This window comes from Ruegeria sp. HKCCD9138 (assembly GCF_057220975.1).
On sequence record NZ_JBWVAZ010000001.1, the window covers coordinates 164928 to 391601 of the forward strand.

Annotated in this window: 213 protein-coding genes, 2 tRNA genes and 1 riboswitch (1 of these 216 cut by a window edge); of the genes, 107 read left to right on the forward strand and 108 right to left on the reverse strand. The window is 57.9% G+C overall.

Annotation, left to right across the window (positions count from 1 at the left end):
- A protein-coding gene (locus AC2TEL_RS00880) for a glutathione S-transferase N-terminal domain-containing protein (RefSeq protein WP_480842353.1) crosses the window boundary here: on the reverse strand, window positions 1-400 show its 5' portion. Its footprint begins 290 nt before the window's first position; 400 of the gene's 690 nt are visible here — the first part of the coding sequence; its start codon is at window positions 398-400; its stop codon lies beyond the left edge, outside the window.
- Between the two features lie 23 nt (window positions 401-423).
- Complete coding sequence (locus tag AC2TEL_RS00885) at window positions 424-1359, reverse strand: alpha/beta hydrolase (protein WP_480901432.1); 936 nt, start codon at window positions 1357-1359, stop codon at window positions 424-426.
- A 132-nt stretch (window positions 1360-1491) separates the two neighbouring features.
- Window positions 1492-1569, forward strand: a riboswitch (SAM riboswitch).
- A gap of 63 nt (window positions 1570-1632) precedes the next feature.
- Here AC2TEL_RS00885 and metZ point away from each other — a divergent pair.
- The 5 genes from metZ (at window position 1633) to AC2TEL_RS00910 (ending at window position 8247) form a co-directional block, all read left to right on the forward strand.
- On the forward strand, window positions 1633-2823 hold the full coding sequence (gene metZ, locus AC2TEL_RS00890) for an O-succinylhomoserine sulfhydrylase (protein WP_480901433.1): 1191 nt from the start codon (window positions 1633-1635) through the stop codon (window positions 2821-2823).
- A 194-nt stretch (window positions 2824-3017) separates the two neighbouring features.
- Window positions 3018-4121 (forward strand): GTP cyclohydrolase FolE2, encoded by a 1104-nt coding sequence (gene folE2 / locus AC2TEL_RS00895; protein ID WP_480901435.1) that lies wholly within the window; start codon window positions 3018-3020, stop codon window positions 4119-4121.
- A 274-nt stretch (window positions 4122-4395) separates the two neighbouring features.
- Entirely contained in the window at window positions 4396-5172 is a 777-nt protein-coding gene (locus AC2TEL_RS00900; protein WP_480901436.1) for a hypothetical protein, read from the forward strand.
- Window positions 5173-5224: 52 nt separating this feature from the next.
- Window positions 5225-6673 (forward strand): TrkH family potassium uptake protein, encoded by a 1449-nt coding sequence (locus tag AC2TEL_RS00905; protein ID WP_480901438.1) that lies wholly within the window; start codon window positions 5225-5227, stop codon window positions 6671-6673.
- The gene (locus AC2TEL_RS00910; protein WP_480901440.1) at window positions 6673-8247 is read left to right on the forward strand and encodes a thiamine pyrophosphate-binding protein; all 1575 of its coding nucleotides are present in this window, start codon (window positions 6673-6675) and stop codon (window positions 8245-8247) included. Before AC2TEL_RS00905 ends, AC2TEL_RS00910 begins: the two co-directional genes overlap by 1 nt.
- A gap of 61 nt (window positions 8248-8308) precedes the next feature.
- Here the strand turns inward: AC2TEL_RS00910 and AC2TEL_RS00915 are convergent, their stop codons facing one another.
- The gene (locus tag AC2TEL_RS00915) at window positions 8309-10042 is read right to left on the reverse strand and encodes a serine protease (protein WP_480901441.1); all 1734 of its coding nucleotides are present in this window, start codon (window positions 10040-10042) and stop codon (window positions 8309-8311) included.
- Between the two features lie 206 nt (window positions 10043-10248).
- Between AC2TEL_RS00915 and AC2TEL_RS00920 the strand changes: the two genes are divergently transcribed.
- Window positions 10249-11178, forward strand: a complete 930-nt coding sequence (locus AC2TEL_RS00920) for a glycine--tRNA ligase subunit alpha (protein WP_480901442.1) — start codon at window positions 10249-10251, stop codon at window positions 11176-11178.
- Window positions 11179-11186: 8 nt separating this feature from the next.
- On the opposite strand, the gene AC2TEL_RS00925 is transcribed toward AC2TEL_RS00920, so the two are convergent.
- A complete protein-coding gene (locus AC2TEL_RS00925) occupies window positions 11187-11819 on the reverse strand; it encodes a MarC family protein (RefSeq protein ID WP_480842336.1) in 633 nt (210 codons plus the stop codon).
- A gap of 78 nt (window positions 11820-11897) precedes the next feature.
- On the opposite strand from AC2TEL_RS00925, the gene AC2TEL_RS00930 reads away from it, so the two are divergent.
- The 9 genes from AC2TEL_RS00930 to glmM all read left to right on the forward strand — a co-directional run bounded on the left by AC2TEL_RS00930 (window position 11898) and on the right by glmM (window position 24171).
- Window positions 11898-12419, forward strand: coding sequence for a DUF6446 family protein (locus tag AC2TEL_RS00930; protein WP_480901443.1), 522 nt, complete (start codon window positions 11898-11900; stop codon window positions 12417-12419).
- Window positions 12388-13641 carry a sodium/glutamate symporter gene (gene gltS / locus AC2TEL_RS00935; RefSeq protein WP_480901444.1) on the forward strand — a complete coding sequence of 418 codons (1254 nt, stop codon included), beginning with the start codon at window positions 12388-12390 and terminating at the stop codon, window positions 13639-13641. The genes AC2TEL_RS00930 and gltS overlap by 32 nt, the downstream gene beginning before the upstream one ends.
- Before the next feature lie 9 nt (window positions 13642-13650).
- On the forward strand, window positions 13651-15870 hold the full coding sequence (glyS, locus tag AC2TEL_RS00940) for a glycine--tRNA ligase subunit beta (RefSeq protein WP_480901445.1): 2220 nt from the start codon (window positions 13651-13653) through the stop codon (window positions 15868-15870).
- Between the two features lie 68 nt (window positions 15871-15938).
- On the forward strand, window positions 15939-18500 hold the full coding sequence (locus tag AC2TEL_RS00945; RefSeq protein ID WP_480843025.1) for a putative PEP-binding protein: 2562 nt from the start codon (window positions 15939-15941) through the stop codon (window positions 18498-18500).
- 186 nt (window positions 18501-18686) lie between these two features.
- The gene (locus AC2TEL_RS00950) at window positions 18687-19325 is read left to right on the forward strand and encodes a cell wall hydrolase (RefSeq protein WP_480842328.1); all 639 of its coding nucleotides are present in this window, start codon (window positions 18687-18689) and stop codon (window positions 19323-19325) included.
- Window positions 19326-19399: 74 nt separating this feature from the next.
- Window positions 19400-20776: a multicopper oxidase family protein gene (locus AC2TEL_RS00955; protein WP_480901447.1), complete on the forward strand. Its 1377-nt coding sequence runs from the start codon at window positions 19400-19402 to the stop codon at window positions 20774-20776.
- Between the two features lie 101 nt (window positions 20777-20877).
- On the forward strand, window positions 20878-21798 hold the full coding sequence (locus tag AC2TEL_RS00960) for a dihydroneopterin aldolase (RefSeq protein WP_480842324.1): 921 nt from the start codon (window positions 20878-20880) through the stop codon (window positions 21796-21798).
- Window positions 21795-22793, forward strand: a complete 999-nt coding sequence (folP, locus tag AC2TEL_RS00965; RefSeq protein WP_480861890.1) for a dihydropteroate synthase — start codon at window positions 21795-21797, stop codon at window positions 22791-22793. Before AC2TEL_RS00960 ends, folP begins: the two co-directional genes overlap by 4 nt.
- Window positions 22794-22827: 34 nt before the next feature.
- Window positions 22828-24171 carry a phosphoglucosamine mutase gene (gene glmM, locus AC2TEL_RS00970; protein WP_480842320.1) on the forward strand — a complete coding sequence of 448 codons (1344 nt, stop codon included), beginning with the start codon at window positions 22828-22830 and terminating at the stop codon, window positions 24169-24171.
- On the opposite strand, the gene AC2TEL_RS00975 is transcribed toward glmM, so the two are convergent.
- Window positions 24168-25070 carry a DMT family transporter gene (locus AC2TEL_RS00975; RefSeq protein WP_480842318.1) on the reverse strand — a complete coding sequence of 301 codons (903 nt, stop codon included), beginning with the start codon at window positions 25068-25070 and terminating at the stop codon, window positions 24168-24170. The two genes, glmM and AC2TEL_RS00975, sit on opposite strands and share 4 nt — an antisense overlap.
- Window positions 25071-25148: 78 nt before the next feature.
- On the opposite strand from AC2TEL_RS00975, the gene AC2TEL_RS00980 reads away from it, so the two are divergent.
- Entirely contained in the window at window positions 25149-25460 is a 312-nt protein-coding gene (locus tag AC2TEL_RS00980; RefSeq protein ID WP_480901448.1) for an ArsR/SmtB family transcription factor, read from the forward strand.
- Window positions 25457-25912 carry an SRPBCC domain-containing protein gene (locus AC2TEL_RS00985; RefSeq protein ID WP_480901450.1) on the forward strand — a complete coding sequence of 152 codons (456 nt, stop codon included), beginning with the start codon at window positions 25457-25459 and terminating at the stop codon, window positions 25910-25912. Before AC2TEL_RS00980 ends, AC2TEL_RS00985 begins: the two co-directional genes overlap by 4 nt.
- A 48-nt stretch (window positions 25913-25960) precedes the next feature.
- Here AC2TEL_RS00985 and ilvC read toward each other — a convergent pair whose 3' ends face one another.
- Window positions 25961-26983 (reverse strand): ketol-acid reductoisomerase, encoded by a 1023-nt coding sequence (ilvC, locus tag AC2TEL_RS00990; RefSeq protein ID WP_480843024.1) that lies wholly within the window; start codon window positions 26981-26983, stop codon window positions 25961-25963.
- A 131-nt stretch (window positions 26984-27114) separates the two neighbouring features.
- Here ilvC and AC2TEL_RS00995 point away from each other — a divergent pair, with 131 nt between their 5' ends.
- Window positions 27115-27570: an Lrp/AsnC family transcriptional regulator gene (locus tag AC2TEL_RS00995; protein WP_480843023.1), complete on the forward strand. Its 456-nt coding sequence runs from the start codon at window positions 27115-27117 to the stop codon at window positions 27568-27570.
- Entirely contained in the window at window positions 27567-28025 is a 459-nt protein-coding gene (locus AC2TEL_RS01000) for an Lrp/AsnC family transcriptional regulator (protein WP_480842312.1), read from the forward strand. The genes AC2TEL_RS00995 and AC2TEL_RS01000 overlap by 4 nt, the downstream gene beginning before the upstream one ends.
- Window positions 28026-28031: 6 nt before the next feature.
- Here the strand turns inward: AC2TEL_RS01000 and AC2TEL_RS01005 are convergent, their stop codons facing one another.
- Window positions 28032-28733 (reverse strand): histidine utilization transcriptional repressor HutC, encoded by a 702-nt coding sequence (locus tag AC2TEL_RS01005; protein ID WP_480842310.1) that lies wholly within the window; start codon window positions 28731-28733, stop codon window positions 28032-28034.
- A 230-nt stretch (window positions 28734-28963) separates the two neighbouring features.
- Here AC2TEL_RS01005 and AC2TEL_RS01010 point away from each other — a divergent pair, with 230 nt between their 5' ends.
- Window positions 28964-30091 carry an aminotransferase class V-fold PLP-dependent enzyme gene (locus AC2TEL_RS01010; protein WP_480842308.1) on the forward strand — a complete coding sequence of 376 codons (1128 nt, stop codon included), beginning with the start codon at window positions 28964-28966 and terminating at the stop codon, window positions 30089-30091.
- 13 nt (window positions 30092-30104) lie between these two features.
- On the opposite strand, the gene AC2TEL_RS01015 is transcribed toward AC2TEL_RS01010, so the two are convergent.
- From AC2TEL_RS01015 to AC2TEL_RS01025, 3 genes are all read right to left on the reverse strand, one after another.
- Window positions 30105-31301 (reverse strand): UbiH/UbiF family hydroxylase, encoded by a 1197-nt coding sequence (locus AC2TEL_RS01015; protein WP_480901452.1) that lies wholly within the window; start codon window positions 31299-31301, stop codon window positions 30105-30107.
- 74 nt (window positions 31302-31375) lie between these two features.
- Window positions 31376-31624 carry a hypothetical protein gene (locus AC2TEL_RS01020; RefSeq protein WP_480842304.1) on the reverse strand — a complete coding sequence of 83 codons (249 nt, stop codon included), beginning with the start codon at window positions 31622-31624 and terminating at the stop codon, window positions 31376-31378.
- An 86-nt stretch (window positions 31625-31710) separates the two neighbouring features.
- Window positions 31711-32355: a pyrimidine 5'-nucleotidase gene (locus AC2TEL_RS01025; RefSeq protein WP_480901453.1), complete on the reverse strand. Its 645-nt coding sequence runs from the start codon at window positions 32353-32355 to the stop codon at window positions 31711-31713.
- 100 nt (window positions 32356-32455) lie between these two features.
- Here AC2TEL_RS01025 and AC2TEL_RS01030 point away from each other — a divergent pair, with 100 nt between their 5' ends.
- Window positions 32456-33103, forward strand: coding sequence for a GntR family transcriptional regulator (locus tag AC2TEL_RS01030; protein WP_480842301.1), 648 nt, complete (start codon window positions 32456-32458; stop codon window positions 33101-33103).
- On the opposite strand, the gene AC2TEL_RS01035 is transcribed toward AC2TEL_RS01030, so the two are convergent.
- Window positions 33060-34979, reverse strand: coding sequence for a glycosyltransferase family 2 protein (locus AC2TEL_RS01035; protein ID WP_480842299.1), 1920 nt, complete (start codon window positions 34977-34979; stop codon window positions 33060-33062). The two genes, AC2TEL_RS01030 and AC2TEL_RS01035, sit on opposite strands and share 44 nt — an antisense overlap.
- A gap of 81 nt (window positions 34980-35060) precedes the next feature.
- Window positions 35061-36227, reverse strand: a complete 1167-nt coding sequence (gene carA, locus AC2TEL_RS01040; RefSeq protein ID WP_480842297.1) for a glutamine-hydrolyzing carbamoyl-phosphate synthase small subunit — start codon at window positions 36225-36227, stop codon at window positions 35061-35063.
- A 183-nt stretch (window positions 36228-36410) separates the two neighbouring features.
- Here carA and AC2TEL_RS01045 point away from each other — a divergent pair, with 183 nt between their 5' ends.
- Complete coding sequence (locus AC2TEL_RS01045; protein ID WP_480842295.1) at window positions 36411-36893, forward strand: GatB/YqeY domain-containing protein; 483 nt, start codon at window positions 36411-36413, stop codon at window positions 36891-36893.
- Window positions 36894-36900: 7 nt separating this feature from the next.
- Here the strand turns inward: AC2TEL_RS01045 and AC2TEL_RS01050 are convergent, their stop codons facing one another.
- The 3 genes from AC2TEL_RS01050 to ctaD form a co-directional block, all read right to left on the reverse strand.
- On the reverse strand, window positions 36901-37392 hold the full coding sequence (locus AC2TEL_RS01050; protein WP_480901456.1) for a DUF2244 domain-containing protein: 492 nt from the start codon (window positions 37390-37392) through the stop codon (window positions 36901-36903).
- Window positions 37393-37437: 45 nt separating this feature from the next.
- The gene (locus tag AC2TEL_RS01055; protein ID WP_480842290.1) at window positions 37438-38037 is read right to left on the reverse strand and encodes a DsbA family protein; all 600 of its coding nucleotides are present in this window, start codon (window positions 38035-38037) and stop codon (window positions 37438-37440) included.
- A gap of 145 nt (window positions 38038-38182) precedes the next feature.
- Window positions 38183-39841 carry a cytochrome c oxidase subunit I gene (ctaD, locus tag AC2TEL_RS01060; protein WP_480842288.1) on the reverse strand — a complete coding sequence of 553 codons (1659 nt, stop codon included), beginning with the start codon at window positions 39839-39841 and terminating at the stop codon, window positions 38183-38185.
- Between the two features lie 288 nt (window positions 39842-40129).
- On the opposite strand from ctaD, the gene AC2TEL_RS01065 reads away from it, so the two are divergent.
- Window positions 40130-40549 (forward strand): HIT family protein, encoded by a 420-nt coding sequence (locus AC2TEL_RS01065; protein ID WP_480901457.1) that lies wholly within the window; start codon window positions 40130-40132, stop codon window positions 40547-40549.
- Between the two features lie 7 nt (window positions 40550-40556).
- Here the strand turns inward: AC2TEL_RS01065 and AC2TEL_RS01070 are convergent, their stop codons facing one another.
- Complete coding sequence (locus AC2TEL_RS01070) at window positions 40557-40970, reverse strand: MerR family transcriptional regulator (protein WP_480901459.1); 414 nt, start codon at window positions 40968-40970, stop codon at window positions 40557-40559.
- A 77-nt stretch (window positions 40971-41047) separates the two neighbouring features.
- On the opposite strand from AC2TEL_RS01070, the gene AC2TEL_RS01075 reads away from it, so the two are divergent.
- The gene (locus tag AC2TEL_RS01075; protein WP_480901460.1) at window positions 41048-41992 is read left to right on the forward strand and encodes a cation diffusion facilitator family transporter; all 945 of its coding nucleotides are present in this window, start codon (window positions 41048-41050) and stop codon (window positions 41990-41992) included.
- Between the two features lie 268 nt (window positions 41993-42260).
- Here AC2TEL_RS01075 and lipB read toward each other — a convergent pair whose 3' ends face one another.
- Window positions 42261-42956 (reverse strand): lipoyl(octanoyl) transferase LipB, encoded by a 696-nt coding sequence (gene lipB, locus AC2TEL_RS01080; protein ID WP_480842280.1) that lies wholly within the window; start codon window positions 42954-42956, stop codon window positions 42261-42263.
- Between the two features lie 39 nt (window positions 42957-42995).
- Window positions 42996-43655 (reverse strand): DsbA family oxidoreductase, encoded by a 660-nt coding sequence (locus tag AC2TEL_RS01085; protein ID WP_480861886.1) that lies wholly within the window; start codon window positions 43653-43655, stop codon window positions 42996-42998.
- Between the two features lie 143 nt (window positions 43656-43798).
- Here AC2TEL_RS01085 and AC2TEL_RS01090 point away from each other — a divergent pair.
- The 5 genes from AC2TEL_RS01090 (at window position 43799) to AC2TEL_RS01110 (ending at window position 47762) form a co-directional block, all read left to right on the forward strand.
- A tRNA-Leu gene (locus AC2TEL_RS01090) sits at window positions 43799-43885 on the forward strand.
- Window positions 43886-43929: 44 nt separating this feature from the next.
- Window positions 43930-45201, forward strand: a complete 1272-nt coding sequence (locus AC2TEL_RS01095) for a tyrosine-type recombinase/integrase (RefSeq protein ID WP_480901462.1) — start codon at window positions 43930-43932, stop codon at window positions 45199-45201.
- Window positions 45202-45820: 619 nt separating this feature from the next.
- Window positions 45821-46429, forward strand: coding sequence for a hypothetical protein (locus AC2TEL_RS01100; RefSeq protein ID WP_480901463.1), 609 nt, complete (start codon window positions 45821-45823; stop codon window positions 46427-46429).
- A complete protein-coding gene (locus tag AC2TEL_RS01105) occupies window positions 46422-46940 on the forward strand; it encodes a hypothetical protein (protein WP_480901464.1) in 519 nt (172 codons plus the stop codon). The genes AC2TEL_RS01100 and AC2TEL_RS01105 overlap by 8 nt, the downstream gene beginning before the upstream one ends.
- Window positions 46941-46970: 30 nt before the next feature.
- Window positions 46971-47762: a hypothetical protein gene (locus AC2TEL_RS01110; protein ID WP_480901465.1), complete on the forward strand. Its 792-nt coding sequence runs from the start codon at window positions 46971-46973 to the stop codon at window positions 47760-47762.
- Window positions 47763-48129: 367 nt separating this feature from the next.
- Here AC2TEL_RS01110 and AC2TEL_RS01115 read toward each other — a convergent pair whose 3' ends face one another.
- A complete protein-coding gene (locus AC2TEL_RS01115) occupies window positions 48130-48630 on the reverse strand; it encodes a hypothetical protein (protein WP_480901466.1) in 501 nt (166 codons plus the stop codon).
- A gap of 158 nt (window positions 48631-48788) precedes the next feature.
- Here AC2TEL_RS01115 and AC2TEL_RS01120 point away from each other — a divergent pair, with 158 nt between their 5' ends.
- The 7 genes from AC2TEL_RS01120 to AC2TEL_RS01150 all read left to right on the forward strand — a co-directional run bounded on the left by AC2TEL_RS01120 (window position 48789) and on the right by AC2TEL_RS01150 (window position 57134).
- Window positions 48789-49250: a glycine-rich domain-containing protein gene (locus AC2TEL_RS01120; protein ID WP_480901468.1), complete on the forward strand. Its 462-nt coding sequence runs from the start codon at window positions 48789-48791 to the stop codon at window positions 49248-49250.
- 470 nt (window positions 49251-49720) lie between these two features.
- Window positions 49721-50788: a dsDNA nuclease domain-containing protein gene (locus AC2TEL_RS01125; protein ID WP_480901469.1), complete on the forward strand. Its 1068-nt coding sequence runs from the start codon at window positions 49721-49723 to the stop codon at window positions 50786-50788.
- 47 nt (window positions 50789-50835) lie between these two features.
- A complete protein-coding gene (locus AC2TEL_RS01130; protein WP_480901470.1) occupies window positions 50836-52545 on the forward strand; it encodes a hypothetical protein in 1710 nt (569 codons plus the stop codon).
- A 1709-nt stretch (window positions 52546-54254) separates the two neighbouring features.
- Window positions 54255-54839 (forward strand): HNH endonuclease signature motif containing protein, encoded by a 585-nt coding sequence (locus tag AC2TEL_RS01135; protein WP_480901471.1) that lies wholly within the window; start codon window positions 54255-54257, stop codon window positions 54837-54839.
- Between the two features lie 589 nt (window positions 54840-55428).
- A complete protein-coding gene (locus AC2TEL_RS01140) occupies window positions 55429-56121 on the forward strand; it encodes a hypothetical protein (protein WP_480901472.1) in 693 nt (230 codons plus the stop codon).
- A complete protein-coding gene (locus AC2TEL_RS01145; protein ID WP_480901473.1) occupies window positions 56111-56887 on the forward strand; it encodes a hypothetical protein in 777 nt (258 codons plus the stop codon). The genes AC2TEL_RS01140 and AC2TEL_RS01145 overlap by 11 nt, the downstream gene beginning before the upstream one ends.
- A complete protein-coding gene (locus tag AC2TEL_RS01150) occupies window positions 56880-57134 on the forward strand; it encodes a hypothetical protein (protein WP_480901474.1) in 255 nt (84 codons plus the stop codon). The genes AC2TEL_RS01145 and AC2TEL_RS01150 overlap by 8 nt, the downstream gene beginning before the upstream one ends.
- On the opposite strand, the gene AC2TEL_RS01155 is transcribed toward AC2TEL_RS01150, so the two are convergent.
- Window positions 57131-57526 carry a thermonuclease family protein gene (locus tag AC2TEL_RS01155; protein ID WP_480901851.1) on the reverse strand — a complete coding sequence of 132 codons (396 nt, stop codon included), beginning with the start codon at window positions 57524-57526 and terminating at the stop codon, window positions 57131-57133. The two genes, AC2TEL_RS01150 and AC2TEL_RS01155, sit on opposite strands and share 4 nt — an antisense overlap.
- Before the next feature lie 214 nt (window positions 57527-57740).
- Here AC2TEL_RS01155 and AC2TEL_RS01160 point away from each other — a divergent pair, with 214 nt between their 5' ends.
- On the forward strand, window positions 57741-58235 hold the full coding sequence (locus AC2TEL_RS01160) for a hypothetical protein (RefSeq protein WP_480901475.1): 495 nt from the start codon (window positions 57741-57743) through the stop codon (window positions 58233-58235).
- Between the two features lie 93 nt (window positions 58236-58328).
- Here the strand turns inward: AC2TEL_RS01160 and AC2TEL_RS01165 are convergent, their stop codons facing one another.
- The 9 genes from AC2TEL_RS01165 to AC2TEL_RS01205 all read right to left on the reverse strand — a co-directional run bounded on the left by AC2TEL_RS01165 (window position 58329) and on the right by AC2TEL_RS01205 (window position 66387).
- Entirely contained in the window at window positions 58329-58814 is a 486-nt protein-coding gene (locus tag AC2TEL_RS01165; protein ID WP_480901476.1) for a hypothetical protein, read from the reverse strand.
- The gene (locus tag AC2TEL_RS01170; RefSeq protein ID WP_480901478.1) at window positions 58811-59308 is read right to left on the reverse strand and encodes a hypothetical protein; all 498 of its coding nucleotides are present in this window, start codon (window positions 59306-59308) and stop codon (window positions 58811-58813) included. Before AC2TEL_RS01170 ends, AC2TEL_RS01165 begins: the two co-directional genes overlap by 4 nt.
- Entirely contained in the window at window positions 59305-59844 is a 540-nt protein-coding gene (locus AC2TEL_RS01175) for a hypothetical protein (protein ID WP_480901479.1), read from the reverse strand. Before AC2TEL_RS01175 ends, AC2TEL_RS01170 begins: the two co-directional genes overlap by 4 nt.
- 516 nt (window positions 59845-60360) lie before the next feature.
- Window positions 60361-61356, reverse strand: a complete 996-nt coding sequence (locus AC2TEL_RS01180; protein ID WP_480839040.1) for an ABC transporter ATP-binding protein — start codon at window positions 61354-61356, stop codon at window positions 60361-60363.
- Window positions 61353-62384: a Gfo/Idh/MocA family protein gene (locus tag AC2TEL_RS01185; RefSeq protein WP_480901481.1), complete on the reverse strand. Its 1032-nt coding sequence runs from the start codon at window positions 62382-62384 to the stop codon at window positions 61353-61355. Before AC2TEL_RS01185 ends, AC2TEL_RS01180 begins: the two co-directional genes overlap by 4 nt.
- Entirely contained in the window at window positions 62381-63220 is an 840-nt protein-coding gene (locus tag AC2TEL_RS01190) for a carbohydrate ABC transporter permease (RefSeq protein WP_480901482.1), read from the reverse strand. Before AC2TEL_RS01190 ends, AC2TEL_RS01185 begins: the two co-directional genes overlap by 4 nt.
- 10 nt (window positions 63221-63230) lie before the next feature.
- Window positions 63231-64145: a carbohydrate ABC transporter permease gene (locus AC2TEL_RS01195; RefSeq protein ID WP_480839046.1), complete on the reverse strand. Its 915-nt coding sequence runs from the start codon at window positions 64143-64145 to the stop codon at window positions 63231-63233.
- 68 nt (window positions 64146-64213) lie between these two features.
- On the reverse strand, window positions 64214-65467 hold the full coding sequence (locus AC2TEL_RS01200; protein WP_480901483.1) for an ABC transporter substrate-binding protein: 1254 nt from the start codon (window positions 65465-65467) through the stop codon (window positions 64214-64216).
- Window positions 65464-66387 (reverse strand): N-acetylmuramic acid 6-phosphate etherase, encoded by a 924-nt coding sequence (locus AC2TEL_RS01205; protein WP_480901484.1) that lies wholly within the window; start codon window positions 66385-66387, stop codon window positions 65464-65466. Before AC2TEL_RS01205 ends, AC2TEL_RS01200 begins: the two co-directional genes overlap by 4 nt.
- 161 nt (window positions 66388-66548) lie before the next feature.
- Between AC2TEL_RS01205 and AC2TEL_RS01210 the strand changes: the two genes are divergently transcribed.
- From AC2TEL_RS01210 to AC2TEL_RS01250, 9 genes are all read left to right on the forward strand, one after another.
- The gene (locus AC2TEL_RS01210; RefSeq protein WP_480901485.1) at window positions 66549-67436 is read left to right on the forward strand and encodes a glucosamine kinase nucleotide-binding domain-containing protein; all 888 of its coding nucleotides are present in this window, start codon (window positions 66549-66551) and stop codon (window positions 67434-67436) included.
- Window positions 67423-68178 (forward strand): GntR family transcriptional regulator, encoded by a 756-nt coding sequence (locus AC2TEL_RS01215; protein WP_480839054.1) that lies wholly within the window; start codon window positions 67423-67425, stop codon window positions 68176-68178. Before AC2TEL_RS01210 ends, AC2TEL_RS01215 begins: the two co-directional genes overlap by 14 nt.
- Window positions 68179-68190: 12 nt before the next feature.
- Window positions 68191-69219, forward strand: a complete 1029-nt coding sequence (locus AC2TEL_RS01220) for an SIS domain-containing protein (protein WP_480901486.1) — start codon at window positions 68191-68193, stop codon at window positions 69217-69219.
- Entirely contained in the window at window positions 69216-70352 is a 1137-nt protein-coding gene (nagA, locus tag AC2TEL_RS01225) for an N-acetylglucosamine-6-phosphate deacetylase (RefSeq protein WP_480901487.1), read from the forward strand. The genes AC2TEL_RS01220 and nagA overlap by 4 nt, the downstream gene beginning before the upstream one ends.
- Window positions 70353-70466: 114 nt before the next feature.
- On the forward strand, window positions 70467-71450 hold the full coding sequence (locus tag AC2TEL_RS01230; RefSeq protein ID WP_480901488.1) for a glycosyltransferase family 2 protein: 984 nt from the start codon (window positions 70467-70469) through the stop codon (window positions 71448-71450).
- Window positions 71451-71455: 5 nt separating this feature from the next.
- Entirely contained in the window at window positions 71456-72403 is a 948-nt protein-coding gene (locus tag AC2TEL_RS01235; RefSeq protein WP_480901489.1) for a hypothetical protein, read from the forward strand.
- A complete protein-coding gene (locus AC2TEL_RS01240) occupies window positions 72400-74394 on the forward strand; it encodes a hypothetical protein (protein ID WP_480901491.1) in 1995 nt (664 codons plus the stop codon). Before AC2TEL_RS01235 ends, AC2TEL_RS01240 begins: the two co-directional genes overlap by 4 nt.
- Before the next feature lie 126 nt (window positions 74395-74520).
- Window positions 74521-75501 (forward strand): glycosyltransferase family 2 protein, encoded by a 981-nt coding sequence (locus AC2TEL_RS01245; RefSeq protein ID WP_480901492.1) that lies wholly within the window; start codon window positions 74521-74523, stop codon window positions 75499-75501.
- A 61-nt stretch (window positions 75502-75562) separates the two neighbouring features.
- Window positions 75563-76369, forward strand: a complete 807-nt coding sequence (locus tag AC2TEL_RS01250) for a hypothetical protein (RefSeq protein WP_480839067.1) — start codon at window positions 75563-75565, stop codon at window positions 76367-76369.
- An 11-nt stretch (window positions 76370-76380) separates the two neighbouring features.
- Here AC2TEL_RS01250 and AC2TEL_RS01255 read toward each other — a convergent pair whose 3' ends face one another.
- Window positions 76381-76683 carry a DUF6476 family protein gene (locus AC2TEL_RS01255; RefSeq protein ID WP_480839069.1) on the reverse strand — a complete coding sequence of 101 codons (303 nt, stop codon included), beginning with the start codon at window positions 76681-76683 and terminating at the stop codon, window positions 76381-76383.
- Between AC2TEL_RS01255 and AC2TEL_RS01260 the strand changes: the two genes are divergently transcribed.
- The 6 genes from AC2TEL_RS01260 to AC2TEL_RS01285 all read left to right on the forward strand — a co-directional run bounded on the left by AC2TEL_RS01260 (window position 76682) and on the right by AC2TEL_RS01285 (window position 82092).
- The gene (locus AC2TEL_RS01260; protein WP_480839071.1) at window positions 76682-77716 is read left to right on the forward strand and encodes an RluA family pseudouridine synthase; all 1035 of its coding nucleotides are present in this window, start codon (window positions 76682-76684) and stop codon (window positions 77714-77716) included. The genes AC2TEL_RS01255 and AC2TEL_RS01260 overlap by 2 nt on opposite strands.
- Window positions 77717-77863: 147 nt before the next feature.
- Window positions 77864-78760 carry an RNA polymerase sigma factor RpoH gene (gene rpoH, locus AC2TEL_RS01265; RefSeq protein ID WP_480839073.1) on the forward strand — a complete coding sequence of 299 codons (897 nt, stop codon included), beginning with the start codon at window positions 77864-77866 and terminating at the stop codon, window positions 78758-78760.
- Between the two features lie 166 nt (window positions 78761-78926).
- Window positions 78927-79901, forward strand: a complete 975-nt coding sequence (locus AC2TEL_RS01270; RefSeq protein ID WP_480901494.1) for a Gfo/Idh/MocA family protein — start codon at window positions 78927-78929, stop codon at window positions 79899-79901.
- 66 nt (window positions 79902-79967) lie between these two features.
- Window positions 79968-80237, forward strand: a complete 270-nt coding sequence (locus AC2TEL_RS01275; protein WP_480839077.1) for a DksA/TraR family C4-type zinc finger protein — start codon at window positions 79968-79970, stop codon at window positions 80235-80237.
- A 19-nt stretch (window positions 80238-80256) separates the two neighbouring features.
- Entirely contained in the window at window positions 80257-81156 is a 900-nt protein-coding gene (locus AC2TEL_RS01280; RefSeq protein WP_480901496.1) for a DMT family transporter, read from the forward strand.
- A gap of 264 nt (window positions 81157-81420) precedes the next feature.
- Entirely contained in the window at window positions 81421-82092 is a 672-nt protein-coding gene (locus tag AC2TEL_RS01285) for a Crp/Fnr family transcriptional regulator (RefSeq protein ID WP_480901497.1), read from the forward strand.
- 56 nt (window positions 82093-82148) lie between these two features.
- Here the strand turns inward: AC2TEL_RS01285 and AC2TEL_RS01290 are convergent, their stop codons facing one another.
- The 3 genes from AC2TEL_RS01290 to AC2TEL_RS01300 all read right to left on the reverse strand — a co-directional run bounded on the left by AC2TEL_RS01290 (window position 82149) and on the right by AC2TEL_RS01300 (window position 85327).
- A complete protein-coding gene (locus tag AC2TEL_RS01290; protein WP_480839083.1) occupies window positions 82149-83969 on the reverse strand; it encodes a M3 family oligoendopeptidase in 1821 nt (606 codons plus the stop codon).
- An 87-nt stretch (window positions 83970-84056) separates the two neighbouring features.
- The gene (locus AC2TEL_RS01295) at window positions 84057-85037 is read right to left on the reverse strand and encodes an alpha/beta hydrolase (protein ID WP_480839085.1); all 981 of its coding nucleotides are present in this window, start codon (window positions 85035-85037) and stop codon (window positions 84057-84059) included.
- Window positions 85037-85327 carry an SCP2 sterol-binding domain-containing protein gene (locus AC2TEL_RS01300; protein WP_480839087.1) on the reverse strand — a complete coding sequence of 97 codons (291 nt, stop codon included), beginning with the start codon at window positions 85325-85327 and terminating at the stop codon, window positions 85037-85039. The genes AC2TEL_RS01295 and AC2TEL_RS01300 overlap by 1 nt, the downstream gene beginning before the upstream one ends.
- 69 nt (window positions 85328-85396) lie before the next feature.
- Between AC2TEL_RS01300 and AC2TEL_RS01305 the strand changes: the two genes are divergently transcribed.
- The 6 genes from AC2TEL_RS01305 (at window position 85397) to AC2TEL_RS01330 (ending at window position 91255) form a co-directional block, all read left to right on the forward strand.
- Window positions 85397-85966 carry a tetratricopeptide repeat protein gene (locus tag AC2TEL_RS01305; RefSeq protein WP_480839089.1) on the forward strand — a complete coding sequence of 190 codons (570 nt, stop codon included), beginning with the start codon at window positions 85397-85399 and terminating at the stop codon, window positions 85964-85966.
- Between the two features lie 21 nt (window positions 85967-85987).
- Window positions 85988-88801, forward strand: a complete 2814-nt coding sequence (locus AC2TEL_RS01310) for a helicase-related protein (RefSeq protein WP_480901498.1) — start codon at window positions 85988-85990, stop codon at window positions 88799-88801.
- Window positions 88802-88807: 6 nt separating this feature from the next.
- Complete coding sequence (locus AC2TEL_RS01315; protein ID WP_480901499.1) at window positions 88808-89173, forward strand: RNA-binding S4 domain-containing protein; 366 nt, start codon at window positions 88808-88810, stop codon at window positions 89171-89173.
- A gap of 66 nt (window positions 89174-89239) precedes the next feature.
- A complete protein-coding gene (gene fdxA / locus AC2TEL_RS01320; protein ID WP_480839095.1) occupies window positions 89240-89578 on the forward strand; it encodes a ferredoxin FdxA in 339 nt (112 codons plus the stop codon).
- Window positions 89579-89861: 283 nt separating this feature from the next.
- Window positions 89862-90371, forward strand: coding sequence for a CarD family transcriptional regulator (locus AC2TEL_RS01325; protein WP_170792284.1), 510 nt, complete (start codon window positions 89862-89864; stop codon window positions 90369-90371).
- 113 nt (window positions 90372-90484) lie between these two features.
- Window positions 90485-91255, forward strand: a complete 771-nt coding sequence (locus AC2TEL_RS01330) for an ion channel (protein ID WP_480839097.1) — start codon at window positions 90485-90487, stop codon at window positions 91253-91255.
- Here the strand turns inward: AC2TEL_RS01330 and cobS are convergent.
- Window positions 91252-92016: an adenosylcobinamide-GDP ribazoletransferase gene (cobS, locus tag AC2TEL_RS01335; protein ID WP_480839099.1), complete on the reverse strand. Its 765-nt coding sequence runs from the start codon at window positions 92014-92016 to the stop codon at window positions 91252-91254. The genes AC2TEL_RS01330 and cobS overlap by 4 nt on opposite strands.
- Before the next feature lie 79 nt (window positions 92017-92095).
- Between cobS and cobT the strand changes: the two genes are divergently transcribed.
- The gene (gene cobT, locus AC2TEL_RS01340; protein WP_480839101.1) at window positions 92096-93109 is read left to right on the forward strand and encodes a nicotinate-nucleotide--dimethylbenzimidazole phosphoribosyltransferase; all 1014 of its coding nucleotides are present in this window, start codon (window positions 92096-92098) and stop codon (window positions 93107-93109) included.
- A gap of 30 nt (window positions 93110-93139) precedes the next feature.
- On the opposite strand, the gene AC2TEL_RS01345 is transcribed toward cobT, so the two are convergent.
- The gene (locus AC2TEL_RS01345; RefSeq protein ID WP_480839103.1) at window positions 93140-95023 is read right to left on the reverse strand and encodes a monovalent cation:proton antiporter-2 (CPA2) family protein; all 1884 of its coding nucleotides are present in this window, start codon (window positions 95021-95023) and stop codon (window positions 93140-93142) included.
- Between the two features lie 19 nt (window positions 95024-95042).
- Window positions 95043-95498, reverse strand: a complete 456-nt coding sequence (locus AC2TEL_RS01350) for an Lrp/AsnC family transcriptional regulator (protein WP_480840206.1) — start codon at window positions 95496-95498, stop codon at window positions 95043-95045.
- Between the two features lie 147 nt (window positions 95499-95645).
- Between AC2TEL_RS01350 and hppD the strand changes: the two genes are divergently transcribed.
- Window positions 95646-96743, forward strand: coding sequence for a 4-hydroxyphenylpyruvate dioxygenase (gene hppD / locus AC2TEL_RS01355; protein WP_480901500.1), 1098 nt, complete (start codon window positions 95646-95648; stop codon window positions 96741-96743).
- Here hppD and AC2TEL_RS01360 read toward each other — a convergent pair.
- Both AC2TEL_RS01360 and AC2TEL_RS01365 read right to left on the reverse strand, forming a co-directional pair.
- On the reverse strand, window positions 96680-97387 hold the full coding sequence (locus tag AC2TEL_RS01360; protein ID WP_480901502.1) for a class I SAM-dependent methyltransferase: 708 nt from the start codon (window positions 97385-97387) through the stop codon (window positions 96680-96682). The genes hppD and AC2TEL_RS01360 overlap by 64 nt on opposite strands.
- Entirely contained in the window at window positions 97380-99488 is a 2109-nt protein-coding gene (locus AC2TEL_RS01365; RefSeq protein ID WP_480901503.1) for a hypothetical protein, read from the reverse strand. Before AC2TEL_RS01365 ends, AC2TEL_RS01360 begins: the two co-directional genes overlap by 8 nt.
- A gap of 164 nt (window positions 99489-99652) precedes the next feature.
- On the opposite strand from AC2TEL_RS01365, the gene AC2TEL_RS01370 reads away from it, so the two are divergent.
- Window positions 99653-100348 carry an SIMPL domain-containing protein gene (locus AC2TEL_RS01370; protein WP_480901505.1) on the forward strand — a complete coding sequence of 232 codons (696 nt, stop codon included), beginning with the start codon at window positions 99653-99655 and terminating at the stop codon, window positions 100346-100348.
- A 2-nt stretch (window positions 100349-100350) separates the two neighbouring features.
- On the opposite strand, the gene AC2TEL_RS01375 is transcribed toward AC2TEL_RS01370, so the two are convergent.
- The 3 genes from AC2TEL_RS01375 to AC2TEL_RS01385 form a co-directional block, all read right to left on the reverse strand.
- The gene (locus tag AC2TEL_RS01375) at window positions 100351-101058 is read right to left on the reverse strand and encodes a GNAT family N-acetyltransferase (RefSeq protein ID WP_480901506.1); all 708 of its coding nucleotides are present in this window, start codon (window positions 101056-101058) and stop codon (window positions 100351-100353) included.
- A gap of 3 nt (window positions 101059-101061) precedes the next feature.
- A complete protein-coding gene (locus AC2TEL_RS01380; RefSeq protein WP_480901508.1) occupies window positions 101062-102354 on the reverse strand; it encodes an O-acetylhomoserine aminocarboxypropyltransferase/cysteine synthase family protein in 1293 nt (430 codons plus the stop codon).
- Window positions 102355-102426: 72 nt separating this feature from the next.
- Complete coding sequence (locus tag AC2TEL_RS01385) at window positions 102427-103422, reverse strand: hypothetical protein (protein ID WP_480901509.1); 996 nt, start codon at window positions 103420-103422, stop codon at window positions 102427-102429.
- 153 nt (window positions 103423-103575) lie between these two features.
- Between AC2TEL_RS01385 and AC2TEL_RS01390 the strand changes: the two genes are divergently transcribed.
- From AC2TEL_RS01390 to preA, 4 genes are all read left to right on the forward strand, one after another.
- A complete protein-coding gene (locus tag AC2TEL_RS01390; RefSeq protein WP_480901510.1) occupies window positions 103576-104208 on the forward strand; it encodes a cupin domain-containing protein in 633 nt (210 codons plus the stop codon).
- A 158-nt stretch (window positions 104209-104366) separates the two neighbouring features.
- Window positions 104367-105701 carry an NAD(P)-dependent oxidoreductase gene (locus AC2TEL_RS01395; protein ID WP_480901511.1) on the forward strand — a complete coding sequence of 445 codons (1335 nt, stop codon included), beginning with the start codon at window positions 104367-104369 and terminating at the stop codon, window positions 105699-105701.
- Window positions 105702-105747: 46 nt separating this feature from the next.
- Window positions 105748-106584 carry a methyltransferase domain-containing protein gene (locus tag AC2TEL_RS01400; protein ID WP_480901513.1) on the forward strand — a complete coding sequence of 279 codons (837 nt, stop codon included), beginning with the start codon at window positions 105748-105750 and terminating at the stop codon, window positions 106582-106584.
- An 18-nt stretch (window positions 106585-106602) separates the two neighbouring features.
- Entirely contained in the window at window positions 106603-107907 is a 1305-nt protein-coding gene (gene preA, locus AC2TEL_RS01405; RefSeq protein WP_480901514.1) for an NAD-dependent dihydropyrimidine dehydrogenase subunit PreA, read from the forward strand.
- Between the two features lie 58 nt (window positions 107908-107965).
- On the opposite strand, the gene AC2TEL_RS01410 is transcribed toward preA, so the two are convergent.
- On the reverse strand, window positions 107966-108574 hold the full coding sequence (locus AC2TEL_RS01410; protein ID WP_480901516.1) for a TetR family transcriptional regulator C-terminal domain-containing protein: 609 nt from the start codon (window positions 108572-108574) through the stop codon (window positions 107966-107968).
- A gap of 170 nt (window positions 108575-108744) precedes the next feature.
- Here AC2TEL_RS01410 and AC2TEL_RS01415 point away from each other — a divergent pair, with 170 nt between their 5' ends.
- The 9 genes from AC2TEL_RS01415 (at window position 108745) to AC2TEL_RS01455 (ending at window position 117678) form a co-directional block, all read left to right on the forward strand.
- Window positions 108745-109995 carry a Zn-dependent hydrolase gene (locus AC2TEL_RS01415; RefSeq protein ID WP_480901517.1) on the forward strand — a complete coding sequence of 417 codons (1251 nt, stop codon included), beginning with the start codon at window positions 108745-108747 and terminating at the stop codon, window positions 109993-109995.
- 92 nt (window positions 109996-110087) lie between these two features.
- A complete protein-coding gene (gene hydA / locus AC2TEL_RS01420) occupies window positions 110088-111542 on the forward strand; it encodes a dihydropyrimidinase (RefSeq protein ID WP_480839129.1) in 1455 nt (484 codons plus the stop codon).
- A gap of 55 nt (window positions 111543-111597) precedes the next feature.
- On the forward strand, window positions 111598-112395 hold the full coding sequence (locus tag AC2TEL_RS01425; protein ID WP_480861878.1) for an ABC transporter ATP-binding protein: 798 nt from the start codon (window positions 111598-111600) through the stop codon (window positions 112393-112395).
- A 24-nt stretch (window positions 112396-112419) separates the two neighbouring features.
- Window positions 112420-113352, forward strand: coding sequence for an ABC transporter permease (locus AC2TEL_RS01430; RefSeq protein ID WP_480839133.1), 933 nt, complete (start codon window positions 112420-112422; stop codon window positions 113350-113352).
- The gene (locus AC2TEL_RS01435; RefSeq protein ID WP_480901519.1) at window positions 113349-114194 is read left to right on the forward strand and encodes an ABC transporter permease; all 846 of its coding nucleotides are present in this window, start codon (window positions 113349-113351) and stop codon (window positions 114192-114194) included. The genes AC2TEL_RS01430 and AC2TEL_RS01435 overlap by 4 nt, the downstream gene beginning before the upstream one ends.
- A gap of 60 nt (window positions 114195-114254) precedes the next feature.
- Window positions 114255-115244 (forward strand): ABC transporter substrate-binding protein, encoded by a 990-nt coding sequence (locus tag AC2TEL_RS01440; protein ID WP_480839137.1) that lies wholly within the window; start codon window positions 114255-114257, stop codon window positions 115242-115244.
- A 156-nt stretch (window positions 115245-115400) separates the two neighbouring features.
- Window positions 115401-116114, forward strand: coding sequence for an ABC transporter permease (locus AC2TEL_RS01445; RefSeq protein ID WP_480839139.1), 714 nt, complete (start codon window positions 115401-115403; stop codon window positions 116112-116114).
- Window positions 116107-116841: an ATP-binding cassette domain-containing protein gene (locus AC2TEL_RS01450; protein WP_480839141.1), complete on the forward strand. Its 735-nt coding sequence runs from the start codon at window positions 116107-116109 to the stop codon at window positions 116839-116841. The genes AC2TEL_RS01445 and AC2TEL_RS01450 overlap by 8 nt, the downstream gene beginning before the upstream one ends.
- Before the next feature lie 21 nt (window positions 116842-116862).
- A complete protein-coding gene (locus AC2TEL_RS01455) occupies window positions 116863-117678 on the forward strand; it encodes an ABC transporter substrate-binding protein (RefSeq protein WP_480901520.1) in 816 nt (271 codons plus the stop codon).
- Between the two features lie 54 nt (window positions 117679-117732).
- On the opposite strand, the gene AC2TEL_RS01460 is transcribed toward AC2TEL_RS01455, so the two are convergent.
- The 10 genes from AC2TEL_RS01460 to AC2TEL_RS01505 all read right to left on the reverse strand — a co-directional run bounded on the left by AC2TEL_RS01460 (window position 117733) and on the right by AC2TEL_RS01505 (window position 126878).
- Window positions 117733-118605: a substrate-binding domain-containing protein gene (locus AC2TEL_RS01460; RefSeq protein WP_480839145.1), complete on the reverse strand. Its 873-nt coding sequence runs from the start codon at window positions 118603-118605 to the stop codon at window positions 117733-117735.
- Window positions 118606-118731, reverse strand: a complete 126-nt coding sequence (locus AC2TEL_RS01465; protein WP_480839146.1) for a hypothetical protein — start codon at window positions 118729-118731, stop codon at window positions 118606-118608.
- Window positions 118732-118744: 13 nt separating this feature from the next.
- Window positions 118745-120007 (reverse strand): c-type cytochrome, encoded by a 1263-nt coding sequence (locus AC2TEL_RS01470; RefSeq protein ID WP_480901521.1) that lies wholly within the window; start codon window positions 120005-120007, stop codon window positions 118745-118747.
- Entirely contained in the window at window positions 120008-121210 is a 1203-nt protein-coding gene (locus tag AC2TEL_RS01475; RefSeq protein ID WP_480901523.1) for a formate dehydrogenase subunit gamma, read from the reverse strand.
- Between the two features lie 73 nt (window positions 121211-121283).
- The gene (gene fdh3B / locus AC2TEL_RS01480; RefSeq protein WP_170742543.1) at window positions 121284-121877 is read right to left on the reverse strand and encodes a formate dehydrogenase FDH3 subunit beta; all 594 of its coding nucleotides are present in this window, start codon (window positions 121875-121877) and stop codon (window positions 121284-121286) included.
- 12 nt (window positions 121878-121889) lie between these two features.
- Entirely contained in the window at window positions 121890-124784 is a 2895-nt protein-coding gene (locus AC2TEL_RS01485) for a formate dehydrogenase subunit alpha (RefSeq protein ID WP_480901524.1), read from the reverse strand.
- A gap of 105 nt (window positions 124785-124889) precedes the next feature.
- Entirely contained in the window at window positions 124890-125078 is a 189-nt protein-coding gene (locus AC2TEL_RS01490; RefSeq protein WP_480839155.1) for a ubiquinol-cytochrome c reductase iron-sulfur subunit N-terminal domain-containing protein, read from the reverse strand.
- A gap of 61 nt (window positions 125079-125139) precedes the next feature.
- The gene (locus AC2TEL_RS01495; protein ID WP_480839157.1) at window positions 125140-125751 is read right to left on the reverse strand and encodes a TorD/DmsD family molecular chaperone; all 612 of its coding nucleotides are present in this window, start codon (window positions 125749-125751) and stop codon (window positions 125140-125142) included.
- A 3-nt stretch (window positions 125752-125754) separates the two neighbouring features.
- Entirely contained in the window at window positions 125755-126327 is a 573-nt protein-coding gene (locus tag AC2TEL_RS01500; RefSeq protein ID WP_480861874.1) for a DUF3306 domain-containing protein, read from the reverse strand.
- Entirely contained in the window at window positions 126324-126878 is a 555-nt protein-coding gene (locus AC2TEL_RS01505; protein WP_480861873.1) for a DUF3305 domain-containing protein, read from the reverse strand. Before AC2TEL_RS01505 ends, AC2TEL_RS01500 begins: the two co-directional genes overlap by 4 nt.
- Window positions 126879-127137: 259 nt before the next feature.
- Between AC2TEL_RS01505 and AC2TEL_RS01510 the strand changes: the two genes are divergently transcribed.
- Window positions 127138-129093 carry a 4Fe-4S binding protein gene (locus tag AC2TEL_RS01510; protein ID WP_480901526.1) on the forward strand — a complete coding sequence of 652 codons (1956 nt, stop codon included), beginning with the start codon at window positions 127138-127140 and terminating at the stop codon, window positions 129091-129093.
- Here the strand turns inward: AC2TEL_RS01510 and AC2TEL_RS01515 are convergent.
- Window positions 129087-129815 carry a c-type cytochrome gene (locus AC2TEL_RS01515; protein ID WP_480901527.1) on the reverse strand — a complete coding sequence of 243 codons (729 nt, stop codon included), beginning with the start codon at window positions 129813-129815 and terminating at the stop codon, window positions 129087-129089. The genes AC2TEL_RS01510 and AC2TEL_RS01515 overlap by 7 nt on opposite strands.
- Window positions 129816-129944: 129 nt before the next feature.
- On the opposite strand from AC2TEL_RS01515, the gene AC2TEL_RS01520 reads away from it, so the two are divergent.
- Genes AC2TEL_RS01520 through AC2TEL_RS01530 form a run of 3 tightly spaced genes read left to right on the forward strand, consistent with a single transcriptional unit; the run spans window position 129945 to window position 132177 of the window.
- Window positions 129945-131006 carry an Mrp/NBP35 family ATP-binding protein gene (locus AC2TEL_RS01520; RefSeq protein WP_480839166.1) on the forward strand — a complete coding sequence of 354 codons (1062 nt, stop codon included), beginning with the start codon at window positions 129945-129947 and terminating at the stop codon, window positions 131004-131006.
- On the forward strand, window positions 131003-131701 hold the full coding sequence (locus tag AC2TEL_RS01525; RefSeq protein WP_480901528.1) for a biotin/lipoate--protein ligase family protein: 699 nt from the start codon (window positions 131003-131005) through the stop codon (window positions 131699-131701). The genes AC2TEL_RS01520 and AC2TEL_RS01525 overlap by 4 nt, the downstream gene beginning before the upstream one ends.
- Window positions 131698-132177: a DUF6505 family protein gene (locus tag AC2TEL_RS01530; protein ID WP_480901529.1), complete on the forward strand. Its 480-nt coding sequence runs from the start codon at window positions 131698-131700 to the stop codon at window positions 132175-132177. The genes AC2TEL_RS01525 and AC2TEL_RS01530 overlap by 4 nt, the downstream gene beginning before the upstream one ends.
- Before the next feature lie 3 nt (window positions 132178-132180).
- Here AC2TEL_RS01530 and AC2TEL_RS01535 read toward each other — a convergent pair whose 3' ends face one another.
- From AC2TEL_RS01535 to acs, 8 genes are all read right to left on the reverse strand, one after another.
- Window positions 132181-132681, reverse strand: coding sequence for a flavin reductase family protein (locus tag AC2TEL_RS01535; RefSeq protein WP_480839172.1), 501 nt, complete (start codon window positions 132679-132681; stop codon window positions 132181-132183).
- An 87-nt stretch (window positions 132682-132768) separates the two neighbouring features.
- Complete coding sequence (locus AC2TEL_RS01540) at window positions 132769-134178, reverse strand: 3'-5' exonuclease (RefSeq protein ID WP_480901530.1); 1410 nt, start codon at window positions 134176-134178, stop codon at window positions 132769-132771.
- Between the two features lie 5 nt (window positions 134179-134183).
- Complete coding sequence (locus tag AC2TEL_RS01545) at window positions 134184-134702, reverse strand: hypothetical protein (protein ID WP_480839176.1); 519 nt, start codon at window positions 134700-134702, stop codon at window positions 134184-134186.
- A 27-nt stretch (window positions 134703-134729) separates the two neighbouring features.
- Complete coding sequence (locus tag AC2TEL_RS01550; RefSeq protein WP_480839178.1) at window positions 134730-136553, reverse strand: DUF294 nucleotidyltransferase-like domain-containing protein; 1824 nt, start codon at window positions 136551-136553, stop codon at window positions 134730-134732.
- A gap of 109 nt (window positions 136554-136662) precedes the next feature.
- The gene (locus tag AC2TEL_RS01555; RefSeq protein WP_480839180.1) at window positions 136663-138447 is read right to left on the reverse strand and encodes a sodium:solute symporter family protein; all 1785 of its coding nucleotides are present in this window, start codon (window positions 138445-138447) and stop codon (window positions 136663-136665) included.
- Between the two features lie 5 nt (window positions 138448-138452).
- On the reverse strand, window positions 138453-138737 hold the full coding sequence (locus AC2TEL_RS01560; protein WP_480840208.1) for a DUF4212 domain-containing protein: 285 nt from the start codon (window positions 138735-138737) through the stop codon (window positions 138453-138455).
- Between the two features lie 184 nt (window positions 138738-138921).
- Window positions 138922-139605 carry an adenylate kinase gene (locus AC2TEL_RS01565; RefSeq protein ID WP_480901531.1) on the reverse strand — a complete coding sequence of 228 codons (684 nt, stop codon included), beginning with the start codon at window positions 139603-139605 and terminating at the stop codon, window positions 138922-138924.
- Window positions 139606-139612: 7 nt separating this feature from the next.
- Window positions 139613-141577, reverse strand: a complete 1965-nt coding sequence (gene acs, locus AC2TEL_RS01570) for an acetate--CoA ligase (protein WP_480901533.1) — start codon at window positions 141575-141577, stop codon at window positions 139613-139615.
- Between the two features lie 411 nt (window positions 141578-141988).
- On the opposite strand from acs, the gene AC2TEL_RS01575 reads away from it, so the two are divergent.
- Genes AC2TEL_RS01575 through AC2TEL_RS01585 form a run of 3 tightly spaced genes read left to right on the forward strand, consistent with a single transcriptional unit; the run spans window position 141989 to window position 145099 of the window.
- The gene (locus tag AC2TEL_RS01575; RefSeq protein ID WP_480839186.1) at window positions 141989-143005 is read left to right on the forward strand and encodes a C4-dicarboxylate TRAP transporter substrate-binding protein; all 1017 of its coding nucleotides are present in this window, start codon (window positions 141989-141991) and stop codon (window positions 143003-143005) included.
- A 57-nt stretch (window positions 143006-143062) separates the two neighbouring features.
- Complete coding sequence (locus AC2TEL_RS01580; protein ID WP_480901534.1) at window positions 143063-143692, forward strand: TRAP transporter small permease subunit; 630 nt, start codon at window positions 143063-143065, stop codon at window positions 143690-143692.
- A 3-nt stretch (window positions 143693-143695) separates the two neighbouring features.
- Window positions 143696-145099: a TRAP transporter large permease gene (locus AC2TEL_RS01585; protein ID WP_480901535.1), complete on the forward strand. Its 1404-nt coding sequence runs from the start codon at window positions 143696-143698 to the stop codon at window positions 145097-145099.
- 50 nt (window positions 145100-145149) lie between these two features.
- Here the strand turns inward: AC2TEL_RS01585 and AC2TEL_RS01590 are convergent, their stop codons facing one another.
- Genes AC2TEL_RS01590 through rocF form a run of 3 tightly spaced genes read right to left on the reverse strand, consistent with a single transcriptional unit; the run spans window position 145150 to window position 148041 of the window.
- A complete protein-coding gene (locus AC2TEL_RS01590) occupies window positions 145150-146190 on the reverse strand; it encodes an ornithine cyclodeaminase (protein ID WP_480839192.1) in 1041 nt (346 codons plus the stop codon).
- A 10-nt stretch (window positions 146191-146200) separates the two neighbouring features.
- Window positions 146201-147121, reverse strand: coding sequence for a citrulline utilization hydrolase CtlX (gene ctlX, locus AC2TEL_RS01595; protein ID WP_480901536.1), 921 nt, complete (start codon window positions 147119-147121; stop codon window positions 146201-146203).
- Window positions 147121-148041: an arginase gene (gene rocF / locus AC2TEL_RS01600; protein WP_480901537.1), complete on the reverse strand. Its 921-nt coding sequence runs from the start codon at window positions 148039-148041 to the stop codon at window positions 147121-147123. Before rocF ends, ctlX begins: the two co-directional genes overlap by 1 nt.
- A gap of 86 nt (window positions 148042-148127) precedes the next feature.
- Here rocF and AC2TEL_RS01605 point away from each other — a divergent pair, with 86 nt between their 5' ends.
- Window positions 148128-148556, forward strand: a complete 429-nt coding sequence (locus AC2TEL_RS01605) for an Lrp/AsnC family transcriptional regulator (protein WP_424830805.1) — start codon at window positions 148128-148130, stop codon at window positions 148554-148556.
- Between the two features lie 126 nt (window positions 148557-148682).
- Window positions 148683-151292 (forward strand): bifunctional lysylphosphatidylglycerol flippase/synthetase MprF, encoded by a 2610-nt coding sequence (gene mprF, locus AC2TEL_RS01610; protein ID WP_480901538.1) that lies wholly within the window; start codon window positions 148683-148685, stop codon window positions 151290-151292.
- A gap of 3 nt (window positions 151293-151295) precedes the next feature.
- Here the strand turns inward: mprF and AC2TEL_RS01615 are convergent, their stop codons facing one another.
- The 6 genes from AC2TEL_RS01615 to AC2TEL_RS01640 form a co-directional block, all read right to left on the reverse strand.
- A complete protein-coding gene (locus AC2TEL_RS01615) occupies window positions 151296-152846 on the reverse strand; it encodes an efflux transporter outer membrane subunit (RefSeq protein WP_480839200.1) in 1551 nt (516 codons plus the stop codon).
- 11 nt (window positions 152847-152857) lie between these two features.
- On the reverse strand, window positions 152858-154003 hold the full coding sequence (locus AC2TEL_RS01620) for an HlyD family secretion protein (RefSeq protein WP_480901539.1): 1146 nt from the start codon (window positions 154001-154003) through the stop codon (window positions 152858-152860).
- A 21-nt stretch (window positions 154004-154024) separates the two neighbouring features.
- A complete protein-coding gene (locus tag AC2TEL_RS01625; RefSeq protein WP_480839204.1) occupies window positions 154025-154396 on the reverse strand; it encodes a DUF3302 domain-containing protein in 372 nt (123 codons plus the stop codon).
- Between the two features lie 28 nt (window positions 154397-154424).
- Window positions 154425-154994: a disulfide bond formation protein B gene (locus AC2TEL_RS01630; RefSeq protein ID WP_480901540.1), complete on the reverse strand. Its 570-nt coding sequence runs from the start codon at window positions 154992-154994 to the stop codon at window positions 154425-154427.
- Window positions 154995-155004: 10 nt separating this feature from the next.
- Window positions 155005-155160 (reverse strand): DUF5993 family protein, encoded by a 156-nt coding sequence (locus AC2TEL_RS01635; protein ID WP_480901541.1) that lies wholly within the window; start codon window positions 155158-155160, stop codon window positions 155005-155007.
- 110 nt (window positions 155161-155270) lie between these two features.
- Window positions 155271-156032, reverse strand: a complete 762-nt coding sequence (locus tag AC2TEL_RS01640; RefSeq protein ID WP_480901542.1) for a DeoR/GlpR family DNA-binding transcription regulator — start codon at window positions 156030-156032, stop codon at window positions 155271-155273.
- On the opposite strand from AC2TEL_RS01640, the gene AC2TEL_RS01645 reads away from it, so the two are divergent.
- From AC2TEL_RS01645 to AC2TEL_RS01655, 3 genes are all read left to right on the forward strand, one after another.
- Window positions 156031-156303 carry a hypothetical protein gene (locus tag AC2TEL_RS01645; RefSeq protein ID WP_480901544.1) on the forward strand — a complete coding sequence of 91 codons (273 nt, stop codon included), beginning with the start codon at window positions 156031-156033 and terminating at the stop codon, window positions 156301-156303. The two genes, AC2TEL_RS01640 and AC2TEL_RS01645, sit on opposite strands and share 2 nt — an antisense overlap.
- Window positions 156227-157816, forward strand: coding sequence for a glycerol-3-phosphate dehydrogenase (gene glpD / locus AC2TEL_RS01650; protein ID WP_480901545.1), 1590 nt, complete (start codon window positions 156227-156229; stop codon window positions 157814-157816). The genes AC2TEL_RS01645 and glpD overlap by 77 nt, the downstream gene beginning before the upstream one ends.
- A gap of 216 nt (window positions 157817-158032) precedes the next feature.
- Entirely contained in the window at window positions 158033-158608 is a 576-nt protein-coding gene (locus AC2TEL_RS01655) for a DUF2087 domain-containing protein (protein ID WP_480861867.1), read from the forward strand.
- 59 nt (window positions 158609-158667) lie between these two features.
- On the opposite strand, the gene AC2TEL_RS01660 is transcribed toward AC2TEL_RS01655, so the two are convergent.
- The 3 genes from AC2TEL_RS01660 to metG all read right to left on the reverse strand — a co-directional run bounded on the left by AC2TEL_RS01660 (window position 158668) and on the right by metG (window position 164985).
- A complete protein-coding gene (locus tag AC2TEL_RS01660; protein ID WP_480901547.1) occupies window positions 158668-161805 on the reverse strand; it encodes an efflux RND transporter permease subunit in 3138 nt (1045 codons plus the stop codon).
- 3 nt (window positions 161806-161808) lie between these two features.
- A complete protein-coding gene (locus AC2TEL_RS01665) occupies window positions 161809-162987 on the reverse strand; it encodes an efflux RND transporter periplasmic adaptor subunit (RefSeq protein WP_480839216.1) in 1179 nt (392 codons plus the stop codon).
- A gap of 279 nt (window positions 162988-163266) precedes the next feature.
- The gene (gene metG, locus AC2TEL_RS01670) at window positions 163267-164985 is read right to left on the reverse strand and encodes a methionine--tRNA ligase (protein WP_480901548.1); all 1719 of its coding nucleotides are present in this window, start codon (window positions 164983-164985) and stop codon (window positions 163267-163269) included.
- A gap of 257 nt (window positions 164986-165242) precedes the next feature.
- On the opposite strand from metG, the gene AC2TEL_RS01675 reads away from it, so the two are divergent.
- Both AC2TEL_RS01675 and AC2TEL_RS01680 read left to right on the forward strand, forming a co-directional pair.
- Entirely contained in the window at window positions 165243-165959 is a 717-nt protein-coding gene (locus AC2TEL_RS01675; RefSeq protein ID WP_480861865.1) for an OB-fold-containig protein, read from the forward strand.
- Between the two features lie 32 nt (window positions 165960-165991).
- On the forward strand, window positions 165992-167662 hold the full coding sequence (locus AC2TEL_RS01680) for a flotillin family protein (RefSeq protein WP_480901549.1): 1671 nt from the start codon (window positions 165992-165994) through the stop codon (window positions 167660-167662).
- A gap of 33 nt (window positions 167663-167695) precedes the next feature.
- On the opposite strand, the gene AC2TEL_RS01685 is transcribed toward AC2TEL_RS01680, so the two are convergent.
- The 9 genes from AC2TEL_RS01685 to AC2TEL_RS01725 all read right to left on the reverse strand — a co-directional run bounded on the left by AC2TEL_RS01685 (window position 167696) and on the right by AC2TEL_RS01725 (window position 175369).
- Window positions 167696-168919, reverse strand: a complete 1224-nt coding sequence (locus AC2TEL_RS01685; protein ID WP_480901550.1) for an MFS transporter — start codon at window positions 168917-168919, stop codon at window positions 167696-167698.
- An 80-nt stretch (window positions 168920-168999) separates the two neighbouring features.
- On the reverse strand, window positions 169000-169593 hold the full coding sequence (locus AC2TEL_RS01690) for a YceI family protein (RefSeq protein WP_480901551.1): 594 nt from the start codon (window positions 169591-169593) through the stop codon (window positions 169000-169002).
- A complete protein-coding gene (locus AC2TEL_RS01695) occupies window positions 169590-170804 on the reverse strand; it encodes an MFS transporter (RefSeq protein WP_480901552.1) in 1215 nt (404 codons plus the stop codon). Before AC2TEL_RS01695 ends, AC2TEL_RS01690 begins: the two co-directional genes overlap by 4 nt.
- 64 nt (window positions 170805-170868) lie before the next feature.
- Entirely contained in the window at window positions 170869-171489 is a 621-nt protein-coding gene (locus AC2TEL_RS01700) for an ImuA family protein (protein WP_480839230.1), read from the reverse strand.
- Between the two features lie 59 nt (window positions 171490-171548).
- Complete coding sequence (locus AC2TEL_RS01705; RefSeq protein WP_480839232.1) at window positions 171549-172130, reverse strand: retropepsin-like aspartic protease family protein; 582 nt, start codon at window positions 172128-172130, stop codon at window positions 171549-171551.
- A gap of 45 nt (window positions 172131-172175) precedes the next feature.
- On the reverse strand, window positions 172176-172796 hold the full coding sequence (locus tag AC2TEL_RS01710) for a MarC family protein (protein ID WP_480839234.1): 621 nt from the start codon (window positions 172794-172796) through the stop codon (window positions 172176-172178).
- Window positions 172793-173185 (reverse strand): ACT domain-containing protein, encoded by a 393-nt coding sequence (locus tag AC2TEL_RS01715; RefSeq protein ID WP_480901553.1) that lies wholly within the window; start codon window positions 173183-173185, stop codon window positions 172793-172795. The genes AC2TEL_RS01710 and AC2TEL_RS01715 overlap by 4 nt, the downstream gene beginning before the upstream one ends.
- Window positions 173182-175035 carry an ABC-F family ATP-binding cassette domain-containing protein gene (locus AC2TEL_RS01720; protein ID WP_480839238.1) on the reverse strand — a complete coding sequence of 618 codons (1854 nt, stop codon included), beginning with the start codon at window positions 175033-175035 and terminating at the stop codon, window positions 173182-173184. Before AC2TEL_RS01720 ends, AC2TEL_RS01715 begins: the two co-directional genes overlap by 4 nt.
- Window positions 175036-175096: 61 nt before the next feature.
- Window positions 175097-175369, reverse strand: coding sequence for a hypothetical protein (locus AC2TEL_RS01725; protein WP_480839240.1), 273 nt, complete (start codon window positions 175367-175369; stop codon window positions 175097-175099).
- Window positions 175370-175611: 242 nt separating this feature from the next.
- On the opposite strand from AC2TEL_RS01725, the gene AC2TEL_RS01730 reads away from it, so the two are divergent.
- Entirely contained in the window at window positions 175612-176814 is a 1203-nt protein-coding gene (locus AC2TEL_RS01730; RefSeq protein WP_480901554.1) for a multidrug effflux MFS transporter, read from the forward strand.
- A 115-nt stretch (window positions 176815-176929) separates the two neighbouring features.
- Entirely contained in the window at window positions 176930-177352 is a 423-nt protein-coding gene (ndk, locus tag AC2TEL_RS01735) for a nucleoside-diphosphate kinase (protein ID WP_068334875.1), read from the forward strand.
- Between the two features lie 57 nt (window positions 177353-177409).
- Here ndk and AC2TEL_RS01740 read toward each other — a convergent pair whose 3' ends face one another.
- The gene (locus tag AC2TEL_RS01740; protein WP_480901555.1) at window positions 177410-177757 is read right to left on the reverse strand and encodes a TfoX/Sxy family protein; all 348 of its coding nucleotides are present in this window, start codon (window positions 177755-177757) and stop codon (window positions 177410-177412) included.
- A 123-nt stretch (window positions 177758-177880) separates the two neighbouring features.
- Between AC2TEL_RS01740 and AC2TEL_RS01745 the strand changes: the two genes are divergently transcribed.
- From AC2TEL_RS01745 to AC2TEL_RS01760, 4 genes are read left to right on the forward strand one after another with little or no spacing between them, the layout of a single operon-like run.
- Window positions 177881-178066, forward strand: coding sequence for a ribbon-helix-helix protein, CopG family (locus tag AC2TEL_RS01745; protein ID WP_480839246.1), 186 nt, complete (start codon window positions 177881-177883; stop codon window positions 178064-178066).
- The gene (locus tag AC2TEL_RS01750; RefSeq protein WP_480901556.1) at window positions 178063-179583 is read left to right on the forward strand and encodes a CHAD domain-containing protein; all 1521 of its coding nucleotides are present in this window, start codon (window positions 178063-178065) and stop codon (window positions 179581-179583) included. The genes AC2TEL_RS01745 and AC2TEL_RS01750 overlap by 4 nt, the downstream gene beginning before the upstream one ends.
- A gap of 3 nt (window positions 179584-179586) precedes the next feature.
- The gene (locus AC2TEL_RS01755; RefSeq protein ID WP_480839250.1) at window positions 179587-180342 is read left to right on the forward strand and encodes a ParA family protein; all 756 of its coding nucleotides are present in this window, start codon (window positions 179587-179589) and stop codon (window positions 180340-180342) included.
- Window positions 180339-180806, forward strand: a complete 468-nt coding sequence (locus AC2TEL_RS01760) for a CYTH domain-containing protein (RefSeq protein ID WP_480901557.1) — start codon at window positions 180339-180341, stop codon at window positions 180804-180806. Before AC2TEL_RS01755 ends, AC2TEL_RS01760 begins: the two co-directional genes overlap by 4 nt.
- Here AC2TEL_RS01760 and AC2TEL_RS01765 read toward each other — a convergent pair.
- From AC2TEL_RS01765 to AC2TEL_RS01805, 9 genes are all read right to left on the reverse strand, one after another.
- The gene (locus AC2TEL_RS01765; RefSeq protein ID WP_480839254.1) at window positions 180803-182173 is read right to left on the reverse strand and encodes a sensor histidine kinase; all 1371 of its coding nucleotides are present in this window, start codon (window positions 182171-182173) and stop codon (window positions 180803-180805) included. The two genes, AC2TEL_RS01760 and AC2TEL_RS01765, sit on opposite strands and share 4 nt — an antisense overlap.
- Window positions 182166-182846 (reverse strand): response regulator transcription factor, encoded by a 681-nt coding sequence (locus tag AC2TEL_RS01770; RefSeq protein ID WP_480839256.1) that lies wholly within the window; start codon window positions 182844-182846, stop codon window positions 182166-182168. Before AC2TEL_RS01770 ends, AC2TEL_RS01765 begins: the two co-directional genes overlap by 8 nt.
- Window positions 182847-183004: 158 nt before the next feature.
- Window positions 183005-184441, reverse strand: coding sequence for a DegQ family serine endoprotease (locus AC2TEL_RS01775; protein ID WP_480901558.1), 1437 nt, complete (start codon window positions 184439-184441; stop codon window positions 183005-183007).
- A gap of 777 nt (window positions 184442-185218) precedes the next feature.
- Window positions 185219-185818 (reverse strand): nucleotidyltransferase family protein, encoded by a 600-nt coding sequence (locus tag AC2TEL_RS01780; protein ID WP_480901559.1) that lies wholly within the window; start codon window positions 185816-185818, stop codon window positions 185219-185221.
- Between the two features lie 31 nt (window positions 185819-185849).
- Window positions 185850-188267, reverse strand: coding sequence for a GcvT family protein (locus AC2TEL_RS01785; RefSeq protein ID WP_480901560.1), 2418 nt, complete (start codon window positions 188265-188267; stop codon window positions 185850-185852).
- A gap of 220 nt (window positions 188268-188487) precedes the next feature.
- Window positions 188488-189795: an HlyC/CorC family transporter gene (locus AC2TEL_RS01790; protein WP_480839264.1), complete on the reverse strand. Its 1308-nt coding sequence runs from the start codon at window positions 189793-189795 to the stop codon at window positions 188488-188490.
- Between the two features lie 63 nt (window positions 189796-189858).
- Complete coding sequence (locus AC2TEL_RS01795; protein ID WP_480901562.1) at window positions 189859-190815, reverse strand: site-specific tyrosine recombinase XerD; 957 nt, start codon at window positions 190813-190815, stop codon at window positions 189859-189861.
- A gap of 2 nt (window positions 190816-190817) precedes the next feature.
- Complete coding sequence (locus AC2TEL_RS01800; RefSeq protein WP_480901563.1) at window positions 190818-192344, reverse strand: hypothetical protein; 1527 nt, start codon at window positions 192342-192344, stop codon at window positions 190818-190820.
- A complete protein-coding gene (locus AC2TEL_RS01805) occupies window positions 192334-192483 on the reverse strand; it encodes a hypothetical protein (RefSeq protein ID WP_480839270.1) in 150 nt (49 codons plus the stop codon). The genes AC2TEL_RS01800 and AC2TEL_RS01805 overlap by 11 nt, the downstream gene beginning before the upstream one ends.
- 79 nt (window positions 192484-192562) lie before the next feature.
- Here AC2TEL_RS01805 and AC2TEL_RS01810 point away from each other — a divergent pair, with 79 nt between their 5' ends.
- The gene (locus AC2TEL_RS01810; RefSeq protein WP_480901565.1) at window positions 192563-193150 is read left to right on the forward strand and encodes a shikimate kinase; all 588 of its coding nucleotides are present in this window, start codon (window positions 192563-192565) and stop codon (window positions 193148-193150) included.
- Complete coding sequence (gene aroB, locus AC2TEL_RS01815) at window positions 193151-194263, forward strand: 3-dehydroquinate synthase (RefSeq protein WP_480901566.1); 1113 nt, start codon at window positions 193151-193153, stop codon at window positions 194261-194263.
- A 10-nt stretch (window positions 194264-194273) separates the two neighbouring features.
- Here the strand turns inward: aroB and AC2TEL_RS01820 are convergent, their stop codons facing one another.
- Both AC2TEL_RS01820 and ssb read right to left on the reverse strand, forming a co-directional pair.
- Entirely contained in the window at window positions 194274-195344 is a 1071-nt protein-coding gene (locus tag AC2TEL_RS01820) for a site-2 protease family protein (RefSeq protein WP_480901568.1), read from the reverse strand.
- An 18-nt stretch (window positions 195345-195362) separates the two neighbouring features.
- Window positions 195363-195848 (reverse strand): single-stranded DNA-binding protein, encoded by a 486-nt coding sequence (gene ssb / locus AC2TEL_RS01825; RefSeq protein ID WP_480839278.1) that lies wholly within the window; start codon window positions 195846-195848, stop codon window positions 195363-195365.
- Between the two features lie 207 nt (window positions 195849-196055).
- Between ssb and AC2TEL_RS01830 the strand changes: the two genes are divergently transcribed.
- Entirely contained in the window at window positions 196056-196634 is a 579-nt protein-coding gene (locus tag AC2TEL_RS01830; RefSeq protein WP_480901569.1) for a lytic transglycosylase domain-containing protein, read from the forward strand.
- A gap of 18 nt (window positions 196635-196652) precedes the next feature.
- Here the strand turns inward: AC2TEL_RS01830 and AC2TEL_RS01835 are convergent, their stop codons facing one another.
- From AC2TEL_RS01835 to miaA, 6 genes are all read right to left on the reverse strand, one after another.
- Window positions 196653-197027 carry a hypothetical protein gene (locus AC2TEL_RS01835; RefSeq protein WP_480901571.1) on the reverse strand — a complete coding sequence of 125 codons (375 nt, stop codon included), beginning with the start codon at window positions 197025-197027 and terminating at the stop codon, window positions 196653-196655.
- A gap of 365 nt (window positions 197028-197392) precedes the next feature.
- Window positions 197393-199480, reverse strand: a complete 2088-nt coding sequence (locus tag AC2TEL_RS01840; protein WP_480839284.1) for a dipeptide ABC transporter ATP-binding protein — start codon at window positions 199478-199480, stop codon at window positions 197393-197395.
- Window positions 199481-199573: 93 nt separating this feature from the next.
- Window positions 199574-201037 carry an ABC transporter permease gene (locus AC2TEL_RS01845; RefSeq protein WP_480839286.1) on the reverse strand — a complete coding sequence of 488 codons (1464 nt, stop codon included), beginning with the start codon at window positions 201035-201037 and terminating at the stop codon, window positions 199574-199576.
- Window positions 201038-201049: 12 nt separating this feature from the next.
- A complete protein-coding gene (locus AC2TEL_RS01850) occupies window positions 201050-202096 on the reverse strand; it encodes an ABC transporter permease (RefSeq protein WP_480839288.1) in 1047 nt (348 codons plus the stop codon).
- A 131-nt stretch (window positions 202097-202227) separates the two neighbouring features.
- Window positions 202228-203904 carry an ABC transporter substrate-binding protein gene (locus AC2TEL_RS01855; RefSeq protein WP_480861860.1) on the reverse strand — a complete coding sequence of 559 codons (1677 nt, stop codon included), beginning with the start codon at window positions 203902-203904 and terminating at the stop codon, window positions 202228-202230.
- A gap of 340 nt (window positions 203905-204244) precedes the next feature.
- Complete coding sequence (gene miaA, locus AC2TEL_RS01860) at window positions 204245-205138, reverse strand: tRNA (adenosine(37)-N6)-dimethylallyltransferase MiaA (protein WP_480901573.1); 894 nt, start codon at window positions 205136-205138, stop codon at window positions 204245-204247.
- A 97-nt stretch (window positions 205139-205235) separates the two neighbouring features.
- On the opposite strand from miaA, the gene pyrH reads away from it, so the two are divergent.
- The 10 genes from pyrH to AC2TEL_RS01910 all read left to right on the forward strand — a co-directional run bounded on the left by pyrH (window position 205236) and on the right by AC2TEL_RS01910 (window position 217357).
- Complete coding sequence (gene pyrH / locus AC2TEL_RS01865) at window positions 205236-205997, forward strand: UMP kinase (protein ID WP_480901574.1); 762 nt, start codon at window positions 205236-205238, stop codon at window positions 205995-205997.
- A 208-nt stretch (window positions 205998-206205) separates the two neighbouring features.
- Entirely contained in the window at window positions 206206-207792 is a 1587-nt protein-coding gene (locus tag AC2TEL_RS01870; RefSeq protein ID WP_480839296.1) for a BCCT family transporter, read from the forward strand.
- Window positions 207793-207980: 188 nt separating this feature from the next.
- Window positions 207981-209207, forward strand: a complete 1227-nt coding sequence (locus tag AC2TEL_RS01875; RefSeq protein ID WP_480901575.1) for an aminotransferase class V-fold PLP-dependent enzyme — start codon at window positions 207981-207983, stop codon at window positions 209205-209207.
- Window positions 209208-209254: 47 nt separating this feature from the next.
- The gene (locus AC2TEL_RS01880) at window positions 209255-210679 is read left to right on the forward strand and encodes a cryptochrome/photolyase family protein (RefSeq protein WP_480901576.1); all 1425 of its coding nucleotides are present in this window, start codon (window positions 209255-209257) and stop codon (window positions 210677-210679) included.
- Between the two features lie 69 nt (window positions 210680-210748).
- Window positions 210749-211957 carry a class I SAM-dependent methyltransferase gene (locus AC2TEL_RS01885; RefSeq protein WP_480901577.1) on the forward strand — a complete coding sequence of 403 codons (1209 nt, stop codon included), beginning with the start codon at window positions 210749-210751 and terminating at the stop codon, window positions 211955-211957.
- A 16-nt stretch (window positions 211958-211973) separates the two neighbouring features.
- Window positions 211974-212414, forward strand: a complete 441-nt coding sequence (locus tag AC2TEL_RS01890; RefSeq protein ID WP_480839304.1) for a TrgA family protein — start codon at window positions 211974-211976, stop codon at window positions 212412-212414.
- Window positions 212415-212445: 31 nt separating this feature from the next.
- On the forward strand, window positions 212446-213561 hold the full coding sequence (locus AC2TEL_RS01895; RefSeq protein WP_480901578.1) for an NUDIX domain-containing protein: 1116 nt from the start codon (window positions 212446-212448) through the stop codon (window positions 213559-213561).
- A gap of 68 nt (window positions 213562-213629) precedes the next feature.
- On the forward strand, window positions 213630-214664 hold the full coding sequence (locus tag AC2TEL_RS01900) for a cysteine synthase A (protein ID WP_480839308.1): 1035 nt from the start codon (window positions 213630-213632) through the stop codon (window positions 214662-214664).
- Entirely contained in the window at window positions 214664-217102 is a 2439-nt protein-coding gene (locus AC2TEL_RS01905; protein ID WP_480901580.1) for a DUF3772 domain-containing protein, read from the forward strand. Before AC2TEL_RS01900 ends, AC2TEL_RS01905 begins: the two co-directional genes overlap by 1 nt.
- A 165-nt stretch (window positions 217103-217267) precedes the next feature.
- Window positions 217268-217357 (forward strand) — tRNA-Ser (locus AC2TEL_RS01910).
- A gap of 314 nt (window positions 217358-217671) precedes the next feature.
- On the opposite strand, the gene AC2TEL_RS01915 is transcribed toward AC2TEL_RS01910, so the two are convergent.
- From AC2TEL_RS01915 to AC2TEL_RS01950, 8 genes are read right to left on the reverse strand one after another with little or no spacing between them, the layout of a single operon-like run.
- Window positions 217672-218574 carry an FAD:protein FMN transferase gene (locus tag AC2TEL_RS01915; protein WP_480901581.1) on the reverse strand — a complete coding sequence of 301 codons (903 nt, stop codon included), beginning with the start codon at window positions 218572-218574 and terminating at the stop codon, window positions 217672-217674.
- Window positions 218571-219086, reverse strand: coding sequence for a nitrous oxide reductase accessory protein NosL (locus AC2TEL_RS01920; protein WP_480901582.1), 516 nt, complete (start codon window positions 219084-219086; stop codon window positions 218571-218573). Before AC2TEL_RS01920 ends, AC2TEL_RS01915 begins: the two co-directional genes overlap by 4 nt.
- On the reverse strand, window positions 219083-219904 hold the full coding sequence (locus AC2TEL_RS01925; protein WP_480901583.1) for an ABC transporter permease: 822 nt from the start codon (window positions 219902-219904) through the stop codon (window positions 219083-219085). The genes AC2TEL_RS01920 and AC2TEL_RS01925 overlap by 4 nt, the downstream gene beginning before the upstream one ends.
- The gene (locus AC2TEL_RS01930; protein ID WP_480901584.1) at window positions 219901-220794 is read right to left on the reverse strand and encodes an ABC transporter ATP-binding protein; all 894 of its coding nucleotides are present in this window, start codon (window positions 220792-220794) and stop codon (window positions 219901-219903) included. The genes AC2TEL_RS01925 and AC2TEL_RS01930 overlap by 4 nt, the downstream gene beginning before the upstream one ends.
- Entirely contained in the window at window positions 220784-222040 is a 1257-nt protein-coding gene (locus AC2TEL_RS01935) for a nitrous oxide reductase family maturation protein NosD (protein WP_480839320.1), read from the reverse strand. The genes AC2TEL_RS01930 and AC2TEL_RS01935 overlap by 11 nt, the downstream gene beginning before the upstream one ends.
- Window position 222041: 1 nt before the next feature.
- A complete protein-coding gene (gene nosZ, locus AC2TEL_RS01940) occupies window positions 222042-223949 on the reverse strand; it encodes a TAT-dependent nitrous-oxide reductase (RefSeq protein WP_480839322.1) in 1908 nt (635 codons plus the stop codon).
- A gap of 15 nt (window positions 223950-223964) precedes the next feature.
- On the reverse strand, window positions 223965-226088 hold the full coding sequence (locus AC2TEL_RS01945) for a 4Fe-4S binding protein (RefSeq protein WP_480901854.1): 2124 nt from the start codon (window positions 226086-226088) through the stop codon (window positions 223965-223967).
- 44 nt (window positions 226089-226132) lie between these two features.
- Window positions 226133-226597, reverse strand: a complete 465-nt coding sequence (locus tag AC2TEL_RS01950) for a DUF2946 family protein (RefSeq protein WP_480901585.1) — start codon at window positions 226595-226597, stop codon at window positions 226133-226135.
- Window positions 226598-226674 lie beyond the last annotated feature (77 nt).

The following is a 226674-nucleotide window of genomic DNA, read 5'->3' on the forward strand; positions in this document are numbered from 1 at the left end:
TGGCATAGGGCAGGTCCTGCGGCGGGTCCAGTTGCGGGGCGTATTTCAGGAAGTGATGCGCCTGGCCGGCCATCGGGCCGACGCCGCCCATCTGCCACATCAACCACTCTTCGACGGCAATCCGGTCACGTTCGGTTTCGCCATAGAAACGCCCGGTCTTGCGGGCCAGATACATCAGGATCGCACCGCTTTCGAACACGGAAACGGGGGCTCCGTCCGGTCCGTCCGGGTCCATGATGGCTGGCATTCTGTTGTTGGGAGAGATTTTCAGGAATTCAGGGTCGAACTGCTCACCCTTCCCGATATTGACCAAATGAGTGGTATAGGGCAGCTCCATCTCTTCCAATGCGATGGACACTTTCCAGCCGTTCGGCGTGGGCCAGAAATACAGATCGATCATGGCATCTCCTCAGGTTGAGGAAATCATGAGGCTTTCTGAGCAAACGGCAAGAGCTGTTGCAGGCGGGGTATCGCAAAAAGCCGTGACCAGCGGCGGTGGGTTTGGGGTGGAAGACCGCGGCGCAGGGTCTCAAGGCAAATTCGCTCGGGATGACGCAGAAGGCAGTTGTAGACGCGCAATACACCGGGGCGGGTGTAGCTGGACCAATGGCAAATACGGCGCTGTGGGGCGGCAATCGGGTGGATCATCGAAGACAAATGATCCAGCGTCGCGTCGCAGTCGATTTGCAGCGTAACGGCATTTGGGGCTTCGAGACCGTTGCCGATGCTCCGATCGCCCAATTTGGGAGGCTGGACCAGGCGCTCGTAAAGAAAATCGAACAAATCGTTCTCGCGACTGGTGATATTGATCAGTTCAGCCTTTTGTCCGGCCGGAGTTGCAAGCGCTTCCAATGCCCGGGAGCGATAGGCAGCTCCGGTCATTGAGATGATACGGTCCAATGCGCCCGGTGGGATGTGATGCAGGGCTTCCAGGACCAGTTCCGTACCCAGGGAGTGTCCGATGAAATGGATCGGGCGGTTTGGGTTCAACTGATGCAGATCGGAAATGAGGCGCGCCAGGCTGCGACCGGCTGAACCGGCCCGTCTTTGGGCAGCCCATAGCGGCCCTCGGGCATCCCATCCGAATGCGACGGCAAGCCCCTCGTCCTCGAAACCCGAATCGAATCCCAACTGTTGTGGCCAGCTCGGGCTGTAGCAAGCCGGGTCTCGAGATTGCAGCGCCAGGATTTGCCTGTGCGGACAGGCGGTTGCGGCATCCGGACGATATTTGTAGCCGTGGGTCATTATGATGACTGGCCCCTCGGTGTCACGCGTCTGTCGCAAGGCGTTGTGCAGGGGGCGGGGGCTGCCGTGCAGCCGTACGGTGTCGCCGATGGCGTTGATCCTGATCACTGGCATTGCTCTGCCTCACACAAGATGTTGTGGTGCCGATCTTTCACAACGCTATGACGATTGCGTGAATGTCAGGTTACAGAACCGTGACGATGCATTCGGAATGCTTGACGCCCACTCACCTGAGGCGTAAAGGCAACAGCATCACGTGGCGATTTGTTACCGGATTGCGGGCCACGCTAAACAACACCGCTAAAAGGTCAGGATGAAAGACCCCTTTCGCTTGGCCGCGTCTGGGGTTTTTTGTTTGCCTCTATCCACGGGGCGGAAAGGAATGAGATGAGCGAGAGCTGGAACAAACGCACCCAAGCCATCCACGGCGGTATCCGTCGCAGCCAGTACAAAGAAGTAAGCGAGGCGATTTTTCTGACGCAGGGCTTTGTCTATGACACAGCCGAACAGGCCGAGGCGCGTTTTATCAAAACAGGCCCGGATGAGTTCATTTATGCCCGTTACGGTAACCCGACCGTGTCGATGTTCGAGCAGCGTATCGCGGCATTGGAAGGGGGCGAGGACGCCTTTGCAACCGCGTCGGGCATGGCAGCAGTGAACGGAGCGCTGGTATCCATGCTGCAGGCGGGGGATCACGTTGTTTCTGCCAAGGCGCTGTTCGGGTCCTGTCTGTATATTCTGGAGAATATTCTGACCCGCTATGGTGTCGAGGTTACGTTCGTCGACGGAACCGATCTTGAGCAGTGGGAGGCCGCAATCCGGCCCGACACCAAGGCGGTTTTCTTTGAATCCATGTCGAACCCAACGCTGGAAGTGATCGACATTGCCGCTGTGGCCAAACTCGCCCACGCGGTTGGTGCGGTCGTTGTCGTGGACAACGTGTTCTCAACCCCTGTGTTTTCGCGTGCGATCGAGCAGGGGGCGGATGTCGTCATCTATTCCGCCACCAAGCATATTGACGGGCAGGGCCGCGCTCTCGGCGGCGTAATCATTGGCACAAAGGACTTCATCCGCGGCACCGTCGAGCCATATCTGAAACACACCGGAGGCGCGCTGAGCCCGTTCAACGCTTGGGTCATGCTCAAAGGCCTGGAAACCATTGCGTTGCGGGTCAATGCACAAGCGGAAACGGCTCTGGCTTTGGCCGAGGCGCTTGAGGGGCATCCGGCGCTGGAGCGCACGCTTTATCCCGGCCTGAAAACCCACGCTCAGAACGCGTTGGTCCAGTCGCAATTGGGCGGCAAGGGCGGGACGGTGCTGTCGCTGGATATTAAGGGCGGAAAAGAGGCCGCTTTTGCTTTCCTGAATGCGCTGAAAATCCCGGTGATCTCGAACAATCTCGGTGACGCCAAGTCGATCGCGACCCATCCCGCCACCACAACGCATCAACGACTGAGCGAGGAACAGCGGGATGAGCTGGGCATCACCCCCGGCCTGATCCGGTTTTCGGTCGGCCTAGAGGATGCCGGCGATTTGCTGTCGGACATCAATGCAGCACTGGCCGCGTCCCAGACGTGAAACGGGTCTCCGGGTGGAGCATTCGCCCGGAGAACACTCGTCTGTGCCGCGAGGGCATGAGACGTTTTCGCACCGAAAAAGACGGATTTGCACAGATATTATCGATCCGGACTGATATTTTGTGCGTATCGGGCTTACTGGTATGTGACCCGAAACCGTCTATAATCCGGCGGCCAAACAAGGAAACCCTGCGCATGAACCTGCATCCCCGTGACTTGGACAATGCCCCCGACCGCGATGAAGCCGCCGCTGCTCTGAGCGTGTTGCGGAAATGGGCGACTTCAGCTTCCGAAGCTGAAATCAGCCAGCTTGATCCGGCGATTGCACGCCTCGTGCCCGGCCTCGCGCCCGTCAATTATCCGTCACTGTCGCGGGAATATCCCGAAGGGTTCGTGGCGGATGAAGCGTACAAAGCCACCTTGCCGGATCTGCAGAACGGACCCGCCAGCCTGATCCGGGGTGCAAAGCAGCAGATTCAGCATGTCGGGATTTCCAACTTCCGCCTGCCGATCCGCTTTCACCGCAAACATGGCGAGGACCTGACGCTCGAGGCCTCGGTCACCGGGTCCGTCAGTCTTGAGGCCGAAAAAAAGGGCATCAACATGTCCCGGATCATGCGGTCATTCTATAAGCACGCTGAGCGCACCTTCAGCTTTGAGGTAATGGAAGCCGCGCTGGAGGATTACAAGACAGACCTCGACAGCTTTGACGCGCGTATTCAGATGCGCTTTTCGTACCCCGACAAGGTCAAAAGCCTGCGGTCCGGGCTGGAAGGATACCAGTTTTACGATATCGCGCTGGAGCTGGTGGAGCGTGGTGGTGAACGCCTGAAGATCATGCATCTGGATTACGTGTACTCCTCGACTTGCCCCTGTTCGCTGGAACTGAGCGAACACGCAAGATCAACGCGCGGGCAGTTGGCTACGCCGCACTCGCAGCGTTCGGTCGCGCGGATTTCGGTTGTGGTGGATTGCAATGCCGACTGCCTGTGGTTCGAAGACCTAATCGCCCTGTGCCGCCGCGCCGTCCCGACGGAAACGCAAGTCATGGTCAAGCGTGAGGACGAACAGGCATTTGCCGAGTTGAACGCAGCCAATCCGATCTTTGTCGAGGATGCCGCCCGCCTGTTCTGCGCCGAATTGCAGGCCGACCATCATGTTGGGGATTTCCGTGTGATTGCCAGCCATCAGGAAAGCCTGCATAGCCACGATGCGGTATCGATTCTCACCGAAGGCCCGACCTTTGAATCCGCCAGCCTGGACCCCCGTTTGTTCACTACGTTGTTCCATGTCGGCTGATTGACGTCGCGGAACCCGCTGGAAACACGCTGAAAATTTGACCATTGGCGATTTATTGCCGCAATGCAGCGAGATATGCTGCAATTGCTTGGTTTTTTGCGGTAACGTCGCCCCGAGCGCAGCTGCTGCCTGCCATAGTTGTGGTGCAGCCTGAAAGGAAGCCGGGACGTGCGACGCCTTGGACCGCGAATCCGTGAAACCGCCCGGAGGATCGGGACGGCCAGGGCTATTTTCTCTTATTCCGACTGCCTCGCTTTCACAGGAGAGAAATGTAATGAATCCGATTACCAATACCTTTGAATTCCAGGCGGCAGCCTTTCGTGTGGCGGGTTATGCAATGGCCAACCAGATGAAGATTATGCAGATCATGACCCGTTCGGCGATCGAACTGCCAATGGTGCCTGTGCACGCCCTGCATGCCGCGTCCGCGATGCCGCGCCCTGCATCGGCAAAACCCGCGTCGACGAAGGCCGTTGCAAAACCAAAGTCGCCTGCTGCGAAACCTGCCAAACCGGTAGTGGCCAAAAAGAAGGCAGCGCCAGTAGTTGCCAGGGCCAAGCCCTCGACGCCTCAGGCCAAAACGGCTGCACAGGCGAAACCGGCTGTTGCAAAGGCCAAGCCCGCCGCCGCAAAGCCCGGAACAGCCACGCCTATGGCAAAACCTGTGGCATCAAAACCGGCTCAGGCGCCCGCCAAAACCGCTGCGGCTGCGGCCAAAGCCAAACCGGCGGTGACCGCCAAACCTGCCGAGAAAAAGGCTGCAACCACACCGGCATCAGAGGCGACAAAGGCGGCACCCGTGGCTTTTAAACGTGCTACGCCGGCCAAACCAGATGCGCCCGTGACACCGGTGGCCAAAACTGCAACGACACAGAAAACTACCCCAAAGCCGTCTACGCGCGCTGCCGCATCTGCTCCGGCCCCCACGGCGCCCGCGAAATCGGCGGATGCTTCAATTGCGGAAGAGCAACCCAAAGCACTGTCGCGTCGTACACGTGCACCGTCGAAACCACCCTCAATGCCGGCACCGACCGCAAAAACCGGCGACTAAGCGGGGATCATCTGCTTGACACGGTCGGGCAGGCGCGCCAACGCTGCCCGTCATGATGGATCTTCGCCCGGTCGGATATGTGATAGGCCTTTTGGTCGCCGTTCTTGGGGCGACCATGCTGTTGCCCGTGCTCGCGGACCTGATCGACGGCCGGGGCGAATGGACCGTCTTTTTCGAAAGTGCGGTCATCACGATTCTGACCGGCGCAGTCCTTGCCATGAGCTGCGCGAACGGGGTGGGTGAGGGGTTAACCATCCGTCAGACCTTTTTGCTGACAACGGGTGTCTGGGTGGCCCTTCCGGTCTTCGGCGCCATACCCTTCCTTTTCGGTGAGACCGAGCTGCGCTTTGTTGACGCCTATTTCGAGGCGATGTCCGGCCTCACCACCACCGGCTCGACCGTGATATCGGGGCTGGACAACCTGCCGCGCGGGTTGTTGCTGTGGCGCGGTTTGCTGCAATGGCTGGGGGGAATTGGCATCATCGTGGTTGCGATGGTTTTCCTTCCCGAGCTGCGCGTGGGAGGAATGCAGATCTTCCGGTCGGAAGGTTTTGAAACTATGGGTAAAATCCTGCCTCGCGCGCAGGAAATCGCCGGGCAGATTTCGTTGATCTACGTGTTTCTAACCTTTGTCTGCGCCCTGGTTTATGCCGGGTTCGGCATGAATTTCTTCGACGCGACGGTGCACGCGATGACGACAATCGCAACGGGTGGGTTCTCGAACTACGACAGCTCGTTTGCAAGGTTTTCCGGTGCTACCGAATACGCAGCTTCGGTCTTCATGATTTTGGCGGCTTTGCCCTTCGTACGCTATGTCCAGCTTGCGAATGGAAACACCAGTTCATTGTGGCAGGACAGTCAGATCCGGGCGTTTCTGGCAACCATCCTTGTTTTGGTAATTGTCATGTCCATTTTCTTGACGTCGGTCTTTCCACACCACTGGGAGCAGGCGGTCAGGGAATCGCTGTTCAACATCACGTCGATCATCTCGGGCACGGGATATGCCAGTGTCGATTACATGGGGTGGGGCAGCTTTCCGATCATGGTGTTCTTTTTGATCGGGTTGATTGGCGGCTGTGCGGGGTCGACTGCGTGTTCGATCAAGGTATTCCGGTACCAGTTGTTATTCGCGTCGATCAAAACGCAGATCAACCGGATCAGAACGCCACATGGAGTGTTCATGCCAACATATGACGGCCGACCCATCGGTCGCGATGTTCTGACCTCGGTCATGAGCTTTTTCATGTTCTTTGTGCTGTCGATGGGTGTTCTGTCGTGGGCTCTGGCCTTCACCGGGTTGGATTTCATCACTTCGGTTTCGGGTGCCGCGACCGCATTGGCTAATGTGGGGCCCGGACTTGGATCTCAGATCGGCCCCGCCGGAAACTTCGCCGGTTTGAACGACACCGCCAAATGGCTGCTGACGATCGGCATGCTGGTTGGACGACTCGAGCTGTTGGCTGTTTACGCAATATTCACCGTGCAATTCTGGAGAGGCTGATGAGAAGACCCCTTGGTGCGCAAATTTCGCACATGCTCAGGGATCGGGGAGTGGATGTGATCTTTGGCATTCCCGGCGTGCATAACCAGGAAATGTATCGCGGGATCGAGGAGGCCGGGATCACGCATGTTCTGGCACGCCATGAGCAGGGCGCAGGGTTCATGGCTGATGGATATGCGCGCGCAACGGGCAAGCCTGGCGTGGCCTATGTGATCACCGGGCCGGGACTGTGCAATATCATGACCCCGGTGGGGCAGGCCTATACTGACTCGGTTCCGATGCTGGTGCTGTCGTCCTGCCTGGACGAAACGCAGGCCATGCGAGGCCAGTTGCACCAGATGAAAGATCAGCGTCTGGCTGCTGAAACGGTCTCTGACTGGTCATGTCAGGCGAATACTGCTGAGGCGGCCTATGGCCTCATCGAACGCGCCTTCGAAGAGTTGGAAGTGTCTCGCCCCCGACCCAAACATATTCAGGTGCCGATCGCTCAGTTGGAGGCCGATGCTGATCCCGCGCCTTTCCCGAATCAACCGGCGCTGCGCACTCAGGTGCTGCCGCCTGACGTCGCACCGGTCTTGTCTCTGCTGAATATATCGAAGCGCCCGCTGTTCATTCTGGGCGGCGGTGCACGGTCGAACCTGTGGCGGCAGATCCTGACGCAGCTGGGTGCGGCCTGTTTCACCACATATGCCGGGCGCGGGATGGTGGGTACAGGCTATGCGCTGGACTTCGGTGCGATGTTGCCCCGCCCCAGCAGTGCCGAAGTGATTGCTTCCGCAGACCTCATTGTCGCCGTTGGCGCGGAACTGGGCGAAGTCGACCTTTGGCGGAATGATCTTGGTCACTCCGGTCATCTGGTGCGCGTCGATCTGGATCCCGAGGTGCTGTCGGATCGCCATCGCGCGGCAGTCAAGTTGCAGGCAGACGCCGAGAGCTTCGCTCACGCATTGTGGGCCGCGTCGGATCAGGTCAAACCCGCAACCGGCTGGACCCCGCAGGAGGTAGCCGACGCCCGCGCTCGGTGGCGCGCCGAAGTTGATGCAGAACGGCCAGGTATCGTGCCGGTGGCGGACGCCCTGCGCGCGGCCATGCCAGCGGATACCATGATCTACTCGGACATGACCCAATTCGCCTATGTCGCGAAAGAGATTTGGGACATGTCCTATCCCTACCATTGGCACCACCCGACCGGTTTTGGGACGCTGGGTTACGCTCTGCCAGCTGGTATCGGTGGAGCAGTTGCCCGACGCGGCAAGCCCACTGCTGTCATAGCGGGCGACTACGGCTTTCAATACACGATGCAAGAGCTTGGAACGGCAGTCGAATTGAACCTGTCTTTACCGATCATCCTTTGGGACAACGGCAAACTGAAAGAGATCGAAGACAGCATGGTGCGCGGCCAGATCGCCCCCAATGCGGTCGTGGCGCGCAACCCCGATTTCTGCAAACTGGCCGAGGCATTCGGCGCGTTGTCCGCCGAACCCAAGGAACTGACGGATCTGCAATCGGCTGTTCAGGCCGCTTTTGACGCTCCGGTTCCTACTTTGATCCGGGTGACGCCAGACATTCTTTAGCCGGGCACGAAAAACGGCACCGCAATTCAGGGGTGCCGTTTTTCGTCTTTTCCCGATGACCTTAGTCCCAGCAGTGCACCAGCACAGTCATGCCGCTGGCACGCCGGTTCAGTTCATTTGGTGAAATCGCCGAGGAGCCTTGACCGGATTGCCCGGAAACACCGGCTTTGGTCAGGACCTCTGTCAGGCTGTCCACATTTGCCGCAAGACTAACGCTGGCGGGCAGGGTGCGTCCTTCAGAGGGTTTGGGAAGCAGCATCCCGACCACATTTCCGTTTTGGTCAAAGACCGGCCCACCGGCATCGCCCGGCTGCGCCGACAATGCCAGACGCTTGACGCCGGTTTCCCCGTTCAGGCCGCGAACGTCAGCGATTTGCCCATAGGTCAGCGTCGGTGCGCCCAATGCGCCCTCATACGAGTAACCGGACACTGCGACTTCGGACTGAAGGCGGGGTTGTTCGGCATTGAACTCAGCCACGCTGATCGGGGCGAGGGTCTGACTGGGGCGCAATACGGCAATGCCCTGGTTGCCATCGGACCAGGCGACCTGAGCCTCCTGATCTCCATCCAGCGTGATGCGCGAGCAGCCATCGGTAATCTCGGACACTGTCAGAACCGAACCACTTGCATCCGCAAAGAAACCGGAACGGGACAGGCGCGGCTTGCGGACTTGCAGGCCGGAAACTAAATCAATCCGTTGTTCCTTATCAGCACCGGCTCCGGCGTCCAGAACGGCGTTCGTGGTGGCATAGGTTGCACGCATCGCGGCCAGAACCCGCGCCCTGCGGTCGTCGTCTCCTTCGGGCCAGACCAGAGTGAAGCCTTTTATCTTGCCATCTTTCAGCGAGGCCTGAGTAAACGAGACGACACCGTTTCCACGGCCTTCGATGGTGAACGCATCCCGGCGCAGTTCACGCGGGCCGTTCAGCGGGACAATTTCCAGCGACTGCATCACTTCATAAAGCGCCTGCAGCGTTGACCGAGTGCCCTCCTGGCTGATCAGCAGCACTTGCGCGTCCAAGTCCGATGTCGAATTGAAATGTGCAAAAGGCGCCTCGTAGCGGTCAAAGGCGACGATACCCAGAGGCAGATCTATGGTGATACCGGCTTGTTCGTCGACATGTCGTTTCATGCCGACGCTGATAAGCGGCGCGTTATAGTCGTCCATCAGTGTTTTGCGTTGCAAAGTCGTCAGCACGCCTGTGGGTTCGAAGCCGTTGAACCTTTGCCATTCAGACATCGAGCGGCGCGTACCTGCGCCGAATGCTCCGTCAATTGTTGAATTATAGAACCCGGCCGCCTGCAACGCGGTCTGCAGATTCTTGCGCTCCTGCGCGCTCAACAGGCGCTCGCCCTGCAGGGCCTGCGACCGGGTTTCTTCCCCCGGTTGCACGGAAAGGCTGGTTACAGGCTGTTCCGGTTGTGGCTCGACCGGTGGGGTGACGACGCCCCGGTCCAGAATGTTCGCACCGACCGGCCAGAATTGCTGCCCCAGCGCGCTGGAGAATGCGATGAAACTGTCCGTAGGGATTTGGCCTTCGGCTCGGTAAACGCGCAATACCTGCTCGGCATCCGAGCGCAAATATGGCCCGATAACAATGGCATACCATCCACTGTTCAGGCGAAATCCGTTCACGTCGGGCAAGGTTTGGGCATAGGCCTGCGCGCGGTCCTGCGCCTCGCGCAGCGAAGGTTGCGCCTCGACCTGAACCCAGACGCCCTGGTCTTGCTGAGCGATTGCAGCGCGCAGCCCAAAAGATAGAAACAATAGAATTGCCGTGAATATGCGTGTCATTTTCTGCCCGTTTTATGCAGCGTGTTTTCCTTGGCGCAGATTACGCGATTTCGCGGGTCAAACGCCATGCCCGCATTACGGGGAATTTCCTGTGTGGCTGCGCAGCGACAGGCTGGCGTGATTGGCCCGTTGACGCCCCTCGGCCCCTTGCATAGGAAGGGCAAAACCCACCGGAACCGGGCTAAGAAACGCCCAAAGGGAAAGTCATGACCCAACCGTCCAGCGCACCTCGTTCATTTCAGGAGATTATCCTGCGGCTCCAAACCTATTGGGCTTCGAAGGGATGCGCGATTTTGCAACCATATGACATGGAGGTTGGGGCAGGAACGTTCCACCCCGCGACGACATTGCGTGCGCTGGGGTCAAAAGCGTGGGCTGCGGCCTATGTGCAGCCGTCGCGTCGTCCGACCGATGGGCGTTATGGAGAGAATCCGAACCGCTTGCAGCACTACTACCAGTACCAGGTGCTTATCAAACCCAGCCCGCCGGACCTGCAAGATCTGTATCTGGGATCGCTTCAGGCCATCGGCATCGACATGGGTTTGCACGATATCCGCTTTGTCGAAGACGACTGGGAAAGCCCGACGCTGGGGGCGTGGGGCCTGGGGTGGGAAGTTTGGTGCGACGGTATGGAAGTCAGCCAGTTTACCTATTTCCAGCAGGTCGGCGGCCATGACTGCGCGCCTGTGTCCGGCGAGTTGACCTATGGTCTGGAGCGTCTGGCGATGTATGTACTGGGCATCGACCACGTGATGGACATGCCGTTCAATGACCCTCAATCGCCAAGCCCGTTGACCTACGGTGACATCTTCAGGCAAACCGAAGAAGAATACGCCCGCTGGAACTTCGATATTGCCAATACCGAGGTGCTGCTGCGCCATTTTGAAGAGGCCGAGGCCGAATGCGCCGCCATTTTAGCGCAGGAGCATGACGACCCGAAAACCGGCAAGCGCATAATCATGGCGCACCCCGCTTACGATCAGTGCATCAAGGCGTCACACATTTTCAACCTGCTTGACGCGCGGGGGGTAATCTCGGTCACCGAACGGCAGGCTTATATCGGCAGGGTCCGGGCACTGGCCAGGCAATGCGCGGACGCATTCGTTCAGACCGAGGCCGCCGGGTTCGAGGTCTGATGGGGCGTTCAGGCCAAACCCGGAAGCAGCGCTTTAAGCCCATCGGCGATCATGCCGATCGCGATGGCGGACAGGATCATGCCCATGAACCGGCTCATGATTACACGCGCGTTGTCCGACAGCCGTTCAGCCAGCCAGGACGCGTTCCAGAAGGTCCCCAAGAGCAAGGCGACGACAACCAGGAAAACTCCGGCATAAACAACGGTTTCAAGCGGGGTTTTGATGTGGTGCGCGTACAGGATCAGCGTTGTGATCGTGCCGGGGCCGACCAGAATGGGAAAGGCCAGCGGATAAAAGGCAACTGTGTCCGGCGCCGGGTAGGATTGCTTTTCCCCTTTGGTTCCGTGATGCGAACTGCTCTCGTTTCCGTTCAGCATATTGAGGCCGATCATCAGAACAACCAGACCGCCGGCAACCCGCAGGTGGTCGACGCTGATCCCGAACAGACCAAGCACCTGGCTGCCGACGGCCGCGAACGCACCGCCAAGGACCAGGCAATACAAGGCCGTTTTCACTGCGATTTTCCGTTGATCCGCCGCGGTCAGGCTGTCGGTCACACTCAGAAAAACGGGCAGGTTGGTGATCGGGTTCATGATGGCAAACAGCGCGCCGAAAAACCCAACGGCAAGGGTCGATTCCATAATGATAGCCTCGTTTCTGCCTCTTCCCATTGGGAACCTGTCCTATTTTACAAGAACTTGAAAGAGGCGGCGTGAGCGATGACGGGTAAACTGCTGGCAATTATCCTTTTGGTTTCTGCCGTGTTGGCCGGCGCAGGCATGTATTATCTGCAGGTCTACGGCTTCTACTACGATGTGGAGCCGCAACCCGGACAGGACGTTGCTCTGCTGGCGAAAGGAGCTGACGCGCCTACACCCATTGCATATTCGGCATATAAGGCGATTGATGCCGACAGCTCTCCGATCCGGTACCGGGCGTGTTTTGAGACGGATCTCACACTGGATCAACTCGCTTCTTTTGTCCCTGCGGATGACCCCGAACCGCTGACTGCGCCGGGATGGTTTGACTGTTACGATGCCGTGTCGCTGGCGGAAGCTTTGGAATCCGGCCAGGCACAGGCTTTTGTCGGCACGAAGAACATCCACTTCGGGGTCGACAGGATCGTCGCCGTTACCAATGACGGCAAGGGGTATGTATGGCACGCGTTGAACAATTGCGGCGAAAAGGCCTATGACGGAACAGTCATAGGTGAAGAATGCCCGCCCAGACCGCAGAACTGAGGGGGAACCGGTGGGCTTTGTCGCCGAAATCCCTGATTTCCTGACGGCCACGTTGGGCTTTGCCGTCTACCTCATCGGGGCCGAGATCAATGCTCGCGTTGCCGCGCTGCGCAGCTTCAACATCCCCGAACCGGTGACCGGAGGACTTCTGGCGTCTCTGGTCGTTTTGTTGCTGTATCTGCTGTTTGAGATCGAACTGTCTTTTGAGCTCAGCATGCGTGACTTCCTGCTGGTACTGTTTTTTGCCGGGATCGGGCTGAACGCGCGGCTATCGGATTTAATCGCGGGCGGTAAGCCGCTTCTTTTTCTGCTTATTTTGACGCTTGCGACCATCGTATTCCAGAATGTGATCGGGGCATTCGGCGCATCGCTTTTTGGCTACCCGGCCCAAGCTGGTGTTCTGTTCGGATCGGCCGCTTTGATCGGTGGGCACGGCACGGCCATCGCCTGGGCACCCGAAGTCGCGCAGGTCGCTGGGCTGGAAGGTGCGACCGAATTAGGGGTGGCTGTGGCGACCTTGGGTTTGGTATTGGCCGCTCTGGTCGGCGGCCCGATCGCGCGCTTTCTGGTCGAAGGTCGCAACCTCAGCCCTGATCGTCCGGATGAGGAACACAGCGTCGGTCTGCCGGATGATCCCAAGGCCAAGAAACCCGATATCGATCATCTGACCATAATGCGCGTTCTTCTATACCTGAACGTTGCGATCATTCTGGGCTATATGCTGGGCGAGGCGATATCAGCCGCGGGCCTAAAATTGCCTTTGTTCGTGCCCTGCCTGATCATGGGTATTGTCATCGCCAATCTGCGCAGCGCGTTTTTCCCTTCCGCGCCGCCCGTTGCGCGCACGCCGTCGCTGGCGCTGATTTCGGAATTTGCGTTGGGCGCGTTTCTGGCGATGTCCCTGATGAGCTTGCAATTGTGGACCATTGCAGAATTGGGCCTTGCTATTGTCGTGATCATGACGGCCCAAACCCTTTTTGCCGTCGTGTTCGTGTTGTGGGTTCTGTTCCCGGTCATGGGATCGAACTACCGCGCCGCCGTCCTGGCCGCCGGATTCGGAGGCTTTGCTCTGGGCGCCACCCCCACTGCAATTGCCAATATGACCGCCGTGACCAAGCGATATGGCCCTTCGCCTATTGCCTTTATCGTGCTCCCCCTTGTATCCGCATTCTTTGTGGATATCGCCAATGCCATCGTCATCCAGACGATTGTAAATTTCTAAGGACCGAAAATGCCCGACCTGTTGATCGAACTGTTTTCCGAGGAAATCCCCGCGCGCATGCAGACCCGCGCGGGTGAGGATCTGAAAAAGCGGATCACCGATGGTTTGGTCGAGGCCGGTCTGACCTACGCCTCAGCCGCCGCCCTTACAACGCCGCGCCGCCTGACGCTGGCGGTCGAGGGGATGTTGACTGAAAGCCCAACGATCCGCGAGGAACGCAAGGGTCCGAAAGTCGGCGCGCCGGACAAGGCCATCGAAGGGTTCCTGCGCGGTGCGGGCCTGACCCGCGACCAGCTTGAGGAACGCGAAACATCCAAGGGTGCGGTCTATTTCGCCACTGTTGAAAAAGCAGGACGCCCGGCGGCCGAGATCGTGGCCGAAGTGCTTGAGGCCACAATCCGCAACTTCCCCTGGCCCAAATCCATGCGCTGGGGCGGCGGGACCCTGCGCTGGGTGCGCCCGCTGCATTCGATCCTGTGCATCCTGACTGACGAGGCCGGCGCGCAAGTGGTGCCGCTGGAAGTTGAAGGGATCACATCCGGTGACACGACCGAGGGCCACCGTTTCATGGCGCCGGGTCGGTTTTCTGTTACGTCCTTCGAGGATTACGCCGCCAAGCTGAAGCGCGCCTTTGTGGTGCTTTCACCCGAGGAGCGCGCCGAGCACATCTGGAACGACGCGCAGAACATGGCCTTTGCTGCCGGTTTGGGAGTGGTCGAAGACAGGGGCCTGCTGGCCGAGGTTGCCGGTCTTGTTGAATGGCCCGTGGTGCTGATGGGGCAGATCGACGAGGAGTTCCTTGAGCTGCCGCCCGAGGTGCTGCAGACCTCGATGAAAGAGCATCAGAAATTCTTTTCCGTGAAGAACCCGAAAACGGGCCGGATCGAGCGTTTCATCACCGTCGCCAACCGCGAAACCGCTGACAATGGCGCGACCATTCTGGCGGGCAACCAAAAGGTGCTGTCGGCCCGTCTGGCGGATGCGAAATTCTTTTGGGAGAACGACCTGCGCGTCGCCAAATCGGACATCACCCAATGGACCCGTGCGCTGGAGAATGTGACCTTCCACAACAAGCTGGGCACACAGGCCGAACGGATTGACCGCATCGCCGCGCTGGCCCGCGAACTGGCACCGGTGACCGGAGCAAATGCCGATCAGGCCGAAAAAGCCGCGCGTTTGGCCAAGGCCGATCTGAACTCGGAAATGGTCTATGAATTCCCTGAACTTCAGGGGCTTATGGGGCGGTATTACATCGAGGCCGCAAGCGAAGATGCCGCCGTGGCCGCGGTTGCGCAAGAGCATTACTCGCCGCTGGGACCGTCCGATGACGTGCCCACCGCGCCGCTCTCGGTGACCGTGGCGCTGGCCGACAAGCTGGACATGCTGACCGGGTTTTGGGCGATTGATGAGAAGCCGACCGGCTCGAAAGACCCGTTTGCGCTGCGTCGTGCAGCGTTGGGGGTCATCCGCTTAAGCCTTGAAAACGAAGTTGTTCTAAGATTGCAGCAAACTTTGTTGAGCCCACTTAGGTTTGCGCGTGTTCACGCAAATATGGCGGAGCAACGGCACTTAAATGCACTCGGCAGCGTTAGTGAAAACGAAGCCAACTCAAGGCGTTTTTCAGTGCTAGCAGTTAAAGCTACCGAGATTGGGAATCGCTTACGTCTTGGTGCCGGAGTGCAAGCCGACGAAGCGAAGGTGATTGACAGTCTCCTCTCTTTCTTCCACGACCGCCTCAAAGTCTTCCTCCGCGACGAGGGCATCCGCCACGACATCATCGACGCCTGCATCGCGATGGACGGCAATGACGACCTCAACCTGCTGGTCAAACGCGCCCGTGCTCTGAACGCAGTGATCGCGACCGAGGATGGCGAGAACCTCGTGCAGGGGTTCAAGCGCGCCAACAACATCCTGACGCAGGCCGAGGAAAAGGACGGAGTCGAATACTCCTATGGCGCGGATGTGAAATTCGCCGAGACGGACAGCGAAAAGGCGCTGTTTGCCGCTCTGGACCAAGCACAGGCCAAGATCGATCCGGCGCTGAAGGCCGAGGATTTCCCGACCGCGATGTCCGCCATGTCCGCCCTGCGCGGGCCGGTGGATGCGTTCTTTGAGGATGTGCAGGTCAACACCGACAACGACATCCTGCGCCGCAACCGTCTGAACCTGCTCAGCCAGATCCGGCAGGTCTGCTCCAGCGTCGCCGATCTGACCAAGATCGAAGGATAAAGGCACGGGCGCGCGGCAATGCGCGCCCAGAACGCCCTTGCGTGAAGGGCGCAGGCGCTTATGCTGCGGTGAAACAAAAAGGTGCCGCAGTGCAGAATAACCCGCATACCACGCTGATCACATCCGATGCGCCCGTTGCTGCCAACACCCATGGGGGCCGGGCAAAGTGCCTGCAACGACTGGTCCGGTTGGATATGCCCGTGCCGCGCACGGTGGCGCTGTCTTTTGACTCGGTGCATCATATCGCCGAAGGGCATGTCCCTGATATCGAGGCCATTCTGGAACAGTTCGATCCATCGGCTCTGCTCTGTGTGCGTCCAAGCTCCGAAGACCCGGACTGGGGCGGACCGGGTGCCGTATTGAACATAGGCATGAACGACGCCCGCTATCTGGACCTGTCCGCGGAAATGGGTCGGGACGCCGCGGCTGCGCTGTACCTGCGATTTGTCCAAAGCTATGCGATGCATGTTGCCCGGCTGGACCCGGACGTCTTCGACGATATCGACGCCGACGGCCGCGAGGGGTTGAGCCTGTCGTTGCGCGCCTATGAAGATGAAACAGATGAGGCCTTTCCGCAGGACCGGGGCGAGCAGTTGATTGCTGTCCTGCGCTCGATGGCTCGCGCATGGGATGGGACATCCGCGCGTTTGTTGCGACAGGCCAAGGGCGCCCCGGCGGATGCCGGTCTGGGATTGGTCATACAGGAGATGATTCCGGGTGTCGGGCAGGGGGAATGCGGCTCGGGCGTGTTGCAACTGGTGGATCCGACCACGGGGATGCCCCAGATCACCGGGCGATATCTGAGCCAGAGCCAGGGCAGGGATGCCTTGGGCAAGGATGTGTCGGCGCTCTACCTGGAAAAAGACTCGCGCGGTCAGTCGCTTGAGGACGTAGCGCCGGACGCGTTCGCTGATCTCAAGGCCCATGCAGCCCTGATGCGCCAGAAGCTGCGCGAGGAAATGCAGGTCGAATTCGTTGTTCAGGACGGCGAGGTGCATATTCTGGACGGCGTTCGCGTTCAGCGCGGCTCGCGCGCGGCGATGCGGATTGCGGTGCGATTGGCCGAAGACGGCATTATCCCGCCGCAAGAGGCGGTGATGCGGATCGACCCGCATTCACTGAACGAGCTGTTGCACCGTCAGGTTCACCCGGACGCCAAGCGCGATGTACTGACCACGGGGATTGGGGCAAGTCCAGGAGCCGCGACAGGAAAAATTGTCTTTACCGCCGCCGAGGCTCAGGCCAGTGCCGCGCGAGGAGAGCCGTGTATTCTGGTGCGTCGGGAGACCTCGCCTGAAGACGTGCGCGGAATGCATGCGGCGGTGGCGGTCCTGACGGAAAAGGGCGGGATGACCAGCCACGCCGCCGTGATCGGTCGCGGGCTGGGTTTGCCCTGTATCGTCGGAGCCTCGGAAATGCGGTTCCAGACCAAGAAAAAGTTGCTGACCGCGCCTGATGGGCGTGTGTTCAAGACCGGTGATACCCTGACCATCGACGGCAGTTCCGGGCAGGTATTGGCCGGTCAGCCAGCGATGCTCGAAGCCGCTTTGGACGATTGTTTTCAAACGCTGATGGGCTGGGCAGATGCCGAGCGGGACATCGAAATTCGTGCCAATGCGGACACGCCCGCGGATGCTCAGACGGCTCGGAACTTCCAGGCCCATGGCATCGGGTTGTGCCGGACGGAACACATGTTCTTTGATCCCGGCCGCCTCACGGTGATGCGCGAGATGATCTTTGCCCAGACGCCTTCGGGGCGCTCGGCAGTACTGGAACGTCTTCTGCCCATGCAAAGGCAGGATTTCGTACAGCTTTTTCGGATAATGGAGGGGCAGCCTGTCTGCATTCGCCTGTTTGACCCGCCACTGCACGAATTCCTGCCCACGACCCGCAGCGGGCAGCGCGAGTTGGCCGAAGCCTTGGACCTGCCGGTTTCGGACGTCGAGCGCCGGGTCGTCGCGATGAGCGAATACAACCCGATGCTGGGGCTGCGCGGCGTGCGTCTGGGTGTGACCGTGCCGGAAATCTATGACATGCAGGCCCGCGCGATTTTCGAGGCGACGCTTGAAGCCAGCAAGGACGGTGACCCGGTGGTGCCCGAGGTAATGATCCCGCTGGTCTCGGCCAAGCGCGAAGTCGAATTGGTCAAGGCACGTATCGATGCCGTCGCCGCCGAGGTCGCCTCGGAAAGGGGACAGGAATTCGATTATCGGCTTGGCGTGATGGCCGAAACACCGCGCGCCTGTCTTCGCGCGGACGAGATTGCGCCGCACACGGCCTTTCTCAGCTTCGGAACCAACGATTTGACGCAAATGACTTATGGGCTGTCGCGCGACGATGCGGGACGGTTCATGTCTGCCTACGTGCGTCTGGGCGTTTTCAACGAAGACCCGTTTCACGTTCTGGACGCGGATGGTGTGGGCGAATTGTTGCGGCTGGGGGCTGAACGCGCCCGTTCCGCCCAGCCCGACGTGACCCTGTCAGTTTGCGGGGAACACGGCGGAAACCCCGAATCAATCTCGATTTGCCGGGATTTGGGCTTTGACTATGTATCTTGTTCACCGTTCCGGGTGCCGGTCGCTCGGCTGTCTGCCGCTCAATTGGCAATTTCGTCCAAACTTGGGGGTTGACTTGCCCCCAAAGCCCAAGGATTAGTGGGTTTGGGATGGACCTGTGGTCAAAACTTTTTGGCCTCACGGGCAAGATTCCACTTGCTTTTTTTTCAGAACTGGACGTTTCGCTTCGTCTGGGTTATGAGCCTCGTCGCGCCCGCCGGGGGAGGGTAAGGCGCGTTTGTGCCTGTGCGAGGTTATCTGATGAAACGCTACATAGTGGCTGTTGCCTTAACGGCGGCAACCGTGCTGCCGAATGTGTCCATTGCCGAACGGCAGGACGTAGAAGTGACAAAAGATGAGCTGGTTGCCCGCAATGAATTGCCGGGGCAAAGCTTTCGCGACTATCTGAAATTGTTCAAGCCGCGCAAAGCGCCCGAGCAGAAAATGTCCTATACCAAGGACTGGCTGGACCAGCAGCCGAAGGCGACCGGGGACGAAGGTTTCCGCTGCCTCGCCGAGGCGCTGTACTTTGAGGCGCGCGGCGAAAGCGTGCGTGGACAATTTGCTGTTGCCGAAGTGATCATGAACCGTGTGGAGAGCAGTCGGTTTCCGGACACGTTGTGTGGCGTCATCAAACAGGGGACAGGCAAGAAATATCAATGCCAGTTTACGTACACCTGCGACGGCTACAAAGAGGTCATCCACGAAAAGCGCGCTTATGAGCGTGTTTCGAAGGTTGCGCGGGCCGCACTTGACGGTATTGCCGACGAAATGACGGCCGGCGCCACGCATTATCACACCAAGGCCGTGCGTCCGTCCTGGTCCAGGGTGTACAAAGAAACCGCCCGGATCGGTGTGCATATTTTCTATCGGCACAACTACCGCACAGCCAGCAACTGATTGACGCACCTGCGCTGGAAGCTTCATGGCGCGGGGCAGGGTGCAGTCCTATATTGCGGGCCAGGAGGCCCGTAATGACATTGAACAGAAGACAAGTCCTGAAATCGGCAGCAGCCATGGCGCTGGTGCCAACCTTGGCACGGGCAACGCCCCCTTTGCTGGAGGCACGTGAAGCCGCTCAGCAGCTGGCGCCACAAGGGTATCCTGAGACCAAGATCTGGAGCTTTGGGGGTTCGGTTCCCGGCGCGACCTTGCGCCTGCAACAAGGAGAGCGTGTCCAGCGCAGACTGGTCAACCGGTTGCAGGATCCGACCTCGGTCCACTGGCATGGTATCCGTATCGACAACGCAATGGATGGCGTGCCGGGTTTGACTCAGGCAGTCGTTCCGCCGGGCGCCAGCTTTGATTACGATTTTGTTGTGCCCGATGCCGGAACCTATTGGTATCACGCGCATAACCGGTCGATGGAACAGGTGGCGCGAGGCCTGTATGGCCCACTGATCGTGGACGAGGCGAAGGGGCCGGACGTTGATCAGGATCTGCTGATGGTTCTGGACGACTGGCGCATTGATCCGGATTCCGGCCAGATTTCGGATGACTTCGAAAATGGCCATGATCTGAGCCATGCCGGACGCCTTGGTAACCTGATTTCGGTAAATGGTGCCTTCGATCCGTCCTTTTCAGTCAAGGGCGGCCAACGTCTCCGGCTGCGTCTGATCAATGCTGCGAACGCCCGGATATTTGACATCGGAGTAGACGGACTGGCTGGCTGGATTGTCGCGCTGGATGGAATGCCGCTGGAATACCCTCTGCCGCTTGATGGTTCCTTTCCGCTGGCGCCGGCACAACGGGCTGATCTTGTGGTCGATGTGACTGCCGAGGCTGGAAACACCGCCAGCCTGATCAGTGTTGAGCAGGATGGCGCGTATGGGTTGGTTCGCTTGGATGTGTCGGGGCAATCGACCCGTGCCGTCCGGACGGGAATCGATCCACTACCGCCAAACCCGTTGCCCAGGGTATTTGGGCTCAAGCTGGCGCCGCTGCATCGGATGAGCCTTCAAGGCGGCGCAATGCGTTGGCTCGACAGTGCCCGGATCGGGGATGCGGAATTGTCTGGTAGGGAACTGGCCCAATTGGGTCGCTTCTGGGCCTTGAATGGATACGCAGAACGTCCCGGAGATCCGTTTCTGGACGCGACGTTGGGCAGCGTGCATCGTATTGAGTTTGTCAATGAAACGGCTTTTCCGCATGCCATGCACCTGCATGGGCATCATTTCCGGCTTGTACTGGATAATGGCGAACTCGGCCCGTGGCGCGATACAGTTCTTGTCGAGCGTGGTCAGACACGGCAAATTGCGCTGGTTGCGGACAATCCAGGGAACTGGCTGCTGCATTGTCACATGCTGGGCCACGCCGCCTCGGGCATGATGAGCTGGTTTCGGGTCACTTAACGCCGCATTCGGCGGGTGGAATGGCGTTTGTATGAGTGTTATAGGCCCCTTCAACGCCTAGACTGGGCGAACATATCCACAGAGCCCGAAAAGGCACGCTCATGAGTTCAGAAATCCGCCTCGCCTTTGCGCATCCCTCCGAACGGGCTGAAGCGACCGCGCCAAGAGGTCCGCTCGACCGCATTTCTTTGCGCGACCATATCGTCGAGGTCGAGATCGGCGCGTTTCAAGCCGAGCGTGGCACAACCCAGCGCATTTGCTTTAACATTGTGGTCGAAGTGCGCCCGCTAACCGGTCCGATCGACGACGATGTGGATCGCATTCTGTCATATGACCGTGTAACCGAGGCAATTGCCTATGAGCTGGCTGCAGAGCGCCTGAACCTTCTGGAAACACTCGCCGATCGAATTGCCGAGCGGATCTTGCTTGAGCCTCAGGCTGTAAGAGCTTTTGTTAGAATAGAAAAGCTGGATCGCGGGCCCGGGGCTTTGGGTGTCGAAATTGTGCGCGGCAAAGACGCAGTGCACCACGACGTTACCGAAGAAGAACGCCCCCATCCGCGTCTGGTATTCCTGTCGAACGAGGCGATTGCCTCGGGCAATCTGACCGGTTGGATTGACCAGTTGGAAAACCGCGTTCGGCCATTGATCCTGTGCGTCGGTGCTTCTGATCTCGCCGTGCCGCAGACCGGGCACGCAATGACACAGCGTCGGATTGATCTTTTGGCGATCGAGCAGAACGCATGGGTATTGGCGGCGCGTGACCATCGTTGCGTTGTGGTCTCGACCCGGACCGAGCTGGACTGGGCCATGAAGAATGGCCAGATTTGCGTTTGGGCTCCGTCCAAAATCGTGCTGGACGCCGTGGACGGCCCGTCTGCGGCGCCATCTGATGCGGTCGCGCTTGCCGCTTGGTTTGCCGCTACCTTTGAAGCCAGCGAGATGATGGTCATTGGCGGTGACCTTCCTAAAGAACCTAAAACGCCATTGCGTGCAGTGCCGGTGGGGCAGGCGCAACTGTGACGGTCTACTATCGACCGCTGGTCCAGCACGGCCCGTTGCGCCCGGATGGAGCGGCGGCGCTGGCCGGACAAGATCTATGGTTCACCCACGCCGAGCGACTGGTTCGTGGTGCATCGGCTGAAATCGTAGAAATATGCGAAATACCAGATGATTACCTTGGATCCCTAACCCGCTTTCGTGAGGACGTGGCTGGGTTGAACATGTGTCACCCGCACATGATGGGCATTCTGAACGCAACGCCTGACAGCTTCTCGGATGGTGGCTTGCACAATTCCGTTGACGCAGCTCTTTCGGCCGCCGTCGATATGGTGGAACACGGGGCCAGTATTCTTGATATCGGCGGAGAATCGACGCGACCGGGTGCTGCTTACGTTCCCGAAGACGAAGAAATCGTGCGCACCCGTCCTTTGATCGAAGCAATCCGGGCGAAAACCGATGCGCTGATCTCAATCGACACCCGGAAGGCCAGCGTTGCCAAAGCCGCCTACGAGGCGGGGGCAGGACTGATCAACGACGTGTCAGGTTTTACCTTTGATCCCGCGCTGGCGCCATATTGTGCTGAAATCGGTGCGCCGGTTTGCGTGATGCACATGCAGGGCGATCCGGCAACGATGCAGGACGACCCGAGCTATGACAACGTGCTGTTGGACGTGTATGATTTCCTTTCGTCTCAGGTGGCCCGGCTGGAAGCGATGGGGCTGAAACGTGATCTGATCTTTGTCGATCCCGGTATCGGTTTTGGCAAGACCGAAGAACACAATCTAACTCTGCTGCGCAATATCAGCCTGTTTCACGGTCTGGGCTGTCCGATCCTGTTGGGCGTGTCCCGCAAAGGTTTCATTGGTCAAATCGGCAAGGAACCGCGCAAGGACGCCCGCGCACCGGGATCAATCGCCGTGGCGTTGGCGGGATTGTCGCAAGGTGTGCAAGTTCTGCGCGTGCATGATGTGGCCGAGACCGCTCAGGCCTTGCGCCTGTGGGCCGCTGTCCGGTAATCCGGACGCAGACCAAATTCACGGAGTTCATTTGATGCGCAAGCTGTTCGGAACTGACGGGGTACGAGGCACCGCCAACACGCACCCGATGACGGCAGAGATGGCCTTGCGTATAGGTGCCGCAGTCGGGCGCTACTTTCGCCGTGATGCCTCGGGCGTTCACCGCGTTGTAATCGGCAAGGATACCCGCCTTTCCGGTTACATGCTGGAAAATGCGCTGACGGCGGGGCTGACCTCGACCGGGATGAACGTGCTGCTGCTGGGGCCGGTACCGACCCCGGCGGTGGGTCTGATGACCCGTTCCATGCGGGCCGATCTGGGCGTGATGATCTCGGCCAGCCACAACCCGGCCGAGGACAATGGTATCAAGTTCTTCGGTCCCGACGGGTTCAAACTGTCCGATCAGGCGGAGGTCGAGATTGAGCGGCTGATCGAAGAAGGTGTGAAACCGGCGCAGGCGCAGAACATTGGCAGGGCGCGCCGCGTGGATGATGCGCGGTTCCGGTACGGTGAGCGTGTGAAATCCTCGCTGCCACGCGATCTGCGGTTGGATGGGTTGAAGGTGGTGATCGACTGCGCCAACGGGGCTGCTCACCGCACCGCACCCGAGGTTCTGTGGGAATTGGGCGCGGATGTCATTCCTGTAGGGATCGCCCCGAATGGCAAAAACATCAATTTGGGGTGCGGTTCGACGCAGCCTCAGGTCGCTGCCGAAACGGTAGTGGCGCACGGCGCAGATGTAGGTATTTGCCTTGATGGCGACGCCGACCGTGTTGTCGTAATCGACGAGATGGGGCATGTGGCCGATGGCGACCAGCTGATGGCTCTGCTGGCGTCTGCCTGGTCAAGGGCCGAGCAACTGAAGGGTGGCGCGCTTGTTGCCACTGTGATGTCCAACCTCGGTCTCGAGCGCCATCTGGATGCGCAGGGATTGCGGTTGGAGCGAACCGCTGTGGGCGACCGTTATGTTGTCGAGAGGATGCGCGAGGGCGGCTTCAATCTGGGCGGCGAGCAATCCGGCCATATTGTGATGAGCGACTACGCCACAACCGGAGATGGATTGATGGCGGGCCTGCATTTCCTGGCGGAGATGGTGTTGACCGGGCGCAAAGCGTCGGAACTGGCACACCAATTCGAGACGGTGCCCCAATTGCTGAAAAACGTCCGCTACGGAGACGGGCAAGCGCCTCTTGAAGCTGCGAGCGTCAAGGCAGTTATCGCCGATGCCGAGGCGAAACTGATCGGACAAGGCCGTCTTCTGATCCGGAAATCCGGAACGGAACCGCTGATCCGTGTAATGGCCGAGTGTGAAGATGACGCACTTTTGGCGCAGGTCGTGGACGGTATTGTGGCCGAGGTTGAAGCGGCAGCAAGTTAACGCCCGAACAGGGTCTTGCGCAGACTGAACCACTGGCTGATCGCCATCCCTGTCAGGATCAGCGTCAGGGCGATGTAAAATCGCAATGGCAGGGCCTCGGACAGGATCCAGGCCCCAAAAATCATCGACCACACGGGAACCTGATAGTTTACCAATGTCATGAAGACCGATCCTGCGCTTCGGATGACGGATACCCGCAGCAGAGTTGCGAATGCAGTTGGGATCAGGCCAAGCGTGATCAGAGCAAGCCCGGATCGGGTGCCGCTCCAGGCGGGAACGCCCTCGGTTGCCAACATGATGGGAAGCAGGATGACTGCGCCGACGACCAGTGTCAGGGCCGATAGCGAAACTGGGTCGATAGGCGGGCAGCGACGGGTGAAGATCGACGCGCAGGAATAACAAAATGCGGCTCCGATACAGGCGATCTGGGCAAGTGGCTCTGCACCCTGACCCAGTTGCATGAGACCGGGACCAATCAGGACAAGCGCGCCGGTGAAGCCCAGCGTTACTCCGAATAACCGTCTTAGGTTCAGCGGTTCATCGGAAAAGAAATGCGCCAATGGCAACACCATCAGTGGAATCGCGGCCATCGAAAGCCCGGCAAATGCTGAAGGTACGAATTGTTGCCCCCAGCTGAGCAACACAAAGGGCAGGGCGGTCGAGAGAACACCGATCAAAATGATCGAGCCCCACAATCGGGCATCCGGATTGGGAAACCTGCGCCCTGTCAGACGCATCAACACCAAAAGTGTGACGGCCCCCAGTGTCGTGCGTGCAGTTGCGACTGTTACCGGTCCATATCCCTCCAGCGCAATGGCGACGACCATGAATGTCCCGCCCCAGATGAGGCCAAGCAGAAGGATGCCGCTCCAGTCTTGCTTAGTGGGTTGTTGAACCATTTCACCCACTTATCCCGCGAAGTTGTCACTGTCACGCAGAGATATTGACATTACGTAAGCTATTACTTACGGTAAGTAATGGCTTACGAGACTGTGTTTTCCGCCTTGGGCGACCCTACGCGCCGTCAAGTGTTCGAGGCCGTTGCCGAGCGGCCCCGCGCGGTCGGAGAATTGGCTGCTGACCTGCCGGTCAGCCGACCTGCGGTTTCACAGCATCTCAGGATTTTGTCCCACGCGGGCCTGGTTGAGTGCCGGGCGGAAGGCACGCGCCGCATATACGCGGCCCGAACCGAAGGTCTGGCCGAACTGCGCGCCTGGCTAGATCGCTATTGGGCAAATGTTCTGGACAGTTTTGCAGCCGAGATCAATCAAAAGGGGAAGGAAACGTGACGGGTCCCATTGTCAAAACCGTGGTTGTGAACGCAACACCCGAGCGTGCATTTGATGTCTTCGTCAACCGGATTGCGAAATGGTGGCCGCTGGACGGCCATGCCGTTTCGGCGTCGTGCGGTAAACCGGCGCTGGCAGTAGCGATTGAATCTAAAATCGGAGGATCTGTTTACGAGACGATGCATGATGGCACGCGTGCCGAATGGGGGCAGGTTCTGGTTTTTGAGGTTGGAAAGCAGCTGGCTTTCAGTTGGCATCCGGGCACGGAAAAGGATCGCGCCACGCGAGTTGAGGTCGTGTTCGAAGCTCAAGGAGAAGCGCAGACCAAAGTAACGCTGACCCATTCCGGCTGGGAAGTGTGGGCGACAGAAGCGCCGGACAAACGCAACGGCTACGACGCCGGCTGGGATTTCGTGCTGGGTGAGTGCTTTGTTCGTGCTGCGCACGCATAAAAAAGGGCGGCCGCGTGTGGGCCGCCCTTCCGCAGACTTTCGCCAGACTTAGTTCTTTTCCTTGTCGACCATCTTGCCGGCCGAGATCCAGGGCATCATGGCGCGCAGTTTCGCTCCGGTTTCCTCGATCTGATGCTCATCATTGGCGCGACGAGCTGCTTTGATGGTCGGCTGACCAACGGCGTTTTCCAGCATGAAGTCACGAACGAACTTGCCTTGCTGGATGTCGTCAAGCACCGCTTTCATCCGAGCTTTGGTCTCGTCGTATTTCAGGATGCGCGGGCCGGTGACGTACTGGCCGTATTCGGCGGTGTTCGAGATCGAGTAATCCATGTTGGCGATGCCGCCTTCGTAGATCAGGTCAACGATCAGCTTCACTTCGTGCAGGCACTCGAAATAGGCCATCTCGGGCGCGTAACCGGCTTCGACCAGGGTTTCAAAGCCGCAGCGGATCAGCTCGACCAGACCACCGCACAGAACGGCCTGCTCACCGAACAGGTCGGTTTCGCACTCTTCGCGGAAGTTGGTTTCGATGATGCCCGAGCGACCGCCACCGATGGCCGAGCAGTATGACAGGCCGATTTCCAGCGCTTTGCCGGTTGCGTCGTTATGCACCGCAACAAGGCAAGGCACGCCACCGCCTTTGGTGTATTCGCCGCGCACGGTGTGGCCGGGGCCTTTGGGGGCCATCATGATGACGTCGACGCCTTCTTTCGGCTCGATCAGTCCGAAGTGGACGTTCAGGCCGTGGGCAAAGGCAATGGCCGAGCCCGGCTTGATGTTGTCATGCACGTATTTCTTGTAGGTCTCTGCCTGCAGTTCGTCGGGCATGGTGAACATGATGACGTCGCACCATGCGGCCGCTTCGGCGATGCCCATGACTTCCAGACCTTCGGCTTCGGCTTTCTTGGCCGATGCCGAACCTTCGCGCAGAGCGACGACCAGGTTCTTGGCGCCCGAGTCGCGCAGGTTCAGCGCGTGCGCGTGACCTTGCGAGCCATAGCCCAGGATAGCCACTTTCTTGTCTTTGATCAGGTTGATGTCGCAATCGCGATCGTAATAGACGCGCATTTTGCCGTTCCTTTCAGTTTCGATTGCAGTGCTTTTACCCATGCGTTTTGGTATTGGCGAGTGGTGCGAAAGTGAGTATTTGAAAAAAAGGTGAAGATTAATTCGCCAAATTGATGGAAAGTAAGAAATTCATGCTTGATGATCTGGATCGCCGCATCCTGCGCCATTTTCAGGCCGATCCGAGCCTTTCCGCCGCGGAACTTGCGGACTTGTGCCGGATCAGTTCGGGGGTCTGTTGGCGACGGATCGAGAAGATGCAGGCAGCAGGCATTATCCAGGGTCAAGAGGCCGTGATCGACTGGGCTGCGCTGGGTTATGCGGTGGAGGTTTCCCTGCGGGTCACGTTGGACAAGACGCAACCGCGGGCCTTCGACGAATTTACCGCCGCCGCGCGCGAGGTCGCTGAAGTCATCGAAATACAGACATTCCTTGGGCGGGTTGATGTCCGCCTGTCCGTACTGGCGCGCGATATGCCCCATTATCAGCAGGTTTACAGGGACCGTATCCTGCCGTTGCCACATATCGCCGATATCGAAGCCCTGATGCATATCGCGCGGCTTAAGCGCGACGAGGTTTTGCCGGTATGATCGATCTGGATGAAATCGACCGAATGATCCTGCGCGCATTGGTTCAGGATGCGACACAAAGTGCCGGCGCGCTTGGCCGTCGCTTTGGACTGAGCCAACCCGCCACGTGGCGGCGCATTCGGCGGCTGGAGAAAGCGGGCATCATCAAGGGGCGGCGTTTGCGGCTGAATGCCGAGGCTCTGGGTTTCGGTGTGACCGTTTTCCTCGGCGTGAAGCTGGCTCGAAAGGGACAAGTTAGCCTAGAGGACTTTGAACGCGCCGTGAGCGCCATTCCCGAGGTTCAGACAGTCGAGCACGTTCTTGGATTATACGACTATCGCCTGCGAGTGGTCGCACGTGATTTGTCCGACTTTGAACGGGTTCTGCGACGGCGGATCATGACGCTTCCAGGGGCGGGGGATGTCGAAGCAAATGTATTGCTGAGCGAGGAACGCCTGCCGGGGCCGATCGGTTGACTTTCGTCAGTATCTGGTGCGGATGCAAAAGCCCGGATGATGCGTCATGCGCGCAAATGCCATCGGCTGCCCGTCCTTCCAGGTGGTGCGCTCTAGCTGGATCATGGACGTGCCGGTCGTGGTTCCCATGTACTCGGCCAGCCGACTGTCGGCCGAGATCGCGCAGAACGCGATTTCCGCTTCGGTAAAAGGGGCCGCGTGCAGCAACCATTCATGCGGGCCGCTATTGCTCAGGTCGGCGTGTTCGACATCGGGTACGGTTTCGATATTGATCCAACGCTCTTCAAGCTGGAACGGTCGATTGTCTGCGTAGTGCATACAAATCACGTGCAACACGCGAGCGTCTGCTTCGACGTTGAGCTGCGAAGTCAGCCAGCCGGGGCTGTAGACAAGATTGCGTTCGACCAATGCATACCGGTATGTCGAGTTCTGGTTCTCAACCGCTTGACGGGCCAGAGAGATCTCCAGTTTCGCCTGCTTCCGGGGCTCTTTCTTGACACGGGTTCCGCTTTTGCGCTTGCGCTCGACAAATCCCTGCTCGGCCAGTTCGCGCAGGGCGCGGTTTACTGTGGCGCGCGCGCAATTGAATTCTTCGGCCAACTGCGTTTCGGTGGGCAAAAGGGATCCCTGCGGCCACACGCGTGCTTCGATCCGTCTTTTGACCTCGTCCCGTACAACCTGAAAACTAATCCGTTTGTGCGCAGTCACGTGCAGCAATACCTTTTCTAGTTCAAAGTGTGCTTATCTGGTCAGAAACACGCCATGGTGTAAAGAGAGGGTGACACTATTTGGCGTCATTTCTTCACTTTGTGGCGCTGGAAATATCAAAATAATACCGATGGTTACCGTTGACCCAAGGTCAATATTCCCGTTTCGATCATCTTTACCTTCGCGACCGGAGGGTGCAGAAACGTGGAAACGTCAGGAAAGGACAGAAGATGCCTGCATTGCTGGAACATGTTGACCCCGATGGCCTCGAAGAATTTTCGGTTGTCTTCACGGACCGCTCCCTCAACCACATGTCAGCGAGCTTTCAGCAGGTGATGCGTGATATCTCGGGATTGCTGCGCGAGGTGTACAACGCTGACGGGGTGGCGGTCATTCCGGGCGGCGGTTCATACGCAATGGAGGCCGTTGCCCGGCAGTTCGCACGCGGGGCCAGTGTTCTGGTCGTGCGCAACGGTTGGTTTTCCTATCGCTGGAGCCAGATCATCGAAACCGGGGGCCTGACAGCGAAGGCAACTGTTCTGAAGGCGCGTGAGACCGGGAATAGCAGCCCATCCCCTTTTGCCCCCGCACCGATTGAGGAGGTCGTGGCGACCATACATGAGCAAAGGCCAGACATCGTTTTTGCGCCACATGTAGAAACCGCCGCCGGTGTAATACTGCCCGACGACTACGTTTCAGCCATGGCAGCTGCAGCGCATGAAGTCGGTGCCTTGATGGTGTTGGACTGCATCGCCTCGGGCTGTGCCTGGGTCGATATGAAAGCGAGTGGTGTGGACGTCTTGATATCCGCTCCGCAAAAGGGATGGAGCGCCTCACCGTGCGCCGGTTTGGTGATGTTGTCGGATCAGGCCGAGGCCCGACTGGCAGAGACAACGTCGGACAGCTTTGCAATTGATCTCAAAAAATGGCGGCAGATTATGCAGGCCTACGAAAACGGTGGGCACGCCTATCACGCGACGATGCCGACCGATGCGTTGCGCGCGTTCCGCGATACGATGGTCGAGACACGGGATTACGGATTCGACAAACTGCGTGACGCGCAATGGGCGCTGGGCGCTGGTGTCCGCGCGATGCTCGGGGACAAGGGCATCATATCGGTCGCAGCTGATGGGTTTGGCGCACCGGGCGTTGTGGTCAGCTACACGTCCGATCCCGAGGTTCAAAGCGGTAAGAAATTTGCTGCGCTGGGTATGCAGATCGCGGCTGGTGTTCCGCTGCAATGTGACGAGCCCGAGGGGTTCAGCACGTTCCGTCTGGGCCTGTTCGGTCTCGACAAGCTGTATGATGTGGAGGGCACCATTGCGCGCCTGAAACGTGTCTTGGACCAGGTGCTGTAATGCTCGGTGAGCCTCAGCGCACGCCGAGGCCCATCTGCATAAGCGTTTTTCGCACCGGTGGCAGAGAATAGAGCGCGTTCAGCCCCATGGCCCGTGCATCCCGCAGCGGTCGCGCCTCTATCATCGAGGCGCGGTTCAACAGGTCGATTCCTTTGACACGCAGCGCGATCTCGTTATGACGCGCCTTGTGATACGCCTCGAGCATTTGCGCGTCTCCCAACCCGTCCGGGCGCGCTTGCGCCAGGTCCAGCAGACTGCGCAGATCGCCGAGCGACATATTCAACCCCTGCGCCCCGATCGGAGGGACCACATGGGCGGCTTCGGCCATAAGGGCGACACGCTCAGCCGAAAGGCGCTCGGCCGACTGGCTGATGATCGGCCAGATTGTCCGGCGTGAGGCCAGTTTCAGCGGGCCGAACAACCCGCAGGACCGTTCCGTCATCTCGGCCTCGAAGGACTCGGGGTCCAGGTTCAGAAGGTCGACGGCGCGGGGACCTCGCTCCATCCACACGATGGCCGACGAGGGCCGCCCCTGCCAATCGGGCAGCGGCACCAGCGTGAAAGGTCCACCGGAGCGGTGAATCTCGGTCGAGACATTGTCATGCGGAATCGGGTGGGTGACGGCAAAGGCCAGCGCTTTCTGCCCGTAACGTGTCGTGTGAACGTTGATACCAGCAGCTTCGCGCATGGGTGAAGCCCGCCCGTCTGCAGCCACCACGAGCTTGCAGCGAATGCGGGAACCGTCGCTGAGACCCACGCGCGCCTCGGCGGTGCGGGTGAACAGGTTGACGGTGCCGGTGCCCGGCCGGAAATCGACAGTTGGCAGCTCGGCAAGTCGCGCCACCATCTCGCGCCGCAACAGCCAGTTTGGCAGGTTCCAGCCAAAGGGCTGGTCGGAAATATCCGAGGCGTTAAAGTCGCGCACGACACGGGGTTCAGGTACGTCTCCGCCCGCATCCACAATGCGCATGATTTGAAGCGGCGCAGCATGCGAACCCAACCGCTGCCACAGGCCGCATTGCTCCAGCAGCCCGCGGGCTGGTTGAAGAAACGCCGTTGTCCGCAAGTCCGAACCGTCAGCATCCCGTTCGGTGACCGGTGGGGCGGGATCGACGCAAATCACGTCAAATCCGGCGGCTCCAAAGGCGGCAGCGGCAGTCAGCCCAGCGATGCCGCCGCCGGAAATCAGGATGTCACAGGTGTCAGTCATGGCGCAGGTCTCCGTTCCCGGCAGAACCTAGTGCCGATCAGTGCGCTGCGCCAAGTGACATCCTGTCCCGCGTCTCATCCGCGCGAAATCAGGATCAGGAGGATGAACATCATCGGCACCATTGCCAATGCAGGGATGTACAGGCCGGGCAGCCCGAACAACATCACCGAACAGCCCCACATGCTGACGATCGCCGCCGCGGTGTAATACCAGTCTTCGGCTGCACCGTTGGCCGCATCGCGGGCCAGCCAGCCAAAAACGGGGATTGCAAACAACAGGCGCTGCCAGATGGGCAGGCGCCGAGGCATCTCGATCGCGCTCATGGGGGTCTCCGTTCTGTTCGTCGCAAAACGGCATATAGGAGCTATGCTGCAGGTGCAGAATGAGCAGATCGTCGCAGTGTGACAGGCTACCGCAGGCGGGCCAGAAAGCCGGTCAGATCGTCGGTGTGGTGGTGAATGTGATCCGCCTCGTGCCGATCCGGAGCCACGTGGACAGTGCGCATTCCCATCTCGTGCGGGGCGGCCAGATTGCGCGGGTCATCCTCGAACATGGCGGCGTTTTCCGTCTGGATACCGTCCTGGGCAAACACCGTCTCGAACGCCGCCTTTTCGGGCTTTGGGCGGTAGCCAGCATGTTCCACGCCATAGATCGCGTCGAAAAGGCCGCTCAGGCCACGCGCCGCCAGAACACGCTCGGCATAAGGGGCCGAGCCATTGGTGTAGACGATCCGCCGACCGGGCAGCGCGCGGATATGATCCGCCAATGCGTTGTCAGGCTCCATATGGCTCATGTCCACCTGGTGCACCGCATGCAGATAGGGGGTGGGGTCAAGATCGTGTTCTGCCATAAGACCGGCAAGCGTGGTGCCGTATTCACGCCAATAGTGGCTGCGCAGCCGGTCAGCCTCGGGGCGATCCACGCCAATGGCCTGAACGACGTAGTCCGTCATCAGCACCTCGATCTGATCGAAAAGACGCATATGAGGCGGGTAGAGCGTGTTGTCGAGGTCGAACACCCACTGGGTGACGTGATCAAAGGCCTGTTTCACCATGATCTTGGTTTAGGCTGGCTGGGGACGGTTTTCAATGCCTGCTCTTGATCGTTGGCCCTAGTGACGGATAGACATGTCCGAACGAGGAGACAAAGACCCCATGCCCCATACCAAACAGTCCAACAGGGACGCTTACAGCCTGATACTCGAAGCCATTGACGTGGGCGTGTACAAACCGGGCGATCGTCTTGTCGAGAGCGAATTGGCCGAACGGTTCGGCGTGTCGCGCACGCCGATCCGCGAGGCGTTGCAGCGGCTTGAGACGCAATCGCTGCTGGAACGGGACGGGCGGTCGCTGATTGTGGCGTCACTGGATCATAACCAGATGGCCGAGCTGTATGTGGTGCGGCGCGAGCTTGAGGGGCTGGCGGCGCGGTTGGCAGCCCGTCATGCAACCGAGGAAGAGATAAAGGTGCTCAAGGACATGGTTGCGGCGGATGACGCGCTGGTCGACGACCCGTCTGCCTTGTCGCGCGCCAACCGGCGGTTTCACGAGCAGATCCACCTGGCCTCACACAACCGGTATCTTGTGCAGCAGCTGGACCTTGTGCATCGGACGATGGCACTTATGGCGACGACTTCGCTGGCCGTTCAGGGGCGGGGTGAAATCGCGCAAAGTGAACACAAGAAGATCGTCGATGCAATCGCGGCCCGCGACGAAGATGCCGCGGCGCACGCACTGAAAGACCACATCTCGATCGCTTTCATGACGCGCCTGAAGCAGGACGCGGTGCAGCGCGAGAAATAAGGCGATTGGCGGTCGGCATTTCCTCGGTCGCGTGGCCGTGTTGGGTCTTGTCCCAGAAGAACGGTTTGACCGCCAGCTCCCAAAGACCCTTGTAGGCCGCCAACACGCCCAACGGAAAATACAATGCCATCGTCGGAACCCATGGGATCAGGAAGCGCCTGTTCCCCGCCGCTACTCCGAGACCACCGACCAGGCAGTTGGCCGCCTCGGCGAGCAGAAAAAGGTAGAGGCAGGCCGTTAGTATTCCGGTGGGAACAATGCCCTGAAATGGGTGTGAGACCCCCAGAAAAGCCAGCCAAAACACCCAAAGCACCGGGGCCAGCAGGAACTGACCAATGGTCCCGAGAAAAAAGGCCTGGACACCCAGGAACCTTAGAATCCCCAGGTCGCGCAGCAATCTCCATGGAGATCGCATATGCACCAGATAGGTAACCATGAACCCTTTGAGCCAGCGTGAGCGCTGTTTGACCCAGGGCCAGGCGCGAAAGTTCGCCTCTTCATAGGTGGCCGTGTTCACGATTTCGGTCCGGTAACCCGCGCGGCACAGGCGCACACCCAGATCGGCGTCCTCGGTTACGTTGTGTGCGTCCCAGCCGCCTAGCTCCAGCAACTTGTCGCGGCGGAAAAAGAATGTTGTGCCGCCCAAGGGAACGACCAGACCCAATCGGGCAATTCCGGGCAGAATAACGCGGAACCAGCCACTGTATTCGATGGTGAAGCAGCGCGACCGCCAGTTGGTGCGCGGGTTGTAGTAATCCAGCGCGCCCTGCAGGCAAACAACGTTGTCAGGCGCATTGGCGAAGTGACGGACAACCGTTTCGATCTGATCCGGAACCGGGGCGTCCTCGGCATCCCAAACGCCTAGAATCTCACCCCGGCAAAAGTCCAACGCATAATTCATGGCTCGGGGTTTGGTCGTCAGCTTGCCGCGCTCGGGAACTTCGACAACGCGGATCCAGCTTGGCAGGCTCACATCACGTAAGGCTGCGCGGGTCACGTCGTCCCGTTCCTCAAGAACAAGGATCACGTCCAGCAGCGCTTTGGGGTAGGTCAACCGCTGTAGCCGGGCAATCAGGGCATCGGCGATCTCCTTCTCTTGGAACAGAGGGACCATGATCGAAACGCAAGGCAGGCGGGGCGGGGCACTCGACTCCGGTTCCGGTGGGGCCGGCTTTGGTGACAGGTATGCAATCAGGCCCGCCAAACGAAGAAACAGAAACATCACAAGCGTCAGCACCGTTACTCCAAACAAGAAGGCCAGCCCAATATGCGGCAGAGCCGCCATTGCGCAGCAAAGGATCAACAGCAGAACCACCGGAACCGACCGCGAGCGGGCCGTCCATGTGCGGCAGCTTTGTGCTTGGTCAACGCGTGCCTCCGCCGCCTGAGCTAATGGTTGCGCAAATACACACGCAATCGCTGCGTCGATCTGGTCAGTTCCGGCCAGAACAGGAACAGCTGAATGACCACAATCGCGCAGCGCCGCAGCCACAGGGTCGAACCGGTCCGGTCGCGACGTGGCTACCAGCAGCAAAGGTCCAATACGTGTCCAAGGAATGGCGTTGTGCTCCAACCAGAACTCTGCGGGTTTGATCGCACAAAGCTCCGGGTCAGGCGACGTTTGCGTGAAATCTGCAATTTGTAGTCCGCTTTGGTCAGACAGTGCCTTAAGTACGTCCTGCCGGTTGGCCCAGCCCTCACCCACCAGGATTTCGCCCAAGGGTGCTTTTTGCCGGTGTTGTTTATTCAGGGCCGCCGACAATTGCTGTGGTGTGATGATGCCTTGCTCCAGCAAGCAAGTGCCCAGTGGCTTTCGGGCGTCGGGTCCAGGAACGGGGAGAACCGGAGCCAGACGTTGAAAATTCAGTTCGACCATGAAGAAACCCTGCCGCCCGTGTTGAGCGACAGGGTTGTCAAAACAGGGTTAACGTCAGGTTAACGCTGAAGAATTGGGGGCTTAGGCCCGAGCCTTCCTGCCTGCCATGGCATCTGCAAAGCGTTCGAACAGATAAAAGCTGTCCTGCGGTCCGGGCGAAGCCTCTGGATGGTACTGCACTGAATAGACCGGGCGATCGGTCATGCGGATTCCGCAGTTCGAGCCGTCAAACAGCGAGCGATGTGTCTCGACGACACCATCAGGCAGGGACTGCGCATCGACGGCAAAACCATGGTTCATCGAGGTGATCTCGACCTTGCCGGTCTCAAGATCTTTGACGGGGTGGTTGGCGCCGTGATGGCCGTGGTTCATCTTGACGGTCTGACCGCCAAGGGCCAGTGCCAGCATCTGATGACCCAGGCAGATGCCAAAAATGGGAAGTTCGGTAGTGTCCAGGACTTCTTTGATCATCGGAACCGCGTATTCGCCGGTTGCGGCCGGATCGCCCGGACCGTTGGACAGGAACACGCCATCGGGCTCATGCGCCAGAACCTCGGCTGCCGTTGCGGTTGCGGGCAAGACAGTCACGTCGCAGCCTGCCGAGGCGAGGCAACGCAGGATGTTGCGCTTGGCGCCGAAATCCAGCGCGACAACTTTGTGAACCGGTGCTTCCTGTCGCTGGTACCCGTCAGGCCAGGCCCAACGCATCTCATCCCAGCGGTAGCTTTGGGTGCAAGTGACGTCCTTTGCCAGATCCATGCCTTCCAACCCGGCAAATCCACGTGCAGCGGCAATCAGGGCTTCAATGTCGAAATTGCCGTCCGGATCATGAGCCAAAGCTACATGCGGTGCACCTTGTTGTCGGATCGCGCGGGTCAGGCGGCGGGTATCGACGCCGCCGATTGCGATGCGACCGCGGCGCGCCAGCCAGTTTTTCAGTTCTTCGGCCGAGCGCCAGTTGGACGGCTCGGTCGGGTCCCATTTCACCACCATGCCCTCGGCCACTGGATCACCGGTCTCGTCATCCTCGGGGTTCACACCGACATTGCCTATATGCGGGAAAGTGAAGGTTACGATCTGGCCGGCATAGGAAGGGTCGGTCATGATCTCCTGATAGCCTGTCATTGCTGTGTTGAAACACAGCTCGGCCACGGTCTGGCCGGTTGCGCCGAACCCGTGGCCGTAGAACAGGGTTCCGTCGGCCAAAGCCAGACATGCGGTGGGCTTGGACGGGGCGTTCTGGGCCATGGCGCGACTCTCCTGCAGGGTAAATCGGCGCATTCCTAAGGGGGATACGTCGCAGGGTCAAGTCTGTTCAAATTTTGGGCTATTGTTGATTTTCAAAGACTTAGCGCTATTTGTACCCTGTTGTATCGTGCTTTTTGTTTCGATATGTTCGGGGTTCCGTTGCCATGGGGATGGACAGACCAAATGGATATGCGATCAAGGGTGAATGCCGCCCTGAAGCAAGCAATGAAAGACAAGCAGGCCGAGCGCCTGTCGACACTGCGCCTGATTAATGCCGCGATCAAGGACCGTGACATAGCCGCGCGCGCCTCGGATAATGAAGAGGCCAAGGGCTGTGGCGACGCAGAGGTGCTTGAAATTCTTGGAAAAATGACCAAGCAGCGCAAGGAAAGCGCACGCGCCTACGAAGAGGGCGGTCGACTGGATCTGGCCGAGCGCGAGATGCAGGAAGTTGCCGTCATCGAGGAGTTTCTGCCCAAGCAGCTGGACGAAGACGAGGTTGCCAAAGCCATTCAGACGGCCATTACTTCCACTGGTGCGGGATCGATCCGCGACATGGGCAAGGTAATGGGTGAGCTCAAGACACGCTACACAGGTCAGATGGATTTCGGCAAGGTGGGGCCGATGGTCAAGGACCATCTGTGCGCAGCTTCAAACGGCAACTGACGACGGATTACTGCGCGGCGGGATCGCGCAGTTTTTGCGTTAACTCGTCGTAAAGTGCGATGCGTTCGTCTTCGGACAGAAACGCCCCGATTTCCACTTCGCGCCCTTCGCCGATCAGGGTGACGTAGTTTGGAACGGGGCCACCGGTTTCGTGCATTTCCGGGCGCGCCCAGTGGCGGTTGCAGGACCACTCCAGATCGCCGGTTCGTGGGTTGTGATGAACCAACCGGGCCTGGCTTTGGCTGAGCGTCAAAATTTCGAATACGCTACGCGCGCGGTAGTTCATTTCCAAGGCCAGCCAAAGGCCCAGAACGGTGATAAGCAGGAACGGCAGAAGCCCCCACAAAAGCACCGAGCCCAAAACGGCCAGCAGAGGAATCAATCCAAACAGGAACACAGCCAGAATGACGCCCATCGCCGCACGCGGGGGCAGAGAATTATGTGGCCAAAGGCGCAATTCCTGCTCGGCTTCTGAGGTGTGTTTCCAACGATAGGGCATAGCTGTCAAATATCGCAACGCGGCCCAATGTCGAAGGAATAATCGTCAGACGACGTGGCCAACTTTGGCCCATGACAGGGCATCCTCCAGCCGGTCATCCCCCCAGAACACTTCGTCCCGGACAACAAAACTGGGAGCGCCGAAAACACCCAGTTTGATTGCAGTCTCAGTTTCGGCCTCAAGCGCCTCGATTGTGTCGGGGCTGCGCGCGCGGGCAAGAACCAGCCTCGGGTCTTCCTGACAGCGATGCAGTGCCTCTGAGATCGCCTGTTCCCCGCCGGCTTCAACCCCGTCCTCGAACCAGATGCGGTACAGTGACTGGGTAAAGGACTTGCCCCAGCCTTCCGTCATGCCCAGCAACGCAACCTGGTTGGCAAGCGGAAGGTCAGAGATCGGGTAAGGCGCGGGCAGCTTGGCGTGGATCTGGTACTTGGCGGCCCGGCGTTCAATGTCACGCCACATATAGGCCGATTTTATCGGTTTGCCGGCAAAGGGGATGTTCTGTTGCGCGGACATGACGGCCCGGACATTGAAGGGCCTCCAATGAACGCTGACACCATTATCGTCGCACCATCCGTCCAGCCGCATGATGGTCAGAAAGCTGTATGTGCTTCCTATAGAATACCAAAAATCGATTTCGGGCATGGACTGAGCCTCCGTCTGGCCGGTTCATTGCCCGAAACAGGATAGCCGATTTTTGTCGCTCTGGCGACCAACGCGCGGGTTCCGACGTTTCCTCAAAGAAAAACCCCGCCACTGGGGCGGGGTTTTGGACTCTATCTTAGTGGGATCAGTGCGCGTGGCCCTTGTCCCAGTCTTCCTGCTTCGGCAACTGCTCGAAAGTGTGCTCGGGCGGTGGCGAGGGCAGGGTCCACTCCAGCGTGTCCGCGTATTCGTTCCAGTAGTTGTTCTGGGTCACGCGTGCGCCACGGAACAGGGCGTAGAACACAATGCCGAAGAACAGCAGGAACGAGGCGAACGAGATGAACGCGCCAATCGACGAAACATAGTTCCACAGGGCAAATGCCTCGGGATAGTCGATGTAGCGGCGCGGCATGCCCTGACGGCCCAGGAAGTGCTGCGGGAAGAAGGTCAGGTTGGCGCCGATGAAGAACAGCCAGAAATGAACCTTGCCCCAGAACTCGGAATACTGGCGACCAGTCATCTTGCCGAAGTAGAAGTATACACCGGCAAAGATCGCGAAGACGGCACCCAAGCTCATCACGTAGTGGAAGTGCGCAACCACGTAGTAGGTGTCGTGATAGGCGCGGTCCACACCGGCCTGGCTCAGTACAACGCCGGTCACACCACCAACTGTGAACAGGAACAGGAAGCCGAAGGCGAACAGCATCGGCGTTTTGAACTCGATGGAACCGCCCCACATCGTTGCGATCCAAGAGAAAACCTTGACGCCTGTCGGAACCGCGATGACCATCGTGGCCAGCATGAAATAGGCCTGCTGGCGCAGCGACATGCCGACGGTGTACATATGGTGCGCCCAGACGACAAAGCCCAAAACACCAATTGCGATGATGGCCCAAACCATTGGCAGGTAGCCAAAGATCGGCTTGCGCGAGAAGGTCGCGATCACATGGCTAATGATGCCGAAACCAGGCAGGATCACGATGTACACTTCCGGGTGTCCGAAGAACCACAGGATGTGCTGATACAGAATCGGATCGCCGCCACCGGCCGGATCAAAGAAGGTGAAGCCGAAGTTGCGGTCCATCAGCAGCATGGTGATCGCGCCTGCCAGAACCGGCAGCGACAGCAGAATCAGCCACGAGGTGACGAAAATCGACCAGCTGAACAGCGGTACCTTGAACAGGGTCATGCCGGGGGCACGCATGTTCAGGAAGGTCGTGATCATGTTGATCGCGCCGAGGATCGAGGAGGCGCCCGATACGTGCACGGCGAAGATCGCAAGGTCCATGGACATGCCGCCTTCGGTCGTCGACAGCGGCGGGTACAGAACCCAGCCCACGCCCGAACCAAGCTGGTCGTTACCACCGGGGCTCAGCAGCGAGGCGACGCCCAGCGACGTGCCAGCGACGTACAGCCAGAAGGACAGGTTGTTCATCCGCGGGAAGGCCATATCCGGCGCGCCGATCTGCAACGGCATGAAATAGTTGCCAAATCCACCGAACAAAGCCGGGATGACCACAAAGAACATCATCAGAACACCGTGATAGGTGATCATCACGTTCCAAAGGTGTCCGTTAGGGGTGCATGGGTCGGCCATGAAGCCTTCTAGGCACATGTACTGCACACCTGGGTGCATCAGCTCGAGCCGCATGTAGACGGTCATCGCCACCGAGATGAACCCGGCGATGGCCGAGAAGATCAGGTAGAGAATCCCGATGTCCTTGTGGTTGGTCGACATGAACCAGCGCGTGAAAAATCCGCGCTGGTCTTCATGCTCGTGACCATGAATGGCTGCGTCTGCCATTTAGGTGCCTCCTGTTACAACTACACCGCGCAGTCGGACCTCTCCAACGCGCGGGATTCCTGCTGGTTTTAGAATGCGAGGGGGCGACCTTCAATGGCCGAGTTTGATCTGGATCAAGATTAATTGTCGCGGGGCGACGTTTGCCCAGCGGATTTTGTCACAGATGCGGGGTATCTGTGCATTGTCCGCCAAGTTTCAAGAGGCGCGTCGTCGAACAAAAAAACAACCTTGACCCTTGGAGGGCAGGGCCGCAGAAAATGGAGAAATCTCAGGACCGGAGAACGAAAAATGACCGCCTATGATCCCGAAAACATCTTTGCCAAGATTCTGCGCGGGGAAATCCCGGCAACACGCGTTTACGAGGATGACGAGACGATGGCGTTCATGGATATCATGCCACGTTCCGACGGGCACCTTCTGGTGATCCCCAAGACACCCTGCCGGAACATACTGGATGCGTCGTCCGGGCAATTGTCCGCCGTGATGACCACCGTTCAAAAGCTGGCGCGTGCCACCAAGGCGGCGTTTGACGCGGATGGTGTCACAATCCAGCAGTTCAACGAGGCAGCGGGCGGGCAGGAGGTCTTTCACCTGCATTTCCACATATTACCGCGCTACGAAGGTGTTGCCATGCGTCCGCCCGGCAACATGGGAGATTTCGACCTGATTGCCGAACAGGCCGAGAAAATCCGCGCGGCTTTGGCCTGAACCGCCCTTAATGCGACCCATCGCAGGCGTCGTGATCTCCAAACGCGTGCAACACGGCGCATACATGGTCGTGCTGCCCGTCACAGGCCGCGGTAATGCGCGCAAGTTCTTTTTCAAGCCGCTTCAGCTGCTGAATCCGATCGCGCAGATCGGCAAGTTGCCTCTGCGCGATATCATGAGCATGGTCCAGATCCGCACCCTGCGCGCCTTCCAGTGTCAATAGGGCCTCGATATCCGCCAGCGGCAGTCCCAGATCCCGGGTGTGGCGAATGAACTGCAGGCGCCTCAGCGAAGCTTCGTCATAGCGGCGCTGGTTGCCGGCCGTCCGTTCCGGCTGCGGCAGCAGACCCTTTTCTTCATAAAACCGGATCGTGGGAACCTTGACCCCGGTGCGACGGGAAAGGTCGCCAATCGACAACATTTTGTGGAAACCTCTTGAACCTCTAGTGACTAGAGGAATTACCTTGCGGTTAGCGAAGAAACAAGAAGACAATACCTATGCCACAACAGCATTCTCACGTGGGACATTCCCACAACCATATCGATCCTCATGCTGGCGACGCCCGGGTCGCCTGGGCCATCGCTGTAAACATGTTCCTGACATTGGCACAGATCGTAGGTGGTATTCTGTCCGGCTCATTGGCGCTGATCGCGGATGCGTTGCACAACTTTTCGGACGCCATAGCCCTGATCATTGCATTCTTCGCCCGCAAGATCGCGCGGCGCCCAGCCGACCCTCGGATGAGCTTTGGTTACGGTCGTGCTGAGGTCGTCGCTGCCCTGATCAACTACACCACATTGATCGTTTTGTCGGTTTACCTGCTTTATGAAGGCGTTATGCGGTTCGTCCAGCCGGAACCGGTCAATGGTTGGATTGTGTTCTGGATTGCCGGTATCGCCCTGATCGTTGACCTGATCACGGCCGCGCTGACTTACGCTATGGCCAAAGACAGCATGAATATCCGGGCTGCGTTCATTCACAACGTGGCTGACGCATTGGGATCGGTTGCCGTTATCATAGCTGGCGCAGCGGTCATCTTGTTCGGCTGGACCTGGGTTGATCCCGCAGTCACGATCCTGATCTCGGTCTATATCTTATGGCACGTCAAATCAGAGGTCGGAGAAACGATACGGGTACTGATGCTGGCTGCCCCGCCTGACTTGGAGCCTGAAAGCGTTGCTGTAGCAATTGAAAGTGCCGATGGCGTCGCAGATGTGCACCACATCCACCTGTGGAGCATGCAGGAAAATGAGCCGGCATTGACGGCTCACTTGGTTATCGTGGCAGAGGACTGGTCACGCGCGGCGGACATTCAGGCTGCCGTCAGGCAAATGCTGCAAGAACGCTTTGCCATCGGTCACACGACGCTGGAACTGGAATATTCGGATCGGGCCTGTTTGGAACCGATGCGATTTGGGCATTTGGAAAAGCACCGGCCCTAAAACGAGAATTGCCGTTCCGATATGGGGTCGGAACGGCAGACTCGTAACCAAAACACTTCTCGGATTTCTCGGGCTCTGCCCGGTTCACCGGTTAACACACCACTCACTCTTGAACGGTCATTACATACTACGTGGTTCCCAGCGGCTTGTATCGGGGGGACGTGAAGAAACCCTGAATTTTACGCTAATTAGGGTTAACCTAGGGGAAACTCCGTGGCTTTTTCGAAACAGAGTAACTTGTTCACGGCGATTGTTGTCACTTTTTGCGCTATTTCGCGATTCGGGCGGGTGATTTCGGCGTAACCTGTGAGGGGTGGGGCAGATCGAAAACTTCGCCGAACGTCTTTTTCAAGGCCACATCCACATCCGCCATTGTGACCGGTAAACCTAAGTCGACCAGCGATGTGACACCGTGTTCCTGAATGCCGCAGGGGACAATACCGCCAAAGTGATCCAGATCCGGTTCGACATTTATCGAAATCCCGTGAAAGCTGATCCATTTCCTCAGCCGGATGCCGATGGCCGCGATCTTGTCTTCGGCTGTCTGACCCGTCGCAGTAAGTGGTTTGTCATTGCGCTGGACCCAGACGCCGACGCGCCCTTCGCGTATTTCCCCGGTGACATTAAATTCCGCCAACGCAGCAATAACCCAGTTTTCCAGCTGTTCTACAAAACGGCGCACGTCATGGCCTCGTTTTCCGACATCTAGCATGACATAGACGACGCGCTGGCCCGGCCCGTGATAGGTGTATTGCCCGCCGCGTTTGCTTTCATACACGGGAAAGCGGTCGGGATCGGTCAGGTCTTCCCGTTTGGCGGATGTGCCAGCCGTGTAAAGCGCGGGATGCTCCAGCAGCCAGATGCACTCGTCTGCCTCGCCCGCCGCAATGGCGGCAACACGTGCTTCCATAAAAGCGATGGCCTCGTCGTAATCGGTCAGCCCGTCGGTCGTCTTCCATTCCATGTGATGTCCTTAGACGGTCTGCGGGGTGGGGGAAAGACCTCAGGCGGCCTCGGACAGGCACCTTTGGAGCGCCTGCGCATAGGTGTCGGTTCCTTGTGCGCCGGTCAGCAGGTACTTGCCGCCGAACACCATTGCGGGGACACCGGAAATGCCCCGGCTGGTCCAGAACTGCTGTTTTTTTCGGACCGGTCCGGCATGAGCACCAGAATCCAGCGCGGCGTGTGCTGCCGTTGGGTCCAATCCGGCCACCTCGACCGCGCCCATCAGGACCTCGGTGTCTGAAACGTCACGTTGCTGGGTGAAATAGGCATCGAACAGCGCCAGTTTGAGCGGATGCTGCCGCCCCTGACCCTCAGCCCAATCCAAGAGTTGGTGCGCCGCGAAGGTGTTGTAGATTCGGCTGTCGTCGTTGAAACTGAAGACGAACCCAAGCTCGGCCCCCAAAGTGGTCAGGCGGTCGCGGGCTTGCTGGCTCTGTTCTGCGGTCGAGCCGTATTTCTCCATAATATGTTCGCGCAGGTTTTGCCCCACTGGGCCCATGTTCGGGTTCAGTTCGAACGGATGCCATCGCAGTCGCGCCAGCACGTTTTCCTGCTGAAGCGCCAGATCAAGCTGGCGAAATCCCACAATGCACCAGGGGCACACAACATCCGAGACGACGTCGATCTGGACAACGGGGCGAGGGTCAGCGGCTGTCATGCAATGCTCCTGACTATAGGCTTTAGGATTTCATATGAGCTACAGATATGAAGTGCGAAAATGAAATCAATCCGCCCGTATATTTGCCTCTTCACATCCTGCGCCTGTCCGTCTATACGCGCCTCTACCAAGTCATTGGCAGTGCGGTCGTGGCGGAATTGGTAGACGCGCAGCGTTGAGGTCGCTGTGGGGTAACACCCGTGGAAGTTCGAGTCTTCTCGACCGCACCAAGTGCTTGATTTTCAACAGGTTTCTTCGCCGAATGTAACGGTAAATGGAGCCTTTTGAGATGGATGTACGGGTGCCGAAGGGCCTCTTTAAGAGAGGCAAGGGTTACGCGGTAAGAGTCGCAGTACCCAACGAATATCAAGCTATCATTGGCAAGAAAGAGATCGTGCGGGGTCTCGGAACGCAGGATTTGGCTGAGGCTTTAGTCAGACGAAAAGAGGTCTTGCCGGAATTACTTGCATCGATTGGTGAGGGTTCAATGCCTGAGCCTGTCGTAAAGCAAGTAGCGCGGCACACCTCACAAGAAGGGACCACCGTCAAGGATACAGCACACCGCTGGCTGAGAGAGGCAGACGGTATCAAGGAGTCCACCAAGGCTAGATACAGACAGCACCTTGAAGGCTTCGAAGCTTTCGCAGGGAACATTGAAGTAACTGAAATCAATAGGGCGTTGGCTCTGGATTTCATGGATTACCTCAAAAGAACACCTTCTGAACGTACTGGCGAACTACTTTCCGCCCGGTCATTGCAGTCCTATCAGTGCTGTCTGGCGTCCTATTGGCGTGTCTTGGATCATTGGGGTGTTGTCGATCCTGACGTTCGTAATCCTTTCTCGTCGCTCTTGAGACGTGTGGCGGGTCAGAAGAAGAAGGTTGACCTGAGGGAGAAGAAACTTAGGCCAGTAACCCGAGAGGAAGCAGAAAGCCTTCTAAACTACATCGCTGGAAACTCAGCCCTAAAGTACCAGTTCGAAATGTTCGTCACTGTCCGTCTACTCTGGGTTACCGGGTGCCGACTAAACGAAATCTGTGGGCGCTACCTGTCCGACATTGACGACAGAGGGGACTATATCTGCATCAACATCCCTGAGGCCAAGACAGAAGCGGGGAAGCGGTCAGTCATGATCGTTGGTGAGGATGACTGTGAATTGCTTCGAACGGCTATGAAGCAAGCAACCATTGTCGAACCGTCTTGTCCAGAGAATGAAGGTCGGTTGTTCCCTCGGATCAACCTAGGTGGTTACGACAAGCAGCCTAGCCACTACCTCGGGAAAGCCTTGGAGAAGGCGAGGAAAGCACTAGAAGGCGATACCTCCAAGTGGGACATGCACTCGTTCAGACGAACCGCTGTATCGGCTCTTGTGAACGCGGGTGTTGCGCGAGAGGCAAGGAACCTTGCGGTCGGCCACTCCAACAAGGATGACATTGGTATCAGCGTCTATGCCAAGAGGGCAGAGCTGCATGAGATTGTCATAGCTACCTTTGAAATGCTCTATCGCGAGCTCGGGGGAAGTCTGAAGCCACGATGTCTTGCGTAGCTGTCGTTAGATTTTGAGTTGAACTTGACGAGGCTGGCGGTTATCCCGCTAGCCTTGTCTCTAAGGTGGCCGTTGTTTCGTAGACGCTTTGCCTCCTAACTGTGAGGCAAGGAGGCCGACATGGGGAAAAGTGATAACAGCGATGAGTTCAAGTGTGACGCGTGCATCAGATTTCGGTGCCGAGTAATCCTGTTCTGGAGGTATCTTGCCTCCAAGGCCAAGTTCAGTTTGCTCTCGTCAGTTCGTTTTTCTCATGGTCCTGAGGTTATCCGCGATCTCCGGCGGCAGCCCGGCCAATAAAGAACTCCGAATGCCAATCAAGCAACGCCTACCATTCGACGTGCATTCCTCCAACTAGCGCAACTCGGCAACAATCGCTTAACTCTTTAATATTATTATATTTAATTGATCAGATAAAAGTTTTTCGATATTCAAGTCGGCGCGTGTAATACTATTTTCGGACTTCAGTTTTTCAACGTCCAATTGGAAGTCCGGAGATCGTATTAGACTCTATTTGTGACTCGGACTGCATGTTGAACTTATCGAAATTCTCAACAAGATATGCTAACATATTCATAATTAGATCATAAGCTTAATAGAAAAAACCGGAGATTTTATTATGAAGCGAAAGATACTACACAATGTTTTTCGACTCGTCGTCTTGCTGCAGCTTTTGTTGCCAATGACGCGGGATGTATTCGCCGAAGGTGCGACACCCTATAAGTGCAATTGCAATTTGGTTCCGGAAGGCCCTCCGTACAAGAACGGTGCTTGGGTTAGCAACGCTACGTCGTGTTGGTCTCACGAATATGTCGGAAGAGAATGGTGTACCATTCAAGTTGCGACGCTGGAAGGGACAGGGCAACACGAAGAAACAATATCCGAAGTAATCTCGATTTACCTTGATGGGGGAAGCCAGCCTACAGCAGATTTTTTTAAAGACCTATTCACTTCACATATTATGGAGATGGCTGAGGCCGGTCTCCTTCCTGAAAATACGGAGCCAGAGGACTACATTGGCGTAATCTCGCAAGTATTTGAAAGTGAGGCGGCGCAAGTCGGAGTTTGTGTATCGTCTCTAAACGCCTGGAGGGAATCTAAGGAAGGCCTCGATATGACGCAGAAGGATCGACTTGTCTGCGGAGTTGGGTCCTCAAGTGGTTGGTTTAACATAGGTGTGCTGTTTGATAACTTTATTCTGATTTTTAGGACCGCACCAAATGGCTAACGGGAATAATCAAACCTCCATAGGCGAAAAAGTGTTTTATTGGTTCCTCGGTGCCGTATGCTCTGTTCCTATTTCTGTACTGTTCGCTGAGCCTATCGAGTCGGCATTTGACTACGTAATGGCCGGTAACGCTAGAGTGTCGTTTGATTTTCAAGCCGAACAAGGATGCCCTAGTGGAAGACTCAAGGACATACTCGCGGTAAGCAATATCATTCCCACGGGTGGGGTAGAAAACCTAATCATTTGCGATGATAGGAAAATGTTTACAACGGAAACAAGACAATTCAGTGATTTAGCTTCGACCTTTAAAGGCTGTTTGCACTACATGCCCGGTAGCCCCAACGTCATGATGCTTCGCAGAAAAAGTGTTGCTGTTTGCACTGTACCTGGTCGAACAACTATGATTTGCGACGGTAAGAAGGCCAGAGAAACGTATGGCGGTTTCGATGATACTTTTGACCCACTTGAATGCGACGTTGATACGTTGAGGCAATATGGTTTTTTACAATGAGTTTTGTGTTACACAAACTGTCTTGCGACAATGCTCCTGAAAGCACTGCGACTAGTACGTAGGATTGAAATTACCCGCAAAGAGGTGGGTTGTGATTTGACAAGGTGTGACAACTGTTTCTTTGAGCAGCGAAGTTTCATTCAGAAACTGGCATTATCGGCTCTCGAAGGTGTTCCTTACGTGGGGTTGCAGACTTCGGAGATCGAGAGTTTCCTGCGAATGACGAGAGGCAATGCTACTCGCGAAACGCTTCTTCCTACCGATTTTTTTGAGGTAGCACAGCTTGAAAAAAAAATTTACGAGGAGTTTCCTGACCAAATCAAGGGTCCGAAGGTGCTATCGGATCTAATCTCGGCCTCCTTTGTCTCATCCACCGTTCGGGATTTACCCCAATTGTGCATAAAGACGGCGAGTAAGAAAGGGATTGTATCGTATGTAGTCGCTCTTTTTGGTGACTCAACAAACACGAAAGGACAATTCTTCACCCGATCTCTGAAAAAGACAGTAGGCTCAACCGAGTGTCTGTATGTCTCCGATTGGCAATCAGTAAGTCCTAGAGCGGGAGGCATTTCTGCTCGGATATTTTTCCAGTCCTACGGACGACTACTGAGTCGACTTGGTCGGCCTGTCCCGATTGTTGCGCATGCAAGAGTCTCTACTTCCCTACAGGCTGTTGTCAGTCATTTGCCGCTTCTTGCAAGGTACACTAAAGAAGGCATGAAGGAGCCGGATCGTTTGGACCGGCTGTTTGTTCGCGAAGTGAATGAGATTACCAATTCTGGAGAACGCTATACAGGCATTATTATATCACAAAACAAATAGGACCGGCATGCACCGGTCCCATTGATCTCTTGTTGGCAAAGCAGTCAGCAATTAGTCGTCGCTGGATCCGCCATCGCCATAATCGTCGTGGTCAGGAATTTCGTCACCAGAAGGGTCTGGGTCGCTACCTCCTAGTAGCAAAGGAATTGGGTAGTCTGGTTGTGCATAACACAGTTGATGATGAAAGCTCATTGGTTTTCTCCATTGCGACCGCTGGAACGAACTTGGTGAATTGCGGCCATAGAGCAATTATGCCTTTGGGCTAGATTTTTGAAAATAATTTTGTTTTTACAATTATTTAGGTTGATTGTCCAAATGGTTTTTCGACAAGAAATCGTGCCAAAAATTGACTCAATTCCCGTAAGAATTACCACGTGTGTTGCAGCAAAAGATCATAGTATATACCAGGTGGCAATTCGTTGAACACGGAATCTCCATCCTCACTATTGGATGCTTGTTGAACCACAACCTTGTCAATTGTCGTGAAGATATGGGTCAGCTGAGTCAGCTTCTTAAAGTGCTCCTTTTCGAAAAATAGATATGACTTGGTGCGATTAAGATTTAGATCGGGCCACTTGGAGATCGGCCATTTGGTGCCGATGTCCTCGTTGGTCAAGCGGGAGAACATGTCAAGCTTAGTGACTGCTTCTTCTAGAAACTTCTTTGCCGTCTGCCGAGACGACGGCGCACCATGTTTGGCAGCTGCGATTTCATCAAGAACAATGCTTTGGTCGACGACCGGGTGACCTGTTTTTGGATGCGTGGGCCCATCACTGCCAGACACTTCGCGAACCATTGAAACAAGCCCTATTCGTATCGGGTGGTAAACAGATTTTCCGTATACATGTGCGTATGCTCGATCTTCCATTCTGAGCCGGTTAATGTGCAATCTGGCTATGTCCAGAGTTCCCGGCTTTACATTCTGGTCCACCATTTTCACCAAAAACCAATAAGATTGTATCGTCTCTGTATATGTGCCAACTATATTGAGCGTGGTTGTGTCAAGTTGATTTAGGGGGGAAGCTAATGCCACGGGACATTTTGGATACCGATTGTTCGGATCGGTCTTCACTTCCATTCCGAGTTGGTGATCTTAGTTCTGAGGTGCGTCTGAGCATTTGCAAACGAGCTGCTGCAAAGTCCGGACTCACATTTGCTCAGGCCAACAACATGCTGGATGACTTGGTACTTTTTCTATCCGCGAGCGTCGCATTTGACGATGCGTTGTTTAGCCCTCCCGAAGTTATCGATAATGTTTGGCATGAGTTCATTCTGCATACGCACGCCTATATGGATTTCTGTCGCTCTCTTGGTGTCTATTATATTCACCATGTGCCATGTGACGAAAATGGAAGTGCAACAAAGGTACCACATGGGCGGGATGTTAGAACTATTCTGGACGAACTGGGTTTACGCTACGACAGCCGAGTTTGGGAAAACTTCAAGGCTGCTTGCTACGGCTGCGACATGGAAATTCAGCGCTTGTAACCGAACTGTTTAGGTTTTCTCAGGCATTTGAAGCTACCGGCGCGTGTTTTGGTCAACACAAGCTTAGGGCGAGGGGCATTAGGTGCGGGTACCTACTAAGGAATCGTTCTTGGGGTAACCGGACGAGAACGGCGGGTACTAAAGCTGAGGCTATCGCAAGCATCAAGCGGGACTATGAGCAAGACACAGAGTCGTGGATGGATAAGCATTCGAAAGGCTTTGCGGTACTCAAGGGGCGTCAGGCGTTCTTTGAGAGAATGCAGAGGAACCTTGAGATTGCTGAGGCTGCTAAAGTGCTCAGTCTTAACTAACGTTTTAATGCTAAAAAACATGCGCGGTGTACTTTCGCTTCGGTAAATGCACCGCGCCTTTGGCTCAAATTCTGTAAAGTCTCACCGACTTGGTGCACAATTTATGGTTGCGTGGGTGTAGTCTCAGTGTAAACTGCATGAAAAAGCTGGTGGAATGCATTGAGTTTAGCCAAAAAAATAGAAACCGTTCCGCAGCGCGAAGTGGCCGGATCAGACGCTTACGCTGCGTTTGAGTTTCAACTAATGTTCGGTGTTGAGCTCTTGTTCGACAGCTACGATAAGTTGGACGACTATGCGGTTTTGTTCGAATTCCATGACGATATAGTGCTTTTGACGGGAACGCAGAATCCATCCGAGATTGAGTTTTTTCAGCTAAAGCACACTACTGGGGGTAACTGGACGTTACCTAAACTTACGCGCCAATCCAAAAAGGGAAAAGAAGTATCGCAGTCGATACTGCAAAAGCTTCACGGAAATGTAGCTGCGTTTGACGGGTTCGCAAAAACGGCTCAAGTTGTCTCAAACACTTACTGTTCTGAGTTCGGTCAAGCCAGCAACTCAAGCTTTAATGCTTTAGCTGACGATAGAAAGAAGGCGAAACTCGTTGAACACATTCAATCTGTTTACCCTGATGCGGACGCAAACTGCTTGGACGTGTTGGGCTTTAGGCGAACGGAGTTGGATAAGTCATCTTGTCACGAGTTGGTAAAAGGGCGTGTACATAGCTTTCTTAAAGATAAGGTTGGTGGAGATGCTTTTCAGCTCGAAGCGTGTACCAATGCTATTGTTACACAGTGTCGGGTGCGTAACAAAAAACTTGCTACAGATATCCAAGGCCCAGCGAACGAGATAATATCCCAAAAGGGTATTACTAAAGCTAACGTAAAGGAGTGGCTCGACGGTATTGAGGCGAACCGAAATGCCCCAGATTGGCAGTTTGTACACACGTATCTTGGGGCCGCATGGGGTTTTCAGGAAACAAATTTGGTCAGATTGGCCTACGACAGCTATAGAGTTGAGGCGCTGGACAGTGCAAATGATGCGCAAAACGCTCTGATAAAAAGTATCAGGGAAACACTTAGCACTTCTGACAGCATTGGTGCTTTTCACGAGTACGTTGACGCCTTGATAACCGCAGGCGGCTTGATTGGCGTGGCATCAGGGTTGGGTTACACCCGGCCCCAACTGAGAGCGATGGTGATCTATGAAATTTTCAGATCTCAATAAGCAAGAGCAATTTAAGAAGTTAATTCGAAGCCTCAGGAAAAAGACTAATGAAAAAACTGAACTTCAAAAAGCTATGGATAGTCTCGGACAGAGAGAAGAGCGCGAGGATAGAGACGCTTAACTACGATGAAATCGTTGTCACTAGCTATGGAGTCAACCGAACCGGAAAGTCAAGCTTTATCAAATCCTTGTACGCCGCTCTGGGCGCAGACCCCAAAAAGAACAATAGTGATTGGGAGGCGCTGGAGACTAAACTTCTTCTGGAGTTCAGCTTAGATGACGTGACATACTTTTCCCTTCGTGTCGGAAAAAATATCGCCTTATTCGCAGCGAGTGGTGAGATGATTGCTGTGCACTACGGTGTTACAAAGTCATCTAGAACTTGGGCAAAACTTTTAGATGCTCAGATTCAACTTCCAGGCGCTCGCGGGGGCTTGGTGGACCCACTACCCGCCGCGTTCTTCATGCCTTTTTACATAGATCAGGACACTGGATTGAATGATACTTGGGCGTCATTTCATGGTTTAAACGCCTACAAGGATTACAAAGACACGCTAGTTTCTTTTCACTCTGGGGCTCTACCGAAAGAGTACTATTTAGGTAAAGCTGAGAAGGAAGTTGCGAAAAGGGAGCTAGCGGAGAGGGAGAAGGAAAGAGGTCATCTTGAGTTTGCTCAAGAAAAACTGGAAATCCTCACACTCGACAGTGACTTATCCTTTGATGCTCGGGAGTTTGAAAGTGAGATAAACGCCTACCTCGAAAAACAGAATAAGTTTAACGAGGTGAGGGAAAAAATTCGGTTTGAAATAAGAGAGCTGCAAGGACAACGAAGCCGCCTACAGCAAGAACAAAAGTTGGCCGCTGCTACTCTCAAAGAGCTAGAAGCAGACGTTTCCTACCTAAAGAAAGTAGACACCTCAGAGATCATTTGCCCAACATGCAACGCGGTTCACGAAACGAGTTTCGCCAACACATTACGGCTTTCCGGTGATGCTGAAACTTGCCGAAATTACTTAAACTCTGCAAACGAAGAGGTTCAGAGGATTTCAGCCAAGATCGCTAAAAAATCTGTCGAACTCGTTGAGCAGGACAAAGGGGCTGCAGAGATCGACAGACTCCTCGGTGAAAAGAGAGGGGCGCTAACTCTCCGAAAATTGCTCGAACATGAGAGTCGAAGAATTGCTGGGGTCAATATTGAAGCCGAAAAGTCAAAGATTGACAAAGATATTGGGTCCGCGAACGAACGCATAAAGTCTGCTTCCGCGAAGATGCGTGAAAACAACGACCCGAAGCGAAGAGACGAAATCTTAGAGTTCTATCAGGGAAAACTCCGATCTTTCTGCAATGAGTTGAATCTAACGTCTCCGCCGGAAAGAGTTTTTGGAGACTTGCGCCCAGTGATCTCGGACACCGGGAGTGACTTGCCTCGCCTAATATTGGCATATCACTACGCCATTTTGCACACAGTTGCAGAGTACTCATCCTGCGTAATTGCGCCGATTGTGTTCGACACAGCTCAGCATCAAGATCAGGACCCAACTAACATCAATGCGATGATTGAGTTTGCGTTTGAAAAACGTCCCGAGGGTACTCAATTTATTTTTGGAACAGTTGGACTTCATGAATACCAGTATTCTGGTGCAACCATTGTATCAGCAGAACGGCGTAAGCTTCTTTCGAAAGATGAATACGAAAGCGTGTCTGACCAAATTGCGCCGTTTGTTGCGCAGATGTTCTCTGATCAGTTCGATTCATGATGTCGACTCTCACCAAGGCGAGACTGTTTTTCACAAAAAATCTGTGAGGGTATTATCGGTAGGTCCGCTCGGGTCTACCGCCCGTGCCCCCTACAGCAATCTCAAAGTCCAACCGACCGTCCACCCAGGGCAACCGACAGCCACACTTCGATCCACTGTGAGACAGAGCAGGGGGAATAAACCTCCATATGGCACAACACACACACCTAACCCTTGGTGCTTCGGGTATTGTTACTCGTAGTAGTTCTAATGATTACAAGTGGTTACCTTAGATGCTGGCGCGTGTATGTACGGGATTGGTGCGAATGATACTCTTTAAACAGTCATAATTGCTGCGCTAGACTACCCAGATGGTGCCCGAGGTGGACAGCCGTTGACCCATGTTCCCTATAAGGAAGCTCAGGGTCGAACTGGGGAGGTCTTTGTCGAGACTCACGACATCTGTGAAATCTCAGGCAAAGGCGGAAGCTGCGGCATCTAAGAAAATGTGGTTAGGGGAGAGGTCTAAGGACTTCTCTCCGCTACCGGATAATAAACCCCTCATATGGAGTACAAAACTATGTCGCCCCGGATTTGGGCGCGTCCTCAGGTTTTTTGTGAACGGTACTCCATTCGCTACTTGCGAGGGGTTCGCAACAACTTCTCAAACATATTTTCTTTGAACACCAATTCTTTGGAGGCTTACCTATGTCCGTTTTCGAAGCCAGTTTCAAAAGCGTCGATCCTATCACCGGCGACGCAAAGCTTGACAGAATATTAACTATGCGAGCCAGAAGTGCCGCACAGGTCCAAGCACATGTTGAAACTCTTGGCCTAACCCAAGGCAACCCCGGTGAACTAATCGTTTACCGCTTCTGATACTCAAAAATTTCCAGCACATGAATGCACTGATTGAACCTCTGGTGGAGGGCGATAGCCCTTTACCTTCACACACTCTATGTCCAGTCTGCGGGTCGCTCTTCAAGTTCAGACGAAACAAAGCTTATTGCTCCGCCCGTTGCCGAAAGACGGACAGCAAGCGACGAACGCGCGAAGCCAACCCACTCGCAGAAAACCGACGGTATCGCTTGGAGCGGTTCAACCTAGCCAAAGAACTAGGGGATTCCTTTTACGCACTTAGACCCGTAGACCGCGCAGATTTTCTTTTGACCACAATCGAACGCGCCATGTCTGGTAGCGAGCCTATGGTAAGGGACATATTGACTGCACCCTATTGGATCAAACCCGACCAGACGAAGCGCAATCTCTTTCCTCGAAAGAGCCCTAAGGGATACAGAACCATCGGGCAGTTGACCAACATACTTTGTCTACGATCCCCTTGGCGGGAGACAATTACAAATGTCATTAAGTCTCGCATTCCATTTGATCTGGAGTGGGTCACCAATATTGAAGGTGATGGTCTACCTACCGATGCAGGCTTTGAAATGGAGGCGGGAGAATATTCACCTGACAGAGTCCACCCATTTTATTCAGGTGAGGCTTACCCGTTTCGGTTCCCAAGGAAGTCGTACCCAACAACCCGCGAAGAACTGATTGCGAATACACCCGACGACTATTGGGAGACGGTTGAAACGTCAAAAAGCGTCGACACCCACGTAGTATAAGATGCGTCAGACGAAAAACGTCGACACCCACGTAGTATGTATCACGAAGACAGCCTCGCCATTCGGCGGGGCTTTTCATTTCCACTGACAAAGGAGAAATCAAAAATGACCAAGACCCAAAAGCTGCTATCGCCTCAGAACCTTCTGCTACTTCATCAGATGTTCGATACTTCGGAGATAGAGAGTGGTGTCCTATTCTGGAGAGAACGCCCTCGAAGTCACTTTAAGAGTGAACGACAACAACTTAGTTTTAATCGCCAATGGGCAGGTAAAATGGTTGGTCGCAAGGCCACCCAAGCTGATCCTAGGGTCACTGTAAGAATAACCCTGCCAAACAGACGCGACACCCTGGTCCTGATGCACCGTCTCATTTGGTTGCTCTACTACGGTGAGGAACCACCCAAGATGATCGATCACATCAACCGCATTAGTTGGGACAACCGACCGTCGAACCTCAGGGCAACAACACCAAAACAGAACTCCGAAAACAGTATTACCCATTCCTCTTGTTGTTCCTCTGGGTCGATCTCAGAGACTACGGGAGGTCTCTACAGGCTGGACTTTCAGCCGCCAGAAGGAAATCCATGGAAACTTGAGTTTGGCTCTGTATTGCTGGCGGAGACAGCCATGAATTATCTGTCTTTCCTTTACGACGACAACTGGCAGCTCAAGGCGGACATGAGTACCTGATTTGGCTGACTACTTCACGATCATCCTTACCCACTTCAACGAAGTCATTTTCTATATCGGTCAACTAGACAGAGTGACCGGTGACAAACCCTCAAAGCAACCAAACCAATGAAAAACAAATTTAAGACTATCGCTCTTTGCGAATACTTCCGAACCAAACCAGACGGCGAATACCACCCATTCGTTGTCAGTTCCGACCTAGGTATAAACAATTCTAGTTGGCGGCGTTATGCGTTGATGCATCTGTACCCCAAAGACTCGGAGGCACGACAAGAACTTGCCAAGGTAGGAGTTACTATCAAGACCCTTCCAAAAGTACACGAAGTACGTGGGGGCAAGGTAATCATCTCGACGTTTGTGAAAGAGACAAGCGCACGTGATGCCTAGGCTTCCTTTGTCTAGCATCCCGGCGGGAAGGCGAAGTAAGGCTTCTCGGGAAGCACTGCGACAGAGGCGAAATGAACAAGAACGCGCGAATAAAGGCCAACCTTGTACAGTAACGGGTTGTGACAAACCAAGGCGTGGTGTGTCTTGTTACTGCCGTGAGCATTACCAACGAAACCGTAGATACGGACACCCCACGGGTCGCTTGCCAACCCAAGGCGAACTTCGAGCCCTAGAAGCCGCTATCAAGGCATGGCTCGAAGAAGACTACCTCACCAATGACTTTGCCAAGCGTTCCTTCAAGTCCTCTTGGGGTTCAGCCCAGCGCACCATTACCCACAACCCGGCCTTTGCTCTGCCGTTCTTTCGGCTTGAGGGAAACATGGGATACACCCAGAAGGCCAAAGCCTGGGTGATCCTCTCCAACTACGTTCACCGAGAGAAGAACTCACTGTCAGACGCTATGGTCAGATACATGGCCTGTCGTCTTTGGTCAGAGTTCCTCTGGCAGATGCCGGATGGAAAACGTGGGGCAGTCAAGGCCCGGAACTTCTTTGTCGATACATGGGCAGGGAAGTTCGTACTGGCCAACTCAGGTTTCACTAAGACCAAGACGGAAGAGAAGATCATCCGTTGGGAGAAGCCTTGGTACGTGTCGGATGATCCGATCCAAAACCAACCCCGTCCTATCACTGAGAAGGTGACAAAGAAGGTCACCATCAACCGTTTCAAGGCCGGACCGATTGTCCGGGCCATTGGAAAGGAACTCCATGAGGCTGTCGATCACGCGATGGGCAAAGCGTGGAGTTCCGACCATCGCCTTCTAGAGAAGGCACATGAGGCTCTTGGCCTCTCACTCAATATTTCTAAGAAAGAAGACATATTATATGACAATTGAACACCTCATCGCTGACGACAATGCGGCGGTACCTAACAGCAATCTCGGCAATTCAGGCGAATTGAGAGCTACGGCTCGTGACGTGACCGCTGAGGCCCGTGCCAAGGGTCACTTCAACACTGCTTCCGCACACATCCCTACTGCCGAGGCCAACAATAACCCCGACATTGTTGCTCGTGACGGTATGCGCATCCATGCGGGAGGGGAATACCAACCGACCGATCTGTTGGTAATAGAAGGTATGGAAGTGACTTATGAGATGGCTCAATCGCTTGGGTTGATCAGTGGCGGTCAATTCACTTCGCCTCAAGAAACTTCCCTACAAGGCGCTGAGATTGTCTCAGAGAATGAACCTGTAGATGATCGACAGGCCGAGGCGATAATGTTGGGCGACCAAATGACGATAGCCTTTGGGGATCAAGCTGCCGACGTTCTACAAGTGGTTGGAAAGGATATCGCTCAGAACGGTGAAATTAGCGAGCACGGTTTGGATTACTTCCAGCGGCACATGAACATGTCTCCCCAGCAAGCGAGAGAGACCGTTGACGAGTTGGAAGGGGTAGGAAACCGAGTCTTACAAGGCTTCCTTAACAATGGTGACGGGTATGAAATCGACCGAGTAGCCTTTCTAGCTGATTTGGCTGAAACAGGCACTCGCGATCAAAGAGAGACGGTTAGAGATATTTGGTTCAAGGCCGCAACGGGGCAGATCACAAGAGATGCGGCCATCAACGCCTTTGATCGATTGGTAGAACCGTATGCCTGACCTCAATAAAACCGATAGCATCAAGAACGCCACCCAGGGCGAACTCGAAGAACTCAACGGGCTACTCGTTCGGGAGTTAATCGGAAAGATCAAGGAAGGTACCGCCAACGGTACCGACCTCTCTACGGCGGCAAAGCTAGTGTTGTCGAACAAGGTGGAACCGATCGACCCAAGGGTTCCTGCGACTTCCTATCACAATCAGATTCCATCGGAGCAGTGGGACTACCCAGTGGACGTGGACACCTAGTCGCTGTCGGCTTTTCTGGCCGCTTGCTTGGCCTCGAATTGTTTCCACACATGCATACGCCCTTTCTGCCTCGCATCCGCCAGCCATAGCTTTCTACGCGCGTTAGGGTGTTCAAGAGGGCGGTACAAACCGCCGGAAAACTTTGGCCAATCGATGGCCAACCCGAGTTTAACCATTTCAGCTGATAGGTCGCGACCGTCTGGCAGAGTACACTTTGCGACGGTCCGACCGTGTGCGTCCTTCTCGGTTATCTTAACCCTTACAGTTTGGCCTTTGCATAACGCAACAAGTGCCCACTTCGCCTTTTGGCCGAAAGGATGATCGATCTCAGGGGCATCAACGCCAAACAGACGTATCTGAGTTTTGCGAACTACGATTGTATCACCATCCACTACGTGAGCAGTCCCTTGCAGGACGGTCTTTTCCGGGTGCGCACTAGTGGCGTCGAAGCGCTTTAGTTCCCTTCTCGGTCTGGTTTCAATGATAGTTGGTCGCGTTGGCGGTTCGACCTTCCTTCCTGAGCCTTTGTTTCGAAGTGCGAAGAAAAGAAGCCCAACGACAAACAGGACGACTAAAAACAATTCCAAAGATTAAGTTTCCCATAGGTTGAAAATGAAGTACCCAAATGAAACCATAGACGAGCCTGGTTGTCATCAGGTTGTTGAGGATGAAGCCCAGAGCCCCTCAGCGGACTCAGCGCCCCCTCAAACCGCCCAAGAGTCCGCACCCATCACCAAACCCCAATCACCCCTCAGCGAGTCTCTCAGGGCTTCTCTGAGTGCATTGCCAAACGACGCCTTGTCGATCCTTGGCCCAGAACTTTTCGATCAAGCCAACAAAGAATTAAACCGACGCCCACAAAGCCGAGAAACAAACAACCGCTCTGGAATGCTCTTCAACGCCATTGATGGGTACATGCGGCTCTTCTACCGCGACGAGAAGAGTAGGGCGCGGCACATGTATCAAAATGTTGTTGGGCTGGTTTACCCTTGCTGTAAGACGGATGTAGAAAAGTTGCGTTTGGGCCAAGCGTTTGAGGATGGATGGGAGAGCGGGGAGCTTAGGTTTTTGGCGAGTGTGCCGAAAGCGGACAAAATTTGAGATAAGGAATTCTCAAGCAAAACGGATTCGCTTAACAGGTCAATTTTTTGCAATTCAAAGCTTTGTATCTATGATTGTTTAGAAGTTTATGGGCTACCAATTGTAGTCCACTCCGCGCCAGTATACGCGACCATCGTGCTTGGAGAAATATCTCTGCTGGGACCCGCGTAGCTGCCACAGTTCGACCTCTGATAGATCCTCTTTCATCGGAAAAGCTTGAACTGCTTCGAGCCAATCTAGTTTTGGGGTCTCAAAGGCGAACCAAGCAAAGTCAGCGCCGACGAGATCTTTGGTCCAACGAAATCCAAATGACACCAGCCTTTCAGAGATCACCGACATATCTTTCGAACTCATCGCAGAAATGCAGAGAATTTCACCATCAAATGATGGGGTCCCTAGCTGCCGATCTTCCCAACAAGAGGGAAGCGTCATTGATAGGACAAATTTCCAACCTTCCTGCAAGATGTCCTGCTCTACATCCACTCTAAGGATCAATTTATACATTCCACGAGCTATCAGTGCCATCTTTGCCCCATTGGTAAGCGGTGAATTGTGCGCACCTAAGACTTGTTCGGTCAAATAGGCTCAACTCCGCGCAGCTCGCAGGCGGCTTTAAGTATTCTCTCCTTTTCACAATTCGAAATATTTGTGCCCAGGCACCAACCTTCAGCCAACTTCGTCACGTATTCGAGCGCGAGATCTGGACGTTCCGGATAAACCTGAGACCGGCAACGCGCGATGTGATTTCGGGACCTGCCGCGAACTTGATCAGCTAATGCGTAGTAAAAGTCATCGGGGTCGCTTCCCGCGAGCTCTCTCAGATCAAAGACAAGTGCTTCGATAGCGGTGAGGCGCGAGTCAGTACCGGCAAGCACAGCTTTCAACCGAGAAGAGAATAGTCCCCGTTTGCGTGCTATGGGTGGCCCCATCGGACACTTCTCAGCCTCTGACTTAAGTGCTCTTTCTTCGTGGATTAGTCTTTCGAGTGTTCCGTCGATCAAACCTTCGATCGGCATTTCTCGAATCTGGTGACTTATTGCGGCCCGTTGCATTGCGATACTTCTATTTGTCATTTGTCACTCTCCAGGTTTTTGCGACGAGCTTTGTCACGCAAGTACTCTGCTAGGTACCAATGGATTGATCCATCTTCTCTAAACTCGATGTCGCGCCATGCATTGCGGCTCGTACCGTTGGCGATCTCTTTCGCCCATTGTGAGGGTGAAAACCTTCCTCTTTCATCCTCAATCTTCCCATCTTTTACGATAGCAAAGTGGTGTGTGCCGCCGTATTGCATGCGAACTTTCGTACCAGACTTCACCGTGATCTCCTTCCAGACGAGCGGTTTTGCGAGCAACTCTTCCAACTCCAACTCTTCGGCACGGCGTAATCGCTCCTCCACTTCTTCCGCATACTCCGGGAAATACTTGCGATAGAAGTCTGCGGATCGCGAGCCAAACAGACTTTGGGTTGCTCCGCCTAGGTTTCTTTCTAGGAAGTCCATAATCTGCTCCTGTGCGAAAGCAGCCACATCCAATTCACCGTTGCTGAAACGGACAAGGTCATCATAAAGTTCCTTTTCAAAAGGAATATATATACTGGAAATAGTCAATATTAGCTCCTAAGTTTATAATTCAGAAAAAATAGTACTGAAAAAGGAGCTTGTCAAGAATCGCTTCTATTTACGAACGCCACTTCTGTTAAGACCCTGGTTTCACTTAAGCCGAATGCGGTTACTTCACGGGCAACGGTTGGGAGGATCCGTTCGCATACCTCCCTTCAGTTTTTCTAACAGCCATTCGGATGCTCAATGCCAATCTGCGGCCTCTGCGTTCGTGGCTTGAGGATTCTGCGAAATCAAGTTGCGCTCCCAAACTGAGTCAATCTGCCTCACCCTTACATGTACGGGTTGACCACCCGGATTCTGTTACAGTAACAGTCGTACTCGCAGTACCTAACTGTGCGAAGAACCTAAGAAGGTCACGCGGTCAAAGACACCAAGTTTACAGTGCGTTAGACGGAATGTTTGCACGCGGTTTACTTGAGGTCGCTGTGGGGTAACACCCGTGGAAGTTCGAGTCTTCTCGACCGCACCAAAATCCTGATAGTGTTGCGACCCTTTCTGCGTCTAGCTTAGGCGCGCGCCCTGCGGATCAAAACGATAGGTGCGGTCTGGGGCATAGCCAAATCGAATGGGTTGGCCTGCGTTTACCTGATGCTGCCCGAAAAGGCGGGCCGTAATCTGGTGATCCTGAACCATTGCAATGACGTTGGTGTCTCCGCCCAGATGTTCTACGTGGGTGACGTTGGCCGAAATGGGACCGTCATCTTCCAGATACAAATCTTCGGGACGGATGCCCGTCGTGATTTCAGCACTTTCACCAATCAAGCTGGCGGGGAAGAAGTTCATTGAGGGTGCACCGAGGAAACCGGCGACAAACTGATTGGCCGGATTGTTATAAAGCTCCATCGGGCTGCCAACCTGTTCGACGCGACCGTCGCGTAGTACGACAATCTTGTCAGCCAAGGTCATCGCTTCGGTCTGGTCATGCGTCACGTAGATCATGGACGCATCGAGTTGCTGGTGCAGGTTAGCGATCTCTAGCCTTGTGTTCATGCGCAAGGCAGCGTCGAGATTGGACAGCGGCTCGTCAAAAAGAAACAATTTGGGTTCGCGCACAATGGCGCGGCCGATGGCGACGCGCTGACGCTGACCACCGGACAGCTCGGATGGATAGCGCTCGATATACGGCTCAAGATTCAGCATCTTGCTGGCCTTGGAGACGCGTTCATCGATCACCTGTTTGCTCTGACCTTCCTGCTTGAGCGCCAGCGACATGTTCTTTCGCACGTTCAAGTGGGGGTAGAGCGCATAGCTTTGAAAGACCATCGCGATTCCGCGCTTTGAAGGCGGGGTGAGGTTCATCAGCTCGCCACCGATGCGGACCTCGCCGGATGTGACATCTTCCAGCCCGGCGATGACCCGAAGTAGGGTGGACTTTCCGCATCCCGAGGGGCCGACGAAGACGACGAATTCGCCTTCATCCACTTCAATGTTGATGTCCTTCAGGACCTTCACGTTGCCGAAGGACTTGTTTACGTTTTGCAGCGTCAGGGCGGTCATTGCTTTGCCTCTTTCAGCGAAATGGGTCGGCCCGTGCGGATGCTTTCATCCGCGGCCAGACAGATGGCAAGGGATTGGACGGCGTCGTTCATGTGGCGGGTCAGGTCGATATCCTCAGCGATGGCGCGCAGCATGTAGGCCTGCTCGGCGTCGCAAAGCGCCTGGTGGCCGGGTTCGTCGGGCATGTCGATCAACTTATCGCCGTCGGGACGATGGACCAGAAGGCCGCCGACCTTGGTGTGGCCGTCAATATCCGCCGACGCGCCCTTGTTGGCGTCTGTGATCGAGACCGATCCGTTGGGCGACAAGATATCTTTCACGAAGAACGCGGTTTCCGACATCATTGGCCCCCAGCCTGCTTCGTACCAGCCGACCGAGCCGTCCTCGAACACCACCTGAAACTGGCCATAGTTATACATGTCCGGGGCAATCTCGTCGCTCAGTCGCAGGCCCATACCATTCACGCGCACAGGGTCGGAGTCGGTGATCTGGCACATCACGTCGACATAATGCACGCCGCAATCGACAATGGGTGAGGTGGTCTGCATCAGTGCCTTATGTGTCTCCCACTCAGGCCCGCTGCTTTGTTGGTTGAGGTTCAGGCGGAAGACATAAGGCCCACCAAGGTCGCGCGCTTCGGCGATCAGGCGCATCCAGGAGGGATGATGGCGCAGGATGTAACCGACAACCAGTTTTCGGTTTGTCTCAATGGCTTTCGTCACGACGCGCCGGGCATCAGCTGCGGTGGTTGCCAGTGGCTTTTCCACGAAGACATGCGCGCCAGCGTCCATCGCAGCGCAGGCATAATCAGCATGGCTGTCGGAGTAGGTCGCAACAACCACCAGATCGGGTTTGGTTTGAAGGCCTTCCTCGAATGTCTTGAAAAATGGATACGCCTGCAGCTCGGGCGGCAGGTCGACAGCAGACCGATTGACCAGCCCGACGACCTCGGCTTTCGGGTTGTTGTGAAGAGCCAGCGCGTGGCTGAGGCCCATATTGCCGAGGCCTGCAATGATGACACGTGTCATTTGACAGCTCCTGATGTGATGCCGCGGATCAGCTGGCGCGAGAAGATGACATAGAGAACCAGTACCGGCAGAATCGCCATGCTGAGGGCCGACAGAACCGCGTTCCAGTCGGTGACGAACTGGCCGATGAAGACCTGGCTGCCCAGCGTCAGGGTTTTGGTTTCTTCCGATGGTGCCAGGATCAGCGGGAACCAGAGGTCATTCCAGATCGGGATCATGTTGAATACGGCGACAGTGGCCATGGCAGGGCGGACCAGCGGCAGGACCAGCCGGAAGAAGATCGTGTATTCCGAAAGACCATCCACGCGTCCGGCGTTTTTCAGATCATCGGACACCTGCCGCATGAACTCGGACAGGATGAACACCGCCAGTGGCAATCCCTGCGCCGTGTAGACGAGGATCAGTGCCCAGAGCGTGTTTACCAGCCCGGTGGCGACCATCATCTCCAATATGGCGACGGTGCCGATGCGGATCGGAATCATGATGCCAAGGGCCAGATAAAGGCCCATCAGCATGTTGCCCTTGAACCGGTATTCGCTGAGCGCGAAGGCGGCCATCGCCCCGAACAACAGGATGAAGGCCAGCGATGCCACGGTGACGATCAGCGAATTCTGGAAGTAGAGGAAGAAATCCCCCTGTTTCATAACAGTCTGGTAGCCGATCAGAGAAAAGCTTTCGGCGTCGGGCAGGGCGAGAGGCTCGCGAAAAATGGCGCGACGGGACTTGAAGCTGTTGATGATGATCACAAAGACCGGAAACAGGGCAATCAGCGTGTAGAGGATCAGCGCACCATGCATCGCGGCAGTATTTAGTGGGTTTGAGCGTGCTTTGTTCATGTCCAAACCCTTACAGCTGATACCGGCGCATCCGGGTCTGGATGCCGAACAAGTAGATACACACACCAACAAGGATGATTGCGAACATGGCGCCCGCGATGGCCGATCCCATATGCGGATCACCCAGCTGCAACTGGAAGCCAAAGAAGGTGCGGTACATGAAGGTGCCCAGAATATCGGTCGAGAAATCAGGCCCCGCCAACGCACCCTGAGACACATAGATCAGGTCGAACGCGTTGAAATTTCCAACGAATGTCAGGATTGAAATGATGCCGATCGAAGGCAGGATCAGCGGCAGTTTGATCTTCCAGAAGGCCGAAGCGCCGGTGATGCCATCAATCTCCCCGGCCTCCAGAATCTCTTCGGGGATCGAAAGAAGGGCGGCATAGATCAGCATCATCGGGATGCCGACGAATTGCCAGACCGAGACCAGCGCGAGGGTTGTCAGCGCGTATTCTTCCTTGCCCAGCCAAGGGGCGAAGAGGGACTTCAAGCCAATGGCATCCAGCATCGACGGCGCAATACCCCAGAGCGGCGAAAGGATCAGCTTCCAGGCGAAGCCCACGATCACAAAGCTGAGAATTGTCGGGATGAAGATCGCCGATCGATAGAGCGCGGCAAAGCGCAGGCGGGGATGAGACAGGATCGCGGCCAGGGCGATGCCGATAGGGTTTTGCACCAGCATGTGAATGAGGAAGAACCAGAAATTATTGCCCAGTGCGTTCCAGAATTGCTCGGACCAGAGCGGGTCAAAAAACAGTGTGCGGAAATTCTGCAACCCGACATAGACGCGGGTCTGATCAACCTCGGTGAACAGCGCAAGACGCAGCGTGTTGAACAAGGGGAAGATCATTACCGTCGTGTAGACCAGCACCGCAGGTGCAAGGAATACGGCAATGTGCCATCTGATGCGGCGGGTTTGCATGCGGGAACTCCGGAAAAGATGCCGGACGCGACGCAGCGGGCGCGTCCGGAAGTGTCAACCGTCAGGTTTTATTGATGCGGCGCATACCAGCTGGCCAGACCTTCCTGCAGCTTCTGACCTAACGCTTCTGGTGTATCGGCGCCCTTGATCGCAGCGACGGATGCGCCCCAGGTCTCGTTTTCAAGGTTCGGTGTTCCTCGCGACAGGATCTGGTAGGTCGAGCGGATCGTGCTTTCGCACTCATCTCGCCAGCCAACGATTTCTTTTGCTAGCGGATCTTCCAGTTCCACAGGTGCGCTGGACAGAGGAAAGAAGCCGGGCAGGGCGTTGCCAAAGATGTTGGCAAATTCCGGACTGGCGACCCAAGCCAGGAAGGTACGCGCGGCCTCCTGGTTTTCGCTGGCGGCATTCATACCGATGCCGATATCCGTGTGGTCCGAGATGTAGCAGGTGTCGCCGGCATTCTGTACCGGCGGTTTGAATGCGCCCATTTCGAAATCTGCCTGAGTGTTGAAACCCGCGATTTCCCAGCTGCCCGCTGGATAGATCGCAGCGCGGCCCAGAGTAAACAGATTCTGGCTATCCGGATAGGTCTGTGCCTCGTATCCGTCTCCCAGGTAAGGACCCCATTTGGCCAGTGTTGCATAGGGCGCAACCCACTGGGGGTCGGTCAGCTTTTGCTCGCCTTTGATCAGCGCCAATCGGCCTTCCTCACCCCTCCAGTAGTTCGGGCCGATGTTATTGTAGCCCATCGTGGCGGCTTCCCATTGGTCGTTGGTGCCCATCGCCATGGGGATATACGTGCCGTCTTCCCTGATCTTGTCCAGCGCGGCAAAAAACTCGTCCTCGGTCGTAGGGACCTCGATACCCAATTCGTTGAACGCGTCCTTGTTGTAAATGAACCCATGGATCACCGACGCCATCGGAACGCAGAACGTGGCCGCGGCATCGTCGGTCTGCCATGCGGACTTGGCGACATCCGAGAAGTTGCTCATGGCTTCGAGGTCGGACAGGTCAGTCAGATGACCCGCCTCAAACAGCGCCAGCGACGCGTCGAATGGGCGGCAGGTAATCAAGTCACCTGCTGATCCGGCATCAAGCTTGGAGTTCAGTACGGCGTTGTATTCCGCAGGTGCCGACGGGGCAAAGATCACCTTGATGCCTGGATGCTTTGCCTCGAACGCCGGAATGATCTTTTCCTGCCACAGGGCCAGATCGTCATTCCGCCAGCTTTCGATGGTCAGCGTTGCGTCTTGCGCGTAGGCGCCGCTGGCGACGAGCGCGGTGCCCAGAAAGGCCAGACTTAGAACTTTGCGTGTCATTTGGTTTCTCCCAGGTTGATAGGTTCGTTGTTGTCGTTCAATCGCGCCAACGCGGGGCGAAGGTGGTCGCTTGTCTCAAGCAGCATGGCCCGCGCAGCTTCCAATGACGCGGCGCCCGCGGCCAAAAGGGCGGCGCATTTCAGGTTGCCGTCTGCCTCGGTCAAAGCGGACTCCGCGCGTTCGGGCGTAACGCCAGTCAGGCGACACACAATCCCATTTGCGCGCGCGCGCAGTTTGTCGTTGTCCGCCTTCAGGTTGATCATCATGCCGTCCTGAATGTGGCCCAGTTCCACCGCCATGAGGGTCGAGAGCATGTTCAGCGCAATTTTTTGGGCAGTACCGGCCCCCATGCGGGTGGAACCCGAAACAAGCTCGGGCGGTGTGGGCAACAGGATCGCGTGGTCGGCCAATTGCAGCAATGTTGATCCGGCATTGTTGGCAATTCCGATGACGGTTGAACCCAGGGTCCGGGCAATCTTGGCCGCGGCGACAGTGTAGGGCGTTGTCCCGCTGGCCGAGACGGCGATGATCGTGTCAACGGGGGAAAGGCAGGCCAGTTCCGCCTCCAGCGTGTTTGTGGCATCCTCGGAATCGCCGGGCATTTCAGTGCCTGTGGGCAGTCCGCCCGCCATGTGGATGCGAATTTGTTCAGTCGGGATCGAGAACGTTCCCCCAAGTTCCAGCGCGTCCGACGCCGCCATCAACCCCGAGGATCCAGCCGCCAGATAGCGCAACACGCCACCAGACCGGATTGTTTTGGCCATGGATTTTGCGCCCGAGCTGATTTGATCAGTCGCGCCTAGAGGTGCCTTGGCTGCCTCGGCCTGTGATTGCCCAAGCAGTGCGGCGACATCGGTCGGGGGTCGGGTGTCCAGTCCGATCGCGTCCTGATGCAGTTGCTCCGTCACTGGTGTGAGCACGTGATTCTCCCTCCCTAGGTTTCTGGCATCATACCTTTTAGATACCATTAGTCTACCATTTTGTTGAAATCGCAAATATCACGCCCATTTCGGCTGCTTTTTTGGAGTTTGGTTATATTTAGGTCTTCTAAATTTACGAAAGGTATTATAAAGGTCCTTCCATGGCTAATTTCCTGGAAAACATTTGTCTGGCTGTCGATGGCGGTGGAACGCGGTGTCGTATCGCCCTGACTGACGGTGACGAGACGCAGCAGATTGAGGTCGGAGCGGCAAATGTTTCCACCGATTTCGATGCGGCATGCGCCGAGTTGATCCGCGGATTGGATATGCTGGCGGCGCGCGTTGGGATCAGGGTGGGCAAGCTTGCCGAAGCGCCTGCCTATCTGGGGCTGGCCGGGATAACCGGCGATGCATTGGCCAATCGGCTTGTCGCAGCGCTCCCTTTGAAACGAGTTCGTATCGCGGATGACAGGGCGTCGGCGTTGCGTGGGGCGTTGGGTCCGATGGACGGATTTGTCGCCCATTGCGGAACCGGTTCTTTCATAGCGGCGCAGCGCGCTGGCGAAATGCGCTTTGCCGGTGGGTGGGGTCCTGTTCTGGGAGATCAGGCGTCGGCCCAATGGGTCGGGCGGCTGGCATTGTCGAAGGCGCTGGAGCGGGTGGACGGGCTGACGGAACAGTCTGAAATGGTGGAGGACCTGCTGCGGCGGCTCGATGGGGCAGCGGAGGTTGTACGGGTGGCTGCAAGCATGTCGCCAACGGAATTTGGCGCAATGGCTCCGGTCGTGACCGAATTCGCCAAGAAGGGGGACTTGGTTGCCATATCAATCATGCGGGACGCGGCCGAGTATCTGTCTGATCGGATGATAAGAATGGGGTGGGTGCCCGGAATGCCGGTTTGCCTGACGGGCGGGATTGGCCCTCATCACGCGCCATATTTGCCTGCAGAAATGCAATTGGATCTGGCTGAACCAATTGGCGACCCAGTGGCCGGGGCATTGGCGCTGGCACGTGAATTTCAAGAGGAGATCGAAAATGAGCGTTGCTGATTTTCTGCGTCCCGAAGGTTGGCTGGGCCGGACCGCTGGTCCCCGCTATGTGCAACTGCGTCAGCGGCTTGAGCAGGGGATCGAGGACGGTATCCTGCCCCCCAACAGTTCTTTGCCGCCCGAACGCGAAATCGCTGAGCTGACCGATCTGTCTCGTGTCACCGTGAGGAAAGCCATTCAGGAGCTGGTTCGCAAGGGTGCGATCGAACAGCGTCAGGGGTCGGGGTCATTCGTGCGCGAGCCCGTTGCGCGGGTCGAACAGTCCCTGTCACATCTGACGTCCTTTACCGAGGACATGGAGCGGCGCGGTCTCAAAACCACGTCCACCTGGCTGGAACGTGGGATTTTCCTACCCTCGCCGGAAGAGATGATGGCATTGGGTCTGTCGGCGGGTGAGCAGGTTGCCCGTATCCACCGGCTACGCGAAGCGGGCGGCCGCCCCATGGCGTTGGAGCGCGCTGCTTTGCCGCTCGACATTCTGCCCAACCCAACCGAGGTGTCAGGGTCGCTCTATGCCGTGCTTGAAGAGTTGGGGCATCGTCCGGTTCGGGCAATTCAGAAGATATCAGCCATCAATCTTGGGGAAACCGAAGCCCAGCTTCTTGACTGCGCGGAAGGCACGGCGGGGTTGCGCATCCAGCGCACGTCATACCTCGAAAGCGGGCGGGTCGCGGAGCTGACCCGATCAATCTATCACGGCGAAGCCTACGATTTCGTGGCCGAGCTGCGCCTGTCAAACTGAAAGGTTCGGACCATGTCCAGCGAAACCTCCCAAATGCGCAAGGAAATCAACGAAATCCCCTGCGCCGTGGACCGCTTGCTTAGCAACGATGCGGGCGCCATTGCCAAGGCTGCCGGGGAAATCAGGGCGCGCGATCCGCGCTTTTTGATTTCCGTCGCGCGAGGTTCATCCGATCACGCCTGCAGCTATCTGAAATACGTGTCCGAGTTGCTCTTGGGTCTGCCGATGGCGTCGGTCGGGCCTTCGGTAAAGTCGATCTACGGCGTGGACATGCGCTGTGACGGAGCGTTGTGCATCGCAGTTTCGCAATCCGGGCAGAGCCCGGATATCGTGCAGCTTACGAAGTCGCTGACGGATGGGGGTGCTTATTCCGTCGCCATCACAAACAACACCGGTTCCGCCTTGGCCGAGGTGTCGACCTCCGCCTTGCCCATCCATGCCGGACCTGAACTTAGCGTGGCTGCGACCAAGACATTTGTAACTTCTCTGGTTACCGGCATTTGGCTTCTTGCAGAAATCAAACGTGATCAGTCCCTGTTGGCATCGATCCGCAGTCTGCCTGAAGCTTTGGAAGTGGCGATCGCATGCGATTGGAGCCCGGTTGTCGAAGCCGTCAGTGGTCAGTCACTGTATACGCTGGGGCGCGGCACTTCCTGGGCGATATCCAATGAAGCGGCGCTGAAGTTCAAGGAAACTTGTCAAATTCACGCCGAGAGCTATTCCTCGGCCGAAGTGCTGCACGGCCCGGTCTCGATTGTCGATCAGGGTTTTCCGGTGCTCGCCTTCTCATCCGGTGACGCGGCCGAGGCCAATATTGCCGAAGTTGCTGACGCTCTGGCCGCCAAGGGCGCGCAGGTGTTCGCGACGACCGATCGGGTGCAGCAGGCAACACCTTTGCCGCATGTCCGTACGCCCCATTGGATGACGGACCCGGTTACAGCCATTGCATCCTTTTACGGCATGGTCGAAACAGTGGCAACGCAACGCGGGATCAATCCGGATACACCGCGACACCTGAAAAAAGTGACTGAAACGGTATGAGCGCGCAGTCTGTAACCTTCACCGACGGACCAATCTTTGACGGCAAGACGTTGCGTACCGGATTTGCCGCGCGGTTCAGGGATGGATTGCTTCAGGCGCTGGTTCCCGAAACGGAGATTGCTGCGGATGAGGTGGTCGAAAACCTGTTCGGAGATATCCTGAGCCCCGGCTACGTCGATTTGCAGGTGAATGGGGGCGGTGGTGTCATGTTCAATGACGACCCCTCGGTTCAAACTTTGACGCGCATAGCGTCGGCGCATCGTGCGCTGGGCGCAACCTCGATCCTGCCGACCTTGATCACGGATACGCCGGAAAAAACTCGTGCTGCGATCAGCGCCGCAATCGATGCCGTCAACGCGGAAGTATCCGGCATCGCTGGACTTCATTTGGAAGGCCCGCACCTGTCCGAGCGCCGCAAAGGGGCGCATGACGCGGCGCTTATCCGACCTATGGAAGAGGCGGATCTGGCCCAGATTCTGATGGCCGCGCAGGTGCTGCCGGCGCTCATGGTCACTCTGGCGCCGGAAAACGTAGCCGTGGAACAGGTAGAGACGCTGGCGCGCGAAGGGGTGATCGTGTCATTGGGTCATACGGATGCGACCTTCAACACTTGCATGGCCTATGCGCAGGCTGGAGCGCGTGGCACGACCCATCTGTTCAACGCCATGAGCCAGCTTGGCAGTCGCGAGCCGGGGTTGGTCGGTGCGGCACTGTCCTGTGGCCAGTTGTCAGCGGGCCTGATCGCGGATGCCGTCCATGTTCATCCCGAAACCATGCGCTCGGCCTGGGCAGCGAAACGAGGGCCCGGTCGGATCTTTCTGGTCAGCGACGCAATGGCTGTTGCCGGAACGACCCAAGGTGAATTCCGGCTGGAAGGCCGCCTGATCCGGCGCGAAGGCGGTCGGCTGACCTTGCAGGACGGAACCCTGGCAGGGGCCGATCTTGATCTGACAACGGCAGTCCGGGTTCTGACCGAAGCCGTCGGTGTCCCGCTGGCGGAGGCCTTGGCGGCGGCAACCAGTGTCCCGGCCGAGTTCATTTCGAAGCGGGAAAATGATCAGCCGATGAAGTTGTCGCAAATGATCCGGATCGCACCGGACCTGTCAGGTGCAACACCTGTTTTTGCGCACTGAGAACTCAATCGGGTGTAGCTGTGCATCAGTTGAGCGCGGCGTGGAAATCCCCGCTCGCCGCCGCCCGTGGGGTTGTGTAAGAAAGGGAGCAAAGCAGTTTCCGGAACAGCGTAAATGCCCCAGACCATCACCGTATTCACAACGATGAAGAATGAAGGCCCCTACATGCTGGAATGGGTGGCCTACCATCGTTCGTTGGGTGTCGACCACTTTGTGATCTTCACGAACGATTGTGAGGACGGAACCGATGACATCGCCCGAAGGCTCGTGGCGATGGGTCTGGTCTCTTTTGTCGACAATGCGGTCGCCGAGGGGGGCAATCCGCAGCACCAGATGCTGAGGCGCGCCCGGCGCCACCCGAAGGTCAAAGAGGCCGACTGGCTGATGTGCATGGACGTGGACGAATTCTGGAATATTCGTTGCGGCGACAATAGCTTTGCGGCGCTGATTGATGCAGTTGAGGGCAAGGCAGGGCAACCTGTCGATGCAATTTCCTTCGCATGGAAATTGTTCGGAAGCTCCGGCAACATCAGCCTTGAGGACAAGCCGGTGACGCAACTGTTTTCCATGGCTGACCTGGAGTTTCCGCATCACTCAGGGCGTGCCTTTGGTTTAAAAACACTGTTCCGGAACAATGGTAAATTCACCCGCTACGGCCCCCACCGACCGAAAGGTATGGAAGAGGGCAAGGAACACGAAGTCGCCTGGTCCGACGCCGGGGGTAATCTGTTCCCTGCCAAAGACGTTGGGTGGCGGGCCTGGCGTGGATTTGACCATTCTTTTGGCCGTATTCATCACTATTCCGTGCGGTCGTTGGATGGTTTTCTGATCAAGCGCGATCGGGGGCGAACCAACCACATCAAGGTGGATCAGGGGCAGGCCTACTGGCTGGACATGAATGCCAACAAAGAGGAAGACCGGTCGATCCTACCTGTGGCAGAGCGTGCAGCGCCCTTTTTGGCCGAATTGAAGGCAGACCCTGAACTTGGGCGTCTTCACGCGCAAGCTTGCGAATGGCACCGCAGCAAGGTTTCGGAAATCAAAATGCGTCCGGACTGGGTGGAATTCCGTTCGTGGCTTGCGGATAATCTTGTTTGAGAGCAATGGCAGACGACGACCTTACCAAAGATCAGCTCCAGCCCGAGCACCCCGACCGCAAGACAGGGTACGAACGTATCCTAACGGACCCGGCGCCGCCGTGGTTTGTCGAGCTGTACCCCGGCGGCAACGGATCCGGTTTCCTGCAAAAGCTGGATCGTCACGCGGTCCTGTACCATCAGCGGGACAAGACCCGTCTCGTGGTCAGTTTCGACAACATCGCCAACGTCAACGACCTGTCCTTTGCCCGCGAACCCTGGGGGTGGAAGTTCTTTCGGGACATCGGTTGGTCTCATTTGGGCGTTGTCGCACGAACCAAGGCCTGGTACCGGGACCCGGAAATCATAACTTACCTTCAGGCCAAGGCCGCCGAGGGTTTTTTTGAAGGCTTCGATCAGGTCGTCTTTGCCGGGGCTTCGATGGGAGGCTTTGGTGCGCTTGCCTTTTCGGCGATTGCGCCGGGATCGGTCGTGATCGCCTTCAATCCGCAGACAACACTGGATACGCGGCTGGTTCCCTGGGAAACCCGTTACCGTTTTGGCCAGGTCCAAGACTGGGACTTGCCGCTGAGCGATGCGGCCGAAGCGGTCGGTTCTGCACGCCGGGCGTACGTGTTCTACGATCCCTTTTTTGATCTGGACCGCAAACATGCCGCCCGCTTTGAGGCGCCGAACACGACACTTCTTAAAACCTGGACATCCAACCATTTCGCCGCCCCGATGCTGCGGAAACTCAACCTGCTAAAACCGGTTATGCTGGGCGCGATGCATGGAACGTTGGAAAAACCCGAGTACTACCGGATGATGCGCACCCGGCGTACGTTGCCCATGTATATGCGCGGTCTCGAAGCGGTCGGTGGGGAACGGCATCCGAAGCTTGTTGGTATGGCACGCAAGAGATTTCAGGCATTGCGCCGTCAGCGAGCGGCCGAAACTGCCGCAAACCCGCAATGACGGCCAAAGCGGGCGTCTTTATCGGTCAGCGCAAGGACCGGATGGGTGCTCGTCTTCTCATGATGCTCACCTGCATTCGGCTGGCCGAGGATTTTGGAACGGATTACCGGGTGAACTGGTTTCCTCAGGGATCGGATGCGCCGGAACTGGATCACCCGCAGGAGCTGTTCACGAAAGATTGGATGGACCGGCACTTTCTCGACCAGAAAGCGTTCGACGAACTCAGCAAGGACGCCTTGCCGGTGTGGACTTTTCAAAGCGACCCGTCGCCCGATCGGCTGAAGGCTCACCTGGCCGCGGGCCGCTCGGTTCTGGTGGAAGAAGGCTTCGAAGTCCTGGCTTTTGCGTGGGAGGATATCGAGGCCATCCGTCCGCGATACCGCGAGTATATTCATCGGATCGGGTTCACTGACCGGATCAGCGCGATCATGAAGCGGGCCGATGACAAACTTTCGGGGCAGGGGGTGTCCGCCTATCACATCCGGCGCGGCGACATCCTGAACGGGCTGCCCTGGAAACATACGACCTGGCCTGCCAAGATCGAACCCGAAGAGCTGTACGAGGCGCATCTGGCCAAGACCAAGGGGCAGGCGGCGATCATGTTTTCCGATCAGCCAGAGCTGATTGCCCGCTTCCAGCAGCGGTTTCCCGATCTGATGCAAATGTCGGACATCGCCGATCTATCCGGCCTGACCCGTGCGCAGCGGGATTTTCTGGAACTCTATACGATGTCACGTGCCGACCAGGTGGTTGCCCCGTTTATCTCTGCTTTCTCAATGGCCGCCGCGCGCGTTTCCGGCCAGCAGCGCAAAGTGTTTCGCGACGTCCTGACTGAAGATGAGATGCAGGTGGCCAACGGGCGCGTCATTGAACGCGCCTCAAAGGGTCCGGCTGCTTTCTTGAACACGTCCGAGGCGGCTCATGTCTATTCCAAGGCCGTTCAGTACCTCGTTGCGCAGGACCGGTGTCAGGAGGCGTATGATCTGGCGAAACCCATACTGGAGGCAGGCGCGGATAACGCCTTTTTACCGCTGCTTCAGGCACTGAACTGCTTCTATCTGGGTAACTGGCAAGAGAGCGAAGCCCTGGCGCGACAGGGGCTCAAAAACCCGCATCTTTGGCCCGAGGATCACGCGGTGCTCAGCGCCCTGCGCGGGGCAATTCTGGGGGCGCAGAAAAAGCGCTGGGGCGGCACCCTGCAATTCGCAAAAGCGTTCTGGGCCAAACCCTTGCGCCCGGATGTTGTCGTGCTGGGATCACGCATGCTGTATCGTGATCAACTCGCGTACCGTTTGTTTCCGCCTGTGGACTGGGCGCTGCAACGCAGCTTGCGGCAACGTCGGTTTCCGCCGTTCAACAATCTTTATCTGGTCCAGCAGAAAGTAATCGCGCGCCAGCCCTGCAACTTTGACATGGTCCTGATGGATTGGTCAGAATTGGCGTTGGATCAAAGGGCCAGACGCCTGTTGGGCGACGTCCCCCGGCTGTCGGCGTTGCAGGTCGGGTTGAACAGCGTTTCGGACGTTTCTCAAGAAGACCCTCAGTACAGAAGCTTTGCTTCGGTTCTTCAACTGCGGCTGGGGCAGATTTCCCTGTCCCAAGCCATCGATATTTCCCGACAGGTCGTTGCCGAAAACCCGGAAAGTGCGCTGTATCACAAACGCCTTGCTGAGATGTACGAAGCTGAGGGCGACGCCGGACGCGCACGTCGAACCATGGCCGAAGCGCTGGCCTGCGATCCCGAGAATCCATTTCTGGTCTTTGCAATGGGGCGTCTGCTGGAACGGGTTGGCGCAACCGAACAGGGCGAAAACCAGATTTTGCAGGCAGCAGATATGGATGAAGGCACCGCAGCCATTCAAGGCGCAGCCGGACAGATGCTGCTGCGCCGTGGCAAAAAGGGAAAAGCGCGTGCGTATCTGCGAAAAGCCAATGAGCTTTGCCCGACATTCAAACGCTTTGCCAATCAATTGAAAAGAGCTGAGAATTGACGATCTGCAAGACGCCGAAAAGCACCTGCCTGCTGCGATTGCCGTTGGTTTGCCGGACCAATGTGTTTAATCTGTTCGAAAAATCAGACAAGGCCGTAGGCAAGGCCGGAAATGAGGCATTCTGAAATGGCAGAACAGGATCCCCGATTTGTCAGCGTAACGCCCATGAAGAACGAGGGGCCATTTGTGCTCGAATGGGTGGCGCATAATCAGGCAATAGGTGTCGATCAGATGGTGGTCATGACCAACGATTGCACCGACGGTACGGACGTGCTGCTGCAAAGACTGCACGACCGCGGAATACTAATCCATGTGGACAACAACTCCCCGCGTCGCCGCACCAGCCCTCAGCGACGGGCCTTCCGTACCTTTCTTGCAATGGAGGTTGCCCGCCCGCAGGACTGGGTCATCGTCATCGATGCCGATGAGCAAATCAACGTGAAAACCGGTGACCACACATTGAAGGCGTTGACGGATGCCATTCCGGACGCACGAACGATTTCAATGACCTGGCGGATATTTGGAAACGGCGGAGTCGTTGAATACAAAGACGAGTTCTTGTCTGATCAGTTTCGCAACGCAGCGGCGGAGCACACTCCCAAACCCCACCAGGCCTGGGGTTTGAAATCCATGTTCAAAAGAGAATACTGGGACATGCTGGGCGTTCATCGCCCCAAACAGCCTACTGTCGAAACTATGGCCGAGTGTCGTTGGTACAATGGGTCGGGGCAATTGATGCCCGAGCGGTATTTCAATGGAAGCTGGCGCTCGGGGCGGGATTCCGTGGGGTATGATCTGGTCCAGGTCAACCACTATGCGCTCAAGTCCTGCGAAAGCTATCTGGTGAAGAAATTGCGTGGGCGATCGAACCATATCGGCAACGAGATGGGGTTGGACTACTGGAACATGATGAACCTGAACCACGTCGAAGAACGTTCGATAGATGGAATATCCGAACAGAAGAAACGCTGTTTCGACAATCTGATGTCCGATCCGGAAACCGCCGAGTTGCATAATCAATGCTGCAACCTGCATCGTCGGATTGCGAAGGAAGTCCGATCATTGCCGGGCACCGACATACTCTGGACCCAGATGATCGGCGATTGACGAGCGGTTGTTTGGCCAAATCACGCGGCAATGTTGCAGGTTGAAAGAGGGCGGCGAGAACATGCAAAAAACACCAGCTTCCTTGTGGATTGGCAAACGGCTGAGCTTTCTGGATCTTCTGTGTCTGAAGTCTTTTGCCGATGTTGGTCAGCCAGTAACACTCTTTACTTACGACGTGGTGGAAAACCTTCCCGACTACGTCATCCACGCGGATGCGCGCGAAGTGTACGACCCACCCGAAATTCTGCGGCAAAAGGCCGGGCGCAGGCACCTGATCGGTAGCCCGGCGATCCATTCAGATGTTTTTCGAATATTGCTTCTGGCGAAGACGGATCATTTCTGGGTCGATACGGACGCTTATGCTCTCAAACCTTTGCGGCCCGTAGATGGATACCTTTTTGCAAAGGTACGAAACCAGGTCCCCAACGGCGTTTTGTCCTTGCCGAAATCGAGTTCAACGCTGGACTGCCTGAAGAACTTTGTTTCCGAAAAAGGGGCGATTCCACCTTGGTGGAATGAAGAAGAGAAAATGTCGTTCGTAAACTCGGGTTTGCCACTGGATTTCCGGTATATGAAATGGGGAACGTTGGGTCCCCTCGCGTTGGCTCATTTCCTGACACAGACGGGCGAAATCGCGAAATCCGAAAGAGCCGACGTTTTGTACCCGATCCGATCTCGTCAAAAGCAGAGGTTTTTTGAACCCGGCTGGATCGAAATCTCGGATGAAATACAGTCAATTCATCTTTACGCCTCCAGGCTGAGGCAAGTTTTGACTGACGAATTCGACGGAAGGCCACCAGATGGTTCGTTGCTTGCAGAGATGTGCAAGAAGCACGGGATCGAACCGTCAGATGCCTTGGTAACCTAGGGCGCGCACCATCACTCGATGACGTATTCCTGCCTTAGCCGACCGGTCGTTTTGTCGAAGATCAGAATCCGATTGTCGTCGGTCACTACTGCGTACCAATTGGTTCCGATGGTCACAGCCTGAGCCTTTGCGCCATCGGGCAATTCGACTTGCTCGGGCAGGGTTGGGGTGCGGTCCGATAAGCGGATGACAATCAAAGCGAATGTCACTAGAACCCCGCCAATCATCACCGCGGTCAGCAACATGACCATGCGACGCAACAGTCTAAGCTGCGGCGTTTCCTGCGGTTCCAGAGGTTCGGAAGGGTCAGTCATGGGCACTCGCCTGATTGAGTTTCAAATCGCGGCCGCGCCGCCACCCCGCCTTGATAAGGCGCTTTCGCGGGATGTGCCAGACGGTGAGGCCCTGTCGCGGACGCGGCTTGCCCGACTTGTCTCCGATGGCGCTGTCAGCGTCGATGGCGTCGTGGCGACGGACCCGAAAGCGAGGATTGCCGAAGGCGCGCAGGTGGTTATTTCGCTGACCGAAGCCGAAGACAGCCATATCGGGCCTGAAGATATTCCATTGCAGATCGTCTTTGAAGATTCGGATCTGATCGTGGTGAACAAACCGGCAGGTATGGTTGTACACCCGGCGCCCGGGTCGCCCAGCGGGACATTGGTGAACGCACTATTGCACCATTGTGGTGACGATCTGTCCGGTGTGGGCGGGGTCAAACGCCCCGGAATAGTGCATCGCATCGACAAGGATACAAGCGGGCTGCTGGTGGTCGCAAAATCGGACGCGGCTCATCAGGGCCTTGCCGCTCAGTTCGAGGCGCATAGCGTCGAGAGATATTATCGCGCCATCTGTTATGGGGTTCCGGACGCCAACGACCCCCGTTTGCGTGGGATCAAGGGCGTCAGCTTCGAACCGGGCAACATCATGCGCCTGACGACCCAATTGGCGCGGCACAAGACGGATCGGCAGAAACAGGCCGTGTTGTTTCACGGCGGACGCCACGCGGTGACGCGTGCCCGTGTCATGGAGGCATTTGGTTCGCCCGGAGCGCTGGCGCTGATCGAATGTTGGCTCGAAACCGGTCGAACTCATCAGATTCGCGTGCATATGGCACATGCCGGTCACGGGTTGGTCGGAGATCCTGTTTATGGCGGCAAACGCAAACTGGCCGCCCGTGCGTTTAGCCAGGCTTCGGCCGAAGCGGTTCGGGGCTTTCCGCGGCAAGCGCTACACGCGGCGGTTCTGGGGTTTCAGCATCCCGTGACCGGCGAAATGCTACGGTTCGAATCCCCACTGCCTGATGACATGGTGACGCTGCTGGATGAATTGCGAACGCCGTTGACATAATGTGCAAAGACCTGTGAAATCGGCAATCTAAGCTTTTCTTTAACGGCACTTAATCTCAGACTGTTAATAGATCCTCTTGAATGTATCGGGTCTGGTACCCATATCCCATGTTAAGGGCTTAAACATTTGTCCAAGGGGCAGAAATATATGGCAAATTACTCGAACCTTCCAGCGCCGTCACCCGAGGGTGGGCTGAACCGCTACATGCAGGAAATCCGCAAGTTTCCCCTGCTGGAGCCGGAAGAGGAATATATGCTGGCAAAACGCTGGATCGAAGAACAGGATACTGAGGCTGCGCACAAGATGGTAACCTCGCACCTGCGTCTGGCGGCGAAGATCGCCATGGGCTATCGCGGCTATGGCTTGCCGCAGGCCGAGGTGATTTCCGAGGCCAACGTGGGCCTGATGCAGGCCGTCAAGAAATTCGACCCGGAAAAAGGATTCCGGCTGGCAACCTATGCGATGTGGTGGATTCGCGCCTCGATCCAGGAATATGTCCTGCGGTCGTGGTCGATGGTCAAACTCGGCACAACCTCGGCGCAGAAAAAGCTGTTTTTCAACTTGCGCAAAGCCAAGGCGCGCATCGGCGCGCTGGAAGAGGGCGATCTGCGACCGGAAAACGTGAAGAAGATCGCCGAAGATCTGGGCGTGACCGAAGATGAGGTGGTCAGCATGAACCGCCGGATGTCCGGTGGCGATGCCTCGCTGAATGCAACCGTCGGGTCCGACGGCGAAGGCACGATGCAGTGGCAGGACTGGCTTGAGGATGAAGACGCCGATCAGGCCGGCGATTATGAGGCTCGGGACGAGCTGGAAGCACGTCGTGAGTTGCTGGCGGCTGCTCTGGACGTACTGAATGACCGTGAAAAGGACATCCTGACCCAGCGCCGTCTGATGGATCAGCCGGTAACGCTGGAGGAACTGAGCACGCAGTATAACGTCAGCCGCGAACGTATTCGTCAGATTGAGGTTCGCGCCTTTGAGAAGCTGCAGAAAAAGATGCGCGAGCTTGCCCGCGAAAAAGGAATGCTGGGCAAGGTCTGAGCCTGTTGACAAAACCTGACGGAAGCCGGTCCAATTCTCGATTGGGCCGGCTTTTTTGCAATCGCGCGATGCCTTGGGTCATGACAGGATGGCTCAGTATTGTTAGAAGGCCCGGGTTGCGTTTGCGCTAACGAAGGCGGCGTCACAGGCTATGGGAGGGGCGTTCATGCAAAAACCGGTTCAATGGGGTGTTCTTGGAGCTTCGAAATTCGCTCGCCAGTACATGACGCCGGCGATACATGGGGCCAATGGGGCTCGGTTCGCGGGGTTGGCCACTTCTGATTCCAAAAAAGCTGAACCTTTCTTGAGCTTCTGCCCGGATCTCTCGGTCTATGACAGCTATGATGCCCTTTTGTCAGATCCCGCGATCGAGGCTGTCTATATTCCGTTACCAAATCACCTGCATGTCGAATGGAGCATGAAGGCCTTGGAGGCGGGCAAGCATGTGCTTTGTGAAAAGCCCATGACAATGCGGGCTGAAGAGTTTGATCAGCTGATCGCCAAACGGGATGAAACAGGGTTGCTGGCGGCCGAGGCCTATATGATCGTTCATCATCCGCAGTGGCAGCTTGCGCGCAAACTGATCTCGGATGGTGCAATCGGGCGTCTGGTACATGTCACCGGTGCTTTCAGCTTTGACAATCGCACCGAAACGCAGAATATCCGCAATCGCGCCGAAACTGGCGGCGGTGGGCTGCGGGACATCGGCGTTTACGTGATCGGTGGCGCGCGGTTTGCAACGGGGCGGGAACCGGAAACCGTGCAATCCGCGATCCGCTGGGATAACGGCATCGACACCTTCACCGAGATACGCGCCCAGTTCCCAGGTTTTACCTATTCCGCCTATGTCTCAATCCGCATGCACCCCCATCAGGAAATGGTGTTTCACGGCGAAAAGGGCGTTATTCGCCTGACGGCCCCCTTCAACGCGCGCGTATTCGGGGAAGCAAGGGTGGAACTGCATCGTCCTGGCCTTGAAGTGCAGGTCACACGCTTTCCAGGAGACGATCATTACAAATTGCAGGTCGAGGCGTTTTGTGGGGCGGCCCGAAACGGACAGGACTATCTGTGCCCGCTGGAATTCTCGCGTGGTACGCAGGTCGTGATTGACCAGGTTTTTGACGGCGCCGTGGCACTTTAAAGCGTCTGCTTGCCAACATTGCCCCGGCGCGTCTAACCTGTTCCTCACCCAATCAGGAGAGGACCCATGGCCGGTGGCTGGGCGCGCGACGGCGCGGTGAGCGAACAGATCGAGGCATCCATTTCGGACGAACTGGCACGGATGCAGGCGCAGAAACGTCCTGTCGGCGAAAGCCTGACCCATTGTGCCGAATGTGAAGAACCGATTCCTGAAAAGCGCCGTCTGGCTTTGCCCGGTGTTAAGTTGTGCCTGGATTGCCAACAGGAACGAGACGGTGCGTTCAAGGCGCGCACCGGGATCAACCGGCGCGGCTCCAAGGACAGTCAGCTGAAATAAGACAGGTCAGGAGCGCCCCGTGCAGGATGAACCGGCAAAAGGCCACACCTGGTTGCAAAATGGTCTGCTGCTTGGGTTTCTGGCCGCTTTTCTATGGGGCACGCATAGCGTCATCGTTCGATACCTGACCAGCGATCTGGGTGGGTTGCAGATCGCCGTGACACGCCTGTTTATCGCGGCACTGGCCATCTATGGAATGCTTCGGGTGATGAAGGCCCCGGTCTTGATCCGGTTCGGTGACCGGAACTTTCGCCTGGCCGTTCTGGCGACAGTCGTGAATTATATCCTTTTTCACATCGGGCTTGAGCACACAGGCGCCGCCAACGCCATGGTGCTGGAAAACACGGCTCCGTTCTTTGTGTTGGTATTTCTCTATTTCTTTGCCGACACACCCGTGGGGCGTATGGATGTGCTCGCCACGGCCTTGGCGATCTTCGGCGTATTCCTGACGGTTTATCGGGATTTTCAGGGCGGCGGAGAGCCGTTGTTTGGCGATCTGATGGAAATCGGGGCGGGCCTCAGCTGGGCGGTGTTCCTTATTTCTAGCAGCCGGGCCATGCGGTCATCTCAGTCAACGCCTGAGCGCTTGAATTTCTTGTTTGGCATATTCCTGTGCTCCGGCGTGCTTCTGGTGCCCTTGGCGTTATTTTCGCTGCAAGTTCCCAGCGCCAATGATGTGCTCTTCCTGATCCTGCTTGGAATCCTGCCAACCGCGCTGGCCTATTACCTGTGGTATGAGGCCGCCGCACGGGTTTCCACGCTGACGGCAACGTTGTTGTTTGCCGCGTCGGTCGTATTCACCTTCGTCAACTCTGCCGTGTTTCTGGGTGCGACCATCACTCCGCTTGCAATTCTGGGTGCCATTCTGATCGTGTCCGCCATTTTCCTGACTTCTATGAAAAAGTCAGAAGAAAACTAGCGCGGCGACATGGCTGAGTGTCAAAACTGCCGCTCCACGTCAGATCAATCGAACCCAATTCAATTGGTAAAACGGACCCGGCGGGGTCATCAGGCAGAGGCACAAAACCTTGTGGAATTGTTTGCATTTAGCCGAAAAGTTAGGCAATTATATTCCGATTTAAGAATTTATTAAACATTACAGTTACTTAAAATTTGATCTGGCTCAAATTGAGATCGATTTTTTTTCGCTACCTGTGAGTCTCTGACTGCCCCAGGAAAGCCGATGTTTGATTTCAGCCACGATACCCAGAACGCAGTGCCACTGTTGGATCAGCTGTCCCCCTCTGTCCGTAAATGCCTTTTGTCCCGGTCGAAGAAACGCAGTTTCGAGCGGGGGCAAACCATCTGCCTGCAAGATGAACCATGCGACTCGCTGAAGATCGTACTGCGTGGGTGGGTCAAGCTGTTCCGGGTCACGCCTTCCGGCCACGAGGCGCTGTTAGCGGTGTTGTCGGAGGGGCAGAGTTTTGATGAAATTTCGGCATTGCGAGGTGGAAACACGAAGTCATATGCCGAGGCCGTTTCGGATTGTCAGATATTGTTCATTGATTTGTCTGCTGTTTGCTCCTGCAACGGAGCTGACCGTGAGATCGTGTCGGCGATCCTTTCTGCGGCTGCCCATCACCTTGATGATATGATGCATCAGGTCGAAGAACTGAAGGTTTTGACGGGTATCGAACGGCTGTGCAGTTTCCTGATCCGGCTGATCGACAAACAGGGCGGAGGCGCAAGTGTTCAGTTGCCTTTTGACAAGGTAATTCTTGCCTCGAACCTCGGCATGAAACCCGAAAGTCTGTCACGCGCGTTTTCCAAGCTCAGAAAGCATGGCGTAACATGCGAGCAAAAATGCGTCGTCGTCCGGGACGTCGAACGTCTACGAGAAATGGTGGAATGAAAAAAGCGCCCCAAGATCCGGGGCGCTTTGACCTTTTATTCCCGAATTCCATGCGGTCAGGATTCCATCGCTTCCAATTCGTCAATGAAACCTGAGATCATCGACAGGCCCTTGTCCCAGAATTTTGGATCGCTGGCGTCCAGACCAAACGGTGCCAGCAATTCGGAATGGTGTTTTGACCCGCCGGCACGCAGCATTTCGAAATACTTGTCCTCGAAGCCTTCTGCGCCGCTTTCGTAGACTGAATAGAGCGCGTTCACGAGGCCATCGCCGAAAGCATAGGCATAGACATAAAAAGGTGAATGAACAAAGTGGGGGATGTAAGCCCAGAATGTCTCATACCCATCCATGAATTCGAACGCCGGGCCAAGGCTTTCGGCCTGAACGCTCATCCACAGGGCGTTGATGTCATCCGGGGTCAGTTCGCCCTCGCGCCGGGCGGCATGCAGTTTGCATTCGAAATCGTAAAACGCGATCTGGCGCACGACCGTGTTGATCATGTCTTCGACTTTTCCGGCCAACAGAACCTTACGCTGCTCAGGTGTTTCAGCCTGATCCAACATTTTGCGGAAGGTCAGCATCTCACCGAAAACTGAGGCCGTTTCAGCCAGCGTCAGAGGCGTCGACGACAGCATCTCGCCCTGATCGGCAGCCAGTACCTGATGCACGCCGTGCCCCAGCTCGTGCGCCAATGTCATGACGTCGCGCGGCTTGCCCAGATAGTTGAGCATCACATAGGGGTGCACCTCGGTCACGGTCGGGTGCGCAAAGGCACCGGGTGCTTTGCCCGGTTTCACGGCTGCATCGATCCAGCCCTTTGAAAAGAAGGGCGTCGCAATTTCACCCATACGAGGATCGAAGGCGTTGTAGGCGTCCATCACCGTTTTCTCGGCCTCGGCCCAGTTCACGATGCGTGTGTCTTCCATCGGCAAGGGCGCGTTGCGGTCCCAGACCTGCATGACGTCCAGACCCAGCCATTTTCGCTTGAGCTCATAATACCGGTGGCTGAGCTTGGGGTAGGCGGCGACCACGGCCTCGCGCAGGGCCTCGACCACTTCGGGTTCGACATCATTCGACAGGTGTCGTCCCGTTTGCGCGGTCGGCATATTGCGCCAGCGGTCGATGATCTCTTTTTCCTTGGACTGCGTGTTGTGAACCCGAGCAAATGTTTTGATGTTGTCCTGAAACACCGACGCAAGTTCCCGCGCCGCGGCTTCGCGCTTGGCTCGGTCCTGTTCTGTCAGCAGGTTCAGCGTGCCTTCGATATTCAGGTCTTCGCCATCAACCGTAAATGTCAGCCCGGCGATGGTTTCGTCAAACAGGCGCTCCCAGGCGTCACCCACGACACCCAGGTCGTGCAGGAATTTTTCAAGCTCGTCAGACAGCTGGTAGGGTTTCATCGCGCGGATGCGACGAAAAACAGGTTCGTATCGGGCCAGCGCTGGGTTGGCGTCAAAGAGTGCCTTAAGGGCGTCGTCTTCGATGCGGTTGATTTCAAGGGTGAAAAACACCAGCGGGGTCGTGAAAACGGTAATCTTTTCCTGCATGTCGGACAGGAACTTCGCGCGATCGGCGTCCGTGGTCAGCTGATAATACCGCAGCCCGGCAAAAGACATGATGCGGCCTGCGATGGTGTTGATTTTCTCGTTGCGGTGCACACAGGTCAGCAGGCCTTCGGCATCCAATTCGGCGAGTTTGCCTTCGTAGTCCTCAGCGAATGAAGCGCATTCCTTTTCGAGCCAGCCCAGGTCACGGGCCAGCTCCGGCGCGTCTTCTGACTTGTAGAGATCGGTCAGATCCCATTCCGGCAGCTCGCCCAGGTTGTCGGTACCTCCGACTGCATTTGCATCACGGACGGGAAAGGGAAGGTCGCGCATGGAACACCTCAAATAGAATTGTTTGCCAACATCTAGGCGTGCGACAAGCGGATCACAAGACGACTGATATGCCCGTGCCCTTGCAGATCACCCGCCCGAATAGACCGGCTCGCAAGGCCGATCCGTGCGCGCCGCCAGGAAATGGACGGCGAGTTGTTCAAAGACGGGCCCGCGCACTTCGGGGCCTTCCATAAGCACCTCATGCTCGCCGTCCGGAATCTCGACCAATTTTCCTTTTGGCCAGTTTGCCATCCGCGCACGGATCGCCTTGCGGTCAACAATTTGTTCGTGACTGCCCAGAAAAGTCAGGCAGGGAATATCTGGCGCCGGTTGATCCATCAGCCAGGCGCATTCGTCCAATGCTTCTCGTAGCCAGATGGTTGATGGTGCGCCCAAGGCGAGTTCCGGGTGTGCCGCAAGTTGATCCTGCATCATCTTGTACATCACAGGATCGCGGGTCAGCACATTGCCATCAAAGGGTTGCGAAGCAACATAGCTTTGCAACGATGTCGTCGGCGGTGTCTTCTCGCCAAGACCGACTCTTGGCCCCCAATATGCAGTCAGTCGGCTGAGAGGTCGCATAAGCGGTGTGAAGAATATTCCCCACATCGGTCCAGTAAAAGCGCATGCCGCGAAAGAGTCGCTTTCCAGGACCGCCCGCAAACCAATCGCGCCGCCCATAGAATGACCAACGATATACCAAGGTTTTGGCAGTTCAAGTTTCGCCGCCGATTCCAGTACCGCACGCAGGTCATGCTGGTAATCCGTAAACTTTTCGACATGCCCCACACGCGGGTCTTCCAGCAATCTGTCGGCCAGACCCTGGCCGCGCCAATCCACTGCCAGCGCCGCAAAGCCGCGGTTTACGAATTCGGTTGCGGCATCGCCGTATTTTTCGATGTATTCCGTACGGCCGGGAAACAGCATTACGGTGCCAAGCGCATCACCTTGTGGGCGCCAGTGGCCGACGCGAATGCGAATACTGTCTTCGGTTTTCAGCCAATGGGCCACACCACCGGCAGGTCCGCCGGCCACGTCTTCAAAGAAAGGGGCCGGCGATAATTTCATCAGGCCAGCACCGAGGCAAGTTTCATGGCGATTCCCATGTCTCCGTCAACGCTCAGCTTTCCGGACATGAAAGCACCGGTGGGGTTCAGGTCACCGCTGAGGATCTGTTCGAATGTATCAGCATCTGCACTGAGAGTAACGTCCGCTTCTTCGTCGCTGACCCGTGCGCCGTCAGCATCCAGGATAATTGCGCCCAGATCGGCGATTGCAAATTTTGCCGAAGCGTCAAAAGCGCCGCCTGCCAGTTTTTCGTTCAGCGCGGCCGCAGCTTTCTCAAGAATGTCGCTCATGCTTTTCCTCGTTTTGTTTGTGCGCCGTGAATGGACATCCCCGGTCGCAACGCTACACTGAACGTTGTTATGAGCATTGCAAGCATCAAACTCAAAGGTATCGTGGCGGCAACGACTCTCCTAGTCACGATTTCCACCAGTTGCATTGCGCAACAGGCTGATTCTCGGGATGAGGCGGCATTGCTGCAACAACTGGCGCAGGCCACGCCGGAACTTGCGATCGGGATTGATCGCCAACTGAAAGCACTTTGGTCGCAATCAGGATCAGCTTCGGCCGATCTCTTGCTTGAGCGTGGGCGCGAGGCGCTGGATGACGGTGACATTGACGCTGCAATTGAACACCTGACGGCGCTGACGGACCACGCGCCCGAATTTGCCGAGGGGTGGCATGTCAGAGCGTCCGCATTTTTTGGCTTGGACCGGTTCGGTATGGCGGCAGCTGATCTGGAGCATGCATTGACGCTGAACCCCAATCATTACGAGGCCATCTACGGGCTCGGTCTGATATTCGAGATTGTTGGTAAGCCTGAACAAGCTTACGACGCCTATTCCCGAGCGCTGGCTATACATCCCCATCACGAAGAAGTAACCAATGCCGTGAATCGGCTGAAGCCTCAGATCGAAGGCAAGGCTCTGTAAGGCTCAGGGCAGGGGGCAAAGGTGAACGGGTCGTCCCGAATTGTGGCCGTTCTTGGTCCGACTAACACAGGTAAAACCCATTACGCGATCGAGCGGATGCTGGGGCACCGAACTGGTGTCATCGGCTTGCCGCTACGTCTGCTGGCGCGCGAGATCTACGACAAGATAGTCGCGATCCGTGGACCTTCGGTCGTCGCGCTGGTGACGGGAGAAGAGCGGATCGTGCCGCCGCGCACCCAGTATTGGGTCTGCACGGTCGAGGCGATGCCGGAAGAGATGGGCGCGGATTTCGTGGCAATTGACGAAATCCAGCTCTGTACCGACCCCGAGCGCGGCCATGTGTTCACGGATCGGCTGTTGCGGGCGCGCGGCACCAGCGAGACGCTGTTTCTCGGCTCTGACACCATGCGCGGCCCCATCTCGGCCCTTGTACCCGAGGCGCAGTTCGTCCGGCGCGAGCGGATGTCGCAACTGGTCTATTCCGGTTCCAAAAAGATCAGCCGCATGCCCCCGCGCAGTGCCATCGTCGGGTTTTCGGTCGAAAACGTCTATGCCATCGCTGAACTGTTACGCCGTCAAAAGGGCGGAGCAGCGGTGGTTATGGGCGCGCTCAGCCCGCGCACGCGGAACGCACAGGTGGATCTGTATCAGAATGGCGAAGTCGATTTTCTGGTCGCCACTGATGCCATCGGGATGGGTCTGAACCTGGATGTAAACCATGTGGCGTTTTCAGCCCTGACCAAGTTCGATGGCCGCCGGATGCGCCCATTGGCGCCAAACGAACTCGCCCAGATCGCCGGCCGTGCCGGGCGCGGGATGTCGGACGGCACATTTGGAGTGACCGGTGAGGCCCCTCCGCTGGACGACGGTGTCGCGCAAGCGATCATGGACAGCCGGTTTATGCCGATGAAAAAGCTGAACTGGCGGAATGCCGCCTTGCGGTTCGGCTCGATTGACGCCCTGATCGACTCGCTCGAAGTCAGCCCGAACAGCGAAAACCTGACCAAGGCGCGGCCCGCTGACGATCTGAACGTGCTGAAATCGCTCTCGCAAGTTGCTGACATCGCGGCGCGTGCCAGCGACGGACAATCGATCCGTTTGCTGTGGGACGTGTGCCGAATCCCCGATTTTCGCGGTATCAGCCATGCAGAACACGCAAGCTTGCTTGAGGTGATCTATGGTCACCTGCATGAACGCGGTGCGATCCCGGACGACTTCATGGCGCGACAAATTCGCCGAATTGACCGGACGGATGGGGATATAGATGCGCTTTCCAAAAGGTTGGCATATATTCGCACCTGGACATATGTTGCGCAGCGAAATGGCTGGGTGCGTGACGAATCACATTGGCGCGCCGAAACCCGCGCTGTAGAAGACAGAGTGTCGGACGCGTTGCACGATCGTCTGACTCAGAGATTTGTGGACCGGCGCACATCGGTTTTGCTGCGCCGGCTCAAACAGAAGGAGGCCCTTTTGGCCGAAGTAAATGACAAGGGTGAAGTGACCGTCGAAGGCGAATTCGTCGGTCGTCTGGAAGGGTTCCGGTTTATCCCGGACAAAAGCGCGCAAGGAACCGAGGCGAAAGCTTTGAAATCGGCCTCCCTGCAAGCACTCGCGCCGCAATTCCATCTGCGCGCCGATCGCTTCTACAATGCACCCGATACCGAAATTGATTTTACCGATCAGGGCGGCCTGATGTGGGGCGAATATGCCGTCGGCAAGCTAGTTGCCGGGGCAGAGCCACTCAAGCCGGTGGTCGAGGTTTTTGTGGATGAGGCCGCAGGGCCGGACGTTGAACAGAAAGTGCAGCGTCGCTTGCAGCACTTCATCGACCGCAAGGTCGCCGCTCTGTTCGAGCCGTTGCTGAACCTGTCGCGGGACGAGGAACTGTCCGGTTTGGCCAAGGGCTTTGCCTTCCGTATGGTCGAGGCGCTGGGCGTGCTGCCACGAGCCGGCGTCGCGCAGGAAGTCAAAGACCTGGATCAGGACGCCCGCGGCGCACTGCGCAAGCATGGCATTCGGTTCGGCCAGTTCACGATCTTTATGCCGCTGCTGTTGAAGCCCGCCCCGACGCGTCTGCGTCTGGTTCTCTGGGCACTTGCGGGTGGTTTGCAGGAGTTCCCGGAAGCACCTCCTCCGGGTCTGGTCACTGTGCCGGTCGCCAAGGATGCGCCCGAAGGTTACGACACCATGTGTGGATATCGCGATGCGGGCGAACGCTCGATCCGGATCGACATGCTGGAACGCCTGGCCGACATGCTGCGCGCAGAAGACAGCCGGGGCGGCTTTGAGGCCAAACCCGACATGCTGTCGATCACTGGCATGACACTGGAACAGTTCGCCGATCTGATGCAGGGCTTGGGCTACAAGGCCGAGCGGGGCGAGCGTGAAAAGGTCAAGGCGACACCGGTCGAGGCTGAAAAACCTGCGACTGAAGCGCCCGAACAGCCTGCTGCCGAAGCAGCGCCAGCGCCCGAAGTCGCAACGGAAGAGGTCGCCACTCCCGCCGAGGCGGCAGCCGAGGCCACCGACGGCACCGCGGCGGCAGCCGAGGCTCCCGCAACGGATGAGCCCGAGGTCGAGGTTTTCTATACCTTTACTTGGGGACGTCAGCGTCAGGCCAACCGTGGGCCACGCCGTGAACAGCGGCAAGGTCAGGGTAAGGGCAAACCGCGTGGTAAAGCTCAGGATGGTCGCAGCAAACCGCATGGCAAGAAGGGGGGCAAGCCTCAGGGCAACAAGACCTTCTCGTCGCGACCCCCGAAAAAGGAAAAGGCCATTGATCCTGATAACCCATTTGCAGCCGCGCTTATGGGCCTGAAGGACGGTAACTGACCTGCGATGGCCGAGGCCAAGCTGCGGATCGACAAATGGTTGTGGCAGGCGCGGTTCTTCAAGACCCGCAGCCTGGCCGCCAGACAGGTCAGTTGCGGCCACGTGCGGGTCAACGGAAACCGAATCCAGAAACCGGCGCTGGCGGTCTCTCCCGGAGATGTCCTGACATTCTCCCAGGGGCGGGTGGTACGTGTTGTCCGCATCGAAGCCCTTGGCGAGCGGCGGGGGCCGGCGCCCGAGGCGCAAACGCTTTACACGGATTTGACCGAAAAGCGGGACGCATCGCCACAAAACCCGGGTTTTGAAGGAAAAGGTCGCCCGACCAAGAAAGATCGGCGCGCGCTTGATCTTTCTCGCACCCCAAAGCAGTGATCTTCTCTTGAAGAGGCGGGCAGACTGAATTAGCTAGTCGCCCAAGCCGAAAACAGGAATTGACCCATGACCTATGTTGTCACCGAAAACTGCATCGCCTGCAAATACACGGACTGTGTCGAAGTCTGCCCGGTGGACTGTTTCTATGAAGGCGAGAACGCGCTGGTCATCCATCCTGACGAGTGCATCGATTGCGGTGTCTGCGAGCCCGAATGCCCGGCTGATGCCATCCGCCCGGATACCGAGCCGGGGATGGAGGAATGGGTCGAATTCAATCGGAAATACTCCGAACAATGGCCAGTGATCGTGACCAAAAAGGATCCGCTGCCGGAAGCCGAGGAACGCGACGGCGAAGAAGGCAAGATGGAGAAGTATTTCTCGGAAGCACCCGGCGAAGGTGGCTGAGCGATTCGCCGCTCAATGTGTGGGCCAATTGATGCCGGAGAGGCGCGCAAGCGCTTGATAATACTGCGTTTCAAGCGCCCAATCGGTTGGTGGCCTTTTGGGTGTCGCAATTTTGTGATATAATTCCTACCTGAATGATGACTGAGACTGGGATGCGCTCCGTAAGTATGCTCACTTTGGAGTTCTAATTTTGTGACATGATAGCCGAGTGGCGGCGCCCAGGGAGGCTCTGCCTTGGGCTATTTTTGTCTGCATCACAGTCTGTAACCAAGGATGAATGTGAATGTCGAAGTCAAAAAAGCTTGAGTTTCGCCCGAACGATTACGTTGTCTACCCTGCTCACGGCGTGGGCCAGATCATTTCGATCGAAGAGCAGGAAGTGGCGGGATTTTCGCTCGAGCTGTTCGTCATTTCTTTTGAAAAAGACAAGATGACTCTGCGCGTGCCGACCAACAAGGTAACAGAATCCGGTCTGCGCTCGCTCAGTTCGCCAGACGTGATCAGCCAGGCGATGAAAACGCTGAAAGGCAAGGCCAAGGTCAAGAGGGCCATGTGGTCGCGCCGGGCGCAGGAATACGAGCAAAAAATCAATTCGGGCGACCTGATATCGATTGCAGAAGTTGTACGCGACCTGCACCGCACCGATGACCAGCGTGAGCAAAGCTACTCCGAGCGTCAGTTGTACGAGGCGGCACTGGAACGTCTGACCCGCGAAGTTGCCGCTGTTTCCGGCGCGGATGAGATTTCGGCTGCAAAGCAGGTGGATGAGGTTCTGACGTCCCGCGCCGCCTGACCGCAGCTGGTTGCAAATTCGGGCCGCTCCCGTTTGGGGGCGGCTTTTTCGTGCCTGCTCGCTTGGTGAAATCTGCATTTGACGCTAATTTTCGTGCGTGCAGAGGTGGATAGATGGTCAGACTGAAGCAACTCGTCAAGTTTCTGTATATTGGGCATGACCCGGTCTCGGTCTGGTTTCGCTATGGCCTGATCCTGTTCGACGCGGTATCGATCATTTTTTTCGTGTCTACGGCAAACATTCCGCACGGACCGGGTCTTACGGCGGCCAGCTGGGGCGTGGGCCTCGTAATTCTGCTGGATTTTCTGGCACGCCTCTGGATCGCTAAAGATCGTTGGAAGCTTCTCAGAAAGATCTATACGCTTGCCGATATCGTTGTGATTACCTCGATAGTCCTCGACCCGTTTCTGACAGGTAACCTGGCGTTTCTGCGGATATTGCGGGCATTGCGGCTGATCCACTCGTATCACCTGTTGCGGGACTTGCGGCGCGACAGCCCCTTTTTCCGCACGCATGAAGATGCAGTTATCGCGGCCATAAACCTTCTGGTCTTTGTCTTTGCCACATCGACGGCTGTATTGGTTTTCTTCATCCCGGACACCAGCCAGACCCCTTATATCGACGCGCTGTATTTCACTATGGCAACGTTGACGACAACAGGGTTCGGTGACATCACCCTGCCGACCCCGGTCGGTAAGATGTTTTCCGTATTCATTATGGTGGTCGGCGTCGCGCTGTTTGTACGTCTGGCGCAAGCGATATTCATGCCTCAGAAAGTAAGGCACAAATGCCCCAGCTGCGGGCTGTATCGGCACGACCCGGATGCTGTGCACTGCAAGCATTGTGGCGGGACCCTGCGGATCGAAACCGGCGGGGTCGTCTAGATCATCGCGGACAGCGTCAGAAGAAAGGCAATCTCGGAAATGACCTGAGTGGCACCGAGAATATCACCGGTTTGCCCGCCGATTTTGGCCCTGACCAGAATGGCGACCACCGTGGCGGCAACACAAGCCCACACCAATGCGGGCAGGGCCGCCCAGCCAAGCAACAGGACGCAAAGGACAATGGCCAGCCCCAGGCCTGCGGCGACTGCCACACGCGGCGGGATGCCAACTGAATGGCTCAAGCCTGCCTGACGGGCATTCGGCAGCATTCGCATAACCACCGGCATCAACGATCGCGAAAAGAGGCAGGCCGCGAGAATGCCCGCAATCATCCCGCTTTCAAGCAGCACGGCGAGAGCGAATATCCGCAGCAATTGCGATAGGATCAGGGCAAGGACGCCATAGGTGCCGATATGGCTGTCTTTCATGATCTCCAGCCGGCGTTCGGTAGAAAACCCGCCCCACAGCCCGTCAGCGGTATCCGCCAAGCCGTCTTCGTGCATCGCCCCTGTAGTTGCGATCAGAACAGTGACGACCAATGTGGCAACGACCAGGTTCGGCAAACCTGCCGTCAACCCGACCCAGCCCACAGCGCAAGCCAGAAGACCAACGGCAAGCCCCGCCACCGGGAATGCCCATGCCGCCCGGGCCTGTCTGGCAAACACCCGTTCTGGCAGGCGAGGAAGCGGCAAGCGGGTCAGTAAGACCAAAACCAGGGGTATATCCCACCATGAAAACGGGGTGGTGTCGTTTTTGTGCACTCCCAGGCCTTTCTCGGTCTTGTTGCTTTGGCAGCATTGGTTAAACACGCAGGACCACTCTGATGCAACGAGGCTTTGAATGCTGCCCGAACTCAAAGATCTGAAAAGTTTCCGAAATGCTCTGACATCCGCGCCCGATACCAATCAGGAGGCACATCGTGCCGCGGAAGAGCGCAATGGCCAGTTGACCAAGCCTCCGGGTGCGTTGGGGCGTCTTGAAGACCTTGCGATCTGGTATGCGGGTTGGCGCGGGGACGCCCGGCCGCAGATCACTGCGCCGCAAGTGATCGTGTTTGCCGGCAATCATGGTGTCACTGCGCAGGGCGTTTCGGCATTTCCACCGGAAGTGACCGTGCAGATGGTGATGAATTTTCAGCACGGCGGGGCTGCGATCAATCAACTCGCCAAGTCTGCAGGTGCAAAAATGGACGTGCACGCGCTGGATCTGGAGCGCCCGACGGCTGATTTCACACAAGCCCCGGCACTGAGCGAGGACGAATTGCTTTCGGCTCTGCGCACGGGTTGGAACGCGGTTGACCCGCAGGCCGATTTGCTGGTGGTTGGTGAAATGGGGATCGGCAATACGACCCCAGCCGCCGCTATCGCATGTGCCCTCTTTGGTGGCGATGCCGCCGACTGGACGGGTCGGGGAACGGGGGTCGACGATGCCGGGCTCGCCAACAAGACCCGGGTCGTAGCCGAGGGCGTGGCGCTGCACGGACAAACTGACGACGGGTTGGATATTCTGCGATGTCTTGGCGGGCGAGAGATCGCGGCCATGGCGGGGGCCATCGCGGCTGCGCGCGTATTGCGGATTCCGGTCATTCTGGATGGTTTCATCTGTTCGGCTGCCGCAGCCTGCTTGGCGCGCGTTTCAGAATCCGCGCTGGATCACGCGGTCGCCGGTCATCAAAGCGCCGAGGGGGCGCATTCCGCTTTGCTTGACAAACTGGGAAAAGAGCCTCTGCTGAGCCTAGGTCTGCGACTCGGCGAGGGCTCGGGCGGCGCGCTGGCAATAAACATCCTGAAAAGCGCAGTGGCCTGCCACTCGGGCATGGCCACCTTTGCCGAGGCCGGCGTCTCGGACGGTTAACCTGCAAGCCTGACCGGAGCTGTGCCCCTGTCAGGCCGATTTCTTGGCGTGTTCTTCAGCCATTTCGAGCAGGGCGGTTTCCAGGTCTTTCTCCAGCTGCTGCGCCCGCTCGATGTACTTCTTGTTTTCGGCGGTGGGCATGCCGGGAATCCACAGCTCGGCCAGTTCGCGGACCGACATCCGGTCATGATGATAGAATGTCTGCTCAGCCTGCGCGGCCTCGTATTCACTAAGACCGATGTTTTCCAGCACATAACGACCGGCGCGCAATGAGCCATCGAACATCTCGCGGACAATATCGTCGGCCCCGGCCTGATACAGCTCGTATACGTGGGTACGATCTTTCGCTCGGGCAACGATGTGCAGATCCGGTCGCTGGCGTCTGGCGTAGCCAACCAGACGGGTCACCTGCTTGTGGTCGTCCATTGCAGCGACCAGAACCGAGGCTTTCTCGATTCCAGCGGCGCGCAAAAGTTCGGGCCGGGTCGGGTCGCCCAGAAATCCTTTGACGCCAAACCGCCGCATGAGCTGAATCGTTTCGATGTCGTGATCCAGCACAACGGTCTTGAAACCGCTTGCCTGTACCAGCCTGTTGACGATCTGCCCAAACCGGCCGATTCCGGCGATGATGACGGGGCCCTTCTCGTCTATCTCGTCCGGCTCGATCTTTGGGCTGCTATCGCCGATGCGGCGGCTCAGGGCATCGAAAATAATGAACAGAAGCGGAGTGATCAGCATTGTCAGTGCGATGATCATCAACAGCTTTTGCGACAAGTCCGGGGGGATGACGTTCTGCTGCGTTGAAAACGCCAGCAGGACAAATCCGAATTCACCGGCCTGCGCCAGGCCAAGCGTGAACAGCCAGTGATCGCGCCCGCGCAGTTTGAACGCCCGCCCGACGATGAACAGGATAATACCCTTGGCCATAATGACCAGCAAAGCCAGGCCAATCAGATCCAGCGGATCGGCGAAGAAATAGCCGACATCGATACCGGCCCCGACAGTGATGAAAAACAGACCCAGCAACAGACCTTTGAATGGCTCCAGATCGCTCTCCATCTCATGTCGGAATTCCGAGCTGGCCAGAACAACTCCAGCGAGGAACGCGCCCAGAGCAGGGGACAGGCCCACCAGAGTCATCAGAAAGGAAATCCCGACAACGATCATCAGCGCCAGCGCGGTATACATCTCGCGCAGGTGCGTGGAATGGATGAAGCGAAACAAGGGACGTGTCAGGTATATGCCCGCAAGAACAACGAACGCGATGGCGCCGATTGTGACCAGCGTAACGGCCCATCCCGGCAATCCCTCGACCAAAGACAAGGTTTCGTGATAGTCCGCGCCATGCGCAGCGCTGGTGCCGCGATCTATCGAGCCGTCATTTTCGATATGGGCGATTGCGGGCAGGGCCAGCAAGGGTAGGAATGCCAATATCGGGATCACGGCGATATCCTGCGTCAGCAGAACCGAAAAGGTCGCCCGCCCGCCATTTGTCTGCATCAACCCTTTTTCGGACAGGGTCTGCAGTACGATTGCCGTAGAAGACAGCGACAGCGTCAGCCCAACAGCCAGAGCCACCGACCACGGATGACCCGCATAAAAGGCTACGGCTGCAATAGCCGCAGTTGACAATCCAACCTGCAAACCGCCCAGTCCCAGCAATTTGTCACGCATGTCCCACAGGGCGCGAGGCTCCAGTTCGAGGCCGATCAGAAACAGCATCATGACGACACCGAATTCCGCCACATGCTGCAGGTTTTCCGTCTCGGCCCCAACCAGCCCGAGGATCGGGCCGATGGCAATTCCGGCCGCCAGATAACCCAGCACGGACCCCAATCCCAAACGCGCCGACAAGGGTACGGCAATCACAGCCGCGGCCAGGTAAATCGAAGCCTGGTAGAGGAATTCGTTCATCTTTTTCCTTCCTGTGTGCCTATGTCGGCAGTGGCGCGTCGCGTTTCAGTTGATCCATTACGATCTGGCTTTGAACCCGTGCAACTGCAGGATGCGGCAGGATCACCTCGTGAAGCAAGCTGTTGAGCGCGGATAGGTTGTCGCAATAGACGTGCAGCAGATAATCCGCCTCTCCGGTCATCGTCCAGGCGCTGCTTATCTCGGGTCGGGCGTTGACCATGCGTGCAAAACTTGCGGATTGGTCGGGCCCGTGCGTGCCCAGATGGACCTGAATGAATCCCTGCACCTGCAACCCCAGCTTCATCGGATCCAGTCGGGCCGTATATCCGGTGATGTACCCTTCGGCCTCCAGCCTTTGGCGGCGGCGTCCGGCCTGGCTGGCCGACAGGTTCAACATCTCGCCCAATTGATGCGCCGTCAGATGTGCGTCCTTTTGCAAAGCTGACAGCAGGCGTGTGTCTGTTGCATCCAGCACGTGCGGAGATTCCTCGTGAAATAAAAGAAACATGCGGTGTTTACGCGTACTTTAGCAGTTTACACGAAAACAACGCGCAGAAACAGCATCGAATAATGCGTATTTTTGAATCAGCAAAGAAATTCCTGTTTTCCGAGGAGACGCGCCATGGGTCCATTCCCGCATAACGCCCCGAAATCCGTCATCAGCGAAGAAAACCCCGCCGGAACCGACGGGTTTGAGTTCGTGGAATTTGCCCATCCTGATCCGCAGGAGCTGCGCGACGTGTTCGCACGTATGGGGTTCGACTATGTCGGTTATCACCGCGACACGCCGTCAGTCGAACTGTGGCAGCAAGGCGATGTCACTTACATCCTGAACGCAGACCCCGAAAGCTTTGCCGCGAAATTCGTGGAGGAACATGGCCCGTGCGCTCCGTCGATGGGATGGCGCGTTGTCGATGCGCAAAAGGCTTACGAGCATGCGGTCTCAAAAGGAGCAGAGCCGTATGACGCCGCCGATAAAACCATGAACGTGCCGGCCATCAAGGGCATTGGCGGTTCGCTGATCTACTTCATTGACCAGTACCACGACACCTCGCCCTACAACGAAGAGTTCGAGTGGCTCAAACAGTCCAAGCCGCGCGGCGAGGGGTTCTATTACCTTGATCACCTGACCCACAATGTCTTCAAGGGCAACATGGACAAGTGGTTCAAGTTCTACGAGGACCTGTTCAACTTCAAGGAAATCCGCTTTTTTGACATTCAGGGCAAGTTCACCGGCCTCTATAGCCGTGCGTTGACCTCACCCTGTGGTCGCATCCGCATTCCGATCAACGAGGATCGTGGCGAGACGGGTCAGATCGTGTCGTACCTGAAGAAATACAACGGTGAAGGCATTCAGCACATCGCAGTTGGCAGCGATGACATCTACGCCTCGACTGATGCGATTGCCGAAAATGGTCTGAAGTTCATGCCGGGTCCGAACGAGACCTATTACGACATGTCCTACGAACGGGTCTCGGGGCATGACGAACCCAAGGATCGGATGATGAAACATGGCATTCTGATCGATGGAGAAGGCGTCGTGGATGGAGGGGAAACCAAGATTCTTCTGCAGATCTTCTCGAAAACGGTGATCGGCCCGATCTTCTTCGAGTTTATTCAGCGCAAGGGCGATGATGGGTTTGGCGAGGGCAATTTTCAGGCTCTTTTCGAATCCATTGAGCGTGAGCAAATCGAGTCTGGCGAAATTTCGGCCGCCTGACTTTCCGTTTTGATCGCATTACCCGGCGTGCTGAAAACAACCCAGGTCCACGCGACTTTGGCGCGCCGGTTATGCGCTTGCACCGAGTCCCGGCTGGAAAGATGCTCCAACCGCAGGCCATGAGCGTTTGCCGTTCGCAGTACGTCAGGCACCGAAACGGGAAATCCCGGTCGCGTCGGTGCGCACGGACCATGGCGCAGTGAAAGAATTAATTTTCCGCTGGTTTTGAGCGCTTTGGATACCGTTCCTAAAGCACTTTCCTGATCTTCTGGTGAAAGGTGGTGAAGGACCCCTATCGCGAGGATGGCATCGTATCGTGTGCCGTTCTGACTTGCCACCGCCAAATCGGGAAGCCGGCCATCGATCCACCTGATCTTGCAGTGTGCGTATCTTTGCCGACCCGCCTCGCGAAAGGCGGCTACCGGTTCCACCGCCGTAACGCGGCTGCCGCGTTCAGACAGCCATGCCGCGTTGGCTCCTGCACCGGCCCCGACGTCCAACACCGAGCTGCCGGAGGTCGGTAAGTGGGACGCCACCGGCGACAGTACCCTTCCAGGTTTTAACCCATTGTAGGCTGCGATGAGGTCGGGCGCAGACCGTTCGTAACCCGCGATGATCTGGTCGGCGTAATCCCTGTCAGCCACGCGGCATTTTCAGCGTGACGTTCTTGCCGCGTTTTTGATAACGCAACTCGCTGTCTCCGATGGCGATCACGTTGCCGCCGTCAATCCTGTCGCCGACCTTGAGCTTCTTGTATCGACCGCTGGGCAGGCGCACCAGCGCGCGGCGATTGGCCGGCGTTCCATATACGCCGATCAGGTTAAGTTTTCGCAGGTTGATTGCGTTGTCGATCGTGGCCTGGCGGGCAACCGACGCAGTTGAAGGGATTTTTGGCGCAACCGACTTTGGCTCGAAAGACCCTGCTTCATCCCCATTTGAAACGACGTTGGCCGTGGAGCCCAAAGGCGCGCTGCCCGAGCTGGGCTTTTGTGCGGCCCGAGCGGCAAGGCTTGCTGGTCTGGGTTTCGGACGGGGCACACGTACGACAGCAAGCGCCGTCGGGGTGTGGTCGACAACGGGTCTTTCCTCGATGGATTTCGGACGTAGTTTCGGGCGCAGCGTCGCCAACTCTTCACGCGATCGACCGCCAAGCTGGCTGCGTTCGAACAGATCCACAAGATTTTCAGGGCGGGGCCGGGGCCTGAAACCCGCCAGCCTTGGATCGGTCTCTTCGATCTCGGGTTCGCTTTCGAACCGCACCGGAGGTTCTGGGGGCTCTTTGGGCGGTGTGCCCTCGAAGACCAGAACTCCATCCGGGTTCAAGGTGCCTTCGGGGCTGGGTGTGACAAGCCCGCGTTCATCTAGATCGACAGGCTGGCCCGGAGCGCTGGGCAATGCCACCGTTTCGAAGGGAATGTCACCGTCCAGATTATCCAATGAGGGCAGCGCGACCGCATCCTGAGACAGATCCGCCCGGTCAACGGATGCAAGATACAGCTCATCCTCATCAAGCAGCACGGGCAACTGCAATGCACCGGGTGGGGCCGGTACAGTCCCTGTGAAATCGCGGAAGACGGTTTCGGCATCAGTCCCGGGACTGATCTGTTCCGGATCAACCGCAAGTGCCTCAAGAATTGCTTCATCCGTGGGCGTAAGGGCCTCGTCCTGCTTTGATGCCGGGTCAGGGTCGACTTCGGTAACGATATCTTCGACCCGTTCCGGTTCTACTTCGAGCGCTTCAAGGATGGCCGGGTCCGTTGGTGCGAGGTTTGATTCGGTGTCTGTCGCAGTATCGGGATCTGTCGAAGGTTCGGGGAGACTGGCGACCTGAGGCACGGGCGGCACCACGGCAGCAGGTTCTTGCTGAACCTGTTCAATCGGCAGGTCGCTATCCGGGTTTGACCGTATCAACGACCAGGCTCCAGCGACCATGCCGAGAACGACCGACGCTGCAATGGCAGGGATCGCAACTCGCTTCAGATCAAAAGATGTCTCATCGAGGTTTTCACCGATGGACTTTTCCACCGGGACCTGTGGCCGAAAATCCTCAGGCTCCACCTCGCCTGCAATTTGGTGAACGGGAACGGTTGGTTCTTCGGAGCCCGTGGTATCCTCGGTATCCTCGGTATCCTCGGTATCCTCGGTATCCTCGGTATCCTCGGTATCCTCGGTATCCTCGGTATCCTCGGTATCCTCGGTATCCGCAGTGTCAGGCGTTGCGTCGGCTTCAGATTGATCAGTCGTTGGGAATGAGGGGGCACGCTCTTCCTGCCGGAAGGGCAGATCGATGGACGGACCGGTCAGGGCGTCCCCGCCGGTCGTGCTGACGCAAAAGGTTCCGGGAATAAACCCGTGATCCGCCGCGAAGTCGCGCGCTTCATCCAGCGTCTGCCGGGCCACAGCCGCGACTTTCGTGACCGATCCTTCGGTGATTGTGGTGTAGGACAGTTCGTCCAGAGTATAGGGCGTAGCCTCTTCCAGCGCTTCGCGAACCTTTTGGTTCAGCTCTTCCGGGCTCAACCCCTCTGACTCGACGGTCAAAATCCGCACTTGGTCCGACGGGATGATCAACTTGCAGTTCAGATCATTTTCAATTGCGAATCCCTGATCGCGCAGCGCCTGAATCTGGTCATTCAGGTCCGGCGCATCCAGTGGCACAGATCCGATGCTGTACCAGTCGCCATCGGACTGGTGGTGCAAGGAAATCCCGTTTTCGGAAAAAGACAGCGCGAAGGCAGGTTTCATAATTCGTTGGAACCACAATTGTCAGTTTCAATGCAAACACCTTGGCATCCGCCCGGCGAGATTAGAGCAGGAACCCGCCGAGGGAAAGGAAAAGGCAAATTCTCCCCTTGCCCGGCAAAGCCCTGCCACCCCATGTATAAGGAAAGGCAAAAGGAGAGATCATCTTGAAGACACTTGCTTTTTTAGCCGCGATGACCGCTGCCGTTGCGGCGATGCCCGCCCATGCGGAAGAACGTCGCATCACCGTCAGCGGTACGGGCACGGCGCTGTCCGAGCCGGACATGGCCACCATCACGCTGGGCGTGACGAAACAGAACAAAGAGGCCTCGGCGGCGATGCAAGCGACGTCGGATGCGGTTGCGCAGGTTCTGAGCCGCCTGAACGAGTTGGGCCTTGAGGCGCGCGACATCCAGACCCGTGATCTGTCGTTGTCGCCGGTTTGGTCCGGCCGCAACAGCTCGGACGGAAGCGCGCCAGAAATCACCGGGTTTGTCGCCTCGAACCGTGTGTTTGTCCGGGTGCGCGATTTGGATAGTCTGGGGCAGATCATGGATGCTGTCATCCGTGACGGCGCAAATGACTTCGGCGGTCTGAGCTTCTCGGTTCAGGATTCAAAACCGCTGGAAGCCAAGGCCCGCGCGGATGCCGTCGCGGACGCCCGTGCCAAGGCCGAGCAACTTGCGCAAGCCGCCGGGGTTACTCTGGGGTCGGTCGTCTCGATAACGGATCAGAACGGTGGCATTCGACCCGTCGCGCAAATGCGCGAAATGGCCATGGCCGACGCTGGTGGCATTCCCGTGGCTGGTGGCGAGATTTCCGTATCGGTGAATATTTCGATGGTGTTCGAAATCTCTGAATGACGTTACTCGCGGGCTCGCAGCGGGTTTAGCTGCTGGCCCGATTCATCGAAATTCTCCGGCAATAGCCAGGCTTCGAACGCATCGCGGATGCGGGGCCATTCGCTGTCGATGATCGAGAACCAAGCCGTATCGCGGTTGCGGCCTTTGTAGTGGGTAGCCTGACGGAAAACACCTTCAAGGGTAAAGCCCAACCGCTCGGCCGCGCTGCGCGAGGGTGCATTCAATGCGTCGCACTTCCATTCGTATCGGCGATAACCCAATTCGTCGAAGACACGCCGCATCATCAGATACATGGTTTCGGTGGATTGCGGTTTGCGCTGCAGCAAGGGCGAGAAATGGATATGGCCCACTTCAATCGCCCCTGCTGCCGGTGCGATCCGAAGGTATGAGGCCATGCCGACCGGGGTTCCTATGGAATCCAGAACGGTGTGAAACATGGGATCGGCGTCCATGCAATTGGCTTGCACCCAGTTGACGAATTCTCTTTCATTTGCAAACGGCCCATAGGGCAGATAGGTCCAGTTGCGACCGTCTACGTCTTTGGCAAACGCCCGGTACAAGCCGGGCGCATGTCGGTTCACATCCAGCGGCACGACCGAGCAGAAACGACCCTGCATCGGCGTATAGGGCGGTGTCGGACGTGGAAAGACGTCAGGTACCGCAAAGCCGATGGGTTGCCCCAAATCGTTGATATCGTGCCACGAGGTCATGCGTCACGCGCTGGCCTTGGACAGGGCCTGATCCAGGTCGGCGATCAGATCGTCCGCGTCCTCGATGCCGATGGACAGGCGCACCACGTTGGGGCTGGCGCCGGCGGCCTCTTGCTGTTCCGGCGTCAACTGCCGGTGCGTGGTCGAAGCCGAATGGATAATCAGCGAGCGGGCATCGCCCAGGTTCGCGACATGGCTGAAGATTTCCAGCGCGTTGACCAGCTTGATACAAGCGTCATAGCCACCTTTGACGGCAAAGGTGAACAAAGCACCTGCACCGCGAGGATAGTGGTTTTTCACGCGGTCGTAGTAAGGCGACGAGGGCAGGCCCGCATAAGTGACGTATTCCACGCGATCGTCAGCTTCCAGCCAGGCCGCGATTTTCTGAGCGTTTTCCACATGCCGCTCCATCCGCAGGCTCAGCGTTTCAATGCCAAGCAATGTATAGTGCGCCGCCTGGGGGTTCATTGTCATGCCCAAATCCCTCAGGCCAACAGCGATGCTGTGGAAGGTAAAGGCCAGCGGGCCGAAGGTTTCGTGGAATTTCAACCCGTGATAGGCCGGCTCCGGTTCGCTGAGCGAGGGGAACTTTTCGTTTGCCGACCAGTCGAACTTGCCCGAATCAACGATACAGCCGCCGGTAACGGTGCCGTTGCCAGTCAGATATTTGGTGGTCGAATGCACGACCAAGGTGGCACCGTGCTCGATCGGGCGGCACAGGTATGGTGTGGCCGAGGTGTTGTCGACGATCAGCGGAACACCGGCCTCATCCGCCACATCTGCCAGCGCGCGGATGTCCGTGACGTAGCCACCGGGATTGGCGATGGATTCGCAGAACACCGCCCGGGTGTTTTCGCCGATGGCTGCTTTCACAGCGTCCAGATCGTCGGTGTCCACGAACTTTGCCGACCAGCCGAACCGTTTGATGGTCTGGCTGAACTGCGTGACCGTGCCGCCATAAAGGCGCGTTGAGGCGATCACGTTGCAGCCCGGCCCCATCAGCGGGAACAGTGCCATGATCTGGGCAGCATGACCCGACGAGCAGCAGACAGCGCCCACGCCGCCTTCCAGCGTCGCTATGCGCTCCTGCAGCACGGCGACGGTGGGGTTGGTCAGGCGGGAATAGATGAACCCCACCTCTTGCAGGTTGAACAGGGCCGCCGCGTGGTCGGCATCGCGAAACACATAAGCCGTGGTCTGGTAGATCGGTGTCTGACGGGCCCCGGTCGCGGGGTCGGGACGGGCCCCGGCGTGAATTTGCAGCGTGTCGAAACCGTAAGTAGGGCCGTCAGACATATTGATAATCTCCTGTTGGAATGTGTGTTGTTGAATCTCTAGGCCATTGGCGAACGTCACACAACGCTGCGTTTACCGCTGCCACAGGCCCTTTGACTTGATCGCCTTGCGGATTGCCTGCTCACGCTGGGGCAGGTTGTTCTGGTCGAACATCGCGCGGATCTTGGCGCCTTTGCCCTGAATGACGAGTTTCTTGATCGGGTCATAGGTTCGCAGTACTTTCTTGATCTTGTTCGGTGCTGCGACCGTTTCCAGCACTTCGATCACATGATCGCTTTCACGCGCGTAGAGCAGAGGGAACAGGCGATAGTGGCAGCTGATTGATCCGTCCAGCAGCCCATCGGGCAATGCATCGCGCCCACCTCCGAACGAATGGATGACCAGAGGCAGCGCCGCTTGATCCAGCCACGGGTCCAGGTTTTGTCCCGTCAACTCGGGGATTTCCTCATCCCGGATGGAGCGGGCGAAGTCCAGAAAGCGTTCGCCAAACCGGCGTGGGCATTTGTAGAAGAAATAGCCTGCGTTGAAGTACAAGTAACGCCGCCAGTAGTTCAGCGGTTGTGATGTGTCCTTCGAGCTTTCGAAATCCAGTCCAAACCGTTCATACATGGCCCGCCAGATGCCTTCATAACCCGGACCGTAAAGTGTGGGCTTGGGCCATGTGCCATCCACTTTCAGCGACGCGCTGGGGCGGTCATAATCAAACGGTACGTCCGTTAATTCGCCGGTGATCAGCGTGTCGCTGTCAAAGAAAACGAACGGCTCTCCCTCGGGCAGGGCTGACAGGGCTTCGATCTTGTTGCCCTGCGGATAGCTGTCGCCAAAAACCTTCGACTCGAACGGGACGATTTCAGCCCCCAGATGATCCAGAGCCTTCAGGACGTCCGCGTTTCGGATGCTGGGGTCTTGCTGCCAAAGGGGGCCGGGTTGCGGCACGGCCACCAGCAAACGGCCGGAAAACTGCGGCGAGGTGTAGCGCAGCGAAGCGGCAAACAGCACGGCTTCGAATTGCAGACGATTGTTTTGCCCGATGATGGCAACGTTGAATTTCGGGGACTTGGCCTGCATTCACGTGCTTTCTTGTTGAATATGTGGGTCGGGTCACTGCTGATCCGGAATTACAATAATGGGCATGGGTCGTCAAAACACGATCCGCGCCGAGGTTTGAAAATTCTGAATGACAAACCATGTACACAGGAGTGCTAGGTCAGGAGAACGCATATGCGGGTCAACGCAGATTTCACTAAACGAGTGGCCGTTCACTTCAACGATACCGAATGGGTCGCATCCCCCGCTGCCGGGGTCGAACGCAAGATGCTGGACAGGATCGGAGCGGAGGTGGCCCGCGCCACAACCATTGTCCGCTTTGCCCCCGGAAGCGCCTTTGATGCCCACACGCATGATGGCGGAGAAGAGTATCTGGTTCTCGAAGGTGTCTTTCAGGACGAAACCGGCGATTTTCCGGTTGGCAGCTACGTTCGCAATCCGCCGACCTCGTCACACACACCCTCGGCCAGTGACGGCGCAACCATTTTAGTGAAGCTACACCAGTTTGACCCGGCGGATCGGACAGAAGTGCGCCGCTCGATCAATGGCAAGGGCGACGTACACCTGTTTCAGGACGATCATGAGCAGGTTCAGGTTCAAGAATGGTCCGCGGGCGAGATCATCGAACTGGATGCAGCCAAAGGAATGGAAGTTTTCGTGATCAAGGGCAGCTTTTCGGAAAAGAGCGAGGAATTTTCGGCCTGGGACTGGCTGCGCCTGCCTCCGGGAACGCGGTCTGAAGCGACCGCTGGAGCGGATGGCGCCCGTGTCTGGATCAAATCCGGGCATCTTGATGGGATGCTCTGACCCAGGGATCGCCGTTTTTCAGTGCGTTTCTGCGAAAATCCGGGCCGAATTGCCCGGATTTTATATTTTTTGACCATTTGGCAAATTTTACCAATTGATAAAAAATCAGAATGTGGCAAGCTGGTGCCATAACAAACATATCTACAGGGAGTAGAGTGATGGCACAGGGCCAGATGGCACCCGGTATCGTCTCCGGGCGGCTTTCCAGCGATGAGCTGACCTCGAATTTTTCCGATCTGCATCCTCCTCTGGCCCCGCATGAGGCGGCCGTGGCGGCGGATCGCTGCTATTTCTGCTATGACGCGCCATGCGTGACGGCCTGTCCGACGGATATCGATATTCCGTTGTTCATTCGTCAGATTCAGGCCGGGCAACCGCAGGCGGCAGGGCGCACGATCCTAGAGCAGAACATTCTGGGCGGGATGTGCGCCCGGGTCTGCCCGACGGAAACCCTCTGCGAAGAAGCCTGCGTGCGCGAGGCCGCCGAAGGAAAGCCGGTCGAAATTGGTCGCTTGCAGCGCTACTCGACCGACACGGTCATGGCCTCCGGCGAACATCCGTTCGAACGGGAAACCCCCAGCGGCAAGACAGTTGCCGTCATCGGGGCAGGGCCGGCCGGGCTCGCTTGTGCTCACCGCCTGGCCATGCTGGGCCATGACGTGGTGATCCATGAATCCAAACCCAAGGCAGGCGGTCTCAACGAATATGGAATCGCGGCGTACAAATCGACCAACGACTTCGCACAGGCCGAGGTGGACTGGCTGCTGAAAATCGGTGGTATCGCGATCGAGACCGGGTCTGTCTTGGGCGAGACAATCTCGCTGGATGGTTTGTTGGAAAACTATGACGCCGTGTTCCTTTCGATTGGACTGGCAGGGGTCAATGCACTGCGGGTTGGGGGCATGGAAAAGGATGGCGTGCGCCCGGCGGTCGACTTCATTTCGGATGTGCGGCAGGCCAGCGACTTGGCAGATCTGCCCGTGGGTCGAAACGTGGTGGTGATCGGTGGTGGTATGACCGCAATAGATGCGGCCGTGAAATCCAAACTGCTGGGCGCCGAACACGTCACCATCGCCTATCGCCGAGGGCGCGATGCCATGGGTGCCAGCCGGTATGAACAGGATCTGGCAACGTCACACGGTGTTCGCATCATCTGTAACGTGCAGCCGGTGGCAGTTCACGGCAACGGGGCGGCGGCAGAGATCGAACTGGAATACACGACGAGCCAGGGCGGTAAACTGACTGGAACCGGTGAAACGGTCCGCGTACCCGCAGATCAGGTTCTGAAGGCGATCGGTCAGACGCTGGAAGGTGCGCCAGAAGGATTGGCGTTGGACGGTAACAAGATCGCTGTCGATGGCACCGGCAGGACGTCATTGGCTGGCGTCTGGGCCGGAGGGGACTGCGCCGCGGGTGGGGAAGACCTGACCGTGACGGCCGTGGCCGAAGGGAGAGATGCGGCGATGGACATCCACGCAACGCTCGTTTCGTGATAGGGTGGGGCATTCACCCCATCCCATTCGCTGCTGAGGTATTCTCATGTCCCAGATCGAACAAGCTGTCGCCCAACACTATACCACTGGTGCTCTGACCGAACGCGTGCGCGAAGCGCTTAAGGCAAGCGGGATTGATCCTGACGCGGCCACGGTCGCCGACCTCAAGGCCGGTGACGAATTCCATACTGGCGGCGTTCTGGCAACGGACAACCTGTTTGCGCAGCTTTCGCCGACGCACGCGACCCGCGTTCTGGATGTTGGATGCGGCATTGGCGGTACATCGCGCTATATTGTGGATCGGTATGACTCGACGGTGATCGGAGTCGACCTGACGCCGGAGTTCATCGAAACCGCCACTGCGCTGAGCGACCTGGTCGGGCATTCAGAAAAGGCCAGCTTTCATGTGGGCAGCGCGCTGGACATGCCTGTGCCGGATGCAGGGTTTGACCTGGCGGTCATGCTGCATGTCGGGATGAACATCGAAGACAAGGCCGGGCTTTTTGCCGAGGTCTCGCGGGCGCTGTCCACGGGCGGTACCTTTGCCTTGTTCGATGTCATGAGCGGAGAAGTGGACGAGCCGCTGGCTTTCCCACTTCCCTGGTCCACCGTGTCAGAGACGTCGTTCGTTCACGCGCCCGAAGTCTACAAAAACGCAGCGACAGCAGCGGGTCTTGAACTGGTGGCTGAGACCGACCGCACCGAATTTGCAATACAGTTCTTCGAGGAAGTCTTTGCAAAGATTGCCGAAACCGGTCCGGCCCCGTTGGGCATCCACCTGATGATGGGCGAAACAGCGCCCGAGAAGTTCCAAAACTACGTCACAAACCTCAGGGCCGGGCGCATTCGTCCGACCGAAATGATATTCAAGAAAACCGGCTGAGCCGGGAAGGGAGAAGCCATGGCCGATCTGACGACAAACTTTCTGGGTATTTCCAGCCCCAACCCCTACTGGCTGGCCTCTGCGCCGCCGACCGACAAGGAATACAACGTCCGCCGCGCATTTGAGGCCGGTTGGGGCGGCGTCGTGTGGAAAACGCTGGGGGCCGAGGGGCCTCCGGTCGTGAACGTCAACGGTCCGCGCTATGGCGCGATTTACGGGGCTGATCGTCGACTGCTGGGCCTCAACAACATCGAACTGATCACGGATCGTCCGCTTGAGGTGAACCTTGAGGAGATGGCGCGGGTCAAGGCGGATTACCCGGATCGCGCGCTGATCGCTTCGATCATGGTGCCGTGTGAGGAAGAGGCATGGAAAGCAATCCTGCCGCGCGTCGCCGAAACCGGCGCGGATGGGATCGAACTGAACTTCGGCTGTCCGCACGGGATGAGCGAGCGCGGCATGGGCTCGGCCGTGGGTCAGGTGCCGGAATATATCGAGATGGTCACCCGCTGGTGCAAGAAATACTATGACCGCCCGGTCATCGTGAAGCTGACGCCGAATATCACCGATATCCGCAAGCCTGCCACAGCTGCCAAGAATGGTGGGGCGGATGCAGTGTCGCTGATCAACACGATCAACTCGATCACCAGCGTCGATCTGGACACGTTCAGCCCCGAACCTTCCATTGATGGCAAGGGCAGCCACGGCGGCTATTGCGGCCCGGCAGTCAAGCCGATTGCCCTATCGATGGTGTCCGAGATCGCGCGTGACCCGGAAACCCACGGCCTGCCAATCTCGGGCATTGGCGGTGTCACGACGTGGCGGGATGCGGCCGAGTTTATCGCGCTGGGTTGCGGCACCGTGCAGGTCTGCACCGCAGCGATGACCTATGGTTTCAAGATCATCGACGAGCTGACGGCGGGGCTGTCGGAATGGATGGATGAAAAGGGATATTCCAGCATCGATGACGTCATCGGGCGCGCCGTGCCCAATGTCACTGACTGGCAGTATCTGAACCTGAACTACGTGGCCAAGGCCAAAATCGATCAGGATCAATGCATCAAATGCGGTCGTTGCTACGCAGCCTGCGAAGACACCAGCCATCAGGCGATTTCAGTTTCTCCCGACCGCGTATTCGAGGTGAAAGACGAAGAATGCGTGGCCTGCAACCTCTGCGTCGATGTCTGCCCTGTTGAAGGCTGCATCTCGATGGTTCCGATGACTGCGGGAGAGGTTGACCCGCGTACGGGTGAGGTGGTGCAACCGCACTATGCCAACTGGACGACCCATCCAAACAACCCGATGGCTAAAGCTGCGGAATAGTTAGCGCCTGCAATGGCTTATGACGGGAAGTGAATGAGGGCTGTGCGGCAGCCCTTTTTCATGGTGTCAGCAGTTTTCGATACATCGTGTCGATGAACGGCTCGGCGCCTTCAAAGGGATCTTCGTCACCTAGGATCGCCCGTACCTGTACGTCAAAATCGGCGTAATGCTGGGTCAGCGCCCAGATCGAAAAGATCAGGTGATAGGGATGCACTCGCGCGATCTTCCCTTGGTCAATCCAGCGGGTAAGTATCCTGGTTTTTTCATCCACCAGACGTTTCAGATCATTCGACAGAGCATCATGAATGCGAGGCGCCCCCTGAACCAGTTCATTGGCGAACAGGCGGCTTTCTCGCGGTAATTCGCGGCTCATCTGAAGTTTGCGATGAATATACGACAGAATCTCCTGAAGAGGGTCGCCGTCTTCATCCAGATCATGCAGTGGGGCCAGCCAAGTCTCCAGCAAGCCAGAGAGCAGGGCAGTGTGAATCGCCTCTTTCGACGGGAAATAATACAGTAGGTTTGGTTTGCTCAGCCCCGCTTCGGCCGCGATCTGATCTACGGTCGCTCCGCGAAACCCATGCGCTGAAAACACGTTCAGCGCAGCTTCGAGAATCGCGGCGCGGTTCTTTTTTTGAATTCTCGTCGGTGCGCGGTCTTTGGGCATGTTTCCTGGTCGTCTCTTTTTCCGCCAAGCGGGCATCAAATATGCCGAATTTTACGGCGGCGCCATGCAATTTCTTGACTGATGTCGAACCCGTGATAGCGTGAGTTTGACCAGATGGTCAAATCAAGACACCAAAAGCGAGCCAAATCGCAAGCAACAGGGATAAGACAATGGCAGCTCCAGCTCAGAATCTCAGGATAAATGGCGACAGGCTATGGGACAGTCTGATGGAGATGGCCAAGATCGGCCCCGGTGTCGCGGGCGGGAATAATCGACAGACCCTAACGGATGAAGATGGCGAAGGGCGCGCTTTGTTTCAGAAATGGTGCGAAGATGCCGGCTGTACCATGGGCCTTGATCAGATGGGGAACATGTTCGCGCGGCGAGAGGGGACCGATCCCGAGGCACTACCGGTTTATGTCGGATCGCACCTCGACACCCAGCCCACCGGAGGGAAATACGACGGCGTTTTGGGGGTATTGGGCGGGTTGGAGATTATTCGGACGCTCAACGACCTGGGCATCAAAACGAAGCATCCGATCGTGGCGACGAACTGGACCAATGAAGAGGGCACGCGCTATGCCCCGGCCATGTTGTCGTCGGGTGTTTTTGCCGGTGTTCACACGCAGGACTGGGCTTATGAACGTGAGGATGCAGAGGGCAAGAAGTTCGGAGACGAACTCAAGCGCATCGGCTGGCGCGGAGACGAGGAAGTCGGCGCGCGCAAGATGCACGCGTTCTTCGAGCTGCATATCGAACAGGGACCAATTCTGGAGGCCGAAGGAAAGGATATCGGTGTCGTTACACATGGCCAGGGCCTGAGCTGGACGCAGATCACGATAACCGGCAAGGATGCCCACACCGGTTCGACCCCGATGCCAATGCGCAAGAATACCGGCCTGGCGATGGCCCGCGTGCTGGAAAAGGTCGACGAGATCGCCTGGTCCCATGCCCCCCATGCGGTTGGCGCGGCCGGGCATATCGATGTTTATCCCAACTCGCGCAACGTGATACCGGGCAAAGCCGTGTTCACGGTGGATTTCCGTTCGCCCGAACTGCAGGTGATCAAGGACATGGAAAACCGCCTGCGTGTGGCGGCCGAGGATATTGTCGAAGACATGGGGCTGGAGATCGAATTCGAAAAAGTCGGCGGCTTTGACCCGGTGAAATTTGACGAAAACTGCGTGGCGGCCGTGCGGGATGCCGCCGAGCGGCTGGGTTATTCGCATACCAATATCATCTCGGGCGCCGGTCATGACGCCTGCTGGATCAACCGCGTGGCACCAACGGCGATGGTGATGTGTCCTTGCGTCGACGGGCTGAGTCATAACGAAGCCGAAGAAATCAGCAAAGACTGGGCCACAGCAGGTGCTGACGTTCTGTTTCACGCTGTCGTTGAGACGGCAGAGATCGTCGAATAGGGGGCGCTGCCCCCGTCGCCCGGAGGGCGACTCCCCCGGGATATTTTTGGCCAGATGAAGCAAGCGGCGCAGACCGCATCAGGGAGTTTAAAATGAGTACTGTGATCAAGAACGGAACCATCGTTACCGCCGATCTGACTTACAAGGCGGACGTGAAGGTCGAAGAGGGAGTCATTTCCGAGATCGGACCCAATCTGAAGGGCGATAAGGAGTTGGATGCCACCGGATGTTATGTGATGCCGGGTGGGATCGATCCGCATACGCATCTGGAAATGCCGTTCATGGGGACCTATTCCAGCGATGATTTCGAAAGCGGCACGCGAGCGGCGTTGGCAGGCGGCACCACGATGGTGGTCGATTTCGCGCTGCCCAATCCCGGTGAAAGCCTGCTGGATGCGCTCAAGCGTTGGGACAACAAATCTACCCGCGCGAACTGCGACTATTCTTTCCACATGGCGGTCACATGGTGGGGGGAACAGGTCTTTGACGACATCAAGACGGTGATCGAACAGCGCGGTATCAATACGTTCAAGCACTTCATGGCCTACAAGGGCGCCTTGATGGTCAATGATGACGAGTTGTTTGCATCCTTCAAGCGATTGGCCGAGCTGGGTGGTATCGCCATGGTGCACGCCGAAAACGGCGATGTGGTCGCCGAGCTTCAGGCCAAGCTGATGGCGGAAGGCAATACCGGCCCCGAGGCGCATGCCTATTCCCGCCCGCCGCAGGTCGAGGGTGAGGCCACCAACCGCGCCATCATGATCGCGGACATGGCCGGTGTACCGCTCTACGTCGTGCATACCTCCTGCGAGGAGGCGCACGAAGCGATCCGCCGTGCCAAGATGCTGGGCAAACGAGTGTGGGGCGAACCGCTGATCCAGCATCTGACGCTGGATGAAAGCGAATATTTCCACCATGACTGGGATCATGCCGCGCGTCGGGTCATGAGCCCGCCTTTCCGCAACAAGCAACATCAGGATAGTCTTTGGGCAGGTCTGCAATCCGGATCCTTGAGCGTTGTCGCCACCGACCACTGCGCCTTTACGACCGAGCAGAAGCGCTATGGCGTGGGCGATTTTACCAAAATTCCGAACGGGACGGGCGGCCTTGAAGACCGTATGCCGATGCTTTGGACACATGGCGTCGGTACAGGACGTCTGACGCCGAACGAATTTGTCGCGGTTACATCAACAAACATTGCCAAGATATTGAATTGCTATCCAAAAAAAGGTGCGGTTCTTGTCGGTTCCGATGCCGACCTTGTGGTTTGGGATCCTGAGAAGACCAAGACGATCAGTGCGGACACGCAGCAATCCTCGATCGATTACAACGTCTTCGAAGGCAAAGAGGTCAAGGGACTGCCGCGCTTTACACTGACACGCGGTCAGGTTGCCGTGCATGACGGTGAGATCCGTACTCAGGAAGGCCATGGTGAATTTGTTGCGCGCGAGCCGAACAGCCACGTCAACAAAGCACTGAGCACCTGGAAAGAGCTTACCGCGCCCCGGCCGGTGGAGCGATCAGGCATTCCGGCGACGGGCGTTTGAATTGTTGGGACCGCTGGACTGGCGGCCCGAATACCACTCTTTTCAAGGCAATGGAATGAACACTGAAAGTACCACCCAGCCTGTAATCGAGGCAAGGAAGCTGGACCTGACCTTCCAGACCAATGACGGGCCAATCCATGCGCTCAAGGACGTCAACCTGACCATCGACAAGGGTGATTTCGTCAGCTTCATCGGACCGTCGGGCTGTGGCAAGACGACGTTCCTGCGCTGCGTCGCGGCCCTTGAAACACCGACAGGGGGTACATTGACCGTCAACGGTATGACGCCGGATGAGGCTCGACGGAACCGGGCCTACGGGTATGTATTTCAGGCGGCTGGCCTCTATCCTTGGCGCACCATTGCCAAAAACATCAAGCTTCCGCTTGAGATCATGGGCTACTCGTCAGCGGAGCAGAATGAGAGGGTTAGGAACGTTCTGGAACTGGTTGATCTGGAAGGATTCGGCGGTAAGTTTCCCTGGCAGCTTTCCGGCGGGATGCAGCAACGGGCCAGCATTGCGCGGGCTTTGGCGTTCGATGCGGATATTCTGCTGATGGACGAACCCTTTGGAGCATTGGATGAAATCGTACGCGATCACCTTAATGAGCAGCTACTGGCGTTGTGGGCGCGAACGGAAAAGACCATCGGTTTTGTGACGCATTCGATCCCCGAGGCGGTGTATCTCAGCACCAAGATCGTGGTGATGAGCCCGCGTCCGGGACGGATCACCGATGTGATCGACAGCCCTCTTCCGAAGGAGAGGCCGTTGGATATTCGCGACACGCCGGAATTCATAGAGGTTGCCCATCGCGTGCGCGAAGGCCTGCGGGCGGGGCATTCCTATGATGACTGACGGAACAGTGAAACCGGGGGTGCCATGAAGAACCTTGTGCCAATACTCGCGGTGCTCGCTGCGATCGTCGGGCTGTGGTACGCGGCAGTGGCGCCGATGAATATCCGCATCGCTTTGGATCAGGCCGAGAGGTCCGGAGAAACTGTTACGCCTGACACGTCGCGCGCGCGACGCGAACATTCGGTTTGGTACTTGATGGCGACCAATTCGGCGCAGATTTCACGGGGCTACGCGCTGGATCGTCCGCGTCTGCCGACTCCGGTGCAGGTGGGGCAGGAGTTGTGGAAAACAACCGGCGAGATGGTCGCCAAGGGTCGGGCATTTTCCAAGCGGTCCTTGATCTATCACGCGGGCATAACGCTTCAATCCACCCTGTGGGGTTTCCTTCTGGGGACAACGCTTGGCATTCTGGCCGCCGTCGCAATCGTCTATTCCCGCGTGGCGGACATGAGCCTCATGCCCTGGGCGATCATCAGCCAAACGGTCCCAATCGTTGCCCTGGCACCGATGATCATCGTGGTCAGTTCTCAGGTGGGTATCGAAGGGCGCGGAGTGCCAAAAGCCATCATTTCAGCTTACCTGTGTTACTTTCCCGTCCTTGTCGGGATGGTCAAAGGGTTGCGGTCACCATCGCCGCCGCAGTTGGATTTGCTGAAAACCTACAGCGCGTCGGGCGCTCAGGGGTTTTTCAAGCTGCGTCTGCCGTCGTCGGTGCCCTACCTGTTCACTTCGTTGAAGGTTGGTATTGCGGCCGCGCTGGTTGGTGCCATCGTTGGCGAGTTGCCGACCGGTGCGGTCTCGGGTCTTGGGGCCCGGATACTGATCGGCGATCAGTTCGGTACGCCTCTTGCGATTTGGGCGGCGTTGCTGGCGGCGGCTATTCTGGCCGGGTTGCTTGTCACTTTGCTGGACCTCCTGCAGCGTCTGGCGCTGCGTCGGATGGGGATGAACACATGACCTGGCTTTCGTTTTCTTTGCTGTTCTGGGGGCTGGCCTGGTGGGCCAATTACCGGGTCGCCATATCAAAATACCGATCGACCCGGGGGGCACGGGTTCTTGTTCCGGTGCTGTTCGGCGTGACCCTGCTGGTACTGTGGGAAGGGTTGGTGCGCGGGCTCGACGTGTCGCCCGTCATCTTGCCGCCGCCCTCCGACGTGGCGGACGAGTTCATCAGGTCCTCTCACATCCTTTGGGAGGATTTCAAGCAAACCGTATTCAAAGGCGCGCTGACAGGGTTTGCCATCGGATGTACAACTGCATTTGCTTGTTCGATTGCCATAGACCGGTCGTCTTTTTTGACCCGAGGCCTGCTGCCCATCGGGAACTTTGCCGCCGCCCTTCCCATCGTCGGCATCGCACCAATTCTGGTGAGCTGGTTTGGTTTCGACTGGCATTCCAAGGCTGCGGTTGTCGTGGTGATGGTGTTTTTCCCTATATTGGTCAATACTGTGCAGGGCCTGCGTGAGGCAGACGCCATGCAGCGTGATCTGATGCGGACATATGCTGCCGGTTATTGGCAAACCCTGCTGAAACTGCGCTTGCCGGCCGCGATGCCATTTGTCTTCAATGGGCTGAAGATCGCGACGACGCTGGCTTTGATCGGGGCTATCGTGGCCGAGTACTTTGGCTCTCCGACGCGCGGGATGGGTTTTCGCATCTCCACCGGTGTCGGCAGTCTGGAAATTGATCTGGTCTGGGCTGAAATCACCGTGGCGGCGCTGGCCGGGACAGTGTTCTACGGACTTGTCGCGGCCATCGAAAAGACGGTGACATTCTGGCATCCGTCGCAGCGTGGATAAGAAAAGGAAATTCAACAGACCCCGGTAACGGGGCACAACAAGCAACTAGGAGAAATGAAGATGAACAAGCTACTCAGCGGGGCGGTTGCCGCCTTTAGCCTGGCAGCCAGCGCGGCGCTGGCAGCGGACGAGGTGACACTGCAATTGAAATGGGTCACTCAAGCGCAGTTCGCAGGCTATTACGTGGCCAAGGATAAGGGATTCTATGAAGAAGAAGGGCTGGACGTCACCATTCTGCCGGGCGGTCCAGATATCGCGCCGACACAGGTGATAGCTGGCGGTGGCGCTGACGTGACCGTGGAATGGATGCCAGCCGCGCTGGCGGCGCGCGAAAAGGGCCTGCCGCTGGTCAATATCGCGCAACCGTTCAAAAGCTCGGGCATGATGCTGACCTGCTGGAAAGACGCCGGTATTTCCACTCCCGAAGACCTCAAGAACCGTACCTTGGGGGTCTGGTTCTTCGGCAACGAATTCCCGTTCATGAGCTGGATGAGTCAACTTGGCATCGACACAGGCGGCAAGAGCGATAACGGCGTCGAAGTCCTGAAGCAGGGCTTTAACGTAGATCCTCTGCTGCAACGTCAAGCCGATTGCATCAGTACCATGACCTACAACGAATACTGGCAGGTCATTGACGCGGGCGTCAGCCCGGACGAACTTGTCACCTTCAAATACGAAGACCAGGGCGTCGCGACGCTGGAGGACGGTCTTTATGTTCTGGAAGAAAACCTGGGCGATGCCGCCTTTGTCGACAAGATGGAGCGATTTGTCCGCGCCTCGATGAAGGGCTGGAAATACGCCGAGGAGCATCCGGATGAGGCGGCCGACATCGTTCTTGAAAACGACGCAACCGGCGCCCAGACCGAAGAGCACCAGAAACGCATGATGGGTGAAATTGCCAAGCTGACGGCCGGTTCAAACGGCGCGCTTGATCCTGCGGATTTCGAACGTACGGTCGAGACATTGCTGGCAGGCGGCTCTGACCCTGTTATTACCAAGCAGCCCGACGGCGCCTGGACTCATCAGATTACGGATGCTGCGCTGAACTGATAGCGACCCCAGTAGGACCAGGGAACGCGGCCCCGAATGTGGGCCGCGTTTCTCATTTCAGATGTCGGAAATGTTCCTGTACTTGGTGTGGAAACAGGTTAGTATTATTCTGAAATTTATGGCATTTCACGCAGAATGCTTTGTCAACGGTAGAAAATGCAGGGATTTGCAACTGAATTCAGCTCGGCATTGACTCTGATCCTGAATGGCGACTCAGAGCTGTGGGCAATTGTGCTGCTGTCACTGGAAGTTTCCATCTTTGCAGTCCTGATTTCGGCCTTGATCGGGATGCCTGTTGGCGCTGCCTTGGCGGTTTCCCGGTTTCCGGGGCGGCGGGTCTTGATCGTTTTGATGAACGCCTTGATGGGGTTCCCTCCGGTGGTTGTCGGCCTGCTGGTCTATTTGATGCTGTCGCGCTCGGGCCCGCTGGGTGTGCTGGAACTGCTTTACACTCCGACCGCCATGATTATCGCTCAGGTGGTTTTGGTCACTCCGATCATTGCTGCTCTGACTCGGCAGGTGGTCGAGTTGCTCGCCGAGGAGTACGCCGAACAGTTGCGGTCTTTGGGCGTGTCCCGTCTGGCCTCGGTTCCGGTCCTGCTGTGGGATGCCCGTCTGGCGCTGGTGACTGCGTTGTTGGCCGGTTTTGGGCGCGCGATCGCAGAGGTCGGCGCGGTGATCATCGTTGGCGGGAATATCAACCACGTCACACGTGTGATGACGACGACGATTGCACTGGAAACGTCCAAGGGCAATCTGGCACTGGCGCTTGCGCTGGGGGCCATCCTGATTGGCATTGCCATAGCCGTGAACGCATTGGTCAGCAGCTTGAGCCTGCGTGCCGAGCAAGAGGGGTTGCGTCATGCGTGATCTGGTAACCGGCATTTCTGACGGGCTTGAGGTTCAGGGATTGCGCATCGCGCGTAAGGGCAAGATTTTGCTGGATGTCCCTCGGCTGATGCTGGATGGACCCGGTCCGACATTGATCCTAGGTCCAAACGGGTCAGGCAAGAGCCTTTTGCTGCGGTGCCTGCACGGCCTGATTTCGCCGGGTCGTGGAAAAGTGCTGCAGAACGGCACGCCGTTAAACGCGGATCACAAGGCGCGACAGGCCATGGTGTTTCAGAGCCCGGTGTTGTTGCGTCGGTCGGTCGCTGCAAATCTGGATTTTGTTCTGAAGCGTCGGGGGCTGTCTCGCGCGGAACGAAAACTGAAAATTGCCGACTCATTGTTCGAAGGCGGGCTGGACGACAAAGCGCGTCAGGCCGCGAGATCGTTGTCAGGGGGCGAGGCGCAACGGCTGGCTATTCTGCGCGCGCTGGCAACCGGGCCCGAGACGCTGTTCTTGGACGAGCCAACCAGTGCACTGGACCCTGGTGCGACGCAAAAGATCGAAGACATGATCCTGCGGGCTTCCGAGCGTGGTGTGCGGGTTGTGATGGTGACGCATGACATCGGGCAAGCCCGCCGATTGGCGGACGATGTGGTGATGATGCAAGGTGGGCAAGTGGTCGAACACGGCGCGGCCCGACAGGTGCTGGAGAAGCCGTCAAGCCCGGCGGCACGCCGATATCTGGCTGGCGGGTTGGTCACGTAATTCAAACACACGGAGAAATCGATGTTCCGCGCAACACTCAGCGCTGTCATGATCGCGCTTGGCCTAGCAGCTGTGCAGGCTGTGGCCGAAGAACCGTTCATCGTTGTCCAATCGACCACTTCGACACAGAACTCCGGTTTGCTGGATTACATCTTGCCGGGGTTTGAGGCCGAGACAGGGATAGATGTCCGCGTGGTTGCCGTCGGTACGGGTCAGGCGATCCGAAATGCGATCAACGGAGACGCGGACGTTCTTCTTGTTCATGCCAAACCGGCCGAAGAACAGTTTGTCGCCGATGGCTGGGGCGTTGAACGTCTGGACGTGATGTATAACGACTTTGTCCTTGTCGGTCCGAAGTCCGACCCGGCAAAGGTCAATGGCGGCGATGATATTGTGGCCGCCCTGACAGCCATTGCGCAGGCCGAGGTTCCGTTTGCCTCGCGCGGGGATGACAGTGGAACCCATAAGGCAGAGATGAGCCATTGGGCCGCGACTGGCGTCGATCCGACCGGAGCATCCGGCACCTGGTATCGCGAGACGGGATCGGGAATGGGCGCCACGCTCAACGTCGCCAGTGGAATGGGGGCTTATACGCTGACCGACCGGGCGACGTGGCAATCTTTCGGAAACAAAGGCGCTTTGGATGTCATGATCGAAGGCGATCCACGCTTGTTCAACCAATATGGTGTGATCCTTGTGAACCCTGAAAAGCACGCCGGTGTCCGGGCGGCTGCCGGGCAGCGGTTTATCGATTGGTTGACCGGGCCTGACGGCCAGGATGCAATCGCGTCCTACAGCCTTGACGGAGAACAGTTGTTTTTCCCGAACGCGCAGTGACCGGGGCCTGTTCCCCCGCACGCTGCCTGAAAGCTTTGGCAGCTACAAAGTTTATCAGCCACTTGCGCCGTTGTGATGGATTTGGCCCAACCCGTTGATGTCGTACCCGCCAAGTTCTGTTGCACGGGTCAAAAAGCGGTCGTTTTGCAGAAAGCTCAGGAGCTTTTGCATGGGCGCGTCAAAATACGCGCGTCGCCAGATGGCCAGATCCAACCTTTCGATGTGGGTGGGGACAAAGGTTAAGCCATGAAACCGGGCGAGGGCGCCCAGACCAAAACCGGCCTCGGCCTTGCCGTCGCGCAAAGCAGTGGCAAGTTCCTCTTCGGTGCGGGCACAGTCGGGAAGGGGGTCAAGATCGGCGCGGCTCAGCCCATTTGCCGTAAGCTGGGCGTCGAACAGGTGCTGGCTGGCGGCGCTGTCCTGCCGCAGGATAACTCTGCGACCCTTGAGGTCCTGAAAACCTGAAATGCCATCAGTTCCGGGCGCCAGCAGCAGCCCTCGCTGACGTTGAGCGACTTCGAACAAAACTACTGGCGCCTCGCCAAGGGCATCGCGCAAGGATTGTGTGTTGAACCCATCGCTTTCGTGGATGTGAAGTGCCGCAGCCTGGGCATTGCGGTCATTCAATCGGTTGAGCCCATCAAACGAACCGTCATAGTAAGTCGCCAGCCCCGACCCGCTTTCGCGCAATGCCCAGTCCAACAAGGGGTCATGGCTGCCTGCAACAATTGGCGGCAACGGCGGCTCGGCGACCTGTGGCCCGGATCGGGACGCGTTCAGCCAGGCAACGATCTCGGCCTTGGGGAAAAGCAGTTTGCCCATCGCCCGAACGCACGGGATTTCACCCGAGGAAGCGAGGTCATAGGCTTTCCGCTCGCCGATGCGCAGCAGATCGGCCAGTTCACGGGTGGTCAGATACTGGGACATTCAGTCGAGACGCACAGCCGAACCTGTGCCCGCATCCGCCGCGCTGAAGCCAATTTGGTTCAGCACATAGGGGGCTGCGACGGTTATCACTGCCATCGCTGCGACGGCGGCAAGAAAGGCTTTCATAGTCTCCTCCGGCTCAGTCCTCGGGCGCTGTGGCGCGCCGCAGAAAGGCAATCAGATCGATCCGGTCCTGAGGGGCCGTGATCCGCTGCATCGGCATCTTTGACCCCGGAATGTAGTGATCCGGTCCTTCATCGAACAGGGCGTTTATCGTGTCTTCATCCCAAATGATATCAGAGTCTTGCAGGATGTCCGAGTACAAATATCCCGCCACGGAACCCGCCGGTCGCCCAAAAACTCCATGCAAAGTAGGACCCGCCCGCCTTTGTCCGTCGGGGGTCAGGCTATGGCAAATCGAGCACTTGCGGGCGAATTGCCGTTCGCCGTTCTCCATCTCTTCGGGCTGCTTCAGGAATTCCGGGTGGTCCGAGGCCATCTGTGTATGGTCCCCGAGCGAAGCAACAGGCCAACTGTACATTGCTTCATCGATACCTCCGGCGTGAATATTCTGACCATCGGTTGAAAACGCCAGTGCCCAGACCGGCCCTCGCAGCGTTGCCCTAAAATCCTGTGCAATGCGCCAGTCTGCCGTGTCAATCACCATGATGTACCCTTGGCCATCTCCTACGGCCAGCATCCGACGATCCGGGCTGAGCGCCAATGCGAGGATCGGACGACGTCCAAGGGTAAAGTCTCGTTCCTCTCCGGTCGTCAGATCGCGAATTCGGGTGACGCCATCAACAGCCCCGTAAGCGATCCAATTGTCATGCGGGTTCAGAATAAGTTCGTTGATGCCGAATCCGTGCTCGACCAACTTTTCGCGCTCGTGCCCGGTGCTCACGTCCCAAACGCGCAGGGTCCCGTCCATGCCAGCCGAATACAGTTGCGACCCATCTGGCGAGAAGACGACCGCATTCACACCGCTGCCGGTTGGGCCGAGTGACTTGGAATCGGAGCCGTCGATGGACCAAACTCCGATGGTTCCGTCCCAACTTGCCGTTGCGACATGGGTCTTGGACGCGGCGATTTCGACAATTTTGCCCGCGTGCTGTCCAACGACCTGTCCGCCGGGCCAGCGCCTCAAGGTAAAGTCATCACCAGCCGAGTAGACTGCTGTTCCGTTGAAAACGACCGTGTTGACGGCTGCCTCGTGGCCTTCCAGCCATTCGGGTTTGCGTTCGGACCAAATACCGACCGAATTGTCGAAACTGGCCGTCGCAATTCGCCCATCTGACGAGGTGGCGATCCCCATGATCGGGCCGCCATGCCCCTTCAGGGTATAGAATTCGGCCGATGCAGGCAGAGGCAGCAACGCCAGAACACACAGCAGAGTGCGCATTTACTCTGCGGGCGAAGCCGCACTCTTGCCGGCCTCGTTTTCCTGCACCTCTTCCAGCCAGAGCGCGTGATGCTCGCGCGCCCATTGCTCCTCGACTTCGCCGGAGCCCATAGCGTCGAACGCACCTTCCATTCCAACCGAGCCGAGGTAGATGTGGGCTATGATGATGGCAATGAAAACATAGGCAATCATCACGTGCCAGACTTGCGCGTATTGCATCTCTTCCTGCGGCGACATTTGCACCGGCAGGTTCAGGCCCAGCATCTGGGGAAGGCCAGTCGCGTTGGCGATCGAGAAGGTCTTGGCAAACAACGGCATCTCGAACGGGAACAGCAGTGACAGGCCGGAAAGGCTGATCGAGACACCCAGAAGGATGCACAGCCAGAAGATGATTTTTTGCCCGGCATTGAATTTCTTGGCGGGTGGATGGCTGCCTTTGGTGAACAGGCCTCCTCCGGCTGCAAGCCATCGAAGGTCAGTGCGGTTCGGTATGTTATGGGCGACCCAGTTCACCGTGATGATGATCAGACCCAGCATAAAGGCCCAGGCAAGGTTGTTATGCAGCCATTTGCACGCTTGTGCGATGGTGGCGAAGCCTTCCTTGCCGAAGATCGGGATCAGGAAATCGCGCCCATAGAGGGTCAGCAACCCGGTAAGGCCAAGGATCAGGAAAGAGCCAGCGAACAACCAATGTCCGAACCGCTCAAAACCGGAAAATCTGGTAACTGTGCGTCCCGTCTTGTTGCCGTCGATCCGGATTTTCCCCCGGATCAGGAAGAACAGAAGCAAGACAACCAGCATTCCGCCCAGAATGTATGTACCATATTCACGCAACGGACCCGTGCGGAAATTCAACCACCACATTCCACCGTCCTGAATCAAAACACTGGCCGCAGGCCCTTTGGACGAGACGGTAACATCAGCGGAACCGTAGCGCAGAGCGCGGTACACATCGCTGTCCGAGGCGACACCGCGCGTTCCAAGCTGGCCCAGCAGACCCTCTGCATTGCCTTGCCCGGTGTTTTCGGATCGATAGCTGTTGTCCACTTTCTCGCCGCGCTGTCGGGCCAGAATATCTTCCAAAGTCGTCGCGCCGCCTGTCGCGGCGCGTTCGTCTGGGGGCGGCGCTGGGGTTACTGACTGGGCCAGAACGGCTTGAGTCATCCCTAGCGAGAACAGAAAAGCGATGAAAAGGCGGAACATCTGAACCTCGGTCAAAATCCCTGATCAGGCGACCCACGATTGCGGGTCGCCTGTTTGGTTCAAGAAAACGGTCTTAGCCGTCCTTCTGGTCGTAGGCCGTGCCCCAACCCCAGGCGCCCGAGCCAAACCCGCGCGCAACGACGCGTTCGCGGTAGATGGCTGACACCACGTCGCCGTCACCGGCGAGCAGGGCCTTGGTGGAACACATCTCGGCGCAGATGGGCAGTTTGCCCTCGGCGATCCGGTTGCGACCGTATTTTGCGAACTCTGCAGTCGAGTGGTTTTCCTCGGGGCCGCCGGCGCAGAAGGTACATTTGTCCATCTTGCCGCGCGATCCGAAGTTGCCCGCCTGCGGGTATTGCGGCGCGCCAAAGGGGCACGCATAGAAGCAATAGCCGCAACCGATGCACAGGTCCTTGGAGTGCAGGACGACCCCTTCTTCGTTCTGATAGAAGCAGTCGACCGGGCACACCGCCATGCAGGGCGCATCCGAACAATGCATGCAGGCCACCGAGATCGAGCGTTCGCCCGGGTTGCCGTCATTGATCGTCACCACCCTGCGGCGGTTGATGCCCCATGGGACCTCGTGCTCGTTCTTGCACGCGGTGACGCAGGCGTTGCACTCGATGCAGCGTTCAGCGTCGCAGAGAAACTTTGCTCTAGCCATTAATCGTCCTCCTTACGCTGCCGAGATCTTGCAGAGAGTCGCTTTGGTCTCCTGCATCTGGGTCACTGAGTCATAGCCATAGGTCTGGGCGGTGTTGGAACTTTCACCCAGTACGTAGGGATCAGCGCCTGCGGGGTATTTGTGCCGCAGGTCTTCACCCTGGAAATGGCCACCGAAGTGGAACGGCATGAAGGCCACGCCGGCACCGACCCTGTTGGTCAGCATCGCCATCACCTTGACCTTGCCACCTTCGGGACCTTCGACCCAGACCTGTTGCCCGTCACGAATACCAAGGTTGTTGGCATCACGCGGGTTGATCTCGACGAACATGTCCTGCTGCAGCTCGGCCAGCCACGGGTTTGATCGGGTTTCCTCACCGCCGCCTTCATATTCGACCAGACGACCTGACGTCAGGATTATCGGGTAATCCTTTGAAAAGTCATTCTTCTGGATCGACGCATAAAGGGTGGGCAGGCGATAGGCCTGACGGTCCTCGTAGGTGGGATAATCCGCCACCAGATCGCGCCGATTGGTATAGAGCGGCTCGCGATGCAGTGGGATCGGATCCGGGAAGGTCCAGACGACCGCGCGGGCTTTGGCGTTCCCGAAGGGCGCACAGCCATGCTCGATCGCGACCCGCTGGATGCCGCCCGAAAGGTCGGTTTTCCAGTTGGTCTCTGGTCCCGCAACGGCGTCAATGGCCGCGCGTTCCTCGGCCGTCAGGTCACCGTCCCAGCCAAGGTCCATCAGCATCTGCATCGTGAATTCGGGATATCCATCCTGAATTTCCGACCCAACGCTATAGACCCCTTCGGCCAGCAGGTTGTCGCCATCGCGTTCCACGCCGAAACGGGCGCGGAAGGTCAGGCCGCCTTCGGCCACCGGTTTGGACATGTCATAGAGGTTCGGTGTCCCCGTATGACCCATTTCCGGTGTTCCCCAGCAGGGCCAGGGCAGGCCGTAGTACTCGCCGTCGTTCGGGCCGCCGATGGCCTGCAGCGTGGTTCTGTCGAACGTGTGCTGGTTGGCCATGTGGCTTTTCAGACGTTCCGGCGACTGACCGGTATAGCCGATGGTCCAGAGACCCCGGTTGAACTCACGCGTGATGCTTTCAACATTCGGGGTTTCCGGGTCGTCCATCTCGATATTGCGGAAGAACCGATCTGCCCATCCGAACTTGTTGGCGAACTTGGCCATGATGACCTCGTCCGGCAGGCTTTCGAACAGCGGTTCCACCACCTTGTCACGCCATTGTAGCGAGCGGTTCGACGCCGTGACCGAGCCACGGGTTTCGAACTGCGTACAGGCGGGCAACAGGTAAACGCCATCGGTGCGGTCATGCAGAACGGCCGAGACAGTGGGATACGGGTCGATCACGACCAGCATATCCAGCTTCTCCATCGCCGTTTTCATCTCCGGTCCCCGAGTTTGCGAGTTCGGAGCATGACCCCACAAGACCATGGCGCGGACGTTGTTGTCCTGATCCATGTTTGCCGGGTCTTCCAGAACACCGTCTATCCAGCGAGAGACCGGGATGCCGCGTTCGTTCATCAGCGGCTTGTCCTTGCCTTCCTTGTCCTTGATCGTGGCGAACTGACCTTTCAGCCAATCGACATCTTCACCCCAGACACGGCTCCAATGTGCCCATGCGCCGTTCGACAGGCCGTAGTAACCAGGCAGAGTGTGGGACAGAACACCAAGGTCCGTCGCGCCCTGCACGTTGTCATGGCCACGGAAGATGTTGGTGCCACCCCCCGAAGTGCCCATGTTGCCAAGCGCAAGCTGAAGCACGCAGTAGGCGCGGGTGTTGTTGTTGCCGTTGGTGTGTTGCGTACCACCCATGCACCAGATCACTGTGCCGGGACGGTTGTTGGCCATGGTGCGTGCAACACGCTTCAGCTGCGAGCCCGGGGTGCCGGTGACGCGTTCGACCTCATCCGGGTTCCACTTGGCAACTTCTTCGCGGATCTGGTCCATGCCCCAGACACGGGTGCGGATGAACTCTTTGTCCTCCCAACCGTTGTCGAAGATGTGCCACAGGATGCCCCAGATCAGGGCAACGTCTGTGCCGGGGCGGAAGCGGACATATTCATCCGCATGCGCCGCGGTGCGCGTAAAGCGCGGGTCGCAGACGATCAGCGGAGCATTGTTCTGCTCTTTCGCGCGCAGAACATGCAGCAGCGAGACGGGGTGCGCCTCGGCCGGGTTGCCGCCGATGATGAAGATGGCCCGAGAGTTATGGATGTCATTATACGAATTGGTCATGGCGCCGTAGCCCCATGTATTCGCAACACCCGCAACAGTGGTCGAGTGGCAGATACGGGCCTGATGGTCCACGTTGTTCGTGCCCCAATAGGCGGCGAACTTGCGGAACAGATAGGCCTGTTCGTTGTTATGTTTGGCCGAGCCCAGCCAGTACACGCTGTCCGGCCCGGATTCCTCGCGGATGCTCATCATGCCATCGCCGATCTCGTTGATCGCTTCTTCCCAGCTGATGCGTTTCCACTCTCCACCTTCCTTTTTCATCGGATACTTGAGGCGGCGCTCACCGTGGGCGTGCTCGCGGACCGAGGCCCCCTTGGCGCAGTGTGCACCCAGATTGAACGGGCTGTCCCAACCGGGTTCCTGCCCGATCCAGACGCCGTTCTGCACCTCGGCGACGACAGTACAGCCGACCGAACAGTGGGTGCATACGGATTTGATATTCTCAACGGCGGTGTTCGCCGCTGTCTGGGCGCTGGCTGGCGCTACGGTTCCACCCGTGGCGCTGATCGCGGCAAGGCCGCCGATCGTCAGGCCCGAGCCACGCAGGAATGCGCGGCGATCGACGGTTTTCTCGCCGATTTGGGACAGGATACTTGTCCGCTGGGGGCGTCTCGCAACCCCGTTGGTCTTTTTCCTAAGCATTTCCTTCCTCCCTTGCTCGCCATGTAAGCCATGGCTGGCTTGGTACTGCTGGTGCCGACATCAGGGCCAATCGCAACCGTCCGTCGGTTAGTGACATCGTCCGGGTCAGAACCGGGCGCTGTCGAGGTAGGCGCGCGTGTGCGCGGTGTCCTGAATGCGGGTTTCATCCGTCGGCGATTCGGCCGCTTCGGCTTTCCCGGTCAGGCTGGCTGCGGCGACGGCAGCGGGAGCTGCGGTTCCGGCCAGTTTCAGGAAGTCACGGCGCGTGGCACCTTCTTCCTTGGTCTTGCTCATGGGTTCCTCCTTTCCCATTTGCGAAGTAGCGTCAGTTCAGACGCTGGCGAATGGCAGCGGATTACACTGCCGTCATCCGGAACGCTTCCCTCTCGATCTCCATGAAAATGCGTCCGGCGGTACCGACGGATGCATAAAGGACCGAGTTTTCGGCAGCTTCCAAATCCGAATAGAAATGTGCGGCCCACGGGCCGATGTGCTTGTTCCAGAACGTTTTTTGCTCTTCCAGTGAGGCAGGGGCGCCAAAGCGGCCGATAATCGTCCCCGCCATCATCTCCATCAAGGATGCGATGTTGTCCTCGGGTTCATAGACATTCTTTGCCCGAGTGATCCCACGCGCGGCCATATCATTGCGCAGCTGGGCCAGAGGTTTCTCGTTCAGGAAACCGGTCAGGTAGAAACTGGCATAGGGCAGCAACTCACCTCGTCCCAGCCCGATGAAAAGCGCGTTAAATTCCCGCTCTGCCGCCGCTGGCTTGGTCACCTTGGCCACGCGGGACATGGCCTGAATGGCCTGACCCAGATCGGTGTCGTCGCCGGTCAGACCGGATACCTGATCCAGCAGCATCTGATCAGGCGGGGTCGCCAGAAGCAGCCCGAGAAAGTTGTAAAAATCCGCGCGCAGGCGATCCTCGGCCGAGACATCCAGATTTGGCGCGTTATCTGCGTTCATACGTTATCCTTCGAATTCAAATTTCATGCGGCGCGGGGCAGGGGGCAGTTCGGCCTCGTCCGGCTCCTCCGCTTCGGCAACCAAAACAGGTTCGGGTGCTGGGTCTTCATCCAGTTCCGGTTCCAGTTCGGCATCCGGCGCTTCGGGTTCGTCTTCCGGCGTTACTTCCTCCGCTTCGGCTGCCAAGGCTTCGACATGGGTCAACATCCCTTTACCGACCTGATAGGCAGTCTGGAGGTTCTCGATAACACAGGCGGCGTCCGTATAGTCCTCGCCGTAGTCGACCAGGCCGTCCACATTTGCCAGAACCGGATTCAACCGCCATAGACGACGCAAGGCGCGACGACGCAAACGGTCGGGAACGGCCTTTGCCATGAAGCCCGAGACATCGTCGCCCACTTGCAGTTGGTCGGGGTCCGGCAGGTTCAGCTCAGCCAGAATCTCAGTATCACTCTTTTCTTCCAATTCGGCCTGTTGGGCGGACAGCGCTTGCGTTTCGACGGCCTCGCGTTCAGCCTGGGCTTCGGCCTGAACGGCAGCCTTGCGGCGGGACCAGAAATCGCGGGCTTCGGTCATTGCACGACCCTCCGCGGCGCGCGATAGACGTCCGTTGCCTGCCGGATGCGAGCGTCCCCGCGGCCGTCTTCGACCAGATCAACGCGCTGCTTGTCACGGCGACGTTTGACGAAAACCTCATCCCGGTGATGCTGCAGGGTGAAATCTCGCACCCAGGCAATGAGCCCGTCACTCATGGGGATCTTCTCGACGATCTCTTCACCGGTATCGGCGTAATCCTGACCTTCGAATGGAGAAGCCGTGATCAGAACGGCGTTCAGCGGAGTATCTCCGTCCAACTCATCCCGCAGGACCAGATAGATTGAGGGCTGCCCATCTGAAAGGTTTACCATGTAGGCTTCGGTCTCATCTGCCCAAAGGGTAAGGGGCAGGGTGGCCGCATGGTATTCCACGGCCTCACCCTCGCGGCGCAATTCCTGCCAGTCTGCAGGCCCTGCACCGGGTAACGCAGCTACGGCACGCCAGTTCCACTTTGCCCAGCGAGTGACCCCGGGCGTTTTGCGTACGATGACGCCAATCGGCATTTCGATCTGACTTGCGGCCTTGGCCACGCTTCCTCCCCGAAAAGGCTCTCCCCTGCCTTTTCTGTGATGTACTATGGTACACAATACGGTCACGTGCCAAGACCTCACAGGCAGGGATAGGTCGCGTTCACTAATTATTTATTCGTTTTTGTCTCCTGTTCTGATGAGCGAGGCCAGGCGTGATGAAAAATAGTGCATAAAGTCGGGTTTCTTCGCCACCTTCGCATTGCCACTAACCGGATAAGGTCTAATCTGCATTGGATGGGGTAATTGCGCGGGGAGAACGATGGCGGTGAAGATTTTGCTATGCGATTGTGCGGGGACGCAATCTTTGAACCCCGATTCGATTTCCTCGGCCTGCGGGACTACCTGCACCAGGGTGCACACGGCCCTATGCACGCGTGAGTTGGAGGTGGCGGCGAACCTGTTGCAGCAAGGTGAACCCACGGTGATCGCCTGCGGACAAGAAACGCAGGTTTTCAGCGAGCTGGCGGAGGAGCTGGATGTTGATCTGCCGGGTTTTGTCGATTTACGCGATCGGGCGGGATGGTCCGAACAAGGCGGCGAAGCTACGCCAAAAATGGCGGCCCTCGCCGCGGAAGCTCTGCTGCCTCGGCCCGAAACCCCCAGTGTCGATGTGATTAGCGAAGGCACATGTTGCATCATCGGACCGGGCGACGTTGCATTCGAAATGGCCGATCTCCTTTCCGATAGCCTGGCTGTCACAGTTCTGGTCACAGATGCGGCCGAACCGATGAGCCGCGCATATGATGTCGTGCGTGGCCGGCTGCGCGACTTAACGGGCGCGCTGGGCGGCTTCGTCCTGCGTCTGGATCAGGTTCAGCAGTTAGAGCCCGGCGGGCGCGGTGCTTTTGGGTGGAGCGCACCCCGGGACGGCGCCACGTCACGCTGCGATATTATTGTCGACCTGACGGGTGACACGCCTCTGGTCTCTGCGCCGGAGAAGCGCGAAGGCTATCTTCGCGCGGATCCTCGCGACGCGGTTGCTGTGACGAAAACGGCCCTTGAAGCCGTCCAACTCGTCGGCACGTTCGAAAAACCGCTTTACGTGCGGTTGGACGAATCCCTCTGCGCCCATTCGCGGGCCGAGCAGGTGGCGTGTTCCAATTGCCTGAACGTCTGCCCGACCGGAGCGATAACGCCCGCGGGCGAGCATGTTGCGATTGATCCCATGATCTGTGCGGGCTGCGGGGAATGCGCCGCCCTGTGTCCCTCGACGGCAATCACATACGAAGACCCGCCGGTCTCGTCCGTCTTGTCGCGGATGCATATCCTGGCCCGCACCTACCGCCGCGCGGGTGGGGCGGCACCGAGATTGTTGGTTCATGACGGCCATGGGGCCGAGATGATCCGGATGGCGGCGCGGTTTGGCCGGGGTTTGCCGGCCGATGTCATTCCGCTGGAACTGAATGGTGTGTCGGGGTTCGGGCATGCGGAAATGCTGGCCGGTTTGGCGCATGGATTTGCACGCGTGGATGTTCTGCTGTCTCCTCAAACCGAACGCGATGCGCTGAACCGGGAATTGCCGCTGGCGCAGGCCATTGCCGGGGAAGCGGCACTGAGCCTGATTGACGTCGACGACCCCGATGCGATGTCAGACATTCTTTACGCGCAGGACGTGCCGTCACCTTTGACGGAACCTGTCTTGCCGCTGGGCAACCGGCGACAAATCGCACGGCTGTCAGCCCAGGCATTGAATCCGGGGGCTGAAGCACCGTTGCCCTTGCCCGAAGGGTCTCCTTACGGCGCAATCGCCGTGAACACGGACACCTGCACCCTGTGCCTGAGCTGCGTGTCCCTTTGCCCATCGGGTGCGTTGATTGACAACCCGGACAAGCCGCAGCTTAATTTTCAACAAGATGCCTGCTTGCAGTGCGGCCTCTGTCGCACAATCTGTCCGGAACAGGCCATAACACTGGTGCCACAGTTTGACCTGAGTGACGCAGCACTATCGCAACGGGTGCTGAATGAGGAAGAACCTTTTGCATGCATTGAATGTGGCGCCTTGTTCGGAGTGAAATCGACCGTCGAACGGGTCATGGAGAAACTCTCGGGCACGCATCCGATGTTTGCCACGTCGGAACAGGCAAGGATGATCCAAATGTGCGACAACTGCCGTGTGAACGCGCAGTTCCATAGTCAGGACAATCCGTTTACATCGAAACCAAGGCCGCCCGTTGTGACGACCGAAGATTACTTTTCAAAGCGCAAGGATCACTGAAACTGCAAAGGTGCACCCAGATCGGCAGCGCTGAGGGCGGCGACGAAGGCGAGGATCGCTTCCAGGTCGTCCATCGTCATCTCGACCGGATGGATAGGTGAGGGCCGGTCTATGGCAAACGGTGGGGTGACGTCCTTGATCTGGGTGAAGGCAGGGTGCGGGTTCAGGGCAAAGAAGGCCTGAAACCGGTCGGACCAGTCCGGCATCGCGCGCAAGACGGCAAAGGACGGAGTCGATCCCAGCCCGTTCATCCGGTTTTGCGGTCCGATCACGTGGCATCTGCCGCAATGGGTCATCGACAGTTTTTCGCCTAAGGTCACATCGCCGTCGACGGTTTCCTTTTCCACGACCGCAGCGATCCCAAAACTGGCGGTGAAAGGCGCGCCCTGCGGCGGAGTGAAACTTTCGACCGTGCGCTTTCCGATATCGGACAACAGCCAATCGCGAAACCGGATCTGGCGCGCATTGTCTTCGGTCTGCAAGTGGTAGACAACGCCGTCTCGGGCAAAAACAGGATCCCCGGGCGGTGCGGGAGACAACGACATTTCTCCGTTTTCTTCTGCGACAACGCGTATCCCGGTCTTGAGAGAGAAGCGCGGAAGGATATGTTGCAAAAGACCGGAGCTTGATACTTCGTCAGGGGCTGCAAGCCCAAGCGCCTCCTGCGACAAGGAAGGGCTGGCAGAGAGCGTCAGGCTCAGGCACAAGAGGACAAAGCGCATGGCCCAGCCTAACGGGCACCGGTCAAATGCGTCAAATGAACTGAATCAGACGGAGACACATGCAATGAGCGGCGACGGATTTTTGTCGATACGCAATGCCCCCACCGGGCCGATCAAGGGGAAGGGCGCATGAGCATCCGTGACGCAGTTCTGGCGAACCTGAAAAAGATCACCGACCCGGTTTCCGGTCAGGACATTGTAAGCGCCGGCATCGTACGCGCGTTGAACGTGGATGGCGACACGGTGCGGTTTGTGCTGGAGATCGATCCCAAACAAGCCGAAAAGATGGAACCGGTTCGTGCCACTGCCGAAAAGGCGGCGCAGATGGTGGATGGGGTGACCAAGGTCTCGGCCATGATGACGGCGCATTCGGACAAAGCACCGCCGGATTTGAAGCCGAAGCCAAAGCCGTCGCAAACCGGGCCACAGGCCGTTCCCGGTGTGGACCGGATCATCGCTGTTGCTTCGGGCAAGGGCGGTGTGGGCAAATCCACTGTATCGGCAAACCTTGCCTGTGCTCTGGCTGCCGAAGGGCGGCGTGTGGGACTGCTGGATGCGGATGTCTACGGTCCGTCGCAGCCTCGGATGCTGGGCGTCTCGGGACGTCCGGCCAGCCCGGATGGCAAAACGATTCTGCCGTTGCGTAATCACGGTGTCACGATGATGTCGATGGGTCTGATGACCAACGAAGGACAGGCGGTCGTATGGCGTGGCCCGATGCTGATGGGCGCGCTTCAGCAGATGATGAACCAGGTTCAGTGGGGCGCACTGGATGTGCTGATTGTGGACCTGCCGCCCGGCACCGGCGACGTGCAACTGACGCTGAGCCAGAAGTTCAAGGTGGACGGTGCCATCGTCGTCTCGACCCCTCAGGACGTGGCGCTGATCGACGCCCGCAAGGGGATTGACATGTTCAACCAGCTCAAGACACCCATCGTCGGGATGATCGAGAACATGTCCACCCACATCTGCTCGAACTGCGGGCATGAGGAACACGTCTTTGGTCACGGCGGCGTTGCATCCGAGGCTGAAGCGCTGGGCGTTCCATTGTTGGGTGAAATTCCGCTGCATCTGGACATCAGGGTAGCGGCAGATGGTGGCGCGCCGATTGTGGTCAGCAAGCCCGACACGCCGCAGGCCGAGGCCTTCCGAAAGATCGCCCGCGATATGATCTCCAAAGATTACGCATGAGCGAACCGGTCTTTCCCCCTTTGCTGACGGGCCATCCGGTGCAGGGTGGGGAGGACCCATTCGACCGGGCGCAGGCCATGGCAGCGCTGGGCTGCGACTCTGGCGCCGTTGTTTATTCCATTCAGGCCGATCGCCTGAGGGTCGCCATCGTGTTTGCGCCCGAGGTTCCACTGGCCGACGCCATGGCGATGCTGCCACTGTGTGCCGTGGGATTTCAGAACGCACTTGGCGCACTCGCGCCGCCTGAGGTTGCTGTGCATCTGGGCTGGGATGGGCTGATATGCGTTAACGGTGCGCGGTGCGGCCGGTTTCGCGCTGTTGCATCCAACAATGCGCCAGACGCGATGCCGGACTGGCTGGTGATCGGTTGGGAACTTGCCTTGTTGCAGACCAGCGACGCGCCGGGCGAGGCACCGGACGTCACAGCCCTTTACGACGAAGGATGCGCCGACGTATCTGCCCCGCAACTGGTCGAAAGCTGGTCGCGCCATATGCTGACCTGGCTCAACCGCTGGCAGGAGGACGGCAACGCGCCTCTGCACGCCGAATGGATGGGTCTGCTGCGCGGCGTTGGCGAGCCGATCAATGGGCAAGGCGTGTTCCTTGGCACCGATGAGCGGTTTGGTATGTTGATCCGCGACGGTGCAGAAACACATCTGCGCCCGTTGACGGAATTGCTGGAGGACACGGGATGAAACTCGCACGTGCCATTCATTTCGATGAAAGCGATATGAACGTCTTCCACTCGCCGGCCCGCACCGGTGAGTGGTGCATCTCGGGTGGGTTCGAGTTCTCGAATTGGGGCGAGGGCGATCTTGAAGGCAAGGCGCGGCAGGCTTTCGCAAACGGATGGCTGGGGTTGGAGACCTTTGGACGTGCGACTTTCGTGGCCGTGACCCAAATAGAACCGGCTGAGCAAGAACAGATCACCCGGTATCTGGCCGAGCACTTCGTGCAGTTTTACGGCGCACCATCGGTCGAGGCTGCGATTGATGTGGCTCAGGCAGAATTGGCCCATATGTCGGAATTGTGCGAAGACCACGCGCCGAACACATTGTTGACGGTGTCGCGCGAATTGACCGGGGCGGGGGTACACGAGGCGTTCCGTGTGATCGCTCCGCAGGATGCCCAACTGGATGCGCTGGCCGTGCATGGGTCTTTGGACGAATAGCCCTTAGAACAGATCTGCGAATCCGCCGAACTGACCGCGCTTGAAGATAAGCCCCTGGCCTTTTCGGTACATGACCTTGTCGACGTGACCGACCAGAATCAGGTGATCCCCGGCCTCGTGGCAGTTGTGAAGGCTGCAGTCGAAACGGGCCAGGCAACCTGCCAGCTGCGGGCGCCCGGCATCATCCAGCTGCCAATCCGCGTGCGAGAAATCCAATCCGTCGCGGGCAAATTTCAACGCCTGATCCTGCTGGTTCTGCGCCATGACATGGATTGAATACGTCTGGCAGGTGCTGAAGGTATTGAACCGGTGCGAGTCGCGGGCCAGGCACCAAAGCACCAGCGGCGGGTCCAGAGAAACAGACGAGAATGAGTTGACAGTGATCGCGTGTGGACCGTTTTCCGTATGCGCCGTAACCACCGTGACACCGGTGCCAAAGCACCCCAGGGCCTCGCGGAAGGCCATGCTTTGATCTGGGCTGGGCGTAAAGGTCTTTTCGGTCATCGCACGCTCGTTCACTGGGCCTGTCTCAGGTGCCACGCCATGCCGGGATTGTCCACGAAAAGCTCGGTAGAGGTTACATCTTTTTGGTTAGTTCAGGTCTTCCAGCAATCGCCCGTGTTTGCGGGTTTGCGCGATGACATCGCCAAAAGTGACCATGCCCCGGGCCGTCAGCATCGGGAGCATGCAAACCAGCACCTCGGCGGTCGCCACCGCATCACCCATTGCAGTATGTCGCAGGTTCTCCGGAATAGTGATGTCGAAACGTTCGCAGACGGCATCCAGAGTGTGCGTTTCGCTGGCCCCAAACAACACGGCGGATAACAGGACGGTGTCCAGTATCGGGTGGGTCCATTCGACCTCCATCCGGGCCGCGTGCCGGTGCAGAAAGGCCATGTCAAACGGCGCGTTGTGGGCAACGATAACCGCGTCACGCGCAAACTGGTGAAAGCTGCGTCCGGCTTCGACTATGTCAGGCGCACCCTGAACCATGGCATCGTTGATCCTGTGCACTTTCGTTGACGCTGGTGGAATGGGGATACCCGGATCGACCAGAGTGTTGATCTGTTCGCCGTCGACAATCTTACCTTTCACGACCCGAACCGCGCCGATTTGTACGATCTCGTCCTTGTGCGGCAGCAGCCCGGTGGTTTCGGTATCAAAGACGACAAAGGTCAGATCTGATACCGTCCGATGCTCGAAGGCGGCGTCGGCTGCGGTGTCGAGCAGGTCGAAGTTGTACACGAGTGGACGCGCTTCTTCGGGCCGCATTTGCGCGGCGCTTTCGTCGAATATCAGCATATAGCCCGGTGCGTTGCCCAATGGCTTCATGCGGGCCGAATAAGTCTGACGCCCGTCGACACTTGTCAACGCGCACTCGACCTCCATCCCGGTCTTGATCATTTCCTTGTACGAGTCGGTCAGGCCCGTGCTTTCGAGATAATCAAACAGAGAGGCATTCAGCCGGGGATGCGCGATCTGCGCCAGAACGTCGGCCGCCTGCGCATCATAAAGGACAATCTGGTGCTTTGGCCCGGCCAACAACATGGCGACCGGGATTTCGGTCAGCAGGGCTGTCAGGCGCTGCTTTTCGGCGGCCAGATGCGCGGTTTCTGCTGCCACTGCCTGGGCAGTGTTCATCGCGTTTTCGGCCAGTTGATCCGCAAGCCCCGCTGCGGCGGGAGCTAGATCGCCAAGATAGCGCGCTGCCTGCAGGTCCAGTTCCGTGCTGACGCCCGCATGTGCACGGGCGCGCAGTTGAGAAGACAGGCGTTCGACTGGCTTCGCGACATTATCATCAAACAACAGCCAGACCCCGACAACCAATCCCAGGAAACCAAAGGCAATCAGGATTTCGGCAAAGATGTAGGCATCGACCAGATCCGGGTCTTCGACCCGTGTGTAGCTGAACCACAGTGCGGCCGAGCTGACCACAAGCCCGCCAACAGCTAACAGGCAGAAGAACAGAAAGATCCGCAGGCGAAAGCTGAGGTGGTTCATCCGTGTCACACCCCGCAGGTCGCCTCGACAACCGGGTCGCCGGCGCCGGCGGAAATCCAGTCGGCATTCAATAAACGGCCGTCATCGGCAAACTCGGCACCGTCTGCCAGATTGGCCCGGCTGTTTTCCGCACAGTTCACGGCGACGGGAACTTTTGAGACCGGAGCCCAGCGGCCAAAGAAATAGAGGTCGACCAGGCGCTGTTCCGGCACGTTATCGTTGGTGCGCACCGATACCGTGTCGATGGCGGCAAACCGGTCGACGAAAGGCACGGCATAGGTCCAGGGTCGATAGAACGCGCGACTTTCGACCTCTTGCACGATGGTCAATTCTTCAGGCAGTTGATCACGGGTGCGGTCGTACCATGAATATTCGCTGGAGATGGTCATGGCGATCATACCGACACCTGCTGCAACAGGCGCGGCCCACTTGGGGAACCGGCCCCCGGTCAGCTTGTTTACCAACATGACGATGCCGGCAAAGGCAAAGCCAGCAAAGACCGTGCCGATCAATTCCAGAAACATGTCGTCTCTCCGTTCTTCAACCGCGTTTTAGCCCAGCATTCCCTTGCCGTGACCAACTGCGGATTGCATCGTTTTTACTACGACGAAGGCATCGCGCAGATGACTTCGCTCAAAGTCCGATAATTCGGATGGTGGCAGGTAATTGTCCGGCTTATCGCCGGATTTGACCAACCGGACCTGATGTTCCAGCCGGGTTTCTGCGATCAGATCGTAGGCGTCCAGCAGATCATGAGCACCAGAATGGCTCAGAACACCCGCCGCTTCGGCAGCCTTCAGACGTGCACGGGTGTTTGCCTCGGTCAGTTGGCCCTGCAGGCTGTAGACGCGCGCCAGATCGACAACCGGCACCACACCGTTGTGCTTCAGGTCCAGCGTGTTGCGGTGCTCGCCCGAGCGGATGGTGGCGAAGCCGCGCAGCAGTCCCAGCGGCGGCGTGTGCTTCAGCGAGTTCGAGATCATATGTGCCACAAAGATCGAGTTCGCGTTGGCAGCGGCCAGCGTGTCAGCCTGCAGGTTGGTGAACAGATCAAACGAACCGCCAATGGGACGAAGGTCGAACATGACCGAGGCCAGCATTTGCGCCTCGGGGTTGGGTTTCGCGATCCAACCCTGGAAATAATCGCGCCAGACCTGCACCGGCTGACACCATCGCGGGTTCGTCGCCATCATGTCGCCGGGGCAATAGAAATACCCGCAGGTATCCAGCCCGTCCGAGACAAACTTTGCGAGGCTCGCGAAATAGCCCATGTCAGCTTCAGACACGCTGTCATCCAGCATCAGGCAATTGTCCTGATCCGATACGCCGGTCTGTTCCTGCCGCCCTTGCGAGCCACAGGCCAGCCAGAGATAGGGCACCGGGGGCGAACCCAGCTTTTCCTCGGCCAGTGCCAACAGACGTCGCGTGGCGGTGTCGGCAATGTCGGTGATCAGGCGCGTCACAATCTCGTGCCGATTGCCGCTGGCAACCAGTTGTACCAACAATTGCGGGATTTCCGCCGTCACCTGAGCCATGTCCTCGGCCGAGTTTGCTTTGGCAATCCGACGCACCAGCTCTGCCGAATTGACAGCCTGGTAATGTGTCAGGTCAGTTTGGGTTACCACGCCGACCAGTTTACCACCCTCGGAAATAGGAATATGGCCAATACCGCGTTCCATCATGACGTGCAGGACATCCGACCCGATATCCGTGGGGGACAGCGTCGTTGGATTTGCCGTCATGATGTCTGAAATCGGGGTATCGCTGGGCATTCCGTTTGCAACGAATTTTCCCGAAATGTCTCGCAGCGTGGCAATACCCAACAGCGCGTCGCCGTCGGTAACACAAAGCGACGATATGTGACGGTCTCGCATCATCTGAGCCGCTTCTCTAATAGGCGTATTCGGCGGGCAGGTGGCAGGGTTATGCGCCATCAGCACGTCAATGGCCGTGGTAGCCAGACTTTGCGGTCCGCTGCGTTCGCCGCGTGTGCGATTGAAGAACTTCGACACTACGTCATGCCCGTCAATCAGGTTCTTCACCAAATCAGGCGGCAGCACAATCAGAACCGCCGGCGTGTGAGCGCGCGCGTGTGTCGCGGCTTTGCCATCCTTGAGCAGCCCCCGCTCACCAAAGGAATTGCGCAACCCGAGATGAGACACGACAGCGCCGTTTTCATCGCTGATTTCCACCTGTCCTTCATAGATGACAAACACGCCGGGCAGGGCATTGCCCATCTCGTAGACAGATGAATTTTCGTCAACTTCCCAGACGTCGATCTGTTTGGCCAGATCGTCCAGCACCTCATGGGGCAGGGCATCATAGGGATGCACGGATTTCAGAAACCGGGTGATTTCGTCATGGGACAGGGGCATCAGGTGTCTCCGGGTCTCTGGTTGAAAAATCCCGCCCGGTGGGATGCCGGGCGGGAACAGTAGATCGAAAAACGCGGCATATGGAAGTTAACCATATGCCGCATCATGCTCATTTATTCTGAGCTGCGCCCGCGCCACGGGGAATGCGTACGCTTTCGACCAATTCCACGATCTCCTGCGGAGTCTCTTTGGTCATACCGGCAACAACATATGCGACTGCAAAGTTGATCATTGCACCGATTGCGCCGAACGAGGTCGACTTGATCGGACCCAGCAGCGGGTCAGCATCGGTGAACGAGTTGGTGCCCGGAATGAACAGCCAACCTTTGTGCAGGAAGATGTAGACCAGCGTCACGGTCAGACCAGCCAGCATACCAGCAACCGCGCCGGTGTTGTTGATGCGGGTCGAGAAGATCCCCATCATCAGCGCCGGGAAGATCGAGGCCGCCGCCAGACCAAAGGCCAGAGCAACCGTCTGCGCCGCAAAGCCCGGTGGGTTCAGACCCAGATAGGTTGCGACCACGATGGCTACGGCCATGGCGATACGCGCGGCCAGCAGCTCTCCCTTTTCAGAGATCGACGGATTGATCGCGCCTTTCACAAGGTCGTGGGACACAGCCGACGAGATCGCCAGCAACAGACCCGCCGCCGTGGACAGGGCAGCCGCAAGGCCACCGGCAGCCACCAGACCGATCACCCAACCCGGCAGGTTGGCGATTTCAGGGTTGGCCAGAACCAGGATGTCACGGTTGAACTTGGTCAGCTCGTTTCCGACCCAACCTTTCTCTTCCGCGATTGCCTGCATGGCTTCGGACTTGTCGTTGTAGTACTGAATCTTGCCGTCGCCGTTCTTGTCTTCCCAGTCCAGCAGACCGGTTTTCTGCCACGTCTGCATCCAGTCGTAGCGCGGATCATTGTCGATCTCCTCGAGCGAGACAGCGCCACCGTCGATGCCACCGTTGGGCCACATCATGTCGGTGATGTTCAGACGGGCCATTGCGCCAACCGCAGGGGCGGTCAGGTACAGCAGCGCGATGAACACCAGCGTCCAGCCAGCCGACCAACGAGCGTCAGACACTTTCGGCACGGTGAAGAAGCGCATGATCACGTGCGGCAGACCGGCGGTACCGATCATCAGCGACAGCGTGAACAGCACCATGTTCAGCGTGTTCGAATGGTGCGCTGTGTAGTCAGCAAAGCCCAGCTCGGTCACGATTGCGTCCAGCTTGGTCAGCAGCGGCTCACCACTGGCCGTGTCGCTGAACAGACCCAACGCCGGAACCGGGGTGCCAGTTAGCTGCAGCGAGATGAAGATCGCCGGAATGGTGTAGGCGGTGATCAGCACGCAGTACTGAGCGACCTGTGTATAGGTCACGCCTTTCATCCCGCCGAACACCGCGTAGGCAAACACGACACAAGCACCGATCAGCAGACCGGACGTGTTCGACACCTCAAGGAAGCGGCCAAAGGCCACGCCCACGCCGGTCATCTGACCGATCACGTAGGTGACCGACGCAACAATCAGACAGACAACCGCAACGACACGTGCGGTCTGGCTGTAGAAACGGTCGCCGATGAATTCCGAGACGGTGTACTTGCCGAACTTACGCAGGTAGGGCGCAAGCAGCAGGGCCAGCAGCACGTAGCCACCGGTCCAACCCATCAGGAAGGTCGAGTTGTCGTAGCCGGTAAAGGCAATCAGGCCCGCCATCGAGATGAACGAGGCCGCAGACATCCAGTCCGCCGCTGTCGCCATACCGTTGGTGACCGGGTGAACGCCGCGACCGGCGGCGTAGAATTCAGATGTGGACCCCGCACGGGCCCAGATCGCGATGCCGATGTACAGCGCAAAAGACGCGCCGACAAACAGCAGGTTGATGGTAAACTGGTCCATGCTGATTACTCCTCGTCCACGCCGTGTTCAGTGTCCAGCTTGTTCATGCGCCAGGCGTAGTTGAAGATCAGCACCAGAAAGACTAGAATTGATCCCTGCTGAGCAAACCAAAAGCCCAGGTCGGTCCCGCCGATGGCGATGCCGGACAGCATCGGACGCAGCAGAATGCCGAATCCAAACGACACCAGCGCCCAAATTGCGAGGCTGATGTAAATGAGGCGCAGGTTGGCCTGCCAATAGCCCTTATCGGCGTCGGCAGTCTGCGCGGAGTTAGTCGAATTATCCGCCATCGCGGGTTCCTCCTTCGCTTCCTCGTTTGGCGGCCCGCTGCCAGTTTCCTCCAGGGCGTTGGGCCGCTTCTCGATTGTGCCGAACGCCGGCTTGGCGTCAGGCAAAACTCCACCGGTCCGCCAAGGCGGGTCCCTTGAAGTATTCTGTTTTAGGATCAAAGCCTTGGGGCTTTTCTCCTCCCCCTTAACTCATGACTTCGCCCACAAGATCTTGCAGGTCGCGGGCGATGTCATCGATCTGACCCATGGCGTCTATGCCTTTCAGCACGCCCTGAGCCTGGTAGTATTCAATCAACGGAGCGGTTTGCGCGTGATAGGCCGCCAGCCGCGAGGCCACGGTTTCCGCATTGTCGTCCGCTCGGCGCTTGAACTCGGTACTGCCGCATTTGTCGCATTTGCCGTCTACCAAAGGCTGCTTGAACTGATCGTGGTACCCCTCACCGCAGCCGGCACAGGTGTAGCGGCCCGAGATACGGGTCACCATTTCCGAGTCTTCAACTTCGAGGCTGATCGCGGCGTTGATCTTTTGACCGGTCGAAGCCAACAGCTCATCCAGCGCCTCGGCCTGAACCGTGGTGCGCGGGAAACCGTCCAGAATGACACCTTTGGCGCAATCCGGCTGGGCCATGCGGTCGCGTAGAATGGCGATAACGATCTCGTCGCTGACCAGATCGCCGGCCTCCATCACTGCCTTGGCAGCTTTCCCCGCTTCGGTTCCGGCAGCGACGGCTTCACGCAGCAGGTCTCCGGTGCTGAGTTGAACGAGCCCGAACTTGTCTTCCAGCATACGGGCTTGTGTGCCCTTCCCGGCGCCCGGAGGGCCGAGAAGGATCAGAACGGTGGGTGTGGTGATCGTGGCAGCGTCCATCACAACCTCACTTGTTCGCGCGGTTTTCGATCAGGTCTTCGACCACCGATGGATCGGCGAGTGTCGACGTGTCACCCAGCGAGCCAAAGTCGTTCTCGGCAATCTTGCGCAGGATACGGCGCATGATCTTGCCCGAGCGGGTCTTGGGCAAGCCCGGTGCCCACTGGATCACGTCTGGCGACGCAATCGGGCCGATCTCAGTCCGGACCCAGGTGCGCAACTCTTTCAGCAAATCGTCCGAAGGCTCGCGATCATTCATCAGAGTGACATAGCAATAGATGCCTTGTCCTTTGATTTCATGCGGATAGCCCACAACAGCGGCCTCAGCGACAGCGGCATGAGCCACCAGAGCGCTTTCAACCTCGGCCGTTCCCATACGGTGACCCGAGACGTTGATCACGTCGTCAACACGGCCGGTGATCCAGTAGTCGCCATCCTCGTCGCGACGGCATCCGTCGCCGGTGAAGTAGTAGCCTTTGTAGTCCGAGAAATAGGTCTTCTCGAACCGTTCATGATCGCCCCAGACAGTGCGCATCTGACCAGGCCAGCTATCCTTGATGCACAGCACCCCCTCAACGCCGTTGCCTTCGATCTCGACGCCGGATTGCGGATCCAGAACGACTGGCTGGACGCCAAAGAACGGTTTCATGGCAGAGCCGGGTTTCAATGCATGCGCGCCGGGCAGGGGCGTCATCATGTGACCGCCCGTTTCGGTCTGCCACCACGTATCGACGATCGGGCATTTACCCTTGCCGACGACGTCATTGTACCAGTTCCAGGCTTCGGGGTTGATGGGCTCACCCACAGTGCCAAGCAGGCGCAGATCGCTCAGGTCGTGTTTCTCAACCCATTCGTTGCCCTGACCCATCAGCGCACGGATCGCTGTCGGAGCAGTGTAGAACTGGTTGACCTTGTGCTTGGCGCAGACCTCCCAAAAGCGTCCCGCATCGGGATAGGTGGGCACGCCCTCGAACATAAGCGTGGTCGCGCCGTTGGCCAGCGGACCGTAGACGATATAGCTGTGGCCGGTAACCCAGCCCACGTCGGCGGTGCACCAGTAGATATCTCCGTCGTGATAGTCAAAAGTGATCTCATGCGTCATCGCCGCATAGACCAGGTAACCACCGGTCGTGTGTACCACGCCCTTGGGCTGACCGGTCGAGCCGGAAGTGTACAGGATGAACAGAGGATCTTCGGCACTCATCTCAGCCGGTGCGCAGTAATCGTCGGCCTCCAGCGCCATTTCATTGTAATCGTAGTCGCGGCCGTCGATCCAAGTGGTCTGACCGCCGGTGCGCTTGACCACCAGACACTTCACTGTGTCCTTGCAGTGCAGCAGGGCCGCGTCCGCGTTGGACTTCAAAGGGGTCTTGCGGCCGCCACGCGGAGCTTCGTCTGCGGTGATGACAACCTTGGCGTCGCAGCCATTGATCCGGGCTGCCAACGCGTCGGGCGAGAACCCGGCAAAAACGATGGAATGGATCGCGCCGATGCGGGCGCAGGCCAGCATGGCATATGCGGCCTCGGGGATCATCGGCAGGTAAATGACAACGCGGTCGCCTTTGCGCACGCCCATCGATTCCAGAATATTGGCCATCCGGCAGGTGCGGCGATGCAGCTCGGCATAGGTGATGTGCTGGGCTGCGTCGTTCGGATCATCCGGCTCCCAAATGATGGCGGTCTGGTCACCACGTGTCTTCAGGTGACGATCCAGGCAATTTGCCGAGACGTTCAGCGTTCCGTCCGCATACCAGTTGATCTTGACCGACCCGAAATTGTAGTTGACGTCCTTGACCTGGGTATATGGCTTGATCCAGTCGATCCGTTTGCCGTGCTCGCCCCAGAACGCGTCGGGGTCGCTCACCGATGCCGTATACATATCGGCGTATTTGTCAGCATCGACATGGGCACGCGCGACGGTTTCTGCGGATGGCGGATATACCTTGGCATCTGCCTGGGCAGCGGTGGTCATTCTGAGGCTCCTCCCTCTAGGATTGAAATTCTATGGACCGATTTTGCCAGCCGATTACACAATGTCGACCCATATCCTCCCCGATTTGGATAATACGTGGTTCAGAAAATAAATAAATAAATTGCCGTAATCCTTGGATTTGTTTGTAAAGAAATTTTTTTCTCATTGCGTAATGTGTAAAGAAATCCCTTTCAGTTTGTAAAATATGCTAAAAAACAACGGCCTACCTGTAAGCAGTTTGCATGTGCAAAATCTTCATTCGGGTTGCGGATAATCTGGAATCGGTTCCCCAACCCACGTGCGGCTCCTGATCCAGGCGGTTTCCGGCGCGGGGGTTGGCACATCCTATGGTTGGCGCTAGCTTTACGTTCAAGCGCCTCGGGAGGGGGCGCACCAAAGGGAGAAATCATAATGAACAAGATGTTGAGCGGTGCAGCTGTCGCCGCCCTGAGCATGGCGTTTGTCACCGAAGCGGCTGCCACCGAATGGAATGCCTCGGTCTGGGGCAAGCGCCGGGCGTTTACCGAACATGTAGAAAAGCTGGCTGAGCTGGTCAGTGAAAAAACCAACGGTGATTTCACTATCAATGTCAGCTATGGCGGTCTGTCAAAACCGCGCGAGAACCTGGACGGGATCGAGATTGGCGCGTTTGAAATGGCGCAGTTCTGCGCGGGTTACCATCGTGACAAGAACCGTGCGATCACCGTGCTGGAATTGCCGTTTCTGGGCGTGAACACTCTGGACGAAGAAGTGGCCGTCAGCCACGCCGTCTATGATCATCCGGCGGTCAAGGATGAGATGGCGCAATGGAATGCCAAGATCATCATGACGTCGCCCATGCCGCAATACAATCTGGTTGGCACTGGCGACCCGCGTGACGAGCTGACTGATTTCGACGGAATGCGGGTGCGCGCGACCGGTGGTCTGGGACAAGCGTTTGAGGCCGTTGGCGGTGTACCGACGTCGGTTCCCGCGACCGAAGCTTTCAACGCGATGGAATCCGGTGTGGTCGACACGGTGGCTTTCGCACAGCACGCGCATTTGTCTTTCGGTACGATCAACGAAGCCGATTGGTGGACCGCGAACCTGAATCCGGGAACGGTCAACTGTCCGGTCGTCGTGAATATCGAAGCTTACGACGCCCTGCCTGCGGAACACCGCGAAGCGCTGGACAGCTCGATTGACGAGGCCATTGATCATTACCTGGCCAACTACGGTGGCCTGTTGGAGCAATGGGACAGCGTTCTGGATGAAAAAGGCGTTCAGAAGGTCACGATCGACGACGCTGTAATCGAGGAATTCCGCGCCAAGGCGGCGGACCCGATCCGCGAAAAGTGGATTGAGGACATGACCGCACAGGGTCTGCCTGCTCAGGATCTCTATGATCTCGTTCAGACGACCCTGCAACAGCAGCGCGGCGGAAATTGACAGATCGGGCCGGGCGCTGCCTCGTGCCCGGCCTTTACATGAAAGGGGATCACCGGGATGGCAGGACAGGCCACGGTGTTGGAAGACGGCAGCCTGATCAGCCGTCTGGATCGACGACTATTGGGTCTCGAGCGTTTTCTGGCGTTGATCAGTGGAATTGCGGTTTTTGGACTGATGGTGCTGGCGGTCGTGTCGGTCAGCGGTCGAAACGCGCTGAACGCGCCGCTTCCGGGCTACGTGGACTGGATCGAGCAAGCCATGCCGCTGATCGCCTTTCTGGGGATTTCGTACGTTCAGCGCAGCGGCGGCCATATCCGAATGGATATCGTGATCTCACGCCTGAAGGGACGGGCGCTGTGGTTGTTCGAACTGCTGTCGATCCTGTTGATCCTGGTGCTGATGCTGGCTCTGGTCTGGGGGAGCTGGTCCCATTTCGACCGATCCTTTGATTTCGGTGCACCACTATGGAGCCGCGACAGCTCGATCGATATTGGTATCCCGATCTGGCCCGCGAAGCTGCTGGCGCCAATTGCCTTCTCGGTGTTGAGCCTGCGCCTGGTCCTGCAAGCGTGGGGCTACGGCCGCGCATTGGTTCTGGGACTGGATACACCGGTTGCCGTTCCGCTGATTCAGGATGCTGCGGCTCAGGCGGCGGCAGAGGCCGAACAGTTCGAAGGGCGCTCGTAACTCATGGACACGATCGAAATCGGACTTTGGGTCACGGGTGGCCTTTTGGTGATGGTCGTGGTCGGGATGCGCGTGGCCTTTGCCGCCGGGCTGGCGGGGCTTATCGGACTGGTTTGGATCTTCTGGGCCAAGTTCGGGTACGACCCTGGTCGTTTTGGCAAGGCTCTCACGGTTGCGGTCAAAACCGCAGGGCAGGTACCGCATTCCAAGGTGGCCTCGCATACGCTGAGCCTGATTCCAACTTTTATCTTGATTGGGTACCTGGCCTATTACGCTGGCCTGACACGCGCGCTGTTCGAAGCCGCAAAGCGCTGGGTCGCTTGGGTGCCTGGGGGGCTGGCGGTTTCGACCGTTTTTGCCACCGCCGGATTTGCGGCCGTGTCCGGAGCCTCGGTCGCTACATCGGCGGTGTTTGCACGTATCGCCATCCCCGAGATGCTATCCGTGGGTTATAACAAACGTTTCGCTGCTGGCGTGGTCGCGGCGGGTGGAACACTGGCCTCATTGATCCCCCCATCGGCGATCCTTGTGATTTATGCCATCATCGTCGAACAGGATGTGGGAAAGCTGCTGCTGGCGGGGTTCATTCCCGGCGCGTTTTCTGCCGTGGTCTACGGTCTGCTGATTGTCGGAATAGCGGTGTTTTTCAAAACCGTCGGACCACCGGTAACCGGGTTTTCCTGGAAAGAACGCTTTTCCGCCTTGCCGGGTGCGTTGCCCATTGTGGCCGTGATCCTGATCATCATTTGCTTTGTCTATAACCCGTTCGGTGAAAAAGCATGGGGTACGCCAACGGAAGGTGGCGCAATCGGGGCTTTTATCGTCTTCTGTTTTGCACTGTTCCACGGCATGCGCTGGAAGGAACTCAAGTCCGCCTTGCTAGAGACGGCGAAGCTGACTGCGATGATCTTTGCGATCATCTGGGGCGTACTGATCTACGTGCGATTTCTTGGTTTTGCCGATCTTCCGGGCGCGTTCTCGGACTGGATCACATCGCTGCAGATGTCGCCGATGCTGATCCTGATCTGTATACTTCTGGCCTATGCAGTGCTTGGCATGTTCATGGATGCAATCGGAATGCTCCTGCTGACATTGCCAGTGGTCTACCCGGCAGTCATGGCCCTGAACGGAGGAGAAACAGTGTCCGCCGCCGAAAGTACCTTCGGCATGTCCGGTCAGATGTGCGCCATCTGGTTTGGCATATTGGTTGTAAAAATGGCCGAGTTCTGCCTGATCACGCCACCCATCGGCTTGAACTGTTTCGTTGTGGCCGGTGTCCGCCCGGACTTGAGCGTTCAGGATGTATTCAAGGGCGTTACCCCATTTTTCATCGCCGACGCGCTGACCATCGCGATGCTTGTGGCGTTTCCGGGGATCGTCCTCTATCTGCCGTCATTGGCCGGATAAAAAAGGCCCCGGCGACCTGCCGGGGCCAGGTGGTCGCTTAAGCGGGTTCTTCAACCTGCCCGCATCAGCATCCCAAACAAGTCACGCGGGTCATCCGGATCCGCAAGCATGTCCAAAGGCTCAAAGAAATCTGTGCCTTCTATAGCGTTCTTTATGTAGCGAAGGGCTGAGAAGTCCTCGATCGCGAACCCGACACTGTCGAACAGAGTGATCTGGCGGTCGTCGGTTCGGCCTGTCGCCTGCCCGGTCATGACCTGCCACATCTCGGTCACCGGATGGTCGGCATCAAGTGCCTGAATCTCGCCCTCGACACGTGTCTGCTCGGGGTATTCCACAAAGATGTCCGACCGCAGCAGAATATCGCGGTGCAGTTCTGTCTTGCCCGGGCAGTCACCGCCGATGGCGTTGATGTGTACGCCAGGGCCGACCATGTTGTCCGTCAGGATCGTCGCGTATTTCTTGTCGGCCGTGCAGGTTGTGATGATCTGAGCGCCTTCAATCGCGTCTTCGGGTGTTTTGCATGAAACAACCGTCAATCCTTTGCCTGCGAGGTTGGCGGCACATTTTGCGGTTGCGTTGCGGTCGGTATCATAAAGACGAACCGTATCGATCCCGCACATCGCCTTGAATGCCAGGCATTGGAACTCCGACTGCGCCCCGTTGCCGATCATTGCCATGGTGGTTGCGGATTTCGGTGCCAGATACTTACCGACTAAAGCGGATGTGGCCGCAGTGCGCAGGGCGGTCAGCATCGTCATCTCGGTCAGCAGAGTGGGATAGCCGGTATAGACATCTGCCAGCAGTCCAAAGGCGGTCACCGTCTGAAGCCCTTCCGAGGTGTTTTTGGGGTGGCCGTTGACGTATTTAAAGCCGTAGGCCTCGCCGTCGGAGGTCGGCATCAACTCGATCACGCCATGAGGCGAATGCGCCGGGATGCGGGGCGTTTTGTCAAAGCTTTCCCAGCGTTTGAAATCGGCTTCGATCTGGGTGGCGATCTGAGTGATCATCGCCTCGACCCCGATATGGTGAACCAGCCGCATCATGTTGTCGACGGAAACAAAAGGGACAAGCGCCTTGTCTGAAGGTTGCATCGGGATTCTCCTAGCGGCGTGACAGGTGGATGCCTGCGATCATGCAGCGCACCGACCCGCCGGCGGTTTCAATTGTTGGAACAGACAGCGGCAATGGCGACGCGCTGGCCTCGATCACGGCTAGCTGGTCAGGTCTCAACGCCGCCAGCGCGCGGCTTGACAGAGCAAGTACAAGACCGTCACGACCCGCCAACTCGATGGCGTTGCCGGCAAATTCGGCAATCTGATCGTGGCTGAGGTCGATCACTGTGCGCCCGGATTCCTCCAACCGGGCCTGCACGGTCGCCCGGCGTTCCGGATCGGTGATCATATCCAGACAAATCAGCGCGTAGTGCGTGCCGATGCCCATCAGCACGTTTGTATGATAGACATCCCGGCCGTGCGCGTCCCGGGCCTCGAAAGCGATGGGTTCATAGTTGAAATGGGTGCAAAACCGTTCGAGCAGCACCGGATCGGCGCGATTGGATTTGACCGTGTAAGCAATGCGCCCCACGTGATCCAGAACCATGGCTCCGGTGCCTTCAAGGGCAAGGTTGTCCGGCTCAAGGCCCGAGTAGTCAATCACGTCCTGCACACGGTAATCGCGTTTCAGCATCTCGATCACGTCCGCGCGGCGCTCGCGCCGGCGAGAGGGGACGAACATCGGATAGATCGCCACATGACCACCGGGATGGGTCGAGAACCAGTTGTTCGGAAATACGCTGTCGGGTGTGTCGTTCTCTCCGTGATCGTCAAACACATGCACGGTCACACCAGCAGCGCGCAACTGCTCCACAGCGCGGTCGTGCTCGTCGCGGGCGGCAGTCGATGTTGCCTCGACCGACTGGTTCGCCAGCGTCTGGAACGCGTTGTCGTCCCGGGTTTCGGGGTTGGATGCAAAGGCGTGGGGCCGGATCATGACAACGGCAGAAGGTGCCTGAAGTGATAGCATCAGAAGCTCCGAGTGATGCGGTCAAAAATGCGGCGACCAAGAAGCGAGGCCGCGAGATCGACCATGAGCTTGGCGGTGCGGCCGCGCTCGTCGAGGAATGGGTTCAGTTCGACCAGATCAAGTGAGCAGACGAGGCCGCTTTCGTGCAGCAGTTCCATAACCAGATGCGCCTCGCGCTCGGTCGCGCCACCGGGAACGGTGGTGCCAACGGCGGGTGCGATGGACGGGTCCAGAAAGTCGACGTCCAGCGACACGTGCAGAAGGCCGTTTGCCGCGCGCACTTTGTCGAGGAAGGCCATCAGCGGGGCCTTGATGCCATGCTCGTCGATGCTGCGCATGTCGGCCAGCATGGCGTGGTCTTTTTCCAGCGCCGCACGCTCTTCCGGGTCGACCGAACGCAACCCGATCATTCCGACGCGGTTGGTGGGCACTGGTGCTGCCAGCGCAGGGAAAGCGTCAAATCCCGGCTGGCCGGTGAAGTAGGCCACAGGCGTGCCGTGCAGGTTGCCGCTGCCGGTGCTGTTTGGTGTGTGAAAGTCGCTGTGAGCATCCAGCCAAAGCACGAAGAGCGGCCGTCCGATATGCTCTGCATGCGCGGCCATGCCGGCCACTGTGCCCATTGACAACGCGTGGTCGCCACCCATGAAAATCGGAACTCCGGTCTGCGCGGCTTCCTGCGCAGTGCGGCTGAGCGCGCCGGTCCATCCCACGCATTCGGGCAGGCAAAACAAGTGAGGATGCTCAGGCATGTCCACCGGATCGGGGCGAATGTCGCCGATATCCGAAACGCTGTGGCCAAGATCCGTCAGAGCCTGCGCAAGCCCTGCAACGCGATAGGCATCCGGGCCCATCCGGCACCCCTGCCGCTGTTTTCCGGCGTCCATCGGGACACCGGCCAGAATAAGGTTCATTTTCTCCATATGTCTATCTAGCGACACAAGCTGGGTTGCGAGAAGAGATCAAAATGTTCAAAATGAAAGGCAGAAATGCAAAACGGGAAGCTACTTTGGACGATTTGGATAACAGATTGCTGAACGCCCTGCACCGGGATGCCCGCGCTTCTCTGTCCGAACTGGCCGAGGCGCTTGGGGTGACTCGGACAACGGTACGCAGCCGCTTGCAGCGTCTCAAACAGTCCGGCGAAATCGTTGGGTTTACGGTGTTGACCCGGCAGGGTGTCGCAGAAAGCCCGGTGCGCGGTCTGATGATGCTGGAAATCGAAGGCCGGGGAACCGAAAGGACCATGGCCCGGATTGCCGCCATGCGTCAGGTGCGGGCAGTCCATTCAACCAATGGCAGCTGGGATCTGATCGCCGAGATCGGTACCGAAACCCTGGCCGAATTGGATGAAGTGCTGTTTCAAATCAGGCGTATGGAAGGTGTCACCCGGTCCGAAACAAATTTGCTGCTATCCACCCGCAAAGGTCGCTACTGACCGCGTCGGGTCATGCTTTGACCGGGGCGAAAACTGTGCCAAGGTTCAACTGTGGCCCGATTACACCCCTGATGTCATGCAGTTGGGGCGCGGGCGCATAACCGCGCAGGAGCAGGGGCGTTCACAATGAGCACACAGGAAACCGGCGAAGAACCGCGTGCCATACGCTGGGCCGAGAAGGCTACCGAGCTGTTGGAAAAACCCTGGGTGCGCATTGCCATCCCGATAGCGGTTACCCTGATCGCGTTAACGGTTTTGCATGACCTTTCCTCTCATGTGAAGTGGGCGGACGTGAAAACGGATATCGCCGGGACGCCCTGGAAGATCATGTTCTTTGCGCTTTGCTGGACGGCTTTCAGCTTTGTGTCGCTGTCGTTCTATGACGTGTTCGCCGTGCAGAGCGTTGCGGATGGCAAGGTGCCGTTGCCGGTCGCCGGCATGGCCGGAGCAAGCGGATACGCCGTTTCTAACTGCCTTGGCTTCTCCTACATAACCGGTACGGCGATTAGATACAGAATTTATGCGTCGCTCGGGCTGGACCTGGGGCGCGTGGCGGGTGTTATCGCCACGTCCTGGGTCGCGTTCTGGATGGGGCTGGTCCTGATTTTGGGCATCCTGCTGACTTTCCATCCGGACGGAATAGCCAAGGTGCTGCCCATCAGCGAGACGACCGAGACCGTGATCGGCCTTTGTCTGCTGGCGGGGTTGGTTGGTCTCTTTGTCTGGCTGTCCAGCGGAGGCCGGCGGCTGTCGGTTGCGGGGTTCGGGTTTAACCTGCCCGGAGGCAAACTGGCCAGCCTGCTGACGCTTGCGGCGTTGGGGGATCTCTTCGGGGCTTCCATGACGCTGTATGTCCTCATGCCGGACGACCTTGGGGTGGGTTATCCCTATTTCTTCACCATCTATGTAGCGGCGATAGCGGTTGGTATCCTCAGCCATGCCCCCGGTGGGATCGGCGTGTTCGAGGCGACGCTGATCGCTGGGCTGGGCGCCTCCGGTCGATCCGACGTGATTGCTGCGCTGCTGCTATACCGCGTTGTCTACACCTTCCTGCCGTTTGGTATTGCCAGCCTGTCCATCGCCGTTGCCTCGGCCCTGACGCAGCGGCATCGGATCGGCGGCGCCGCCACTTGGGTGTATCGCGTTATCCGGCCAATCGTTCCCATGGTCGCGGCCGGTGTTGCGGCCGTTGCAGGGGTAATCCTGTTGGTCTCGGGCGCGCTGCCCGCCGGATCACAAAACCTGAGCGTCCTGCGAGAGGTTCTGCCGTTGTCCTTTGTCGAGGCATCACACCTTGCAGGCAGCGCCGTCGGGGTTTTGCTGTTGCTTGTATCGCGTGGGTTGTTCCGAAAGCTCTATCGCGCCTGGGTCGTGGCCATGCTGTTGATGGTGGCGGGGTTTTTTGCATCGCTTGCCAAGGGGCTGGACACGCATGAGGCCCTGTCGATGCTGGCTACCATCGGCCTGCTGGCGATGTTTCGTGGCGCGTTCTATCGGGTGAGCGGCGCGTCGATTTTTCGGTTGAACATTCCCTGGCTGGTCAGCGTCGTCGTGTTGTTGGCAGTGATCTTCTGGGTGGGCCTCTTTGCTTACTCCCATGTCGAATACCAGAATGCCCTGTGGTGGGATTTCGCCTGGAATGGTGATGCCTCACGGTTCCTTCGCTCCAGCCTTGTGGTGGCAGTGATCGTTGGCATTGTGGCCGTGAACTCTCTGTTCGGTCGAGAGATTCCGACCCCGGTGCGCACAGAGATTCCCAAAGTTGTTGAACGTTTGGTGATGGAGAGCGAAGACACCGAGGCGCAGATCTCGCTGACTGGTGACAAACAGTTCCTGATTTCCCCCGATGAGACCGCGTTTATCGCCTACGCCGATACAGGCAACGCACTGATCTCGAAAGGCGAACCGGTTGGCGATGAAAAGGCAGGGCAGCAACTGATCTGGCAATTGCGCGAAATGGCCGACCGCGAGGGAAAGCTATGCGCCTTCTATAGTGTGTCCACGAAATACCTGCCGACATTTCTGGATCTTGGCCTGTCGATCCTGAAGATCGGCGAGGTGGCACGGGTTTCGCTGAAGGAATTCTCGCTGGAGGGAAAATCGCGCAAACGATTCCGTCAGGCCAAGAACCGGGCCGAGCGGGAAGGGTATGTGTTCGAGATCATCCCCAAGGAAAACCTTGCCCCGGTGCTGCCGGAGCTGCGACAGATTTCCGACGATTGGCTGGCGCGGAAGGCGGGGGAGGAGAAAGGCTTCGCCCTGGGCGGGTTCGACGATCAATACCTGTCCTATTTCGACCACGCGGTGCTGCGCGATGGGAAGACCGGCAAGATCATGGCCTTCGCCAACCTGTTTCAGGGTGGTAACAAATCCGAATTGTCGTTGGATCTGATGCGATACGAACCCGACAGCCCGAGCTTTGTCATGGATGCCCTGTTTGCCGAGATGATGGTATGGGGGTCTGAGCAGGGGTTCCACTGGTTCTCGCTGGGCGCCGCGCCGTTCTCGGGCATTGAAAACCGGCAGCTGGCCTCACTCTGGAACCGGATCGGTGGATTTGTCTATGAGCATGGCGAGCAGTTCTACCACTTCGAAGGGCTGCGTTCTTTCAAACAGAAGTTCGAGCCGGAATGGAGCCCGAATTATCTGGCCAGCCCCGGCGGGCTGGCGGCTCCGCGCATCCTGTATGAGGTCAATATCCTGATCTCTGGCGGCCTGCGGGGCTTGACGAAATGAGGATCAGTTGAGGCTGGCGCGTGTCGGCGTCTTTTCCAGAAGGTCGCCCCAGTCCGTGCGATAGGCCATCTCGGCCAACACGGTTTCGGGCAGGAACTCTTGGTTTTGTCGGATTTGCCAACCTCCACCGAGACCTTTGTAGACGGCAACCAGATTGCTGGACACCTGCTGACGCGCCTCGATCAGATTGGCCTGAGACCTCAGCAACGCAGTCTGCGTATTCAGAATTCGGGAATAGCTGGCGATCCCGTCCCGGTACTGATCTACGGCGATCTCGGCCGCCTTGCGCGACGCATCGACACTTTGCTGATAGAACGCAACCTGCTTGCGGGCTTCACTATAGGCTACCATGGCGCTTTCGACCTCGGAATACGCGGTCAGGACCGTGTTCTGGTAATTTGCAATCAACGCCTGATAGGCCGCGTCCTGCGCCCGCACATTGTTCTGAATTCGGCCATAGTTCAGTACGTTCCAGACAACACCGGCACTGGCCAGCCCGGTGTTGCTGCTGGAACTGAACAGATCCCGTCCGCCCGACGCCTGCAAGCCAATTGATCCGGAAAGAATGAATTGCGGATAAAGGTCGGCCATCGCGATGCCGACCTGCGCCGATTGCGTTGCCGCCGCCAACTCGGCGGCGCGCACGTCAGGACGCCGGCGCAACAGTTCAGCCGGAACGCCCACAGCCACGTTCGAGCGTGCAGTGGGGATACGCCCCGAATTACCCAACTGACTGGTCATGCGAGAAGGCGTCTTGCCCAGCAGTACGGCCAATGCGTTCTTGGCCTGCTGCAGATCACTCTCCAACTCGGGCACCAGCGCCTTCGTGTTGTTCAGCAGGGCGAGGGATTCCTGCACGTCCAGTTCGGTCGTGACGCCGTTGTTGAACCGCAATTGGGTCAGGTCTGCGGATTCCTGCTGCAGTCTGATGTTTTCACGCGCCACCCCCAACGCTTCTTGCAGCGAACGGATATTGATATAGAGCGCTGCCACATCGCCGGTCAAAGTCACAAGTGCGTCGTCGTAATTTGCCACCTGCAGCGCCAGGTTCGAGCGCGCTGCCTGAACTCCACGCCGCTGCGCGCCCCAGACGTCCAGCTCCCACTGCGCGTCAAACCCAACCTGCGACGTTGAAAACTCGGTATCCAAGGGGATGATCCGCCGGATGTCCGAGACCGGCCCCAGATTGTCGCTGAGCCGACGGCGTTCCAGCGAACCGCCGATTGCTTGTGATTGCGGATAGAGCTCTCCGAAAGCAATCCCCAGTTGTGCGCGAGCTTGCAGGACGCGCGCGCCTGCGACCTGTAACGACAGGTTTTGTGCATAAGCTTCGGCGATCAGCTTGTTGAGGGTGGGATCGTTGAACGTTTCCCACCACTTGACGACTGGGGCGCTGCGTGAGGTCAGACCGCTTTGCCCCGCGCTTGGGCTGTTGACCTCGATCCACTGCTTCACAACCGGAGAATTCGGACGCACGAAATCCGGCCCCACTGGCGCGCAAGCCGCCAGCGTGGCCGCGCAAAGGGCCGTTCCCAATAACCGGCGGAGTGTCATGGTGCCCATTCTCAGATATCCAGCGGTCGGATGAAGTTGGCGAAGGAATAGAGGCGGATGTTGATGCGCCTCAGAAACTCAAAGCTTTTGCCCATACCAGTATAGATGGCCACGGCGGCATGTCCGCCTGCCGGGAAAGTATGCCCCTCGGGCACGTCGACCGAGATTTGAACCGCAATCCGGCCGGGCAACTTTGGCAACTCAAAGCCCGGCAGACGGCCGGACGGAAGGTACTGCCCCTGTCTGGTTGCCCACCAGATCGCCTCGACCTTGCCGGTCAGGATTTCGCCGGGGTAAAGGTCCAGCGCGACCTCGACGGGTTGGCCTGGTTCGACGAACTTCAGGTTTTGTTGCCGGAACGTGGCAAGGATATAAGGGTTGTCTTCGGTGACGAAGCTGGCAATTGCGCCGAGACGAATATCGCCGACGACCAGCCCCGGGCGCGCCTGCTGAGAGACGATCATCCCATTTTCTGGCGCGTAAATCGTCGTATTTTCGAGGAAATACTCGGCCTCGGCCAATTGTGCCTGCGCTTGCAGAATACCGGTGTTCACCCCGTCGATCTGCGAGGCCTGTGCCAGTTTCGACTTTTCAAGGTTGGCTTCGGCCTGTTTGACCTGTGCCTGATCCTCGGTGACCTGTTCGTTCCAGCGATCCAGTTCGTCCTGCCGGGCACCACCTGCCGGGACGAGGTTTTCATACCTTGCCTGTTGCGTCAGGGCGTAGGCAAGTTGCGCGTTCGCACGTTCTACTGCCTCGGTCGAGGCAATGACGTCCTGTTCAAGGATCTTGGCGTTCTGTTCGGCGGCCACCAGTTGCGCTTTGGCGTTGTCCACTGCCAGCGAAAAAACTGTATCATCAAAGCGATAAAGGGGGTCACCTTTCGTGACCTCAGCGTTGGGTTCGACCAGTACCTCGGTCAGAATTGTCGGCTGGGTCAGCTTGGGCACGATCTGGATCGTCGACCGGACGACGTGGCTGTCGACCGAGAAGGGCTGAAAAAACCGCAGGGCGACCAGAAAGATCAGAAGCAGATGCGCACCGACCCAGAAGGACACGATCCCCCAGGCGATGTTGAATTTCAGCCATTCCATCTTGAAGAAGATGAACCAGACGAAAATGATGTAGAAAAGCGTGATGCCTAGGGCGACGAACATATTTGGTGGTTTCCCCTGGCCTTAGCTCTGTTGTGTCTCGTCGCCGGTATCAAGCCGGTCCTGGTACTCGGGCTTGACCTTGCCGCCCAGCCGTTTGATCTCATCGCGGATCGCATCGCGTTCTTCGTCCGGGCCGCGACGCATGTCTACTGTCACCCCATCGTGAAACGCCCACATGAATGCGTGGACCCAGGGTACGACGGCCAGAAAACCCATCCATCCCATGATCTTGACGGCCTCGGCATGGGGGTGGTTGCGCTTGATCGCAATGCGACCGGGCAATCCCATCAAGAAGAGAAACAGCGCCATGATAGCCGCCAGCAGCAGGATAAGTGCTACAAACGTAAGATAATCGTAATATCCGAGTGGTTGCCCCAGAAGTCCCATGCTCATGCCTCCTTACGGGAAGGTTGCTCCATCCTCAGTTGTTGTTGCCCATTTCGTCAATCAATTTGTAGCTGGTCGGTGGATCTGCGCAAATACCCGGGCCGCATTCCAGCAGCGTAGTACCGGCGTTCAGCACTGCCAGCCCCAACATGAGAAAGAAGGCGAACTTGGCGAGCTTGTTGTCCCCGAACCGGGGTTCGGAACGAGAACCATCGGCATATTGCCGATCAAACATGAGCATGATGGCGGTGCCCAGCAAAATCAGGAAAAAGCAGATAGCGGCCCATGTGTAATAGTGCAGGCCCAAGACAGGTGAGCCATAGTGACCGGTGCCCGGTACGATATGCAGCAGGATTTGCCGTACCGCAACACTGCCGCCAAACAACGCTGCGATAAGCACAATCGCGTAATGCTGCGGCCGCGCGCCGTAGAGCAGGTTGAGACCAAGGCCCACACCCACCGCAACAAATCCGACCCGCTGTAGCAGGCATAATGGGCAGGGCAGTTCATACAATTTCAACTGGTAGAAATAAGCCAGCGTCAGGACCACGCTGACGGCCAGCATTCCAAGAGCATTGAGGGTTCTGGACAGTTCCGGTGTCATCGCGCCGCCCTCACAACTGAATGGTCAGTTCGCTGGTGGCGTGGAACTTCAGCCAGAACACACTCAACGCAAGCGTGACAAAAAACAGCGCGTTGGCTGCCCTAGTCAGTCTGAAATAGTTCAACCCCATCGTAGCCGTAAGTAACGCAAATAAAAGCGCAATCATGGCCCGGTTCTCCCCTCCCGTGCACAAGTTTCAATGCTGGGGATAGTGTCAGGCCCGTGCGTATCTGGCAAGAAGCGGGTGTTGGAATTCGCGTTAAATGCGAAATGCGCTTAGTTGCATAAAACCACCGAAGTCTGCCAGTCGCGGCAGAGTTTCGGTAGATCGCCGGGCAAGGGCGCGTCGGTGTAGATTGTATCAATATCCGACATCGAGGCGATGCGACCGGGTGCAGCCCGCTGGAATTTCGACTGATCCGCAACCAGGCATGTATGTCGGGACTGCGCAATGATTGCCTGACTGACCTGTACTTCCTGCAAGTCGAAATCCAGCAAATCTCCGTCTGGATCCAGCGCCGAGCAGCCGATGATGGCGCGATCGAATTTGAACTGACGGATCATGGATGCAGTCAGGTCTCCCACAAGGCCACCGTCAGCCCGTCGCAGAACACCGCCGGTGACGACGATTTGACAGTCGGGATTGTCCACCAGAATGTTCGCGACGTTCATGTTGTTGGTCACAACCATCAGGTTCTTGTGGCCTAGCAGTTGGCGCGCGACGGCCTCGGTCGAGGTGCCAATGTTCAGAAAGATCGAACTGCCGTCGGGAATGTCTGCGGCGCAGCGTTCGGCAATGCGGACCTTGGCCACTTCATTCAGGGCACGCCGGTCATCATAGCCGATATTCGAGACGCCCGAACGCAGAACGGCTCCGCCATGCACCCGGTCCAGCTTGCCTGCGTCCGACAGTTCCGAAAGATCGCGGCGGATGGTCTGGACGGTCACGCCGAACCGATCAGCAAGATCGTCGACGGCAACACGGCCCTCGGCGCTGGCGATTTCAAGAATATCGGATTGGCGAAAGGATAGTGACATGGCGCGCTCTGCTAAAACTGGGTTAAGTTCGTTTTTGTTCTTTTTTTGGCTGATGGCAAGAAAAAGCTACCAAGCCTCGCTAAAAAGTGCATGGTCAGCTATGCTGAAAGGAAAAATAGCGAAGAAAAACATTGACGATGCGAAAGGTGTTCCGGTTAATGCGAGCGACCGGCCTCATCAGGGAATCATCGGATATGTCAGCGCAACAAGATCAGATTACGGACCTCTTCATCATTGGTGGCGGAATCAACGGATGTGGCATTGCGCGTGACGCCGCAGGGCGCGGGATGTCCGTGACCCTGGCCGAGATGAACGATCTGGCATCGGCGACGTCTTCGGCATCGACCAAACTGTTTCACGGCGGGTTGCGTTATCTGGAGTATTTCGAATTTCGACTGGTGCGCGAGGCCTTGATCGAACGCGAAACCCTGCTGCGGGCTATGCCCCATATCAGTTGGCCCATGCGGTTCGTCTTGCCGTATCACGCTGATATGCGGTTTGACTCGGAAACCCCGACGTCGCGCCTGCTGAGCACGGTGATGCCCTGGATGCGTGGGCGCCGGCCAGCCTGGCTGATCCGTTTAGGTCTGTTCTTGTATGACAACCTCGGTGGACGGAAAATCCTGCCGGGAACATCTTCGCTGGACTTGCACAGTGCCCCCGAAGGTGCGCCGCTTAAGGACAAGTTCAAAACCGCCTATGAATATTCAGACTGCTGGATCGAGGATTCGCGTTTAGTGGTCCTGAACGCCCGCGATGCCGAGGCGCGTGGTGCGAAAATTCTTGTGCAGACCGAAGTTGTCTCGGCCGAGCGCAGTGGGGACCTCTGGCAGGTCACGATCCGCGACCGTGCCAGCGGTGAAACTCGCATAGTTCGGGCAAAAATGCTGATCAATGCAGGCGGCCCTTGGGTCGGCGACATTATCCAGACCAAGATTCGGTCGAACTCCCGCGAAGGTGTGCGTCTGGTGCGGGGAAGCCATATCGTGACGCGGAAACTATTCGAGCACGACAAATGCTATTTCTTCCAGGGTGAGGATGGCCGGATCATTTTTGCAATCCCGTATGAGCAGGACTTCACCCTTATCGGGACAACAGATCAGGATCACCCGGACCCGTACCAGAAACCGGAATGCACGGTATCCGAGCAGGAATACCTGTGCGCCTTTGCGTCAAACTACTTTGAGCGCCCTGTTACACGGGATGACATTGTCTGGACTTACTCCGGGGTTCGGCCCCTCTACGATGATGGCGCCACCAGCGCGACAGCGGCAACCCGCGATTATACACTGAAAGTGGATGCCGATGGCGGAGCCCCCGTGCTGAACGTTTTTGGCGGCAAGATCACGACATACCGTCGGCTTGCCGAAAGCGCGTTGGATAAGATCAAAGAACATTTCCCGGACGTACCCGGCCCCTGGACCGCCGGGGTTGCATTGCCGGGCGGTAATTTCCCGGTCGACGGTGTGCAGCAACAGGTCGATCAGTTGCTGGCTGACTACGGTTTTCTCGGCGCCAAATGGGCGGGTCGATTGATCCGTGCTTATGGGACCGAGGCCCGCGTCCTTCTGGGGGGCGCACAAAGCGTCGAGGATCTGGGCGAGGACTTCGGTGCCACCCTGACAGAGAGGGAGGTTCAATGGTTGATGGACAAGGAATTTGCACGTCAGGCCGAAGACGTGATCTGGCGCCGCAACAAGCTGGGCCTGCGCCTGACCTCGGATCAGGTTGCGCGGCTCGAAGAGTGGATGGCGCGCCGTATTCAACCTGAAAAGGTTGCCTGACTGTCCATTCGATCTTCCGGCGCGTTGGTATTTCCGGCTTGGCGGACGTCCGATACCGTGCTAGCCATCCGATACGGTCGGCAGACACCGAGGCGTCGCTGCTCTGTTCAGAGTGCTAAACCTGCCCGATGACACGAACGACATCGCATACATCAGGGCGTAGTTTCGTCAAGACAGCGACCAACGATCGAGCACACCGCCCGACATGGATGCATGATGACCAAAACTTCTGTTCCCTTGCACGCTGAAGACCTGACAGGTTTCGTACGTGCACTTTCCCGACAACTGGGTGAAGCAAGCCCGTCCCATCTAACGCTGATGAACATGGTCGCTCGGGCCGCGGGATATCAAAACGTTCAGCACATGCGCTCTGCCAACGCCGCCCGAAGACGGCTGGACACTGCAAAAGAGCAACAGCCGTTGGATATGCGGGCGGTTGAGCGAACCCTTCACCTTTTTGATGCGTCCGGCAGATTGCGTCAGTGGCCTTCGAAACGATCTGTGCAGAACCTGTCACTCTGGGCGCTCTGGTCTGCACTGCCGGCGGGATCCTCTCTTTGGGAAAAAGACGTCAACGCATATCTTACCGAAGAGCATAACTTTGATGACCCGGCTACCCTGCGACGGACCATGATTTCCTGCGGTCTTCTGTCCCGGCGGCAAGATGGAACTGACTACCGACGTGTAGAGCGGGAGCCTCCGGCAGAGGCGAAGGCTGTGATCCACGCCGTGGCGACTCGTCGTCGGGCGCGTCCGGTGCAAACTGATAATACGCCATTAGGGCAGCGGTAGCAGTTCCAAAGAAAAAGCCCCGCAAAGCAGGCGGGGCTTTTGCTGTATCTGCAGAATCTTTAGGCGGCCTCTTCCGACTGACCGGGATCATTCTTGGTGCCCTTGATCCACTCTCGCAAACCCTGCATCAGGGCATAGAGGACCGGCACCACGATCACACCTACCAGCGTCGCGGCGAGCATGCCGCCGAATACGGCCACGCCGATGGCTCTCTGGCTGGCTGCACCCGCGCCACTCGCTGCCAGCAGCGGCACAACGCCCAGCAGGAAGGACAGCGCAGTCATCATCACCGCGCGGAAACGCTGATGCGCCGCCTCGGCCGCTGCATCCTTGATCGAAAGTCCCTTGGCGCGTTGTTCCATCGCAAATTCAACGATCAGAATGCCGTTCTTTGATGCGAGCCCGACAAGCATGATCATCCCGATCTGAGTATAAAGGTTGATGTCACTGCCAACGAGCGCCACAGCCGCAACTGCTCCGAACAGGGCAACGATGACCGACAGCAGGATGGAAACCGGCATTGTCCAGCTTTCGTACTGCCCCACAAGGAACAGATAGCCAAACAAAATCGCCAGCCCCAGAATGATGATCACAAGGCTGCCGGAAGCCAGCTGTTGCTGTGCCGTGCCCGTCCATTCGAACGCATAGCCGGGGGGCAGGGCGTTTGCGGATTCCTCGGTCATCACGTTGATCGCGTCGCCTGTTGACATGCCCGGGGCAGGCACAGCCGTAACCGTTGCCGAACGGAACAGGTTGTGCCGTTTCAGTAGAACCGGCCCCAGCACGTTTTCGACGTCGATCAATGTACCCAGCGGTACCATCTCGCCCTTTTCGGACCGCACATAAAGGTTCGAGATATCTTCGACATTGTCCCGATAGGTCCCGTCCGCCTGAATCATTACACGGTAGACCCGCCCAAACAGGTTGAAATCGTTGACGTAGTAGGAACCCAGTTGCGCTTGCATGGTCTGGAAAATCTCGGCCACGGACACCTGCAACGTCTTGGCCTTTTCCCGATCCAGATCGACGAACAGCTGCGGCACGTTTGCGCGGAAAGTGGTGTAAGCCTGCCCGATTTCGGACCGCTGATTGGCGGCATAGACAAATGATCCGACGGCCGAAGCCAGATCCTGCGGTGAACCGCCTCCGGTCTGTTGCACCTCCATTTCAACACCGGCGGACATGCCGAGGCCCTGAATGGGCGGTGGGTTGAAGGCCACGATTGATGCGGCGGATTCCCCGTTGGCGATGGCAAGCACCTTGGCGAGAATTGCGTCGGCGCTTAGGTCATCATCTTGGCGTTCGTCCCAGTTTTCGAGGTTCACAAAGATCGCGGCACCGTTGGTCGTGGTTCCGTTCAGCAGCGAGAACCCATTGATCAGAACGGTGCTGGCGACGCCGGGTATTTCCTGAATTTGTTCATCCACACGCGCAGAAACGGTCTCGGTGCGTTCCAGCGTGGCGGCGTCCGGCAACTGAATATCGACGAACAGGTAGCCATTGTCCTCAAGCGGGATAAAGCCGCTGGAGGTATTGGACATGATCGTACCACCACCCATCGCCAGGGCCACGATAATACCCAAGGCGATAACTGGCAGGACCAAAAGCTTACGAACGATCGAAACGTACCCGTTTCGAACGTTGCCAATGAACTTCTCAAACAGTGCCAGAACGCCTTTCGGCGGACCGCTCCGCGGACGCAAAACCATCCCGCAAAGAGCAGGAGACAGGGTCAAAGCATTGATCGACGAAATCACAACGGCCGTTGAAATCGTCACGGCAAACTGCGAGTAAAGCCGTCCTGAGATGCCGGGCATAAATGTGACGGGCACGAACACCGCCAGAAGAACAAGGGTGGTTGCTATGACTGGCCCGGTGATTTGGCCCATTGCTTTGCGGGTCGCTTCGGCCGGGGGCAACCCTTCCTCTGCGATGATCCGTTCGACGTTTTCCACCACCACGATCGCGTCATCCACCACGATCCCGATGGCCAGTACCAGCGCGAAAAGTGAGATTGTATTCAGCGACATGCCGAAGGCCAGTAGAAAGGCAAATGTCCCGATCAGCGAGACGGGAATGGCCACCGCAGGAATGATCGTTGCCCGCCAACTGCCAAGGAACAGGAACACGACCGTGATCACCAGCGTAAAGGTCATGATCAGGGTCGTGACCACGTCGTTCAGAGATTGTTCAACGAAGTCCGTCGTGTTGAAGGGCACTTGATATTCAACGTCCGTCGGGAAGGAACGAGACAGGCGTTCAAGTTCGGCTTCCACCCTGTCGGACACAGCCAGCGCGTTCGCGCCGGGGGCCTGATAGATGCCGATAACGGTCGCCGGGACGCTTTGGAAAAAGCCAGACGCGGCGTAGTATTCGGCACCAAGCTCGACGCGCGCGATATCCCGGACCCGTACAATTGACCCGGCATCACCAGTGCGGATGACGATATCACCGAACTCTGCGGCAGAAGTCAGACGGCCTTTGGTCTTGATCGTGTATTGAAAGGTTTGTCCTTCGGGCACCGGTGGCGCGCCGATGGACCCAGCGGAAACCTCGATATTCTGCTCGCGAATGGCATTGATGACATCGCCGGGCGTGATCGACAGGGCGGCCATCTTGTCCGGGTCCATCCAGATCCGCATGGCGTATTCCAGATTGGTCAGAACGTCCGCTTTACCCACGCCCTGAACACGTGCCAACGCGTCTTTCAGGTTGATCGAGGCATAGTTGGACAAGAACACGCTGTCATAAGTGCCATCGGGTGACGTCAGCGTGACCAGCAGCAACATGTTGGTCGATGCTTTCTGCGTCACGACCCCGGACGAGGTCACCTCGGTCGGCAGTGACGACATTGCCTGTGCAACGCGGTTTTGAACGTTCACCGAGGCGATATCCGGATCGGTGCCAACCTCAAACGTAATGTTCAAGGAATACGAGCCGTTATCCGACGAGGTTGACGTCATGTAGATCATGTCGTCCACACCGTTCACCTGAGCCTCGATAGGGGCGGCGACGGTGTTTTCAACAGTTTCGGCGTTGGCGCCGGTATAGGTCGCCGTCACGCTGACCACGGGTGGGGTAATGTCTGGAAACTGGGCGACCGGCAGAACCAGATAGCCGATACCGCCCAGAATGGTCAGCACCAGCGAGATGACAAGCGCCAGCTTGGGCCGGCTGATGAACAGGGCTGAGAACATCGGTTACTCTCCCGGCTGTTCAGAGGCCACGACCGCGTCGACGGCCACACCCGGGCGAACCCTTTGCAGGCCCTCGACAATCACGCTTTCGCCCTCGCGCAACCCGTCCAGAACGATGATTGCGGTGCCAACCGTGTCACCGGTTGTGATATAGCGCTGCTCGACCATCTGCTTGTCATTGACGACCAGAACGAATTCGCCGCGCTGATCACGCTGCAGTGCCGCTTGCGGGACCAAAACCTGCAAGGTGGGTTCCAGTGCTTCGATCTGAACGTTTACGAAAGCGCCGTCGATAATCAGGCGATCCGCATTGTCGAACTGCGCGCGCACGGTGATCGCGCCGGTCAGCGGGTCGATGCGGTTGTCGACAAAGACGATTTCGCCGGTTTCATCTAATTCGGTGCCGTTGGGCAAGGTGACATGCACGTTGGGGCTTTGATTGCTTTCGGCCAACGATGCCGGGTTCTCGCCAAATTGCTGAAGGACCGACGTGAACATCTTTTCGTTCAACGAGAAATTGACGTAGATCGGAGCTTCGCTGACCAGATTGACCAGCGGCGGGTTGTTGGGTCCGACCACATCACCGACGCTGGTTTCGATCCGGCCGATCCGGCCATCGAAAGGCGCATGGATCTGAGTGTAACTCAGGTCCAGTTCCGCCTGCTGAATTGCGGCGTTGGCAGCTTTGACTTCAGCCTCGGCCACCAATTCGTTGGCGCGGGCAATGTCACGCTCGGATTCAGGCGTCGCGTCACGCTTATACAACTCTTCCTTCCGGGCCAGATCCACCTTGGCCAGTTCCAGATTGGCCTCGGCTCGGTCCAGATCGGCCTTGCGGGCCTCAAGCGTTGCCTCGTACAGGTCAGGTTCGATGGTAAAAAGCAGGTCGCCTTCCGAAACCAGGGCCCCGTCTTCCACTTCCTTGCTGTCCAGAAAGCCGCTGACACGGGCAATGATATCCACCTTGTTGATCGCTTCGGCCCGGCCAATGAATATGGCCTCGTCAGTGATCTCCTCAGTGTAAGCGGCAGCGATGGACACTTTCGGTGGTGGCGCTTCGCTTTGATCCTGCGCCCATGCCGTGCTGGCCATCCCCAATATCGCTGACCCAGCCAGAGACAGGCCAAGTTTTCTGAGATGCCCGCTGTCTGAGAGCTTGGAGGTAAGGAATGCTGGGGACATGGCGGGCGCCTCGTTCAAGTATTGGATCAAGTGCCAAGGGTTGTGCTCAGCCCCGGCGAGTCGTGGAATTCCCTCGCAGGATGGCCGTTTTGGCGGCATATCTCAAGCTTCTTGAATGCGTTCAGAAGGATAGATATGCCGGGATTTTTCCCATTGATAGGCTGACTTACGCTGAAAAACTGAGCGCAAGCGCATCGCCTGGCCTTTTGTCTTGGGTACAAAACGAAGCACCGGGGGCCGATCAAGCCCTCGGTCTTTCAATCCGGAGCTCCGGAAGATTCAGTCGCGTGTTCCGGCGAACCTTGTCTGCCAGTCTTCTCGCTGCTCATCCGTGACCTTGGCAAACATTACATCCGGCACGGTGAATTCATGACCGGCGGGCAGGGTACTGAGCGCGGCCTCCACGTCGTCGGGCCAGCTAGTATCCAGCGTGTTCATCGCGCTCAACATTTTTGCCGAGGTTTCCGGGATGAACGGAGCGCTGAGCACGGCATAAAGGCGAATAAGGTTCAGCCCCAACCGGACCTGCGCAGCGGCTTGTTCGGGGTCTTCCTTGAAAGTCGACCACGGTGCTGCTGCTTGCAGATATTCGTTGCCCGCCACCCAGATCGCGCGCAGTTCCTGCGCCGATTTGCGGACCTCCATCGCTTCCATATGCCCTTCATAGGCGCGGACGCGTTTGGACAGTTCATCGATCAGTGCTTGCTCACGCTCGCCATAGGTGCCGCTTTCGGGCACGGCTTCACCGAATTTCGAACGGCAGAACTTGGTGATCCGGCTGACGAAGTTACCCAGAACGTCGGCGAGGTCTTTGTTCACCGATTGCTGGAAATTCTCCCACGTGAACTCGCTGTCACTGCTTTCGGGTGCATGACTCAGCAACCACCAGCGCCAGAAATCGGCCGGCAGGATCTCCAGCGCCTGATCCATGAACACGCCACGGCCCTGCGAGGTGGAGAACTGTCCGCCGTCATAGTTCAGGTAGTTGAACGACTTCAGATGATCGACCATCTTCCACGGCTCGCCCGAGCCCAGAATGGTTGCGGGGAAGCTGAGCGTATGGAAGGGCACATTATCCTTGCCCATGAACTGGACATAGCGGACATCGTCGGCACCTTTGTCAGTCCGCCACCAGCGTTCCCAATCCGTATCCGTCTTACCGTTCGCATCAGCCCACTCCTTGGCGCAGGCAATGTATTCGATGGGGGCGTCAAACCAGACGTAGAATACCTTACCTTCCATACCTGGCCAGTCCTGATCGCCTTTCTTGACCGGAACACCCCAGTCCAAATCGCGGGTGATGCCGCGGTCTTGCAGGCCGTCTCCGTCATGCAGCCACTTTTTCGCAATCGAGGTCGTCAGGATCGGCCAATCCGTCTTGCTGTCGATCCAGGCATCCAACTGATCCTTCATCGCTGACTGGCGCAGATACAGGTGCTTGGTCTCGCGCACTTCCAGATCGGTCGAGCCGGAAATGGCCGAGCGCGGTTCGATCAGGTCGGTCGGGTCCAGCTGCTTGGTGCAGTTCTCGCACTGATCTCCGCGCGCGCGCTCATAGCCGCAGTTGGGGCAGGTGCCTTCAATATAGCGGTCGGGCAGGAAACGTTCATCGGCGTTCGAGTAGACCTGCTTCTCGGTGACTTCACGGATCAGCCCGGCGTCATCGAGCTTGCCTGCGAAATGCTGGGTCAGCCTCTTGTTCTGTTCGCTGGACGAGCGGCCGAAGTGATCGAAGCTGAGGCCGAAGCGCTTGGCGATATCGGCCTGAACGCCATACATCTCGGCACAATACTCGGCCACGGGTTTGCCCGCCTTGGCCGCCGCCAGCTCGGCCGGCGTGCCGTGCTCATCGGTGGCGCACAGGAACATGACCTCGTTTCCCCGGCCGCGCTGATAGCGCGCGTACAGATCGGCAGGCAATTGCGAGCCGATCAGGTTGCCGAGGTGCTTGATCCCGTTGATGTAGGGGATCGCCGAGGTGATGAGAATCCGAGCCATGTTCCGTTTCCGCATATCTAACTGCGCGCCCGTCTACCTTATGTCACCGTCCAGCAAAACCCCGCCTTTCGCCTGGATGTCATTTTAGACACGCTGGCCGGTCGATATTGCCTGAAACACCCATGTCGGATTGCACAGGCGGAAGGCGCTGCAATACCCATAGGTTGCAAATTGGAATCACAACCCCTTGAATTCTTACAAATGGCTTCCCATTTTAAGTGTATACCAAAGTATACAAAAACGAGGGCAACCTGCTGATGTTCAACTTCCTCCTCGAGGGTGCGTTTGTGCCCTTTACCCTTGCGCTTGCGCTTCTGTTCGGCCTTTTGGTGCTGGAACTGATCGCGCTGATACTGGGCGGCAGCCTGATGGCGGGTGAGGGTGAAGTTGATCTGGACATGTTCGACGCCCCTGATCTGGACATTGGCGATTTCGATCTGGATATCGACGCGGATGTCGATCTGACCGAGTTTGAGCTAGCCGAGGTCGAAGCAGACGCGCCCGGCGTGGCTCCCGCAGGGCCGATGGCCTGGCTTGGAATTGGCAAAGTGCCCTTCATGATTTGGCTGGTGGTACTGCTGGCCGGGTTTGGCCTTAGTGGAATGGGTCTGCAGCTGGCTCTGCGCGATATACTGGGCTTTGAACTGCCAAGCTGGTTGGCCGCAATCCCCGCAGGTGGCTTTGGGCTGTGGTTTGCACGCGGCTTTGGTTCTGTATTCGCCCGCCTGCTGCCGAAAACCGAAAGTGAGGCGACGTCCGAACGTATGCTGGCGCGCCGCCGTGGCGTGATCACTCAGGGCACAGCCTCTCGCGGGCGCCCGGCCGAAGTGCGCGTATCCGACCGTTATGGCAACTCGCACTACCTGCGCGCGGAACCGTTGCAGGACAAGGACGCGCTGAAACAAGGCACCGACGTGTTGGTGCTGCGCGACCGACGGCGTGACCGGTTCGTTCTGGTCGGCTTGTCAGACTAACGAATTTTCAACCCCAATACGGAGGAATTTGCATGGAACTTCCCTTCCTGGCCGTCACAGTTGTGACCATTTTAGCGGTACTTTTGTTCATAGGCCTTGTATTAGGCCGTCTCTACCAACGTGCGACCCGAGAGGTCAGTCTGGTGAAAACCGGGGCGGGCGGCAAGAAGGTCATCATGGATGGCGGCGTCATCATCGTGCCGCTGCTGCATGAAGTAAGCCCGGTCAATATGAAGACCCTGCGTCTGGAAGTGCAGCGCAGCGGAGAGGCTGCCCTGATCACCAAGGATCGGATGCGTGTGGATGTAGGCGTCGAGTTCTATGTCTCTGTTATGGCGACCGAAGAGGGCATTGCGCGCGCCGCACAAACGCTGGGTGATCGCACCTTTGACGTCGAGCAATTGCGTGAGATGATTGAAGGCAAGCTGATCGACGGTCTGCGGGCCGTGGCTGCTCAGATGACCATGGACGGTCTGCACGAGAACCGCGCCGATTTTGTGCAGGAGGTGCAGAATGCAGTGTCCGAGGATCTGCTGAAGAACGGCCTGTCACTGGAATCCGTCTCGCTGACTGCGCTGGACCAGACACCGTTTGAGGCTCTGGATGAGAACAACGCCTTTAACGCCGTGGGTATGCGCAAGCTGGCCGAGGCCATTGCGACCTCGAAGAAAGAGCGCGCGCAGATCGATGCCGAAGCCGAGGTCGAAGTCCGTCGTGCTGCGATGGAAGCGGAACGCCAGAAGCTGTTGATCGAGCAGGACGAGGCGCAGGCGCGTATTGAACAGACCCAGAAGGTCGAAACCCTGCGTGTGGCGCAAGAGGCCGAGATTGCTGCGCGGACGGAAGACTCGGTGCGTGAAACCGAACGGGCCCGGATCGCTCGTGAAGAAGCCATCCGCGCCGCCGATATCGAACGCGAGCGTAAAATCCGCGAGGCCGAAATCTCGAAAGAGCGTGAACTGGAAGTAGCCGAGCAAGAGCGGCAGATCATCATCGCGCAGAAATCCGAAGAAGAAAGCCGTGCCCGTGCGTCCGCCGACCTGGCTCGGGCCGAGGCGACCAAGGCGACGGAAGCCGTGGCAACCGCTCGCGAAGTGGCTGAGGCCGAGCGCCAGAAGCAGATTGCTCTGATCGAAGCCACGCGTGAGGCAGAACGTCAGGCAACCGCGATCCGACTGGCCGCACAGGCCGAGAAAGAAGCCGCCGCCGACCGTGCAGAAGCGCGCAGGGAAGAGGCGCAAGCCGAAGCGGACGCGTTGAACATCCGGGCCGAGGCCAAGAAGAACGACATGCTGGCCGAAGCGGAAGGTAAGCGCGCGATTGTCGAGGCCGACAACGCCCTGTCGCAGGAACAGATCCGCATGAAGGTTGATCTGGCTCGGATCGAAACCATGCCTTCGATCATCTCGGAAATGGTCAAGCCGGCAGAGAAGATCGACTCGATCAAGATCCATCAGGTCGGTGGGATCGGTGGTTCGAATGGTGGCAGTGCCGCAAGTGGCGACAAACCGGTAGTCAATCAGGCCCTCGACTCGATCATGGGTATGGCCGTGCAAATGCCCGCGCTCAAGAAACTGGGGGAAGAGCTGGGCCTGTCGATGGAAAACGGCGTCGGTGGCATTGTGAACGGCGCGCTGGAGTCGACAACCGAGCCGGTGGAAGCGGCCGAGCTGGTCGAACGGGAACCACGCGCCGAGCATTAACCAGAAAGGGCCGGGAGTTTCCCGGCCCTTTTTCTATCGCCCCTCGCGCGACCGTTTCAGCAGTCGGCCAATCGTAAACGAGGTTCTTGGTGCGTAGACATAATTGGTTCGTTCCTCCGGCGTGGGACGCGACCGCATCCGCGCCAAACCAAAGATGATCAGGAAAACGTGGCCCAATGCAACGAATGCAAACAACGCTCCGGGTCCGAACTGCTCGATCAATGTGGATGAAACATAGGGCGAAGCGATTGCTCCCAATGCGTACCAGAACATCAAGGCTGCAGACAATTCGACCCGCTGTTCTGTAGTGGCAAAGTCGTTTGCGTGCGCGGAAGACACCGAAAAGATCGGGAATGTCGTGAAACCGAAAACGCCAGCAGCTAGCATGACGCCGAGCGTTCCCGTGCCGCTGGCGACCATCGTGACCGCGCAACTCAGAACGGCCGCAACGGACAACCAGATCAGGACCCACCGCCGATCATATTTGTCGGCGAGCCATCCCATCGGGTACTGCGCCAGCGCGCCACCCAAAACAAATGACGCCAGGAAGAACGCGATCTGATCTACGCCCAGACCAACCTCTTGCCCATAAACCGGGCCGACCATCCGGAACGAGGCCGAGCTGAGAGCGGCGACGATCACGCCTGCCACCGCCAGCGGCGAACTGCGCCATGCCAGCTTCGGACGCAGGCGCGGGGCGTCGGGCGTAATTGGCTGGCTGGCGCGCGTCAACGTAAGGGGCAGCAGCGACGCGCAGCACAGTATGGCCAGCAGGTTGTACGAAACATAAGAGGCAGGTGGCAGAACAGCGATAATCAGCTGGGCGCCCAGAGATGCGCCCATGTCGACGATCCGATACGTGCCCATCGCGCGCCCACGCGTCTCATTGGTGACCTTGGCATTCAACCAGGCTTCGATCACCGTATAGCTTCCGGCAACGCAGGTGCCCGAGGCAATACGCAGCCCGGCCCAGATATACGGGTTATCTGTCAGTGTGTGGCCGATCAGACCCATTGCGCCCAACGCGGTACAAACGGCAAAGGCTCGTGAGTGCCCGATATTGCCCATAAGGCGCGGTGCCCACCAGCACCCGACAAAGAACCCAAGAAAATGCGCCGACCCCAGCAGGCCGATCTGTTCGGTCGAAAACTCCAGAGTGATGCCCGAGATTGCGTCGAGTGGGCCAACGCCGCCCGTCGAGAGCTGCAGAAGAATGACTGAAAGAAACAGGGCGGCAAATGAAATGATCGTGCGCATGATATAGCCAGATTGACTGTATCCAGGGACAATGCGCGCGCCTAATCGACTTTCGCAAGTCGTTTTTTGCCAATCCGAGTTCAGGTCATGCGAATAATCTCGGCCCGGATGTTCAGGCCCACCTGATCGTTTACAAGATCGGGATAGCCTGACGCGCCAAAGTCGTGGCGGTTCAGCGAACCGGTCAGGTGAATGTACAGAATATCCAACTCATCCGCGGCGCTGCCTGGTGGTCGGTAAAGGTTTGCACTGAGCGTTACCGAGCGGGTAACGCCGCGCACGGTGAGGTCTCCGGTAACGGATGCGCCCTCTGAAATGCGTCCTGTAGGCCCAAGTCGAATTCTGGTCGAGGTGAAGCGGATCGTTGGGTAACGGTCGGCGTCCAGCACACTTGGGCTCAGCATCGGACCGCGGGCAAAGGGCAGTTTGGTTCGCGCCCTTGCCACATCCAGAACAACGTCGACACGGCTGTTTTGCAGGCGTTTCGTGTCGACCAGAATATTGGCTGACCGGATCGGCATCGTGCCGGATTGCGTCACTCCGGACAGTTCGAAAGAAAACCCAACGGACGTTCCTTCGGAGGCAAGAGTATAGGGAATAAGCGTTGCCCGCGCACCTGCCAGCGGCAGGGTCGCCAGACCGGCGATCAGAGCGCGACGGGTGAGGCACCTCATGCCGGTGCCTCCAATCTGCGTGGCCGCGACCGGCTGAGCAGAAACAACAGGATGGCGATGTTCATTCCATTCCAGAGGATGCCATTCACAAAGGCCAGTTGGTAACTACCGGTGACGTCATAGATCCAGCCGGACATCCAGCCTCCGAGGGCCATTCCCAGGATGGTCATCATCATCACGAACCCCACCCGCGCGCCAGCCTCTCGCGGCGGCATGTATTCGCGAACGACCAGTGCGTAGCTGGGGACGATGCCCCCCTGCGCGAGGCCAAACAACATGCTGACGATATACAGCGAAACCATGCCGTCATAGGGAAGGAACAGGAACAGGGCGATGCATTGAAGGACCGAGCCGATCAACAGGGTATGAAGCCCGCCCAGCCGGTCTGCGACAAGGCCGGAAATCAGGCGGCTGACCACACCTCCGAGCAGCATCAGACTCAGCATTTCAGCGCCCACGGCGGGGCCGTAGCCCAAGCCGACGCAGTAGGACACGATGTGAACTTGCGGCATCGACATTGCCACGCAACAGCCGATCCCGGCCAGCCCCAGAATATACTGCAACGCACGCGGCGAGATGCCAACGCTTTGCGCCCTGATCTGGGCAGCGGCAGCAGCGGTGCTGTGCGCTTCAGCAGGCACCTGACGGCGCAACAACAGGGACAGCGGAACGACGACGGCCAGCGTGATGATGGCCAGTGTCAGGTAGACCTGTTGCCAACCATCGCGCGCCAAAATGCCTGACAGCAGCGTTGGCCAGATCGCACCGGACAGGTAGTTGCCGCTTGCCACCAGCGCCACCGCGATCCCGCGCCTGCGCATGAACCAGTGCGAGATGTCTGCAATCAGCGGCCCGAACCCAACCGACGTTCCCAATCCCAGCAGCAGATGCGCCGCCGATAGCATGGCTATGGTCGGGGCGAATGCAGCCAAAATGTAGCTGATAGCGCTCAGTACGGCGGCACCGATCAGGGACCAGGTCGCGCCCAATCGATCGACGAGCTGCCCAAGCGCCATGTTGCCAAGCGCAAATCCGATCATGGTTAGGGTAAACGGCATCGACGCCGCTGCGCGCCCGGCCTGAAACTGGGTTTCGATGGCAGGCATCACGACAATGACGGCCCACATGCCTACGTTGATCACGGTAGCTATGGCCAGAGTGATCAGAAGGCGAAGCCAGGAATAGCGGCTGTCGTGGATCGCGTGGGTCATGCGGCAACGCTAGGGCGCGCCCCTGGTTTTGACCAGTCACAAGTTTCGTGATCGGTCTGGTGCGTCAAGCGGGGATCTCTTCCGTTTCGATCCGCTGCAAGTGCAGACCGGCCCGGGCGGCGGTCTGGCTGGCCTGCCAACTGACCGGGGGCAGGGCGCGGGCGCGGCGGCGGGTCAGGGTCCAGCGCCTTGCCTCGCCCCGATGGGTCGCGGCCATGTGCCAGCGCGTCTCGACCCCCTGCGCGCCGCCGTCGCCGGGGGTCAGCAGCAGACCCAGCGGAGCCCGCCCCATCGCGCCGCCCTGCTCAGCGGCCAGATGCATCCGTCGCACCGGCGTCAGCCCCGGCGCACCCGGCAGATCGCCGATGATCAGAGGGATCGCCCCGCTGCGCAGTGCCTCTTCCATGCACCACAGCAGATCCTCGGCGCGGGTGGGGCGGACGAACAGGAACCGCGCGGGGTCGGCAAAGGGCATCATCCCGTCGGGGTTCAACTGGCCGGGCTCCCACGCAGGGGAAATCCACAGCACCGGCCCCTGCGCCTGACCCGCCAGCCACATGGCAAAGCTGCGCCGGGCGGGGCCGCAGGCCTCGTGCACGCGACCCAGTTGCAGTGTGATCTGCGGGTGCAGTTTCAGCCCCGGCGCCTCTCGCGCGGGTTTGCGGCCAAGAAGATGTGCAGACATGCCGGGATGCTAGCATGTTCCACTTTTGTTCTCAAATGAAAAGCGTCGCTGTTGCCCGGTTAACGCGACAGGATCAGACGGCCATCCGCGAACTGGATATTGGAAAACCGATGCAGATACTCCATGCCAAGCAGCGACTGGTTCAAATCACCTTCATTGATCGAGGCGCGAACGTCGCGATCTGTGATCGGTCCCAGCGCCAGGCTGTCCAACCGCACCGGCGCAGTACGGACCACGCCATTGGCCGTCGCGGCCCGTCCCAGATAATTCAGCTGATCCGTATCAATCCCAACCCGTTCGGCATCCTGCGGGCTGAGCACGATCTGACTGGCTCCGGTATCGACCAGAAACGTGACCGGTTCGCCATTCACCAGCATCGGTAGATAATAATGGCCATCAAACGATCGCGGTACCTCGATCCGATGATCCGACACGGTCATTTGCGGCGTGGTGCTGACGGTCGAGCGGATGTCGCCCCACAACCCGATCACTGCGATGACGCCGATAAAGATAAACACCCAGGCGGCGACCATCTGCATGGTTTTGCCCAAAGATTGGCGGTTCTGAGTGATGAACCACATCAGCAGGGCCGCCCCCAGCAAAACCAGATAGGTCAAACGCCCGATCTCATAACCATCCATACCGTCGTCCACAAAAAATCGCTCTTACCGTCCCAATATGGGAATTCATGACGCAAAACCAAAGGCCTTGAGGCCATCCAGAATGAACTGAACCGACAGGGCGGCCAGCAGCATTCCCAGCAACCGGGTCAGTACGTTCAGCCCGGTTTTTCCCAGAATGCGCGCGATCAGCCCGCCAGAGAGAAAGAACAATAGAACCACAGCCATGACGGCCAGCATAACGGCGCACGCCATCGCGATTCCCTGAAGGCCGGGGTTTTGCCCTGCCAAAAGAATGATCGTTGCAATCGATCCAGGGCCGGCGACCAAGGGAATTGCCAGCGGAAAGACGGACGGGTCTGGGTGGTCTTCTTCTTCCGCGCGATCCTCACGCCGCTTGGTGCGCCGTTCGAAAAGCATGTCGAGCGCGGTCAGAAACAGCAACGCGCCACCGGCCACGCGAAATGCTTCCATCGAGATGCCGACAAAGCCCAGCACAGCCTCACCAAAGGCAGCAAAGGCGATCAGAATACCCGATGCCGTCAAACAGGTGCGATAGGCGACTTTTCGACGTGCGCGCGCATCCATGTCCTGCGTCATGGCCACGAATATCGGCGTAGTTCCAAAAGGATCGATCACCACGAAAAGCGTAGTGAAAGCCGTTATGAAGAAAGCGATATCAATCAATCTTCTGCATCCTCTTGCAGACGTTCCAGAACCTGCATGGCTTCGTCCAGTTGAGATGCTGGGACATAGACATGATCGTGAAAGTACCCGGCGACCATGTTTGCCGGAATACCTGCTTGCGCCAGTGCTGCCGAAACCGCGGCGGTGAGACCAACACCTTCGAGCGAGGAATGGACCCGCAGCGTGATGCACCGCATGGGAAGTGCATTCTCGGGGGCAAAACCGATGGGAACGATAAGCGAGAGGCCTTCGTCTTCAATGCAACTGGCGCGCGTTCCTTGAGGCCAGACGGTATCATCGGGCCAGGTGACGAAGGCGAATTCTCCGGCAACGGCACGCGGTCGCATGCCTGAGATCATTGCCCTGGTGTCCTTGACGGGTGTGGTCATGCGGCGGCCTCGGCCTTCTCAAGCCGCTCGGCGGCGGCGACCCACAGGGCCTCGGCCTTTTGCATGGCCTCATTCACTTCGGCGAACTTGCGGTTCCAGTTTTCCAGATCGCTGATCCGGTCGTCCTCGTAAAGTGCCGGGTCGGCCAGTTTGGCCGAAAGCCTTTCGTGCATGTCCGTCAGTTTTTCGATCCGGTCCTCGCATTTTCGCAGCTCGGCGCGCAGGGCCAGCATCGCCTCGCGCGAGGGACGCTTGGGCTTGGCGGTTTGCAGCTTTGTCTTGACGGGTTTGTCACGCTCCAGAAGCATGGCGCGATAAGCCTCGAGGTCGCCATCAAACTGCCTGACCGTACCGCCCGAGACCAGCCATAATCGGTCGGCGACCAGCCCCAGCAGATGCATATCGTGACTGACCAGAATGACCGCGCCGGAATAGGCTGTCAGGGCTTCGACCAGCGCCTCGCGGCTTTCGATGTCGAGGTGGTTGGTCGGTTCGTCAAGGATCAGCATGTGCGGCGCGTCGATGGTTGCGATCAGCAACGACAGCCGCGCTTTTTGTCCACCTGACAGGCGCCCGACCAAAGTTTCCGCCTGATCCGCATTCAGCCCGAACCCGGCCAGACGCGAGCGCCATTTGCCCGGCGCCTCATCCGGGCGCAGGCGGCGCAAATGATCGAGAGGTGTTTCGTCCACGTGCAGCTCGTCCACCTGATGCTGCGCGAAATAGCCGATCCGCAGCTTCGAGCTGCGACTCATCTTGCCTGCCATCAGCGGCAAGCGGTCCGACAGCAGCTTCGACAGGGTCGACTTGCCCTGACCGTTCTTACCCAGCAGCGCGATCCGGTCATCCTGATCGATGCGCAGGTTGAGGCGGCGCAGAACCTCGGTTTCACCATAGCCGGTCACACCACCCTCAAGCTGAATGATCGGCGGTGACAGCTCCTCGGGTTCTGGGAAAGAGAACGCACGCAGCGCGGCCTCTTGCGGGGTCGAGATCAGTTGGATGCGCTCGATCATCTTCAAACGCGACTGCGCCTGAACCGCCTTGGATGCCTTGTAGCGGAAACGGTCGACGAAACTTTGCAGGTGGGCAATGCGGGCCTTTGCCTTGGCATTTTCCGATTCCGCCTGCGCCAGACGTTCCGCCCGTCGCTCGGCGAATTTGTCGTAAGGCACGGCGTAGTAAGTCAGCTTGCGATCTTCCAGATGCAAGATCGAGCCCACCGCGCGGTTCAGCAACCCTCGGTCATGGCTGATGATGATGACTGTGTGCGGGTACCTGGCCAGATAGCTTTCCAGCCACAGCGCGCCTTCGAGGTCCAGATAGTTGGTCGGTTCGTCAAGCAGCAGCAGGTCAGGCTGAGAAAACAGCACCGCCGCAAGCGCAACGCGCATCCGCCAGCCACCCGAGAAATCGGAGCAGGGCTTTTGCTGATCCTCATCGTCAAATCCCAGACCTTTCAGGATCGAGGCCGCGCGTGCCTCGGCTGACCAGGCGTCTATATCGGCCAATCTGGTCTGAATTTCAGCTATGCGGGTAGGGTCGCTGGCGCTGTCGGCTTCGGCCATCAATGCGCTGCGTTCAGTATCAGCGGCCAGAACCGTGTTGATTAGCGACACATCGGACGAGGGCACCTCTTGCGCAACCCCGCCGATCCGCGCGCGCTTGGGAACGGAAATGTTGCCGGATTCCAACGACAACTCGCCTCTGATGAGGCGAAACAATGTTGTCTTGCCCGTGCCGTTCCGCCCAACCAGACCGACCTTGTGACCATCGGGAATGGTTGCGCTGGCCTCGTCAAACAAGGGGCGGCCTTCGACCGCATATGTGATGTTCTGGATCCGTAGCATAGGCCGAGCACTGAGGCACGGCCGGACGCTTGTCAATGGGGGTTGGTTGGCCGCCTGGTCGTCAATCAGGTTCGGCGGTTACCTCAACGAACGGGTAGGAGGCGAACCCAACCAACAGATGATCGCCGTCCTCGCTGAAGGCGAAGACATGGATTTCGTCATGGTGCAGCGTCGCGCGGCAAAATGTGCCCGGTTGTGAGAGGTTCTCGGGGCAAGTTTCCAGATCAGTGTGAGCGATGGCTGTTTCGAACAGTTCGTAATCCATTTGCAACGCCTCGTCCGCTGTGGCGGTTGAGGCAAAGATGCAGGTGACAATTGCAAGTCTCGGTATCATGTGAACGACCCTTTTTTGTGTTCAACCTTTTCGCGCAGATAATACCTGATTGAAATAGTCGGAAATAAAAAGTCCCAATGGCCGTGCTGCGTCATTCTTCCGCACGTCAGTCGCCAAACTGCGATTACCCCCGGTGCCTCTCACCGGGTCTCTGGTCAACTGGCGATACCGTGGTTCGGCATGGGCATGGCCCTGACGATGTGATAGCGCTGATCCGATTGTCATGTCCTGATGGTTTAGCAATGCGCGCGGCTCAGTCACCCCCGTCTCTGGTTACCCTGGTCTTCGCGACCGCGTTGTCGGTGTTGTCGCTGAACATGTTCCTTCCGTCCCTTGCACGGATGGGAGAGGATTTTCGGGTCGACTACGCCCTGGTCAATTTGTCTGTCGCAGGATACCTGGCCGTTTCTGCCGTATTGCAACTGATCATGGGGCCTCTGTCCGACCGGTATGGTCGCAGACCCATCTTGTTGATTTGTATGGCGATCTTCGCCTGCGCCTCACTCGGATGCGTGTTGGCTGAGTCGATCTGGGTTTTCCTCGGTTTTCGCCTGTTGCAGGCCGCAGTTGTCGCGGGACCGGTACTGTCCAGCGCGTCGATCCGGGATATGTACCCACCGAACGAGGCGGCAAGCAAGCTGGGTTACGTCGCAATGGCCATGGCGTTGGCACCGATGCTTGGCCCGATGCTGGGCGGAGCCCTGGACATGCTGTTTGGCTGGCGCGCGGGGTTTGTACTCTATTCCGCTCTGGGCGCTGGGATGTTGGTGTTGCTGTGGGCGGATATGGGGGAAACAAACACCAATCGCTCGTCAACATTTGCGGCACAGCTCAGCGAGTACCCGCACCTGTTTCGTGCGCGCCGGTTCTGGGGGTATGCTTTGTGTGCCGCGTTTTCGATTGGCGGTTTCTACAGCTTCATCACCGGTGCACCGCTGGTGGCCGCTGCCTGGTTCGACCTGAGCCCGGCAATGCTTGGATTGGGGATCGGGATCATTACCGGCGGTTTTATGATCGGCAACTACATCACCGGGCGCATCGCAGCCCGCACTCGATTGACCACAATGATCCTGATCGGACGGATTTGCGCATCGACCGGGCCGTTTCTGGGGCTACTTCTTTTTCTGAGCGAACTGGGTTCGGTCTGGGTTTTCTTCGGGTCCGCCGTCTTCGTGGGATTTGGCAACGGGCTGACGAATGCCAACGCCTCCGCAGGATTGATGTCGGTTCGCCCCAAACTCGCAGGCAGTGCCGCCGGGCTGTCAGGCGCGATGATTGTCGCGTTGGGAGCTGTCCTGACCTCGATGACCGGCGCGTTGGTCAGCCCGGAAAACGGGCCCATTCTGGTTCTCGGTATGATGTGCGCAAGCAGCTTTATCGGCCTGCTGGCCGTACTTTACGTGCGTTGGGTAGATCGCATCGATCCGCTACCTGAAGCAATATAGTCGACAAAGGCCGGAACCGCCCATCATTCCACTTTTCATGAGCGAGATACCGTGTTAGGCGGCGCGCGATGGATTTCGGCGTGGATTCCGCGCCATATATTAAGGAGAGGCCGATATGGCACTGGAACGCACATTCTCGATCATCAAACCCGATGCAACCCGCCGCAACCTGACTGGCAAGATCAACGCCAAATTCGAGGAAGCCGGCCTGCGCATCGTTGCGCAAAAGCGCATCCACATGACCAAGGAACAAGCCGGCAAGTTCTACGAGGTACACGCCGAGCGTCCGTTCTATGACGAACTGTGCGAATTCATGTCGTCGGCTCCGGTCGTCGTTCAGGTTCTGGAAGGCGAAGGCGCCATTGCAAAGAACCGCGAAGTCATGGGCGCGACCAACCCAGCAGACGCAGCCCCCGGAACCATCCGTGCGGAATTCGCCGAGTCGGTTGGCGAAAACTCGGTCCACGGTTCGGACGCGCCGGAAACCGCCGCCGTGGAGATTGCATATTTCTTCTCGGGCATCGAGCTCGTCGGCTAAGCACTCATTGGGTGCAGCTTGTATGGCCGCTCCCGGCATCGGGGGCGGTTTTCTTGTTCAAATCTCTTTGAGGTCTCGCGGCGCCACGCGCACCCCGATCGCGTCCAGATCCGAGATCATTTGCGATTCCGGTGCCGAAGTCGTCCCGGCCTTGAGAGCATCAAATCTCTTGCGCAACTCTTTTTTCTCGTCGCCCTTGCAATCGTTCCAGGGACGGCCCTGCAACCCCATTACCAACACATAGTATCCAATGAAATGTGGACGTGTTCCGGCCTGCAAAAGCTGGGCATAAGCAGCATCTGCACCCAGTTCACGCAATTGCTGGGCCGAGTGGATTCCCGCGCGGGCGCAGGCTTGTTCAAAGGCCGGACCGAGATTACGGATCGAGGATACGGGATCGGACATGGCTTTGTCTTATCCGGGCTAATCCGGGCTGTCACCTGCGCATTACGCTGGGTCACTTGATCCGCGGCTTGATACGCATTCGAATTCACGATTACATGACGTCATGCTGTCATGGGGTCGCGGATGTCCAAAGGCAAAGGAGCCGGTGAGAAATCGGACAAAGGTAAGAAGAACACGTCGCTGCGACTGGAAAGCAAGACCCTCAAGGCGTTGAAAATCCGCGCGATCGAAGAGGGGACGAGTGTCCAGAAGATCGTGGAAGCTCTGGTCGACGAGTACCTTGAGACTCCGAGAAAGGGCAGTTCATGACATTGAAATCAGACGGTTTTGTTGTCCTGCCGGGAACGTTAGATGAGGCTGCGCTTGCTCGGATTTTGCCCGATCTGACCATAGAGGTTCACGAGACCGGTATGTGCAAGCCCTTCAGCCTGTTGGACTGCCACGACCAGTCACTGCGGGCGGCGGGGCGAATACTGATTGAAAGTGGTGGAAACCTGCACCTGATTCAGGAGGATGGACGATCCTGGCTGCAACGCGCCAAGGGAAATAAGCGGTTCGTTGAGGATTTGCCCAATGGTCCTGTGCGGGGGAAACTGAGCGACTTCCCGAAATTGCGGGCCCTGACGGAGATTGGAACGGGAGAGATAGAAACCAAGGCGCTTACTTTCCTGGACGACCTGCAAAAAACATTGGTTCGCGGAAAGACACTGTCGCTGAAGTCCAATGCAGGTCAGGTCACTATCGTTCAATTGCAATCTCTGCGTGGCTATGACCGTGCTTTTGCAAAAGCCTTGACGGGATTGGCCGGAATCGAAGGGGCCGAAACCGGATACGAGACTGTTTTTTCGCAGTTGTATCCGGACATGCTACGCTATCGGGCAAAGCCCGACATTCCGCTGGGAAAAACAGAACCAGCCATTCAGGCCGCGACTGACATAATCCGAACATTTCTGGAAGTCGCGCGTGAGAATGAAGCGGGCGTCATCGCCGATATCGATACAGAATTCCTGCATGATTACCGGGTGTCACTGCGTCGTGTTCGGTCCGTTCTCAGCTTGTTCAAAGGCGTGTATTCCGACGATCTGACCGGTCAACTGAAGAAAGCGTTTTCTGACCTGATGGCACCGACAGGTCGCTTGCGGGATCTGGATGTCTATCTGTTGGAGAAAGACAGTTATTTCAACCTCGTGCCGCCCTCTCTTCATGTTGGTCTCCAAGAGATGTTTGCCCAGTTTGAGGCAGAGCGCGTCCAGCAATTGGCGCGGTTGTCCCGTCGGCTTCGCAGCGCGAAATATAACGCAGACATGCAGGCGTTGGCGGCGAGATTTCAAGACTATACGCAATTGGCGGCCGGGCAGAATGCGGATGTCGGTGCTTATGGGTATGCCCGAACGCTCATTTGGAAACGCTATCGCAAAGTCTGCAAGCTGGCCCGCAGCATAACGCCAGGCACCCCGGACGAGACCGTTCATGAACTGCGCATCCACTGCAAGAAGCTACGGTATCTTATGGAATTCTTTGGGCCTTTGTTTGACGAGAAAGCCTTTAAAACGATCATCAAGCCCTTGAAAAAGCTCCAGGATAATTTGGGCGCATTCAATGACTGCTCGGTTCAGCAAGAGTCGTTGTTGAGTTTTGTGACGCAAAAGACATCTCGCTCTGGTCAGGCGAATGCTCAATTGGGTATGGCCGTTGGTGGCCTGGTTGCAGTGCTGAGCCAACGGCAAATGGCGGAACGTGATCGTGTCATCGCGAATTTCGAACATTTTGACAGTCCAAAGATCCGCCACTTGTTCCGTAGCCTGTTTCATGCGTCGGAGGATTAAGAAATGAAGGTCATCGCCTGCTACAGCAACAAGGGCGGGGTCGGAAAAACGGCCACTTCAGTGAACCTGGCCCATGCCTATGCGCAAGCCGGTAAGCGTGTGCTGTTATGCGATCTGGACCCGCAGGGTGCTTCGGGGTTTTACCTGCGTGTCAAACCGTCAAAGAAGTTGACCGAGGCGCGGTTTTTTGAGGACGTGAAACGCTTTACCAAATCCATTCGGGCCAGCGATTATGAAGGGCTGGATGTGCTTCCCGCCAACCTGACCTTCCGCGATTTCGATATCTTCCTGTCACGGATGCGGAACAAACGTTCTCGATTGAAAAAAGCTTTGAAGTCGGTTGGCGGGGACTACGACTTGATCATCCTCGACTGTCCGCCGAACTTTTCAACTCTTTCCGAGAACATTTTCAAGGCGGCGGATGTCATCGTTGTTCCGGTGATACCGACCACATTGTCAGAGCGGACTTTCGATCAACTGGTCGGGTTCTTCGAAGCCAGCAAATTGCCCAAGAAGAAGCTGAGGGCCTTCTTCTCGATGGTGCAGAAACGCAAGAGAATGCATCAGGAAACGATGCGGGCCATGCGCAAGCAGTACCGCAAGCGGTTCCTTCAAGCCAGTATTCCCTTTGCCGCCGAAATTGAACGCATGGGCCAGCACCGCGCGCCTTTGCAGGCCTACGCCGGTCGTCGCGCTTCGGGCGCGGCCTATCAGGCGCTGTTTGACGAATTAGAGAACGGAGCGACCGCAGCGAAATGAGTACGGAGATCGAACGCAAATTCCTCGTGGCTTCGTTGCCGGATCTGAAAAACGTGCAAAAGGCGGTGGTGCGTCAGGGTTATCTGACTGCGCCCGACGACTCGACCGAACTGCGTTTGCGACAGAAGAACGCCACCTATTTTCTTACGCTCAAAGGTGGCGGTTCAATGGTTCGTGTGGAACGAGAAACCGAGATTTCTGCGGAGCAGTTCGAAACCTTCTGGCCCGAGACATCTGGTCGCCGTGTCGAGAAAGAGCGGTATACAGGGCAACTCGCAGACGGGCGGATCTATGAGCTGGATGTGTTTCAGGGCGACCTTGCGCCGTTGCGTCTGGTCGAGGTTGAGTTTGACACGGAAGCCGAGGCCACCGAGTTCACGCCACCGGACTGGTTTGGTGCCGATGTGACCGAAGACAAACGCTATAAAAACAAGAATATGGCGATCAACGGTGTGCCCGACTAAGGTTTTCGCGCCAACTGTATGAAGGTTTCCAGTCCCGGTTCGCGATTTCGCGCCAGGAACGTTCCGCCATGCATGTGGGCGATGGCAGCAACCAGCGCCAGACCCAACCCGGCATTTCGCCCGGTTCGGGCAGGGTCCAGTGTCACGAAGGGCAGTTTCAGTCGCGGCAGGTCAGCTTCGGGTACACCAGGGCCGCGATCGCGAACACTGAGCAGGGCGTTGGGGCCATCCTCAGCAAGATTTATGGTAATCGCTGTTCCGGCCGGTGCATACCGCATCGCGTTTTCCAGAAGGTTTGACAAGGCTTGCGACAGAAGGGGGCGATGCCCCTGAATCGGTTCGGCCGTCCCCGTCACCTCAAGGCGAATACCCTGGTCCGCGGCGACGGGCTCGTACAGCTCGACCACATCCCCGACCAGTTGTAGAAGGTTCACCTGTTCGAACTGCTCGCGTCCCAGGCCGGCCTCGGCCCTCGAAATCTCGGTAAGCTGGCTGAATACTCGCAGCAAATGGTCGATCTCCACCGTCGCCCGGGCAATATCGGCTTCACGCTCCTGATCGGATTTGCCGGGTTCGGCCAGCGCTTCGATCCTTTGACGCAGCCGCGACAGTGGTGACCGCAGGTCGTGCGCAATCGAGTTCGACGTGGTGCGCAAATTGCTGATCAGCTCCTCGATCCGATCAAGCATGTTGTTCAGGGTGCCGGCCATCTGATCGAATTCATCGCCAGTACCTCGAATGGGCATTCGGTGAGACAGGTCCCCCGACACAATGTCATCGGCCGTATCAGCAATATCTTTCAGACGCGAGAACACCAGCCGGGTCAACAGCCAGCCGGTCAACAGGCTGAGTGCGAAGGCGGCGGCCAACGCCAGTACGACCGAGCGCCATAGCACCCGGTCGAATTGCTGTCGGGCTTGCGCATCGCGTCCGACCAGCAAACGCTCGCCGCCAGGCAACCGGACAGAGGCGGCGGAAATCGGAACAAACTGATCGGTGTCGACCTTTCGCAGGTTCAAATCGACCCAACCGCTTCCTGCGGCAATACCTTCCGGCCAGCTCGTGAGATTCCCGGCCAGTTTTAAACCATTGCGGTCAGCCAGCAGGTACACCGCGTCCCGTTCTGGTGCGCTTGGGAGGCGTCTTTCGATGGCGGTCATCAGGCCGATCAATCCGCGCCGCTCATATTCATCTGCCAGCCCAGTAAGCTCGGCCGAGACAACAGACCGGGTCTCGCCTAAAATGGTACTGTTCGCCGTCACATAAACAACTGCCAGAACGGTGGCCGTCAGCAGTGTGCTGAGGACCATGCTGGCCAGAACCAGCCGCGTGCGTGCGTTTTTGAGCGACAGGCGCAGTTCAGCCATCCGATACCATGTATCCGGCGCCACGCACCGTCTCGATCAGGGGATCGGCGCCGTCTTCGTCCAACTGCCTGCGCAGCTTCGAAATATGCACGTCCACGACGTTTGTGTTCGGGTCAAAATGGTAGTCCCAGACACCTTCCAGCAGCATGGTACGAGATACGACACGGTTCTTGCGGCGCAAAAAGAACTCGAGAATCTGGAACTCGCGCGGGGTCAGGGTGATTTCACGCCCGCCGCGCGTAACTTTGCGGGTCAGCAGATCCATCTCGAGATCGCGGCAGGTAAGGGTGGGGGTTTCTTCCGCCTCTTGCGGGCGGCGCAACAGGGCTTCGATCCGGGCATGCAATTCCTGGAACGAGAACGGTTTGACCAGATAATCGTCTGCACCGCTTCGCAGGCCTTTGACGCGTTCGTCCACGGCGCTCATCGCGGTCAACATCAGAACCGGTGTTTTCAATCCGGCCGCCCGCATCGACTTGACCAGGGACAACCCGTCCAGCCCCGGCAGCATTCTGTCCAGTACGACGGCGTCAAACCCGCCATCGGTGGCGTGATACAACCCTTCGCGACCGTCCGATGCAATCTCGACCACATAGCCTTCTTCAGCAAAGCCCTTGGCAATGAAATCCCGAGTGTCGGCGTCATCCTCAACAATCAACAGGCGTCTACTCATACATGGGGTCCTTTCATACGGGATTTAAGCACAGATGATGGCTAAAAAAAACATGCCGGGTGCGAAGCCGCACCCGGCCGTCCCGGCGGCACGTGGACAAACCATGCCAGCCAGGAGGCGCGCACCTAATTTCCCCATCAAAGGTACGCGCTGGGGGGTTAGGCAAGCTCAACCGCAACGAAGATCTGATTGCCGCCGCGATTGATCAGAACCAGTGCCGGATCAGTCTTTTCGCTTTCCAATGCGGTTTGCAGAGCGTCCGGTGTCGCCGTGTCCTGATTGCCAAGGCGGATGATGACATCGCCACGCTGCAATCCGGCCTTGGCCGCAGGGCCTTCGGGCTGCAATTCGGTCACAACCACTCCGTCCACGGTCTCGGCCACACCGATTTCAGCGCGTGCGGCTTCGGTCAACGGTGCAACTGTGACACCCAGAGCGCTGTCCGCGAACTTGTCTTCAACCACGGTATCGCTGGTTGCAGCGGTCGATTGATGCTGACCAATGGTCAGTTCGATCTGCTGCTGCTTGCCATCCCGCAAAACGGTAAGGACGCTATCGGTACCGGCTTTGGTCGTGCCTACAAGGATCGGTAAATCGCTGCTGGTTTTGACGGCCTCGTCGTTGAAGGACAGGATCACGTCGCCTTGCTGCAACACACCATCTGCGGGGCTGCCGGAAACAACATCCGACACCAGAGCACCGGTCGCTGCGTCGATACCCATGGCTGCCGCAAGTTGCGGGCTGATGCTCTGGATCGATACGCCCAGCCAGCCGCGGCTGACCTGACCGTCATCGCGCAAATCGGCGGCAATGTGTTCAACAATGTTCGAGGTCACGGCAAAACCCAGCCCAACGGAACCGCCGCTAGGCGAATAGATGGCCGAGTTCACACCGATCACTTCCCCTTCCATGTTAAACAGCGGGCCGCCCGAGTTGCCCTTGTTGATCGCCGCATCGGTCTGGATGAACTCGGCATATGGACCTTCCGAGATGTTGCGGCCCTTGGCCGACACGATACCGGTGGTGACCGTCGAGTTGAGTCCGAACGGGTTGCCGATGGCGACAACGTCTTCGCCAACGCGAATGACATCGCTGTCGCCCATTTCGACGGCCTGAAGGTTCTCACCGGCATCGATCTTGAGCACGGCAATGTCTGTCAATGGATCGGTGCCCACGATTTCAGCCTCGAAGGTGCGGTCATCGTTCAGGCGAACCGTGATCGTGCTGGCATTGTCGACAACGTGGTGGTTCGTGACGATATAACCCGCTTGGTCCAGCACGAAACCGGATCCCAGACCCTGACTGGGTCCGCGTTGTGGCATGTTGAATCCTTCGGGACCACCGAACCGCTTGAAGAATTCACCAAACGGATGGCCCTCAAAATCGAAATCCTGTCCCTGTGCGGGCGCAGGGGTCGCGGATTGCTCGGCGATGATGGTCACGACCGATGGCGACACCGCCTCGACCAGATCAGCCAAGGCCTCGTCTGCCATCGAGGGGAGGGCCGTGGTGGCCAACATGGCCGCGCCCAGGGCGCCAGCGCCGATCCAGTTGGACGTACGCGGGAAAAGCAGTGAGGATTTTCGGATGCTCATTATGACTCCTGTATGTGTTTGGCGGTTCAGTCCGCGCTTGGAAACAGGAGATGCCGCATCAGTCTTTGGGGTTTATGTGCGGAAGATTAAGAAACCTTAATTTTGCCACTTTCTGATGCGCTAAACGGGCTGTTCCGGTTTCGGATGAACAGAATCACGCTGATGCGCGTCAGTCGAATCGGTGGATTGTTGCCGAGATGGGCAGGGAGTTGTCAAAAGTGTTGAATTGAATCATTTTTGTTAACAAAGAAACGGCAGCGGCGAAGTCTGGCAATGAGAACCCGTATAGGTAGAAATGAGTTTTTTCTGCATTGGGGCTGACATCGCGCAGGTATCTGCAAAACAGTGGTTTTGAGAGATTTCCGTTTGAAAAGAACCAAATCGATCGAGTTTGAACTATCCGAGCGCGCAACCTAAGCGGGAATCAATGGGTGCGCGCTGTTGCGCAAAAGCAAGGCCGCGACCAGCAAAATTAGCCGCTTTCTCCAATTTTACATTGTTTGCGCGCATCTTATGGGTGACGATGAACTTGCCCAATCGAGGGGGGCCTGAGGCACTAGGGGGTGTCAACGGCATATGACAGTTACCGTAGGCGCTGAGCTGCTTGTTAACGAGGGGGTCTTGTTTAGGTTCGGCAGCGATCACGGAAAACCCATGAGGTGATCCGGTCGCGCGTTCGGGATTGGTGAAAAGTGGTAGTCTTGATTTAGGGCAACCGGCCCGGTCGTTATCGACCGGGCCGTGTTCATTTTGCGACCTTGTTTTGTGGCAATGTTTTCAAGCGGAACGGTCATTTCTCCAGCGTGTCCAATCCTCGGGCGTATCCAGATCCAGCAGGGCGTTTCGCCCCTGAAGACGCTGGACATGCACTTTGTTCTTGCAAGCTTTCACCACGGACTGAGCGCCGCCATCACCAGACAGCTCCGACAGCCGACCAAAAAGTGACCGGTCGAAAACAACCGGGTGGCCCGGAATGCCGTCGCTGGTCGCTCCGCGCCAGATCAAGCAGCCGGGATTGTCTGTCATGGATCCCTGTACCGCCAACAAGTCAGCCTCGGTCAGGTCCGGCAGGTCCGCCAGCAACACCATCGCCGCCGAGGCATCGGGCGCCACGTGTTTCAGCGCGCCGCGAAGGCTGGCGTTCATACCCTCTGCTGCGTCTGGGATCGGCACCTTTTCCACTTCGAGCCCGTCCAGCGCGCCATAACGCGGGTGCGGAGGGGGCGGCAGGGCGACAATGACCGGCCCCACGGACATTGCCCGCAGCGCTGTTCGGCGCAGTAAAGTCATGCCGTCGACCACCTGCAACAGTTTGTCTGTACCACCCATACGGCGCGACTGACCGGCGGCCAGCAGGATGACGGGAATTCGTATCATACCGCCACCATGCCGTCAGACGGGCAACAAGTCATCCCCGCATACGCGCGCCATCCGCATCGAACAATGGCGTCGAGATCACGCGGGCCGGGCGCATTTGCCCCAATATCTCGATTTCAACCTCCAGCCCATCGGCTACGCGGTCAGTTGGCAGAAAGCCCATGGCAATGGATTTCCGAGCGAAGTGAGAATATCCGCCTGAGGTACAGAAACCCACAACCCGACCTTCAAGCCAGATCGGTTCATATGCGTTGACATCGGCATCCGCAGCGTCGACTTCAAACGCCACCAGCTTGCGGGCCGTACCGTTCGCACGCTCTGCCTCGGCAGCTGCACGACCTACGAAATCGGCATTTTTGGCGAATGAGATAAACCGGTCCAGCCCAGTTTCTGCCGCCGTATAGTCCGGTGAAAATTCACGCATCCACGAACCAAAGAACTTGTCCAAGCGCAGACTCATCATCGCGCGCATTCCGAACGGCACCATGTTGTGCGGCTGTCCGGCCTGCCACAATGTCCACCACAATTGCCGCTGGGCCATCGGGTCGCAGTAGATTTCATAACCCAGGTCGCCGGTATAGCTGACCCTTTGGACCGTGCAGTCTGTCATGCCGACAGTTATGCGCTGCACGTCAAGGAATTTGATGCCCGAAATGTCTTCGCGTGTACAGGCGGCTAAAACCTCTGCCGCTTTGGGACCGGCGATCTGGAACCCGTTCAGACGGTCGCTGATGTTTTCGATGATCACGCCGTCCCGCGCGTTCTGCAGGAACCAGCGCATGTGGAACGCCTGGCTGCCATAGGACGCGGTCAACTGGAATTCATGTTCACCAAGGCAAGAGATGGTGAAATCTCCGATCAGCTTGCCCCGGGATGACAGCATCGGTGTCAGGGACAGGCATCCGGGCTTCGGGATACGGCCCGCCATGATCCGGTCCAGCCAGTCACGGGCACCGGCGCCGGTGATGCGGTATTTGCCGAAATTGTGCACCTCGTTGATACCCACGCCCTCGCGCACCGCCCGCACTTCGCGACCGGTTGCGTCAAACGCGTCCGAGCGGCGGAAGGACGGCGTTTCGTAGCCCGGCTCATCGCCCCGTGCGAAATAGTTCGGCACTTCCAGCCCGAATTGCTGCCCCCAGACCGCGCTCAGATCGGTGAAGATATCATACATCGGCGTGGTTCGATTTGGGCGCGCGGCGGGCAACTCCTCGTTCGGGTAGGCAACGCTGAAACGTTTCTGATAATTCTCGATCACCTTTGGTCGCGTGTAACCGGGGCTGATCCAGTCGCCGAAGCGGGCCACATCCATGGCAAAGACGTCGCGTTCGGGCTCACCCTCGATCATCCACTGCGCCAAAGTCAGGCCGACACCGCCACCCTGGCTGAACCCGGCCATGACGCCACACGCGGACCAATAGTTCCGCATGCCGGGAACCGGGCCGACCAGAGGGTTGCCGTCAGGCGCAAAAGTGAACGGTCCGTGGATTACCGATTTCACTCCGGCCTCGGCCAGAACCGGGAAGCGGCGATAGGCGAATTCGATACTGTCTGTGATTTTGTCGAAATCATCCGGCAGCAACTCGTGCCCGAATTCCCACGGGGTGCCGTCCACGGCCCAGGGTTTGCAGGGCTGTTCATAGAACCCGATGCACAACCCGCGTCCTTCCTGCCGCAAATAGCTTTCACCTGCCGGGTCCATCACATGCGGATGCTCACCGCCCGCGTCGATGATCGCCTCGATCTGGGGGATCGAATCCGTGACCAGGTATTGATGTTCCATCGGATGCAGCGGGAAGTAGACCCCGGCCATCGCGCCAACTTCACGCGCCCACAGGCCACCTGCGTTGACAATATGTTCGGCATGTATGGTGCCTTTGTCCGTGACCACGTCCCACGTACCGTCGGGGCGTTGGTTGGTTTCGCGCACCATGCAATGAGTTTCGATTGTGGCACCTCCCATTCGGGCGGCTTTGGCGTAGGCGTGGGTTGTCCCCGACGGGTCAAGGTGGCCATCCAGTGGGTCGTAGAGTGCCCCGATGATCCCGTCAGTGTTGGTAATCGGAGCAATCTTCCTGATCTCGTCCGGCCCTACAATCTCGGTTTCGAGTCCCATGAACCGGTGCTTGGCGCGTTCGGCCAACAGCATGTCGAACCGGTCCTGATTGTCGGCCAGTGTGATGCCACCCACATGATGCAGCCCGCAGGACATGCCGGTGATCTCTTCCAGCTCTTTATACAACCGGATCGTATAGCCCTGAAGCGCGGCCATGTTGGTGTCGCCGTTCAGCGTGTGAAACCCGCCCGCCGCGTGCCAGGTCGATCCGCTTGTCAGTTCCGAGCGTTCCAGCAGCATCACATCGGACCAGCCCAGCTTGGTCAGGTGGTAGAGAACGGAACATCCGACGACGCCGCCGCCGATCACTGCGACTTGGGTAGTGCTTTTCACATTGGCCTCCTGCTGTTTTGCAAAACCTGTCGCCGGATCGCGCGCAATACTGTTCCGTTAGCGACAACAAGTGTCGTTTGCTGCGAAGCACACCACCCAAGCCCGTACCGAGACGGACGCGCGGGACCGGTCACACATCCAAGGTTTCAGGACATGCAGCAGAGACCATGCCAGCGCCCGCAAAGTTCAGCGGCCAAAAAATCCGAGACTTAACCAGATGCTACAGGGGACGTATTTTCAGCCCGGTGATCCGGTTACCTTCGCGTGCCGTGACTTCGAACCGGAACCCGTGGAACGAGAAAACCTGACCCACGATCGGGATCATCTGTGCTTCGTGGATCACCAGACCCGCCAGCGTGTTGGCCTCTTCATCGGGCAGGGACCATTCAAGCGCCCGGTTGAGGTCGCGAATGGTCATGGCGCCCTCGACCAGGTATTGCCCGTCCTCGGTCCGGGTAACCGGCACGTCTTCGTCGATATCGAATTCATCGGCGATTTCGCCAACGATCTCTTCCAGAATGTCCTCCAGCGTAATCAGCCCGCGCAGCGAGCCGTATTCGTCCACGACCAACGCAAAATGGCTGTGCATTCGAAGAAATTCGCGCATCTGGTCGTCCAGAGTTGTGGTTTCCGGAACGAAATACGGGTCATTTGCCACTTTTGCGATGTCAAATTTCTTTAGCCGGCCCGTGTCGCCCCCTGTTCCGCCAACCTGCGCATACATTGCGCGGAACAAGTCCTTGGCATGGACAACGCCCACGATGTTTTCGGGCTCGTCCCTGAAGACGGGCAGGCGGGTGTGAGGACTTTCGAGACATTGCTTCAGGATCGCCTCGGGTTCGTCATTTGCATCGATCATCTCGATGTTCGAGCGATGCAGCATGATTTCTTCCACCGCCCGGTCGCCCAGATCCAGTGCGCCAAGAATACGGTCCCGGTCTTCTTTTTCGACCACGCCTTCGGAGTGGCCCAACTGCAGCGCACCGGCAATTTCCTCGCGCACTGCAAGGATATTGCTGTCCGGGTCGATCCGAACGCCGAACACGCGCAGAACTCCACGAACCAACAGGCGGACTGCGGCCACGACGGGTGAAAAGACCGTCACGACAATGCCGATAACAGGCGCAACGGCGGCCGCCGCCTTTTCCGCATTGGTGATGGCATAGGTCTTGGGCAACACTTCGGCGAAGATCAGCACGAGAAATGTCATCACCAGCGTCGCCAGCGCCACGCCGCTTTCCCCGAACAGTTTAGTGAAAAGGGCCGTTGCCAGTGAAGCCGCAAGGATGTTCACAAGGTTGTTGCCCAGCAGGACCGATCCGATCAGACGTTCGTTGTCTTCGGTGATATCCAGTGCCTTGCGCGCTCCGCGCGATCCCTTGTCTGCTTGCGCCCGCAGTTTGCCGCGGGATGAGGCCGTCAGAGCCGTTTCCGAGCCAGAGAAAAAGCCCGACAGCACGAGCAAGAGAAGGATAGAGCCTGATGTGATCCAGAAGGCGCCATCAAGCAGAGAGTCTGTGGGTTCCATCGGTCCTTGATTATTCTTGATACTGCATCCGTTATGGGGGCGCTGCCCCGTCTGATCAAGGGGTTAGCCCTTGTCGCCCGGATCATCCTTTGCCAGAGGGTGGTGTTCCAGCACCAGTTCGGACAGGCGTTCGTCCAGAACATGGGTGTATATTTCGGTCGTTGCGACATCCGCGTGACCCAGCAGTGTCTGGATGGATCTGAGATCAGCACCATTGGCCAACAGGTGGGTCGCAAAAGCGTGGCGCAACGTATGGGGTGTGACCTTTTCCGGGGTAACACCGCCCTGAACCGCCAGTTCCTTGACCAACAGAAAGAACCTGTGCCGGGTCAGGTGACCGGATTTACCGCGTGAGGGGAACAGGAACCGAGACCGTTGCGCCCCTTTGGACACAGCGTCTTCTTCCGCTTCATCCCGAAAGATCAACCAAGCAGCCAGCGCCTCGCGTGCAGGCGGCGACAGCGGAACCATCCGTTCTTTGCCGCCTTTTCCCAGAACCAACAACATGCGCGGATCGCCTCGAGCTGATGAGACGGGCAAAGACACCAGTTCAGTCACACGCATTCCGGTGGCATAAAGCAGCTCCATCAGGCAGGTATTGCGTACTTTGTCCGCCGTGCTGCGTCCGGTTTGACGCGCGGCCTCAAGCAGCCGGTCGACCTCGACGACATCCAGCGTCTTGGGCAGGCGTTTCTGCCGTCCCGGGCCCTTGATCTGAATGGCCGGATTGGCCTCTTGCCAGCCTTCCTCAAAGGCAAACCGATAAAGCTGCTTGATGGCCGACAAGCGGCGTGCACGGGTCGAGCGTGCCAAGCCTTCGGCGTCGCAATCGATCAGATAGCTTTCGATCTGATCCCGGTCGGCGCTGGCAAAGCTTGATTTGTGTCGATCCAGCCACTCTGAGAAATTACGCAGATCACGCCCGTAAGCAAGCAGCGTGTTCGTGGCCGCGCCAAGTTCAGCTGCCTGCGCTTCCAAAAAAGTGGATATCCACAAATCCTGTGTAGCAGGTGCCGTCATGGTCAGGCCCCGTTCAGGATCATCAGCTGCAATGATGCGCGGCGTGCCGTATCTTCGAGGCCGACGCGCCGAAACGCAGCGATGGCTGCGGTCAGGTCTACCAGATTACCCCGCGCGCCATGGGCAAACAGGTTCATCGATTCCAGAATGGCTTCGCCCAGCTGCTCGTTTTTCAGCATCGTATCAATGTCTGACGGAATGGGGGCGGACCAAGCAAACCCTTCCGAGATCGCATCTGCCAACGGAGAAGGAGAGCGCGCCCGCCTGGGATCCCCATGCGCCAGTGCGGCAAGAAACTGGTTTTCCTCGGGTCCGTCGGGTTCCGCCAGTGCAGCCTCTTCATAAAGCTCGGATAACAACAGAACACGCCAGCGCAGATTCTCCGCAATGGCATCTTCAAGCGAAACGTTTGACAGTCTGTCGGCAAAGAGCTCGGCAAAGGGAACTTCAAGCCCAATACTGCGCATCTGCTTCCACGCTTCGGGCAGAGTTTTTGCGACGCCGTCGGGATTGTTGGGTTGTAGCGCAGAATCAAAGCGCTGAATGGCGGCCACCCGATCCCAGACTGCGCCGGACGCTGCGGGTTTGCGTTCCGTATATAGCCCCAGCAATTGATTGGGGGTCAACGCTCCGATACGTGTCAGGCGTTCAGCCGCTTCGACCTGTGCTTTCCACCCGGCCACGTCACGCAGGTCTGCGTTGGCAAAGGCGCGGGGCAGCGATGCCGTTGGCAGCCGTTCACCAATAGCCTCGAACAGGCGGAAGGTCAGCGGGTCCGGGTCCTCGGGCTGCGGTAGATATGCCGCGCCTTCGAACAGCTCGGGGCTGAGAAAGCGGTCCAACAGGTCCAGTTCTTCTTGCGGCAAGACCTGCAACGCATGCGCTGCCTCAAGTGTCAGGGCGGCCGAGGTCCAGTCGCCGCGTCGCGCCTTGCAGAATATCTGGGCCGCATAGTCCCGTGACAGGTGGGGCTGCGCGATCAATGCCGTACAACTGCGATCCTCGTCACCCGTCAGCAATGTGGCATCGAACCAACGTTTGAAACGGTCTTGCGAGTCGGTGGGTCCTGCGAGTTGCACCAAGGACTGAACCGGGTCCGCCGCACCCAACTGCATTAGACGGTCCAGCCGAGCCATCAGCAGTTCGTCTGGTGCATCAGACACTGCAGGTGGGCGGGCTTCGGACAGAAGCAAAGTGAACAGCAGTCGCTGCATGGCCGGGTTAGCCTTGACCGGAACACGCGCGATCAACTCGGCCAACCGCGCGGGATCGCTTCGCTGCCAAAGGTTCACGGGCAGGCCGGTGACTGACGAAGATACCAGCCCCAGGGGCGGCGACAGGGCCTCAAGCGGTGTGACATGCACATCGGGTTGCAGCCCGGTCTGTGTCACAGGGGGCTCAAGCAGAACAGTGCCAGGCAGGTTTTCGGGCGGGGCGGACAGCCAGTCGATAACCGACAAAGGTTCTTGCGTCTGGGCTTGTGCCGCACCCGCCAGAAACAGCGCCAGAATGGCGGTTTTAGTCGGCATTCAGAATGACCGGTTCACGGATTTCACTTTGCGGCGCGGAAAAATCCACCCCGAAGAACGGCCCCAGATAGGCATAGCCCACCAGCCCGATGAAACACAGGCAAATGATGTAGAGCAGGAACTTTAACAGACGGCCCATGGGTAAACGCTGCCTCAATTTTTGGTTTTGTCCAAGTTATAACTGGCATTTTTCGCAAGATCACGTCATTCACGATGAAATGAGCGAAATTAAGCATAACACCCGTCAGGCAAGCAAAGCGCAACGGTATGATCTGCACAAAACCGTTGTTATGGTTGGCATGATGGGCGCTGGGAAAACAGCGGTGGGCAGGGCGTTGGCCGCCCGGCTTGGTGTTCCGTTTCTGGATAGCGATGCCGAGATCGAATCGGCCGCCAATATGACCATCCCCGAGATTTTTGCCCGCGACGGCGAGGATTTCTTTCGCGCAAAGGAAAGCCAGGTCATCAGCCGGCTTCTGGACGAGGAACGAGGCATTCTGTCGACGGGTGGCGGTGCTTTTCTGGCGGAAGGAAATCGCCGGATGATCTCGGAACGCGGAGTATCTGTCTGGTTGCGCGCCGACCTGAATGTGTTGTGGAACCGCGTGCGTCACAAGGACACGCGCCCGCTTTTGCGTACGGCCGACCCCTATGCGACCTTGCGCGCGCTGTATGAGGCGCGGGTCCCGATTTATGAGCAGGCCGATCTGGTGGCCGATTCCGACGGCGAAACCGCGATTGAAGAAATGGTGGACAGGGTGCTGGTCAAGCTGGTCACGCGCCCGGATGTTTTGGAACAGAAGTAAATGCATCAAACCGTACATGTCGAGTTGGGCGACCGATCCTATGACGTTGAGATAGGCCCTGATCTATTGGCGCAGGCAGGAGCGCGTATCGCTCCGCTATTGCCGCGCCCGCGCGTGGCTGTTTTGACGGATGAGACGGTTGCCGCGCTGCATCTGGATGCATTGCGGGACGGTTTGGGCGCAGCAGGCGTCGAGGTGACGTCGCTGGCTCTTCCAGCCGGTGAAGCCACCAAAAGCTGGCCGCATTTTGAACGCGCGGTCGAATGGCTGCTGGCGGAAAAGGTCGAAAGACGGGATGTTGTAGTCGCTTTTGGCGGCGGCGTGATCGGCGATCTGGCCGGCTTTGCGGCCGCCGTGTTGCGGCGCGGGGTGCGATTTGTGCAGATCCCAACCTCGCTGTTGGCTCAGGTGGACAGTTCGGTCGGCGGCAAAACAGGCATAAACGCGCCGCAAGGCAAGAACCTGATTGGTGCGTTTCACCAGCCCTCGCTGGTGCTGGCCGATACGTCGGTACTGGGAACACTGAGGCCACGGGATTTCCTCGCTGGATATGGCGAAGTCGTTAAATACGGCCTGTTGGGCGATGCGGATTTCTTTGAATGGCTTGAAGTCAATGGTCCGTCCCTCTCGGCAGGAGACATGGCAACACGTGTCCAGGCTGTGACCCGTTCGGTGCAGATGAAAGCTGATATCGTGGCGCGGGATGAGACCGAGCAGGGCGATCGGGCCCTGCTGAACCTGGGTCACACTTTCTGCCACGCGCTGGAGGCCGCGACTGGCTACTCCGACCGTTTGCTGCATGGCGAAGGCGTCGCCATCGGCTGTGCGCTGGCCTTTGAACTGTCGGCGCGTTTGGGCCTGTGTTCGCAGGAAGACCCCAGCCGCGTGCGCGCGCATCTGCGCAACATGGGAATGAAGACCGATCTGGCCGACATTCCCGGCGATCTACCGGGGGCCGAGGCATTGGTCGGTCTGATGGCACAAGACAAAAAGGTCGTGGATGGTCAACTTCGGTTCATTTTGGCACGCGGGGTCGGACAGGCCTTTGTCACATCCGACGTGCCGCGGGATGCCGTGCTAACTGTCCTCGAAGACGCTTTGGCAACTTGTTAGGGCGTGGTGATCAACGCCCCTGTATCACCATCAACTCGCCAATGTTCTCGCGGGTAATATAGCCGACCATATGTCCGGCCTCGGTACAGACTGCGATGGCTGGCGCGCCTTTGTGCAAGCCTTCCAGTACCTTGTTCAGCCCGCTGGTCAAAGCAACCTGCGGAATGTCAGCCTCCATAATGGAAGTCGCGCGGTCAGAGCGAGGATGATCCTCGGCCAGCGCTGTGAACAGCCGGTTTCGCGTCACAAAACCCAGCAATGCTCCATCGGGACCGATCACGGGAAACTCGTGTTGCGTCGTGTGAATGACCGCCTGCGCGGCAGTGCTGAGCGTGTCGTCCGGCGTAAGCGCGCGGAACTCGGTAATCATCGCGTCGCGCGCCATCACGCGCCGCGCGACCGAACGCATTGCGACGTCCTGGCTTTCGGCATTTGCAGCAACAAAGACGAATACGGCAATCAACACGAGAATGGGATTGGCCGTGGTCAGCCCCAGAAAACCGAGGCCAACGGCAACAAACTGCCCCGCAAAGGCGGCGATGCGCGTGGCTTTGGCACGATCCATCTTCAGGCATAACAGCGCACGAAATACCCGCCCGCCATCCATGGGGAACGCAGGGATCATGTTGAACACAGCCAGCAGCAAATTGACAAAGGCCAGACGGCTGAGGAGATCGGCACGGGGCGAGTCGATCTGGGCCAGCGAGTCGATCTGCATTCCCGCCCCCAAAACGACCAGGATCAACCAGATCACCACATTTACGGCGGGGCCGGCGAGGGCCACCCAGACCTCTTGCATCGGGTTTTCCGGCATCCGCTCCAGCCGTGCCAAACCGCCGATCGGCAGCAAGGTGATGTCAGGTGTCTTGATGCCATAGCGCCGCGCCATCAGTGCGTGGCCGAACTCATGCGCAATGACACAGACAAAAAGTGCCAGAACGAAAAGGATGTTGTCGATGGCTGCCGGCCAGCCACCACTGGAATAGGCGGCGAACCCAACCCATGCCAGCAACAGGAAAAAGGTGACATGGACCCTCAGTTCCGAGCCGAGCAACCGGCCGAGCGAGAAGGACCATGCCATATTGTGTCTCCGATTTGGTTAGAACGGAATCTCGTCGTCGTCGATCCCGCCGGATGCCGGTGCGGGTGCGCTGGACGAACCACCATAGGGATCGCCGTATCCGCCGCCGGCCTGACCACCGCCGTACCCGCCCGACTGACCGCCGCCTTCGCCGCGGGCATCCAGCATGACCAGGGTCGAGCCGAACCCCTGAAGGACAACTTCGGTCGAATAGCGGTCCTGGCCCGACTGGTCCTGCCATTTGCGGGTCTGCAACTGACCCTCTACATAGATCTTGGAACCCTTGCGTAAATATTGCTCGGCGACGCGCACAAGCCCTTCGTTGAAGATGGCGACCGAATGCCACTCGGTCCGTTCGCGGCGTTCACCGGTGTTGCGGTCCTTCCAGGTTTCCGAGGTCGCAATGCGCAGGTTGCAGACCTTGCCGCCGTTCTGAAAGGTCCGAACCTCGGGGTCGCGACCCAGATTTCCGACCAGAATGACCTTGTTGACTGAACCCGCCATGTATTCCCTCGTTCTTTTCTGACTGGAGTGCGCCCGAATCTGGCGCAGATTTCTTCTGCTGACCCTATACGGCCTGCGTCTTGGTTAAAACACGGTTGATAACGCAACGGTCATCGCGAAAATCTTAGCCCGTTTTTGACCAAGCTTTCATTTCTGGCAGCGATATCTATAATCCGTCGGGTTTAGGAACGAGCGGGACAGGCGTTTATGCGTTTTCTGGTTGGTGGTTTTGCTGCGCTGTTTTTGGTTGCGACGTCAGGACCGGTTGCGGCCGAGACGCTGTCTTCCAAAAGCCGCAAGGCGATTTTCCTCAAACAAGCCAAGGTCCTGGACGGTCGCGCGGCCAGTCAGTACCGCGACTCCGAACGGCTGAAGCCAAAAACCGAGCGTGGCACGTTCGCCAAGCGGTACACCGGAGATTATCGGGGGCAATATCTGGAACATGCGCGAAAGGCAGCGCGTCAGCATAATGTTCCCGAAGAGCTGTTCCTGCGTCTCGTTCAGCAGGAAAGTGGCTGGAACCCGCATGCCAAATCGCACAAGGGGGCGTTGGGGCTGGCACAACTGATGCCTCAGACGGCGCGATTGCTTGGTGTCAACCCACATGACCCGATCCAGAACCTTGAAGGCGGGGCACGTTATCTGTCTTGGCAGTATCGTAAGTTCAAGTCATGGCGCCTTGCGTTGGCCGCATATAATGCGGGGCCGGAGGCCGTTGAGCGCCATGGCGGCATTCCTCCTTACAAAGAAACGCAGAATTACGTAAAAGTGATCTGGGGCGGCTAAGTCGCGTTTGGTATGCCCTCAGGTCGTGACCAGGCCGCTCCGGCTTCGGATACGGGCCGAAATAATCAGGACAAGCAAAGCGCCAAGCATCGGCAGGCATGCCGCAAGAATTGCGGTCTGGAAACTGGACAACTGCGCGATCACCCCAACGGAAGGCCCCGCAAACAGCGCTCCAATGAAAAGGCTGTTGACGTAGAGTGCGTTGGCCCGCGCCATCCGCCCATTCGCAAAGCCTTGCACAAAGGTCAGGCTGACACCGGCAAACAACCCGTAATACGCGCCTTCAAGTGCCGCGCCGGCGACCATGGCGTCAACATCCTGAACCTGTGAAAGGATGAAAATGGCGCACAACCCGACGGCCAAAGCAAGGCCGGCACCAGCTCTGTCACACAACCAGCAATTGACAGTCCCGCAAAACGCATAAACCGTCCTCCGCAGTCGAGTTTTGCTGCAATTTACCTGTTGACGGTTGCCGTCAACAGGATACCAAGGGCGCCGTAAACGCTGATCTGGCAAGGAGAGCGTCCCAATTCTTCGACAATGAAGACTAGAATAAGTGGGGCCGTCATGCTTGCGTAAAAGTACCGGACAAATGCAGGCCCAAAATGGCCCGCGCGCGGCGGTCGCTTAATACTTTCATCTAAATCCATTTCAAAAACAGGCCAATGACGGCGCGTCTGAGCTATGCAATTTGTTTTCCAGAAACGTGACAGGGGCGCCAGACGTTATCTGGCGCCCCTGTCCATACTTTCATTCGCTCATTCGGCTGCGATTTTGATGACTGGCTCCATGCGTGCCAGAATATCCTCGGCCAGGTGACATTTGACCTGATGCCCGTCCGCCAGGGTCTGAACCGGCGGTACGTGCGATTCACACCGACCGTCCGGCACCTCGGTTTTCCAGCGGCAGCGCGTCTGGAACGGGCAACCCGGTGGTGGGTTCATAGCCGAAGGAATGTCGCCCTCGAGCACAATATGCTCTTTCTCGACCGACGTATCTGCGATCGGAACCGCGCTCAGCAACGCCTCGGTATAGGGGTGATAGGGCGGGCTGAAGACCTGATCTGTGGTGCCTAGCTCGACCACATGGCCCAGATACATCACCATGACACGGTCGCTGAGATAGCGCACGATGGACAAGTCGTGGCTGATGAACAGCAGCGTCGTCTTCTGCTCGCGCTGGATTTCCATCAGCAGATCGGTCACGGCGGCCTGAACCGATACGTCCAGAGCCGAGACCGGTTCGTCCGCCACCACGATCCGGGCATCTCCGGCAAAGGCGCGGGCGATACCCACACGTTGCTTTTGACCACCCGACAACTGCCGCGGCATCCGGTCCGCAAACGCGCGAGGCAGTTTCACCAGATCCAGCAGTTCCAGCATTCGCTTCTTGCGATCGGCCTCTGAATTACCAACGCCAAAGATTTCCAGCGCCCGGATGATCTGACGCCCAACGGTCATCGACGGGTTCAGCGTGTCGAACGGGTTCTGGAATACCATCTGAACTTCGCCAACGGTTTTGGCGTCCCGCTCTTCGATCGGCACTTGTTCGATATTCCGGTTATCCAGCAGAATCTGCCCGTCTGTGGCCGTCTCAAGGCCCATCAGCACCTTGGCGAACGTGGATTTGCCACAACCGGATTCGCCCACGATGGCCAGTGTCTCGGATTCGTGTGCCTCGAAACTCAGCGTCTCGTTGGCTTTCACCACCTTCTTCTCGCCGCCGCCGAACAGGGCGTTCGCCGCAACCTCATAGTATTTCTTGAGGTTGTCCATCTTCAGAACAGTCCGGCCGATTTCACCTTTCTCTTTCTGCTCACCAACCGTGATTGGCGCGTTCCAGTCGATCTCCTGGAATTTCAGACAGCGCGTGTGGTGCCGGTCATTCCCGGGCACTGCTTCCATCAGAATGTCTTTCGCGTCACAGCGACCCTCTTCGAAATAGTCGCAGCGAGGACCAAAGTTGCAGCCCGGAGGCCGCTCATGGGGCAGGGGGAAGTTGCCCGGAATGGCCACCAAAGGACGCGAGTTCTTATCGGCCCCTGGCAGCGGGATCGAGCGGAACAGAGCCTGCGTGTAGGGGTGCTGCATCTCGTCGAACACGTCTTTGATCGAGCCGCGTTCAACCGCTTCCCCTGAATACATCACGCAAAGCCGGTCGCAGGTTTCCAGAACCAGCCCAAGGTTGTGCGAGATAAACAGCATCGACGTGCCGTATTTCTTACCCAGATCCTTGACCAGTTCCACGACGGCCGCCTCAACGGTCACGTCCAGCGCGGTTGTCGGCTCATCCAGGATCAGCAGCGCCGGTTTCGACATCAGCGCCATGGCAATCACGATACGCTGCTGCTGGCCACCCGACAGCTGATGCGGGAAGCTGTTCAGCATCCGCTCGGGGTCTGGCAGGCGCACATCGGTAACCACTTCCAGCGCGCGGGCATAGGCCTCTTCGGCACCCACGCCCTCATGAATCATCGGGACTTCCATCAGCTGTCTGCCGATCTTCATCGCCGGGTTCAGCGAGGCCATCGGCTCCTGATAGATCATCGCGATCTCGTTGCCGCGAATGTCGCGCAGTTCTTCGGTAGTCATCTCGGACAGATCGCGACCCTTGAACTTGATCGTACCGCCCACGATCCGGCCGTTTTTGCCCAGATCCTGCATAACACCCAATGCCACGGTGGATTTGCCGCAACCGGATTCACCCACCAGACCGACAGCTTCGCCGGGTTGTACGCTGACCGAGAAATCCATCACAGCGGGAATTTCCCGCAGGCGGGTAAAGAACGAGATCGACAGCTTGTCGATCTCAAGGATCGGGCCGTCATATTCCGCCATTTTGCTCATCTTGCTATCTCCTCGCCAGATCGCGGGGATCCCCTTCATCTGGCTAAAATATCCCGGGGGGTCCGGGGGGCTGGCCCCCCGGCCTCTCTCACATCAGTCCTTCAGACTTTCTTCGCGCAGACCGTCGGCCAGCAGGTTCAAACCAAGTACCAGCGACAACAGTGCGAAAGCAGGCGGAAGGGCAGGGTGCAGGTAGATCGAAAGAAGCTTACGCCCCTCATTGATCGTCGAACCCCAATCCGGGCTTTCCGGAGGCAGGCCCAATCCGAAGAAACCCAAGGTTCCCAGAAGGATCGTGGTGTAACCGATCCGCAGACAGAAATCGACGATCAGCGGACCTCGGGCATTGGGCAGGATTTCCCACAGCATGATGTACCATGGACCTTCACCGCGCGTCTGCGCCGCCGCGACGTAGTCGCGGGTTTTGATGTCCAGTGCCAGCCCGCGCACAATACGGAACACCGTGGGCGAGTTGACGAAAACCACCGAGACGAAGACCACAAGAATACCGCCGGGGATATCGAACAGGTCCAAATAGGTCGGCAGACCCCAGATCCGATAGCTTTCGGTATTGATGATGTATCCGCCGGTCGAGATCAGCGACAGATAGAACCAGATCGCCACACCCAAAACCCCGATCAACAGCGGCGTGCGGAAATTCGGGCGCGTATAGTAGCGCGAATTCAGCAAGACACCGATGAAAAGGATCGGGAACACGAACAGCACCGCGGCCATGTAATTCGGCACACCGGTTGCGACGATTTCAGGTGTAACCAGCAGGTAGAACAGCAGGATTACGGGGAAGGCCAGGATCAGGTTGGCCAGGAAGGACAGGAAAGTGTCCAGTCTTCCGCCATAGTAACCAGCTGGCAAACCCAGCGTGATACCAACCATAAAGGCAAAAAGCGTTGCAAGCGGGGCAATCTGCACCACGATCCACGCCCCTTTGACCATCCGGCTAAAGACATCACGGGCCAGGTTGTCGCCACCCAGCAGATACCAGGCGTATTCACCTTCTTCCAGGTTTGGCAAAGGAGTACCGGGAACTTTGTTCTTCATGCCCGAGAGCTGCACCAGCGGGTCGTGTGTCACGATCAGATCCAGCGCACCGAAAATTCCGGTGAAGACCCAGAACATGACCAGCCCGAAACCGATCATACCAATCGGACTGTCATACAGCTTGCCATAGAGCCCCAGCCGCCGCTTGAACGCGATGGACATAGCGAACATGATGATCAGCGAGACCCAGACGGGCAGGAATTGCTGGGACATTGCCCCGATAATGCCCGCGCTGGTTCCCATCAGAATTCCGAGGATCACATAGGCCACCGCCAGCCCGATGCAGGCCAGAAAACTGTACCGCAGGCCCATTTTGGTGAATCCGCGAACGCCGGTGCTGGCGGCAATCGTGCCGTCGGGATTAATGGTGACCTGCTCTTCGGGCAGAACAACGCTGCCGACGATCCAGCCCACGATGGACAGCAAAAGCGCCGCCAACGCGATCATCAGCAAGGGGTTGAGAAAGGCGATAGAGCCGGTCCAGGTAAGAGGTTCCATGATCTATCTCCCTTACGAAATGCGGATGCGCGGGTTGAGGTAGACATAGCCGATATCGGATATCAGCTGCGTCACCAGCACCACAAAGACCGACACGACCGAGATCGCCAGAAGCAGCTGGATGTCGTTGTTGCCCGCTGCCTGCACCAGCGCCCAGCCAAAGCCCTTGTAGTTGAACAGGGTTTCAACGATCACCACGCCGTTCAGCAGCCATGGGAACTGCAGCATGATGACTGTGAACGGCGCAATCAGCGCGTTACGCAGCGCGTGTTTCATGACGATATTGGGGAACGAGACACCTTTCAGCCGCGCGGTGCGGATGTACTGGGCGGTCATCACCTCGGTCATCGATGCGCGGGTCATCCGGGCGATGTAACCCATCCCATAAAGCGCGATGGTCAGGACCGGCAGGAAGAAGTTCTCGAAGGTCGGGTTCTCCATCGCCTCTGTCGCCGTGCCTTTGAACCATTTCAAGCCCACAGTGGACGAGGTGAATACCGCGATGAAGATAACACCGGACACATATTCGGGCGTTGCCGTCGTAATGATCGAGAAGGTCGACAGTGAACGATCCAGCGCAGAACCTTCACGCATGCCGGCCAGCACTCCGACCAGAAGGGCGGTCGGAACCATCAGGACCAGAACCCAGAACATCAGATACCCGGTATTGCTCAGACGTTTGCCGACGATACTGCCGACCTCGTCCTTGAAGACCGTCGAATACCCCCAGTCGCCCTGAAGGATGCCGCAGAATCTAGGCAGATTTTCGATGGTCGAGCCGGGTCGTGTACACGTACCCTGAACCTGACCATCGTCCGCCGTTTTGACGAAGCCCGGCATGACGCCCAACCATTGGCCGTACTTGACAAGTGTCGGTTGCAGATATCCGCGATTGCCCAGCCATGTTTCGACCTGTTCGTCGGACATCCGCTGGTTGCCCTGCGTCTTAGCGAGCTTTTCAAGGTTTGGATAAAGGTTGGTCAGAAAAAAGACCACGAAAGTCAGACATAATGCTGTCAACAGCATGACGCCGAACCGTCGGAGGATGAATAGTCCCATGATGGCCCCTGTTGTTCGGGTGTTCCGCAGATCATTGGACCATTTGCTGGCCTCGGACATCCGACCCCGTGTCGGCCTGTCTGCGGCTGGAAAGGGGCGCCCATTATGAGCGCCCCGTACTTTTTTAGGTCTTAGGCCGCCCAGCCCCACTTGTAGTGGTGGTGTTCGAACGAGACGTGCATGTCGGTGCCGACAAGCCCATCCTTCATGTGACGATACAGTGCCCGCCAGTACGGCTGGACCGTGACGCCTTCTTCCTGGATCAAAGCCTCACCTTTGGCGACGACTTCGCGGCGTTTATCCGCGTCGGCGATTGCCAGTGCTTCGGTCAGGATCGCATCGAACTCGGCATTGGACCAGCCGAACTCGTTCCAGGCTTCGCCAGTGCGATAGGCCAGAGCCCAAATCTGAACACCCAGCGGACGGTGGTTCCAGTTGGTCGAGCTATAGGGGTATTTCGCCCAGTCGTTCCAGAAGGTGTTACCCGGCAGAACGGTCCGCTTTACCTTGATACCCGCATCACGCAACTGTGCAGCCACAGCGTCTGTGGTGTTGCGGCGCCAGTCGTCGTCGATCGAGATCAGCTCGTGCTCGAAATCGGCCATGCCGGCCTCTTCCATCAGCTTGCGTGCGCCTTCCGGGTCGACTTTTTGCGGTGGAAGTTCGAAGTAATCCGGGTGAATCGGACCCACATGATGGTTCTCGGCTGCTGTACCCCGACCGCCGAAACCAAGTTCCAGACAGACCGAGTTGTCGACCGCCATCTGCAGCGCCTGACGGACGCGTTTGTCTTCGTAGACGCGTTTGCCGTCCACTTCGGCCAGTTGGTTCGGGCGGATGACGATGGTGTTCATCGTGACCACTTCGGACTTTACATAGCCGAGACTGTCCATCACGTCGATGAATTCACCAACGGATTCATACAACATGTCGACTTCGTCGGATTCCAGCGCCGCCAGCCAGGCCGACGGGTCAGTTCCGTAGTCGATATAGACGATGCTGTCCAATGCCGGACGGCCAAAGACTTCTTCGCCCCACCAAGTGTGGTTTTCGTTCCGCACCAGCGTTGCCTTAACGCCAACTTCCAGGTCCTGGATCAGGTAGGGACCAGTGCCAACATTGTTCAGCAGATCGTTTTCGCTGAACGAGCTGTGGATGATCGCCGCCGGGTAGTCGGCCATGCCCGCAATCAGCGAGATGTCCGAAACGGGAAGGTTCAGTTTCACCGTGTGCGGATCAACAACCTCGATCGCACCTTCAATCGCCTGCCCGCTGTCCGCGTCGATCAGGGTCGCGAAACGACCGGCCATCGAGTTGGTTTCCGAGCTCTTGTCGCACCAGCCTGCAATATTGCGGGCCACGTCATCAGCGGTAAAGTCGTCGCCATTGTTCCACTTGACGCCCTGACGGAGTTTCAGTGTGTATTCCGTCGCATCGTCGTTGACTTCCCAGCCTTCCAGCAACATGCCGCGGAACGTACCGTCCGAATTGTATTCGACCAGATATTCCAGCGTGCCGCGGGTTACGTTTGCGATCTGCGACCAGTCGTAGGTGCGCGGCTCTTTCAGCGCGCGTACTTCCATCTGGACACGCAAGGTGCCGCCTTCCTTCTTGGCGTCTTCACCTTCGGCGTAAGCCGGGGCCGGTGCGGTCAAGCCGATCATGCCATAGGCTGCGGCGGCGCTCACGCCCAGCCCGGTCGCGCGGGTCAGGAACTCGCGGCGGCTCAGTTTGCCGTCACGATACTCCTGAGCGTGCATCTCGGCCGCCCAGTGTACCTGTTCTCCGTTGGTTTTGTGATTACTCATGTATGTCTCCCTGTGACACTTCATTTTTGTTGGTAAAGATTTGCGCTACTCGCCCCGGTCCGATCCGGGAAGTAGGGCAGAGGGTATTCTTCTTTGGATTCTGTACATCCCCATGCCGACATTCCGCACCAGAATTGGGCCGAGGTCAATGTTCGAAATCGTCATTCAGAGTACAAAAGCGACATTCGTGCAGAAAGTCCGATTTGTGCGGTCTCAAGTTTTTGTGACGAACATGGCAATCCATGCGCCACTGGAATGTGCGCCGATTCCCTGTAAGAGCCGCCTGTTAACCGGTTGGTAGATTTGGTTTTTCCAAATTTGCTGTTAATCGCACCGTCAGTCAGGACGCGACGCCGATCCGATTCCAGTTTTTCATCCGTGCCCGAAACCACGTGCGCTGGCGTTTCGCGAATTGCCGGGTCGAAATCGTTGCCCTTTCCCGAGCCTGATCCAGGGTCATTCGGCCGTCCAGATAGGCGATCAATTCGGGTACCCCGATGGCCTTGAAGGCGGGCAGTGCGGGGTCATATCGGTCGCACATCGCGGCGACCTCTTCCAGCGCGCCAAGCGACAGCATCTGATCAAATCGACGGGTGATTCTTTCTTCAAGCCAGCTTTTGTCGACATCAAAGACCAAAGGCACCGCATTGTCTAACGCCAGTGTCGGCGGTGGGGTGTCCGCCTGCCATTCCGCCAGAGGCCGGCCAGTTGCTGTTTGTACCTCCCAGGCGCGCTGAACGCGTGCCCGGTTGTTGGTGTCCAGTCCTTGCAACGTGCGGACGTCGACGCCCTCGATCAGGGTTGGTAGCGACATTTGATCTGCCTGATACCGCACTTCGGGTGGGGTGGCCGGGATTTCGGCCATACCTTCTGTCAACGCAGTGAAATACAGACCTGTTCCACCAACAACGATTGGGCGCAGGCCGTCGGACAGCAATGGCGTGACCTCTCGCAGCCAATGGCCGGTGGAATAGGTCTGGTCATAGGCGACATGGCCGTAAAGCCTGTGTGGCGCACGGGTTTCGTCTGTCGCTGATGGGCGCGCCGAAATGACCCTCCAGCAATCGTAGACCTGGCTGGCATCTGCGTTGACGATAACACCGCCGCAACGTTCGGCAATCTGCAGGGCCAGATCGGATTTCCCCGATGCGGTCGGGCCCGCGATCAGTACCGGTTTGTCGTCCGGAATACCGGGCAGGCGATCCCAGAGCCGGGTCGCAGAGTGGTCGGCCATGCGCGGTCGCCTTATTCCTTACCATCCGCATTGAACCTGCGGATGTTTTGCTTCATTTTGCGCCGGAAAATAAACCCGTGCCAGCCCGGAGCGCAACATGAGCCTTTCCCCGACGACAGAGATAACCGAGACCACTGAAACCCTGAAAACAAAGTACAACCGAGTAATGCTGAAGATTTCCGGCGAGGCACTGATGGGCGATCAGGGCTTCGGGCTGCACCCGCCGACCGTTCAGCGCATCGCGCAAGAGGTCAAATCTGTGCACGATCTGGGTGTTGAGATTTGCATGGTCATCGGAGGCGGCAATATCTTTCGCGGGCTGTCAGGCTCGGCTCAGGGCATGGAACGGACAACCGCTGACTATATGGGAATGCTGGCAACTGTCATGAACGCGCTGGCGATGCAATCCGCGCTGGAAGGGGTTGGGGTCTTCACCCGTGTGATCTCGGCCATTCGTATGGATGAGGTCTGCGAGCCCTATATTCGCCGCCGCGCGGTGCGCCACCTTGAGAAAAAACGCGTTTGCATATTCGCTGCCGGCACTGGGAACCCATATTTCACCACCGATACCGCGGCGACACTGCGTGCAAACGAAATGGCATGTGAAGCCATCTTCATGGGCAAGAACGGCGTGGATGGCGTTTATGACAAGGACCCGAAAACGCATGCCGACGCGGTTCGATACAAATCAGTAAGCTATGACGATGTCTTGGCAAAACGGCTGCGGGTGATGGACGCCTCGGCGATTGCGCTGGCGCGCGACAACAACCTGCCACTAATCGTCTTTGGTCTGGATGAGCCCGGCGGGTTCCGTGGCATTCTTGCAGGTGAGGGGACCTATACCAAGGTTCAGGGCTAAAGGAATCAGAGGCCAAATTCCTACGCGTGCCAACCCGCGAATAACCAGACGGCGTCGCAAAAACGGTGCCGTCGTGTCGTTTTTTGTGGGTCGTTTTTGGATCAAAAAATCCCAAAATGTCGTTTTCAGCGACCGGACAGTCTCATCCTCAGTGCCGAGTTTGCCGTCATTCCCCGATGACTGGCCCACGACATTTAGGAGGGAAATAATGTCCGAAAACTTGGAACCCGACTACGAGGTCGGTCAGGACAATGTTCAGATCATGGGTCTGGATGTCCACAATCCGGTCTTCGCCGTTTCCGGGCTAACCATCATTGCGTTCGTCTTCTTCTCGCTCGTCTTTCGCGAGCAGGCGACCGAATTCTTTGGTTGGCTCCGCCCGGCACTCACCAGCAATTTCGACTGGGTATTCATGATCGCCGCAAACATCTTTGTGGTGTTTTCGCTTCTGCTGATCGTCACGCCATATGGCTCGATCCGTCTTGGTGGCGATGACGCCAAGCCCGACTACAGCTACGCGGGCTGGTTCTCGATGCTGTTTGCCGCGGGTATGGGGATCGGTCTGGTCTTCTGGGGCGTGGCGGAACCGATTTCGCACTACGGTTCATCGCTGGGCGGTGTTGCCGTGGGCGAAGACGGTGTGCGCACCGACTGGGCCCCGTTGGGCGCCGGGCTTGAAGACCCGGAAGCATCCCGAAAGCTGGCGATGGCCGCCACCATTTTCCATTGGGGCATGCATCCCTGGGCGGTTTATGCGGTGGTTGCGCTGGCTCTGGCGTTCTTCAGTTTCAACCGCGGTCTGCCGCTGACCATGCGGTCAGTGTTCTACCCGATTTTTGGCGAGGCAACCTGGGGCCCTCTGGGGCATATCGTTGACGTCCTGGCGGTTTTTGCGACCATCTTCGGTCTTGCAACTTCGCTGGGGCTGGGGGCGACACAGGCGCTGGCTGGTCTGAACTACCTGTTTGGCGTGCCGATTTCGGACGGCATGAAGGTCCTGTTGATCGGTCTGATCACGGTCTTCGCTCTGGTTTCGGTCGTGGCAGGTCTGGACAAAGGTGTTAAGCGCCTATCCGAGGCGAACATGATCCTTGCGGCCGCTCTGCTGCTGTTGGTTCTGATTGTTGGCCCGACGCTGGCAATCCTGACGGGATTCGTCGACAGCATGATCGAATATGTCGTCGCACTGCCTGCGCTGTCGAACTGGATAGGCCGTGAAGACACAAACTTTCTGCAAGGCTGGACCACGTTCTACTGGGCCTGGTGGATTTCCTGGTCACCTTTTGTCGGCATGTTCATCGCCCGCATCTCGCGCGGCCGGACTGTTCGCGAATTCGTGACCTGCGTCATCCTGATCCCGACCGTCGTCGGGGCGCTGTGGATGAGCGTCTTTGGTGGCGCCGCGTTGGATCAGGTCATGTCCGGGTCGGGTCAGACCTTGTCGGATGCCGCGCTGGAGCTGAAAATGTTCGCAATGTTCGAGCAATTCCCGATGACGTCGCTGTTGTCCTTTGTCGGCATTATTCTGGTCGTCGTGTTCTTTGTTACCAGCTCGGATTCCGGCTCGCTGGTCATCGACACGATCACGGCCGGTGGCAAGACCGACGCACCGACGGCGCAGCGGGTCTTCTGGTGCATTCTGGAAGGTGCGATCGCCGTAGTGTTGCTGCTTGGCGGTGGTCTTGGCGCGCTGCAGGCGGCCGCCATTGCAACGGGCTTCCCGTTTGCAATCGTCCTGTTGCTCATGTGTGTGTCTCTGTTCATCGGGCTTGCCAATGAACGACGTCGGCGCTGACAGACCCTGAAATAGACGCGAAAGGCTCCGGGTAATGCCCGGGGCCTTTTTTGTCATCGTGTCAGGGACCTCAAAACAGCGACCTGCTTTTGACAAACGGCACCTTATCGATCCGGCTTGACGCTGAGGGATCAGCGCTGCTTACTGCCGGCAAGAAAACGCCCGGAAAATGCAAGGAGATCGGTGCGATGAGCAGTCTGGATATTGATTTTGTACGGGCGCAGTTTCCCGCTTTTTCCGAACCCAGCCTGCAAGGGCAGGCGTTTTTCGAAAACGCTGGCGGATCATATACTTGTAAACCGGTCCTCGACAGGTTCTCCCGATTCTACACGCAACGCAAAGTGCAGCCTTACGCACCTTACGAGGCAAGCCGATTGGGCGGGCAGGAAATGGACGAAGCGCGCGCGCGTTTGGCAGCACTTCTTGGTGTGGATAGCGACGAGCTGAGCTTCGGTCCGTCAACCACGCAAAATACCTATGTGCTGGCGCAAGCCTTTCGCCAATGGATGCAGCCGGGCGATGCGATTGTCGTCACAAATCAGGACCACGAAGCGAATTCCGGTCCGTGGCGGCGTCTGGCTGAAGACGGCATCGAGATTCGCGAATGGCAGCTTGACCCAGAAACAGGCAGCCTGAACCCGGAAGATCTTGAGAACCTGCTTGATGAACGGGTTCGTCTGGTGTGCTTCCCGCATTGCTCGAACGTCGTGGCGGAAATCAATCCGGTGACCGAGATCACGGCGATTGCCCATGCGGCCGGTGCGTTTGTATGCGTTGATGGCGTGTCTTATGCGCCGCACGGATTTCCAAATGTCGGCGATCTTGGACCTGATATTTACCTGTTCTCAGCTTACAAAACCTATGGCCCGCATCAGGGATGTATGGTCATCCGTCGCGCTTTGGGGGAGATGCTGCCCAATCAGGCTCATTATTTCAACGCGAACGTTTTGTATAAACGTTTCACACCCGCCGGTCCTGATCATGCGCAAATCGCGGCCTGCGCAGGGATGGCAGACTATGTCGAGCTGTTGAATGACCATCACGGCGGCCCCGAGGACGGCGCCGCTGCGCGTGGAACCTTTGTCCACGATCTGATGCGAAAGCAGGAAATGGCCTTGTTGCAACCGCTTTTGGACGCGGTCAAAGACCGAAATGCAGTTCGTCTTATTGGGCCTTCGGATGCTGCCAAGCGTGCGCCGACGGTCGCGTTGGCCCTGACCGGACCCGCCGAGCCCGTGGCGGCCGAACTGGCCAAATTCGGTATCATGGCCGGTGGCGGGGATTTCTATGCCGTTCGCCCGTTGCACGCCATGGGGGTGGATCCGGAACAGGGGGTCCTGCGGCTCAGTTTCACGCACTATACCTCCCAACAGGAAATCGATCAGTTGTTAGAGGCACTTGATCACGTTTTGTGATCCGGTTTTCGCTTTGCCTCGTAACTTTCTAAAAGCGGCGGGGCACAATGGCAGTCTGTCAATCTCCGATCATATTGTGGTTCAGGCGCGATTTTCGCCTGTGTGATCATCCGACATTGGACGCGGCCGTTCGCTCTGGCCGTCCGGTGCTACCGGTTTTTATTCTGGACGATCTGGCGCAAAATCTGGGCAGCGCACCGAAATGGCGGCTTGGGCTGGGGCTGGAAGCCTTCGGTAAAACACTGGAGCATCTTGGCAGTCGCCTGATCCTTCGTCGTGGTGATCCGCTTACCGTGTTGCGAGACCTGATTGCGGAATCCGGAGCACGCGCTGTCTTTTGGTCCCGCGCGTACGATCCGATGTCGATCCAGAGGGATCGGCGAGTCAAATCGGCGCTGACCGAGCAAGGTATTCAGGCCAAGTCATTTGCCGGTCATCTGCTGTTTGAACCGTGGGAGGTTGCGACCAAGGCCGGACAGCCCTTTCGCGTTTTCACGCCCATGTGGCGCGCCGTCAGGCACCTGAGCATTCCATCGCCATCACCATCGCCGGCCAAGCTAATGGTCCCGTCTCACTGGCCGAGTTCCGACACACTCCAATCCTGGGCTCTGGGCCGTGGCATGCAGCGCGGCGGTTTGGTGGTCCGCCCGTCTGTTCGCGCCGGAGAGGGGGCGGCGCAGGATCAACTAGAACACTTTCTGGAACGCATAGATGGCTATCCCGACCGAAGGGACCGTTTGGATGTCGAGGGGACTTCGAGCCTTTCGGAGTATTTGTCCCTGGGTGAAATCGGGCCGCGAACGGTCTGGCACAGGGTTCAGATCGCCGCCAATCTGGGCGCGACCGGTGCCGAAGCGTATTTGCGCCAGCTTGTCTGGCGCGAATTCGCTTATCACCTGATGTACAACTGGCCTCACATCCTTTCGGACAACTGGAAACAGGATTGGGACAGTTTTCCGTGGCAGACCGATCCCGATACGCCCGAAGCGAAGGCATGGCGCCAAGCGAGGACCGGCGTGCCGCTGGTCGATGCAGGGTTGCGCCAGATGTACGTGACCGGACGTATGCACAACCGTGCGCGCATGGTTGTGGCCAGCTATCTGACCAAGCATCTGATGACGCATTGGCGGATCGGAATGGACTGGTTCGCCGAATGCCTGATTGACTGGGATCCGGCGGCGAATGCGATGGGTTGGCAGTGGGTCGCCGGGTCCGGGCCTGATGCAGCCCCGTTCTTTCGGATATTCAACCCCGAGGCTCAAAGAGTAAAGTTCGATCCGCAATCCACCTACCTGCGGCGCTGGATTGCTGAAGGTCAGAAAAATCCGCCGGATACTGCCCTGGCGTATTTCGACGCTGTTCCGCGGTCATGGGGAATGAGACACACGGATGAATACCCCCAGCCGGTGGTCGATCTGGCAGAAGGCCGGCAGCGCGCTCTGAGCTTCTATCAGAGCACGAAATACCAGTAAGGAACTGAAAACTTGCCAGAAACAAAATCCCGTCTTAGCCTTATCACCGAGCCGCAAAGGGGAGAGCGGATGGTTCTGACAACCACGGACGGGCAAGACGACCTGCCCAGATATTTCGCACAAGTGTACAAAATGCTGACCCGTATGGATGCGGGGCGTTTGGATATCGCTTTGCCGGATGGCCGGGTCTTCAGGATTGAAACGGGCAGTCCGGGACCGGTGGCACGTGTAGACATTCACGACCCCGAAGTGTTCGCCCGATTGATCCGCGAGGGCGAGCTGGGCTTTTCGGACGCATATCTTGAAGGCGAATGGAGCACTCCGGATCTGCGGGCTTTCATGGATCTCGTTCATCGCGGCACGGACGCGGTCTACGACGACTTTACCGGGCGCTTTCTGGTGCGGGCTTATGAGCGGCTGCGCTTTTGGCTGCATCGTAACAGCCGGACCCAGGCGAAAAAGAACATCTCGTACCATTATGATCTGGGCAACGAGTTCTATGGGCTGTGGCTGGATGACACCATGACCTATTCCAGCGCCATCTTTGATACGGGGCAGGAAAGCCTGGAAAACGCTCAGACAGCGAAATACGCCAGCCTGATCGATGAGATGGGGGCCAAGCCCGGCGACCACGTTCTGGAAATCGGTTGCGGTTGGGGTGGCTTCGCGGAATACGCCGCCAAGGAACGCGGATTGCGTGTTACTGGGTTAACCATCAGCAGAGAGCAGTTGAGGTTCGCGCAGGAACGTATTGAAAAAGCAGGATTATCTAGTCATGTCGAGTTCAAGCTTCAGGACTATCGGGATGAACGGGGCCAATATGACGGCATCGCCTCGATCGAGATGTTTGAAGCAGTCGGTCAGAAATACTGGCCTGCCTATTTCGAAACGGTACGTGACCGGTTGAAGCCCGGAGCGCAGGCGACGTTGCAGATCATTACCGTCGCTGATCGCCGTTGGGACGTCTACAAGAACGGTGTTGATTTCATTCAGAAATATATCTTCCCGGGCGGGATGTTACCGGCCCCCACGGTCCTGAAAGAGCATATTACTCAAGCCGGTCTGAATATCGTACGATCAAAGGAATTCGGCAAAAGCTATGACCTGACCCTCAGCCGCTGGTACGACACCTTTAATGACAGGTGGGACCAGATTGCCGAATTGGGCTTTGATGAGCGTTTTCGCCGCATGTGGAATTATTATTTGACCGCTTGTGGCGCAGCCTTTGACACGGGCAATTGCGATGTGACACAGATCACAATAGCAAAACCGAGTTGAAGAACGGAATTCACGCATGCCTACTGCCACACGCCTTGTTGCCTCTGTTTGCCTGATGGTGGTGGGGTTCATCGTGTCCGGCATGGTCATCGACAATGGCGAGCCGGGCAAGGATTACGGCTATTTCACCTTTGTGAACATGGGGCTGGGTCTTGCCTGCGGTTGGGTCGTGATGGGCAAAAGGGCGGGCCGGGGCTGGACGGCTGCCATCAACAACGGGCTGACGGGGATTGCCGCGCTGGTGTTCTGGGGCCTGTTCGTTCAGGGCACGTATGAGATGTTCCGAATGGCCATGCGTAACCGGTTTGACGGCCCGTTCGAGGCTATTCTTGCCATCTTCAAACTCGGCGTAGGATTTGGCCAGCAGTTGCTGGCGCCGGAAATTCTCTGGACACTTGCCGTTGGCGCGCTTGTCGCCGGGTTGATGACCGAAGAAGCGTGGCGCCGCTGGCGATAAACCCACATTCCAAAAAACGAGGCCCAAAGCTTTGCCCGATCTGTTTTTTTACGGAACATTGCGACATGTTCCCTTGCTGGAACGCGTGCTTGGTCGTGGCGCGGACGCGCTGCCGGTTTCTAATGCAACACTGGCCGACCATTCAGTTCGCTCGGTGCGCGATCAGATCTTCCCGATGATCCTGCCCGAGCCGGGTGGCACAGCCGAAGGAATTCTGGTGCAGGATCTCTCAACCGACGATCTGGATCGTCTGGCTTTTTACGAGGGCGGATTTGACTATGGCCTTCAGGATCAAAAGGTCAGTCTGGCAAACGGGACAACGGCCCAGGCGTTGGTATTTTTCCCTGAGCCGGGAAAATGGCAGCCAGGTGCCCAATGGTCTTTGTCCGACTGGGCCGAGCGTTGGGGTGCGATAATCTCATTGGCTGCCGAAGAGGAGATGGCGTATTTCGGTCGCATTGACCCTCAATCCCTGACGCGCAGTACACGGGCAATTCAGACCCGCGCCTGGTCCAAGCTTATGGCGCGGAAACGCAGAACGGATGATCCGCGGGAAATCAGTGAAGACGTGATCGTGCATCGCCACGCAAGGGCCTACGTCAATTACTTCGGTATGGAGGAAATCGACCTTCAGCATCGGCAATATGACGGATCAATGGGGCCGGTACTTCATCGTGGAAGCTTGATGCAAGGCAGCGCGATCGCAGTTCTGCCCTACGATCCGGTGCGTGACACGGTTTTGATTGTTGAACAATTCCGACCTCCGGTCTTTTTGATCGACGATCCGGAACCATGGATGTGGGAAGCGATTGCCGGGATGATCGACCCCGGAGAATTGCCCGAACAGACCGTGCATCGTGAGGTGATGGAAGAGGCTGGCGTCAGCCTGAACGCGCTTGAACATGTAGGAGGGGCCTACAATTCCAGCGGGTCTTCCACAGGTTATCTTTACCTCTATGTCGGATTGGGCGATTTGACTGAAACCACCAACACGGGCGGTCTGGACACGGAAGGCGAGGATATCCGCAGCCAGATCCTGCCCTTTGCGGAATTTATGGACATGGTAGACCGTCATGTTTTCAAGGACTTGCCATTGCTGACGCTAGCGAATTGGTTGGACCGCAACCGACAGCGCCTGCGCGCCTGACTATCCCGCTTGTGGTCGCGCAATCGCGGCTGTAAATCTTCCATGATACCAAACGACAAGAGGGCGCCATGCGCATTGCACGAGACCTGGCCGACGCAGTTGGCAAAACACCCCTGATCCGACTGCGCCGCATCAGCGAGGAAACCGGGTGCGAGATACTTGGTAAGGCCGAATTCATGAATCCGGGCCAGTCCGTCAAGGACCGCGCGGCACTGTACATCATCCGCGACGCCGTCGCGCGCGGCGATCTGAAACCGGGCGGCACTATTGTCGAAGGCACGGCAGGTAATACTGGCATCGGCCTGGCGCTGGTCGGCGCGTCGATGGGGTTCAAGACGGTGATCGTTATCCCGGAAACCCAGTCGGAAGAAAAGAAAGACATGCTGCGGCTGGCTGGCGCTCAGCTGGTGCAGGTGCCTGCCGCACCGTATCGCAACCCCAACAACTTTGTGCATTATTCCCGGCGTCTGGCCGAGGAGTTGGCCCAGACCGAACCCAACGGCGCCATCTGGGCGAACCAGTTCGACAATGTCGCCAACCGTCAGTCGCATGTGGAAACCACAGGCCCTGAAATCTGGGAGCAGACGGGCGGTAAGGTCGACGGTTTTGTCAGCGCGGTCGGGTCCGGCGGCACGCTGGCCGGTGTGGCCGACGCTCTGCAGCCCAAGGGCGTCAAGATCGCGCTGGTCGATCCAATGGGCGCTGGTCTTTATTCTTATTACACCACCGGTGAGATCGCGATGGAAGGCAGCTCGATCGCCGAAGGCATCGGCCAGGTCAGGATCACCAAAAACCTGGAAGGGTTCAAACCGGATTTCTCGTACCAGATGACCGATAACGAGGCGCTGCCCTACATCTTTGACCTGCTGCGCGAAGAAGGGCTGGTCATGGGCGGATCGACTGCGATCAATATGGCTGGCGCGGTGCGTCTGGCCAAGGATCTGGGGCCGGGCCATACGATCGTGACGATCCTTTGCGATTATGGCACCCGCTACCAGTCCAAGCTGTTCAACCCGGAATTCCTGCGTGAAAAAGAGCTTCCGGTGCCCGACTGGATGACGGAAGCCCCCCGCAGCATCCCCGGCGTGTTCGAGGACGTGTGATGTTGCGACAGGTCCGCCTGTTCCTGATCCTGCTGACATTTTGCCTGTTCGGGCTGGGTGGAGTGGCCTTTGCCCAACTGACGGATCGGCAAAGTGAATACTACAAGGGATGGATCAGCACAGCGGACCGTGCCGAAAGCGTGATCGAGGCCAATCGGGCCTCGAATGCCGCTTTGGAAAATTTACGTTCGGAAATAAATGTTTACCGCGAAGACTTCAACAGAGCTCGCGGGGCGAACACGGACCGAATTCAAACTCTGGAAAGCCAGATCAAGGCTTTGGGTCCAGCCCCCGAAGGCGATGCAACCGAACCGGAAGACATCGCCAATATCCGCAAGCACCTTGAGGAACAGTTAAACAGCCTGCGCGTCCCACGCATCATTTCTGAAGAGGCCTATAGCCGCGCCAATGGCCTTATCAGCGAGATCGATCAGATCATTCGGCAGCGCCAGACGAAAGAGCTGTTGGAAAGAGGCCCTTCGCCGATCAACCCTGCATATTGGGGGCCGGCATGGGTGGATGTGAAGGAAGCAGTACGTAGCCTGGTCAATGAAACCGTAGAGAACTTTCGCACGGACGTTGCTCGGGAACAGTTCCGCGAACGCGGTCTTGGAATATTCGTTCTATTGGGCATTTCGGCTGTATTGCTGATCTTTGGCAGACATTGGTCCGAAAAGGGCGGCGACTATCTTCGTCGCTTGGGTGGCTCTGGCACCGGTGTCTGGACCTTCGTGATCTCTCTGTTTCGGATCATCCTGCCGTGGTTGGGTGTATTGGCAGCGGTTGTTGCAATTAGCCTCACCGGGGTTCTGGGGCTTCGCGGCACTTTGCTTTTGGAGAAAGTTCCATACTGGGCCGCTATCGTCATTTTTTACGACTGGATCGGCCGTCAGGTTTACCTCATCGGTGAGTCCCAGGGCTTCAAGCGCCTGTCCGCCTCTAAAATTAAAGAGCTGCGCGTATATATCGACTTTCTGGCGGTGATGCTGATCCTGCACGAGTTGGCTATCCTGTTCGAGCAGATCGAAAACATCTCGAATGCAACACGCGCCGTCGTCAGTTTCCCGATAATCGTCGCTACCGCGCTCCTGCTGCTGCGGGTGCGCCACGTCCGGACAAACGAAAGTCAGCAAGACAAGCCCAATCAAGCCGTTTCAACACGCGCGGCAGGTTTCAGCCAGCTTGTCGAGTTTTTACGGCGCGCCCTGTTTTTCCTCGGTATTGCGTCGCCGATTCTGGCCGTATTTGGCTACACGAACGCAGCCGAAGCTATCGTGTTCCCCACTGTCAAAACGCTTGTTCTCATTGGCGCGCTGGTAATCTTTCAACGCTTCATCACTCAGGTTTACGGGTGGATTACCGGGCAGGGTGAGGCCGTCTGGGATTCGCTGTTTTCTGTTCTGGTGGGCTTCGCTCTGGCGATTGTTGCGCTGCCCATCCTGGCGATTTACTGGGGCGCGCGCGAGACGGATCTGCTCGAAGCCTGGTCGCGCTTGCTACAGGGGTTCGACATCGGTGGTGTGACGATCTCTCCAAGCAACTTCTTGGTTTTCGTCGCTGTCTTTGTCATCGGCTATACGTTGACGCGCTTGCTGCAGGGTGGACTTCGCAACTCTCTCCTCCCGAAGACCAGCATTGATCCCGGAGGCCAGAACGCCATCGTTGCGGGTACCGGCTATGTCGGAATTTTTCTGGCCGCCCTTGCCGCCATCATGGTGGCCGGGTTTGATCTTTCTTCGCTGGCGATAGTTGCGGGCGCTTTGTCCGTCGGTATCGGCTTTGGATTGCAGACCATCGTTTCGAACTTTGTTTCCGGCATCATCCTGCTGGTCGAGCGCCCGATTTCCAAAGGTGACTGGATAGATGTCAATGGAATGATGGGTTATGTCCGCGATATCTCGGTTCGGTCCACGCGGATCGAGACATTTGACCGGACAGACGTGATTGTACCGAATTCCGACCTGATCAGCGGTGTGGTCACGAACTATACCCGCGGCAACACAATCGGGCGGGTGATCGTTCCGGTCGGGGTGGCCTACGGCACCGACACGCGCAAGGTCGAAACCATTCTGAGTGAGATCGCGAATGCCCATCCCATGGTGTTGGCCAATCCCGCACCCAGTGTCGTGTTTCAGGGTTTTGGCGCGGATTCACTGGATTTTGAAATCAGAGCCATCCTGCGCGATGTGAATTGGGTGCTGAGTACAAAGTCGGACATGAACCACGAGATCAACCGACGGTTCGTCGAGGAAGGTATCGAGATTCCATTCGCCCAACGCGATATCTGGTTACGAAATGCCGAAGTGCTGCGCAACTCGGAGGAGGCGGCAGAACCCCCGGTTCAATCGGCGCCAGATCGTCGCGAAACCACAACCCAATCGAAGCCCGTTGATCTGACCGAAGCAGATCTAGATGCAAGTGACGGCGACGAAATTTGATCCGGCAAAGCAAATCGGTGTTGTGTCGGGCGTCTTGTCGGAAGCCACATGAATGGCTGACAAACAGCTGCGAAATCCGCTTTCCGGGTTTTTGCCAAAGGCGTTTCATTTCATTGCAATCGGGCCTTGCAAATCCGGTTTCATTGGTCCAAATATCCCCGGCACGGAGAGGTGGCCGAGTGGTCGAAGGCGCACGCCTGGAAAGTGTGTAGGCGGGAAACCGTCTCCAGGGTTCGAATCCCTGTCTCTCCGCCATACAAGCTGGATGACCCTCGTTTCCCTTTGCTTAGAAATCGTAGGCGCGCTGCGTCGCGCAAACTAGTATTGCAGGTTGTCGTATTCGGGTCGCCGGAGCTGAATGTCCCTTGAACAACAAGCGTCCCGGCGTCGGAACCGGAAAATCACCATATCTGTCGCAAAGCTGAGAACAGAGTGCTCAGTTATGAAGTGAGCACCTCGTTTCATAACAGGTTCCGCTGGGCGTTGCCGTGTTTCTGCAGTAATCAAGATTGCTGCATCAGACGTCACCAGATCAGTCGAAATTCCTCTTGTATTGGCGTCTTCAGGGATCAGATGCGCAACTCAATATCGGCTCCTTCGAATTTTCGAAGGGCCGATACCTGTTGCGCTTCCGGCAGCATGCAAAGGGCGGTCGAAAGACCGTCTGCAAGCGCAGCGGTCGGTGCCGAGACAGATAGAAGCTGGTTGTGCAGCGGGTGCCCCTTCGGATGAAGGATATGTCCGGACTGGTCCGTCAACATAAGGCTGTGCGCATCCGAGGTTGCTATGGCCCTGTCCCGAAGCGAGATACGCCTCAGGACCGAGCCTTCAGGGCCAGTCACGCCTACACGCCAGTGTTGCCCATCGCTGCGCTGACCGTTGGCAACGATTTCTCCCAAATCTACCAAGACATCACGCAGTTCGTATGAGGCAAGCAATGCCGCAATTCGGTCCGTTATCGCGCCCTGAGCAATCCCGTTAAGGGTCAGGGCCGACTGACCCGGTCGCGGCAATTGGATAGCGTCCGTTCGGACGGAGACCTTTTCCCAACCCACATTGTTGCGAGCGGACTGGACCGCGGTTCTGTCGGCACCGGTTGCCAGTGCAACCCAAAGGGGCTGGATGCTGGGGTCGAACGCGCCATTCGTTGCCTCGTGCAGAGCCGAGCACAGGCTAAGCACATTCAGCAACTCGGGGGCAGGGGCGGCCAAGATGCCGTTTCGGTTCAGGCGACTTAACTCTGAAGCGGGCCGGTAAAGGCTGAAGATGTTTTCCAACCGGGTCACTTCCGCTTCGACGGCCGCAAAAATCGGGGCAGCTTGCGCGTTGGTCAAACCTTCCAGCCTCAGGCTGGCCGGCGCCCCCAGCGCCGTGCCGCGCCAACTTGCAACAGGTGCGGCCATTGCGCCTGACGGAAGAGCAGCACAGGCTGCCGAGATGGTCAGAAACCGGCGGCGGGACAGGTGGGTCATGCTGGCGTCTCCAATTTCAGATCCAGATCGACGGGCCCCAGAACTTCGGTATCCGGAATGTCAGTCAGAGGCAAAGGGGAGCCTCCGTATTGGCCGATAAACGCGTCGGCTTCCGCAGGGTCGGCAAAGGGCACGACCTCTCGCGCACCCATACCGCCGGCGACGTTTGCACCGACCACAAAGGTGGCGTCATCCGCCGCAATCCAGTTGGAAATACCGGGCTGACGCCAGTTTGGCGCAACGCCCATATCGCTTACGTACACTGCCGTAATCTTTGCGTCCCGTTCCGGGCTTTTGAGATAAGCCACCATATCGCGGACCTGTGCAAAGAACAGTGGCGTGGGGTAGCCCTCAAGATGTATTTGTCCTTTGGGTCCGCCGTGTTCGGCGATGTTCATCTGACAGAAATAGCTCAGCGCATCTGGCGTCAGATCAACTGGATCAGGTGCGGCGGCCTGTTCCTCTTTGCAAGCCGTCAAGGCGACCAGCGCGATCAGAACCAGGCGTTTCATGGCTCGACCCTCCGGAATGCGGCGCGGGCGAGGAAGAATCCCAGAACTGGCCAGATCAGCAGGGATGCGGGCGCGGCCCATGCGGGCAGGGCTTGTGCAGCCCCGGTCATGCCGGACGCCATCGCCACGCCTTCCGTCGCGGCGATGTTCCAAAGACGGAATGCGTCGGCCGGGTTGGCTACCATCACCCAAGGAAAGACGGATTGAGTGAAGGTGCCGCCCTTGTCCATGACGACGGCCCCCAACAGGCCCAGATCATAGAGGACGACAAAAACCAGCCAGAGCCCGGCCGACAGACCTGCCGCTGCCGTGGCGCCCCTTGCCAGGGCAGACAGCAGGTAGCCCAGCGCCAGAAACACGGCGCCCAGCAGGATGGATGTTAGGATCAGGCGCGCCAGAGCCATCAGGCTTTCCGGACCCGCGCCGCCAAAAAAGGCGGCCACCGCGCCTGCGGTTCCGAAACCGACGGTCATGGCAAAAGCCAATGCTGCAAGGTGGGCGGTGAATTTACCCAACAGGATTTCTCCGCGTCCGGCGGGGTAGGACAGCAGCAGCGACAGGCTGCCCCGATCCACGTCGCCCGCGATTGCGTCGAAGGAAATCATCAGCGCCAAGAGCGGCGCAAGATAAACCGACAGCGTGGTCATCGACGCGACCGAGACAGTCAGCATATCGACGCCCAGCGTGCCGGTCGGCGCGCTGCCCGCAAAGGTTAGGGCCAGCGCGAACAGCACCATGATCAGCGTTGCCACCAGCAACCAGCGGTTGCGGCGCAGGATCAGCATCTCGGTGCGGGTAATGGCGAGGAAGCGGGTCATTGCAAATCCTCCTGTGCGTAATGGCGATAGAGGTCTTCCAGCTTGGGCGGAGTCATCTCAACATCCGCCACGGCGTCCCCCATCCCTGCGATCCGGCGCAGGGCCTCCATCTTTTCAGCGGGTGCACAGAGCAGTTCGACTGAGGCACCATTGATCCGGTTGCCGCCCAATTCCGCGGCAACAGCATCGGGGTTGGTACTGGCCCGCACCCGCAGGCGGATCGGCAGGCCTGCCAAGGCTGAAAGATTGTTCAACGTGTCGTCGGCGACCATCCGGCCCTTACGCATTATCGCAATGCGATCGGTGCGCGCCTCGACCTCGGTCAGCGCATGAGAAGCGATCAGGACGGCAGTGCCTTGTGCAGCCAGTTCGTCGATAATGGCATAGAGATCCTGCCGCGAGATCGGGTCCAACCCGCTTGTCGGCTCATCCAGCAGCGCGACTTTCGGCTGGCCTAGAAGAACCTGCGCCAGGCCCAAGCGTTGCCGCATCCCTTTGGAATAGGCTCCGATGCGACGGTCCAGCGCGTCGCTGAGGCCGACACGCTCCAGCAGGCCGGGTACGTCGGCTTTCTCACCGGACAGCTGGGCGAACAGGGTCAGTTGTTCCCGTCCGGTCAGGGCCGGGTGGAACGAGACCGCCTCGGGCAGGTACGCCGTTTCCCGCCGCGCTTGCGCGCTGCCGGGTGTGGCTTGGCCGATCCGGATGGTTCCGCCGTGGATCGGCGTCAGCCCGAGGATGGATTTGATCAGTGTCGACTTGCCCGCGCCGTTATGGCCCAACAGCGCGACGCGCTGGCCGGGGGCAAGAGAAAGGGTGATATCGTTAAGAACGCGGGTTATTCCCCGGTCCTTGCTGACATGGTCGATAATTAGGGCCTTATCCGTCATGAGGCACCTTTTTCATAGCTGGGGGTTCAGGGGCTTGCATCAATGGGTTGCTGTCCATCACGCCCCCCGGCAGCAGCGCCGGGAAGGCCGATTGCGACCAGCGCACCAGCTGTACGGCAGGTGAGCCGAGCAGCAATTTGGCTGAGGGTTGGGTCCACAGCACATGGTCCATCGAGTCGTTGGGTCGATATGGGGCGTCGGCGATGCCGTTGCCATCCACATCATAGGCGGCGAAATCGGACCAATAATTCCCGCGACCGTCTTCTGACCACTCGACCCATTTGGTCGAGACGTATTTTACCTGCGTCCGGTTGCCGACAAAAGCGTTGCCGACGATGCGGTTTCGCTCGGAGCCGGCGGTAAAGTGGATGCCGATACCACACCCCTGGAACCAGTTATCGGTGAACTCGTTCTTGTTCGAGTTATAGAGGAAGGTGCATTTTTCCTTCGCGCCCTTCACGACGTTTCCGGAAATCACACTCTTATTGGCGTAGTTCAGCATCACGCCATGTTCGCGGTCACCGATCGAGACATTGTTGGCCACGGTCACATTGGTCGTGAACATCACCGCATAGCCCAGATCATTGCCGATCGAGACGTTGTCGCTGACAACCGAGTCATCGGCATACATGTAGTGCACTGCGAAACGCAGATCGCGGAACAGGTTGCCGGTGAAGGTGTTCTTTTTGGACGAGTTCACAAAGATCCCGTCACGGCCATAGCGGATGTCGTTGTTTTCAACCACCGCACCCGGCGCGTTCCAGACATAGACGCCGTTGCCGCGGTCGTTCATCCGCCGGTCCTGCCGTCCTTCGATCCGATTGCCGCGCACGATACTGTCCTTGGCACCGTGGATGTCGATGCCATAGAGATTGCCCAGCAGCACGTTATCCTCGACCACCGGCGCTTTGGCCGTCTTGGTCAGTTGGATGCCGCTGTCGATCCCGTCGTGGTCAGAGCCGGAACCAATCACCGTCAGCCCGCGCACGGTCACACCCGGCCCGGTTACTGTGATGACGCTGCCTTTGCCTTGGCCGTCAATTGTGGCCTGTCCCAGCCCATCAATCGTGACGGGCCGGTCCAGAACCAGTTGTTCGGTGTAAACACCGGAGCTCAGGCGGAGGGTGTCCCCATCCGCCGCCTGTGCCAGTATCTCGTTGATGGCCCCCGCCCGGTTGGGCACATCCCAATCCGCCGCCCAAAGGGGCGAGCCGAGCAGGAGCGGTATGAGCAGGGACCAACGCATCTTATGCGCTCCGCGGCTCAACAAACATCCGGCCGCGCATTTCCATGTGCAGCGCGTGGCAGAACCACTGGCAATAGAACCAGTGAACGCCCGGACGGTCGGCGATGAACGTGACCGAGGCGGTTGCCTGCGGTGCAATCTCCATCGCGATGCCGAAGTTCGACAGGCACAGCCCGTGGGTCACGTCGTCCACGTCGTCGAGGTTAGTGACATAGATGGTCACCTCGTCACCCTGCTTGACGGTGAACTTCTCCATGCTGAAGACAGGTGCGGTCGAGGTCATATAGACACGGACCTTGTTGCCGTCACGGATGGGCTCCTCGGCGCCTTCTTCCAGATCGACACCGTCGGCAGCCGCCTGCTGGCGTGCATCTTCCCACATCGGGTCGTTGCGATCCCAGACATTGACCGGGTTCACCTTGGAGCGGTGAACAAGGATCGAGTCGTGCGGCTCGGCAAAGGTCGGTCCGTCATGAACCACCTTCATCTTGTCGCCCGAGATGTCGATCAGCTGCTCGTTTTCAGGCTTCAGCGGACCCACGTTCAGGAAGCGGTCTTTCGAGAACTTGTTCATCGAAATCAGCCACTTGCCGTCAGCTTCGGCAGTTTCGCCCATCGAGGTCGAGTTGTGACCGGGCTGGTAATGCACGTCCACCTTGTCGACGATCGGATCGACGTCCGCACCGGCATAGGCTTCGATGGCTTTGGCAATGTTCCACTTCACCACCTGGCTGTCCAGGAACAGGGTGGTAAAGGCGTTGCCCTTGCCGTCGAACGCGGTGTGAAGCGGACCAAGGCCCAGCTGCGGCTCGGCGACGATGGCCGAACGCGGATCGGCGTTGTCCGAAAACAGCGCATCGACTTTTTCCACATCGATCACGGAGACGGTCGGCGACAGTTTCCCGTTGATCATGATGTGTTTCTTGTCGGGTGCGGCGTTCACACCGTGCGGAGAGTTCGGGATCGGGATGTAACGGGTCAGGTTACCGCCGGCCTCTTTGCGACCATCCACGACCTTGACACCGTTCAGTTCCTGATAGTTCCCGGCGGCAACAGCCTCTTCGATGGCTTTCAGGTTGAACACGACAACGTGGTCAAGCTCGTTCTCGGTCATCTCGGCCAGGTTCATACCCATTTCCGAGTTGTACGAGGTCGAGAAGGCGTATTTGCCCTGATAGTCGCAATCGGTGTTGTCGAGGTTGCCCGACACCATCACCTGCCATGCGATCTCCATCGTGTCGCCATCGATAGCAGTGAAGATGTTCACGTATTGCGACGGATCGTCGAGGATTTCGCCATCATTGACCAGCGGTGCTTCGTGCTCACCATTGGCGAAGATGTAGCCGGTGCGCGGGTATTTCTGCGGGCGCAGACCGTGGATGTCATGCGCGTTCGGGATCTCGATGATCTTGTCGCATTTCATCACGTCGCAGCGCACACGGGCCACGCGAGTGTTGGCCTTGTCGTTCATGAACAGATAGCGGCCGTCATAGGTGCCATCGGTGAAGGACATGTGCGGGTGGTGCAGGTCGCCGTTGTCATAGGTGACCTTGCCGTTTGCGGCCAGGTATTCCTTGGTTTCCGGCAGCAGGCCTTCGGTCAGCACTTTCAGCGACTCGTTGGTCTGGCCCCAACCGGTGGCCGAGCAGCGGTTAAACACAGGCACGCGCATCAGCTCGCGCATGGACGGTACGCCCAGAATGCGCAGCTCACCCGTCTGACCCGAGGACCAGAAGCCGTAGTATTCGTCCAGCTCACCGGGTTCCAGATGAGCATTGGCGGCGGCGCTGGCTTCGCGCGCGGTCATCAGCGTCGAGCCCAGACCGGTCCCGGCAATCACGGCGCCGGTGGCAGTAGCCCCCAGCATCCCGCGACGCGTGATGTTCAGTTTCTTATCGTGTTCCGACATGATCGTTCCTCCTTTTTAGGAAGCGGTTTGCGGTTTGGCGTTCGGATGGTTCGCCGGTGGTTGTCCGAGAGGGGTCTTCATCTGGACCGACCCTGTCTTGGCCCGCCGTTTCAACTGGCGGATAACGACGGGACATTTCGTCTCGGACTGGTAGAGCACCTGACAATGCAGGCAGGTGACGCACTCGTTCGGGTTGATCTCTCCAGTCGGGTGGATCGCTTGAACGGGGCATTCGTTGGCGCAGGTCTGACAGGGGGCACCACAATCCTTGTAGCGGCGAAGCCAGTCGAACATGCGAATTCGGGCGGGGATAGCCAGCGCTCCGCCCAGTGGGCAGAGATAGCGGCAATAGAACCGTTCAATGAACAGGCCGATCACCAGCAGGGCCAGCGCAAAGACCACAAACGGCCAGTCGCGCATGAATTTCAGGATGATCGCGGTTTTGAACGGCTCGATCTCGGCATAGGTCTCGGCCAATGGGATCGACACGAAGCTGAGGCCGAACAACCCGAGGAAGATCATGTATTTCGCGGGCCAGAGGCGCTCGTTCAGCCCCCAGGGCAGGGTCCATTGCGGCACCTTCAGCGCACGCGCGATCTTGTTGGTCAGCTCCTGCAGGGCACCAAACGGGCACAGCCAGCCGCAATAGGCACCGCGCCCCCAGAACAGCAGCGCGGCGGCCACCGCGAACCATTGGATGAAGACCAGTGGATCCAGCAGGAACGCATCCCATGAGAAGCCCGTCCGCAGGCTTCCGGCCAGCGCCATCAGGTTGACGACGCTCAGTTGAGCATTTGCGTACCACCCGATGAAGAACAGGGTCAGCGTCAGGTATCCGATGCGGAACCAGTAAAAGACCCGCGCGTTCATCGTCGCGTGGAACTGGAAGAAAAAGGTTGCTGTCAGCACCAGCAGCATGACGCCCAGTCCGGCGATCTCGACAGTGCGGTCCTTCCAGATGCGTTTCCAAAGTGCGGCCTTGGCAGCGGCTTCGCCGGTGGCATCGTCAACCACCGTGGGGGCAGCAACAGGCAGCAAGTATTGCTCTGGCAGTTTGTAGCCCAGATCGAATGTCAGAAAGGTTTTCTCGACCGCGCCGACAGCGCGTTGAACCAACAGTTGCAGACGGAAGGGCTCGGCAGGGTCGAACTCGGCATCGGCCGGGATTTTGAAGATGTCCAGCTCGGTGAAACTCGGCGCGTCGGGTGCGGCGACCTCGCCGACGCGGCGTTGCTGGCGGTCAAAGAAACGAACCGAGCTGTCCCCCTGGATCAGCTGAATGCGGTCGAAGATCCCGCCGCGTACATAACCTGAACCCTTGAAGCTGTAAGCCCCGCGACCCAGAACAAGAATGGCCTGTTCGCCTTCGTCCAGCCAGTCGGTCAGGTTCCGGTACTCGGCCTCGCCCAGAAGGGATTTCCCGATAGAAGGAACTGACACCAATGCCATGTGCATGTCGATGAAAGTGTCATCCGGTTCGCCCGGTTCAGGGCGTCTGATGGCACGTTGATCACCGGTGGCCTCGAAGGCCGCGTTGACCTGTCCGATATCCAGCGTCAGACGCCGGACCGAGCCGTCTCCGGACAGGGTGGTCCAGTCATAAACGGCGTCCTGTGCCATATCTACTTCGCGCTTCGGCCCGTCAGCCTTTACCGGAGACAGTCCACCCAGACCAAGCGCGCGCGCGACCTTGATACCGCCGCGCACGAGGCTGTCATCGATCACCATGATCGTCACCGTCGCGCCCGAGATGATGTCGAGGTCATGCCCCTCACCGCCGGTTTCCGCCTCACGCTTGAGGTCGAGGCCGGCATAGCCTTCGGTCAGCTCAACCATACGCGAGTTGGGGATACCGATCAGGACAATGGGTTCCGAGTGTTTGACCAACTGAACGCCGGTCAACACCGCATCGTCATCAATGGCTGCGACTACATGAATGGGTTTACCGGAATAACCGGTCGTGCCTACGAAATCAGACGTCAAGAAAGCCCAGGCCACCGTCTCGCCGCCCTTCAGGACAGGGGCGACCTTGACGTCATCGCGCACCGGGCCAAAAGCGTCGGCTCCTGGTGCCAGATCGGCGGGGTTCAAATCGGGCAGGAAACTGGCGAGGCTGTCTGCGCGCGCGCTGATCGCCATCAGACAGGACAGTGTAAGGGCCAGAAGGATGTGGATTGCGCGACTTACGACCACGGCGCACCTCCAGTTACTTGGATTGACGCCATGGACGCGCGCGGGGCGCGTTCGGTTCTTTCTTGGGGCGCGAACGGGGGCCCTCGGGTCTCGGGCCACAGTCGTTTCGAGCCGTACAAACGACGCAAGTCCCTGTGTTCCAGGCGCACGACTTGAACATCTTCAGCCGACGCCAGCAACAGCAGATCGGGCAACGGCGCTGCTGTCGTTGCCGCGCACAGCGCGCAGTCGGCACATTTCGGGCAGGGCGCAGTCGGGTCATCGCCGCCTTCTTCAAGATCGACCTCGACCCAGACCGCGCCTGCCTCCGAGCAGATCTCCACCCACATGCTTTCACCGGGACTCGCCAGAACCGGAGATAGCGTTTGCGACAACAGAAGGAAGATGCCTGCCAGTGCGCACGCCGCGCGAAAAGCGCGAACAGGGAGGGCGTGCAGAGGGCTAGGGGCAGGCATGGAGAATCCAACTCGGCAGTCTTTCCAGAGTTGTACGGGATTCTCTCAGACGGATACTTGACTTAGGTCAGGTCTCG

Excerpts from the sequence above, each read along its gene's own strand:
- AC2TEL_RS00885 (WP_480901432.1), bottom strand. The coding sequence starts at position 1,359 with ATGCCAGTGATCAGGATCAACGCCATCGGCGACACCGTACGGCTGCAC.
- metZ (WP_480901433.1), top strand. The coding sequence starts at position 1,633 with ATGAGCGAGAGCTGGAACAAACGCACCCAAGCCATCCACGGCGGTATC.
- folE2 (WP_480901435.1), top strand. The coding sequence starts at position 3,018 with ATGAACCTGCATCCCCGTGACTTGGACAATGCCCCCGACCGCGATGAA.
- AC2TEL_RS00900 (WP_480901436.1), top strand. The coding sequence starts at position 4,396 with ATGAATCCGATTACCAATACCTTTGAATTCCAGGCGGCAGCCTTTCGT.
- AC2TEL_RS00905 (WP_480901438.1), top strand. The coding sequence starts at position 5,225 with ATGATGGATCTTCGCCCGGTCGGATATGTGATAGGCCTTTTGGTCGCC.
- AC2TEL_RS00910 (WP_480901440.1), top strand. The coding sequence starts at position 6,673 with ATGAGAAGACCCCTTGGTGCGCAAATTTCGCACATGCTCAGGGATCGG.
- AC2TEL_RS00915 (WP_480901441.1), bottom strand. The coding sequence starts at position 10,042 with ATGACACGCATATTCACGGCAATTCTATTGTTTCTATCTTTTGGGCTG.
- AC2TEL_RS00920 (WP_480901442.1), top strand. The coding sequence starts at position 10,249 with ATGACCCAACCGTCCAGCGCACCTCGTTCATTTCAGGAGATTATCCTG.
- AC2TEL_RS00925 (WP_480842336.1), bottom strand. The coding sequence starts at position 11,819 with ATGGAATCGACCCTTGCCGTTGGGTTTTTCGGCGCGCTGTTTGCCATC.
- AC2TEL_RS00930 (WP_480901443.1), top strand. The coding sequence starts at position 11,898 with ATGACGGGTAAACTGCTGGCAATTATCCTTTTGGTTTCTGCCGTGTTG.
- glyS (WP_480901445.1), top strand. The coding sequence starts at position 13,651 with ATGCCCGACCTGTTGATCGAACTGTTTTCCGAGGAAATCCCCGCGCGC.
- AC2TEL_RS00950 (WP_480842328.1), top strand. The coding sequence starts at position 18,687 with ATGAAACGCTACATAGTGGCTGTTGCCTTAACGGCGGCAACCGTGCTG.
- AC2TEL_RS00955 (WP_480901447.1), top strand. The coding sequence starts at position 19,400 with ATGACATTGAACAGAAGACAAGTCCTGAAATCGGCAGCAGCCATGGCG.
- AC2TEL_RS00960 (WP_480842324.1), top strand. The coding sequence starts at position 20,878 with ATGAGTTCAGAAATCCGCCTCGCCTTTGCGCATCCCTCCGAACGGGCT.
- glmM (WP_480842320.1), top strand. The coding sequence starts at position 22,828 with ATGCGCAAGCTGTTCGGAACTGACGGGGTACGAGGCACCGCCAACACG.
- AC2TEL_RS00975 (WP_480842318.1), bottom strand. The coding sequence starts at position 25,070 with ATGGTTCAACAACCCACTAAGCAAGACTGGAGCGGCATCCTTCTGCTT.
- AC2TEL_RS00980 (WP_480901448.1), top strand. The coding sequence starts at position 25,149 with ATGGCTTACGAGACTGTGTTTTCCGCCTTGGGCGACCCTACGCGCCGT.
- ilvC (WP_480843024.1), bottom strand. The coding sequence starts at position 26,983 with ATGCGCGTCTATTACGATCGCGATTGCGACATCAACCTGATCAAAGAC.
- AC2TEL_RS00995 (WP_480843023.1), top strand. The coding sequence starts at position 27,115 with ATGCTTGATGATCTGGATCGCCGCATCCTGCGCCATTTTCAGGCCGAT.
- AC2TEL_RS01000 (WP_480842312.1), top strand. The coding sequence starts at position 27,567 with ATGATCGATCTGGATGAAATCGACCGAATGATCCTGCGCGCATTGGTT.
- AC2TEL_RS01010 (WP_480842308.1), top strand. The coding sequence starts at position 28,964 with ATGCCTGCATTGCTGGAACATGTTGACCCCGATGGCCTCGAAGAATTT.
- AC2TEL_RS01015 (WP_480901452.1), bottom strand. The coding sequence starts at position 31,301 with ATGACTGACACCTGTGACATCCTGATTTCCGGCGGCGGCATCGCTGGG.
- AC2TEL_RS01020 (WP_480842304.1), bottom strand. The coding sequence starts at position 31,624 with ATGAGCGCGATCGAGATGCCTCGGCGCCTGCCCATCTGGCAGCGCCTG.
- AC2TEL_RS01025 (WP_480901453.1), bottom strand. The coding sequence starts at position 32,355 with ATGGTGAAACAGGCCTTTGATCACGTCACCCAGTGGGTGTTCGACCTC.
- AC2TEL_RS01030 (WP_480842301.1), top strand. The coding sequence starts at position 32,456 with ATGCCCCATACCAAACAGTCCAACAGGGACGCTTACAGCCTGATACTC.
- AC2TEL_RS01035 (WP_480842299.1), bottom strand. The coding sequence starts at position 34,979 with ATGGTCGAACTGAATTTTCAACGTCTGGCTCCGGTTCTCCCCGTTCCT.
- carA (WP_480842297.1), bottom strand. The coding sequence starts at position 36,227 with ATGGCCCAGAACGCCCCGTCCAAGCCCACCGCATGTCTGGCTTTGGCC.
- AC2TEL_RS01045 (WP_480842295.1), top strand. The coding sequence starts at position 36,411 with ATGGATATGCGATCAAGGGTGAATGCCGCCCTGAAGCAAGCAATGAAA.
- AC2TEL_RS01050 (WP_480901456.1), bottom strand. The coding sequence starts at position 37,392 with ATGCCCTATCGTTGGAAACACACCTCAGAAGCCGAGCAGGAATTGCGC.
- AC2TEL_RS01055 (WP_480842290.1), bottom strand. The coding sequence starts at position 38,037 with ATGCCCGAAATCGATTTTTGGTATTCTATAGGAAGCACATACAGCTTT.
- ctaD (WP_480842288.1), bottom strand. The coding sequence starts at position 39,841 with ATGGCAGACGCAGCCATTCATGGTCACGAGCATGAAGACCAGCGCGGA.
- AC2TEL_RS01065 (WP_480901457.1), top strand. The coding sequence starts at position 40,130 with ATGACCGCCTATGATCCCGAAAACATCTTTGCCAAGATTCTGCGCGGG.
- AC2TEL_RS01070 (WP_480901459.1), bottom strand. The coding sequence starts at position 40,970 with ATGTTGTCGATTGGCGACCTTTCCCGTCGCACCGGGGTCAAGGTTCCC.
- AC2TEL_RS01075 (WP_480901460.1), top strand. The coding sequence starts at position 41,048 with ATGCCACAACAGCATTCTCACGTGGGACATTCCCACAACCATATCGAT.
- lipB (WP_480842280.1), bottom strand. The coding sequence starts at position 42,956 with ATGGAATGGAAGACGACCGACGGGCTGACCGATTACGACGAGGCCATC.
- AC2TEL_RS01085 (WP_480861886.1), bottom strand. The coding sequence starts at position 43,655 with ATGACAGCCGCTGACCCTCGCCCCGTTGTCCAGATCGACGTCGTCTCG.
- AC2TEL_RS01095 (WP_480901462.1), top strand. The coding sequence starts at position 43,930 with ATGGAGCCTTTTGAGATGGATGTACGGGTGCCGAAGGGCCTCTTTAAG.
- AC2TEL_RS01100 (WP_480901463.1), top strand. The coding sequence starts at position 45,821 with ATGAAGCGAAAGATACTACACAATGTTTTTCGACTCGTCGTCTTGCTG.
- AC2TEL_RS01105 (WP_480901464.1), top strand. The coding sequence starts at position 46,422 with ATGGCTAACGGGAATAATCAAACCTCCATAGGCGAAAAAGTGTTTTAT.
- AC2TEL_RS01110 (WP_480901465.1), top strand. The coding sequence starts at position 46,971 with ATGCTCCTGAAAGCACTGCGACTAGTACGTAGGATTGAAATTACCCGC.
- AC2TEL_RS01115 (WP_480901466.1), bottom strand. The coding sequence starts at position 48,630 with ATGGAAGATCGAGCATACGCACATGTATACGGAAAATCTGTTTACCAC.
- AC2TEL_RS01120 (WP_480901468.1), top strand. The coding sequence starts at position 48,789 with ATGCCACGGGACATTTTGGATACCGATTGTTCGGATCGGTCTTCACTT.
- AC2TEL_RS01130 (WP_480901470.1), top strand. The coding sequence starts at position 50,836 with ATGAAAAAACTGAACTTCAAAAAGCTATGGATAGTCTCGGACAGAGAG.
- AC2TEL_RS01135 (WP_480901471.1), top strand. The coding sequence starts at position 54,255 with ATGACCAAGACCCAAAAGCTGCTATCGCCTCAGAACCTTCTGCTACTT.
- AC2TEL_RS01145 (WP_480901473.1), top strand. The coding sequence starts at position 56,111 with ATGACAATTGAACACCTCATCGCTGACGACAATGCGGCGGTACCTAAC.
- AC2TEL_RS01150 (WP_480901474.1), top strand. The coding sequence starts at position 56,880 with ATGCCTGACCTCAATAAAACCGATAGCATCAAGAACGCCACCCAGGGC.
- AC2TEL_RS01170 (WP_480901478.1), bottom strand. The coding sequence starts at position 59,308 with ATGACAAATAGAAGTATCGCAATGCAACGGGCCGCAATAAGTCACCAG.
- AC2TEL_RS01180 (WP_480839040.1), bottom strand. The coding sequence starts at position 61,356 with ATGACCGCCCTGACGCTGCAAAACGTAAACAAGTCCTTCGGCAACGTG.
- AC2TEL_RS01185 (WP_480901481.1), bottom strand. The coding sequence starts at position 62,384 with ATGACACGTGTCATCATTGCAGGCCTCGGCAATATGGGCCTCAGCCAC.
- AC2TEL_RS01190 (WP_480901482.1), bottom strand. The coding sequence starts at position 63,220 with ATGAACAAAGCACGCTCAAACCCACTAAATACTGCCGCGATGCATGGT.
- AC2TEL_RS01195 (WP_480839046.1), bottom strand. The coding sequence starts at position 64,145 with ATGCAAACCCGCCGCATCAGATGGCACATTGCCGTATTCCTTGCACCT.
- AC2TEL_RS01200 (WP_480901483.1), bottom strand. The coding sequence starts at position 65,467 with ATGACACGCAAAGTTCTAAGTCTGGCCTTTCTGGGCACCGCGCTCGTC.
- AC2TEL_RS01210 (WP_480901485.1), top strand. The coding sequence starts at position 66,549 with ATGGCTAATTTCCTGGAAAACATTTGTCTGGCTGTCGATGGCGGTGGA.
- AC2TEL_RS01215 (WP_480839054.1), top strand. The coding sequence starts at position 67,423 with ATGAGCGTTGCTGATTTTCTGCGTCCCGAAGGTTGGCTGGGCCGGACC.
- AC2TEL_RS01220 (WP_480901486.1), top strand. The coding sequence starts at position 68,191 with ATGTCCAGCGAAACCTCCCAAATGCGCAAGGAAATCAACGAAATCCCC.
- nagA (WP_480901487.1), top strand. The coding sequence starts at position 69,216 with ATGAGCGCGCAGTCTGTAACCTTCACCGACGGACCAATCTTTGACGGC.
- AC2TEL_RS01230 (WP_480901488.1), top strand. The coding sequence starts at position 70,467 with ATGCCCCAGACCATCACCGTATTCACAACGATGAAGAATGAAGGCCCC.
- AC2TEL_RS01235 (WP_480901489.1), top strand. The coding sequence starts at position 71,456 with ATGGCAGACGACGACCTTACCAAAGATCAGCTCCAGCCCGAGCACCCC.
- AC2TEL_RS01240 (WP_480901491.1), top strand. The coding sequence starts at position 72,400 with ATGACGGCCAAAGCGGGCGTCTTTATCGGTCAGCGCAAGGACCGGATG.
- AC2TEL_RS01245 (WP_480901492.1), top strand. The coding sequence starts at position 74,521 with ATGGCAGAACAGGATCCCCGATTTGTCAGCGTAACGCCCATGAAGAAC.
- AC2TEL_RS01250 (WP_480839067.1), top strand. The coding sequence starts at position 75,563 with ATGCAAAAAACACCAGCTTCCTTGTGGATTGGCAAACGGCTGAGCTTT.
- AC2TEL_RS01260 (WP_480839071.1), top strand. The coding sequence starts at position 76,682 with ATGGGCACTCGCCTGATTGAGTTTCAAATCGCGGCCGCGCCGCCACCC.
- AC2TEL_RS01255 (WP_480839069.1), bottom strand. The coding sequence starts at position 76,683 with ATGACTGACCCTTCCGAACCTCTGGAACCGCAGGAAACGCCGCAGCTT.
- rpoH (WP_480839073.1), top strand. The coding sequence starts at position 77,864 with ATGGCAAATTACTCGAACCTTCCAGCGCCGTCACCCGAGGGTGGGCTG.
- AC2TEL_RS01270 (WP_480901494.1), top strand. The coding sequence starts at position 78,927 with ATGCAAAAACCGGTTCAATGGGGTGTTCTTGGAGCTTCGAAATTCGCT.
- AC2TEL_RS01275 (WP_480839077.1), top strand. The coding sequence starts at position 79,968 with ATGGCCGGTGGCTGGGCGCGCGACGGCGCGGTGAGCGAACAGATCGAG.
- AC2TEL_RS01285 (WP_480901497.1), top strand. The coding sequence starts at position 81,421 with ATGTTTGATTTCAGCCACGATACCCAGAACGCAGTGCCACTGTTGGAT.
- AC2TEL_RS01290 (WP_480839083.1), bottom strand. The coding sequence starts at position 83,969 with ATGCGCGACCTTCCCTTTCCCGTCCGTGATGCAAATGCAGTCGGAGGT.
- AC2TEL_RS01295 (WP_480839085.1), bottom strand. The coding sequence starts at position 85,037 with ATGAAATTATCGCCGGCCCCTTTCTTTGAAGACGTGGCCGGCGGACCT.
- AC2TEL_RS01300 (WP_480839087.1), bottom strand. The coding sequence starts at position 85,327 with ATGAGCGACATTCTTGAGAAAGCTGCGGCCGCGCTGAACGAAAAACTG.
- AC2TEL_RS01305 (WP_480839089.1), top strand. The coding sequence starts at position 85,397 with ATGAGCATTGCAAGCATCAAACTCAAAGGTATCGTGGCGGCAACGACT.
- AC2TEL_RS01315 (WP_480901499.1), top strand. The coding sequence starts at position 88,808 with ATGGCCGAGGCCAAGCTGCGGATCGACAAATGGTTGTGGCAGGCGCGG.
- fdxA (WP_480839095.1), top strand. The coding sequence starts at position 89,240 with ATGACCTATGTTGTCACCGAAAACTGCATCGCCTGCAAATACACGGAC.
- AC2TEL_RS01325 (WP_170792284.1), top strand. The coding sequence starts at position 89,862 with ATGTCGAAGTCAAAAAAGCTTGAGTTTCGCCCGAACGATTACGTTGTC.
- AC2TEL_RS01330 (WP_480839097.1), top strand. The coding sequence starts at position 90,485 with ATGGTCAGACTGAAGCAACTCGTCAAGTTTCTGTATATTGGGCATGAC.
- cobT (WP_480839101.1), top strand. The coding sequence starts at position 92,096 with ATGCTGCCCGAACTCAAAGATCTGAAAAGTTTCCGAAATGCTCTGACA.
- AC2TEL_RS01345 (WP_480839103.1), bottom strand. The coding sequence starts at position 95,023 with ATGAACGAATTCCTCTACCAGGCTTCGATTTACCTGGCCGCGGCTGTG.
- hppD (WP_480901500.1), top strand. The coding sequence starts at position 95,646 with ATGGGTCCATTCCCGCATAACGCCCCGAAATCCGTCATCAGCGAAGAA.
- AC2TEL_RS01365 (WP_480901503.1), bottom strand. The coding sequence starts at position 99,488 with ATGAAACCTGCCTTCGCGCTGTCTTTTTCCGAAAACGGGATTTCCTTG.
- AC2TEL_RS01375 (WP_480901506.1), bottom strand. The coding sequence starts at position 101,058 with ATGACCTCGTGGCACGATATCAACGATTTGGGGCAACCCATCGGCTTT.
- AC2TEL_RS01380 (WP_480901508.1), bottom strand. The coding sequence starts at position 102,354 with ATGTCTGACGGCCCTACTTACGGTTTCGACACGCTGCAAATTCACGCC.
- AC2TEL_RS01385 (WP_480901509.1), bottom strand. The coding sequence starts at position 103,422 with ATGCAGGCCAAGTCCCCGAAATTCAACGTTGCCATCATCGGGCAAAAC.
- AC2TEL_RS01390 (WP_480901510.1), top strand. The coding sequence starts at position 103,576 with ATGCGGGTCAACGCAGATTTCACTAAACGAGTGGCCGTTCACTTCAAC.
- AC2TEL_RS01395 (WP_480901511.1), top strand. The coding sequence starts at position 104,367 with ATGGCACAGGGCCAGATGGCACCCGGTATCGTCTCCGGGCGGCTTTCC.
- AC2TEL_RS01400 (WP_480901513.1), top strand. The coding sequence starts at position 105,748 with ATGTCCCAGATCGAACAAGCTGTCGCCCAACACTATACCACTGGTGCT.
- preA (WP_480901514.1), top strand. The coding sequence starts at position 106,603 with ATGGCCGATCTGACGACAAACTTTCTGGGTATTTCCAGCCCCAACCCC.
- AC2TEL_RS01410 (WP_480901516.1), bottom strand. The coding sequence starts at position 108,574 with ATGCCCAAAGACCGCGCACCGACGAGAATTCAAAAAAAGAACCGCGCC.
- AC2TEL_RS01415 (WP_480901517.1), top strand. The coding sequence starts at position 108,745 with ATGGCAGCTCCAGCTCAGAATCTCAGGATAAATGGCGACAGGCTATGG.
- hydA (WP_480839129.1), top strand. The coding sequence starts at position 110,088 with ATGAGTACTGTGATCAAGAACGGAACCATCGTTACCGCCGATCTGACT.
- AC2TEL_RS01425 (WP_480861878.1), top strand. The coding sequence starts at position 111,598 with ATGAACACTGAAAGTACCACCCAGCCTGTAATCGAGGCAAGGAAGCTG.
- AC2TEL_RS01430 (WP_480839133.1), top strand. The coding sequence starts at position 112,420 with ATGAAGAACCTTGTGCCAATACTCGCGGTGCTCGCTGCGATCGTCGGG.
- AC2TEL_RS01435 (WP_480901519.1), top strand. The coding sequence starts at position 113,349 with ATGACCTGGCTTTCGTTTTCTTTGCTGTTCTGGGGGCTGGCCTGGTGG.
- AC2TEL_RS01440 (WP_480839137.1), top strand. The coding sequence starts at position 114,255 with ATGAACAAGCTACTCAGCGGGGCGGTTGCCGCCTTTAGCCTGGCAGCC.
- AC2TEL_RS01445 (WP_480839139.1), top strand. The coding sequence starts at position 115,401 with ATGCAGGGATTTGCAACTGAATTCAGCTCGGCATTGACTCTGATCCTG.
- AC2TEL_RS01450 (WP_480839141.1), top strand. The coding sequence starts at position 116,107 with ATGCGTGATCTGGTAACCGGCATTTCTGACGGGCTTGAGGTTCAGGGA.
- AC2TEL_RS01455 (WP_480901520.1), top strand. The coding sequence starts at position 116,863 with ATGTTCCGCGCAACACTCAGCGCTGTCATGATCGCGCTTGGCCTAGCA.
- AC2TEL_RS01460 (WP_480839145.1), bottom strand. The coding sequence starts at position 118,605 with ATGTCCCAGTATCTGACCACCCGTGAACTGGCCGATCTGCTGCGCATC.
- AC2TEL_RS01465 (WP_480839146.1), bottom strand. The coding sequence starts at position 118,731 with ATGAAAGCCTTTCTTGCCGCCGTCGCAGCGATGGCAGTGATAACCGTC.
- AC2TEL_RS01470 (WP_480901521.1), bottom strand. The coding sequence starts at position 120,007 with ATGCGCACTCTGCTGTGTGTTCTGGCGTTGCTGCCTCTGCCTGCATCG.
- AC2TEL_RS01475 (WP_480901523.1), bottom strand. The coding sequence starts at position 121,210 with ATGTTCCGCCTTTTCATCGCTTTTCTGTTCTCGCTAGGGATGACTCAA.
- fdh3B (WP_170742543.1), bottom strand. The coding sequence starts at position 121,877 with ATGGCTAGAGCAAAGTTTCTCTGCGACGCTGAACGCTGCATCGAGTGC.
- AC2TEL_RS01485 (WP_480901524.1), bottom strand. The coding sequence starts at position 124,784 with ATGCTTAGGAAAAAGACCAACGGGGTTGCGAGACGCCCCCAGCGGACA.
- AC2TEL_RS01490 (WP_480839155.1), bottom strand. The coding sequence starts at position 125,078 with ATGAGCAAGACCAAGGAAGAAGGTGCCACGCGCCGTGACTTCCTGAAA.
- AC2TEL_RS01495 (WP_480839157.1), bottom strand. The coding sequence starts at position 125,751 with ATGAACGCAGATAACGCGCCAAATCTGGATGTCTCGGCCGAGGATCGC.
- AC2TEL_RS01500 (WP_480861874.1), bottom strand. The coding sequence starts at position 126,327 with ATGACCGAAGCCCGCGATTTCTGGTCCCGCCGCAAGGCTGCCGTTCAG.
- AC2TEL_RS01510 (WP_480901526.1), top strand. The coding sequence starts at position 127,138 with ATGGCGGTGAAGATTTTGCTATGCGATTGTGCGGGGACGCAATCTTTG.
- AC2TEL_RS01515 (WP_480901527.1), bottom strand. The coding sequence starts at position 129,815 with ATGCGCTTTGTCCTCTTGTGCCTGAGCCTGACGCTCTCTGCCAGCCCT.
- AC2TEL_RS01520 (WP_480839166.1), top strand. The coding sequence starts at position 129,945 with ATGAGCATCCGTGACGCAGTTCTGGCGAACCTGAAAAAGATCACCGAC.
- AC2TEL_RS01525 (WP_480901528.1), top strand. The coding sequence starts at position 131,003 with ATGAGCGAACCGGTCTTTCCCCCTTTGCTGACGGGCCATCCGGTGCAG.
- AC2TEL_RS01530 (WP_480901529.1), top strand. The coding sequence starts at position 131,698 with ATGAAACTCGCACGTGCCATTCATTTCGATGAAAGCGATATGAACGTC.
- AC2TEL_RS01535 (WP_480839172.1), bottom strand. The coding sequence starts at position 132,681 with ATGACCGAAAAGACCTTTACGCCCAGCCCAGATCAAAGCATGGCCTTC.
- AC2TEL_RS01540 (WP_480901530.1), bottom strand. The coding sequence starts at position 134,178 with ATGAACCACCTCAGCTTTCGCCTGCGGATCTTTCTGTTCTTCTGCCTG.
- AC2TEL_RS01545 (WP_480839176.1), bottom strand. The coding sequence starts at position 134,702 with ATGTTTCTGGAATTGATCGGCACGGTCTTTGCTGGCTTTGCCTTTGCC.
- AC2TEL_RS01550 (WP_480839178.1), bottom strand. The coding sequence starts at position 136,553 with ATGCCCCTGTCCCATGACGAAATCACCCGGTTTCTGAAATCCGTGCAT.
- AC2TEL_RS01555 (WP_480839180.1), bottom strand. The coding sequence starts at position 138,447 with ATGGACCAGTTTACCATCAACCTGCTGTTTGTCGGCGCGTCTTTTGCG.
- AC2TEL_RS01560 (WP_480840208.1), bottom strand. The coding sequence starts at position 138,737 with ATGGCGGATAATTCGACTAACTCCGCGCAGACTGCCGACGCCGATAAG.
- AC2TEL_RS01565 (WP_480901531.1), bottom strand. The coding sequence starts at position 139,605 with ATGGACGCTGCCACGATCACCACACCCACCGTTCTGATCCTTCTCGGC.
- acs (WP_480901533.1), bottom strand. The coding sequence starts at position 141,577 with ATGACCACCGCTGCCCAGGCAGATGCCAAGGTATATCCGCCATCCGCA.
- AC2TEL_RS01575 (WP_480839186.1), top strand. The coding sequence starts at position 141,989 with ATGAACAAGATGTTGAGCGGTGCAGCTGTCGCCGCCCTGAGCATGGCG.
- AC2TEL_RS01580 (WP_480901534.1), top strand. The coding sequence starts at position 143,063 with ATGGCAGGACAGGCCACGGTGTTGGAAGACGGCAGCCTGATCAGCCGT.
- AC2TEL_RS01585 (WP_480901535.1), top strand. The coding sequence starts at position 143,696 with ATGGACACGATCGAAATCGGACTTTGGGTCACGGGTGGCCTTTTGGTG.
- AC2TEL_RS01590 (WP_480839192.1), bottom strand. The coding sequence starts at position 146,190 with ATGCAACCTTCAGACAAGGCGCTTGTCCCTTTTGTTTCCGTCGACAAC.
- ctlX (WP_480901536.1), bottom strand. The coding sequence starts at position 147,121 with ATGCTATCACTTCAGGCACCTTCTGCCGTTGTCATGATCCGGCCCCAC.
- rocF (WP_480901537.1), bottom strand. The coding sequence starts at position 148,041 with ATGGAGAAAATGAACCTTATTCTGGCCGGTGTCCCGATGGACGCCGGA.
- mprF (WP_480901538.1), top strand. The coding sequence starts at position 148,683 with ATGAGCACACAGGAAACCGGCGAAGAACCGCGTGCCATACGCTGGGCC.
- AC2TEL_RS01615 (WP_480839200.1), bottom strand. The coding sequence starts at position 152,846 with ATGACACTCCGCCGGTTATTGGGAACGGCCCTTTGCGCGGCCACGCTG.
- AC2TEL_RS01620 (WP_480901539.1), bottom strand. The coding sequence starts at position 154,003 with ATGTTCGTCGCCCTAGGCATCACGCTTTTCTACATCATTTTCGTCTGG.
- AC2TEL_RS01625 (WP_480839204.1), bottom strand. The coding sequence starts at position 154,396 with ATGAGCATGGGACTTCTGGGGCAACCACTCGGATATTACGATTATCTT.
- AC2TEL_RS01630 (WP_480901540.1), bottom strand. The coding sequence starts at position 154,994 with ATGACACCGGAACTGTCCAGAACCCTCAATGCTCTTGGAATGCTGGCC.
- AC2TEL_RS01635 (WP_480901541.1), bottom strand. The coding sequence starts at position 155,160 with ATGATTGCGCTTTTATTTGCGTTACTTACGGCTACGATGGGGTTGAAC.
- AC2TEL_RS01645 (WP_480901544.1), top strand. The coding sequence starts at position 156,031 with ATGGCGCGCTCTGCTAAAACTGGGTTAAGTTCGTTTTTGTTCTTTTTT.
- AC2TEL_RS01640 (WP_480901542.1), bottom strand. The coding sequence starts at position 156,032 with ATGTCACTATCCTTTCGCCAATCCGATATTCTTGAAATCGCCAGCGCC.
- glpD (WP_480901545.1), top strand. The coding sequence starts at position 156,227 with ATGTCAGCGCAACAAGATCAGATTACGGACCTCTTCATCATTGGTGGC.
- AC2TEL_RS01655 (WP_480861867.1), top strand. The coding sequence starts at position 158,033 with ATGACCAAAACTTCTGTTCCCTTGCACGCTGAAGACCTGACAGGTTTC.
- AC2TEL_RS01660 (WP_480901547.1), bottom strand. The coding sequence starts at position 161,805 with ATGTTCTCAGCCCTGTTCATCAGCCGGCCCAAGCTGGCGCTTGTCATC.
- AC2TEL_RS01665 (WP_480839216.1), bottom strand. The coding sequence starts at position 162,987 with ATGTCCCCAGCATTCCTTACCTCCAAGCTCTCAGACAGCGGGCATCTC.
- metG (WP_480901548.1), bottom strand. The coding sequence starts at position 164,985 with ATGGCTCGGATTCTCATCACCTCGGCGATCCCCTACATCAACGGGATC.
- AC2TEL_RS01675 (WP_480861865.1), top strand. The coding sequence starts at position 165,243 with ATGTTCAACTTCCTCCTCGAGGGTGCGTTTGTGCCCTTTACCCTTGCG.
- AC2TEL_RS01680 (WP_480901549.1), top strand. The coding sequence starts at position 165,992 with ATGGAACTTCCCTTCCTGGCCGTCACAGTTGTGACCATTTTAGCGGTA.
- AC2TEL_RS01685 (WP_480901550.1), bottom strand. The coding sequence starts at position 168,919 with ATGCGCACGATCATTTCATTTGCCGCCCTGTTTCTTTCAGTCATTCTT.
- AC2TEL_RS01690 (WP_480901551.1), bottom strand. The coding sequence starts at position 169,593 with ATGAGGTGCCTCACCCGTCGCGCTCTGATCGCCGGTCTGGCGACCCTG.
- AC2TEL_RS01695 (WP_480901552.1), bottom strand. The coding sequence starts at position 170,804 with ATGACCCACGCGATCCACGACAGCCGCTATTCCTGGCTTCGCCTTCTG.
- AC2TEL_RS01700 (WP_480839230.1), bottom strand. The coding sequence starts at position 171,489 with ATGTCTGCACATCTTCTTGGCCGCAAACCCGCGCGAGAGGCGCCGGGG.
- AC2TEL_RS01705 (WP_480839232.1), bottom strand. The coding sequence starts at position 172,130 with ATGGATGGTTATGAGATCGGGCGTTTGACCTATCTGGTTTTGCTGGGG.
- AC2TEL_RS01715 (WP_480901553.1), bottom strand. The coding sequence starts at position 173,185 with ATGACCACACCCGTCAAGGACACCAGGGCAATGATCTCAGGCATGCGA.
- AC2TEL_RS01720 (WP_480839238.1), bottom strand. The coding sequence starts at position 175,035 with ATGCTACGGATCCAGAACATCACATATGCGGTCGAAGGCCGCCCCTTG.
- AC2TEL_RS01725 (WP_480839240.1), bottom strand. The coding sequence starts at position 175,369 with ATGATACCGAGACTTGCAATTGTCACCTGCATCTTTGCCTCAACCGCC.
- AC2TEL_RS01730 (WP_480901554.1), top strand. The coding sequence starts at position 175,612 with ATGCGCGCGGCTCAGTCACCCCCGTCTCTGGTTACCCTGGTCTTCGCG.
- ndk (WP_068334875.1), top strand. The coding sequence starts at position 176,930 with ATGGCACTGGAACGCACATTCTCGATCATCAAACCCGATGCAACCCGC.
- AC2TEL_RS01740 (WP_480901555.1), bottom strand. The coding sequence starts at position 177,757 with ATGTCCGATCCCGTATCCTCGATCCGTAATCTCGGTCCGGCCTTTGAA.
- AC2TEL_RS01745 (WP_480839246.1), top strand. The coding sequence starts at position 177,881 with ATGTCCAAAGGCAAAGGAGCCGGTGAGAAATCGGACAAAGGTAAGAAG.
- AC2TEL_RS01750 (WP_480901556.1), top strand. The coding sequence starts at position 178,063 with ATGACATTGAAATCAGACGGTTTTGTTGTCCTGCCGGGAACGTTAGAT.
- AC2TEL_RS01755 (WP_480839250.1), top strand. The coding sequence starts at position 179,587 with ATGAAGGTCATCGCCTGCTACAGCAACAAGGGCGGGGTCGGAAAAACG.
- AC2TEL_RS01760 (WP_480901557.1), top strand. The coding sequence starts at position 180,339 with ATGAGTACGGAGATCGAACGCAAATTCCTCGTGGCTTCGTTGCCGGAT.
- AC2TEL_RS01765 (WP_480839254.1), bottom strand. The coding sequence starts at position 182,173 with ATGGCTGAACTGCGCCTGTCGCTCAAAAACGCACGCACGCGGCTGGTT.
- AC2TEL_RS01770 (WP_480839256.1), bottom strand. The coding sequence starts at position 182,846 with ATGAGTAGACGCCTGTTGATTGTTGAGGATGACGCCGACACTCGGGAT.
- AC2TEL_RS01775 (WP_480901558.1), bottom strand. The coding sequence starts at position 184,441 with ATGAGCATCCGAAAATCCTCACTGCTTTTCCCGCGTACGTCCAACTGG.
- AC2TEL_RS01780 (WP_480901559.1), bottom strand. The coding sequence starts at position 185,818 with ATGATACGAATTCCCGTCATCCTGCTGGCCGCCGGTCAGTCGCGCCGT.
- AC2TEL_RS01790 (WP_480839264.1), bottom strand. The coding sequence starts at position 189,795 with ATGGAACCCACAGACTCTCTGCTTGATGGCGCCTTCTGGATCACATCA.
- AC2TEL_RS01795 (WP_480901562.1), bottom strand. The coding sequence starts at position 190,815 with ATGACGGCACCTGCTACACAGGATTTGTGGATATCCACTTTTTTGGAA.
- AC2TEL_RS01800 (WP_480901563.1), bottom strand. The coding sequence starts at position 192,344 with ATGCCGACTAAAACCGCCATTCTGGCGCTGTTTCTGGCGGGTGCGGCA.
- AC2TEL_RS01805 (WP_480839270.1), bottom strand. The coding sequence starts at position 192,483 with ATGGGCCGTCTGTTAAAGTTCCTGCTCTACATCATTTGCCTGTGTTTC.
- AC2TEL_RS01810 (WP_480901565.1), top strand. The coding sequence starts at position 192,563 with ATGAGCGAAATTAAGCATAACACCCGTCAGGCAAGCAAAGCGCAACGG.
- aroB (WP_480901566.1), top strand. The coding sequence starts at position 193,151 with ATGCATCAAACCGTACATGTCGAGTTGGGCGACCGATCCTATGACGTT.
- AC2TEL_RS01820 (WP_480901568.1), bottom strand. The coding sequence starts at position 195,344 with ATGGCATGGTCCTTCTCGCTCGGCCGGTTGCTCGGCTCGGAACTGAGG.
- ssb (WP_480839278.1), bottom strand. The coding sequence starts at position 195,848 with ATGGCGGGTTCAGTCAACAAGGTCATTCTGGTCGGAAATCTGGGTCGC.
- AC2TEL_RS01830 (WP_480901569.1), top strand. The coding sequence starts at position 196,056 with ATGCGTTTTCTGGTTGGTGGTTTTGCTGCGCTGTTTTTGGTTGCGACG.
- AC2TEL_RS01840 (WP_480839284.1), bottom strand. The coding sequence starts at position 199,480 with ATGAGCAAAATGGCGGAATATGACGGCCCGATCCTTGAGATCGACAAG.
- AC2TEL_RS01845 (WP_480839286.1), bottom strand. The coding sequence starts at position 201,037 with ATGGAACCTCTTACCTGGACCGGCTCTATCGCCTTTCTCAACCCCTTG.
- AC2TEL_RS01850 (WP_480839288.1), bottom strand. The coding sequence starts at position 202,096 with ATGGGACTATTCATCCTCCGACGGTTCGGCGTCATGCTGTTGACAGCA.
- AC2TEL_RS01855 (WP_480861860.1), bottom strand. The coding sequence starts at position 203,904 with ATGAGTAATCACAAAACCAACGGAGAACAGGTACACTGGGCGGCCGAG.
- miaA (WP_480901573.1), bottom strand. The coding sequence starts at position 205,138 with ATGGCCGACCACTCTGCGACCCGGCTCTGGGATCGCCTGCCCGGTATT.
- pyrH (WP_480901574.1), top strand. The coding sequence starts at position 205,236 with ATGAGCCTTTCCCCGACGACAGAGATAACCGAGACCACTGAAACCCTG.
- AC2TEL_RS01870 (WP_480839296.1), top strand. The coding sequence starts at position 206,206 with ATGTCCGAAAACTTGGAACCCGACTACGAGGTCGGTCAGGACAATGTT.
- AC2TEL_RS01875 (WP_480901575.1), top strand. The coding sequence starts at position 207,981 with ATGAGCAGTCTGGATATTGATTTTGTACGGGCGCAGTTTCCCGCTTTT.
- AC2TEL_RS01880 (WP_480901576.1), top strand. The coding sequence starts at position 209,255 with ATGGCAGTCTGTCAATCTCCGATCATATTGTGGTTCAGGCGCGATTTT.
- AC2TEL_RS01885 (WP_480901577.1), top strand. The coding sequence starts at position 210,749 with ATGGTTCTGACAACCACGGACGGGCAAGACGACCTGCCCAGATATTTC.
- AC2TEL_RS01890 (WP_480839304.1), top strand. The coding sequence starts at position 211,974 with ATGCCTACTGCCACACGCCTTGTTGCCTCTGTTTGCCTGATGGTGGTG.
- AC2TEL_RS01900 (WP_480839308.1), top strand. The coding sequence starts at position 213,630 with ATGCGCATTGCACGAGACCTGGCCGACGCAGTTGGCAAAACACCCCTG.
- AC2TEL_RS01905 (WP_480901580.1), top strand. The coding sequence starts at position 214,664 with ATGTTGCGACAGGTCCGCCTGTTCCTGATCCTGCTGACATTTTGCCTG.
- AC2TEL_RS01915 (WP_480901581.1), bottom strand. The coding sequence starts at position 218,574 with ATGACCCACCTGTCCCGCCGCCGGTTTCTGACCATCTCGGCAGCCTGT.
- AC2TEL_RS01920 (WP_480901582.1), bottom strand. The coding sequence starts at position 219,086 with ATGAAACGCCTGGTTCTGATCGCGCTGGTCGCCTTGACGGCTTGCAAA.
- AC2TEL_RS01925 (WP_480901583.1), bottom strand. The coding sequence starts at position 219,904 with ATGACCCGCTTCCTCGCCATTACCCGCACCGAGATGCTGATCCTGCGC.
- AC2TEL_RS01930 (WP_480901584.1), bottom strand. The coding sequence starts at position 220,794 with ATGACGGATAAGGCCCTAATTATCGACCATGTCAGCAAGGACCGGGGA.
- AC2TEL_RS01935 (WP_480839320.1), bottom strand. The coding sequence starts at position 222,040 with ATGCGTTGGTCCCTGCTCATACCGCTCCTGCTCGGCTCGCCCCTTTGG.
- nosZ (WP_480839322.1), bottom strand. The coding sequence starts at position 223,949 with ATGTCGGAACACGATAAGAAACTGAACATCACGCGTCGCGGGATGCTG.
- AC2TEL_RS01945 (WP_480901854.1), bottom strand. The coding sequence starts at position 226,088 with ATGGCGATCAGCGCGCGCGCAGACAGCCTCGCCAGTTTCCTGCCCGAT.
- AC2TEL_RS01950 (WP_480901585.1), bottom strand. The coding sequence starts at position 226,597 with ATGCCTGCCCCTAGCCCTCTGCACGCCCTCCCTGTTCGCGCTTTTCGC.